Source organism: Streptococcus parasanguinis (assembly GCF_015557775.1).
GTDB lineage: Bacteria > Bacillota > Bacilli > Lactobacillales > Streptococcaceae > Streptococcus > Streptococcus parasanguinis_AA.
The window spans coordinates 1-225477 of record NZ_JADNOY010000004.1; the positions used below are offsets into that span (position 1 = coordinate 1).

General features: G+C 43.2%; 197 protein-coding genes, 6 pseudogenes and 1 riboswitch. Of the genes and pseudogenes, 43 read left to right on the forward strand and 160 right to left on the reverse strand.

The window, feature by feature from the left end; translation table 11 throughout:
- Window positions 1–96 precede the first annotated feature (96 nt).
- Complete coding sequence (locus I2F76_RS06140) at window positions 97–1725, reverse strand: putative polysaccharide biosynthesis protein (protein WP_195487466.1); 1629 nt, start codon at window positions 1723–1725, stop codon at window positions 97–99.
- 87 nt (window positions 1726–1812) lie between these two features.
- Between I2F76_RS06140 and I2F76_RS06145 the strand changes: the two genes are divergently transcribed.
- Window positions 1813–3258: a UDP-N-acetylmuramoyl-L-alanyl-D-glutamate--L-lysine ligase gene (locus I2F76_RS06145; RefSeq protein WP_195487467.1), complete on the forward strand. Its 1446-nt coding sequence runs from the start codon at window positions 1813–1815 to the stop codon at window positions 3256–3258.
- A gap of 35 nt (window positions 3259–3293) precedes the next feature.
- On the opposite strand, the gene I2F76_RS06150 is transcribed toward I2F76_RS06145, so the two are convergent.
- The 8 genes and pseudogenes from I2F76_RS06150 to I2F76_RS06185 all read right to left on the reverse strand — a co-directional run.
- Complete coding sequence (locus tag I2F76_RS06150; RefSeq protein ID WP_129824009.1) at window positions 3294–3944, reverse strand: DUF1803 domain-containing protein; 651 nt, start codon at window positions 3942–3944, stop codon at window positions 3294–3296.
- Window positions 3945–4134: 190 nt separating this feature from the next.
- Window positions 4135–4713 carry a TetR/AcrR family transcriptional regulator gene (locus I2F76_RS06155; protein ID WP_195487468.1) on the reverse strand — a complete coding sequence of 193 codons (579 nt, stop codon included), beginning with the start codon at window positions 4711–4713 and terminating at the stop codon, window positions 4135–4137.
- Window positions 4713–5414, reverse strand: a complete 702-nt coding sequence (locus tag I2F76_RS06160) for an MBL fold metallo-hydrolase (RefSeq protein WP_195487469.1) — start codon at window positions 5412–5414, stop codon at window positions 4713–4715. Before I2F76_RS06160 ends, I2F76_RS06155 begins: the two co-directional genes overlap by 1 nt.
- 382 nt (window positions 5415–5796) lie before the next feature.
- Entirely contained in the window at window positions 5797–6309 is a 513-nt protein-coding gene (locus I2F76_RS06165; protein WP_195487470.1) for a YiiX/YebB-like N1pC/P60 family cysteine hydrolase, read from the reverse strand.
- A 63-nt stretch (window positions 6310–6372) separates the two neighbouring features.
- Window positions 6373–7308 (reverse strand): manganese-dependent inorganic pyrophosphatase, encoded by a 936-nt coding sequence (locus I2F76_RS06170; RefSeq protein WP_003005572.1) that lies wholly within the window; start codon window positions 7306–7308, stop codon window positions 6373–6375.
- A gap of 124 nt (window positions 7309–7432) precedes the next feature.
- Window positions 7433–8227 (reverse strand): pyruvate formate-lyase-activating protein, encoded by a 795-nt coding sequence (pflA, locus tag I2F76_RS06175; RefSeq protein WP_003005017.1) that lies wholly within the window; start codon window positions 8225–8227, stop codon window positions 7433–7435.
- A 213-nt stretch (window positions 8228–8440) separates the two neighbouring features.
- Window positions 8441–10753, reverse strand: coding sequence for an endonuclease/exonuclease/phosphatase family protein (locus I2F76_RS06180; protein ID WP_195487471.1), 2313 nt, complete (start codon window positions 10751–10753; stop codon window positions 8441–8443).
- Window positions 10754–10882: 129 nt separating this feature from the next.
- Window positions 10883–11647: pseudogene (locus tag I2F76_RS06185) on the reverse strand (alpha-amylase family glycosyl hydrolase); the annotation flags it as partial.
- Here I2F76_RS06185 and treR point away from each other — a divergent pair.
- Window positions 11621–12199 (forward strand): annotated as a pseudogene (treR, locus tag I2F76_RS06190) (trehalose operon repressor); the annotation flags it as partial. The pseudogenes I2F76_RS06185 and treR sit on opposite strands and share 27 nt — an antisense overlap.
- Before the next feature lie 179 nt (window positions 12200–12378).
- Here the strand turns inward: treR and I2F76_RS06195 are convergent.
- From I2F76_RS06195 to I2F76_RS06220, 6 genes are all read right to left on the reverse strand, one after another.
- A complete protein-coding gene (locus tag I2F76_RS06195; protein ID WP_014713718.1) occupies window positions 12379–13182 on the reverse strand; it encodes an ABC transporter ATP-binding protein in 804 nt (267 codons plus the stop codon).
- A gap of 9 nt (window positions 13183–13191) precedes the next feature.
- The gene (locus I2F76_RS06200; RefSeq protein ID WP_013903975.1) at window positions 13192–14085 is read right to left on the reverse strand and encodes an ABC transporter permease; all 894 of its coding nucleotides are present in this window, start codon (window positions 14083–14085) and stop codon (window positions 13192–13194) included.
- 10 nt (window positions 14086–14095) lie between these two features.
- Window positions 14096–15073, reverse strand: a complete 978-nt coding sequence (locus tag I2F76_RS06205) for an ABC transporter substrate-binding protein (protein WP_195487472.1) — start codon at window positions 15071–15073, stop codon at window positions 14096–14098.
- A gap of 407 nt (window positions 15074–15480) precedes the next feature.
- Entirely contained in the window at window positions 15481–16830 is a 1350-nt protein-coding gene (locus tag I2F76_RS06210; RefSeq protein WP_195487473.1) for a hemolysin family protein, read from the reverse strand.
- Between the two features lie 365 nt (window positions 16831–17195).
- The gene (locus tag I2F76_RS06215; protein ID WP_155170060.1) at window positions 17196–18677 is read right to left on the reverse strand and encodes a M protein trans-acting positive regulator PRD domain-containing protein; all 1482 of its coding nucleotides are present in this window, start codon (window positions 18675–18677) and stop codon (window positions 17196–17198) included.
- 136 nt (window positions 18678–18813) lie between these two features.
- A complete protein-coding gene (locus tag I2F76_RS06220; RefSeq protein WP_031574341.1) occupies window positions 18814–19941 on the reverse strand; it encodes an AI-2E family transporter in 1128 nt (375 codons plus the stop codon).
- A 74-nt stretch (window positions 19942–20015) separates the two neighbouring features.
- Between I2F76_RS06220 and I2F76_RS06225 the strand changes: the two genes are divergently transcribed.
- Entirely contained in the window at window positions 20016–20807 is a 792-nt protein-coding gene (locus tag I2F76_RS06225) for an ABC transporter ATP-binding protein (RefSeq protein WP_024054785.1), read from the forward strand.
- A 211-nt stretch (window positions 20808–21018) separates the two neighbouring features.
- On the opposite strand, the pseudogene I2F76_RS06230 reads toward I2F76_RS06225, so the two are convergent.
- The 7 genes and pseudogenes from I2F76_RS06230 to trmL form a co-directional block, all read right to left on the reverse strand.
- Window positions 21019–23073, reverse strand: a pseudogene (locus I2F76_RS06230) (cation:proton antiporter).
- 12 nt (window positions 23074–23085) lie between these two features.
- Entirely contained in the window at window positions 23086–23340 is a 255-nt protein-coding gene (locus I2F76_RS06235; protein WP_003005673.1) for a hypothetical protein, read from the reverse strand.
- Window positions 23333–23890, reverse strand: a complete 558-nt coding sequence (locus I2F76_RS06240; protein ID WP_195487474.1) for a tRNA (mnm(5)s(2)U34)-methyltransferase — start codon at window positions 23888–23890, stop codon at window positions 23333–23335. Before I2F76_RS06240 ends, I2F76_RS06235 begins: the two co-directional genes overlap by 8 nt.
- Window positions 23874–24833, reverse strand: a complete 960-nt coding sequence (locus I2F76_RS06245; RefSeq protein WP_195487475.1) for a TIGR01212 family radical SAM protein — start codon at window positions 24831–24833, stop codon at window positions 23874–23876. Before I2F76_RS06245 ends, I2F76_RS06240 begins: the two co-directional genes overlap by 17 nt.
- Before the next feature lie 53 nt (window positions 24834–24886).
- Window positions 24887–25537 (reverse strand): phosphatase PAP2 family protein, encoded by a 651-nt coding sequence (locus I2F76_RS06250; protein ID WP_195487476.1) that lies wholly within the window; start codon window positions 25535–25537, stop codon window positions 24887–24889.
- A complete protein-coding gene (locus tag I2F76_RS06255; RefSeq protein ID WP_195487477.1) occupies window positions 25527–26084 on the reverse strand; it encodes an ECF transporter S component in 558 nt (185 codons plus the stop codon). Before I2F76_RS06255 ends, I2F76_RS06250 begins: the two co-directional genes overlap by 11 nt.
- Before the next feature lie 216 nt (window positions 26085–26300).
- A riboswitch (FMN riboswitch) is annotated at window positions 26301–26535 on the reverse strand.
- A gap of 80 nt (window positions 26536–26615) precedes the next feature.
- Window positions 26616–27158 (reverse strand): tRNA (uridine(34)/cytosine(34)/5-carboxymethylaminomethyluridine(34)-2'-O)-methyltransferase TrmL, encoded by a 543-nt coding sequence (gene trmL / locus I2F76_RS06260; RefSeq protein WP_155198804.1) that lies wholly within the window; start codon window positions 27156–27158, stop codon window positions 26616–26618.
- Window positions 27159–27491: 333 nt separating this feature from the next.
- Here trmL and trkA point away from each other — a divergent pair, with 333 nt between their 5' ends.
- Window positions 27492–28847, forward strand: a complete 1356-nt coding sequence (gene trkA, locus I2F76_RS06265; RefSeq protein ID WP_013904011.1) for a Trk system potassium transporter TrkA — start codon at window positions 27492–27494, stop codon at window positions 28845–28847.
- Between the two features lie 5 nt (window positions 28848–28852).
- Complete coding sequence (locus I2F76_RS06270; protein ID WP_195424086.1) at window positions 28853–30292, forward strand: TrkH family potassium uptake protein; 1440 nt, start codon at window positions 28853–28855, stop codon at window positions 30290–30292.
- 223 nt (window positions 30293–30515) lie between these two features.
- On the opposite strand, the gene yidD is transcribed toward I2F76_RS06270, so the two are convergent.
- The 14 genes and pseudogenes from yidD to I2F76_RS06340 form a co-directional block, all read right to left on the reverse strand.
- Window positions 30516–30758: a membrane protein insertion efficiency factor YidD gene (yidD, locus tag I2F76_RS06275; protein ID WP_195487478.1), complete on the reverse strand. Its 243-nt coding sequence runs from the start codon at window positions 30756–30758 to the stop codon at window positions 30516–30518.
- Entirely contained in the window at window positions 30755–31486 is a 732-nt protein-coding gene (locus I2F76_RS06280) for a pseudouridine synthase (protein ID WP_013904014.1), read from the reverse strand. Before I2F76_RS06280 ends, yidD begins: the two co-directional genes overlap by 4 nt.
- The gene (scpB, locus tag I2F76_RS06285) at window positions 31476–32045 is read right to left on the reverse strand and encodes an SMC-Scp complex subunit ScpB (protein ID WP_009731504.1); all 570 of its coding nucleotides are present in this window, start codon (window positions 32043–32045) and stop codon (window positions 31476–31478) included. Before scpB ends, I2F76_RS06280 begins: the two co-directional genes overlap by 11 nt.
- Window positions 32029–32748 (reverse strand): segregation/condensation protein A, encoded by a 720-nt coding sequence (locus I2F76_RS06290; RefSeq protein ID WP_049514899.1) that lies wholly within the window; start codon window positions 32746–32748, stop codon window positions 32029–32031. The genes scpB and I2F76_RS06290 overlap by 17 nt, the downstream gene beginning before the upstream one ends.
- A complete protein-coding gene (gene xerD / locus I2F76_RS06295) occupies window positions 32748–33479 on the reverse strand; it encodes a site-specific tyrosine recombinase XerD (protein ID WP_195487479.1) in 732 nt (243 codons plus the stop codon). The genes I2F76_RS06290 and xerD overlap by 1 nt, the downstream gene beginning before the upstream one ends.
- Window positions 33476–33937: a cyclic-di-AMP-binding protein CbpB gene (cbpB, locus tag I2F76_RS06300; RefSeq protein WP_045759761.1), complete on the reverse strand. Its 462-nt coding sequence runs from the start codon at window positions 33935–33937 to the stop codon at window positions 33476–33478. The genes xerD and cbpB overlap by 4 nt, the downstream gene beginning before the upstream one ends.
- Entirely contained in the window at window positions 33934–34455 is a 522-nt protein-coding gene (locus I2F76_RS06305; RefSeq protein WP_195487480.1) for a metallophosphoesterase, read from the reverse strand. Before I2F76_RS06305 ends, cbpB begins: the two co-directional genes overlap by 4 nt.
- Complete coding sequence (locus I2F76_RS06310; RefSeq protein WP_045759763.1) at window positions 34431–35408, reverse strand: nucleoside-triphosphate diphosphatase; 978 nt, start codon at window positions 35406–35408, stop codon at window positions 34431–34433. Before I2F76_RS06310 ends, I2F76_RS06305 begins: the two co-directional genes overlap by 25 nt.
- On the reverse strand, window positions 35405–36199 hold the full coding sequence (gene racE, locus I2F76_RS06315) for a glutamate racemase (RefSeq protein ID WP_045759764.1): 795 nt from the start codon (window positions 36197–36199) through the stop codon (window positions 35405–35407). Before racE ends, I2F76_RS06310 begins: the two co-directional genes overlap by 4 nt.
- Window positions 36200–36276: 77 nt before the next feature.
- Window positions 36277–36522 carry a YneF family protein gene (locus tag I2F76_RS06320; protein WP_195487481.1) on the reverse strand — a complete coding sequence of 82 codons (246 nt, stop codon included), beginning with the start codon at window positions 36520–36522 and terminating at the stop codon, window positions 36277–36279.
- Window positions 36523–36577: 55 nt separating this feature from the next.
- Window positions 36578–37828, reverse strand: a complete 1251-nt coding sequence (locus I2F76_RS06325) for a diaminopimelate decarboxylase (protein WP_195487482.1) — start codon at window positions 37826–37828, stop codon at window positions 36578–36580.
- Between the two features lie 95 nt (window positions 37829–37923).
- Window positions 37924–38610: a Bax inhibitor-1/YccA family protein gene (locus I2F76_RS06330; RefSeq protein WP_195487483.1), complete on the reverse strand. Its 687-nt coding sequence runs from the start codon at window positions 38608–38610 to the stop codon at window positions 37924–37926.
- Between the two features lie 28 nt (window positions 38611–38638).
- Window positions 38639–39129 (reverse strand): annotated as a pseudogene (locus tag I2F76_RS06335) (HDIG domain-containing metalloprotein).
- 79 nt (window positions 39130–39208) lie between these two features.
- Complete coding sequence (locus tag I2F76_RS06340) at window positions 39209–39955, reverse strand: TrmH family RNA methyltransferase (protein WP_049523730.1); 747 nt, start codon at window positions 39953–39955, stop codon at window positions 39209–39211.
- Window positions 39956–40028: 73 nt separating this feature from the next.
- Here I2F76_RS06340 and I2F76_RS06345 point away from each other — a divergent pair, with 73 nt between their 5' ends.
- Window positions 40029–40307: an acylphosphatase gene (locus I2F76_RS06345; RefSeq protein WP_023918900.1), complete on the forward strand. Its 279-nt coding sequence runs from the start codon at window positions 40029–40031 to the stop codon at window positions 40305–40307.
- Between the two features lie 77 nt (window positions 40308–40384).
- Entirely contained in the window at window positions 40385–41302 is a 918-nt protein-coding gene (gene yidC, locus I2F76_RS06350) for a membrane protein insertase YidC (RefSeq protein ID WP_003008377.1), read from the forward strand.
- Window positions 41303–41462: 160 nt separating this feature from the next.
- On the opposite strand, the gene greA is transcribed toward yidC, so the two are convergent.
- The 20 genes from greA to I2F76_RS06450 all read right to left on the reverse strand — a co-directional run bounded on the left by greA (window position 41463) and on the right by I2F76_RS06450 (window position 63589).
- Window positions 41463–41945, reverse strand: coding sequence for a transcription elongation factor GreA (greA, locus tag I2F76_RS06355; RefSeq protein ID WP_003005389.1), 483 nt, complete (start codon window positions 41943–41945; stop codon window positions 41463–41465).
- 57 nt (window positions 41946–42002) lie between these two features.
- A complete protein-coding gene (mltG, locus tag I2F76_RS06360) occupies window positions 42003–43520 on the reverse strand; it encodes an endolytic transglycosylase MltG (RefSeq protein WP_407700475.1) in 1518 nt (505 codons plus the stop codon).
- Window positions 43521–43591: 71 nt separating this feature from the next.
- Window positions 43592–44101: a GNAT family N-acetyltransferase gene (locus tag I2F76_RS06365; protein WP_195487484.1), complete on the reverse strand. Its 510-nt coding sequence runs from the start codon at window positions 44099–44101 to the stop codon at window positions 43592–43594.
- A gap of 12 nt (window positions 44102–44113) precedes the next feature.
- On the reverse strand, window positions 44114–44530 hold the full coding sequence (locus tag I2F76_RS06370; protein ID WP_024054776.1) for a GNAT family N-acetyltransferase: 417 nt from the start codon (window positions 44528–44530) through the stop codon (window positions 44114–44116).
- An 81-nt stretch (window positions 44531–44611) separates the two neighbouring features.
- Entirely contained in the window at window positions 44612–45946 is a 1335-nt protein-coding gene (gene murC, locus I2F76_RS06375) for a UDP-N-acetylmuramate--L-alanine ligase (RefSeq protein WP_195487485.1), read from the reverse strand.
- 9 nt (window positions 45947–45955) lie between these two features.
- The gene (locus I2F76_RS06380) at window positions 45956–46606 is read right to left on the reverse strand and encodes a cystathionine gamma-synthase (protein ID WP_155170094.1); all 651 of its coding nucleotides are present in this window, start codon (window positions 46604–46606) and stop codon (window positions 45956–45958) included.
- 55 nt (window positions 46607–46661) lie between these two features.
- Window positions 46662–49760 carry a DEAD/DEAH box helicase gene (locus tag I2F76_RS06385; protein ID WP_195487486.1) on the reverse strand — a complete coding sequence of 1033 codons (3099 nt, stop codon included), beginning with the start codon at window positions 49758–49760 and terminating at the stop codon, window positions 46662–46664.
- 334 nt (window positions 49761–50094) lie between these two features.
- Window positions 50095–50280: a hypothetical protein gene (locus I2F76_RS10565; protein ID WP_229289714.1), complete on the reverse strand. Its 186-nt coding sequence runs from the start codon at window positions 50278–50280 to the stop codon at window positions 50095–50097.
- 306 nt (window positions 50281–50586) lie between these two features.
- Window positions 50587–51033 (reverse strand): DUF1307 domain-containing protein, encoded by a 447-nt coding sequence (locus I2F76_RS06395; RefSeq protein ID WP_195487487.1) that lies wholly within the window; start codon window positions 51031–51033, stop codon window positions 50587–50589.
- Window positions 51034–51038: 5 nt separating this feature from the next.
- Window positions 51039–52349, reverse strand: a complete 1311-nt coding sequence (gene der, locus I2F76_RS06400; RefSeq protein ID WP_031575509.1) for a ribosome biogenesis GTPase Der — start codon at window positions 52347–52349, stop codon at window positions 51039–51041.
- 57 nt (window positions 52350–52406) lie between these two features.
- Window positions 52407–53120: a nitroreductase family protein gene (locus I2F76_RS06405; RefSeq protein ID WP_195487488.1), complete on the reverse strand. Its 714-nt coding sequence runs from the start codon at window positions 53118–53120 to the stop codon at window positions 52407–52409.
- Window positions 53117–54016, reverse strand: a complete 900-nt coding sequence (dnaI, locus tag I2F76_RS06410; protein ID WP_003008404.1) for a primosomal protein DnaI — start codon at window positions 54014–54016, stop codon at window positions 53117–53119. The genes I2F76_RS06405 and dnaI overlap by 4 nt, the downstream gene beginning before the upstream one ends.
- The gene (locus tag I2F76_RS06415) at window positions 54017–55195 is read right to left on the reverse strand and encodes a DNA helicase (RefSeq protein WP_195487489.1); all 1179 of its coding nucleotides are present in this window, start codon (window positions 55193–55195) and stop codon (window positions 54017–54019) included.
- On the reverse strand, window positions 55196–55669 hold the full coding sequence (gene nrdR, locus I2F76_RS06420) for a transcriptional regulator NrdR (protein WP_003005476.1): 474 nt from the start codon (window positions 55667–55669) through the stop codon (window positions 55196–55198).
- Between the two features lie 164 nt (window positions 55670–55833).
- Window positions 55834–56646, reverse strand: coding sequence for an endonuclease/exonuclease/phosphatase family protein (locus I2F76_RS06425; protein WP_155170104.1), 813 nt, complete (start codon window positions 56644–56646; stop codon window positions 55834–55836).
- Between the two features lie 85 nt (window positions 56647–56731).
- Window positions 56732–58924 carry a PTS transporter subunit IIBC gene (locus tag I2F76_RS06430; RefSeq protein ID WP_155170322.1) on the reverse strand — a complete coding sequence of 731 codons (2193 nt, stop codon included), beginning with the start codon at window positions 58922–58924 and terminating at the stop codon, window positions 56732–56734.
- 224 nt (window positions 58925–59148) lie between these two features.
- Window positions 59149–59847, reverse strand: coding sequence for a response regulator transcription factor (locus I2F76_RS06435; RefSeq protein WP_070845689.1), 699 nt, complete (start codon window positions 59845–59847; stop codon window positions 59149–59151).
- Between the two features lie 9 nt (window positions 59848–59856).
- Window positions 59857–61281, reverse strand: coding sequence for an NADP-dependent phosphogluconate dehydrogenase (gndA, locus tag I2F76_RS06440; RefSeq protein WP_195487490.1), 1425 nt, complete (start codon window positions 61279–61281; stop codon window positions 59857–59859).
- Window positions 61282–61450: 169 nt separating this feature from the next.
- Window positions 61451–62902 carry a flotillin family protein gene (locus I2F76_RS06445; protein WP_229289717.1) on the reverse strand — a complete coding sequence of 484 codons (1452 nt, stop codon included), beginning with the start codon at window positions 62900–62902 and terminating at the stop codon, window positions 61451–61453.
- 147 nt (window positions 62903–63049) lie between these two features.
- Window positions 63050–63589: a YceD family protein gene (locus I2F76_RS06450; RefSeq protein WP_070665481.1), complete on the reverse strand. Its 540-nt coding sequence runs from the start codon at window positions 63587–63589 to the stop codon at window positions 63050–63052.
- 197 nt (window positions 63590–63786) lie between these two features.
- On the opposite strand from I2F76_RS06450, the gene I2F76_RS06455 reads away from it, so the two are divergent.
- The 3 genes from I2F76_RS06455 to I2F76_RS06465 all read left to right on the forward strand — a co-directional run bounded on the left by I2F76_RS06455 (window position 63787) and on the right by I2F76_RS06465 (window position 66148).
- Window positions 63787–64647 (forward strand): helix-turn-helix domain-containing protein, encoded by an 861-nt coding sequence (locus I2F76_RS06455; RefSeq protein WP_195487491.1) that lies wholly within the window; start codon window positions 63787–63789, stop codon window positions 64645–64647.
- A gap of 110 nt (window positions 64648–64757) precedes the next feature.
- On the forward strand, window positions 64758–64934 hold the full coding sequence (locus tag I2F76_RS06460; protein ID WP_162837396.1) for a hypothetical protein: 177 nt from the start codon (window positions 64758–64760) through the stop codon (window positions 64932–64934).
- Entirely contained in the window at window positions 64931–66148 is a 1218-nt protein-coding gene (locus I2F76_RS06465) for an MFS transporter (protein WP_154857513.1), read from the forward strand. Before I2F76_RS06460 ends, I2F76_RS06465 begins: the two co-directional genes overlap by 4 nt.
- 298 nt (window positions 66149–66446) lie before the next feature.
- Here I2F76_RS06465 and htpX read toward each other — a convergent pair whose 3' ends face one another.
- Window positions 66447–67343, reverse strand: coding sequence for a zinc metalloprotease HtpX (gene htpX, locus I2F76_RS06470; protein ID WP_195487492.1), 897 nt, complete (start codon window positions 67341–67343; stop codon window positions 66447–66449).
- A 1-nt stretch (window position 67344) separates the two neighbouring features.
- Window positions 67345–67905, reverse strand: a complete 561-nt coding sequence (locus I2F76_RS06475; protein WP_023918932.1) for a LemA family protein — start codon at window positions 67903–67905, stop codon at window positions 67345–67347.
- A gap of 70 nt (window positions 67906–67975) precedes the next feature.
- On the opposite strand from I2F76_RS06475, the gene rsmG reads away from it, so the two are divergent.
- Window positions 67976–68689 (forward strand): 16S rRNA (guanine(527)-N(7))-methyltransferase RsmG, encoded by a 714-nt coding sequence (gene rsmG, locus I2F76_RS06480; RefSeq protein ID WP_195487493.1) that lies wholly within the window; start codon window positions 67976–67978, stop codon window positions 68687–68689.
- Window positions 68690–69018: 329 nt separating this feature from the next.
- Here the strand turns inward: rsmG and I2F76_RS06485 are convergent, their stop codons facing one another.
- The 33 genes from I2F76_RS06485 to I2F76_RS06645 all read right to left on the reverse strand — a co-directional run bounded on the left by I2F76_RS06485 (window position 69019) and on the right by I2F76_RS06645 (window position 101042).
- Window positions 69019–69921: a carbohydrate kinase family protein gene (locus tag I2F76_RS06485; protein ID WP_195487494.1), complete on the reverse strand. Its 903-nt coding sequence runs from the start codon at window positions 69919–69921 to the stop codon at window positions 69019–69021.
- Between the two features lie 83 nt (window positions 69922–70004).
- Window positions 70005–70757, reverse strand: a complete 753-nt coding sequence (locus tag I2F76_RS06490; protein WP_155126566.1) for an SDR family oxidoreductase — start codon at window positions 70755–70757, stop codon at window positions 70005–70007.
- Window positions 70758–70761: 4 nt separating this feature from the next.
- Window positions 70762–71592, reverse strand: coding sequence for an energy-coupling factor transporter transmembrane component T family protein (locus I2F76_RS06495; RefSeq protein WP_031572996.1), 831 nt, complete (start codon window positions 71590–71592; stop codon window positions 70762–70764).
- Complete coding sequence (locus I2F76_RS06500; protein ID WP_195487495.1) at window positions 71564–73267, reverse strand: ABC transporter ATP-binding protein; 1704 nt, start codon at window positions 73265–73267, stop codon at window positions 71564–71566. The genes I2F76_RS06495 and I2F76_RS06500 overlap by 29 nt, the downstream gene beginning before the upstream one ends.
- On the reverse strand, window positions 73268–74041 hold the full coding sequence (locus I2F76_RS06505) for a nucleoside phosphorylase (RefSeq protein ID WP_195487496.1): 774 nt from the start codon (window positions 74039–74041) through the stop codon (window positions 73268–73270).
- A gap of 156 nt (window positions 74042–74197) precedes the next feature.
- Window positions 74198–75103 (reverse strand): DUF4299 family protein, encoded by a 906-nt coding sequence (locus tag I2F76_RS06510; RefSeq protein WP_031572988.1) that lies wholly within the window; start codon window positions 75101–75103, stop codon window positions 74198–74200.
- A gap of 99 nt (window positions 75104–75202) precedes the next feature.
- On the reverse strand, window positions 75203–76186 hold the full coding sequence (locus I2F76_RS06515) for a rhodanese-related sulfurtransferase (protein WP_045759784.1): 984 nt from the start codon (window positions 76184–76186) through the stop codon (window positions 75203–75205).
- A 150-nt stretch (window positions 76187–76336) separates the two neighbouring features.
- Entirely contained in the window at window positions 76337–76828 is a 492-nt protein-coding gene (locus I2F76_RS06520; RefSeq protein WP_031572982.1) for a DUF6773 family protein, read from the reverse strand.
- A gap of 10 nt (window positions 76829–76838) precedes the next feature.
- A complete protein-coding gene (locus I2F76_RS06525) occupies window positions 76839–77321 on the reverse strand; it encodes a DUF6773 family protein (protein ID WP_031572979.1) in 483 nt (160 codons plus the stop codon).
- A gap of 27 nt (window positions 77322–77348) precedes the next feature.
- Window positions 77349–77543: a helix-turn-helix transcriptional regulator gene (locus I2F76_RS06530; RefSeq protein ID WP_003005328.1), complete on the reverse strand. Its 195-nt coding sequence runs from the start codon at window positions 77541–77543 to the stop codon at window positions 77349–77351.
- Between the two features lie 136 nt (window positions 77544–77679).
- Entirely contained in the window at window positions 77680–78231 is a 552-nt protein-coding gene (locus tag I2F76_RS06535; RefSeq protein ID WP_003008479.1) for an ECF-type riboflavin transporter substrate-binding protein, read from the reverse strand.
- Between the two features lie 14 nt (window positions 78232–78245).
- Complete coding sequence (locus I2F76_RS06540) at window positions 78246–79094, reverse strand: SAM hydrolase/SAM-dependent halogenase family protein (protein ID WP_031572973.1); 849 nt, start codon at window positions 79092–79094, stop codon at window positions 78246–78248.
- A 17-nt stretch (window positions 79095–79111) separates the two neighbouring features.
- Window positions 79112–79684, reverse strand: a complete 573-nt coding sequence (locus I2F76_RS06545) for an MptD family putative ECF transporter S component (RefSeq protein ID WP_195487497.1) — start codon at window positions 79682–79684, stop codon at window positions 79112–79114.
- Between the two features lie 14 nt (window positions 79685–79698).
- A complete protein-coding gene (locus I2F76_RS06550) occupies window positions 79699–80391 on the reverse strand; it encodes a methionine ABC transporter permease (protein WP_009731552.1) in 693 nt (230 codons plus the stop codon).
- Window positions 80388–81455 carry a methionine ABC transporter ATP-binding protein gene (locus tag I2F76_RS06555; protein ID WP_195326720.1) on the reverse strand — a complete coding sequence of 356 codons (1068 nt, stop codon included), beginning with the start codon at window positions 81453–81455 and terminating at the stop codon, window positions 80388–80390. Before I2F76_RS06555 ends, I2F76_RS06550 begins: the two co-directional genes overlap by 4 nt.
- The gene (locus I2F76_RS06560) at window positions 81448–82821 is read right to left on the reverse strand and encodes a M20/M25/M40 family metallo-hydrolase (RefSeq protein ID WP_155170131.1); all 1374 of its coding nucleotides are present in this window, start codon (window positions 82819–82821) and stop codon (window positions 81448–81450) included. Before I2F76_RS06560 ends, I2F76_RS06555 begins: the two co-directional genes overlap by 8 nt.
- A gap of 72 nt (window positions 82822–82893) precedes the next feature.
- Entirely contained in the window at window positions 82894–83757 is an 864-nt protein-coding gene (locus tag I2F76_RS06565; RefSeq protein ID WP_031572961.1) for a MetQ/NlpA family ABC transporter substrate-binding protein, read from the reverse strand.
- A 24-nt stretch (window positions 83758–83781) separates the two neighbouring features.
- The gene (locus I2F76_RS06570) at window positions 83782–84609 is read right to left on the reverse strand and encodes an amino acid ABC transporter substrate-binding protein (RefSeq protein WP_031572958.1); all 828 of its coding nucleotides are present in this window, start codon (window positions 84607–84609) and stop codon (window positions 83782–83784) included.
- A 120-nt stretch (window positions 84610–84729) separates the two neighbouring features.
- Complete coding sequence (locus I2F76_RS06575) at window positions 84730–85875, reverse strand: amidohydrolase (RefSeq protein WP_195487498.1); 1146 nt, start codon at window positions 85873–85875, stop codon at window positions 84730–84732.
- 145 nt (window positions 85876–86020) lie between these two features.
- Window positions 86021–87109, reverse strand: a complete 1089-nt coding sequence (locus tag I2F76_RS06580; protein ID WP_229289719.1) for a DUF4352 domain-containing protein — start codon at window positions 87107–87109, stop codon at window positions 86021–86023.
- A gap of 155 nt (window positions 87110–87264) precedes the next feature.
- Window positions 87265–88176, reverse strand: a complete 912-nt coding sequence (locus I2F76_RS06585; protein ID WP_031572948.1) for a DMT family transporter — start codon at window positions 88174–88176, stop codon at window positions 87265–87267.
- A 94-nt stretch (window positions 88177–88270) separates the two neighbouring features.
- The gene (locus I2F76_RS06590; protein ID WP_070449886.1) at window positions 88271–89314 is read right to left on the reverse strand and encodes a 2,3-butanediol dehydrogenase; all 1044 of its coding nucleotides are present in this window, start codon (window positions 89312–89314) and stop codon (window positions 88271–88273) included.
- 137 nt (window positions 89315–89451) lie between these two features.
- On the reverse strand, window positions 89452–89835 hold the full coding sequence (locus I2F76_RS06595; protein ID WP_003013311.1) for a hypothetical protein: 384 nt from the start codon (window positions 89833–89835) through the stop codon (window positions 89452–89454).
- A gap of 99 nt (window positions 89836–89934) precedes the next feature.
- Window positions 89935–91377, reverse strand: a complete 1443-nt coding sequence (gene gatB, locus I2F76_RS06600) for an Asp-tRNA(Asn)/Glu-tRNA(Gln) amidotransferase subunit GatB (protein WP_195487500.1) — start codon at window positions 91375–91377, stop codon at window positions 89935–89937.
- Window positions 91377–92843 carry an Asp-tRNA(Asn)/Glu-tRNA(Gln) amidotransferase subunit GatA gene (gatA, locus tag I2F76_RS06605; protein WP_195487501.1) on the reverse strand — a complete coding sequence of 489 codons (1467 nt, stop codon included), beginning with the start codon at window positions 92841–92843 and terminating at the stop codon, window positions 91377–91379. Before gatA ends, gatB begins: the two co-directional genes overlap by 1 nt.
- A complete protein-coding gene (gene gatC / locus I2F76_RS06610) occupies window positions 92843–93145 on the reverse strand; it encodes an Asp-tRNA(Asn)/Glu-tRNA(Gln) amidotransferase subunit GatC (protein WP_002884769.1) in 303 nt (100 codons plus the stop codon). Before gatC ends, gatA begins: the two co-directional genes overlap by 1 nt.
- Before the next feature lie 119 nt (window positions 93146–93264).
- Window positions 93265–94758 carry a glycosyltransferase gene (locus I2F76_RS06615; protein WP_125826552.1) on the reverse strand — a complete coding sequence of 498 codons (1494 nt, stop codon included), beginning with the start codon at window positions 94756–94758 and terminating at the stop codon, window positions 93265–93267.
- Window positions 94755–96038, reverse strand: coding sequence for an accessory Sec system glycosyltransferase GtfB (locus I2F76_RS06620; protein ID WP_195487502.1), 1284 nt, complete (start codon window positions 96036–96038; stop codon window positions 94755–94757). The genes I2F76_RS06615 and I2F76_RS06620 overlap by 4 nt, the downstream gene beginning before the upstream one ends.
- 26 nt (window positions 96039–96064) lie before the next feature.
- The gene (locus I2F76_RS06625) at window positions 96065–96952 is read right to left on the reverse strand and encodes a glycosyltransferase family 2 protein (protein WP_125826554.1); all 888 of its coding nucleotides are present in this window, start codon (window positions 96950–96952) and stop codon (window positions 96065–96067) included.
- On the reverse strand, window positions 96939–98162 hold the full coding sequence (locus tag I2F76_RS06630; RefSeq protein WP_195487503.1) for a glycosyltransferase: 1224 nt from the start codon (window positions 98160–98162) through the stop codon (window positions 96939–96941). The genes I2F76_RS06625 and I2F76_RS06630 overlap by 14 nt, the downstream gene beginning before the upstream one ends.
- 111 nt (window positions 98163–98273) lie before the next feature.
- Entirely contained in the window at window positions 98274–98852 is a 579-nt protein-coding gene (locus I2F76_RS06635; RefSeq protein ID WP_031572912.1) for a cysteine hydrolase family protein, read from the reverse strand.
- On the reverse strand, window positions 98852–99640 hold the full coding sequence (gene codY, locus I2F76_RS06640) for a GTP-sensing pleiotropic transcriptional regulator CodY (protein ID WP_045759799.1): 789 nt from the start codon (window positions 99638–99640) through the stop codon (window positions 98852–98854). The genes I2F76_RS06635 and codY overlap by 1 nt, the downstream gene beginning before the upstream one ends.
- Before the next feature lie 187 nt (window positions 99641–99827).
- Window positions 99828–101042, reverse strand: a complete 1215-nt coding sequence (locus I2F76_RS06645; protein ID WP_049473129.1) for a pyridoxal phosphate-dependent aminotransferase — start codon at window positions 101040–101042, stop codon at window positions 99828–99830.
- A gap of 208 nt (window positions 101043–101250) precedes the next feature.
- Between I2F76_RS06645 and I2F76_RS06650 the strand changes: the two genes are divergently transcribed.
- Complete coding sequence (locus I2F76_RS06650) at window positions 101251–101703, forward strand: universal stress protein (RefSeq protein WP_003008541.1); 453 nt, start codon at window positions 101251–101253, stop codon at window positions 101701–101703.
- 36 nt (window positions 101704–101739) lie between these two features.
- Here I2F76_RS06650 and I2F76_RS06655 read toward each other — a convergent pair whose 3' ends face one another.
- Window positions 101740–103140 carry a Cof-type HAD-IIB family hydrolase gene (locus tag I2F76_RS06655; protein WP_049522857.1) on the reverse strand — a complete coding sequence of 467 codons (1401 nt, stop codon included), beginning with the start codon at window positions 103138–103140 and terminating at the stop codon, window positions 101740–101742.
- A 62-nt stretch (window positions 103141–103202) separates the two neighbouring features.
- Here I2F76_RS06655 and I2F76_RS06660 point away from each other — a divergent pair, with 62 nt between their 5' ends.
- Window positions 103203–104165: an asparaginase gene (locus I2F76_RS06660; RefSeq protein ID WP_003008546.1), complete on the forward strand. Its 963-nt coding sequence runs from the start codon at window positions 103203–103205 to the stop codon at window positions 104163–104165.
- 391 nt (window positions 104166–104556) lie between these two features.
- Here I2F76_RS06660 and recG read toward each other — a convergent pair whose 3' ends face one another.
- From recG to manA, 8 genes are all read right to left on the reverse strand, one after another.
- On the reverse strand, window positions 104557–106572 hold the full coding sequence (gene recG / locus I2F76_RS06665; RefSeq protein ID WP_195487504.1) for an ATP-dependent DNA helicase RecG: 2016 nt from the start codon (window positions 106570–106572) through the stop codon (window positions 104557–104559).
- A gap of 60 nt (window positions 106573–106632) precedes the next feature.
- Complete coding sequence (alr, locus tag I2F76_RS06670; protein WP_021153771.1) at window positions 106633–107745, reverse strand: alanine racemase; 1113 nt, start codon at window positions 107743–107745, stop codon at window positions 106633–106635.
- Window positions 107732–108097 carry a holo-ACP synthase gene (acpS, locus tag I2F76_RS06675; protein ID WP_003005615.1) on the reverse strand — a complete coding sequence of 122 codons (366 nt, stop codon included), beginning with the start codon at window positions 108095–108097 and terminating at the stop codon, window positions 107732–107734. The genes alr and acpS overlap by 14 nt, the downstream gene beginning before the upstream one ends.
- Before the next feature lie 86 nt (window positions 108098–108183).
- Window positions 108184–109212: a 3-deoxy-7-phosphoheptulonate synthase gene (locus I2F76_RS06680; RefSeq protein WP_021153772.1), complete on the reverse strand. Its 1029-nt coding sequence runs from the start codon at window positions 109210–109212 to the stop codon at window positions 108184–108186.
- A gap of 52 nt (window positions 109213–109264) precedes the next feature.
- Window positions 109265–111784 carry a preprotein translocase subunit SecA gene (secA, locus tag I2F76_RS06685; protein WP_021153773.1) on the reverse strand — a complete coding sequence of 840 codons (2520 nt, stop codon included), beginning with the start codon at window positions 111782–111784 and terminating at the stop codon, window positions 109265–109267.
- Window positions 111785–111958: 174 nt separating this feature from the next.
- A complete protein-coding gene (locus I2F76_RS06690) occupies window positions 111959–113803 on the reverse strand; it encodes an APC family permease (protein ID WP_195487505.1) in 1845 nt (614 codons plus the stop codon).
- Between the two features lie 373 nt (window positions 113804–114176).
- Window positions 114177–114917 carry a MerR family transcriptional regulator gene (locus I2F76_RS06695; RefSeq protein WP_195487506.1) on the reverse strand — a complete coding sequence of 247 codons (741 nt, stop codon included), beginning with the start codon at window positions 114915–114917 and terminating at the stop codon, window positions 114177–114179.
- A gap of 278 nt (window positions 114918–115195) precedes the next feature.
- Window positions 115196–116140, reverse strand: coding sequence for a mannose-6-phosphate isomerase, class I (gene manA / locus I2F76_RS06700; protein WP_003005297.1), 945 nt, complete (start codon window positions 116138–116140; stop codon window positions 115196–115198).
- A 115-nt stretch (window positions 116141–116255) separates the two neighbouring features.
- Between manA and queG the strand changes: the two genes are divergently transcribed.
- The gene (queG, locus tag I2F76_RS06705) at window positions 116256–117395 is read left to right on the forward strand and encodes a tRNA epoxyqueuosine(34) reductase QueG (RefSeq protein ID WP_195487507.1); all 1140 of its coding nucleotides are present in this window, start codon (window positions 116256–116258) and stop codon (window positions 117393–117395) included.
- Window positions 117396–117416: 21 nt separating this feature from the next.
- Here queG and I2F76_RS06710 read toward each other — a convergent pair whose 3' ends face one another.
- The 8 genes from I2F76_RS06710 to I2F76_RS06745 form a co-directional block, all read right to left on the reverse strand.
- Window positions 117417–118043 carry a GNAT family N-acetyltransferase gene (locus I2F76_RS06710; protein WP_195487508.1) on the reverse strand — a complete coding sequence of 209 codons (627 nt, stop codon included), beginning with the start codon at window positions 118041–118043 and terminating at the stop codon, window positions 117417–117419.
- Between the two features lie 83 nt (window positions 118044–118126).
- Window positions 118127–118642 carry a phosphatase PAP2 family protein gene (locus tag I2F76_RS06715; protein WP_195487509.1) on the reverse strand — a complete coding sequence of 172 codons (516 nt, stop codon included), beginning with the start codon at window positions 118640–118642 and terminating at the stop codon, window positions 118127–118129.
- Between the two features lie 251 nt (window positions 118643–118893).
- Window positions 118894–120654 (reverse strand): ABC transporter ATP-binding protein, encoded by a 1761-nt coding sequence (locus tag I2F76_RS06720; RefSeq protein ID WP_195487510.1) that lies wholly within the window; start codon window positions 120652–120654, stop codon window positions 118894–118896.
- A complete protein-coding gene (locus I2F76_RS06725; RefSeq protein WP_195487511.1) occupies window positions 120647–122449 on the reverse strand; it encodes an ABC transporter ATP-binding protein in 1803 nt (600 codons plus the stop codon). The genes I2F76_RS06720 and I2F76_RS06725 overlap by 8 nt, the downstream gene beginning before the upstream one ends.
- Window positions 122446–122892 carry a MarR family winged helix-turn-helix transcriptional regulator gene (locus I2F76_RS06730; protein ID WP_070505237.1) on the reverse strand — a complete coding sequence of 149 codons (447 nt, stop codon included), beginning with the start codon at window positions 122890–122892 and terminating at the stop codon, window positions 122446–122448. Before I2F76_RS06730 ends, I2F76_RS06725 begins: the two co-directional genes overlap by 4 nt.
- Window positions 122893–123027: 135 nt before the next feature.
- Window positions 123028–123438 carry a peptide deformylase gene (locus I2F76_RS06735; protein ID WP_070505238.1) on the reverse strand — a complete coding sequence of 137 codons (411 nt, stop codon included), beginning with the start codon at window positions 123436–123438 and terminating at the stop codon, window positions 123028–123030.
- A 247-nt stretch (window positions 123439–123685) separates the two neighbouring features.
- Complete coding sequence (gene scrK / locus I2F76_RS06740; protein ID WP_118396571.1) at window positions 123686–124585, reverse strand: fructokinase ScrK; 900 nt, start codon at window positions 124583–124585, stop codon at window positions 123686–123688.
- 160 nt (window positions 124586–124745) lie between these two features.
- Entirely contained in the window at window positions 124746–126665 is a 1920-nt protein-coding gene (locus I2F76_RS06745; RefSeq protein ID WP_118396569.1) for a sucrose-specific PTS transporter subunit IIBC, read from the reverse strand.
- A gap of 379 nt (window positions 126666–127044) precedes the next feature.
- On the opposite strand from I2F76_RS06745, the gene I2F76_RS06750 reads away from it, so the two are divergent.
- Together I2F76_RS06750 and I2F76_RS06755 are read left to right on the forward strand one after the other, a co-directional pair.
- Window positions 127045–128499: a sucrose-6-phosphate hydrolase gene (locus I2F76_RS06750; RefSeq protein ID WP_118396567.1), complete on the forward strand. Its 1455-nt coding sequence runs from the start codon at window positions 127045–127047 to the stop codon at window positions 128497–128499.
- Complete coding sequence (locus tag I2F76_RS06755) at window positions 128480–129445, forward strand: LacI family DNA-binding transcriptional regulator (RefSeq protein ID WP_049471835.1); 966 nt, start codon at window positions 128480–128482, stop codon at window positions 129443–129445. Before I2F76_RS06750 ends, I2F76_RS06755 begins: the two co-directional genes overlap by 20 nt.
- Window positions 129446–129519: 74 nt before the next feature.
- Here the strand turns inward: I2F76_RS06755 and nusB are convergent, their stop codons facing one another.
- The 7 genes from nusB to uvrA all read right to left on the reverse strand — a co-directional run bounded on the left by nusB (window position 129520) and on the right by uvrA (window position 137140).
- Window positions 129520–129951, reverse strand: a complete 432-nt coding sequence (nusB, locus tag I2F76_RS06760; protein ID WP_003008602.1) for a transcription antitermination factor NusB — start codon at window positions 129949–129951, stop codon at window positions 129520–129522.
- Window positions 129944–130333, reverse strand: a complete 390-nt coding sequence (locus I2F76_RS06765) for an Asp23/Gls24 family envelope stress response protein (protein ID WP_070675236.1) — start codon at window positions 130331–130333, stop codon at window positions 129944–129946. Before I2F76_RS06765 ends, nusB begins: the two co-directional genes overlap by 8 nt.
- A gap of 36 nt (window positions 130334–130369) precedes the next feature.
- Window positions 130370–130930, reverse strand: a complete 561-nt coding sequence (gene efp, locus I2F76_RS06770) for an elongation factor P (protein WP_003005479.1) — start codon at window positions 130928–130930, stop codon at window positions 130370–130372.
- Window positions 130931–131095: 165 nt separating this feature from the next.
- A complete protein-coding gene (locus I2F76_RS06775) occupies window positions 131096–132202 on the reverse strand; it encodes an SPFH domain-containing protein (RefSeq protein ID WP_070675238.1) in 1107 nt (368 codons plus the stop codon).
- A gap of 8 nt (window positions 132203–132210) precedes the next feature.
- On the reverse strand, window positions 132211–133194 hold the full coding sequence (locus tag I2F76_RS06780; RefSeq protein WP_195487512.1) for a TIM44-like domain-containing protein: 984 nt from the start codon (window positions 133192–133194) through the stop codon (window positions 132211–132213).
- A gap of 56 nt (window positions 133195–133250) precedes the next feature.
- Window positions 133251–134318 carry a M24 family metallopeptidase gene (locus tag I2F76_RS06785; RefSeq protein WP_049471837.1) on the reverse strand — a complete coding sequence of 356 codons (1068 nt, stop codon included), beginning with the start codon at window positions 134316–134318 and terminating at the stop codon, window positions 133251–133253.
- Entirely contained in the window at window positions 134315–137140 is a 2826-nt protein-coding gene (gene uvrA / locus I2F76_RS06790) for an excinuclease ABC subunit UvrA (protein ID WP_155170160.1), read from the reverse strand. Before uvrA ends, I2F76_RS06785 begins: the two co-directional genes overlap by 4 nt.
- A 121-nt stretch (window positions 137141–137261) precedes the next feature.
- Here uvrA and I2F76_RS06795 point away from each other — a divergent pair, with 121 nt between their 5' ends.
- Window positions 137262–138206: a magnesium transporter CorA family protein gene (locus I2F76_RS06795; protein ID WP_031576884.1), complete on the forward strand. Its 945-nt coding sequence runs from the start codon at window positions 137262–137264 to the stop codon at window positions 138204–138206.
- 28 nt (window positions 138207–138234) lie between these two features.
- Window positions 138235–138912, forward strand: a complete 678-nt coding sequence (locus I2F76_RS06800) for a DUF1129 domain-containing protein (protein WP_031576885.1) — start codon at window positions 138235–138237, stop codon at window positions 138910–138912.
- Window positions 138913–139403: 491 nt separating this feature from the next.
- Here the strand turns inward: I2F76_RS06800 and I2F76_RS06805 are convergent, their stop codons facing one another.
- The 5 genes from I2F76_RS06805 to rpsF form a co-directional block, all read right to left on the reverse strand.
- The gene (locus I2F76_RS06805; RefSeq protein ID WP_031576886.1) at window positions 139404–141479 is read right to left on the reverse strand and encodes an ATP-binding cassette domain-containing protein; all 2076 of its coding nucleotides are present in this window, start codon (window positions 141477–141479) and stop codon (window positions 139404–139406) included.
- Window positions 141480–141743: 264 nt separating this feature from the next.
- A complete protein-coding gene (locus I2F76_RS06810) occupies window positions 141744–142265 on the reverse strand; it encodes a GNAT family N-acetyltransferase (RefSeq protein ID WP_031576887.1) in 522 nt (173 codons plus the stop codon).
- A gap of 108 nt (window positions 142266–142373) precedes the next feature.
- Window positions 142374–142613 carry a 30S ribosomal protein S18 gene (rpsR, locus tag I2F76_RS06815; protein WP_000068664.1) on the reverse strand — a complete coding sequence of 80 codons (240 nt, stop codon included), beginning with the start codon at window positions 142611–142613 and terminating at the stop codon, window positions 142374–142376.
- A gap of 41 nt (window positions 142614–142654) precedes the next feature.
- Complete coding sequence (locus tag I2F76_RS06820) at window positions 142655–143152, reverse strand: single-stranded DNA-binding protein (RefSeq protein ID WP_003008622.1); 498 nt, start codon at window positions 143150–143152, stop codon at window positions 142655–142657.
- Window positions 143153–143172: 20 nt separating this feature from the next.
- Complete coding sequence (gene rpsF / locus I2F76_RS06825; protein WP_003005040.1) at window positions 143173–143463, reverse strand: 30S ribosomal protein S6; 291 nt, start codon at window positions 143461–143463, stop codon at window positions 143173–143175.
- Window positions 143464–143767: 304 nt separating this feature from the next.
- Between rpsF and I2F76_RS06830 the strand changes: the two genes are divergently transcribed.
- Genes I2F76_RS06830 through I2F76_RS06840 form a run of 3 tightly spaced genes read left to right on the forward strand, consistent with a single transcriptional unit; the run spans window position 143768 to window position 146097 of the window.
- Window positions 143768–144820, forward strand: a complete 1053-nt coding sequence (locus I2F76_RS06830; RefSeq protein WP_031576918.1) for a bifunctional glycosyltransferase family 2/GtrA family protein — start codon at window positions 143768–143770, stop codon at window positions 144818–144820.
- Window positions 144807–145709, forward strand: coding sequence for a phosphodiester glycosidase family protein (locus I2F76_RS06835; RefSeq protein WP_155170162.1), 903 nt, complete (start codon window positions 144807–144809; stop codon window positions 145707–145709). Before I2F76_RS06830 ends, I2F76_RS06835 begins: the two co-directional genes overlap by 14 nt.
- Window positions 145690–146097, forward strand: a complete 408-nt coding sequence (locus I2F76_RS06840; protein WP_155170326.1) for a hypothetical protein — start codon at window positions 145690–145692, stop codon at window positions 146095–146097. Before I2F76_RS06835 ends, I2F76_RS06840 begins: the two co-directional genes overlap by 20 nt.
- Window positions 146098–146376: 279 nt before the next feature.
- Here the strand turns inward: I2F76_RS06840 and I2F76_RS06845 are convergent, their stop codons facing one another.
- The 3 genes from I2F76_RS06845 to hutI all read right to left on the reverse strand — a co-directional run bounded on the left by I2F76_RS06845 (window position 146377) and on the right by hutI (window position 152792).
- Window positions 146377–148479 carry a surface-anchored 5'-nucleotidase gene (locus tag I2F76_RS06845; protein ID WP_195487513.1) on the reverse strand — a complete coding sequence of 701 codons (2103 nt, stop codon included), beginning with the start codon at window positions 148477–148479 and terminating at the stop codon, window positions 146377–146379.
- A 389-nt stretch (window positions 148480–148868) separates the two neighbouring features.
- Complete coding sequence (locus I2F76_RS06850; protein WP_049497966.1) at window positions 148869–151253, reverse strand: phosphoketolase; 2385 nt, start codon at window positions 151251–151253, stop codon at window positions 148869–148871.
- A gap of 291 nt (window positions 151254–151544) precedes the next feature.
- Window positions 151545–152792, reverse strand: a complete 1248-nt coding sequence (gene hutI, locus I2F76_RS06855; protein WP_049486240.1) for an imidazolonepropionase — start codon at window positions 152790–152792, stop codon at window positions 151545–151547.
- Window positions 152793–152991: 199 nt separating this feature from the next.
- Between hutI and I2F76_RS06860 the strand changes: the two genes are divergently transcribed.
- The 8 genes from I2F76_RS06860 (at window position 152992) to hutG (ending at window position 163148) form a co-directional block, all read left to right on the forward strand.
- On the forward strand, window positions 152992–155022 hold the full coding sequence (locus I2F76_RS06860) for a urocanate hydratase (protein ID WP_049486239.1): 2031 nt from the start codon (window positions 152992–152994) through the stop codon (window positions 155020–155022).
- An 83-nt stretch (window positions 155023–155105) separates the two neighbouring features.
- The gene (gene ftcD / locus I2F76_RS06865) at window positions 155106–156005 is read left to right on the forward strand and encodes a glutamate formimidoyltransferase (RefSeq protein WP_003008641.1); all 900 of its coding nucleotides are present in this window, start codon (window positions 155106–155108) and stop codon (window positions 156003–156005) included.
- Between the two features lie 12 nt (window positions 156006–156017).
- Window positions 156018–156647 (forward strand): cyclodeaminase/cyclohydrolase family protein, encoded by a 630-nt coding sequence (locus tag I2F76_RS06870; RefSeq protein WP_023919035.1) that lies wholly within the window; start codon window positions 156018–156020, stop codon window positions 156645–156647.
- Between the two features lie 35 nt (window positions 156648–156682).
- Window positions 156683–158356, forward strand: a complete 1674-nt coding sequence (locus I2F76_RS06875) for a formate--tetrahydrofolate ligase (RefSeq protein ID WP_003008645.1) — start codon at window positions 156683–156685, stop codon at window positions 158354–158356.
- A 15-nt stretch (window positions 158357–158371) separates the two neighbouring features.
- Complete coding sequence (locus I2F76_RS06880) at window positions 158372–158950, forward strand: HutD family protein (RefSeq protein ID WP_049474091.1); 579 nt, start codon at window positions 158372–158374, stop codon at window positions 158948–158950.
- A 21-nt stretch (window positions 158951–158971) separates the two neighbouring features.
- Entirely contained in the window at window positions 158972–160315 is a 1344-nt protein-coding gene (locus tag I2F76_RS06885; RefSeq protein WP_031576513.1) for an APC family permease, read from the forward strand.
- A 216-nt stretch (window positions 160316–160531) separates the two neighbouring features.
- Window positions 160532–162073: a histidine ammonia-lyase gene (hutH, locus tag I2F76_RS06890; protein ID WP_031576511.1), complete on the forward strand. Its 1542-nt coding sequence runs from the start codon at window positions 160532–160534 to the stop codon at window positions 162071–162073.
- 82 nt (window positions 162074–162155) lie between these two features.
- A complete protein-coding gene (gene hutG / locus I2F76_RS06895) occupies window positions 162156–163148 on the forward strand; it encodes a formimidoylglutamase (RefSeq protein ID WP_024054987.1) in 993 nt (330 codons plus the stop codon).
- 143 nt (window positions 163149–163291) lie between these two features.
- Here the strand turns inward: hutG and I2F76_RS06900 are convergent, their stop codons facing one another.
- The 10 genes and pseudogenes from I2F76_RS06900 to I2F76_RS06940 all read right to left on the reverse strand — a co-directional run bounded on the left by I2F76_RS06900 (window position 163292) and on the right by I2F76_RS06940 (window position 177831).
- Entirely contained in the window at window positions 163292–166228 is a 2937-nt protein-coding gene (locus tag I2F76_RS06900; RefSeq protein WP_195487514.1) for an AAA family ATPase, read from the reverse strand.
- Window positions 166229–166360: 132 nt separating this feature from the next.
- The gene (metF, locus tag I2F76_RS06905; RefSeq protein WP_195487515.1) at window positions 166361–167236 is read right to left on the reverse strand and encodes a methylenetetrahydrofolate reductase [NAD(P)H]; all 876 of its coding nucleotides are present in this window, start codon (window positions 167234–167236) and stop codon (window positions 166361–166363) included.
- Window positions 167237–167349: 113 nt separating this feature from the next.
- On the reverse strand, window positions 167350–169599 hold the full coding sequence (metE, locus tag I2F76_RS06910) for a 5-methyltetrahydropteroyltriglutamate--homocysteine S-methyltransferase (protein WP_049515978.1): 2250 nt from the start codon (window positions 169597–169599) through the stop codon (window positions 167350–167352).
- Between the two features lie 307 nt (window positions 169600–169906).
- Window positions 169907–171514, reverse strand: a complete 1608-nt coding sequence (locus tag I2F76_RS06915; RefSeq protein ID WP_195487516.1) for an alpha-glucosidase — start codon at window positions 171512–171514, stop codon at window positions 169907–169909.
- A gap of 69 nt (window positions 171515–171583) precedes the next feature.
- Window positions 171584–173815, reverse strand: coding sequence for a glycoside hydrolase family 31 protein (locus I2F76_RS06920; protein WP_195326704.1), 2232 nt, complete (start codon window positions 173813–173815; stop codon window positions 171584–171586).
- Between the two features lie 146 nt (window positions 173816–173961).
- Window positions 173962–174057, reverse strand: a pseudogene (locus I2F76_RS10570) (CPBP family intramembrane glutamate endopeptidase); the annotation flags it as partial.
- A 345-nt stretch (window positions 174058–174402) separates the two neighbouring features.
- A complete protein-coding gene (locus I2F76_RS06925; protein WP_009731618.1) occupies window positions 174403–175077 on the reverse strand; it encodes a potassium channel family protein in 675 nt (224 codons plus the stop codon).
- 9 nt (window positions 175078–175086) lie between these two features.
- The gene (locus I2F76_RS06930; protein ID WP_195487517.1) at window positions 175087–176469 is read right to left on the reverse strand and encodes a TrkH family potassium uptake protein; all 1383 of its coding nucleotides are present in this window, start codon (window positions 176467–176469) and stop codon (window positions 175087–175089) included.
- A 31-nt stretch (window positions 176470–176500) separates the two neighbouring features.
- Window positions 176501–177265: a nucleoside phosphorylase gene (locus tag I2F76_RS06935; protein WP_195487518.1), complete on the reverse strand. Its 765-nt coding sequence runs from the start codon at window positions 177263–177265 to the stop codon at window positions 176501–176503.
- The gene (locus tag I2F76_RS06940) at window positions 177262–177831 is read right to left on the reverse strand and encodes a sugar O-acetyltransferase (RefSeq protein ID WP_195487519.1); all 570 of its coding nucleotides are present in this window, start codon (window positions 177829–177831) and stop codon (window positions 177262–177264) included. The genes I2F76_RS06935 and I2F76_RS06940 overlap by 4 nt, the downstream gene beginning before the upstream one ends.
- Before the next feature lie 177 nt (window positions 177832–178008).
- On the opposite strand from I2F76_RS06940, the gene I2F76_RS06945 reads away from it, so the two are divergent.
- The 4 genes from I2F76_RS06945 (at window position 178009) to I2F76_RS06960 (ending at window position 184130) form a co-directional block, all read left to right on the forward strand.
- Window positions 178009–178752: a DeoR/GlpR family DNA-binding transcription regulator gene (locus I2F76_RS06945; RefSeq protein ID WP_070505261.1), complete on the forward strand. Its 744-nt coding sequence runs from the start codon at window positions 178009–178011 to the stop codon at window positions 178750–178752.
- Between the two features lie 12 nt (window positions 178753–178764).
- Window positions 178765–179574, forward strand: coding sequence for a Cof-type HAD-IIB family hydrolase (locus I2F76_RS06950; protein ID WP_195487520.1), 810 nt, complete (start codon window positions 178765–178767; stop codon window positions 179572–179574).
- Window positions 179575–179845: 271 nt separating this feature from the next.
- A complete protein-coding gene (locus tag I2F76_RS06955; protein WP_229289721.1) occupies window positions 179846–181264 on the forward strand; it encodes a VWA domain-containing protein in 1419 nt (472 codons plus the stop codon).
- Window positions 181265–181415: 151 nt separating this feature from the next.
- The gene (locus I2F76_RS06960; RefSeq protein WP_195487522.1) at window positions 181416–184130 is read left to right on the forward strand and encodes a DEAD/DEAH box helicase family protein; all 2715 of its coding nucleotides are present in this window, start codon (window positions 181416–181418) and stop codon (window positions 184128–184130) included.
- A gap of 58 nt (window positions 184131–184188) precedes the next feature.
- Here I2F76_RS06960 and I2F76_RS06965 read toward each other — a convergent pair whose 3' ends face one another.
- Entirely contained in the window at window positions 184189–185226 is a 1038-nt protein-coding gene (locus tag I2F76_RS06965) for a zinc-binding dehydrogenase (RefSeq protein WP_195487523.1), read from the reverse strand.
- 78 nt (window positions 185227–185304) lie between these two features.
- Entirely contained in the window at window positions 185305–186210 is a 906-nt protein-coding gene (locus I2F76_RS06970; RefSeq protein WP_195487524.1) for a cation diffusion facilitator family transporter, read from the reverse strand.
- A gap of 132 nt (window positions 186211–186342) precedes the next feature.
- On the opposite strand from I2F76_RS06970, the gene I2F76_RS06975 reads away from it, so the two are divergent.
- The 3 genes from I2F76_RS06975 to I2F76_RS06985 all read left to right on the forward strand — a co-directional run bounded on the left by I2F76_RS06975 (window position 186343) and on the right by I2F76_RS06985 (window position 187772).
- Window positions 186343–186882, forward strand: coding sequence for a TetR/AcrR family transcriptional regulator (locus I2F76_RS06975; RefSeq protein WP_229042334.1), 540 nt, complete (start codon window positions 186343–186345; stop codon window positions 186880–186882).
- A gap of 15 nt (window positions 186883–186897) precedes the next feature.
- Window positions 186898–187371: an HXXEE domain-containing protein gene (locus tag I2F76_RS06980; protein WP_195326694.1), complete on the forward strand. Its 474-nt coding sequence runs from the start codon at window positions 186898–186900 to the stop codon at window positions 187369–187371.
- Between the two features lie 68 nt (window positions 187372–187439).
- On the forward strand, window positions 187440–187772 hold the full coding sequence (locus tag I2F76_RS06985) for a glucuronide permease (RefSeq protein ID WP_195326693.1): 333 nt from the start codon (window positions 187440–187442) through the stop codon (window positions 187770–187772).
- A 52-nt stretch (window positions 187773–187824) separates the two neighbouring features.
- Here the strand turns inward: I2F76_RS06985 and I2F76_RS06990 are convergent, their stop codons facing one another.
- The 9 genes and pseudogenes from I2F76_RS06990 to I2F76_RS10575 all read right to left on the reverse strand — a co-directional run bounded on the left by I2F76_RS06990 (window position 187825) and on the right by I2F76_RS10575 (window position 199781).
- Entirely contained in the window at window positions 187825–188763 is a 939-nt protein-coding gene (locus I2F76_RS06990) for an AEC family transporter (protein WP_195326692.1), read from the reverse strand.
- Between the two features lie 129 nt (window positions 188764–188892).
- A pseudogene (gene pnuC / locus I2F76_RS06995) lies at window positions 188893–189258 on the reverse strand (nicotinamide riboside transporter PnuC); the annotation flags it as partial.
- A 167-nt stretch (window positions 189259–189425) separates the two neighbouring features.
- Window positions 189426–190226, reverse strand: coding sequence for an energy-coupling factor ABC transporter ATP-binding protein (locus I2F76_RS07000; RefSeq protein ID WP_195326691.1), 801 nt, complete (start codon window positions 190224–190226; stop codon window positions 189426–189428).
- Entirely contained in the window at window positions 190213–191049 is an 837-nt protein-coding gene (locus I2F76_RS07005; RefSeq protein WP_195487525.1) for an ABC transporter ATP-binding protein, read from the reverse strand. The genes I2F76_RS07000 and I2F76_RS07005 overlap by 14 nt, the downstream gene beginning before the upstream one ends.
- Window positions 191025–191816, reverse strand: a complete 792-nt coding sequence (locus I2F76_RS07010; RefSeq protein ID WP_171963570.1) for an energy-coupling factor transporter transmembrane component T — start codon at window positions 191814–191816, stop codon at window positions 191025–191027. Before I2F76_RS07010 ends, I2F76_RS07005 begins: the two co-directional genes overlap by 25 nt.
- Complete coding sequence (locus I2F76_RS07015) at window positions 191816–192418, reverse strand: ECF transporter S component (protein ID WP_195487526.1); 603 nt, start codon at window positions 192416–192418, stop codon at window positions 191816–191818. Before I2F76_RS07015 ends, I2F76_RS07010 begins: the two co-directional genes overlap by 1 nt.
- Before the next feature lie 605 nt (window positions 192419–193023).
- A complete protein-coding gene (locus I2F76_RS07020; RefSeq protein ID WP_195487527.1) occupies window positions 193024–198423 on the reverse strand; it encodes a Cna B-type domain-containing protein in 5400 nt (1799 codons plus the stop codon).
- 302 nt (window positions 198424–198725) lie between these two features.
- On the reverse strand, window positions 198726–199535 hold the full coding sequence (locus tag I2F76_RS07025) for an acyltransferase (RefSeq protein WP_229289723.1): 810 nt from the start codon (window positions 199533–199535) through the stop codon (window positions 198726–198728).
- A gap of 24 nt (window positions 199536–199559) precedes the next feature.
- Entirely contained in the window at window positions 199560–199781 is a 222-nt protein-coding gene (locus tag I2F76_RS10575; RefSeq protein ID WP_229289725.1) for a hypothetical protein, read from the reverse strand.
- 118 nt (window positions 199782–199899) lie between these two features.
- Here I2F76_RS10575 and pabB point away from each other — a divergent pair, with 118 nt between their 5' ends.
- From pabB to I2F76_RS07045, 4 genes are all read left to right on the forward strand, one after another.
- Window positions 199900–201627 carry an aminodeoxychorismate synthase component I gene (pabB, locus tag I2F76_RS07030; RefSeq protein ID WP_195487528.1) on the forward strand — a complete coding sequence of 576 codons (1728 nt, stop codon included), beginning with the start codon at window positions 199900–199902 and terminating at the stop codon, window positions 201625–201627.
- Complete coding sequence (locus I2F76_RS07035; RefSeq protein ID WP_195487529.1) at window positions 201627–202259, forward strand: alpha/beta fold hydrolase; 633 nt, start codon at window positions 201627–201629, stop codon at window positions 202257–202259. The genes pabB and I2F76_RS07035 overlap by 1 nt, the downstream gene beginning before the upstream one ends.
- A 400-nt stretch (window positions 202260–202659) precedes the next feature.
- A complete protein-coding gene (locus I2F76_RS07040; protein ID WP_023919084.1) occupies window positions 202660–203568 on the forward strand; it encodes an ABC transporter ATP-binding protein in 909 nt (302 codons plus the stop codon).
- A 54-nt stretch (window positions 203569–203622) separates the two neighbouring features.
- Window positions 203623–204375: an ABC transporter permease gene (locus I2F76_RS07045; RefSeq protein WP_021153840.1), complete on the forward strand. Its 753-nt coding sequence runs from the start codon at window positions 203623–203625 to the stop codon at window positions 204373–204375.
- Window positions 204376–204395: 20 nt separating this feature from the next.
- Here the strand turns inward: I2F76_RS07045 and I2F76_RS07050 are convergent, their stop codons facing one another.
- Both I2F76_RS07050 and I2F76_RS07055 read right to left on the reverse strand, forming a co-directional pair.
- Window positions 204396–205283 carry a sensor histidine kinase gene (locus I2F76_RS07050; protein WP_195487530.1) on the reverse strand — a complete coding sequence of 296 codons (888 nt, stop codon included), beginning with the start codon at window positions 205281–205283 and terminating at the stop codon, window positions 204396–204398.
- Complete coding sequence (locus tag I2F76_RS07055; RefSeq protein WP_195487531.1) at window positions 205283–205972, reverse strand: response regulator transcription factor; 690 nt, start codon at window positions 205970–205972, stop codon at window positions 205283–205285. Before I2F76_RS07055 ends, I2F76_RS07050 begins: the two co-directional genes overlap by 1 nt.
- 204 nt (window positions 205973–206176) lie before the next feature.
- Here I2F76_RS07055 and I2F76_RS07060 point away from each other — a divergent pair, with 204 nt between their 5' ends.
- On the forward strand, window positions 206177–206710 hold the full coding sequence (locus I2F76_RS07060) for a hypothetical protein (protein ID WP_195487532.1): 534 nt from the start codon (window positions 206177–206179) through the stop codon (window positions 206708–206710).
- A 114-nt stretch (window positions 206711–206824) separates the two neighbouring features.
- On the opposite strand, the gene I2F76_RS07065 is transcribed toward I2F76_RS07060, so the two are convergent.
- The 14 genes from I2F76_RS07065 to I2F76_RS07130 all read right to left on the reverse strand — a co-directional run bounded on the left by I2F76_RS07065 (window position 206825) and on the right by I2F76_RS07130 (window position 223152).
- On the reverse strand, window positions 206825–208264 hold the full coding sequence (locus tag I2F76_RS07065; protein ID WP_195487533.1) for a 6-phospho-beta-glucosidase: 1440 nt from the start codon (window positions 208262–208264) through the stop codon (window positions 206825–206827).
- 201 nt (window positions 208265–208465) lie between these two features.
- The gene (locus I2F76_RS07070; protein WP_070505278.1) at window positions 208466–208813 is read right to left on the reverse strand and encodes a VOC family protein; all 348 of its coding nucleotides are present in this window, start codon (window positions 208811–208813) and stop codon (window positions 208466–208468) included.
- 58 nt (window positions 208814–208871) lie between these two features.
- Window positions 208872–210647, reverse strand: a complete 1776-nt coding sequence (gene spxB, locus I2F76_RS07075) for a pyruvate oxidase (protein ID WP_070588654.1) — start codon at window positions 210645–210647, stop codon at window positions 208872–208874.
- A 633-nt stretch (window positions 210648–211280) separates the two neighbouring features.
- Window positions 211281–213503: a heavy metal translocating P-type ATPase gene (locus I2F76_RS07080; RefSeq protein WP_070588651.1), complete on the reverse strand. Its 2223-nt coding sequence runs from the start codon at window positions 213501–213503 to the stop codon at window positions 211281–211283.
- 11 nt (window positions 213504–213514) lie between these two features.
- Window positions 213515–213886, reverse strand: coding sequence for a cupredoxin domain-containing protein (locus I2F76_RS07085; RefSeq protein ID WP_003013285.1), 372 nt, complete (start codon window positions 213884–213886; stop codon window positions 213515–213517).
- Window positions 213887–213904: 18 nt separating this feature from the next.
- Window positions 213905–214300: a CopY/TcrY family copper transport repressor gene (locus tag I2F76_RS07090; RefSeq protein WP_070588650.1), complete on the reverse strand. Its 396-nt coding sequence runs from the start codon at window positions 214298–214300 to the stop codon at window positions 213905–213907.
- 149 nt (window positions 214301–214449) lie between these two features.
- Entirely contained in the window at window positions 214450–215082 is a 633-nt protein-coding gene (locus I2F76_RS07095; protein WP_070588648.1) for an SGNH/GDSL hydrolase family protein, read from the reverse strand.
- Window positions 215083–215931: an HAD family hydrolase gene (locus I2F76_RS07100; RefSeq protein ID WP_070588647.1), complete on the reverse strand. Its 849-nt coding sequence runs from the start codon at window positions 215929–215931 to the stop codon at window positions 215083–215085.
- Window positions 215932–216097: 166 nt separating this feature from the next.
- A complete protein-coding gene (locus tag I2F76_RS07105) occupies window positions 216098–216814 on the reverse strand; it encodes a DUF554 domain-containing protein (protein WP_070588645.1) in 717 nt (238 codons plus the stop codon).
- 22 nt (window positions 216815–216836) lie between these two features.
- Window positions 216837–218501: a MutS-related protein gene (locus tag I2F76_RS07110; protein ID WP_195487534.1), complete on the reverse strand. Its 1665-nt coding sequence runs from the start codon at window positions 218499–218501 to the stop codon at window positions 216837–216839.
- 3 nt (window positions 218502–218504) lie between these two features.
- Complete coding sequence (locus tag I2F76_RS07115) at window positions 218505–219848, reverse strand: CapA family protein (RefSeq protein WP_070588642.1); 1344 nt, start codon at window positions 219846–219848, stop codon at window positions 218505–218507.
- 525 nt (window positions 219849–220373) lie between these two features.
- Window positions 220374–221309, reverse strand: coding sequence for a peptide-methionine (R)-S-oxide reductase MsrB (gene msrB, locus I2F76_RS07120; protein WP_070590023.1), 936 nt, complete (start codon window positions 221307–221309; stop codon window positions 220374–220376).
- Between the two features lie 272 nt (window positions 221310–221581).
- Window positions 221582–221938 (reverse strand): helicase BlpT, encoded by a 357-nt coding sequence (locus tag I2F76_RS07125; protein WP_070590026.1) that lies wholly within the window; start codon window positions 221936–221938, stop codon window positions 221582–221584.
- Window positions 221939–222216: 278 nt separating this feature from the next.
- Entirely contained in the window at window positions 222217–223152 is a 936-nt protein-coding gene (locus I2F76_RS07130; RefSeq protein WP_003016837.1) for a dihydroorotate oxidase, read from the reverse strand.
- A gap of 299 nt (window positions 223153–223451) precedes the next feature.
- Here I2F76_RS07130 and gdhA point away from each other — a divergent pair, with 299 nt between their 5' ends.
- Complete coding sequence (gene gdhA, locus I2F76_RS07135) at window positions 223452–224798, forward strand: NADP-specific glutamate dehydrogenase (RefSeq protein ID WP_049488980.1); 1347 nt, start codon at window positions 223452–223454, stop codon at window positions 224796–224798.
- 278 nt (window positions 224799–225076) lie between these two features.
- The gene (locus tag I2F76_RS07140) at window positions 225077–225394 is read left to right on the forward strand and encodes a hypothetical protein (RefSeq protein ID WP_049499760.1); all 318 of its coding nucleotides are present in this window, start codon (window positions 225077–225079) and stop codon (window positions 225392–225394) included.
- Window positions 225395–225477: the final 83 nt, after the last annotated feature.

The window sequence follows — 225477 nt, forward strand, 5'->3', positions numbered from 1 at the left end:
TGAAATCAGCGTAGTAGAGCCCACTCAACCACTGCGTCTTGCTCGACAATCCAAAAATAATTGAGAGGCTAGGACTTCTATCCCAGCCTCTCAGGTTTATTTAATCCGGAATTTTTGTCTGAGACGTGCTGCTTGCCCTCCGATAAAGCGGTCAAAATACCGTAGCCATAATCCTAAGGCTCCATATATAGCAACTCCTAATCCGCCAATGACGATGATATAAATCATGCTCGATACACGACCATTTGGTGGGAAAATCCAGCCCAAAATCAAGCCAGCGATCAAGACTCCAAGTAGCATCACCATAGTCAGGATAGAACCAAGCAAGGTCCGCTTGAAGACGATGGTGCGATTAAACTGAGTGATGGTTTGGATCTCTCGATACATGAGAACGATTGGCACCATTAAGGCAATGGTCGTTGACAAAAGTGGTCCATAAGAACGAAAGACCAAAATAAATGGAATTTGTAGGACCAATTTCACCACTACACCATAAAGGAAGTAGCGAATGGCCTTGCGATTTTGAAAGAGAGCTTGAATCATTGGCGATAAGACCGTGTAAAGACCGAGAATTACGGTCTGCAACATCGCTACGATGAAGAGTCCTAAGGCCAAGCCATCTGGTTGCCCATAGAAAACCGTATAAAGTGGTTTTGCGACTGCTACTGCACCAAAGGTGGCTGGAAGCAAGAAAGCTAGCAACATGGTCAAGTTATCCTGTACGAGCTTGCCTGCAGCTTTTAAGTCGCCCTTGACATAATTCTCAGTCAACAGAGGAATCCCAACTCCCCCAATCGAAGTCGCTACTGCGATCAAGATCATGGTGATTTTGTTTGGATTAGCAGAGAAATAACTAAACATGACCAAGAGCTGCTTTTGACTATAATCTGTGAACCAAGACATGACATTGATAAAGGTCATCTGGTCAACAATTTGGAAGAGCTGAATGGCGGAACCAGTGATAATAAAAGGAATGGCCTCACGAATCGTATCAATCAAGAGAGCCCGAGTGTCAATCCCTTCACTTCCCTCTTGCTTTCTAAAAATAGAAGAGAGCAAGCCTGTCTTTGCAAGGTAATAAAAGAGCACCAGAAGGCTCGCTCCCATACCAATAAAAGCCGCAAAGGTCGACTGCGTCACAGCCTGCACGTAATCACCTGAGCCAATCTTCATAATGAAGAAGGTCGTGAGCAGCATCCAGATGACCCGGATCACTTGTTCTGCAATCTGGCTTATAGCGTAAGGCTTCATGTTGTTAAAACCTTGGAAAAATCCCCGAATGACACTCATCGAAGGAAAGATCAAGACAGCCCAAGAAAGACTCTGCATGATCGGAATCAACTCTTTTCCCCCACCTGAAAGACTCGCAAAGACAGGAGACAAAAGATACATGAGAATGGCAAATCCAAGGCCTAGAATTCCCATAAATTTCAAGAAGCCCCGAATCAAAGCAAAGCTATGATCCGCTTGGTCCCGGGTATTGTACTTGGCTACTTGCTTAGCAACAGCTACGGGTACTCCGGCTGTCGAAATCAAGAGAAACCAAGCATAGATATTGTAGCCCATTGTAAAAAGACCATTGGCTTGTGGCCCATATTTTCCCATCCAAATATACCAAGGAATAATATAAGCGGCTCCTAGCAAACGGCTGATAAAGTTGCTGGCTGTCATCCAGGCAGTCCCGCGTAGCATCTGGGCTTGCTGGTCATTTTGTTCGTGACTCATTGGTGTCCTCTTTCGTTTCTTCTTCTCTTCATTATAAACTTTTCCATGACACTTGTAAAATAGGGACTTTAGGTTTACAATAGTTTTATGATTACAATTGAACAAACCCTCAACATTTTAAAACAAGACCAAAATTTCCGAGAAGTTCTAGTAAATGGTGAATACTACTACCATCTAGAAGGAACAAGTTTTGATGCTATTAGCTATGATAGCCGTAAGGTTTCTGCTAGCACCCTCTTTTTTGTCAAAGGGGCTAACTTCAAAAAAGAATACCTGGAACAGGCTATTTCTAATGGACTCGGCTTTTATGTCTCTGAAAAAGATTATGAAGTTGGTATTCCTGCCATTCTCGTCAATGATATCAAGCAGGCCATGAGCTTAATTGCTATGGAGTTTTATGGACACCCTGAGAAACAATTAAAACTATTGGCCTTCACAGGGACTAAGGGAAAGACAACCGCGGCCTATTTTGCTTACCATATTTTGGAACAAAGTCACCGACCAGCTATGCTGTCGACCATGAATACAACACTGGATGGTAAAAACTTCTTTAAATCGACCCTGACAACTCCAGAGAGCTTGGATCTTTTTGCCATGATGGCTGAGGCAGTAGCCAATGATCGGACCCACCTCATTATGGAAGTTTCCAGTCAAGCTTATCTAGTGAAACGAGTTTACGGTCTGACCTTTGACGTTGGTGTTTTTCTCAACATCAGTCCTGACCATATTGGACCGATTGAACACCCAACTTTTGAGGATTATTTCTACCACAAACGTCTCCTCATGAAGAACAGCCAAGCCGTTGTCATCAATAGTGATATGGATCATTTCCAAGTTTTAGCGGACCAAGTCGCGAACCAAGACCACGATTTTTATGGAAGCCAGTCTGAGAATCAAATTGAAAACTCCAAAGCTTTCAGCTTCTCAGCAACTAGTAAGCTAGCAGGCGACTACGATATCCAACTGATTGGACATTTCAACCAAGAAAATGCTGTGGCTGCAGGTCTTGCCTGCCTTCGCCTAGGTGCGAGCCTCGAGGATATCCAAAAAGGGATTGCTAAGACGCGCGTTCCAGGCCGAATGGAAGTCTTGACTCAGAAAAATGGCGCTAAGGTTTTCATCGACTATGCCCATAATGGAGATAGCTTGAAAAAACTGCTCTCAGTTGTCGAAACCCATCAAACAGGGACCATTTCACTAGTTCTCGGATCAACTGGGAATAAAGGAGAGAGCCGCCGCAAGGACTTTGGCTTACTCTTAGAAGAGCATCCTGAGATCCAAGTCTTCCTCACAGCGGATGACCCCAACTATGAAGATCCTTTGGCTATCGCTGAAGAGATTAGTAGTTTCATCACGCGCCCTATCGAGAAAATCGCAGATCGCGAACAAGCCATTCAAGTGGCTATGGCGACAACCAGCAAGCCTGAAGATGCCGTCATTATCGCCGGAAAAGGAGCTGACTGCTACCAAATCGTCAATGGCGTAAAAGAAGAATATCCAGGCGATGCCGCCATCGCTGAACGTTATTTATAATCAAACGAAACAAGGCTAGGAAATTTTCCTAGCCTTTATTTTTTTATAAAAATGAATCGTTCTTTATCAAATTCGACAGCTAACTCATACTTTCCATCTTCATTTTGAATGATGTAGCCCAATAAAACTAAACTGTCGACAAAGATGTCCTTGCGCTTTTGCTGGACTACTTCTTTTTTGAGAAATTTGAGCAAAAAGCTAGTCATATACTTGAGAGCATACTCAGGATTGACATCGCCCAAAATAGCATAGAGCTTTTCTTGCTCCTCTGTCAATGGATATTGGTGGACAACCTTGTAGAAGTAATTGGAAAGGGTCTGTGCATTTCGTGCAAAGTCCGTCTCCTCTATGAGAATCGCTTCATTGGTCGTGTTGCGGAGTTCCGTTTGGAAGACCTTGGCATTTAATTCTTGATAAACTGCACTGTCCTCTCGAACAAAGACCTCCTGATCCAGGTCCACTCGATCAGCTGACTCCAAGAAGGGCAGGTTGAGGGTGTAGCGTTTATTTTCTCGAAGGATGAAGCCCGCTTTGATATATTCCTCCATGAGCTTGTCCACTGGTTGATCCGGAAATTGGGCCTTAATTTGCCGCAGGATCACATCGTCGTGCTGATCCAAATAGTTGATCAAGTCCTTGAAAAATGGCTGACGTGTCAAACGTGTGGGATTAATGATTGTAATCATGAATAGGTCTCGTTTACTGTTTTATCGGTTCGTTCTTATTGTAACATAAAAATTAGTTTAAGCGAAATCAATACCAAAGGACAAAATCTTCAATTTATAGATAGGCAGGCAATAGGGGAAAATAAGGCAATAAAAGAACTTAGTCTTTTCAATCCAAGTTTACTGTAGAAGCCCCATAAGTTATTCCAACTCATTTCATTTCTATTATTTTAAAAGAAATAAAATCAGTCAGTAGTTGCTTAATGCGTTCTGGACATTCTTCATTGTCCCTACTGTAGATACTCACTAGGCCATGTAAAAAAATAAAGATTCCACTACGAATATTTAGCGCTTCTGCATCAGATAAGTCTCTCGGTAAAAAGACATCAATAGCTTCTTCCAATAAACGATAACTTTTCATTCTCAATTGCATCAACGATTGCGAACAATCGCCTGAATCTTCATGCTCTCCACGGTAAAAAATCAATAATTCATAAAAATTACGTTCTCTAAACCCAAAATCCACGTATACTTGACAGATTTGAAGCAGACGTTCCTTATCATTCTGCTTAGAATGGCTGATTTCTAAGCAAGTATGATAGAGGTGAGTTAACGGTTTTTCCGCTACTGCATATAATATATCCTCTTTCTTTTTAAAATACTGATATATAGCTGTATGTGAACATCCTGCAGCTTGAGCAATCTGCCTAATTCCCACCTTCTGGTAAGGTTCTTTTCGGAAAATTTCCTCGGCTGCCCTGATAATTCTAGATCTTGTATCCTTTGCCATTACAAACTCCCTTTAAACCCATCCGATGCCTCAAAATCTCGTACAGCATCTTTTACCTCACTACCATGACAAACACTAACAAGTGCCTGTGAATAATCCTTGAGAATTCTTTCACCACTAGCTAAAGCCTGTCTCATATCTGCTGTATATCCTTTCATTGGTGGACGCAACTTTCCATTTCTCGTAGCTGTAAAAAGATCTCCAGCAATTAAAACTTGATCCTCTTCATGGTAATAAACAACATGACCAGGGGAATGACCAGGAGAAAATAGTGGTTTTAGTCCTGCACTACTTATCAAGTCTTGACCTTCTTGACTTTCAACAGTTATAAAAGTAGCCGGATCAAAAATCACTTTTTCCGTCTCTTTTCTATTAGGAAAAGGTTCTTTGCCTGAAATATAGGGGAATTCCTTCTCACTGATTAAAGTCGGGATGTTCCCAAAGTGCTGTCTAAGATAGGGCAAACCTTTGATATGATCTGGATGTCCATGGGTCAGAAAAATTGCTTCAATTTTTTGTGGAAGTAAAAACTGGGCAGCGTACTTCTCCATTCCTCGCATTCCCGTATCAATCACATAAAAGCGACCAGATGATTCAACTAGCCATATGCTGACAACAAAAATGCCCAATTCGAACTCAAACTTTTTTATATGTGAACTGATTTGTTTTGTACGTGTTAATAAACGATACAAGAAAGACATATTTACTTCCTCCTTTGAATTCCAGCAAAAACTAACCAGTGGTTAGTTTTTTTTGTGAAGTATATCATATTTTATCTGTCTAAACAAGAAACATCCAGAGGATAGTAGAAAAAAATACAACTTTTTCAAGTTGTATTCGAAGGTAGAACATATTTTTAAAAGCGGAAAATAATATATCGAGACTTTCCGCTGTGAGAAAAGTCCTTGAAACAATTAGGTTTCAAGGACTCGGTAGTTTTGAGACCTTAGGCTCAAAACTAAGTCATGGAACTTCCAAGAAGTTCGCTGACGTCCGCACTCATCAAAGGAAAGGATTGAAAAATTATTTTTCTTTAGTTTGATGTAACTCTTATAAACTGTATCAAAGATTCAGATTGTTGTTTCATGAATCCAAATCATCCAAATACCTTTCTTTAAACTGTAGCTGTGGTGACTGGGCTAACTGACTCGGGTTGGTTCCAGGTTGATCCAAAGGAACCGCTAGACCGAGCCCTCTGTAGTAATCTTCCCAAAACGGACTAATCTCCTCTTCCTCTTCTCCAAACTTCATGGGAATGGTCTCAAAAATAGGAAGTAGTTCTGAGATGAACTGGGAACAGTAATAACCATCTCCATCCGGATAAAAGGAAGCATTGTAGGGAGCCCCTAAAAGGTTTTTTGCCCGCTTCTTGACTTCTTTGAGATCGATTTTCGGGTAGCGATAAAGGTCATATGCTTTCCCGTCTTCAAAGAAGTCCTCAGGGGCTTGGGAAAGAACGCCACCTTCTATCGTGGCATGATAAATGAAACCGTCCAAAAAGATAGCCACATGGCTATAGTTGCCAGTAGATGCCTGGATGGCCTGCCCCATTTCCGTATCTTCTCTCACAAAAATCAAATCGCCATTTTCTAACATGATCTTCTCCTAGCAAAAAAGGAGCCGAAACTCCTTTTTAATAATGGGTTTTCCCACCTATCATTAAGCATTAAAGCTTTCAGTCAATTGAGGAACCACTTGTTTCTTACGTGAAACGGCACCTGGAAGGAAAGCGTGGTTGTTTTCAAGTTTGAAGTTGAAAGCTGCTTCTACCTTGTCCATGTTGGCACCAAGAGCCAAAATTTCTGAGTTTGAGTTGACGATGTCTGTAATCATCAAGACAAAGTCAGAGTAGCCGTTAGCTGCATTTGCTGCTTGGATAGCTGCTTCGATTTCAGCTTGGCGTTCCAAAACTTCCGCAATATCAACTGTGTTCACTTGAGCCACACGAACGTTGTTTCCGTTCAATTCAAAAGTCTTAGCATCGATATCGATCAATTCTTCTGCTGATTTGCTTGCCAAGTTAGTACCAGCCTTGAGCATGGCAAGACCGTATTCTTCCAAGTTGACACCAGCCAATTCAGCCAATTCAGGCGCAATGACTTTATCAGATGGGTGGGTAGTTGGAGATTTCAAAAGAAGGGTATCTGAAATCAAACCTGAAAGCATCAAACCTGCCAATTCTTTTGGCACTGCTACACCGTGTTCTTTGAACATGCGGTAAACGATAGAAGATGCTGATCCAACTGGTTCCAAACGCATGTAAAGTGGGCTGGCAGTTTCGAAGTTAGCCACACGGTGGTGATCCACTACACCATATACTTCTACTTCAGCGATATCTGAAACAGATTGTTGGAATTCATTGTGGTCCGTCAAGATGACTTGTTCTGCACCTTCTGCTTTAGCTGATGTGATGACGCGTGGTGCTTCCACACCAAAATAATCCAATACGAAAGCAGTTTCTTCATTAGGAGTTCCAAGAGCCACTGCTTCTGTATCCAAACCGTAAGCTTCTTTTGCAAGATAAGCAAAGGCTACAGATGAACCGATAGCATCTGAGTCAGGATTTTGGTGACCAAAAACGAGAATTTTTGACATGTTTCTACCTCTTTATTTCATTTATAGATTCACTCTATTTTAGCACGTTTTGCCATTTAAAGAAAGGGAATAGTTGTGCATTTCAATAGAAAAGACAGCTGGAAGGCCCATCTGTCTATACTTTTTATCCTTTGACCCGTTTCAGGTAATCTTGGTAACTTTCTGTTTCCATCAAATCTTTTGCATTTTGGACCCGTTCTTTTGTCGGTGGTTTCACACCCTCCAATTTGTACGGAATTCCCAATTCACGCCATTTGAATTCCCCCATAGTATGGTATGGCAGGATTTCAAATTTATCGACATTTTTTAGGGTTTTAACAAATTTTCCAAGCTCGATCAAATCATCATCCCGGTCCGTTAAACCTGGAACCAAAACGTGACGAATCCAGACTGGTTTTCCAATATCAGATAGATACTTGGCACAAGCTAGAATCGTTTTATTGGTATGGCTGGTCACAATTTTATGCCGTTCATCATTGATCTCCTTGATATCCAGAAGCACCAAGTCTGTCACTGCCATCAAGCGGTCAAATTTTTCCAGGTAGCGAGGGGTATTTCGGAAAGGTAGAGCACAAGTATCCAAGGTACAATGAATGCCCAACTCTTGAGCCTTAGTAAAAAGTGCAATCAAAAAGTCAATCTGCAAGAGGGCTTCTCCACCACTGACAGTGATTCCCCCTTTTTCGCCCCAAAATCCACGATAACGGAGGGCTTCTTCTAAGACATCATCCACCGTCCGCTCACGGGACTTGTTGGTTTCCATTGCCCAAGTATCTGGATTGTGGCAGTATTGACACCGCATTTGACAGCCTTGAAGGAAGACAATAAAGCGGATCCCAGGCCCGTCTACTGCCCCAAAACTTTCTGTTGAGTGTACCATTCCTGTTACTTTTCCATAGTCAACTGTTTCATTTTCCATTGAGGAACCTCTTCTCTTGAAAACGTTTTATGGTTTTATTATAACACGATTCCATCTATTTTAAAGAGTTTAAGCCTCTTTTTGAAAAGAAACTGTTCTTTTCAGTATGTTTCATTGTCCTAGTACAGTTTCCAATATGGAACCATCTGTCCTGTATTTTAGGAGAAAAAAAGGAGCCAGCGACTCCTTTTTTTAATCTTTTTTTAGAAAACGTTAGTGAGTCGTCCTTTTCTTCTTATACCAGACAAGACTCATCGTAGCTACTGCCACTCCAAAAAGAGCTAGATAGCTTGTTTCTTGTCCAGTAGATGGAAGGATTTTCCGTTTGCCTGGTGTCTTAGTTTCTGTTGTTGCCTCTTCCTTGTCTTCTTGCTTCTCATCTTCGTTCTTGCCCTTCTCTTTGCTTTCAGCTGTTGAACTCTTTTGTTCATTAGCTTGGTCCTGATGAGGGGCTAGTTGAGTTCCTGTATTCGATGAAGAAGGGCTAGTTTGTCCCGTTGGTTGTCCTATATTTCCTTGTTGATCATCCGTCGGCGTTCCTGAAGTTTGTGCTCCACTAAAGTCGATTTGGACCAAGACAGGATCATGGTCTGATGCACGGCCGTGTTCCTTCATAAAGGAAGCATTGATATGGACTGGTTCAAACGTTGCTTTAGCTGCCATGTTGTTTGAGATAAAAATGTTATCCAAAACTTGATTGCTACCACGGTAGAAATAAGAATAGCGATCGCCTGCATCATGTTGGGCCATTAAGTTTGTTAGTTCGTTGCCAGCAAGGATCTGCGCCGTGGTTGAGAAATCGTAGTCATTAAAATCACCCGTCAAAACAAAGGTGGTCTTCGGATTTTGCTTCAAGCCTTCTTGAACGAATTGATGGATGACACTAGCTTGTGCTTCACGAGTTGGCAAGGTATGTTCCACTGCTGGTTGGCTTGCCCCATAAATAGCATCATCTCCGATTTTTGATTTCAAGTGATTGGCAATCACCACAACTGGTTGACCTTTGAATTCAAATTCAACAGCTAAGGACTTGCGAGTATGATCAAACGATGGGTCATTAGGGGCAATCCGAGCTGGATTTTTAACCAGGTGTCCCTTGTCAAATTGCGCTGCCTCGTTGCTAGTTGCTGCCTCTTTTTTGGCTAAGGTTACGCGTTCTGGATTGTAGAGGATTCCCAAACGAATATTGGAACCAGGCTTTCCTCCGTCAGCGCCATCTACTGGAGCAACCTCCGTATACTCATAGCTCTTGCCACCCAATTCCTTGATCCGATTGGCTAGTTTGCGTCCACTTTCAACACCACTGGTCGTTCCGTCATCCACACTACCATTATTGTCCTGCACTTCGATCAAAGTAATGATGTCTGGATTGTGAATTTCATGGATAAAGGAATTGGCAATCAGCGTCACCTTATCCTCTGGGGTTTCATTTTTGGCATTGTTGGCCGAGAAATTTTCAATATTGTAGGAAGCGATGGTCAGCTTGTCCTCACTTGGTTGGGTTTGAGCTGCTTGACGCTGCAAGCCACCGTCTTGGACCATCAACTGTTGAGTGGGCTCTAATTTATAGAAGCTATTTCGATACGTTACCACTCCTGTCACATCTTCTGTAAAGTAATCCTTGGCTTTTGCGACAAACTGATTCCCAACATAAATCGGGATTGCCGCTGTATTTTGCGCATGTGGCCGTAGATTCAGACCCCCAATATTGTTAAAAGGAAGGCCTGTAAAATCTTCTCCCAATACATAGATATCTCCTTTGTACTGGGGACCAAGGACATGCGGTTTCTTCACCACCGTGAGCATTCCTTCCAGGCTTTCCCAATAATCGAGGGCATCGGTTTCTGGAGCATAAGCAGTCGGATTAGGCTTCACATCTGCTGGCATGCCCGCAGTGATATTCACAGCTTCTGGAAGAGGGGCTGTCCCGTCTTTGGTGATCCAAGCATCGACCAGCATGGTCACCGTTAAACTATTCGTTGGTTCCTTAAAGGTCTTCCCAGCTCCCAAGGTGACTTCTTCCATATAGCCTTCCTTGACAGTACCTGTTATTTTAACCTTGTCGCCGACCTTGACCTTGTATTTGGAAACTACATAAATCCCATCTGAAGTCCGACTATTCCCATCCGATTCAATATCTTGGGCATAAAAACCATAGCGGTCTGTCTTGGTCACCACTACATTTTTGATGGCTACCTTTTGGCCTTCCAGTGGAGAGCGTTGCGATTCCCCTTGAATGTCCCCGATCTTAACCGTTTTCTCCTCAGTAGCGTCTGAGGAACTGCTAGATGTCTCTTCTTTATCACTCGAAGCTCTCGTCGTAGCGTCTGTAGTTGTTGTTGTAGCGAAAGTCGAATGATTTGTCGAGCTTTCCTCGCTGCTAGTATTCGTCACAAGCGCTGGCTCTGAAGTCGAAGCTGTGGTCTCGTCTGCAACTACCGTGAGGGCACTGCTAAAGCCCCCCAACTGACTAGCCAATAAGGTGGCTACTCCCAGTAGGCGAATCTTTTTACCGTTTTTTCTCATGCGTTTCTCCATCCCTAAAAAGTTTTCCTCTTTTATTATAAGGGAATGACTTTGCATTTTCAAGCGCTTTCAAAAATATTTTTCAAAAAGAAAAACACTTCGACCCAAAAAGATCGAAGTGTCAAGAACTTAAGCTAAAATTGCCAGTGTCTGATACGGTTTCAGAATTACTTTTTCAGAAAGCTTTACATTCTCATAGTTGGACAAGAGCACGCGCCATGCTTGGTAGTCTTCTGGAATCGCTACTTCAACTTCACTTCCATAGAAATGATTGAGTACCAAGAGTTTTTGACCGTCTAAGTGGCGTTCAAAAGCATAGACTTCTTGACTATCTTCCAGTGCTGGCTGGTAGCTTCCTTCTGAAATGATCCGCATTTCTTTGCGCAAGCGAATCAATTCTTTATAGAAGGTAAAGATTGGTCCATCCATCTCCTTTTCAACGTTGAAGTCTTTATAGGACTTCCCAACTTTCAACCATGGCGTGCCTGTTGAAAAACCGGCATTTAGAGAAGCATCCCATTGCATGGGCGTACGTGAATTATCACGTGACTTAGCTTGGATAATCTTGAAGGCTTGCTCAGGTGACTTGCCTTGGTCCAAGAGCATTTGGTAAGCATTGATGGACTCCACATCCACGTAATCTGCCATCGAATCATAGTCTGGATCAATCATGCCGATTTCTTCCCCCATATAGATATAAGGGGTCCCACGTGACAAGTGAATGCTAGCTGCGAGCATGGTCGCTCCTTCATTGCGGAAGTTCTTGATATCTACAAAGCGATTCAAAGCACGAGGTTGGTCATGGTTATTCCAGAAAAGGGCACTCCAACCACCACGTTCACTCATTTCCTTGCCCCAAGTATGATAGAGACGTTTGAGCTCTTGCAGGAAGAAGGCTTTATCGAGACTGTTCAAGGGATGGGGTCGCAAATTTGTAGGCAAGCACACTTTGACTTCCCCGTTTCCCAATTAACCAGCTATCAAGAAATCGTCAAAGCTTCTGGTCTTCGCTCAGAAACCAATGTCATTCGTTTGGAACAAATCAGTATCGATGAAAAAGGAGCTAAAAAGACAGGTTTCCCTCTTCACCGTTTGGTTTGGAAAGTAACCCGGCAACGGGTGGTGGATGGTGTCGCTTCTGTCTTAGATATTGATTACCTAGACAGAGAGCTGATCCCTGGCCTGACCAAGGAAATTGCCCAGCACTCTATCTACCAATATATAGAAGAAGACTTGAAATTGCAGATTGGCTATGCCAAAAAAGAAATCTTGATTTCACCAATCGATAATCGTGACAAAATCTTACTGGATCTTGGAAAAGACAAACACGTGGTAACTGTCCGTTCCCAAGTTCACCTAGCAGACGGACGCCAATTCCAATTCACCGAAAGCCGACACAAATTAGACAAGTTTCATTTTGTCGACTATGCAGAACGGAGGAAATAAAGGAGGCTGGGACAAAAGTCCTAGCCTCTCAATTATTTTTGGATTGTCGAGCAAGACGCAGTGGTTGAGTGGGCTCTCTACGCTGATTTCATCAGCTTTTACAGCCCTACTCAACTGTGCGAAGGTGGGACGACGAAATCGAATTCTAACGAATAACCGATTTCTGTCCCACTCTCATTTTATCCTAATACCAATTCATCACTTACCAGGGTTTCACCACTGTTTTGTTGGAAGAGGCGCATCAAATCTTCAACCGTTAGGTTTTTCTTTTCTTCTCCTTTGACGTCGACCACGACCTTGCCTTGGTAGAGCATGATCAAGCGGTTGCCGTATTCAATCGCATGGTTCATATCATGCGTAATCATCAAGGTTGTCAAATCATGGCTTTCCACGATCTTTTGGGTCAATTCCATGACCATTTCACTGGTCTTGGGATCGAGCGCTGCGGTATGTTCATCCAGAAGCAAGAGTTTTGGTCTAACCAAAGCTGCCATGACCAAGGTCAAAGCTTGACGTTGCCCACCAGACAAATATTGGGTATCTACCTTGAGACGATTCTCTAAACCGATATTCAGTTCCTTCAAGGCTTCACGGAACAATTCGCGATCTTTCTCCCGAACTCCCCAGCTCAAACCACGAGATTTCCCCCGACGTTGGGCAATCGCCATATTTTCTTCAATGGTCAAACGAGAAGCCGTCCCCATCTTAGGATCTTGGAAGACACGCGCAATATCTTTCGCACGCTTCCGAACACTCGTATTTTTAATGGAGTTACCTTCTAGCAAGATATCCCCTTCATCCACGACTAGATTTCCTGCCAAGATGTTCATCAAGGTTGATTTCCCAGCTCCATTTCCACCGATAACCGAAATGAAATCTCCTTCTTCCACTTGGAGATCCAAGCCTTTTAAGACATGGTTTTCATTAACCGTTCCTGCTTCAAATGTCTTATGAATGCCTTCAATTGATAATAATGTTGCCATACTTTTCTCCTACTTATTTCCTAACTTCAATCCACGAACACGAAGACGTTTTTGCGCCTCAGGAGCGAACAAGACAATCGCAAGCAAGATCGCATTGAAGAGACGGACCATATTTTGATCGAGATTTGGGATCTCGTAAATATTTAAGATAATCAAACGGTAAACAATGGCTCCAACCCCGATTGAAAGCAAGCGCCAACCAATGGTCAATTCGTGGATCAAAACTTCAGCGATAATCACAGCACTCAAGCCGACTACGATCGTCCCTGTACCAGAAGTCACATCTGAGAAACCATCATTTTGTGCAAACATGGCTCCACAAAGGGCAATCAAACCATTCGAAATCATGTAGCCCAACATCTTCATGTTATCTACATTGACCCCATTGGCCTCACTCATTGGAATGTTATCACCAGTCGAGCGCAAAACCAAGCCAAGTTGCGTCTTCATTAAGAGAGTTAACAAGATACAGACGATGATCAAGCAAGAAATGCTAATCAAAAAGACAGCTTCTTCATTAGAAAGACCTAATTTCATCACACTCTTGAAAATGGTACTAGAATCTCCGATAGAAAGGTTAGGAACCCCTCCCATGATTTTGATATTGATAGAGTAGAGACCGGTCAAAGTGACAATCCCTGTCAAGAGGGCTGGAATTTTCATTTTTGTATGGAGAATTCCAGAGACCAATCCTGCGATCATTCCGGCTAGGAAGCCTAAAAAGGTTGCAAGCCAAGGATTTCTTCCGGCTTGAATTTGGGATGCTACAACTGCTGCCCCAAGTGGAAAGGCTCCTTCTGCCGTCATATCAGCAATATCTAAAATTCGAAATGTTAAGTAAACACCGATCGCCATGATCGACCACAATAAACCTTCTGATAAACTTGATAAAACAAAATTCATCTCAAACCTCCTATTTTTCTACCTTCAACGAGCTAATATCAATTCCAAGCTCTTTAGCCATCTCTTTATTGGTGTGCAATTCTAATTTTTCAGGTGTTTCAACTGCGACTTTGCCGGGTTTCTCACCCTTCATGATGCGAATGGCCATCCGAGCAGCTTGTCTTCCCAATTCCTCATAATCAGTACCAAAGTTGTACAAGCCACCAGTAGCCACCATTTCAGCAGAACCTCCAAAAACTGGCACCTTATGACTAATCGATACCTGTTTTACAGTTTCCATTGTAGAAGAGATAATATTGTCTGTCGGAACAAAGACGATATCTGCTTCTGACATGATACTGTCTGCTGCAGCTTTCACATTGTTACTATCGAGAATTGTTTTTTCAACCACTTGATAGCCTTTAGCTTCAAGGATCTTCTTCGCATTATCTTTTTGGACGACTGAGTTAGGCTCACTTTGCGTATAGAGGATCCCAACTGTTTTCGCCGTTGGAAGCACTTGCTTAATCATGTCTACCTGTGTAGAGATCGCATCTTCTGACTGGTCACTTGTCCCTGTGATATTGCCACCTGGTTCTTTCAAGTTTTTCACCAATTTCGCTGCCAATGGGTCGGTCACAGCTGAGAAAACAATAGGTGTTGATTTAGTGGTATTAGCCAAACTTTGTGCGGAAGGGGTTGCAATCGCAAAGACGAGATCACTTTCTTCTGCCAATTGTTTAGAAATATTTTTCAGATTTCGTTGCTCCCCTTGAGCATTTTGGAAATCGATCTGAATATTTTTCCCATCTACATAACCCTCTTTCTTCAACTCCTCGATAAAGCCTTTTCGTGTCGCATCGAGCGACTTATGGGTGATGTACTGGGAAATCCCAATCCGATACACATTCTCATTTTTAGCATCCTTTAGATGGTGCAAGGTCACCAATGATGTTAACAGAAGTCCTACAACCAGGACAGGTGCTAGCAATTTTTTCACTACTTTCATTTATTGACTCCTTTTCTTCAAAATAAACAAAAAATCCGCTTAGATGATACTCTAAACGGATGCTTGAAATTCTCCAACAAGTTACAAAACCTCGGTCCATTTAGATACTAGCTCTATGGACCATCATCAAAAATCTTAGCCACATAGATACAAACAAATTGCTTGGGTTGTTTGCATCCATGAGATCATGTCTACAAACACTATCTAAAGTAGCTAAAGTAAAATTTTTGAATGGAAATGGCTTGTTGCTTCATGTTTATTTTCTGCTTTCTTTATTTATGGGTATTATCTTACCGTAATTTTTTTTTGATGTCAAGACTATTTCAGAAATTTTTGAAATTTTTTGAAAATTCAACTGGTCCTGACAAGAAAAAACAGAGGCTGGAACACGTCCAGGCCTCTATATTCTAATCTTCTTTTGATTTTGTTTCTTCATCTTCCTCGACGATTTCAGAAATTTCAACTTTCACCTTGGTCACACGACCATTTTTTACTTTGTCATTTGTCAAAATGAGGTGTTTCTTTTGACTATCGACTTCACAGCTGAGTCGCTCTTTCAAGGTTGGAATTCGCCCAACCTCTGTCAGATAATACCCTGCAATGGTATCCACATCATCACTTTGCAACTCAACATCAAAATATTCGTTAAAGTCATTTAGTGACATGGCTCCTTGTACGACATAGGTATTGTCCGCAATTTCAAAGACATCAATTTCTGCTTTGTCAGTCTCATCGTCAATTTCACCGACGATTTCTTCCAAGAGGTCTTCAAGAGTAACCAAACCAGACATCCCACCATATTCATCAAGCAGAATGGCCATTTGATTTTGGGTATTGCGCAATTCCTTCAAAAGATCATCCACAAAAATGGTCTCTGGAACAAACAAAGGTTCTTGTAAAATCTTTCTTAAGACAATATTATCAAAGCCATTGATAAATCCTTCGTTCAAGAGACGTTTGGTATGGATGAGACCGATGACATTGTCCTTGTCATCATCATAGACAGGAATACGTGAAAAGTTTTGCTTAAGGATACTTTCAATGATTTCTTTGGTATCATCATTGATATCAACCATGAAGGCATCCGTCCGTGGCACCATGACTTCACGCGCTACCATTTCATCTAATGAAAAGATCCCTTGGAGCATCTCAATCTCGTCTGCATCTAGTGTTGCTTCACTATTGGTCAGCATATACTCGATTTCATCCCGCGTCATCTTTTCATCCGGATCATCGAATTCCATTGGCGTGATACGGCTCAAAAGGTTGGTCGACGCTGAAAGCAACCAAACAAAGGGGCTAACAATTTTTCCTAATAAAATGACAATCGGAGCTGTTCGAACAGCTAACTCATCTTTCAGGTTCATAGCGATTCGTTTCGGATAGAGTTCCCCAAACACGATCGAAATATAAGTCAAAAACGCTAGAGATAAAAAGCTTCCAGCTGTAAGTGCCGTTTTAGTATTGCCCATCCATCCAGCAATAACATGACCAAGGCTATCTGCAAGACTCGCCCCAGATAAGATGGTAATCAAGGTGATCCCCACCTGAATAGTGGATAAGAAATGGTTGGGCTGTTCCAAAACGCTAAGAAGACGAATGTATTTTTTATCTCCTTCTTCAGCCTTTTGCTCTACACGAGAGCGATTCAACGATACCATTGACATTTCAGTCGCCGAGAAAAAGGCGTTCAATAATGTCAAAACAATCAATAAAATAAATTCCAGTAAAATTTCCTGACTACCAGGGTCTTCCATGGATACAATCCTCCAGTATATAATATTGTATATTATACCACAAAATAGGAGAGCCTGCATTCTTCTATAAAATTTTCTTTTTTTACCATCAAAAAATCAGGAACAAGTCCTGATTTTAGAATGTGAACAAATTGTTTTTTCAAACGAAATAACCTAAGTGAAGCTGAAAACTTAAAACAATCTATATAATCAGTTTCATTCAAACCTACACTGAAACTTTTCGCCGTGAGAAAAGTGCTAGAAACACGATTGTTTCTACACTCGGGAGTTTTGGAACCCCAGTTCCAAAACTAAGTCATGGAACTTCTTCGAAGTTCGCTGACGTCCGTACTCACCTAAGGAAAGTTTCTAAGAAGACTTTGTCTTTAGTGTTCTGCACTGGTAAAATCATAAAAGAAAGCGTTGAGTTTTTCTACTAACTCAAGGGACGAGAGGCTACTTGTACAGATAAAAGGTTTTCTCTTTAGTTCTGGCATCATAAAGTTGGCGACCACAACATCAGCATCCGAAGCTTCGATATCGTCCACTGTTAGATTGTACTTGATCATCTGTGTGAATTCAAAATTATCCGTACAGTAGAAATCAAGGAAGTCGATCATGGATTTGGCATGGTGGTCATCAAAACGACTGATAATCAAGACCTTAATTGATTTCCGACGGCGCAATAATTGCGGTAAGAGACGCTCCCAGTGTGTGTAGACCGTGTAGATCATGTGTTTGATGATCTCATCATTCAGATCATGCTTCATGGTCTTCATATAAGTGATGATATGCTCCTTCAAATCATCATAGAAGGCTGGGAAGATGCTCATGAAATCTTCGTTGGTATTGGTCTTGGTATCAAATAAGAGAAACTCAGAGAATAATTCCTTCCGATCGAGATGAGACGTGTTATGGACATGCATCAACATCTCATCAAGATTTTCAATGTCTAAATCATAGGTATAGCATAGATCCTTGAACATATCTCTGATGAGCGTCGTTGATTCTTTGGCATAAGGATCTGTTTCTGCAGCTTCGATCAAGCTTTCTGGACTGAAATAGAAATTCTCTTGAATGAAGATGATGAAGAACTGCTCCAGCACTTTTTCATTCAATTCGACACCCAACTGCAAGCTAAAGTAGCGCAACATCTCCTCGACATTGGTCACCCCTTGATAATGGTCCTTATACACATCATAGTTCGTTGGCATGTCAATAAAATAGCCCTGCTTAATCCGTGACAAGTAGACTGTCAAGAGAACTTTATAAGACCTGAGTACTGAGAAGGTCAATGGATAGCCATAGAGCTTGAAGAAGAAGGTGATCAAATCGGTCACAGCCTCTTCCTTAAATTCTGGGAAAGGCCACTCCATATAGTAATAACGTTCCGCAAAATACTGGGCATAGAAGAAACGAACGTCAATCTCATCCCCGACAAGATTCAAGGGTTTCAAATCAATCTTTACATTGTATTTGGTTTGAAGCTTCTGATTAATCGTCCGAATCAAGCGGTAGAAAGATTGGTAACTCAGATCAAACTTTCTGCAAATATATTCATTGGAAACATCCTTGTTGAAGAAAAGATATTCAATCAAGGCGAAGGCTTGTGATTCTTTTAAAAAGTGATGATAGATCACTTCTAGCCCAACCGAATCCTCATAACTGATCTTGATCCCATTGGTAGAGGATTCAATTAAAAAGTCATCAAATGTACTACGAAGATTAGACAAATCTTCTTTTAACGAACGTTCTGTACAATCCAAACGCTTGGCCAACTCTTTTAAGTGGAACCATCTTTTTTCCTTAATCAAGATTTCCAATAATTGCAATTGGCGTCTCTGTTTTTTCGATAAGAGCAGTCTCATCTTTTCCTACCTTTTCATATTTTCTTTCAAAATCACTTATATTTTAACACATTTCATAGCACTTGTTGACTATTTTCCAGCATTTTTTCAAATAAATGTACAAAAAAGACTCCAAGGCCCATATAGGCGCTAGAGTCTATGATTTATTAATGATACCAAATTCTTCTTTTTTCTTCTGCTCCTTAGCAGCACGGTGGTTATCATAAAGATTCACCAAGAATTTTACAATTTCTTTTCCAATCGAATAGACTGGAATCGCAACGACCATCCCGATAATGCCGTAGATATTACTTGAGAGCAATAAGAGAACCATAATGGTAATCGGGTGAACCTTCATCACGCCTCCAACAATACGCGGATAAAGAATATTCCCATCGATCTGCTGGATGATCAACATGTAAATGACTGCTTTGATCATCATATCCATATCTGTGAAGGCATAGGTGATAATCATTGGAATCAAGCCGATGGTTGGTCCTACATAAGGAATCAAGTTGGCCAGCCCAGAAAAGATGGCAAAGACCAAAGCGTACTTCAATCCAATAAAACTATAGCCAATGTAGGCTAGTGTCCCAATGATCAAGGCATCGATCGAAATCCCACTAATATAGCGAGAGACCGTTTCATTCAAACTAATCAAGAGGCTTGAAATGTGGAGTTTGTCATTGCGTAAAATGGTCCGCTCCAACATCGGTAATAACTTCTTCCCATCGACCAAGAAATAAACCAAGAAGACAGGGGTCATGATCAAGATAAAGACCGTATTGACAATGGTGTTAACCACACTTCCTAAACTGTTGGTCACACTATTCAAGAGATTTTGTAGGATATCCATATAAGAGAGATTCAACTGCTGAATCGTCGACTGGATATTCACATTCTGGAACAAAGGATTGGTCGAGAGTTTTCGAACCAAACTTTGAACTTCCCAGTAAAGTCCTTGAGTTGAATTGATCAAGCTGGTTAACTGATTAATTAAGATAGGGAGCAGATAAAAGATCCCTAAGCCAATGATCCCAAACAAGAGTACTAAGGTGATCAAAATCCCAAACACACGCTTGATTTTTAAATGTTTTTCCAACAATTCAACAATCGGATTGGTAATGTAATATAAAAAACCTGCAATTAAAAATGGTAAGAGGATGGTATTCAGAACAGATACAAATGGAGAAATTAAAGTCCCCATTGATTTCCAAATATAGAAAATCACCGTCAATAATAAGATCTCACATGTCCAGAATAACAATTTACTATTTCGAAACATTCCTTACCTCCTGTTTTCTATTCTACCATATTTTATGATAGAATAAAGGAGATTTTAATCAAAAGGATGAAGTTATGAATAATTTGATTGAACTACAAGACGTCAATTTGATCCGCAATGGAAAAGCCCTTTTAAAAGAGATTAACTGGCAAGTAAAAGAAAATGAATGTTGGGCGATTTTAGGCCTCAATGGGGCAGGAAAATCGACCCTCCTCAAACTGCTCATGTCTGAATACTGGGCTAGTTCTGGCCAGGTAACGGTCCTTGGAACCCGCTTTGGAGAAGGGGGTATTCCTGAGTTACGTAAGCGTATTGGGATCGTTAGCTCCTTTATTTCAGAAAGACTGCCAGAGCATCTTTTGACAGAGCAAATTGTCCTAACCGGTCAATACAAGAGTAGTATCTTATATGCTGCATACGGGGAGGAAGAACTAAACTGGGCACGGGATATGCTGACTTCAATTGGAGCTAGCTCTTTGATCGGTCGCAAATACCGGGAGCTCTCCCAGGGAGAAAAGCAGACAGTCCTCATTGCACGAAGCCTCATGGACCAACCAGATCTGATCATTTTTGACGAAGCTTCTAGTGGATTGGATCTCTTTGCCAGAGAAAAACTCCTCCGTCAGATCCATCATATCAAACAACTGGATCACGCGCCTACCATGATCTACGTCACCCACCATGCCGAGGAAATTACAACAGACATGACCCATGTCCTCTTACTCAAACATGGCCAAGTGGTCGAGCAAGGACCAAAGGAAAAGATCCTAACTCCTCATGTCCTTAGCCAATTTTATGAAGCACCAGTATCCCTTATTGATCTTGGTGATGAGCGACTCTTTGTCAAACCAGAAATCGCACACTGAAAAGAAAATGAATAAAGCAAAAAGAGAGTGGGACAGAAATCGGTAATTCGTCAGAATTCGATTTCATCGTCCCACCTCCGCACAGTTGAGTAGGGCTGTAAAAGCTGATGAAATCAGCGTAGTAGAGTCCACTCAACCACTGCGTCTTGATCGACAATCCAAAAATAATTGAGAGGCTAGGACTTTTGTCCCAGCCTCTTTTACTCTTATCTCAACGATTCCGTGCATACTCGATCAAATCGTATGGAAGAGTATTGGCACTTTCTCTTAGGGAATAGCTTTCTAATTCATTGACATTTTGTCGCATACGGCGCGCTTGCTTGGCAGTAATCAGGTGTTGCGCTTCATATTCAAAAATAATCTTACGCTCCAAATAATAGCCTCTCAACATTTCATCGATATTATTTGGTTTCACGCGATTAATAACCCGCTCCACAAAGGCTCCACTGGTAATAATAGCTGTCTCTCTCAGACGAGATTCTTGCAGGTAAGAGATCAAACTGCTCCGATAAACCCCTTTGAGGTCTTCCAAACTTTCAATGATGATTTCCGTATTGGCCAAATAAAGGGCCGCAATCTGGTCATAATCAATGGCTTCTAACTTTCTATCTTCTCGGTTCCACCAAGTTCGAAAGCCAGAACCTAGTGTTAGGATTTCATGGACCAGCAAACGCAAGATGCGGAAAGAAACCAAGAGGTAGTATGTTAGACGAGACGAAAGGTTGCGATTGACCCGTTGCTCCATATTACGAAGATAGCGTTGGTAGACACGGTAGCCCCGCTCGCGCATCTTTCCTTCTTCGTAGGCTTGTTCCAAGCCGTCACTTTCAATACTCAAAATCAAGAGCTTCAGCTGTTCCCAGTCCTTTTGAATGAGCTTATTTTCTTGGCTTAGAATCAAATTTTCAATCCGACCATGATAGTTATCAATCGCCGCATACAAGGGCCCCTTGTGCTTACTATTCTTTAGGTCTGCTTCTAATTCCATGACGACATCATTTAAAATCGCGATCTGCATCAGGTAGTTATTGGTTTCTTCCTTATCTTCTGATAATTTTGGAAGCACCACTAAGCCAGCAATAAAGCTGACAAGGGTAACTCCTGCCACTAAAAAGAGTAGGACGGGGTATTCTTTTTCGATTTTGGTTGGAATCAAAAGGATCGTCGCAATCGAAACTGTTCCCTTCACACCCGAAAAGGTCAGCAATAAGGCATCTTTCAGATAATTTCTCAATGATTTTTTTAGTCGAACCGTTCGGAACCAATAAAAGAGGTAAACCATGACAAAACGAATTAAAAAGAGCAAGGTAGTCAAAAGAAAGACAGAAAGAACTAAAAGAAGATTGTTGTAAATGGGACTACTTAAGATGGGCTTGGCGATCATTTCTAGTTCCATTCCCAAAATCACAAAGACCGACCCATTTAAGATAAAGTTGACCGTATTCCAGACGGTATGGCTCACAGTATCCACCCGGGCTTCAAGAAGGGTAATGTGCTTAAAGCGACTAGCTTTTAGGATCCCTGACACGACCACAGCGATGATACCAGACACATGGAGTTCTTCTGCTAAGAAAAAAGTCAATAACGGGAGACTCAATTCTAATAACAATTCACTGGCAATATCACTAGCGCGAACACTCAAGAGTAATGTTTGCAACCAACGGTTCACAAAGGCCGTCAAGATCCCTACTGCAAATCATCCTATAATGGAGATTCCTAAGGAAATCCCTGCTTCTCCAAGGGAGAAACTTCCGGTCGCAAGGGCTGCCAAGGCTACTCGAAAGGCAACTAGACCTGAGGCATCATTTAGTAATCCTTCGCCTTTTAAGATATTCGAAACCCGCTTTGGAAAGCTAAAGCGCTCAGACAGGGAAGCAAAGGCTACTAAGTCTGTTGGACCTAGAGCTGCCCCTACAGCCATACAGGCTGCTAAAGGAAGGCTCAGCCACAAGGAGTGAGCTGCCCATCCCAAACTAATGGTTGAGATAAAAATCACTGGAAAAATCAAATAAAGAATAATGCGCCAGTGCTTTAAGACGGAAGTAATATCTGCCTCTTCTGCCTCTCGAAATAAGAGAGGGCCAATGACCAAGGCCAGAAAGAGCTCTGTATCTAGATGAAAATTTTCTTCTGGGACAAAGAGGGCCCAAACGATCCCTAGTAAGATTTGAATCAAGGGCAGAGGAAGGCTCGGCACAAGTTTATTGGTGACATTTGAGACGATCAAGATCATCGAGAAGATCACTGCATAAAGGAGTAATTCCATCTTCCTCCCTCCCTAGCGTTCTTGGCAGCAAGTCTCAAATTGCTGTTTTAACTCCGCAATTTTTTGGTCTGTCTTGGTTACATCCTTGTGCTCAATCTTCTTTTGGCACCGTTCCATCTCAAGCGCAACCAATTTCTTTTTTATTTTGAGCATCTTTTTGGTCATATGGGCTTCATCATAAAAACCGATTGCACGCTCGTGAATGGTTGATTCAACAAAATGGTGTCTCAATCCTTCAATTTTATTTTTTAAATATTCTTTATCCATGACGATAGCTTTCTAATTTTTCAATCATGACCAAAAAGGGTGGTTGGTTCACTTGATTCAGTGTCCGGTAGATGGTCGCGGTGTAATCTTTTTGAGGGAGCTGACTGACAAAATCTAGCACTGCATCACGCTCGATGTCTCCTCCCTCATGACCATAATAGATCATCAAAGCCATTCGACCACCTTTTTCTAGGCGAGCACAGATTTTTTCCATCGCTTCAATCGTAGTAGCCGGAAGAGTAATGACTGATTTATCCGCAGATGGCAGATAACCTAGATTAAAAATAGCTGCTTTGAGAGTCTCCACATATTGGTCCACATGCTGGTGGCCATCCAAAATCAACCGGACATGTTGAAGACCCAACTTTTCCAATCGTTCTCGGGTATTTACAAGGGCCTGCTCTTGGATATCAAAGGCATAGACCTGGCCTGCTAGTTTAGCTAAAAAAGCCGTATCATATCCATTTCCCATGGTGGCATCCACCACCACATCTTCTTTGGTGATGACTTCTGCTAAAAATTGATGGGCCATTTCAAGTGGTCGAAGCATTGGCACTCTCCTTTTCTGCTAGCTTACATCCTTGGGTACTTCCACGACGACGCATTTCAGTTTCAATAGCGTTTAGGACTTCCCATTTGTTGAGGCTCCACATAGGGCCAATCAACATATCTCGTGGTGCGTCTCCTGTAATCCGGTGGATGACGATATGTTTGGGGATAATCTCTAACTGGTCACAGATGACCTTGACATATTCTTCCTGGCTCATGAGTTGGAGGCGTCCTTCATGATAGTCTCGTTGCATGCGTGTATTGGTCATCAAATGCAAGAGATGCAACTTGATGCCATCAATTTCATTATCGGTCACACAACGGCGAACATTTTCCACCATCATCTCATGCGTTTCCCCCGGAAGACCATTGATCAAATGGGACACGATCTCAGCCTTCGGCACCTGTTGGCGAATCCGCTTGACTGCTTCAACGTAGAGGTCATAACTATGGGCCCGATTGATTAATTGAGACGTCGCTTCATAAGTCGTCTGAAGCCCCAACTCAATCGTCACATGCATGCGCTTGGTCAGCTCTGCTAGATAGGCCAAGGTATCATCTGGTAAACAATCCGGACGCGTACCGATGTTGATTCCTACTACTCCTGGTTCATTGATGGCCTGCTCATAACGCTCTCGAATGACCTCGACCTTATCGTGCGTATTGGTGAAATTTTGAAAATAAACTAAATATTTCTTTACATCTGGCCATTTCCGATGCATAAAATCAATCTCTTTGTAAAATTGTTCTCGAATCGGAGCTTCTGGAGCCACAATGGCATCTCCTGAACCTGAGACCGTGCAAAAAGTACAGCCACCATGGGCGACTGTTCCGTCACGATTAGGACAATCAAAGCCTGCATCAATAGGGACTTTAAAGGTCTTTTCTCCAAATAAGATTCGATAATAATCATTCAAGGTATTGTAGGATTTCATACCCTTCATTATAGCAAAAAAAGAGTCGAACTCAAAACACGAGTCCAACTCCTAGTTGTTAGTTATTTTTGCTTCCCTGTAAAGCGCCATTGAAACCGCAAGCGATCGTACAAGGGGTACTCAAATTGCAAGACAGCAAGACCCAAAATCATACTGCCAAGAACGTCTGATGGGTAGTGGACCCCGACATAAATACGGGAGATCACAATGGTCACAATTCCCAGAATCAGAAGCCCCTGAAGACAATAGCGGGCCGCTTTGTTTTTTATATGCTGGCCGATCATGAGGATCAAGCTTCCCAAAACAAGGGTAGACGCCAGTGAATGACCACTTGGAAAAGAAAAGCCTTTTTCCTCTACTAGATGAAGAATACTTGGTCTCGGTCTCTGGTAGATATTCTTTAGAAGAAGAACCAAAAGACCAGTCAATACCAGATTGCTCCCCAGAAAGAGGGCTTCGCTGTACCATTTCTTACAGGCAAAGACAGCTAGCAAAAGACCCACCCAGATGACAATGATCTTGGTATCCATGACATGGGTTACCTTGGTAAAGAAGGCTGTCAGTGGTGCAGGCAGATCGCCTCGAATAGTAGATTGAAGCGCGCTATCAAAACCAGTTAATTGTTGCGGGTAGAAACGAATCACATACCCGAGAATGACAAAAATGAGAAGGGCGAAGCTTGCCTTCGCCCAATGTTGTTGTTTATTTTTCATATTTTTTCAAAATCGGTTGCAAAAGAGTGTAGATCAATCCAAATGCGATGGCCCAAATCACCCCTTCGATCAGGTTAAACGGTGCAACCATTGCGGCTAAATAGTGGACAAGCCCTAGTGTTTTCGAAATATCATAGTTCATAAAGCGAGCATACAAAGGGATTGCATAGATATAGTTCACCAATACCATCGTGATACTCAAGCTGATCGTTCCAATAATCGTAGCTAGGACAAATCGGCCATGGGTCCGTTCCTTGTTCCAAATCCATGCAAAAGCAAGAACAAAAACAAGAACTCCAATGATATTGATTGGTAGTCCGATCAAGGTTTCAAGCCCCTTATTATTGAGGGCTAATTTAAGGACAGATCGGATCAAGGTCACCCAAACGGCACTTTTAAAATCCAACATGACCAAGGCCAACAAAATGGCGATGATACTCAAATCAATTTTGAAGAAATCTATTAAGAAAGAAAATTGATAGAACATCAAAATAAAAGATAAAGCGGATAAAACAGCCACTAGGGTCAGTTTACGTGTATTTGTCATAACAGGTTCCTCCAATTTTTTAAAAATTAGAGAAGCTGGAAAGACGTCTACCCCATCATTCTACTCTAAACTATTTAAACAAAGCTTAAACTAGAGAACATTCTAGTCACTTTAGCTGGTCCCCATTGAAAATACCGCTAGTCAATCATAGCACCTAACGTCTTATTCCTATGCATCAGCTCTAAACAGATCAGAATAGCTGTCAGTCTATTCGTCTCTCGTCTTCTCCCATCCAGACTATACTGTCGGTTGTGGAGTCACACCACATCAGCTTGCGCTCGCGGACTTCTTTTAGAGTATGGAAATGGAGATTTTTCTTTTAAACGATACGACAAGCTGTGGTCATAACTTCTCGTTAAGCAAAGCTTGGCAACAAAGTATAAAAGGAAAAGAACATTTCCTAGTAAAAGTCACCGCCGGTCGGGAATCTCACCCTGCCCTGAAGACTTCTTAATCATAACAAAAAAAACTTGCCAAGGCAAGTTTTTGTAACTTGATAGATTACACCGTTCGTCTTTTAATTTTTCGTTCTTATTTGAGCTTGTCATGCTCATAACGATGGCTCAACTCCAGCCCCTTAAAACCTTGCTGGCGGAGCGCCTCATAAACAATCATGCAGACGGTATTGGAGACATTTAAACTACGAACATGCTCGTCATTCATCGGAATGCGAATAGTCTTCTCCTCGTGCTGACGCATAAAATCTTCCGGCAATCCTTTGTCCTCGCGTCCAAACAAGAAATAATGGGATTTCCCATCCTGATAAGAAACGTCCGAATAAGTCTGATTTGCAAACTTAGACACCAAGTGCACCTGACCGTCACGCGCTGCTTCCATAAACTCTTCTAAGCTATCATAGAAACGGACATCCAGCTTGTCCCAGTAATCGAGTCCTGCTCGCTTCATCTTGCGATCATCGATCGGAAAAGCCATGGGACGAATAATATGTAAGGGAGAATTGGTTGCCGCACAGGTCCGTGCAATATTGCCCGTATTTTGTGGAATCTGAGGTTGGAACAAGACGATGTGGTTTTGAGCTGCTGACTCTTGGTAGTCCAGTTCTTCAATATTCATACTCGATCTCTTTCTGATAAAAAAATAGCCACACTGCCCGGAGTCAAGCTCAGCAAACAGCGTGGTTACAGCTTCATTAACTTAACTCACAACAGGTTTGAGGTAAATCAACGAAGGTACTTTTTAAGTATATCACTTTTGAAGCTCCTGTCAATAGTTTTTTTAGATTTTTTTAAGAAACTTTATCAAAGTTTTCGATCCCTCCTCATTCTTCTATATTGACAATTTTTCCCACTTGTTCTTAGCTTGGTAAGATTCCTCCAGAAAGTCCTTAAAATAGATGAATTTTTCTTGAAAATAGAGTATGATAGAAGCATACTCTGGAGGTAATCTATGAAAATTATTGTTGTTGGTGGAGGAAAGGTCGGAACGGCCCTTTGTCGTTCTCTCGTTGCTGAAAACCACGATGTTATTTTGATCGAAAAAGACGAATCCGTTCTCAACCATATTACCAAACGGTTTGATATCATTGGGATTTTAGGAAATGGCGCAAACTTCAAGGTCTTGGAGCAAGCAGATGTTGAAGACTGCGATATCTTCATTTCCATGACCGAGTACGACGAAGTGAATATGGTTTCTGCTGTTTTAGCTAAAAAAATGGGAGCCAAAGAAACCATCGTTCGGGTGCGGAATCCGGAATATTCCAATTCCTACTTCAAGGAAAAAAATATCTTGGGCTTCTCCCTGGTTGTCAATCCTGAATTGCTGACAGCTCGTTATATTGCTAATATCATTGACTTCCCAAATGCCCTTTCTGTGGAGCATTTTGCAAACGGCCGTGTTGCCTTGATGGAATTTAAGATCAAGCCAGATAGCAATCTCTGCGATATGAGCCTATCCCAATTCCGAAAGAAATACGGAAATGTCATTGTTTGTGCGATCGAGCGTGGCAATGAACTCACGATTCCAAATGGAGACTTTGTTTTGCAGCCCCAAGACAAGATTTTCGTGACAGGAAATAGGATCGAGATCGTTCTCTTCCACAACAATGTCCGACCTCAAGTCATTAAGAGCATGATGATGATTGGTGCCGGAAAAATTGCCTACTATCTGCTCAATATTCTCCAGGATGTGCGCCGCAAAATCGATCTCAAGGTCATCGAGGTCAATCGCGAACGAGCTGAATTCTTTAGCCAAGAATTCCCTGACCTCTATGTCGTCCATGGAGACGGAACCGCTAAAGACATTCTTTTAGAAGAGAGTGCCAATAATTTTGATGCTGTGGCTACTTTGACAGGGGTCGATGAAGAAAACATCATCACCTCCATGTTCTTGGATTCTGTCGGAGTCAAAAAGAACATTACCAAAGTCAACCGAACCAGTCTGTTGGAGATCATTGGCGATCAGGATATGACCAGTATTGTCACTCCAAAACGCATCGCTGTAGACACCATTATGCACTTTATTCGCGGGCGCTACAATGCACAGTTCTCAAACCTAGAAGCCTTGCACCATGTCGCAAACGGCCGGATTGAAACCTTGCAGTTCCAAATCAAGGAAGACAATAAACTAACCCAATATCCCCTCTCTGAATTGAAATTGAAGAAGGGCGTTTTGATCGCTGCCATTATTCGAAACGGCAAGGCTATTTTCCCGAATGGGGATGACCGTTTGATGGTAGGGGATCGGATTATCGTGACCACCTTGATTCAAAATGTCACTAAAATCTACGATCTACTTGAGAGGTAAGCCTGATGAATAGAAGCATGATTCGTTACCTCTTATCCAAACTCCTCTTAATCGAGGCAGGTCTCCTAATCGTTCCCCTAGTGGTCGCTGCAATCTATCGGGAACCTGCCAAGGTCTTTATCTCTATTGGGGCAACCATGGCCATCTTACTTGGACTTGGACTTCTTGGGAGTTTTCAAAAACCCAAAGACTTTCATATCTATGCCAAGGAAGGAGTCCTAATTGTGGCCCTCTGTTGGATCTTATGGTCCTTCTTTGGTGCCCTTCCCTTTGTTTTTTCCGGACAAATCCCAAACATCATCGATGCCTTCTTTGAAATTAGCTCGGGCTTTACAACAACAGGGGCAACGATTTTAGACGATGTCAGTGTCCTTAGTCACTCCCTTCTCTTTTGGCGCAGTTTTACCCACTTAATCGGAGGGATGGGAGTATTGGTTTTTGCTCTGGCTATTATGGACAACAACAAGAACAGCCACCTGGAAGTCATGAAGGCAGAGGTTCCTGGTCCAGTGTTTGGCAAGGTCGTTTCCAAATTAAAAAACACGGCTCAAATTCTCTACTTCTTGTACTTGGGTTTGTTCTTCCTCTTTGTGGTTCTTTATTTCCTTGCCGGCATGCCCCTTTATGATAGTTTTGTCATCGCCATGGGGACAGCTGGTACTGGGGGTTTTACCGTCTTTAATGATGGGATCGCTCACTACAATAGTAGTTTGATCACCTATTTGGTCAGTATCGGGGTCTTGGTCTTTGGGGTTAACTTTAACCTCTACTACTTCCTTATGATCCGAAAATTCAAGGCCTTCTTTAAAGATGAGGAATTGCGGACCTACATCACTATTGTAATCCTATCTAGCGTATTGATTGCCTACAATTGCCTTCATCTCTATGCTAATGTTGCGAAGAGCTTTGAGATTTCCTTCTTCCAAGTGTCCAATATCATCACCACCACCGGTTTTGGTTATGGAACGACGGAAAAATGGCCTCTCTTTTCTCAGTTCATCCTCTTGATGCTGATGGTCATCGGTGGGTCTGCTGGCTCGACCGCTGGGGGGTTAAAAGTCATTCGGTGCTTGACCTTGTGGCGAATCGCAAAAAATCAGGTTCTTTCGACCTTGTCTCCAAATCGCGTTTTGACCTTGCATGTCAACGATACGATACTCGATAAGGATACCCAACATCAGATCCTCAAGTACTTTACAATATACAGTTTTATTACGATCGGCTTACTCTTTGTAGTGAGTCTAGACAACAATAACTTCATGACGGTTGTCAGTGCTGTCTTTAGTTGTTTCAACAATATTGGACCTATGATTGGTACGGGTCAAACCTTCTCCATCTTTAGTCCGATTTCAAAACTGTTACTTTCCTTAGCCATGATTGCCGGACGGCTTGAAATCTATCCAATGATTCTGCTCTTCCTGCCTAAAACATGGTCTAAACGTTGATAAAACGAGAGTGTTATAAAAAAATGAGGCTGGGACAAAAGTCCTAGCCTCTTAATTGTTTTTGGATTGTCGAGCAAGACGCAGTGGTTGAGTGGGCTCTACAACGCTGATTTCATCAGCTTTTACAGCCCTACTCAACTGTGCGGAGGTGGGACAACGAAATCGAATTCTAACGAATTACCGATTTCTGTCCCACTCTCATTTCTGTTTATTTGTGATCGTCCTACTTTGATTCTTCATTTCGTCTCAGACTAAAGTGGTCTGGCAGAGGGTCTGGTCCCGCTTGGGTACCAGGATGGCATCGCAAGATTCTAGCAACCCCCATCAAGACACCTTTCACACCAAAGCGTTCAATCGCTTGGATCATATAATTGGAACAGGTCGGTTGAAAGCGACAAGAAGGCGGAAATAGGGGAGAGATCCATTTTTGATAGCCTCTGACCATAGCAATCAGGATTTTTTTCATGATTTTTTAGATTTAGTCACTGCTAGATTGTGCAACTGGCTAATTTCTTTTTTGTTCAAGCGACGGTATTCACCCGGACGAAGTCCTGAGACATCTAGGTTTCCAAACTGGGTTCGGGAGAGTTTGTCCACTAAAAGTCCTACAGCTTCAAACATCTTTTTGACCTGGTGGTTGCGCCCTTCATGAATGGTCAACTGAACCACTGAACGGTTCTTTTCAACATCCACTTTTAAGATCTCGTAAGTCGCTGGCTTGGTTTTCTTGCCATCAATGGTCACCCCTCGTGTCAAGGGACGCAAATTTTCCTTATTGGCAATCCCTTTGACACGAGCCACATAGACCTTATCAATCTCATTACGTGGGTGAATCATCTCATCTGTAAAATCACCATCATTGGTCAAAATCAAGACACCAGATGTATCCCAGTCCAAACGTCCTACAGGGTAGATACGCTCTGGCACTTGAGATAAAAGGTCAACGACTGTTGTCCGCCCTTTATCATCCGATACACTAGAGATGACGCCACGTGGCTTATTTAAAAGATAGTAGACCTTTTCTTCGTTGTAGATTGGAGTGCCTTCTACTTCAACCTGATCACCGGTCTTAATAATGGTCGCTAATTCACGCACAACTTGACCATTTACTGTAACCAAGCCTTGCTTGATCAGTTCTTCGGCCTTGCGACGACTAGCCACGCCTGCATGGGCAATATATTTGTTAATTCTCATCTAGTTCCTCTGTTCTCTCTGAAAATAATTGACCTTCTTCTGGATCAATGTCCACTTCCTCAACCTTTGGTAATTCCTCCAAATGATTGATTCCCATATAATCCAAAAAATACTCCGTCGTGACATACAAATTGGGGCGCCCGAGGACTTCTTTTTTCCCATCCTCTCGGATCAGATCAAATGATAGTAGTTTGGTAATGGCACCGCTGGAATTGACACCCCGAATATCATCGACCTCCACACGGGTGATCGGTTGCTTATAAGCAATGATTGATAAGGTTTCGAGGGCAGCCCGAGACAAACTTTGGTTCATGGGCGTTCTAGAATAGTCTCGTAAAACCGAAGCGTAGTCTGCCTTTGTCACCAATTTATAACGGGAAGCTGTCTCCATCAAACACAGACTGGTATCTGTGTCCTCCTGGTATTTTTGGCTTAATTTTTCTAAACTTTGCACCACACCTGTCGGAGGTAAAGAGAGAAGGTCTGCGATTTGTCTGGCAGTAATTCCTTCTTCACCCGCTACAAATAAGAGTGCTTCAATTTCAGCTAATTTGCTCATGTTCAATCCTATTTAAGTAAATTTCTCCAAAAGCCCTATCCTGGATCACCGTTACTTCTTGAATCTTGATCAATTCAAGGGTTGCAAGAAATAGAGTAATGACCTCTTGGAGATCCGTTGCTTCTAGAAACAAGTCCTGCAAGAGAACTTGTGAGCGATCGTGGAATCGGTGACGCAACTGGTCCATCAGATCCTCAATCTTGTATTCATCCTTTACAATGGTTGTATGGTTCTGGCGGAATTCTTCTTTTTTCTTGGTCAATAGTTTTGAGAAAGCCAAGAAGAGATCCACCGTGGTGCGATCATGAAGTAATTCGGTATCGTCATAAATCAATTCCATCTTTGGTTTTGAATAATAGAGGGCGCGCTCCTCGTGCTGTGAGGCCATCAACTCTCCTAATTGCTTGTAAGTACGGTACTCTTCCAATTGAGAAAGGAGGTCCTGCTCGAGATCCTCTGCTTCATCCATCTCCTCTGCAACCTTAGGAAGAAGTCTTCGACTCTTGATCAAGGTTAGTTGACTAGCCATCAGCATGTATTCTCCTGCTACCTCTAGTTTCATAGCCTGGAGGGTCGCCAGATAAGCCAGATACTGTTCGATCACCTCAATCAAGGGGACCTCATAAATATCCATCTGGTATTTAGAGACCAAGTGGAGCAAGAGGTCCAAAGGCCCTTCAAAATCTTTAATTTTAATATCCATTATTTATATTTTTCTAATGTCACCATGGTTTTTAGGCCCAATTCACGCGCAATACTAAAAAGATCCACACCGAGTTCTCGTTGTTTCAAAATATATTGCTCACGAATCGATTGTGCCGAAAGGTCTTGATTCCCTTTTTCGATCAAGAAGGCTTCTAATTGTCGGAATCCCCACTGACGGGAGTATGATTTTCCTTTATTATCAAAGAGATAAATACCATCTAGGAAGAGTTGCAATTCATCCAGTAACGGCTCTGGAACCTTTAAAACCCGTTTTTGGCCATCTTTGCCCACTCGAATGACATGAAAGTCCAGCTGAATATCTTCGACTTTGACTTGGAGGATCTCACTTGGCAACAAGCCCATCTCCAGAATCAACAAGGCCATCAAGCGTCCCTGAGGGTTGGTTGATTCTTCCCAAAAATGGGTCAGATCCAACAATTCCCGATCATGGGTCTTGGGCGGTTGAATTTTAGGCAAGACCAAACGATGGTATTCAGAAATAAAGCGTTCTTGATACAAATAATATAAAAATTGGTTGACGGCAGATAATTTTCGTTTTTGAACCGCCGGTTTAAAATCTTTAATCGAAGCTTGGTAAATTCTCAAATTTGTCGGTGTCACTTTTCCATGGATCGACTCAATAAATTGGTCCAAATCATAGAAATAGGCAGACTGAGAATTTTCACTTAATTCTTTTTGATCAATAAAACTTGCAATAAATTCTTTCATTTTGGAATCATCTCGTATTCATTTGAAAAATCATGCATGAGCGAATTGATGGCTTTAAGAATCGATTTCCGTGTAATAATCCCTTGGAAATAGCCTTCTTCATCCACCACCGAAAGGAAAGAGTCATCCACCAACTTGTGCAGGACTTCTGTCAAATTGAAGTCTAAGCCGATGACCCCGACCTCTTTTTTTGCAACGTCTACGATATCCATCGAGGCAAAAGTCTCCTCAGGAATCTCGTGTTTCAATTGATAAGATAGAATATCCGTTAGGGAGATCGTCCCCACAAACTTGCGTTCATCCGTCACTACCGGAATACGACTATAGCTAATCTGGCTCAACAACAAGACAGCATGGTCTACATTGTGGTTATCAATCAAGACCGCTAAATTTTTGGCTGGAGTTAAGAACGTCTCTTCCTGCGCCAGCAAGAAACGTTCAAATTCCTTTGCTATCATCTGCTAAACTCCTTTGTCAATTCAGGATACAATACATGGTCTCTCGTGTAGTACTCTACCTTGTAATGAGAATCATCTATCTCAATTTTAGCATAGAGACACTCTCGAATCAGACCGCGTGGCTGACTGATCGATCCAGGATTCACAAAGAGGGTTCTTCCTTCCTTCCAAGCATCTGGGATATGAAGGTGGCCGTAAAGACAGATATCTGCTTCTTCCTCTTGGGCCCACAGATCCAATTTTTGAAAACTAAAATTGATCTGGAAGAGATGCCCATGGGTCTGGATGATTCGTGTTGGCCCTAGTTGGGTCACCAAGCGTTCTGGATAGCCCTCATAAAAATCCATGTTCCCTTGAACAACGTGAATCCCTTCCCAGACAGGATCGTCACTTTTTAGCTCAGAATCCCCATTGTGAAAGATCCCATCGACCTGGCCTAGGTATTTTTCTTTAATAGCTTCAACAATGGAGCGGTCTCCATGCGAGTCACTCATCACGATGATTGTTTGCTTTGCCATGATGGAAATACCTCCAATAACTTTTTAACAGCTAAAGCACGATGCGATTGTGTATTTTTTTCTTCAAGTGTTAATTCAGCGGCAGCACGGCCCGTTTCCCCAACTAAGAAGAGTGGATCATAGCCAAACCCGTTTTCACCCTTAGGTTCAAAATTAATATAGCCTGGCCAATCAGCTTCCACCACCAAGCTTTCCTTGCCTGGCCTTGCGACCACCAAGGTCGAATGGAACTGGGCTGAACGGTCTTTCAAGTCAAAGACCATGGCCAATTCGTGCAACAATTTCGCATTATTTTCCGCATCTGTCGCACCAACTCCCGCAAAGCGAGCTGACCAAACTCCTGGTAAGCCTCCCAAGATATCTACCTTCAAACCTGAATCATCCGCTAAGACTGTTTTCCCAGTTAGCTCTGCGATGGTTTCAGCTTTTAGCCGAGCATTCTCTTCAAAGGTCATCCCTGTTTCTTCGACTTCTGGAAGCTCTGGGTATTGATTGAGATTTTCTACTTCAAAGCCCAGCTTTTCAAACATATTACGGAATTCTTTGGTTTTTCCCTCATTTCGAGTTGCAATAAGAATCGTATCTTTGACCTTGTCTTGACCCAAGAAGGCTTCCAAATCCAGCCCATCACTTGGCAAATGCAAATAGAGCAATTTCCCTTTTTCAACCAAGAGTAAGGCTCCTTGACGCTGGATAATTTCAAAAGATCTTCCCTTGACTTCATTCAAGATTTCAGTCAAAAAGGTTAGAAAACGAAAGGCTGATCCATAGCGCATCACCGATAGATTGAGAGGAAATCCTTCAGGATCCTTGGCAAAGAGAAGTTCCAGCTGGTCTAAAAGAGTGGAAGCTTCCGCAGGAACTTGACTAAATTGGTTGTAGTCTGCATCTTCTCCCCATTGGGCAATATACCAATCTTGGGAATCTTTGTATTCAAATAGTTTGTCACTCATAAATTTACGTGCTCCACATTCACTGAACGTTCTAGCCATTTTTCGGCAATCGCTGCAAAGCTATTAGCATTTGCAGTGGTATAAAAGCGGTAGGTCTGCTCTAAGAGTTCGCGGCTCTTATTGAGCTCAAAATAGTTTAATAAAACGGAGATATCCCGAACACACTCTGCCCCACTATCAATCAATTTGACATCCGGTCCCATCACATTTTGAATGATCGGTTTTAAAAGGGGATAATGGGTGCATCCCAAGACCAAGGTATCAACCTTTCCAACTAGTGGTTTTAGGGTTTCATAAACCACCTTTTTGGTCACACTGGATGCCAACTCGTTTGATTCCACTAAAGGAACAAACTTGGGACAAGCTAAACTGCTGACTTCCATGTCTGGTGCTAGACTTTGAATCTTCTCTTTATAAATTCCAGAAGAAACCGTCATCGGTGTCCCAATGACCCCAATTTTTTGATGGGTCGTCGATTTAATGGCTGCAGAAGCTCCGGGCAAAATCACTCCTAAAACAGGAATATCAAGTTTCTCCTTGACTTCTTCCCAAACCACTGCCGTCGCTGTATTACAGGCTAAGACAATCATCTTGACATTTTTGGTCAGAAGGAAGTTCACCATCTGCCAAGTATACTCGCGAATTTGGTCTGCTGGTCTAGGACCATAAGGTGCACGCGCTGAATCTCCAATATAGACGACATCTTCGTGAGGAAGCTGACGGAGCAATTCGCGGACAACAGTCAAGCCCCCTACTCCAGAATCTAAAAAACCAATCGGTCGGTTATCCATATCTCTTCCTTCCAAAAGGAGGGACTAAGAAATTCCTCCAAGCCCCTCTCATTTATTATCGTGAGATTGCCCCACTCTTATTTTTTCTTGTTTTTCGCCATTGCTGATTTTTGTTGGTTCATAATTTGGCGATAGACTTGTTGAACTTTTGCTTCGCTTGGACGTTGGCCGCTCGCACCTAAAAGCGTACGGACTGCTTCAACATTCAAACGTGGGTTTGATGCAAATTCTTTTTCAAATTGACGACGAAGCAAGAACATTCCTGCAACCATCCCACCAAAGAAAGCTAAAATAATCAACAAAATTCCTAAAAAGAGATTCATACAATTTTCTCCGATCCATTATTTTTACATAACTATCATTATATCAGACAATCGCTTATTTTTCAATGTCAAAGCCGTAGAGTGTTGCAAGATAATCTTCTGGTTTTTCTGCTCGACGAATCAAACGGGCCTGCCCATCTTCTTGAAGCAAAACTTCTGCAGAACGCAATTTGGCATTGTACTGATACCCCATTGAAAATCCATGGGCTCCGGTGTCATGGATCACGAGCAAATCTCCAATCTCCGTCACTGGTAGTTCTCGTTGTTTAGCAAATTTATCGTTATTTTCACAGAGACTTCCCACGACATCGACCACTTCAGTCGGTTCCTCTGGACGATCCATATTGGTAATATGGTGATAAGCACCGTACATAGCCGGTCTAAGAAGGTTCACAGCTGAAGCATCGACACCCACATAGGTCCGGTAGGTTTTCTTTTTATGCGTCACTCTGGTTACCAAAAGACCGTGTGAAGCTAGCATAAAGCGACCAAGTTCGGTATAGATTTTCACATGACCAAGTCCTGCCGGTTTGAGAATCTCATCAAAAACGCGGTGCACGCCTTCCCCAATAATGGCAATATCATTTGGTTCTTGTTCTGGCTTGTAATTGACCCCAACTCCACCAGAGAGGTTGATAAAGCCCAAATGGACACCTGTTTTCTCGACGACTTCCACTGCCAATTCAAAAAGTTGACGCGCTAGCTCTGGATAGTAATCGTTGGATACTGTATTAGAAGCTAACAAGGCGTGAAGGCCAAACTCTTCCACACCCAGTTCTTTCAACTCGGTAAAGGCTTGGATCAATTGCTCCTTGGTCATGCCAAACTTGGCTTCTTCCGGATTGTCCATAATATCAGTTCCCAGTTCAAAGACTCCACCAGGATTATAGCGACATGAAATGACCTTGGGAATGCTGGTCACAGACTTCAAGAAAGCAATGTCTTCATAAGCATCCAGATTGATGGTTGCCCCTAATTCACGAGCATAGATGAACTCTTCAGCTGGCGTGTTGTTAGAAGAAAACATGATCTCTTTTCCACTAAAGCCAAGTTTATCTGCCATTAACAATTCGACGTAGCTGGCAGTGTCAACTCCACAGCCCTCTTCTTGCAAAATTTTTAGGATCGATGGGTTCGGAGTCGCCTTGATGGCAAAGTATTCTTTAAATCCTTCATTCCAAGCAAAAGCTCGATGGAGGGCACGAGCCGTTTCACGAATTCCTGCTTCATCATAGAGATGAAAAGGGGTAGGAAATTCTTGGGTCAGGCTTTCTAATTGTTCACGGGTTACAAAAGGTGTTTTCATAAGTACTCATTTCTATTCTGTAGTCACTATAAGTATAGCACAAGTCGGAAGACAAAAAAAGCCGAGGCTATTGCCCCAGCTCAATCTCTCTTTGATTAGTCGTTTCTTCCGAAGTTACGAAGAAGGCTGATAAAGAGGTTGATAAAGTCAAGATACAGTTCCAAAGCCATGGCCACTGCCCAGCCTGTCGAAGGTTGACCATTGGTTTGATCATAGACATAGCGGATTTTTTGGTTATCCCAAGCTGTCAATCCTGCAAAGAGGAAGACAGAGATAATACTCAAGATGTAATCCATGCCAGAACTTCTCAAGAACATGTTCACAACAGAAGCGATGATCACACCGATCAAGACTCCCATCAAGGCACGTCCCATTCCAGACAGGTCTTTTTTCACGACGCGTCCGATAGCACCCATGACAATAAACATCAAGGCACTGACCAAGAAAGCCTTATAGACAGTTGCTTGCATGTAGCGAGCAATGATAAAGCTCAAGGTAAAGCCATTCAAAGCTGAGTAGATCAAGAAGATCGGAAGAGCAGACGGGCTATTTTTAACAGCCTTCCCACTTGCAACAAAGACCAAGATCAATTCTACAACAACTGCTGCGTAGTAAACCATTGGTGCGGTTGTCAAGATTTGTACGAAGAAGTCTTGAAAGACTGTCATCATCAGGCCAGACACAAGGGCTGAAATCCCCACACCGATCCCAACTAATGAGTAGATTTTGTTATAAAAAGCATTCAATCCACTTTGTTCTTGGATTACTGAATCATTATACATATTAACAAGTTCCTTTCAAATTTGTTTACTACGATTTTAACATTTTTCGATGAAAAAATCTCTTTTTAGCCATCTTTTTACGCCAAGGTTCTGAAGCTTCTTTAACAGCCCAGTATTTATCTACCATGGTCACTACGAAGGATTCTTTGTAGCGAGGCGGGGCAAGGGTAGCTCCCCACATGTGTTTAATGAGATGTCTTCTTCCTTGGCATTGAGATCTGTAATCTTTCGCGCATTTCTCACGGCAATGCGGGGATGGATCCAGGCGTGACTCTTGGTAAACTTGGTCTCGCGCCAATCATAGTAAAAGAGGTCATGCAAGAGGCCACCCCGAGCCGTACTTTTGGCATCCCAACCAAATTTTTTAGCCAGTTTATAACTGGTATAGCTCACATGAATGGAATGCTCCAAACGATTGGAATGAATATGGTGGGGAATGTCGGCTAATTTTTGAACCTTAGGATGCTGGATCAGATGGCCCACATAGGTCATGTATTCTTTGTCACGATGATATTGCATAAGATAACCACCTTTCGTTGATAAGCTCTCCCAATAAAACATCCATCAACTTCTTACAGTTTAAGTATACTTCTTTTTCTCAAAATTTCCTTAAAGAAAACATCAAAATTCCTGCTGCCACTGCAACATTCAAACTCTCGGCCCGACCTGGCATAGGAATATGAACCAGCTGGTCTGCTTGTGCCGCCATTTCCTGGCTGATGCCATTTCCTTCATTCCCCATAACCAGGATAAACTGATCGGTCTGAGAAAGCTGACGGTAGTCAATGGAAGCTTCTGAAAGCGTCGTTGCGAGAACTGCTAGATGAGAGTGCGCAGCTCGCTCCAATAGTTCTTCTCGATCCAGTTTCCAGATAGGAATATGGAAATGACTGCCCTGCATGGATCGAAGGGTCTTGAGACTGTATAGATCAGCGGAGGCTTTCGAAAGCATGACGCCATCAAAACCTGCTGCATCTGCTGTTCGAATCATCGTCCCTACATTGCCAGGATCCTGTACATCCTCCAAATAGAGGAATCGCCCTTGTAGCTGATCCGGAAGCTCTGGCTGCTCTAGAAGAATCTCTGCGACAATCCCTTGAGGAGTCTTCGAATCTGCCAAGAGGCTTAAGATCTCCGGAGTCACGATAGTGACTTTTTGGATGTCCTCTACCCGGTCTAAATAGGCTTCTAAAACAAAGACCTGCCGAATCTTCGCATGATTTTCTACTGCCTCTTCAAACAGATGCCAGCCTTCAATGAGATAAGAATCTGTCCGGTATTTTTTTTGATGTAATTTTTTTGCATTTTTGATTACATTATTGGATTTAGACGTTATAATATTCATAGAACTATTATAGCACAAAGAAAAAGAAGAAATCATACCTCAGATAGATTTCTTCGAGTCAAGGAGGTCGCACATGCAAAAGGTAAAAATGATTGCCCAAGGACGGGTTCAAGGGGTTGGCTTTCGCTGGGGAGTCTACAGTCTTGCTTTAGAGATCGGTGGGATCACTGGCCGTGTCTGGAATAATGACGACGGAACAGTTGGCATTCTGGCACAGGCAGAGTCTAGTAGCCAAATGGCCAAATTCATCCAAGAAATTCGCAAAGGTCCTACGCCTTTTGCGCATGTGACTTATTTAGATGTTACGCTCGCAAACTTTGAAAACTATACAGACTTCAAAATTGCAAATTAAGACTAGAGAACTATTGTGTATTTTCAAAAAAAACAGTAGAATAGAAAGGTAACATTAAAAAAAAGAAGGAACTATTTGTGAAAAAAAATAAACTTGCATTACTTGCATCGATGGGACTAGCTTCGCTTGTCTTCTTATCAGGATGCGTGAGTGTCGATCGGAAAACTGGAAATCCGACTGGATTGATCTGGAATCTTCTTGGCCGTCCAATGGGCGAAGCCATCAAATTCTTTGCCAACAACCTTGGCTTAGGCTTTGGGATCGGGATTATTATCGTCACCTTGATCGTACGGTTAATCATCTTGCCACTTGGTTTGTACCAATCATGGAAGGCAACCTACCAATCTGAAAAGATGAACTACTTAAAACCTATCCTTGGGCCAATCCAAGAGCGCATGAAGAACGCTAGCACACAAGAAGAAAAGCTATTGGCGCAACAGGAATTAATGGCTGCTCAACGTGAAAATGGAGTTAGCATGTTTGGTGGAGTTGGGTGTTTGCCACTCTTGATCCAAATGCCATTCTTCTCAGCTCTCTTCTTTGCAGCTCAACACACCAAAGGGGTAGCAGATAGTAGCTTCCTTGGCATTGCTCTCGGCAAACCAAGCTTGCTCTTGACAGCAATCGTAGCAGTTCTTTACTATATCCAAAGTATGCTCTCTCTTCATGGAATTGAAGATGAAACCCAAAAGGAAAGCATGCGCAAAGCATCACTGATGAGTCCGATTATGATTGGTGTCTTCTCATTGATCTCTTCAGCCGGAGTGACTCTTTACTGGGTAGTCGGTGGGGTCATCCAGATTATCCAACAATTTGTCATCAACTACTTGATTCGTCCAAATCTTCGCAAACGGGTCGCTGAGGAATACAAAAACAATCCTCCAAAAGCGACTAGTCACCGCGTGAAAAAAGACGTTACACCAACTGCAACGACACAAATTCAACACAAACCAAAAAACAACCGCAATGCAGGAAAACAACGCAATAGAAAGTAGTACAAACTTCTAAATTCTAGCGGAATTACTTAAGCACCTGAACCCTCTAGTTCAGGTGCTTTTTTAATCCCTTTCAATCAATCAACGAAAAATTTACACCCTCACAAGGGGATTAAGAGCACAAAAAAACAAGCCCTATAGGAGAGCCTGCTCTTTATATTTACGCTGTTTTTTCTACATTCAAAATTTTCACTTGGTAGCTTCCAGCTGGTGTTTCAACAGTGACCACGTCACCTGTTTTTTTACCAATCAAAGCGTGACCGATTGGGCTTTCGTTCGAGATCTTCCCTGCAAAGGCATCTGCCCCTGCTGAACCGACGATGCTGTATACTTCTTCATCTGTTTCGCCAACTTCTTGAACTGTAACGGTTTTTCCGATCGCAACTTCGTCTACTGCAACTGCATCGCTATCGACGATTTCTGCATAACGGATTTTTGTTTCCAAGCTAGAGATTTGACCTTCAACAAAAGCTTGTTCATCTTTTGCCGCTTCATACTCAGAGTTTTCTGAGAGGTCACCATATGAACGAGCGATCTTAATCCGTTCCACCACTTCAGGTCGACGGACCAATTTCAATTCTTCTAATTCTTGTTCCAATTTTTCTTTTTCTGCTAGGGTCATTGGGTATGTTTTTTCTGCCATTATTCTTCTCTTTCTATTATTTGAATGAAAAAGCTGTGGACGCGCCACATGCTTTTTCTAGTTTGAACTTGCTTGTGTCAATTTACTATTGACGTGTTCTTCAACATTTTTATTGTGTTCTTCGTATGTCTTAGCGAAGAAAACTTCACCATTTTCGACATTTGCGACAAAATACAAGTAATCGGTCTTACTTGGGTTCACCGCCGCTTCGATCGCTGATACTCCAGGGTTATCCACTGGGCCAGGCATCAAGCCGGTATTCTTATAAATATTATAAGGTGAATCCAGCTCTGTATTGATCGTTGCATCTTCTTTTAAGGTCGTCTTTTGACCAAGTTTCCCTTCTGCATAAAGAATTGCAATATTACTTTGCAAAGGCATGTCTTGGTTCAAGCGGTTATAGAAGACACTCGCGATATCTTTGCGGTCCTGATCCGTCGCCCCTTCTTTTTCAACCAAGGAAGCAAGAGTCAATACTTCGTTTACATTGATGTTCTTGCTCTCAAGTGTTTCATAGTATGGGCTTAAGTTTTGATCCATTGCCGCAAGCATCTGATCGATCATCTCTTTCACTGTGGTATCTTTCCCATAGTTATAAGTTGCTGGGAAGAGATAACCTTCTAAACGGTAGCGAACACCAGAATCCTTACTTGGCAGATTCGCCAAGAGCTTAGGATATTTGGCCACCATCTTCTCAATAAAGGCATCGTCTTGGACAGCCTTCAAGAAATCTTCTTTCTTAAATGGAGTCTTGCCTGCCTTCTTAGTGGAGACATTGGTGGTGATAGCCGTCGCAATCTGATCGATCGTATAACCTTCTGGAATCGTGACCTTTCCAAGAACTGGAGCCTGAGGAGTTTTGGTTCCCTCTTCTTGCAGTTTTTGGATGATGGTTTCTAGATCCATGCTCTTTTGCAAATTGAAATAACCAGATTTGAAATTGCTATAGTTCTTGAACTTGGTATAGTAGTTAAAGAACTGACCATTTTTCACGAGTCCTTTTTTCTCAAGGATCGCGCCAATCTCACGATTACTTGAACCTGCTGGAATCTCAACCGTTACGAATTCTGTTGCATTTTTATCCATCGGCTTGACAGCTGAATGGATATAGGTCACAGCAAAGATCCCTGTAGCCACGATCACAATCAGCAAAAGGCTGACCACTGTCCGCACAATTCGTTTAGCGATTTTATTTTGTTTCTTTTGTTTTTGTTGGCGCTGGTTACGAGAAGAGCGCGATAAGCTTTCCTCTACCGGTTCCTGACTTGGTTCTTTTTTAGCAGGCTTTGTAAGCTCACTCTTTTCTTCCACAGCAGGAGTCGCCTGTACCGGCTCCACTGGTTCTTCTTTGGGAGCCAACGCAGATTCTTCTACTTTTGGAGGTGGTGTTGCTTCTTCCTCCTCTTTCAGTGAAGAAGGGGTTTCAATGCTTCGATCAGGTAGATCATACTCTTTTTCGATCTTTAGAAGTTGCTCATTGGCCTCTTCTAAGTCTCTGAGGATCTGCTCTTTGAAGCTTAATAACTTCTCACTGTCTTGTGATTTATCAGTCAAATAATTGACCTCCCTCATCATAATCCTTAATATTATATCTTAAAAGATTTAGAAAAGCAATACAAATCGCCTTTCTTCTTTAAAATACCTATTTAATCAAGTTTTTCATTTTCCCAGACCAGATTGTACCAAACTTCACCCGCATATTGGGATTCTGACCGGCCTTCATTGGTAAATCCTTGCTTTTCATAATAAGGAATCAAATAATCATGACAGGTCAAATTGATCCCTTGGCGATTATCTTTCAACGCAATCTCTTTCATCGCTTCAAGCAAAAGGGTTCCCACTCCAAGTCCTTGAGCTTCTTTAGCAATGGATAGACTCGTAATGGAAATAAAGCCCTGTTCTAACTGACTTAGATCTTCAACCTCTGAAAAAGAGGAATCGATCAAATAGCGCTCCGGTCTAACAGGTCCTTCTAAATAGCCTATAATCTGACCCTGGCACTCTGCTACAAGAAATGTCGTTTGAATCTTTTCGATGTGATCTTTTAAAATCTCACGCGCAATCGCTTCTTCTTCTGAGAAATTCTCAAGCTCAATGCGCTCGATGGCATCCAAATCCTGCAGCTCTGCCTGTCTAATGTGAATCTTTTCTTTCATCATTTACTCCTTCTATCGTTCCCAAACCATATGGACACCTCGATCAGACTCAGCTTCATCTCGAAATCCTTGCTGGGAAAAATAAGATAGTAAGTCTTCTGGGCAATCGATCCAAATGGCTTCCTTTTCCTTTTGAACAGCTAGATCCTTTAAAGCAGCGATTAAAATAGAACCATAGCCTTGACCTTGAAAGGCTGGTCTCACTGCTAGTCGCAATACAATTAGGTCTCTTTTTAAAGGCTGGTCTTCTGTCGCCAACAAGTAAGCCACAGCATCCCCCGCCTGCTCTGCAAGCAAAGAAATGGCTTCCTTCGAACCTAGCGCTTCCTCAAGAGTGGCCCTGTGCTCCTTTCCTTCATTGCCATGAAGTTCTTCTTCTAGTAACAGCAGCTGTTCTTGATCAGCTGGGGTGATTGATCGAATCATCATCCTGCTTTCCTCATCTCATACTCCTTCAGTGGACAGATAAATTTGAGTCTGGAACCAAAAGATTCCAGACTCAATCATCTCTTATTGTACACTATGTGTCAAACTAGATAATAAACGCTCAAATGAGTATTCATAGGTTTGAATATCTCCTGCTCCCATAAAGACATAGACTGCATTATCATGGTCAAGAAGAGGAGAAACATTCTCAGCTGTAATAATCGCTGAGCGTTTGACAATTTTTGCTTCCAAATCTTCAACTTTCACATCGCCGTGATCGACTTCACGCGCAGAGCCATAGATCTGTGCCAAGTAAACAGCATCTGCTTGATTCAAGGCTTCTGCAAATTCATCTAACAAGGCAATGGTCCGTGTAAAGGTATGTGGTTGGAAAATGGCCACAATCTCTTTACTTGGGTATTTTTGACGGGCCGCATCCAAGGTTGCAATAATTTCCGTTGGATGGTGCGCAAAGTCATCGATGATCACTGTTCCATTGACTACTTTTTCAGTAAAGCGACGTTTCACTCCAGCAAAGGTCTTCAAATGCTCGCGGACTAAATCTAAATCAAATCCTGCAATGTAAAGCAAACCAATGACTGCTGTAGCATTCATGATGTTGTGACGACCAAATGTTGGGATATGGAATTGCCCCAAATCTTCTCCACGGAAATGAACGTTGAAGGTTGAACCTGTCGTTGAGCGAAGCAAGTTGCTTGCCACAAAATCGTTCGTCTCCTTATCAAAACCATAGTAGTAAATTGGTGCAGGTGAGCTAATCCGACGCAATTCTTTGTCTTCCCCGTAGATGAAGAGTCCTTTACTGATTTGTTTAGCATAATCGTTAAAGGCATTAAAGACATCTTCTAAACTTGTGAAATAGTCTGGATGGTCGAAGTCAATATTGGTGATGATACTGTATTCAGGATGGTAAGGCATAAAGTGGCGTTCATACTCATCTGATTCAAAAACAAAGTATTTAGCGGCAGCAGAGCCACGACCTGTTCCATCACCAATCAAATAACTGGTATCGGTGATATTTGATAAGACGTGAGAAAGCATCCCTGTTGTTGAGGTTTTTCCGTGTGCTCCGGCAACCCCCATGCTGACAAAGTCACGCATAAATTCACCAAGAAATTCATGGTAGCGTTTATAGGTTAGGCCATGCTCATCTGCATAAGCGATTTCCACATTGTTATCTGGACGGAAAGCATTCCCCGCAATGAGGATTTTGTCGCCTTCTAAATTTTTCACATCAAATGGATAAATTTTAATTCCTGCTTGTTCCAAGCCACGTTGCGTAAAGTAATACTTCTCAACATCTGACCCTTGAACTGTATGTCCCATTTGGTGAAGCATGAGAGCTAAAGCACTCATCCCTGCCCCTTTAATTCCAATAAAATGGTATGTGTTAGACATGTTTTCTCCTTAATCTTGATCTAGATGGGTTAAATCCAATTCTTGTTTGATCGGCTGTGGTTTCAACTTGTGCTGATCTTTATTGTATATTTGGCTGGTCTTTAAGAAATCATAATTGTTTTTCTTTTCAGTAGGTTCTGCCACTTCTGGTTCTTCTGCAGATTCGAACTCAGCAAGGATCAACTGATCTTGTCGCAACCGTTTGCTATATTTCAACAATTCGCCCGGGTTTTCCTTTTGGAAAGGTGCTGTTGGCTGACCAGATTTTCGTTCTGAAATAAACGGTTTTTTCCGCTTACTTGTGGTAGCCATTGGCTCTGTAGTCAGGTAGGGAGCTGTACGTTTCTTTTTCAAATCTTCACGCGCACGCTCTCTAGCTTCCTCTGCATAACGATTGGCAGGACTTTTTTTATCAATCGGTTCTTTAAAATCAGGTTTTCTTACTGGCCGTCTTTTTGGTAGGGGCTCTTCTAATGGTTGATGATAGGGATGCTTGGGTTTGGTATTTTCAGCAATTGGTTGCCATTCCAAATAATTTTTATCTACATAATCGCCTGTAATGTTACTAATCAAGTCTGTTTCATCATACAGGTTCATGTGGGGCATCTCTGTTAACATCAACTCATTATCCCCTACTTGAGGAAAATATTTTTCTGTCATGTTTTCTTCCTTTCGACACTCCTTTAATTATAAACTATTCACAGAATTTTTCAAGCTATTCTGATTGAATTCCAAGAATCTCACGAATTTCTTCAACAGATAAACTAGATCGTGTTTCCGTTCCATCTAAAATCGTTGAGACCAAGTGTCTTTTAGATGCTTGGAGTTCCTGGATTTTTTCTTCAATCGTTCCACGGGTGATCATGCGGTAAACTTCAACATTTTGTTCCTGACCCATTCGATGGGCACGGCCAATAGCCTGGTCTTCCACTGCAGGATTCCACCACAAATCGACTAAGATGACGGTATCGGCTCCAGTGAGGTTCAATCCGACTCCTCCGGCCTTCAAAGAAATGAGAAAAGCATGGCGCTCTCCAGCATTAAAGGCATTGGTCATTTCTTGACGATCTTTAGCCGGAGTGGAACCCGTGATTTTAAAGGAAGTCATGCCGAGCTGATCAATCTCTTGCTCTAGGATATCCAACATACCTCTGAATTGGGAGAAAATCAAAACTCGATGGTCACCATCCTTGATTTGACCCAAAAGATCTCGAAGACTCTCCAATTTTCCACTATCTCCTTGATAGTCTTCCATAAAGAGGGCTGGAGTATCACAAATTTGACGAAGGCGCATGAGACCTGAGAGAATTTCAACCTTACTCCGATTTAATTCTTCCTCACTAGAACTTCGAACCCGATCTTGAATTTGCTTTAATTGGGCTAAATAAATCGTTTTTTGGCTTTCGTCCAGCTCATTGTGATAGGTTGTTTCAATCAAGTCCGGTAATTCTTGGAGCACTTCATTTTTTTTCCGTCTCAGGACAAAAGGTTTGACAAATCGCGCAATAGTCTCAGGACTCAACTTTTGAAATTCTTTTTTAGCTGGAAACAGACCAGGAAGAACAATTTGGAAAATGGACCAAAGCTCTCCTACATGGTTCTCAATCGGTGTCCCAGATAGCGCAAATATATGCGGCACCTCAAATCCACGTAAGTGTTGAGCAATCTTGGTTTGGGCATTTTTCATGACCTGAGCTTCATCTAGAATTAGGTATTCATATTGATTTTTCTGGTATTCCTCCACATCCTGACGGAAAGAGGCGTAACTCGTAATGACTACCTGAGGATTGGTTGCAATGAGTTCATCGCGAGTTTGCTTAAGGCCGTAGACGACTGCCACTTCCATCTGAGGAGCAAATTTTGAAAATTCTTGTTTCCAGTTGTAGATGAGACTGGACGGAGCTAGAATTAAGATTTTAGTTTCTTTTTTTGCAACACTGGTCAAAAAGGAAATGGTCTGCAGGGTTTTCCCAAGCCCCATATCATCCGCTAAAACACCACCAAAACCATAATGATTCAGCATAGAGAACCATTTGACCCCGATCTCTTGATAATCCCTTAGGATTGCTTGGATTGTCATCTGAGGGAGTTGGTAATCTTCTGGATGAGTCAGATCATGAGCCAAATTTCGAAATTCTTCTGAAAAATGAACATTGTCTTGATCTGCCAACAAATCAGATAGCTGATAAGCAGCAATCCGGCGAGCTTGTAGTTTCCCACCCTTGCTCATCTTAGCGCGCAGATCTGCTAAAGCGCGACTGATCTTCTTAGTTTCTTCATCAAAGACAAGAACTTTTCCTGTATGGCTGACAAAATAATCTTCTTGCCCCACCAGTGCTTTGAGGACCTGGTCCACTTCAGCTGGATCTACACTCTCAAAGTCAAAGCCAATCTCCAGCAAACTGCCATTAGTTTTCACATCAATTTTTGGACGCTCCACTTGATAAAGATCTAAAAGGCTATCAGAGAGGACAACCTCTCCTAAGGCTTCAAAAGTCGGGATCTGTTTGTGAAAGAATGGATAGATTTGCTCACTTGATAACGGACTTCTTTGAGAAGAAAAATCATCCGTAAAACCTGCTGCTAGCATGGTTGCAAAGACTTCTTGCTCCTTATCAAAATCACTGGAATAAGGAAGATTGAGAAGTTCCTCACGCGTGGTCACCGCACGATCTTCGTATTGAAAGACCACATCTAGTAAAACAGTCTGGTCCTGTGCCAAATCAAAATGAAATTCTGGAGTGAAATCATGGATTAGAAAGCTCGTCGGAGCTGTTATTTGCCCCAGTTTTTTAAACTCTTTTAAACTATAGGAAAGTTTGGTCTGGTCCGTTGGATCAAAATGCAGGCGTTTTTTGCGATCCTGGTCCATTGGAAGATCCTGGATAGCCTTCCATAGAGTCCGCTGTTGGGGCGTCAGGTGATAGAAGACACCATTTCGAAACAGATAAACAGCAGACTCGACGACCTTCACCTGTGGCTCAGTAATGATCAATTCGTAAAAATCACCATGGTCTTCCACCTGAAAATGAAAGAGATCTTCCTCTCCATGGACATCCTGAAAATAGACCTCTGAAAAGTCATACAAGCTATATTGCAGGAGAAAAGAGTCCAAATTCATCAATAATTCCACAGCTTCTTCAAAAAGAGTCGGTGGAAAATAGAGATGGCGCCCAGCATTTGGAAAGAAATCTTGCTCTTTCGATCCACCATCTGTGACCAAGCCTTGTAGGAAATTGATCACATCCTGGCTAGCCCGATCAAATTCTAAGTAAGAAATGGGTTCATAATAACTTTTGCCAATGGCAAAGTGTCCTTCTTTCTGAAGGGTCTGCAAAAAAGCTAGCACATCTCTGATCACATAAGAGCGCTCATCTGGTAAGCGACGAATACGCAGTGTCCACAAGAATTGACCAGAGTATTCGTCCTCCTGCCCAACGGCTGATAAGGCATAGCGGGTCTCTTTCTTTTCGATTTTTGGAAGGACCTGGTCTAAAAACAAACTTCCAAAAGAGACCTTTTCCTGAGTTTCCTCTGTTGCAGTGGCATCTTCTTCAAGACTTGCAAGAGCTGCTTTACCACTGTCATCATTCTTCAGATAAGCTTCTACAGCTGCCAAATGTGTACAGAATTTTTTCTTTTGAAAGAAAGTACAGCTACAAAAAACGGCATCGTCATCCAAACTGTAACGCAAGCTTTCTTCTTCCACCCGAAAATACAGGTATTTTTCTTTTACTTCCTGAAGGGAAACTTTCCCAGCTTCATAGAGAAGGCTCCCTTGTGAACGAACCTTCCCAGGAATTAATTTTGCCATGTTTACCACCTTAGATTAATCCCTTTATTATACCATATTTCAAAGTATAGTTAAAATTTATTCGATCAAACTTATTAAAATAGACGTTTTCAGGCTATTTACTATTCCATATTCCCCACTTAAACAGTCCTTAAAGTTCACAAAAAAATACCCCTCAAGGGGGCAATCCATTCACGAGTTCAGCAGGCAAGATCTAGCAAGCCACACACGGTGCTTTTTGTACTTCAAAAGTGGTAGACCACCGCGCACCAATGGGTGCTCGACCGCCTACCACCTAATAAGATTATAACATAACTTAACTACTTTTTTATGCTCCACGTCTATAGATTTTCCATTAGTCATTTCCTTGATCTTGCGAATTCCCTTTTATTAAGGCGTTTCCAATCATCATGTACAATTTTCCCAAGCACAAAAATTTGATGAAGGACCAAAATATCCCAAAAACAGCTAAGCCTTTTACCAATAGAGAGTAATAACTTTCTTTGACAATCTCTCCATAAAATGTCATCGTTGATGTCATGATCACCCATTCCCAAATGATTAGAATGAGTGAGGCACCATAAAGGATAGCCATCCCCCAAAAGATCAACGAATTTTTTAAAAATTTTCTCACGACACGTACAAGTGCCCATAATCATAACAAAGAAACAAACAAAAGTAATTCTGTACTTGACATCATTTCACTCCTTTTTCAACCCATTTAAAGACATTAGACTTTTTCTTCTACTTAGTTAGTCTTTCAGATGTTCATATAAAAAAGGACCCTTCTTGTCTCTTGCAGTTGACAAAGAGTCCTTTTTACTGATTTTTCAATCATGCTCGAACTTTACCGAACCTTGACCATCCCATTTTCTTCTAACGTTTTTTTCGTTTTAATATAGTCAGTTAAGTCCTTCATTTTCTTATTGGACTTAAAAACTTTGTTCCAAGTTTTTAAGTCCAATTTTGAAAAATCTGTCACTATATGAATCTGCAAATGGCCTGATTTAGATTTTTCAACAGAATAGTCCATTCCCTTGATATGACCATAATTTTCAAGCAAACTATCCTTGGCTGAGTTAAATGCTAATGAATCAGAAACATCAATATCAGGTAGTTCTTTCCAGAGCTCCGTCTTAAGGATCTCATTGTTTTTTACAGTTAGAATAGTCGTTTCATCCCCATTTCCATATGATCCCTGATACTTTTCTTGACGCGTTGACTGACAAGCTGTTAAGAAAACAATGATGAAGCTAGTAACCAAAAATTTCATCAAAACAGTTATTTTTCGCATATTCCCTACTTCCGTTTTCGCGCAATCAAATGGATTGGAGTTCCTTCAAAAACAAAAGCCTTGCGAATTTGGTTCTCCAAGAAACGGAGGTATGAGAAGTGCATCAGTTCTTCTTCGTTAACAAAGACCACAAAAGTTGGCGGCTTGGTTGCCACTTGTGTCGCATAGAAGATCTTGAGGCGTTTTCCTTTGTCGGTCGGAGTTGGATTAATGGCAATGGCATCCATAATCACATCGTTCAAGACAGCTGAAGGAATCCGTGTATTTTGACTCTCACTGATCTGTTTGATCATTTCTGGCAACTTGTGCAAGCGTTGTTTGGTTAAGGCAGAGACAAAAACAATCGGCGCATAAGAAAGGTATTGGAATTGATCGCGAATATCATCTTCCCACTGCTTCATGGTATGGTTGTCTTTTTCAATAGTATCCCATTTGTTGACAACAATGATCATCCCTTTTCCAGCTTCATGAGCAAAGCCAGCGATCCGCTTGTCATACTCCCGAATCCCTTCTTCGGCATTAATGACCATCAAAACCACATCTGAACGGTCGATGGCACGCATGGCACGCATGACAGAATATTTCTCAGTGTTTTCATAGATTTTACCAGATTTGCGCATACCAGCTGTATCGATCATGGTAAATTCTTGGCCATCTGCATCGGTAAAATGGGTATCGATGGCATCCCGTGTAGTTCCAGCAACAGGGCTTGCGATGACCCGGTCTTCTCCAAGGATCGCATTGATCAAGCTTGATTTCCCAACATTTGGGCGACCAATCAAGCTAAATTTGATGATATCTGGATTTTCTTCTTCTGTGTCATTCGGAAGATTTTCGATGATGGCATCGAGCACATCCCCAGTTCCGATCCCGTGGACAGAGGAGACCGGTAGTGGCTCACCTAGTCCTAAGGCATAAAAGTCATAGATATCATTGCGCATCTCTGGGTTATCCACCTTGTTGACTGCAAGAATAACCGGTTTATGGGTCTTATACAAGATACGAGTGACATATTCATCCGCATCCGTGATCCCTTCTTTCCCAGAAACGACAAAGACGATCACATCTGCTTCGTCCATGGCAATTTCTGCCTGATGCTTGATTTGCTCCATAAATGGGGCATCTACGTCATCAATTCCCCCTGTATCAATGATACTAAATTTTCGATTCAACCACTCAGCTGTTGCATAAATGCGGTCACGAGTGACTCCTTCTACATCCTCAACGATGGAAATCCGCTCACCGGCAATCCGGTTAAAGAGTGTAGATTTTCCGACATTGGGACGGCCTACAATCGCAATAGTTGGTAGGGCCATGATTTCCTCTTTTCTAATGAAAGGCGAGATTTCGGTTCAAGAACGCCTCTCTTCGTTTCATAATAGTTTGTGTTTTTCTAGTAGTTTTTTGGTCTCTTCTTGTTCAGGTTGACCAAATTGAGCTGCAAGGCGCTCGCTCCAGCTATCTGTTGCACGCGCTCCAGCATAATCTGCCTGAACCTTGTCATAGGCAGTCACAACTGATAGGTCTTGTTCTTGGTATTCTTCTTCAAAAGCAACCTGCTCCAATGGCAAACGTGGTTTCACTGCATGCTGCTGATTAGGTACTCCGAGAGCAATCCCAAAAACAGGATAGGTATAGTCTGGCAGACGGAAGAGTTCTGCGACTTCTTCTGAACAGTAGCGCAACATGCCGATAATCACTCCACCATAGCCGAGACTTTCAGCTGCCAATAGCGTATTTTGAGCTGCTAGAGCCGCATCCACTGAGGTGATCAGTAAGTTGTCCACCCCTTCAGGATGGAAATCCTGCTCATGAAGTTTGACAGCTTTTTCAGCGCGGTTTAAATCCCCAACAAAGAGGAGAAAGACGGCTGATTGGCGAATTGCTTCTTGAGGAAGCAAGTCGTATAGAGCTTCTTTCTTTTCCTTGCTTTTGACCACAATCACAGAATAAGACTGAAAGTTTTTCCAACTTGATGCCATCTGCCCAACTGATAAAATTTCCTTGAGGTCAGCTTCTTTGATGGCTTCTTCCTTAAAACGGCGAACAGAAAAATGAGATTTCATTAAACGAATGGTTTCATTCATCGACGATTGACTCCTTCCAGATGGATTTCCTTGGCTAAAAATTTCACGCGCTCCATGACCCGTTTGGCCTGCCAGGTTTCATCTCCATTGCGCGAAGCCGCAAAATGACGTTCCAACTCTTCAAAATTAAAGTTAGAAGTAAAGAAGGTTGGGAGATTTTCCTGCATTCGGTGCTGCAAAATCACCTGTAAGATTTCATCTCGCACCCAGGCTGACATCTGTTCCGCACCGATATCATCGAGAATTAAAATTTCGGCTTTTTTCACCTGATCGACGGTTTCTTTGACCAAGCCTGAACTGATGGCATTTTTGACATCGATCGCAAAACTTGGGAAATGAAGTAGGGTAGTAGAGGCCTGACGTTTTTCGGATAAATCATGAGCCAAGGCTGCCATCATGTAGCTCTTTCCTACTCCAAAATCACCATAGAGGTAGATCCCCTTTTGATATTCCGGATAGTTGGCTACAAAATTGGCTAATTCTTCAAAGGCCTCAAATCGTCCCTTATCATCGAGCTCTACCTTGGCTAGACTCGCTTCTTTCAAGGTTGAAGGGAGATTGATCAAGTTGAGACGTTGGTTGATCGCAGCTCGTTTTTGGGCTTCGATTAACTCTGGCGTTTCCTCATAAGCGACATCCGCATAGCCTTCATTCATGGTGAGGATGGGCTTATAACCTTTGGCAATATAATCCGGATCTCCCAATAAGAAACGGTTGCGTTCACTAATGTATTGATTAAATTTTGAAATACTCCGTCGAATTTCTTGTTCAGACAAAGACTGGTCCTTGATAAAGGCAGCAACTTCTTGGTCTGCCAAGATCTGTGCGACCAAATCCTCATAGTTAAATTGACGCGCACGGTTCATGTGAGACATGGTTTGACCTACACTTTCCATCTACTCACCTCCTTGATTCAGTTTTTCTAACAGGCGTTGTTTCTCTTTAGCAAGATCCACCTTTTCTGCTTGACTGGTTTGATTTTGATAGTTTGGTTGGCTCCACTTGGGAACATTGCTGTTCTTGCCCTTGGCTGATGTAGGACTCGTCCCCTTGTTTCCTTGAGCCTTAGCTTGTTCCTGGCGTTCTCGAACTTTTAAAATCGCTAGTTCTGCACTGTTGACCCCTTGATAAGAAAAATCATTTCCTACCTTCACAGCATACTTTTCATTGAGATTAGCAGACTGGGTCTTGTTAAAGGTCAACAATAAGATAATATTGATCACCTCATCTAGTAAGCCTAGATCAGCTAACTTGGATAAAGTCTTGCGTTCGTTCTGCGTAATGGTCGCATTGCGCGCCTTCTTAATTTCCGCTAGAAATTGTAGGCTGGATTTTGCCTTAGCTTCTCTCAGAATGGTTTCTTCCTGACGGCTATAGGACATGCGGGGTTGCTCCTGGCTAGCCTGAGCCAATTTTTGTTTCATTCTCTTTGGAGAGACAATCCGGTCTACAGCTGTTTCTTTCGCTAAAAGATAAGTTTCATACCAGGTCCATTGTTGCTCTTCTGCGATGGCAAAGAGGGCTAGGGTTGCTTCTCCTTCATCCGCAAAACGAAGTCCATCACGCCCCATCATTCGCTTAAACATCTCCATATCAAACTGCTGTTTCTTACTTGGAACAACGGTCGCCTCCCCAGCATCTAGTCCAAAGACTTGCGAGAAGGAAACTTGCCGTCTAGTCCCTAAAGAGCGTGCTGGGAGCAGATCCTCCACGGCCTTTTCCCCAATTTTCTTTTCAAGCAAGCGTTTGAAAACAGCATTCGAAAAAAATTGTTCTGCCTCAAGAGGAGCATGTAACTGAATGGTGATCCCAACTTCTTCCTCATAGAGATCGAGCAAACCCATGGCAATTAAACGATCAAAGGCTAGTAGCAATTGTGGAAATCCTATATTCAAATGATTGAGGATTTGAGCCAGTAAATATTGTTTTTCACCCTGATCATAAGAGGCCAGCAGATAACGATAAACCGTTACCGTTTCCACCTCCAAAATAGGCAGGTAATACTGCTCCAATGCAGCCCCTGCCGGTGGAAGAAGATTATTTTTTAAAAATGCGAAAGGCGTATTGGGCTTCATCTATTTTTCCTTTTTCTTCTTGGTTCCCTTCGTAATTTGTTTCAAGAGGGTCTCTAACTCACCGACATCCTTGAAACTCCGGTAAACACTAGCAAAACGGACATAGGTGATCTCATCTAGATCTGCTAACTCATCCATGACCAACGAACCAATATACTCACTGTTGATTTCATTATCACTTTGGCTGCGAACCTTTTGTTCAATCCGGTTTACAATTTCTTCGATTTCGTCACTAGAAACAGGCCGTTTTTGAGCTGAGCGGATAATACCATTAAAGATTTTATCACGAGAAAATTGCTCGCGTGTCCCATCCTTTTTGACGACCACTAGAGTCCGCTCTTCCACTCGTTCGTAGGTAGTAAAGCGATAATGGCATTCTTCGCATTCCCTGCGACGACGGATAGTGTTCCCATCTTCAGCTTGTCGACTATCCACCACACTAGACTTACTTCCACCACATTTTGGACAACGCATTTGCTACCTCCTTAAACTGTTTTAACACTTCATTTTACCATAAATTGAATCGTAAAGAAAGCAGAAGAACAGGAGAATCCCCTATGCTTGCTCCTCATTGATCCATAAAAAAGAGTCGAAGGACGATTGAATAAAATCGTTTTCCTTTCGACTCTCCATTTATATTAAAGTGATAATTCAGCTTCTAAGCCATAGTGATCACTGACATGGGGTTTGTTTTGATCATCAAAAATGACATGTAGACGCTGGATGTCCCATTCTGGACTTGCAAAGACGTAATCGATTCGCAATGGAACTTGATTATCCGTCCAGCCATCGATTCCAGGACCTACAGTATAAGTCCCCTTTGTTTCTTTGGCTTCGATAAAACTATCTTGAAGTTTTAGCGAACTGGATAGAATCGTTTCATACCCTTCTTGACCAGCAGGATTATTGAAATCACCAGCTAGAATAAAAGGTTTGCCTACTTGGCTGAAGTAGTTCTCAATGCGTGGCCACTCAAATTGGAAACCTTTGTCCCACCAAGAAAGATGGACGCTGGCAACAGCAATCTCTTTGCCATCTACACTTGTATGGGCAACGGCTACTCGACGCGTATGGTAGTCCGTTGGATCATCCATATTGGAGACCAAAATCTCATCCGCCTTCAAAGGTTGACGCGAAAGAACGGCTACCCCCTCATTGAGGTGATCATAGCCAATATGGTTGTAAGCCCAAGTCCAGTAATAGTGAAGACCTTGAGCAGCCAACTCCTCAACCAATACGCGAACAAAGTGATCCTTGTGAATGGCTACAGCTGATGGCAAAGCTTGATAATACTCATCCGTTTTGACTACTTCTGAGGCCATTTCTTGATTGACCTCTTGGAAACAGATCACATCATATTGTGCTTCTAAAATTTGCTCCTTGAGGGTCTCAAATTTTTGCTGGGCATTCTCTTCCATCCAACTATGGGAATTTAATGTTAAAAATTTCATCCCCTGATTTCTCCTTCTTTTCAAATCAAGAAACGGCAAGAGGCCGGGTACACTGCCCCAACCTCGTTTTCTTTGCCGACATCTCTTATAATTCTACTGTTGCAACTGGTGCATTTGCTGCCAATTTACCAGTATGTTCGACCTTAACGGATTTAATCGCATCTGCATTTGTGAAGACAACAATTGTTGAAGTTTCACGACCAGCTGCACGGATTGCATCAAGGTCTGCTTCTACCAAGAGGTCTCCAGTAGCCACTGTTTGACCTTCAGTAACTTTAACCTCAAATGGTTTTCCTTCAAGACTAACTGTATCTAGACCGATGTGAACTAAGACTTCCAAACCATTATCTGTTACCAAACCAAGGGCATGTTTGGTTGGGAAGACGCTAGTAACTTTACCAGCAACTGGTGAAACGATATGGCCATTTTCAGGCTCAACTGCAAATCCGTCTCCCATCATTTTTTGTGAGAATACAGGATCTTTCACATCTTCAATATTGATAACTTCACCATCTGCAACGGAGTGAACTTCATCTGTTACCCCTTTAAAGGTTGCTTCAGCCTTTTGAACTGCTGTCATTTGGCTAGGAAGTGTTTCAGGAATAACTTCACCTGAATCAAGTACGTCTTGGATATCAGATTTCAATACGTCAGCTTTAGGTCCATAGATCGCTTGGACACCTTGTCCTTTCATGACAAGACCCATAGCGCCTTCAGCTTTCCATTGTTCTTCTGTTCCGACTTTTTCAGCGTCCTTAACAGTTACACGAAGACGAGTCATACATGCGTCAACGTCTACGATATTGGCACGTCCACCAAGAAGGTTGATAATGTTAATGACTTGTGAGCTTGCTGAGCTTGTAGCAGCACCTGCTGCTGCACCATCTCCTGCAGGGGCATCATCATTTTGTTCATAGTTACCGTTACGTCCTGGAGTTGCATAATTGAATTTCTTAATCATGAAGTTAGCAATGAAGTACATGATAAAGGCAAAGAGGACTGTTACCCATACAAAGTTAAAGATATCTAATGCCAAACCAGCGTTGATGGCCATTGGGGTACGTGTCAAGAACTCGATTGAACCGAATGAGTGGACACGAAGGTGAACCAAGTCAGCCATTGCAAAGGCAGCCCCTTGAACAAGAGCATAGATGATGTACAATGGTGTAGCAATAAACATGAACATGTATTCAATTGGTTCTGTTACACCTGTCAAGAATGTTGCAAGGGCAGTTGCAAAAAGCATCCCTTTGTATTTTTCTTTTTTATCTGGATCCACATTGCGGTAGATGGCAACCACAATCCCCATCAAGATACCAAATGATCCGATCATTTGACCAACTTTGAAACGAGCTGGTGTGTAAGCATGAAGCAAGTGTTGGTATTGGCTAGGATCAGCTTTCTTCAAGTTGACAAGGTCTGTTACCCAAGCCAACCAAAGTGGATCTTGTCCAAATACAGTTGTTCCTTTGGCAGCACCTGTAAGAACTTGGTAGCTACCACCCAATTGAGTATAGTTGATTGGAATGGTCAACATGTGGTGAAGACCAAATGGCAAGAGAAGACGTTCCAAGGTACCAAACAAGAATGGTGCCAATACTGGAGCTGTTGATTGTGAGTTGGCAATCCAAACACCAAATCCATTAATTCCTGATTGAACTACTGGCCACAAGGCTGCCAAAACCAAGGCTGTAGCAGCTGAACGGACGATAACAACGAATGGTACAAAGCGTTTCCCATTGAAGAAAGAAAGGGCTTCTGGGAGTTTACGGTAGTTGTAGTATTTATTGAAGGCAGTTGCTCCAACGAAACCTGAGATAATCCCTACAAATACCCCCATATTAAGGGCTGGTGCTTCAAGAACACTGATGAAATAATCCGCAACTTTAATCGATCCACCGAAGATTGTATGAACCGTTGCAGCTTTATCAGCTAACATTGCAGATGTCACTCCGAAAACTGCACCGGTAATACGGTTAATCAAGATGAAAGAGAGACCAGCTGCAAAGGCACCCCCTGCACGCTCTTTGGCCCAGCTACCACCGATAGCGAGTGCAAAGAGGATGTGAAGGTTACCGATAACCCCCCAACCGATTTGTTCGAGAATCCCACCTGTAATAACAAGTGGAGATAAATTCGGGTTGATCATAGGGATTGATTTCCCGATTGAAATCATCAACCCAGCCGCTGGCATGACAGCGATAACGACCATCAAGGCCTTACCGAACTTCTGCCAGAATTCAAAGCTAAATAAACTTTTGAATGATCCTTTGTTCATCATTCAACCTCCTTATATTGTTTAAGGCTTTGTTTTAAGAAAACGTTTGCGCTTAATTTGTTTCTAGTATACCATATTTTAAAAATTTGTAAAGCCTTACATCCATTTTTTTCTCCAAATTTTATCTTTTTTAAGCCAAATCCTTTTTAAAACCTATTCTTCCCGAACGCAAACGTTTCCCTTGAAGTATAAAAATATTCGAACCCTCTAAGGGTTCGAATATTTTATTCTAATGCGTCTTGCATGGCATAGCCAATCCCACGAACGGTCTTAATATAGCTTTTTTGACCGGGTAGATCAATTTTCCCACGGAGATAACGGATATAGACGTCCACAATATTAGTCTCACCTGTACTCTCGTACTTCCAGACACTTTCCAACAACTGATCTCGTGTCACCACCCCTTTGCTTCCCATCAGAGTCGCTAAGAGATCATACTCCCTGCGGGTCAAACTAATCATGTCTTTCCCACGATAGACGGTATGGTGTTCCACATCAATGCGCAAATTGCGGTATGATGTTGGGATTTTCATCTGGCTACAATGTTGGTCAATATAATCACGTCCTCTAAAAATGGCTGTGATCTTATCTACCAAATCGCTGATAATAAAGGGTTTGACCATATAGGAAACGGCAAAGCGCTGAATACTCTCTTTGTGCTCAGCAATTTTTTCGCGGCTATCCAAAACAATCAAAACAGAAGCTGGGCGAATCCGACTGATTTCCTCTGCGAATGTTTCACCAGACATATCTGACAAATCGTAATTAAACAAGATCAGATCATATTTGGTCGCAGCAATCAAGGACAGACCCGCTTTTCCATCTTCGACCACATCAACTTGATACCCCTCTTTTTGAAGTTCCAAATCAATGAAGCGAGCGATTTGCTTCTCATTTTCTACTAGTAGAACTCGTTTGACCATAGAGCAAGATTATTTTTCGTCGTACCAAGAATAGTGGAAGGTACCTTCTTTGTCTTTACGTTTATATGTGTGAGCACCAAAGTAGTCACGTTGTGCTTGGATCAAGTTTGCTGGAAGATCCGCTGAACGGTAGCTATCGAAGTAAGTGATGGCTGCTGAGAAAGTTGGTACGGGTACACCAGCTTGAACAGCAAGAGCTACGATATCACGAACTGATTGTTGGTACTTAGCAGTGACATCCAAGAAGTACTCATCCAAAAGAAGGTTTGCAAGATCTGCATCACGGTTGTAGGCATCTGTGATCTTTTGCAAGAAACGAGAACGGATGATACATCCATCGCGCCAGATAGATGCGATGTCCGCAAATGGCAAGTTCCAATTGTTTTCTTTAGAAGCCACACGCAATTGCGCAAAACCTTGTGCGTAAGAGATGATTTTTGAGAAGTAAAGGGCTTGACGAATCTTTTCGATCAACTCAGCCTTGTCTCCTTCAAATTTGAATGCAGCTGGTTTTGGAAGAACCTTGCTAGCATGTACACGTTCTCCTTTGTAGGCTGAGATGTAACGGGCAAATACTGACTCAGTGATCAGAGACAATGGCACACCAAGGTCAAGCGCTGATTGGCTCGTCCATTTACCAGTTCCTTTGTTGCCTGCAGCGTCCAAGATGTAGTCTACGATTGGTCCATCTTGACCTTCGTCGTCTTTGCGTTTCAAGATATCAGCAGTGATTTCGATCAAGTAGCTGTCCAATTCACCCTTGTTCCATTCAGTGAAGATTTCAGCCATGTCTTCTGCAGAAAGACCAAGCAAGTGTTGCATGAGGTCATAGCTTTCTGCGATCAATTGCATATCACCGTACTCAATCCCATTGTGGACCATTTTCACGTAGTGACCAGCTCCATCAGGACCGATGTAAGTCACACATGGTTTTCCATCTTCAGGCGCTTTTGCAGAGATTTCTTCAAGAACGTCAGCTACCAAGTCATATGCTTCTTTTTGTCCACCAGGCATGATAGAAGGACCTTCAAGGGCACCTTTTTCACCACCAGATACACCTGTACCGATAAAGTTGATCCCTGAGTTCGCCAACTCTTCATTACGACGGATGGTATCTTTATAGAAAGTGTTTCCTCCGTCGATCAAAATATCACCTTTATCCAAATGTGGAAGAAGTGCTTGGATAGTTGCGTCTGTACCAGGTCCTGCTTGAACCATGAGCATGATACGACGTGGTTTTTCGATTGAGTTTACGAAGCTTTCGATATCATAGCTTGGCACAAAGTTTTTATCAGGATGGCAAGCAATCACATCTTCTGTTTTTTCTTTACTACGGTTAAAAATGGCAACTGTGTAGCCACGAGATTCGATATTAAGGGCAAGGTTACGACCCATTACGGCCATACCAACAACACCAAAGTTTGCTTTAGTCATGTGACACTCCTCTTTATAGTTTGCATTTATTCTACCATTTTTCCTCCTCAAAAGAAAGCAGAAAATAGCTTCCCGCCTTCTCCAAGAAGGAGAAGATCATGCAAGTCATTTGATCTTCAAAACAAAAGTGCCCGAGAAACAGTTCTCAGACACTTCTTGATGAATAGCATTAATCTTCTTTAGAAGCTAACTCCTCTGCTTCAATGACCGGTTGTTCTCCTTCTTTGAGTTTATTGACCGTCATATTGACCCCAAGAGCTCCTGCTAGCAATTGACGAATATCAAATCCGGCTCCTTGAGAGACTTGGTCGATACTTTGCATAATATCGCCCACCATCTTAGAAGCATTGCCTTCCCCGTACATGGTGATCTTATCAACCTTGGTTAATGGTTCTGCGACAGCACGCGCAATTTCAGGCAACTTGTCAACGACCATTTCAGTAATGGCAGCTTCTTGCATTTTCTTCATGGCTTCGGCCTTTTGGTCCAAACCTTTGGCTTCAGCTTCTAGTTTCAAGCGAATGGCTTCAGCCTCGGCACGACCTTTAGCCTCAATAGCTTCGGCCTCTTGCAATTGGGCAAATTTCTCAGCTTCGGCTTGGGCTTTTCGAGCTTCGGCTTCTTTTTGTGTTTCGAAGAGTTCTGCTTCCGCCTTGCGTTGGCGTTCAATCAATTCTGCTTCTGCAGCTTGTTGACGCGCATATTTTTCAGCTTCAGCTTGTTTGCGGATGTTGGCATCCAATTCTTGCTCACGAACCTTAACTTCGCGCTCTTTGACTTCCGCTTCTTTTTCCTGTTTCATGATATTAGCTTCGGCTGCCACGCGCTCTTGTTCACGACGTTGCACCTCTGCCTCAATCCCTTTAGCGGCATCCGCTTTTGCTTGGGCAATATCTGCTTCTTGCTTGAGGGCTGCTTGTTTGAGTTTTAATTCGTTTTGTTTTTGCGCAATTTCAAGATCGGCTGCGACGCGTTTGTCGTTAGCCAATTTATCTTGTTCTGCTTCAACTTCCTTGCGTTCACGTTCTGCTTTGGCTTTGGCAATCAAGGCATCTTTCTTAATGGTTTCAACATTTTCAATCCCGAGGTTATCGATGACTCCCCCTTCATCAGAGAAGGATTGAACCGTAAAGGCGATGACTTCTAGACCCATTTTTGCCAAGTCTGGTGCTACGTTGTCCTGCACTTTTGAGGCAAACTCTTGACGGTCATTGACCATCTTACGGAGCTCCATCTGACCGATCACTTCCCGCAAGTTTCCTTCCAAGACATCTTGGACAGAATTGGAAATATCTGTCGTATTCCAGTTCAAGAAGTTTTCTGCAGCCCGGGCAATCATTTCATCGGTTGTACCGATTTTTAATTTAACAGCTGCATCGGCACGGACGTTAATGAAGTCCAGTGTTGGGACTGCTTCTGACGTCCGAACATCTGTCGAGAATTGCTCAATATCAAGATAAGAGCGTTGTTCGACAAAGGGAATCATAAAGCCTGCTTTCCCACGCAAGTGACGTTGCTTCCGAAGACCGGTAATGACCACGACTTCGTTGGGTTTAGCATTGACATACCCTTTGACCAACAAGATCAATACAAGAATGGCTACGATTACAACAGTAATCAACCAACCTGGAATAAAGTATCCATACTTTTTCTCCTTTTTTAGAGGTCTCCCCTCTGTTGTTTATTAATCCTAGTATATCAAAAGAAGGCCTTTCCTCAAAGAAAAGACCTGTATTTATGTCTAAATTTATCAAATGCAATCTCTAGCTTATTCTTCGTCAAACAAGCCATTTAGACCGGCGAAAGGACTGTTTTCTTCTTTCTTAATCGCTTGAGCGGCTTGGTATTCTTCTTCGGATAGGATTTTCCAATCATTGCCTTCAATAAAACCTTGTCCAGCCTCTTCTTCTGGAGTGAGAACCTTGAGAGGAATATTGAGCAGGATATTATCCGCTACGCTTTCACTCAGGTCAATCTTCCCACCTTCGATTGGAAGGATCAAGTCTTCCTCTAGGGCCTCGATATCTGCGTCAGACTGTACATCCTCCGCAAACACCTCTGTTACAGGATAGCTCTCTTGAAGCTCAACAGGCTCCATGCTTCGGCTAGATGCCAAAACGATGGTATAGGTCAACTGGTAATCCAAGACATAGAGGCCTGTATCATAGGCTACTCGTCCTGTCGCTGTCACATTCTTTAAATCAAGAATTTCTGGATTACGCTTTTGCAATTCTTTGAGCAAATCCAACTCTTGATCAAAGGCTAGTCCTTCAGGATTTTTACGGATTTCTTGTGTAAATAGGTTCATTCTTTTGTCCTCAAATCTTCTAGATACTACTAGTATATCATGAAGCTGCCCCTCAACCAAGAAGTCTCCTCAAAAATTTGTTATAATCATGAAAAAAGATACAGTAACTAGGCCAATTGGTGTTGTACACAGGGTCCCACCATCTTTTGGACAAAAGAGGGTCACTGGCTAGGGCATTGTTAGATAGAGGAGAATTCATGAAAGAAATCGGAGCTGTTTTTCGGCAAATACGTGAAAGTCGCCACATCTCTTTAGAGGAAGCTACGGGTGGCGAATTTTCGCGCTCCATGTTATCTCGATTTGAAAGAGGAGAAAATGACCTGACGACCCAACGGTTTTTTCAGGCTTTGCAACAGATCAAAACCAGCCTCAGTGAGTTTTCTCATCTAGCTGGAATCGATCAGCACTCCTTTATTCCCAAATTGTTGAAAGAGCACTATGAAAACATGAGCTTGGAACACGACCAAGACTTGTACCAAAGCTACCAGCAAGCCTACCAGAAAGATCACAAAAAAGAAGACTTCTTAGCCAGCATTATTCTCAAGGCCAAAATACTTGGCTTCTATCCTGAGGTAGAGTTGGCTGCTAGCCAAGAGGAACTAGATTTCCTCTATGACTACCTCTTCTCTGTCATGGTCTGGGGAAATTTTGAGTTAAGCCTATTTTCACTGACCTCTCCTCTTTTCTCTAGTCAGCTCTATCGACAATACACAGAGGAGTTGGTCCAACGGGAGGATTTCAAGCTTCTCCTAGATTCCTCTCGTCCTGCCATCAATTCTATTTTCCTTAATGGCTTTTTTCTCGCCATTAATTCAAATGAATTTGAAGATGCATCTTTTTTTGATCACCTAATTAACGACCACTTTTACTCTGAGAACGAAGCCTACCTTCGGACGGTTTATCTCTACGCCAAAGGAGAATTTCTCTATCGAAAGGGAGAAAAAGAAATCGGTCTTGAAAAGATGGAACAGGCCATCCAGGTTCTCTCTATTCTGGATTGTAAGGACAGTGCCAACTACTACAAACAGGGCCTGCAAGAACTGATCAATAAATCCTAAAAACTCACAGATCTACTCTGTGAGTTTTTGTTGAAAATATGCAACATTAATTTTTTCTTGCTTTTTAGGTTTACAATAGGACTATCAAGTAAAGAAAGAAGGTTCTTCCCATGATGACCAAACTAAAAAACCACTTCCTCCGCTTTCTTCTCTCACATACTAGCGTTTATCTGAAGGATCAGGAACTTCTTCTCTCTGATGATGAGAAACTAGACCTCTTCAAACAGATCGTTCGATCTATCAAACAAGTCCTAGCAACTGATCACGTGAAGGAGGAAGGCTTATGAAACTCTTAGCTCGTAATAAAATTTTTGCCTTACTCAGCCTTTCTCGCTTTTTGAATACCCTTGGTGCTGCCATCTACAATCTGGTCTTTGTGGTCTTTGCCGCCAGCATGCCTCAACCTAGTCTGGCGGTTGGCATTGCCAATCTCATTGTATTTATTCCCAGCCTCTTTACCATTTTTGTTGGCATGAAGGCTGACCACACTAAGAAAAAAGCTAACTGGTTGATCCGCATCGGCTATCTCCAAGCGATGCTCTTCATCCTTATTGCGCTCATGACCAAGATTCCGGGTTACCTAGCCTTTTCGATTGTTTGCTTTTTAAACATCGTTTCAGATTGTTTGAGCGATTATCGCGGAGGCTTGCAACTCCCCATCATGAAAAAGAACATCCCCGACGAGGATTTGATGGAAGCCTATTCCTTCAACCAACTACTTAGTATGGTCTGTTCGATTTCTGGACAAGCTCTAGGAGTTTGGCTGCTAGCTATCAGCCATCAAAATTTTGCTATGGTCGCTTCGATCAATGCTGTGACTTTTCTCCTGTCTTCTACTTGTCTTCTGATGAGAAAAAAGCAGCTGACACATGCTCCCGTCATTGAGCCCAAAAGTAAGAAATCTTTGGTACACGAATGCCAAGAGATGTATTCCAATGCCAAAAATATTTTTGCAGATGAGGAGGTTCACCACTTTGGCAAGTTGCTCTTCTCATTGGTTCTCATCAATGCCCTTGGGGGATCCATCTCAGGTATCTACAATTTGCAACTGCTTCACTCCCCCTTCTTTCAGTTGAGCTTTAGCCAATCCCTCTTGATCTTAGAGGCAGTGACTATTTTAAGCATGGTCTGGGCTAGTTTGACACCCCACGATTATTTTTCCAAGCAATCGCTCCACCATATCCTCCTGTGGATCGCAGGTGGGCTGACCATGCTTGGGCTCACAAATATCCTGGTACACTGGGATTTCCTTTCCCTTCTACTCATCACTTTCCTTGGTTATCTTGTTGCAAAAATCAACCCAAAAGTTTCCAGTCTCTTAATGAGTAAATTACCCGCTGAAAAATTAGCTTCTACTTCTAGCTTTTTGGGACTGATGGTCAGCTTTGCCATGCCACTTGGGACAGCTCTCTTTTCTAGTCTAGCTATCTGGAGCCTTCCCCTAGCTTGGGGGACCTTTGCCATCCTTGGTTTCACTACCCTCCTCTTAACAACTAAATAAAAAACCCACCATTGGGTGGATTGAGCTTAAAGACAAAGTTATCTTAAAAACTTTCCTTAGGTGAGAACGGACGTCAGCGAACTTCGAAGAAGTTCCATGACTTAGTTTTGGACCCAAGGTTCCAAAACTAACGAGTGCTAGAAACATAATTGTTTCTAGCACTTTTCTCACGGCGGAAAGTTTCAATAGATGAGTTAATAATTCTAAAGAATAAATTTCTTTTATTTGTATAGAATTTATTAGATTTATAAAGAAAAACAGTTTTCCCACACTCTCAATCCTGCTAATGATGGATTTTTTACATTTTTCTTAGGCGAGCCACCCGCTCAGCAATGGGTGGGTGGGTATAAAAGAGTTTTTGCAAACCGGATTCTTTTTTTGGATCGTTGATAAAAAGAGCACTGCTCGCATCATCGACATGTCGTTGCATTGGTTCGCTATTGTCTAGTTTTAACAAAGCATTGATCATCCCTTGAGGATTCCGTGTCAATTCAACACTTGAAGCGTCTGCTAGGAACTCCCGTTGACGAGAAATGGCTAATTGGACCAAGGTCGCTGCTAATGGCGCTAAAACGATGGCAAGCAAGGAAAGGATCAACATAATAATCTCCAAACCACTGCTACCTTCTCGATCATCGTTCCGGCTACGGCCGCCGCCCCACCACATCATCCGCCCACCAATGCTAGAAAGCATGGTGATGGCACTAGCAAGGGCAACTGCAATCGTAGAGATGCGAATATCGTAATTGCGAATATGGCTGACTTCGTGTCCGATGACTCCCTCCAATTCCTCACGGTTCATCACAGCTAGAAGACCTGTCGTTGCTGCAACAGCAGCATTTTGAGGATTAGACCCTGTCGCAAATGCATTCATAGAAGGATCATCTACAATATAGACCCTAGGCATGGGGATCTGGGCTACCATAGCCATATCTTGTACAATATGGTAGAGTTGAGGGGCTTGCTCTTCCGTTACCTCATGCGCCCCATTCATCCGCATGACAACTTCGGTGGATTGAAAAATCATGCTAAAGGCATAGATTCCACCAATAATCAAAGCTAGGATGACGCCACCAAGGGAGGAGCCTAACCAGAGGTAACCAACGGCTGCTCCGATAAGAGCTAAGAGTATGAAAAAAGCAATAAGGAGAATCCAAGTTCTCCTTTTATTGCTTGCAATTTGGTCAAAGAGCATATTAGTCTCCTAATCCGCTAAAGTCCACCTTTGGTACTGCTTTTTCTTCTTCAGGCACTTGAAGAAATTCAGCTTGTCTGAAGCCGAACATTCCAGCAATTACGTTTGTTGGGAAAGTTTCCAACTTGACATTGTAATTGCTTGTGACACTATTGTACAATTGACGAGCATAAGAAATTTTGTTTTCTGTGTTGGTCAATTCTTCTTGCAATTGCATGAAGTTGGTGTTGGCTTTCAAGTCTGGGTAGTTTTCAGCCACCGCAAAGATGCCTGCTACTTGACGGGAAAGAGCATCACTGGCTGCCATTGCTTCTGCAGGTGAAGAAGCTTGCGCTACTTGTTGGCGAAGTTGAGTGACCTTAGCAAGGGTATCCCCTTCGTACTTGGCATAGCCTTTAACGGTTTCGATCAAGTTTGGAATCAAGTCATTTCGACGTTTCAATTGTACATCAATTTGACTCCAAGCTTCGCGAGTTTGCATCCGGCTTTTCACCAAACCGTTGTAAACTCCTACTACAATCAACACAAGGACCACAATGATCCCAAGAATAATCCAAATCATTTTATTGAATTCCTTTCATTTCTTTCTACCAGTATATCAAATTTCCCTTATTTTGTGGTAAAATAATAGCATGAAACCAGAAGAATTTTATGCCCGTTTAGCCGAACTCGGCTTTCCATTAACTGATCGTCAAAAAGAGCAATACGAACGCTATTTTGAGCTCCTCGTGGAATGGAATGAAAAGATTAATCTCACTGCCATCACCGAAAAAGACGAAGTCTATCTCAAGCATTTTTATGATTCGATCGCACCCATTTTACAGGGCTTGATCGAAAACCAACCCATCCGTCTCTTGGATATCGGAGCTGGCGCCGGCTTTCCAAGCCTTCCTATGAAGATTCTTTTCTCTGAACTAGATGTGACCATCATTGATTCCCTTAATAAGCGGATCAATTTTCTCCACTTGCTGGCTGAAGAGTTAGGTTTGAGCGGAGTTCATTTCTACCATGGACGTGCGGAGGACTTTGCGCAAGACAAAAATTTTCGTGCCCAATTTGATATCGTAACTGCCCGCGCGGTTGCCCGCATGCAGGTTCTCTCTGAACTGACCATCCCTTACTTGAAAGTAGGAGGACGTCTTCTTGCTCTCAAGGCCAGCAATGCTCCAGAAGAGTTGGAAGAAGCCAAAAATGCCCTCAACCTGCTATTTAGTAAGGTTGAAGACAATCTACAGTATGAATTGCCAAATGGGGATCCACGCTATATCACTCTTGTCGAAAAGAAAAAAGAAACCCCCAATAAATATCCAAGAAAAGCGGGCATGCCTAATAAAAGGCCATTGTAGTAAGATACAAAGGGCTAAGCGGATAAAGTCAAAATAGGGAATTCGACGCAGAATCCAAAAGATTCTAGGAGGATTCATCTTTTTGACACAATCCGCAGCCCGTGTTCATTTCAGTAAGATACAAAGGGTCAAGCGGATAACGTCAAATAAGAGGCTGGGACAAAAGTCCTAGCCTCTCAATTATTTTTGGATTGTCAAGCAAGACGCAGTGGTTGAGTGGGCTCTACTACGCTGATTTCATCAGCTTTTACAGTCCTACTCAACTGTGCGGAGGTGGGACGACGAAATCGAATTCTAACGAATTACCGATTTCTGTCCCACTCTCTTTTTTATTTTTGTTTCAATTCTGTTCGCATGGCTTCTTGTTGCTCTTTTGTCAGATGAACGCCCTTACTTGCAACAATCTGGCTAGAGACTTTGTTGGCAAAACTTAAGGCTTGCGTCATATCTAAACCTTCTAAACGAGCGGATATAAAGGCTCCCACATGGCTATCTCCAGCACCTACTGTATCGACAACTTCTGTTGGAAAACCGTCTGCCTCATACCAGTTGCCATCATAGGCAACCGCTCCTTTTTTACCCAAGGTGACAATGACCAATTGCCCCGTTCTCTGATACAAGTGTTCGATGGCTGGCTGGATCTCTCTGCACCCTGAAAAAGCCAGTGCTTCAGCCTCATTAACATGGAGAATAGGATGCAGATCATAAATTGCTTCCAGTCGATCCTTTGGAATCAAGAGTCCGCGTGGCCCAGGTGCGAAAATCACCTGGCCTTCTAGTTGCGAAACAGACTGGACCAATGCAAGACCGGTTGGCTCCTCGACTTCAAGGCCACACAAGTAAATGTAATCAAACGGATCCGTCTCGATCTCTTTTAGCCACTCTGCTTGGAAGCTATACTCCACTCCGTGGTCCGATAAGAAGGTCCGCTCACCATCAGACTCTACAAAGCAATAACAGCAACCATTGGCCCCTTCTAATGAGATGCTAGAGGAAATCCCTAATTGGTTCAATTCTCTCCGAATAAAATCACCATATATCCCAGAACCGACTGGCGAGACAAACTGGTAGGGTTGCGACAAAAAATGAAGAATATTGACGACATTAAAGGCACAACCTCCCACAGACCATTGCTGGTGATCAATATGGGCATCTCCTTCACGACTTGGCAAACGATCCAAGTAAATCATCACATCACAAACTGTAGAACCAATAATTAAGGCAGCTGTCATCTTTTTCTCCTTACTTTGCCTTCTATTATACCAGAGGAAAGATAAAAAACAACCAACCCCTTGTGGAGTGGTTGCTTCTCTTCTTAATCACGATAAACGGGTTGAGGACCAAAGGTTTGGGAAACCGGCATGATTTCAATCCGATTGACATTGACATGCTTGGGCTGTTGGATCAACCAAGCTACAGTGTTGGCAATGTCTTCCGGCTGAATGGCATGGGCATCTCGATAGAGGGCTTCTACCCGTTTTTCGTCTCCTTTAAAGCGAACAGAAGAGAACTCTGTCCCTTCGCAAAGACCGGGTTCAATATTGCTGACACGAATCTTCTTGCCAGCTAGATCCGCCCGAAGATTGAGGGAGAATTGCTTGACAAAAGCCTTGGATGCCCCGTAAACGTTGGCCCCTGGATAAGGCACAGTTCCTGCTGTAGAGCCCAAATTGATAATATAGCCATCATTTCGTTCCACCATCTGGGGCAAGATTTTCCTTGTCAGATAGGTCAAGCCGACAATATTGGTCTGAATCATGGTCAGCCAGTCTGCGACCTCTGCTTCATAAGCTGGGGCGAGGCCTAGGGCCAAGCCAGCATTATTGACCAAAACATCCACTCTCTCCCAAGCTTTGGGCAAACTGGCAAGTTCACGATCTACCTGAGAAAGATCCGTCACATCCATTTGCAGGGGATAAAAGGCTTCTCCCAACTCTTCTTGAAGGGCCTGTAATTTATCGATGCGTCTAGCTGACCCGATCACACGGTATCCATCTGCTACTAAGCGACGGCAAATCGCTTGACCAAAGCCAGCTGAAGCTCCTGTTACTAAAATCGTTTCTGACATGTCATTACCTCCATGGATTGTAAAAACGTCCCTGATTGACAAAGATCAGGACAATACTCAAGACCAGAACAGCTATGGCTGATAGAATCATCCCATAATCTTTCATTTCCATGGCTTGATGAGAATACCAGGTCCGCTTTTTATTTTTACCAAAACGACGTAATTCCATAGCCGTAGAAATGCTGTCAATCCGCTCAAGTGAGCTAAAGATTAAGGGAGAGATGATTTGCAAATTGCCTTTGATCCGCTGGATCAGCTTGGCCTTTTTGGACAACTCCACCCCTCTGGCTTCCTGAGACAATTTAATCGTTTGATATTCTTCTTGTACGTCAGGAATGTAACGCAGAGTCAAGCTGACAGAATAGGCAATCTTGTAAGATACGCCAATTTGGTTTAGACTTGAAGCAAACTGACTAGGATGGGTCGTCATCAAAAAAATCAAGGCTAGAGGTATGGTACAGACATACTTAAGAGCGAGATTAAAAAGATAAAAGAGTTCCTGCGAGGTGATACTATAGGAACCCCAACCCTTCATCAGTACCGTCTTTGCCCCGTAGATCTCTACACCATACTGAGGGGCAAAGAGATAGACCATGACAACATTTAACAGTGCAAAAACTAAAGCAAATGCAAGTACAAATGAAATATCCCGAAATCGAATACGAGCTGTAGAGAATAAAAGCAAGGCGCCCACACCAATTCCTAGAAGGAGCCGGGTATCATAACTCAACATGGCCGCAAGAGATACAAAAAGAAGAAAGAGTAACTTACTCGCACCTGAAAGACGATGAAGAAAACTCGTCCCCTCATGGTAGCCGACTAATCGATGCTTCATGACCTGCTCCCTTCTGTTGCATATAAAACTGCGTTAGCGCCAAGGGATCCATTCCTAATCGATTGGCTAAGGCAAAAATCGAAGTCTCTTTGAGATTAGCCTCTTGTAAAATATCCGGATGAGTGAACAGCTCTGCAGGTGAGAGATCTGCTAGAATTTGTCCATCTGATACTACAAGGGCACGATCAGAATAATCCAACATCAGTTGCATATCATGGGTAATCATGACAATGGTATGGCCTTTTTCTTGCAAGCTATCTAGAAATTCCATGATGTCAGTGTAATTGCGCTGGTCCTGACCTGCTGTCGGCTCGTCCAAGACCAAAATTTCTGGTCCTAAAACTAGTATAGAGGCGATGGTCACCCGTTTCTTTTGCCCATACGAGAGGGCAGAAATCGGCCATTTACGAAACTCATAGAGACCACAAGTTTTCAGAGCTTGATAGACACGCTCTTTGATATCCTCTTCGGCGACACCCCGCAAGCGCAAACCTAGAGCGACTTCGTCAAAAATCATATTGGTCGAAATCATTTGATTGGGGTTTTGCAGGACATAGCCCACTCGCTCAGCCCGCTCCTTGACACTCTCCTGCTTGATATCTTCACCTCTAGAGGTGTATTGCCCTTCTGTAGTAATGAATCCACAGATGGCTTTCGCAAGAGTTGATTTTCCTGCCCCATTCTTCCCGACAATCGCTAAGCGCTGCCCCTTAGGTATACTGAGGGAAATATTTTTTAAGATAGGATGATTTTCTTGATAAGCAAAGCGAATCTGCTCCAACTTCAATAGTTCTTCTGCTTCACCAGTTTTAGTAAAGGTCGCTTCTGGAATCACACAATTTACATCATCCAGTTGGATATCGTCCAAACGATCCAGATGCTCCAATTGATTGATATCCTGACCAAGCTGGCGAAGAGTTGTTAAATAGAGGGGTTCTCGAATCCCATTTTCAGCCAGAAGTGTCGTTCTCAACAACTCATCTGGTCGACCATTAAAGAGAACTTGTCCTTGATTGATCAAGATAACCCGATCAACAGGACGGTAGAGTACATCCTCTAAACGGTGTTCGATAATAATGGTGGTCGTCCTCTGTTCTTCATGAATCTGATCGATCAGATCAATAATATCCTGACCCGACTTGGGATCTAGATTAGCCAGTGGCTCATCAAAGAGCAGGATCGGACTTTCGTCAATCAGAACACCTGCTAAGCTCACTCGCTGTTTTTGCCCACCGGACAAATCTTGTGGCCGATGATCCAAGAGCTTCATCAAATCCAAGCGTTCTGCCCAACTCCGCACACGCTCTTTCATCGTTCCCAGATCCACCATGTCATTTTCCAGAGCAAAAGCCAAGTCTTCTGCGACACTCAAACCGATAAACTGGCCATCTGTATCTTGCAAAACCGTACTGACCAAATGAGATTTCTCATAAATACTGAGATTAAAGGCTTCTTTCCCCTGAATGAGGAATTGTCCACTACTGGTTCCCTTATAGATATTAGGGATAATCCCATTTAAGCACTGGCCAATGGTTGACTTACCAGAACCAGACGGCCCAACAATCAGAACCTTTTCCCCCTTATAAATGGTTAAGTTGAGATTTTTCAAGGTTGGTTCAGACTGTGCCTTGTATTGGAAGGAAAAATCCTTCAGTTCAATCATTGCTTCTTTCATTTAGTTTGCCTTTTCCCAAAAGAGCGCAAATTGGATGGCTAACTCCGCGATGCGATCCTTGCTATCTAAATCTTCATGACTAGATAAGGTTCGGATATCCCATTTTTCTTCCGAGAGGTGGTCAGCTGCATAGAAGAAATGGCAGAGCTCAAAGCCTCTATAAACTGCTAGGGCTGCCACTGCCGAACATTCCATATCCACACAGATGGCTCCTGCTTCCTTTCGTCGCTTCATCTTGTCGATGGTTTCCCGGTAGGGTGCATCTGTCGTCCACACTTTTCCTGACTGATAAGAAACCTTGTGACTATCCAGAAAGGCTTGGAAGAGAGGGAGGGTTTTCTTGTTTACTTCCACTTCATCACTAGCCGGAAGATAGTGGTAACTGGTCCCCTCGTCGCGAAGAGCAGCCGTTGGAATGATGATGGAAGTCGCTTCGATATCACGGTCTAAAACCCCACAGGTCCCAAAGAGCACCAGTTTTTCCATCCCAAATTGAATCAAATCCTCTATAATCCCCACACAGGAAGCAGCCCCAACGGGTGCATTAAAGGCACCAATCTGTTGGTCTCCAATAGTGATCCCATAGACAACGACTTCAAAATTGGCCATGGAGGTTCTTGCAATGACCTCATGGTCATAATTTTCAAGGAGGCGAGCAAAAGTTACTCTTGAAAAGCAAGAGATGACTACTTTGGGAAATCCTTCAATTGGTTCGTGTAAGTCTTGTGGATTGATAATCGCCTGTCGATTGGCATCAAATTCTTCTAACAGCATTTCGTGCACCTCTTTCATTCTACTTCTAGGCCCCTATTATACCACAATTAGCCTAGTCATTGGTTTTTGATCAAAGGAAGGGCATAAAAAAGAACTGCTCCCAGACGTTAGATTTTTCGGATCAAACGTCGGAGGGACAGTTCACTATGATATTTTTTACTTGTTCTCCAATTGCGCTAATTCTAGCAAGCGTTCTTTGGATAATTTTTTAATTTCAATTTGACTAGCATCTAGCAGCTGATATTCATCTGGCTCTAGCGCTTCTATAAGTTTCTTCAGAGTAAGAGAACCAATTGGATGGTAGTTTTCTGGCTTATCCGGATCTCCATCGATCGCAACCAAAAGAACTTGCCAATCAATGATACCCGCTAAGCCCACAATTTCTACATATTCTGCAGGAACATGTGGCACGCTTGGCAAGACCGTATCCGTATCTTCTGTCAAGCTATAGCTAGCTAAAAATGCTCCTGTCTCCCCCTGTTGATAAAAACGGACTTGACTGAAATAAGCTGCACTATATTGAATCTTCTTGATAAAGGCAGAGTAGGCTTCTAGTGGATGGACATGGTTCAAGACTTCCTGCACTGTATCCCGATCCAAATAGACTGGATGAGCGAAGCCTTGTACTTCAAACTCTTTTAGATCTTTTTCTTTCGTCACATTACCCAGCGTTTCTAGGATGACGACTTCATAATCAAAATGGAAAACAGAATCTGGAGTATAGCTTACGCCGTCACTGGCCACAATCTCCGTTCCTAATACTTCTCCTAGGCGACTGATCCATCGAAGGGCCAACTGCCAATCTTCTTCTATCGCAAAAGAGGGCACCTGAATCTGATAAGACTCTTCCTCATCAAAATAGCGTAACTGCAGAGGAAGACCGCTCTTACCAAATACGATACAGTTCAAGCCTTCAAAATCATTTAAGGGACGATGAAGGGTGGCAGGATCATAGTTGTAGGTTGTTAACCCTTCTACTAATTTAAGAACTTCCTGTGCTGCGAGTACTTTCTGATAGCCAAATAAGCTCTTTTTATTTTTGATTGAAAACACGATACTCATTTGTTTTCTCCTTTGTGAAATCGCTTACCTAAAGTATAGCACAATTTTCAATCAATTTCCATATAAAAACAGCCTGAGCTTTCAGACTGTTTGTTTCCATTATGCAGGTGCTCCATCAAGCGTCTCACCGATAAGGGCTAAACGCTCACGAACTTCTGCTTGTGACAAGTTGTGTTCTTCTACATAGCGATTGCGAGGGTGAACTCGGCACTCATGTGAGCAGCCACGGAGGTACTTGTCTTCGTTTTCTTCTGAGGTCAAGATGCGACGGTTACAGAAAGGATTTCCACAGTTGACATAGCGTTCGCATGGTGTTCCATCAAACCAGTCTTTTCCGACAACGCTTGGATCGACATGGTTGACATCGACTGCAATCCGCTCGTCAAAGACGTACATTTTCCCATCCCACAGTTCGCCTTGAACTTCTGGGTCTTTCCCATAAGTGGCGATTCCACCATGCAATTGACCAACATCTTTGTAGCCTTCACGCACCATCCAACCCGAGAATTTCTCACAACGGACTCCACCAGTACAGTAGACGACAACACGCTTGTCCATGAATTTTTCCTTGTTATCACGGACCCATTGTGGCAATTCACGGAAATTGCGGATGTCAGGACGAATAGCGCCACGGAAGTGTCCAAGGTCGTACTCGTAGTCGTTTCGAGTATCAAGAACAACGGTATCCTCGTCGAGAAGAGCTTCTTTAAACTCTTTTGGAGACAAGTAAGCACCTGTCGTTTCAAGAGGATTGATGTCATTATCGAAATTATCATCCTCTAAACCAAGGTGGACAATCTCTTTCTTATAACGTACAAACATCTTCTTGAAAGCTTGCTCTTCTTCCTCGTCAATTTTGAACCAGAGGTCTTCCATACCTGGAAGGCTGTGAACGTAGTCCATGTATTTTTGTGTTGTTTCGTAGTCACCAGAAACAGTTCCATTGATTCCTTCGTCAGCGACTAGGATACGTCCTTTGAGGCCGATTGATTTACAGAAGGCCAAGTGGTCGGCTGCAAATTGTTCTGCATTTTCAATGGGGGTATAGAGGTAGTAGAGTAAAACACGAATAGGTTTTGCCATAAGATTCTCTTTTCTAAGATTAAATTATCAGAATTTTTCATTCAACTATACCAGTATACTCCCCCAAGAAAGCGAATGCAATTTATTTGACCGAAAAATAAAAGCCTGGGGTTCCAGACTTTTTTACGACAAAAATAAGGTTTCAACTAATTACTCTTCTTTTTCCAACTGATCCAGATAGGCTTCATAGCGTTTTTTCTCAACTTTTGCTAGGAGCATCACAAGGGTATTCACTCCCCATACAATTGGAAGATTCAGTAAAAAGGTAATAGGAAGTACTAGTAAGAATTTTGAATGAAAAGGATTTGACTGATAAACAGCTTGGTTTAATTGAAAATTTTGAGCCCAGATAAACAAGGAAAGAACAAGGGTTACTGCTACAATTCCCATCACATTTAGATAGCTATAATTGATAAATCTCACACCCAATCGTTGACAACGCACCGAATAATAAAATCCTGAGACGATGAGTAAGGCTACCACCATGATTGGACTCAGCCCCACCTTAGATGTAAAAATGGATCCCACACTAAAAACAGTTAAGGCAAGGAAAAGAAAACCAGCTGTCTCAGCCCCAGCCTTATTAGCTAGGCCTTCTTCTCGTTCATCTATGATTTGTTTGTTCAGCAATTGTAATCTCATCTCTTCCTCCTTATTCTTCATCCTCTAATTCTGCCTCGATCTTTGCTTGTTTTTTCCGATTGATAAGAGCAAGTGGTTTTTCAAGCAGATCTGTCAGGATGGCAAAGACGAGAATTTCTAATAGAATTTTGACCAGATACTTGGGACTCAAGATAAAGCTCATTGCTTCTCTCTTTCCAATCACATCCATAGCTGTCACAAGCACAGCAAAGAATAGACCTGATCCTAGGCGACTCAACCAGCTATCTTTTTCTAACATATCTCGAACATCAATCCCTGAACTGATCCTTCTCACAAAGGCAGAGGCTCCCATGGCAATCAGAAGGAACATCTCAGGGAGATAAGCGACTAGGTCTAAGTCCAGGATACTGGATTTCACAAAGGCGGATAGGGCAATAAAGCAGGTCATGCCAAGGACAAGTTCTCCTGCGATTTTTCCATCAAGTAGCATGGTCCGTTCATCTTTTACAATTGGTTCTTTCTTTTGTTTCATATGTTTCCTCTTTCTATGTTAAAACTGTTACTCCCAGAACAGTTGATCCAGCGTCTTATCCAAGGTCTTACAGATAGCAAGGCAGAGGCTGAGGGTTGGATTGTATTTCCCTGCCTCAATCAGGCCAATGGTCTGGCGTGTCACCCCGATGGCATCTGCAAGATCCCCCTGGGTCATATCATGTTCGACCCGGGCCATTTTTAATTTGAGATTTTTCGCCACATGATTTTCCTTTCTTGTTTTTATAGCTTTATTATACACTATATTTTCTATTTTGCAATATATATCTTACATTTTGTAAAAAATATTTTTTACAAAACAAAAAAGCCTGGTTCCCCAGACTTACTCTTCTGTACGTTTAATCTTTTGTCAAACTTCCATCTTTTGTTTGAGTCCGTGCATAAGCAATCAAGAGAAGAGAACCTGCAACAGCTACTGTTAAAGCATTAAACGAACCGGCAACAACACCTTGTAGGAAGACTTTATTGGCACTTTCCTTGTAGATCAAGACATCTCCAACCGGAGCAATCAAGCCCCAGATCACAAGGTTGGATACGATTTGAACAACGTTAAAGACAATTAATTCTTTCTTTGTCACTTCCCCTTTAAATTCACCGATTTGTTTGCGGAAGAAACCAACAAAGAGTCCAAACAAACCACTTGAAATGATCCAAGTCCACCAAAGACCACCTGACATAGCGTCCTTAATGGCATGACCAATCAAGCCGATTAAGAAGCCGACAATTGGGCCAAAGACTACACTAAAGAGAGCTTGAAGGGCATATTGCAACTGAATGCTCGTATTCGGTGCAGGTGCAGGGATTTGCAACATAGCAATCACGACAAAGAGGGCTGCTCCAACCCCAATAGCTACAACATCTTTAATTGAAAATAATGATTTCTGTTTCATTATGATATCTCCTATTAATTTTCCATTTTTCTAATCTCGATATGCCAAGAAGCCCCAACTCCTACATTATAGGCCTTGGCAAAGGATCCCTGGTTGATGGCAAGACCAACACGGTAAAGGGAATTGATATAAAGGATTGGCTGTCCAATCCGCACGTCGGCGAAAGACTTGCCGTAGGTTACTTGGTTTTGATAAACCAGCATGTCATTGTTATAGATGGTCACTTCAAAACGTTCCCCAAATTCAGGTGACAAATGATTGAACTCTTCCCGAGTAATGGAAGTCCAAAGAGAACCAAAGCGCACATCTAGGATGTCAACTGCACCTTTAACAAGATTATCCTCAAGAACCGTCTCAACCACTGGGATTTCCACAATATGTTCGACACTGAGTTCTGGTCCGACTTCTTCAAAACTAATATGGCCACTGGCCAACTTAGCTCCTGTATAGGCGTAGACATCACGCCCATGGAAGGTATAAGAAAACTCTGTATTGGCCCGGCGGTTCTTCACTTCTGAAATCTCACGGATAGCAACAATCCCTACATGTTTCTTGATAAAAGAGAGAGTTCCATTATCCGGAGTGACAATGTATTGATTTTTCGCCGTTTTAGCTACGACACTCTTTCGTTTGGAACCGACACCAGGATCGACCACCGAAACAAAGGTTGTCCCTTCTGGCCAGTAATCTACTGTCTGAAAGAGACGGTAACTCCCTTCAAAAATATTGTAGGGGGTAATATCATGAGTTAAGTGGTGAATTTTAAGGGTTGGTGATTCTTCTAAAGCAACCCCAATCATAGCAGAGACAGCCCCATCCACCAGACCAAAGTCTGACTGAAGGACTAGTAAATTATTGTGCATATTTCTTCTCCATCATATCATTTTCTATCTAGCTTTTGATAGACCAAAGATCCAAGAAGATAACCTAGTAGAGCTCCAAGAAGAAGGGTCAGTAAAAACCAGCTCACCGTTCCTATATTCGACGGTACCATAACGCGTTCAATATAATCCATCGACTTCCCACGTGCTAGTAAAGAAGCACGGTAACTAGACGGTTGGATCCACATCATAAGAATGGGCCCTGTCGTCGTAAAGGAAAAGAGGAGGAAAGACAGCGCATTGCCTAATTTCGACTGGTAGTGACCACGGCCTGCGACCAATTCTGCCAAAAGCCCTCCAACAAGAGCAGGCAGAAAAGCTCCAGCTCCATGACGAGTAAAAAGGAAAAAAGCACCAATCACAAGAGCGACTACTAGGATGGCCCCTGTTCGTTGAATTTTTTCAACATAAACTCGATAGATCCCTCCACCCACTAGGGCAGAGAAGGCTGGAGCATAAAACATGTTCCCTCGATGGTCAACCAGACTTCCAAGTAGGACACCTAATCCAATGGCAAGAAAATACAAGGCTGCAAAGGCTGCAACCTGCTTAAATTGATGTTTCTGTATCATGGCATTCTCAACCTTTATCGATGGCTAATTTTCTTGGATAGGAAATCCCCCATAAATTGGACCAACACAATGAGGATTAAAATCAATAAAGTCGCTACAAAGATGACATCATTGTTAAACATATTTTTACCATAGTTGATGGCTAAGGTTCCTAGTCCTCCTGCACCAACGGCACCCGCCATGGCGGTTTCCCCGATCAAGGAAATGATGGTCACGGTTGTCACACGGATCAAATCTGGAAGACCCTCACGAAGGTAAACTCCGACGATATCCCAGAAAGTGGCCCCACTGGCTTGAGCCGCTTCAATCACACCGCCATCCAATTCAGATAAGACCACTTGGACTTGGCGGGCAAAGAAAGGAAAGACTGCTAGGGACAATGGAACAAGAGCGGCTGTAGGTCCGATGGTATTTTTCAAAAGCAAGTAAGTCAATGGATTAATAAAGGCTAACAAGATAATGAAGGGAATGGCACGGAACAATGAAGTAATCTTATCCAAAATTTGGAAAACGATTCGATTTTCGATGACCCCACCCGGACGAGTCAAGACTAATAAAAGTCCTGTTACCAATCCTAAAAATCCTCCGATGAGAAAGGAAATAACGGTCATATAAAGAGTCAAGTAAATAGCGGTTCCCCATCCATATTGGCCAGACCACCCTAATTTATAAACATTTGGTAAATACGTTTGAATTAATTGGATCATGCTTTTCTCCCATCTTTCACAATAGTCACGGAAACACCTGCATTTTCTAACTCAGATTTAGCTGTTTCCAGATTTTGAGTCTCACCTGATAAGATAACCACCAATTCTCCGACAGGAGTGTGATCAAGGATTTCGATATTCCCAAATAAAATGTTGGCAGAAATTTGGTACTGTTTGTAGATATCATTCATGATGGCTGTATCTGTTACAGAGCCTGCATACTTGAGATGCGCTAAGATCGAATCATCTGGCAAGTTTTTAACAATGGCTTGTTGATTGATTTTCACCATGGCTTCATCGATTCCTGTTGCGACTGTGATGAAGTCTTGGGTCAAAGCATTTTTAGGATTTGAGAAGATATCTAAAACAGAACCTTCTTCGATCAGTTCACCATTTTGCATCACGGCTACGCGATTGGCAATGTCTTTGACAATTTGCATCTCATGGGTAATCAAAACTATCGTTAAGCCAAGCTTTTTGTTCAACTCTTGCAACAAAGCTAGAATTTGCTTGGTCGTCTTCGGATCCAAGGCTGAAGTTGATTCATCAGAGATCAAGATTTTTGGATCATTGGCAAGGGCACGTGCAATGGCCACCCGTTGCTTTTGTCCACCAGACAATTGGGCTGGGTAATTTTCTGCACGGTCTGCTAGACCTACTAGATCCAATAATTTCGCAACTTTTTCATCCTTTTGTTCTTTATTTAATTTAGAATGTTTGAGAGCGAAGGCTACATTTTCTGCGACGGTCATTTGAGCCATCAAGTTGAAGTGTTGAAAGATCATCCCGATATCCCGACGTTTCTCCCGAAGAGCAGCTGGTTTTAAGGTCACCTGATCTCGATAAATCACATCTCCATCAACAGTGATAGTCCCTGCGCTTGGTACTTGGAGGAGATTGATTACCCGAACCAAGGTTGATTTTCCAGCTCCTGAATACCCGACAATCCCATAGATATCCCCTTCATTGATGTGAATGGTCACATCTTTAACGGCTTGGATCTGACGTTTCTTTTGCTGGAAAGTCACATCAATGTGGTCCAGCTGAATCATTGCTTTACTCATAACTTGCTATTAACTCCTTTATCAATTCAATATGGGTGTAATAATCGGCGATTTTCACATTTTCGTCGCCCCCATGATCACGGCTATTGGCATTGCCAATTCCAAAGGCTGCCATCGGCACCTGCAAAGCCTCAAAGACCGTATGCATTGGCCCTGTCCCCGCTGTTGTTGGAAGAACAGAGACTCCTTCTCTATAGAAATCTTTGGCCAGCCGAATGACATTTAAAATCGATGGGGCACTCATATCACTTCGGTAACTCATTTCACCGAGAGTATAGACCAATTCGACCTGATCATAGCCATTTTTCTTCAATTGCTGCTTGATCTTTTCTAAGACTTCCTTGGGATCCAGTCCAGGAACCAAGCGCACCTCCATCTTGGCACGCGCCTCTGCCGGAAGAATCGTTTTAACACCTTGGCCTTGGTAACCAGAGCCAAAACCTTCAATATTCAGGGCTGGTTCAAAATAGAAACGGCGCAGGAATTCTTTTCGATCTTCCTTCAAGATTGGAAGGGTTAGACCATAGGTTTCCGCTACATCTTCTGGTCCTTTGTTGGCATATTGCTCAATCAAAGCTAGCTCGCGTTCATTGGGTTCTTGGATCTGATCATAAATCCCATCCACCAAGATTCGGCCTTCTTTGTCACGAAGACTGGCGATAGCATTTAACAAATACCAAGAAGCAGAGTCCACCACGCTACCATAGCTGGAATGGATATCCACTTCTGCACTCTTCACCACCATATCAAATGTGACGATCCCTTTGCTACCACCGGAAATTTCCAACTGACCCTGATTATTTCGGGTACCTTGTTCCCAAACTAAGAGGTCCGCCCCACGCAAGTGTTTCTTATGTTTGGCCAAGTATTTATCCAAGTCAGTCGATGCGGACTCCTCTGCCCCTTCGATGATAAAGGTGATATTGACTGGCAAATCGCCACTTTCACGAATGTATTTTCGAAGAGCTGTGAGACGAGCTGTGATATGCCCCTTGTCATCATCAACTCCTCGACCGTACATGGTTCCATAATGGACCGATAAGGTGAAGGGGTCTCCCGTCCAAGGTTGGTCTCCATCAGCTGGTACCGTATCATAGTGGTTATAAAAAATGATGGTTTTGGCTTCAGGATTTGGCGAGAAAAATTTTGCAATCACAAAAGGGGCTGTGTAGCTATCATCAACTTCGACTTTGGCTCCTGCAGCTGTAAAAATTTCCCCCAAATAGTTGGCCACTTCCTTGAGACCTACTTGTTGAGCAAAAATGGATTTTTTTGAAATCAAGGTTCGCAACACTTCAAAATAATGTTGTGCGACCTCATCATTTTCAAATTTACGAATTTGTTCCGCTTCTGTTGCAAAAGGCATGCATTCCTCCTAATACACGATAAGAGGTAGAGAATTGCTTCTCCACCTCCTTCATACACTTGAGATCGAATCTTAGAAGACTGGTTGGTCCATTCCTTCTGAAGATTCTTCGATCGCTTTTTTCACATTGTCTTTGTGATAGGCATCGATGATTTCTTTGATTGCTTTTGCTTTGTCAGATTTTTCCCAATCTTTCTTAGCAGCAATCAAATTGTACCATTGTTTTGAGTTGTTGTCTTTCTTTTCAACATAGATCGCTTTTTTGAAGTCAACCCCTGCTTCACGAACGAAGGTATTGTTGATGACAGCAGCATCTACTGATGGAAGAGCAGATGGTGTTTGTGAAGCATCCAATTCAGAAATCTTCAAATCTTTTGGATTTTCTTTGATGTTTGACACGTTAGCCAACTGTCCATCCTTAGTATCCAATTTAATCAAACCAGCTGATTGCAAGACATACAAGGCACGGCTTTCATTTGTTGGGTCATTTGGTACAGCGATTGTTCCACCTTTAGGAATTTCTTTAATTGAAGTGTATTTGTTTTTACCGTTTTCTGTACCAGAGTAAAGACGGATTGGAGCGATGTAGGTATCTGCTACTGCAACAAGGGCATTGTCGTTTTTAGAGTTCCAGTTATCAAGGAAGTTGTAGTGTTGGAAAGCATTGATGTCCACGCTACCATCTTTTACAGCCACGTTTGGTTGTGAGTAGTCTGTAAATTGAGTGAATTCCAATTTGATTCCTGTTTTAGCGTCATCCAAGTTCTTTTGAACTTGATCCCAACGAGCTTTTTCAGTGTCGCTCAAAGTCATAACACCCACTTTTACAGTTGTTTCACCATCTTTGCTAGATGATTTTGAAGAACCACATGCTGCAAGAGCAAATGTTGCAATAGCTGCAAGAGCTGTTAAACCAAGAATTTTTTTCAATTTCATTTTGAAGTCTCCTTTAATTAAATATTATTCTTTAATATCTTTTGCTTCTGGTAGATAAACTCCACCAAAGTATTTTTTAGACAGTTTTTCAAGGGTTCCATTGTCATAGAGTTCCTTGATACGTTTGTTGACAAATTTTTGAAGATCTTTATCTTCTTTTGCAATAATTGGATACACATAAGGTTGTTGGTCGCTTGGAAGTTCGATAACTTTCAAGTTGTCATAGCCTTGATCACGAATGATGGTATCTACTGAGATCCGTTCGAAGATCTTGTAATCTGTACGACCATCCGCTAGATTAGCCATGATGGTTTGAATGGTTCCATCTGTGTATTGCAAGTCAGTTGGATTATCTGAATGTTTTTTATTGTAATCTTCTAATTGTTTAGCAGTAGATGTTCCTTGAACAACTTCTGTTTTCTTGCCACCAATGTCATCCAAAGATTTAATAGAAGAATCTTTTGGTACGACCAATACTAATGGATTACGAGCATATGGATTTGGATAGAGGTATTTTTCTTCCCGCTCTTTTGAGTAGCTAATGTTGTTGGCACCGATTTGGAAACGGTCACTATCTAAGCCAGCGAAGACTGAAGACCACTCTGTTTTGTTAAAGTTTACTTCATATTTGTCTGAACCTTTGAAGATTTCACGCAAAACTTCGATTTCATAACCGGTTAGCTTGCCGTCTTTTTCTTCGTAAGAGAATGGTTTGGTTGTTCCAACAGTACCAACTTCAATGGTTTTCTTACCACTGGCTGATTTACCAGATGAACATGCTACTAAAGCACTGGTTGCAAGGACTGCAACTAATCCTAAAGCAGAATACTTAATCACTTTTTTTAGATTCATAGGATCTCCTTATTCGTTTCAGGCACATAAAAAGCCATTTTAAAAGTATTTTTTAATTTTATCAAAAAAGCATTTACTTGCCCAATATATATTTTTTATGGAGGTGATAGTTTTTCTTTATCACACTTCTTTGGCTTTAAAATACCGCAATAAAGCTTGCGCATTTTCAACATAATAGGGAACCGAAACCTCAAAGGCTGCATCATCGATGGTCATGTGATCATGATGGAGGTCTGGCGCATCCGGCTCTCCATTCGAACCAATAAAGGCAAAGACTCCAGGAATTCGCTCTTGGTAAAAGGCGAAGTCTTCTCCAGCTGTAGAAGGATTTGCTGGAATCACTTCAGCCAAGCCTTGTGAAGCTTCCCAAACCACTTTCGTCAATTCCTCATCATTAAAGGTAACGGGCGGTGTCACACCCCACTCAAAAGCCACATCTACTTCCAGACTTTCTGCAATGTGTCGAATGATGGAAATAAAATGTGCCTTCAAGTCTCTTTGCACACTTGGATTAAAAGAACGAATGGTTCCTTCAAAATAGCCTGATTTTGGGAGCACATTCCAGGTTGAGCCCACATCCAGGTGCGTAATGGACAAAACAGCTGTTTCAAAGGGAGAAACGGTCCGTGAAATTAATAATTGTACATTCTGAACCATGGTTGTGACGGCCGTTACAGTGTCAACTCCCAAATCTGGTCTTGCGGCATGACTACTAACCCCTGTCACGGTAACCTTGAATTTCTCAACCCCTGCCATCATAGCTCCAGCATTCAAAGCAAGTTGCCCTGCTTTTAGCTGAGGAATGTTGTGAAAACCAATAATTCCTTGAACATCCTCCAACAGTCCTGTTGCCAAAACATCAGAAGCACCTTCTGAGATTTCTTCTGCTGGCTGAAAGATCAAGCGTACAGTTCCTTCAAGCTGGTCTTCTTTTTCCTTGAGAAGAGCTGCTGCTCCCAGAAGACTGGTTTGATGAAAATCATGGCCACATGCATGCATGACTCCTGGATGTTGACTTTGGTAGGGCAGATTCGTTTGTTCCAAAATTGGAAGGGCATCGATATCTGCTCGAAGTGCCACCACCGGTTGGCCGGAACCAATTTCTGCAATCAGACCAGTTTTTAGTCCGCTCTCTAAAATACGGATCCCCAACTCTTCTAAACGCTCTTTTAGAAAGGCGGTTGTCTGGTATTCTTGACCAGACAATTCTGGGTGTTGGTGGATATAGTGGCGAATCTCTGCTAACTCTTCATAAGAAAAAGCCACAAGCCTTCATCTCCTTTCAAACTTAAAATTATTTTATCACTAATAGGTGTTTCCGTCTAATTCTTGTTTCTTGGGTTTTGATATAGTTTCAAACTATAGATAAAAACACTCCTAGATACATGTCCTTGGAGTGCCAACTTCCGCATTAAGAAAGATTTCCCTCGAATTTTTCCATTAAGCTATCACTATTATAGGCTTTTTCTACTTCCCATTTGCCATCTTTCTTAACAAAGGTCAACTGGTAGTCGTACCGATCCGGCGTCGTCAAGGGGCGATCTGCAAGAGAAGCCATCATTTCCTCTCTATAGGCTTTGTTTTGAGCCTGATTCGCCTCGATAATCCCTGGATAGTCTTTTCGATGTTCCTGATAGAAGGTCTGCATGTGGTTTAAGATCGTCTTTTCCATGCTGACCGTCTCAGGATTTAGACTAATGACCACCTTGTCCGGGAGATATTGTTTAACCTTATAGGTTAATTTCGCACGCTTAGCATTTTCTTTTTCGTAAGCATCGATAAACTGGTTCACTTCTTCTTCAGAGAATTGGTAATCATGTAGTTTACGAGTAAAGTCAGCGGCAAATTTCGCATGGAAATCACTGGCTTCCTTTTTCAAATCAGTTCCCAAAACAAAAGCATCGTCCTTTTTGACCTTTCGTTGGCCACTAAAGTAAACTTGATTGATGTATTCATCTGCTAGAATAGTGGAAGCTTCCACCTTATCCTCATACTGAGAAGAATCCACCGCAAATTTTAAAGGTTTGGATTTTTTATCAGAGCTATAGGTTTTTCGTTCATACTGCACTTCATATTTTTTACCTTTTTCGACTGGAAAAACGATATAGCCGGTTAATTTTTTATCCTTAGCCAACTGATCACTCTTGAGCAATTGGAAGGCTTCACTTTGGTCATAAATTCCTGACTGCAATTTGACCTTGTTATTATCCGCATCGTAAATGGTGATATCTGAATCTGACACGTTGATAGATTCTTTGGCAACATTTTTAAATTCTAATTGAAGGGCTAAATAGGTTCCGTCTTCTGAGTCATTGAGGACAGGTGGTTTGATGTATTGTCCTCCTTTTAAACTCACCTCGACTTGACCGTCAGATGCAGAGCTTTTCGCTGCTTTTTTAGTCTTTGCTTGCTGCGAATTGGTCTGTTGAGCACCAGTACCACAAGCCACTAAACTCAAGGTCGCCACAGCAAACAGGGTCCATTTAAAAATCTTTTTCATCCTCATCTCCTTAAAAAAGTTTTGTTCTATTTTAACATCTTTTTCTAACTATGTATACGCTATATAGTGATAACTCTTCCCTCAAAGGGCGAGGATTACAAAAAGGCCAAGACTTTCGTCTCAACCTTTTAACGGAAAAATAATTGATCTTGGTTTCACAAGATTCCTTTTTCTTTTTGAATCATGAGATCCTTAAGGGAAATCAAGAGGACCGCAAAGAGGATCATGGCCATTCCGATAAAATCAATGGCAAAGAAATGTTCATTCATAATGGCAAAGGCAAAAAATACAGCCGAAATAGGCTCAATAGCTGCAAGAAGGCTACCTTTGACCGGTCCAATCAGAGTTGTCCCTTTCAAAAAGACCGTATAGGCAAATATGGTCCCAATCACCACTAAGCCAACTAAGCCCATTAGATTATCCATGCTATATTGGCCATGAAAGAGTCTTCTTCCTGTGAAGGGAATCATCACAAGTCCTGGAATGAGCATACCGATACCAATCACCAACATACTTCCCCATTTTTGAATTAACTGAATAGGCAGAATGATGTAGAGGGCATAGGCAAAGGCAGAAACAAGTCCCCAAGCTAGCCCTTTAGGAGTGATTGCCAATTGATTGAGTTGACCATGGGTTGCAATGAGAAAGGTCCCTGCGATGGCTAAGATCATCGAAAAGATTTCAGATACTGTCGGAGCTACTCGGTCCTTAACACAAGAATAGGCCAAAACTCCAATAGGACAGAGATATTGCAAAACAGTTGCAGTACCTGCATTAGTCGCATCAATCGCTTCTAGATAAGTCAATTGGGTCATTAACAAACCTAAAAAAGCAAATAAGAACAAGGAAAGGTAGGACGAGCGGTCTGTTAGAAAGGCCTTTACTTTTTCCTGGTCCGCTAGATAGGCAAGAAGCAGTAGTACAGCTCCTGAAAACACTAAACGAATCGTTGTCAAACTGATTGCTGTAAATCCATGAGCCATCAGGTACTGGCCACAGGCTCCTGACAAGCCCCAAGCGATCCCAGCAATCAAGGTCATGAGCGTCCCCTTCATCGTCTTTGACATAGTCCCCTCCTAAATCTGTTCCTTACTTTTATTGTATCATAAAAGGCCGAAACGAAACGTTTCAGCCTCATATATTTCATATAAATTTATTCGCTTATTCAGGTTGAACCAAAATCTTGATTTGAGATTTATCTTGTGTTAATTCAATAAATCCTTCTTCAACGATATTTTCCAATTTAATTTTCTTGGTAACCAATTTTTCAGCAGAGAAGTAGCCTTGTTCCATCAATTCCAATACTTTAGGGAAAATATGACGGTAGGCAATAATTCCTTTGAGAGATTTTTCTTGGATAGCGAATTCATTTGGATTGATGCTAGCTTCACGTTCCCAGATAGATACGACCATACATTCCCCAGCTTTATGAACAGCTGCAAGGGCTTGACCTAAAACAACTGGAACTCCAGTCACTTCATAAGAAACATCTGCTCCACCACCTGTCAAGCGATGGATGGCTTCGACGATTGTTTCTCCTTCTTCTGGGCGAACAACGATTGCTCCCAATTCTTCCGCTTTCGCTTGGCGTTCAGGAGATAATTCAACCGCATAGATTTTTGATGCTCCTGCTGCACGAAGGGCTTCAACAATCAAAAGACCGATTGGACCCAAGCCAAAGATAACGGCTGTATCCCCAGTTTTCAATGCAGATTGACGAACGGCATAAACAGCCACAGCTGCAGGTTCTGTAAGCGCAGCTTGTTCATAGCTCAAGCCATCTGGAATCACATGGACAATGTCACCGTCAAGGACACAATATTTGGCAAAACCACCATCTGCAGCAAGGCCGACAAAGTTCAAGTTTGGATCAAGGTTATAGTCACCGATTAGGTTATGTTTTGCCAAAATTGGTTCAATCGTCACGCGATCCCCAACTTTGACACGAGTCACATCACTTCCGACTTCTACAATTTCACCAGAGAATTCATGTCCCAAAGTAACCGGTGCTTTTTGACCAGAATACACATGTTCTTCAGTTGGGATGAAGATCGGTCCATCCAAATATTCATGCAAGTCCGTCCCACAGATCCCTGTGAACTTAACTGCCACTTTTACTTGATGTGGTTGTACTTCAGGTACTTCCACTTCTTCGATACGAACGTCTTTTGCTGCATGCCAGCGAGCTGCTTTCATAGTAGCCATAGGATAATCTCCTTTATATTTCCATGATTTGCATTTTCCTTTTCAGGAAACTCAACAAATCCATTGTAAGCCTTTTCACAAACTTTGTCAAGAAAAAACTGAAGATGAAAAAAGAGCCGCCCTTCGACTGCTCCTTCTTACCTCTTCTTGATTCGTGAATTCTCTATTCTCCAGCCCACAATCCAACCAAGGACAAGGAGATAATTTTCAAGCGCACCAATCCCATTGACCGGCAGATGATAGTGAAAATAACTGAAAAGATGATTGGTCCCAATTCCAAACCCACCAATGATCAAGGCCACTAGTACCGTCCGAAGATAAAACCAATCGTATTTGAGATTGACGGCAATCAAGATCACAAGGACTGCCATATTCCAAATCCCAATCTCCCGTTGCCAACCGACAGAAATACCATATCCCGAATGACTTCCCATATAGGATGGAAAGAATAGTTGGAAGATAATCGCTCCAGACATAGCGATAATGACTAGGATAAATAAAACTCTTAAAAATTTGTTCATGTGACTCCTCCTAATGCTAGTTGATATGTAATGGTCTTTCCTATTCTAACACAATTTTATGGATAGTAAAAACCAACCTCTCGGCTGGTTCTTTTTCTATCAATCCTCTTTCAACTTCGCCAATTCTTGGGCAAGTAACTTGAGGGCTACTTGTGGGTTGGCTTGGCCTTTGGTTGCTTTCATTAGGAAACCTGTGAAGGCCTTGTCCGCATTCCGTTTACCTGACTTGAAGTCGGCTACGGCTGCTTCATTGTCTGCGAAGACTTGGTGGATGATTGGTATCAAGACTTCAGGATCTGAAATCTGTACCAAGCCAGCTTTTTCGACGTATTCACGCGCACCGCCACCGTTTTTCGCCAAGTGAACGAAGACTTTCTTGGCAATCTTAGATGAAATGGTTCCATCTTCGATAATGGCAATCATTTCAACCAAGTTTTCTGGTGTCAATTGGATTTCTTCCAGCGTTTTGCCTTGTGCGTTCAAGAATTGTGCGACTTCACCTTGGAGCCAATTAGACACTTGTTTAGCATCGCCACCAAGGGCTACAGCTGCTTCAAAGAAGTCAGAAGTAACTTTCGTCGCTGTCAATTGGTTGGCATCATAGTCAGACAAACCAAGCTCTGCCACGTAGCGAGCACGACGGTCTTTTGGAAACTCTGGCAACTCAGTACGCATTTCCTCGATCCACTCATCTGAGATTTCAAACAAGGGAAGGTCTGGCTCTGGGAAGTAACGGTAATCCGCAGCTCCTTCTTTGACACGCATAAGAATCGTGCTCTTATTGGCTTCATCATAACGGCGTGTTTCTTGACGAATGACACCACCTGAACGCAAGATTTTCGCTTGACGCTCAACTTCGTATTCAAGACCTTTACGGACGTTTGAGAAAGAGTTCAAGTTTTTCAACTCAGTCTTGGTACCAAATTCCTCTTGACCATATGGGCGAAGGGAAATGTTGGCATCCACCCGCATAGATCCTTCTTCCATCTTGACGTCTGAAATACCAGTGTATTGGATGACTTCTTTAAGAGCTGTCAAATAGGCGTAGGCTTCTTCAGGAGAACGCATATCTGCTTCAGATACGATTTCGATCAAGGGCACCCCTTGACGGTTAAGGTCTACATAAGAGAAACCGTCTGTTCCGTGGGTGTTCTTACCGGCATCTTCTTCCAAGTGGGCCCGTTCAATCCCGATTTTCTTAGTTGAGCCGTCTTCTAATTGTACTTCAATCCAACCGTTGTAACCAATTGGCTCGTCAAATTGCGAAATTTGGTAGGCCTTTGGATTATCAGGGTAGAAATAGTTCTTACGGTCAAAGTGCATGTGCTGATGAATATCCATATTCAGCGCCAAAGCAGCCTTGATACCAGCATCCACAACACCCTTGTTCAAGACAGGAAGCACCCCTGGGAAAGACCAGTCGATCACATTGGTATTGGCATTTTGCTCGTTTCCAAAGTGGGCAGAGGTTGGTGAGAAAATTTTTGAGTTTGTATTCAATTCAACGTGGACTTCAAGTCCGATGACTGTTTCAAAGTTCATTAATTGTCACCTCCGAAAATTAGGGGTTGTTGCTTATGGTAATCCGTCGTTGCTTCAAAGGCAGCTGCAGCTTGGTAGATGGTTTCTTCAGAATACTTGGGACCAATCAACTGCAACCCAACCGGAAGACCTTGCGCAAAACCTGCGGGAATCGAAATCCCTGGAAGACCTGCCAAGTTGACTGGAATGGTCAAGAGGTCAGCCAAGTACATGGCAACCGGATCATGGTTGAGCGAATCCAAATCAAAGGCCACGCTTGGAGCTGTTGGACCAAGGATAAGGTCGTAATCCGCAAAGACTTTTTCGAAGTCTTGGATAATGAGGGTACGAACTTGACCAGCTTTCTTGTAGTAAGCATCGTAGTAACCAGATGACAAACTAAAGGTACCTAGCATGATCCGACGTTTAACCTCATCACCAAAGCCTTGGCTACGAGTGTTCACATAGATGTCATCCAAGTTCTTGGCATCTTCCGCACGGAAACCATAGCGAATCCCATCGAAACGTTGCAAGTTTGAAGATGCTTCAGATGAAGCGATGATGTAGTAAACGGCAACCCCGTATTTAGAGTGTGGAAGGCTAACTTCTTCGACAGTTGCTCCCAATTTTTCAAAGTGTTTCGCCGCATTAAGAATCGTTTCTTTGACTTCTGGGTCAATTCCTTCACCGAGGTATTCCTTAGGCAAAGCAATTTTCATTCCCTTGATGTCTTGACCAATCTTAGAAGTAAAGTCGGCTACGCGTACTGGCGCTGAAGTTGAATCTTTAGCATCTTCACTGGCAATGACATTGAGCAATTGCGCATTTTCCTTAACGGTTGGAGCAAACGGTCCAATTTGGTCGAGTGAGCTACCAAAAGCAATGAGACCAAAACGGGAAACCGTTCCATAAGTAGGTTTGAGACCAACAATCCCATTAAAAGCAGCCGGTTGACGGATAGAACCACCGGTATCTGAACCAAGGGACAAACGGACTTGCCCTGAAGCGACAGAAGCTGCTGAACCACTAGAAGATCCACCAGGCACCTTGCTGTGGTCCCAAGCATTCTTGGTTGGTCCATAGTAAGAAGTCTCACCAGATCCACCCATGGCAAACTCGTCCATGTTGGTTTTTCCGACAACAATCATACCTTTAGCTTTGGCGTTAGCAACTGCTGTCGCATCAAAGATAGGCTCATAGTTATAGAGCATTTTTGATGCCGCAGTTGTCAAGATGCCGTCAGTAGAGATGTTATCTTTCACTGCCAATGGAATCCCTGATAGAAGATTATCTGCATCGATTCCTTTTTCATCAATGGCCTTGGCTTGTGCAAGGGCCGCTTCTTCAGCCACCGTCACAAAGGCATTGACTGCTTCTTCACGCGCCTTGATATCGTCAAGTGTCGCTTGAGTCAATTCGGTTGCTGAAATTTCCTTAGAGACAAGGAGGTCGTGCAACTCTTCAATGGTTTTATGGTTGAATGACATTAGGCATCTCCTCCATCTTCTAGGATAGCTGGCACCTTGATGTAGTAGTTATCTTTTTCAGGTACATTTTTAAACAAGCGGTCACGGTCTGTCCCTTTTTCAGCAACATCCGGACGCAATACGGTCTTACGATCAGCCATAGTCGTTGTTGGGGCTACACCGGTTGTGTCCACTTCTTCCAACAATTCCACCATGTCGACAATCTTCGACAAAGTTGTCGCAAACTCAGCTGTCTCTTCTGGAGAGAATTTCAATTTTGAAAGATTGGCAACGTGGGTTACCTCTTCTTGCGTAATTTTCATCTTGCTTCCTTTCGTGAATTGATGATTTTTCAATACCCTCTATTTTACCATAATTTAGCTCAATTTGCTTGCCTTAGAAAAAATCTGTAGGACTTTTTTGTCGCTACAGATTCTTCATTTTATATTGCTTTTTCGCTTAATTGTCCCATCTCTATTAGAGTTTCTTTCCAGAGTTCTTGGACATGAGATGCGAGGTAGGAAGAGGCCAAGTTATAAGAAGCCTGATGAAATGGTGCAAGGTCACTTTCAAAGAGCTGGACCAGCTTGTCTGCCATCTCTTTGACCAATTGTTCTTCTGGCACTGTCTCGCTATAAGGTACCAAAAAGCCATTTTCACCCTCTTTTATAAAAGTTGGATTGCCATAACGGGCATCAAAGCCGAGCAAGGCTAACCCTGCTCCAGTCGCCTCCATCAAAGTCAAACCAAAGGTCTCCCACTGAGAAGTGGTGAGGTAGGCTTGGTAGCAAGGATAGATCTGCTTCAGATCCGCATGCCCGCGTAGGTGAATATAATCTTGTGCTGCAAGCTCCTGAATCAGGTGGCGCAAGTTGTCCGCTTCTCCACCCTTTCCATAAATATCAAACTGAAGGGTTGGGAGTTGTTCATGAGCTTGGGCCACTACTCGAACAGCTAAATCGATGCGTTTTCTTGGATCCAAACGGGAAGCTGTGAGCACACTAAAGGGAGGTCTGTCTCCTTGTGATTCCGTCAATTCTTCTAGATGCCCTACTGGAATGCTATAGATTGGAATTCCTTGGCATCCTTGTTTAGCAAGTGTCTGCTCCAAGACTTCTTTTTGAAGATCCGTTGCCGTGATGAAATAATCGAAGCGTTTGGCATACTTGAACACATAATAATATTCATAATTGAGATGGCCATTTTCAAATTCATGCTCCGAATGAAACACCATGGCGAGCTTTGAAGGAGCCACTTTCTCCAACAAAGGACGGGCAAAATCCATGCGCGAAGCCCGGTCAAGCAGAATCAGATCTTCTTCTTTTAGCGACAGCTGCGACAAAAAACGTCTCATCACTTCTGTATGGTTGGTCAAAATCTCAGGCCCCAGTTTATAGAGCCAGCTTCCACCCAACCTCGATTCTTCAAAAGCGATAGTTCCATCTTGATTGTGATAGGTCCGTCTGACAACACTACCATACTGAAAATACTCTGTGACAAGTTTACAAGCTCCATAATACTCTCGCTTGATCATATTTCCAGCCAAAAGATAGTCTACATAGCGGACACAGTTTGGATGATAGGGATCCAGATGAAATATCAGTGCGTTTCCATCCATAAATTGGTAGCGAATCACACTTTCCGTTTTCTCAACAATATCCAGACGCGTCAGTTGAAACTCCATTTGCAAGGCCCCTACCGTCTTTTGAGGGACCGTAGTCTGTTGATCCGTAAAAGCTAAATGAGCAAAAAGCAGTTCCTCATCCCGGTGCCCCAATGAGAGGTAATAGGCCAATTTTTCTGGAGTGGGCCAAGTGGTAAAGATAAACTTCGCTGCTACTCCTAGGCCCCGGAGCATCTTTGCCCGAGAGGCTTGGGCAACATCGACCCCATTGGGTTCAAATCCCACTAATAGATTAAAGGTATAAATGGTCATGCGGTCCCTCCCTCTAATCGCTTAAACAGCTCTTCCAAAGCTTCTTTTTCAGGCAATTTCAAGATTCGTGCCTGCTCTCTTACCAATTCTTTATAGGTCTCTGGCTGCTGGAGCAAGGTATCTAGTTGCTGTTCCATTTCTTCGACTGTATCTGTGATCGTGCTCAAGTCTTTATAGGCTTCCTGATGCACCGTACTCTTCAAACCAAACAAAATTTGCCCATTTTCAAGAGCATGAAGAGTACTACTCCATACTTCTTCTCCCTGGTTGCAATCCAGATAAATAGAGCAGCTGGATAACAAGTCCTCATATTTGTCCAGCGAAATCCCTGGATAGAGGCGCACATTGGAGCGAGTCGCTAAGTCTGTTAATTTTGGCCCCATAGCCGTCAAGGCTGCAATGTGAAAGGTGACTTGTGGGAATTGATGGACTAGGCTAGATAGGCCTTCGACCTCTTGAGAAGCCGTCATAACCAGGGCTTCTGGTTGAAAACTTTCCTGCTCCACATCTACAAATCCTGACAAGGCTGTGATTCCGTCCGTTTTCTCCCTCAACAGACTATCTTCTACCAACAAAATCTGACTGACTTGTTCTTTGATCTCGTCTGGATCATGCGCGTCACTGGCACAGTAGGCGAGTCTTTCCTTTGGTTTCTCTTTCACAACATCTAGCAATGCCTTGTCCATCAAAAGAACGGCTTCATCTTCCGGCAAGACTTGTTCTAGGACAGCTCTTTGCAGCTCTTTCTTATTGGCATACAGGCGATCCCGTCCCTTAGGAGTTTGAAGCAAAAAGGTTCCTTGTGAGACAAAGTGAAGCAAGACTTCTTCTTGCTGACGGTTCAAATAGATGTCTAAATATGGTTGGCCAGCTTCCGTCAGGAGACTCTGTTTGCTTCTCCAGCCATAGCGGTTGTATACATCAATGGATACGATCTCTTCTCCCTGACCAAACCATTCCACTCTGTCAACCGTTCGGGACAAGATATCCTCTCGCAAAACTACGTTGGCACGACGTTCCTCCCCATCAAAAAGATAGGTCGTGATCCCTAGTGTCCAACATTCCCATAACTCTGAAACCGCTAGATCATTGAAAAATAAAGGTTTTCCAATTTTTGATGCTGGGTCTTTTTGGGTAAAAAAGGTCGCAAGACTCTCTGTCTGTTGGTCCAAATCTGTTTCCAGATTGGTCACAAATACTCGATAGGGCTGGCCAAGTTTGTTCAAGTATTTTTGCAAACGATCCAGCTCTCTGGTCTGCTCTGATGCAATAATGAACATGCTGATCCTTTCTCATCAATAAGTCCTTAGTCCATGGTTTCAACAAAACGGAGGTTGGTCACCACGCGCTCATAGGTTTCTGACCCTTGCAAGCCTGCTTCCTCTAATTTTTCAAGGGCCCGTTTCAAGCGCGTTTTGTAGATATAGCGATGCCAGGTCAAATCATAGCCCAACATCCCCAGCAGAGCCAATTTCTCCTGCTTAGCTTCCATCTCATCGACGACTCGCTTTTCTGTCCAAACCTGGGACAGAGTATCTGCACGGCCCACGCGATACCAATAAATACATTTCTCCGTATGAACTACCCGATGGGCCTTTAAGAAGAGCTTGTACATCAGGAAGTTGTCTTCGACATTTTTTCCGACTGGAAAACGAAGCCCTTCAAATAAGCTACGCTTATAGAGCTTCATCATGGCACAAGCCCAGGCCATATCTCTGGTCTCCTGGATGGCATCGTGGTCCATGATCTCGCGTCCCTCATAAAGAGTCTCTGAATAATCGTCGTCTGTTACCTTGATCAAGTATTTGCTACTACTGTCATCATAGAGGTTATAGTTGGCTACGGAAACATCCGCATCATACTTCTTCAGTTGACGATAGAGCACTTCTACATAATCCTCCGTCACCCAGTCATCTGGATCAATAAAGGTGAGGTAATCACCAGTCGCTAGCTCAATCCCTGTATTCCGAGCAGCAGATAAGCCCCCATTTTCTTGGCGAACGTAGCGAATGCGCGCATCCTTCCTAAAAAAATCTTTACAGATCTCTTCTGACTGGTCTGGCGAACCATCATTGACCAGGATAATTTCCAAATGAGGGTAGGTCTGATGGATAACCGTTTCCAAACATTGTCTCAAATAAGCTTCTACATTATAGATGGGAATGATGATACTCACTACTTCATTTGTTTCCATGCTTCTTCTCATTTCTCTTTAAATAATCGCGAATCGCTGCCACCATCTCCTGCACCTGATCATCCGCAAACACTTGGTTCACACCATTCTCTACATGATTGGTTCCTTCAAAAGAGAAAATCGGTAAGCCCAATTGCTGGATCCTTTGCGTCATCTGATCGACCTCATCATATGGATTGATATCCAGATAAAAATCCAATTTTTCTAGGACCTTTCGACTGGTCAAGGGATCAAAAGAGGGATAAAGAAAGAGGTTGAGGTAGCGTTCCAATTGCACCAAGTTAAAACCAAAATGGCTATGGGCAAGAACATGAATCGCGACGTCTGGCAACTCTTTTAGCAACATCTCCAACTCGTGGATATCTGCTGTATGGGTATAAACGGCAGCATGATAAGGGAATTCTCCCACTAGGTCTTGATAGGTTTGCTTCAAAATCGGTTTTCGAAGCAAAATTTCCTCCCAAGAGAGGGCATAGTAAAACCACCATTGTTCCCGAAAACGATTGAAGCGTTTGGAGGTCCATGGTTTATTATGAGAGGTGTAGTGAATGACCGCCGGAATCCCTTGAAAGGCATCATACCATTCTAGATCTCCATAGAGGTATTGATCCTTATCAGACCCTACTTGTAAATTATAGGTCCAAGGTAATGGAAACCACGCATCTTTGAAATACAGATTCAAAATTCCTTGATCTCCGTAGACCTGTTGATGATACTTGCGAGTAAGGTCAAAAAGTGCCTCTGTCACTTGGTGCTCTTGCCACCAAGTCTTATCAATCACCAAAAGTCCAGCATTAAATCCATCTATCGTCGTTGGCTTATCTACCACTGCCCCCAGTCCATAACCTTTTAGATCAACCTCAAATAAAGGCGATAAATCCTGTGTAAAGATCATGTCACAATCCAAATAGAGGATTCGCTCTTCCTCCACAATCTCTGGAATAGCGTAACGGAAATAGGTCGCATAGTGAATATGGTCACTTGGAAGCGAAAAGGACTGGAATTGCTCGGGAGACATCCGACAATTGATCACTTCTGAATCCAACTGGCGCAAGCGCTGATTCATGATAGTAAACCACTCAGTTGGTAGATCTTCATTTAAGACATAAATTTTCAACCGGTCCTGATGGGCACACAGTGACTTCATAGCGGTTTCCAACTTTTCCATATAAGACAGATTGGCTGAAAACACGACAGCTTTTTTACTCATAACTTCCCCTTTTTTCTTTCATTAGAATACCATTTTCAAGAGAGGAAAACAATTTCTAGGCCCGAAAAAGAGGCCTAGACAACCGTCTATGACCTCTTTTACAATGTTTTCTTATTTAGTATCTAATACAGCTAGTGCGCCGTCTACCAAGCTTGCCCCTAAGACATGCTTGAAATGATTCAAGGCAAACTGGTGATTTTCAGGAGTGAGCGACGCCACTGCAGGTTCTACGACTTCGATCTGGTAGCCGAGATTGTAGGCATCAACCGCTGTATGAAGGACACAGATATCAGTCAAGACACCTGTCAAAATAACGGTATCTACATGGCGTTCCCGCAGGCGGATATCTAGGTCCGTTCCTGAAAAAGCAGAATAATGACGTTTATCCATCCAAAAGACGCGTGGATCCGCTTTGTGCTCCTGATAAAAATCTGCCAAAGGGCCGTACAAATCACGTCCACTAGTCCCAATGATATTATGAGGTGGGAAGAGCTTGCTTTCAGGATGAAATGGATCCTCTACATCATGCGCATCAATGGCAAAAAAGACATAGGCTCCTTGGTCAAAGGCCAACTGAGTCACCTGAGCAATAGTCTCAGAAATAGCTTGTGCAGGAGCACCTGCTGTAAGCTTACCATCATCTGCTACGAAATCGACAGTGTAGTCAATTGAAATCAAAGCTTTAGTCATTAGTAATCTCTTTTCTTAATTTCCTCAAAGATATCTGGAATCAACACTTTGAGATAGGTTCCCTTCATTCCAAGAGAACGGCTTTCAATAATACCAGCTGACTCCAATTTCCGGAGTGCATTGACAATCACAGAGCGGGTGATACCAATCCGATCTGCAATGATAGAAGCAGTCAACTGTCCCTCATTTCCTTTCAATTCACTAAGGATGGCAGAAACAGCACGCAATTCAGAGTAAGACAAGGTATTGACAGCCATATTCACCGCTGTCCGACGACGAATATTCTTCTCGTCTTCCTCGCGTTGGTAGTTCAACATTTGAATCCCTACCACGGTACTCGCAATCTCAACCAAGATCAAATCATCATCCGCAAACTGTTTATCATTGCGCCAAATGATCAAGGAACCCAATCGAATCCCAGAAACATGAATAGGCGCAATGGTCGTCAAGCCATCAGGAAATTCAGACTTGGTTTCGACCGGAAAGATACTCAAATCATGGTCCACATCTAAATTAGCTTCTGTATCGTAGACCAAACTAGCTGCCTTGGCATAATCTTCTGGTAATTTTTTATTTTGAAAGAAAGCTTCTACCCGGTCATTGTTGGTCTTGTAACGCATGAAATAACCAAGAAGGGTTCCCTTGCTATTAATGATACAGGCATTACAGTGGATAATATCCGCTAATTGTTGGGCAATATCATTGTAAGGCATCTCGACCTGCAACTGTTCATCAGTCCGTTTCAAGATGGATGTAATTTTACGTGTCTTTTCTAATAAGTTTGCCATAATAAACCTCGCATATAGTCAGCTCAAGTATATCATATAAGTGTGGGAATTTCAATCAAATTATCTGAAAATTATTTATTTTTTCTACAATTATGCGCAATTCAGAAAAATGTCGTTTCGGTGACATGGATTTTATAGAATGAATCAAAAAAAGATTGAAGACTTTCCTCTTCAATCCTTTATCTAATTAACGTTTGTATTGTTTCAAGAAACGAGTCATTTTTTCTTGAATTTGAGCCAACTCATCGACACGTGGAAGGTAAACGATCCGGAAGTGATCTGGATCTTTCCAGTTAAAGCCACGGCCATGAACCAAGAGAATTTTTTCTTGCTTCAAGAACTCTAAAACAAATTGCTCGTCATCATCCACGCGGTACATGTCCCGATCAATCTTAGGGAAGATATAGAGACCAGCCTTTGGCTTAACAGCTGAGAGGCCTGGAATATCATTGATGGCTTTGTAGATGAAGTTCCGTTGTTCGTAGATGCGACCACCTGGAAGCAAGAGTTCATCCACAGATTGGTAGCCTCCAAGAGAGGTTTGTACAACTTGTTGAGCCAAGACATTTGAACAAAGACGCATATTGGACAACATGTTCAAGCCTTCGATATAGCCCTTCACGTGATGCTTGGGTCCGGACAGAACCATCCAACCAACACGGAAACCGGCAATCCGGTGAGATTTTGACAAGCCATTCATACTCACACAGAAGAGATCCGGCGCTAAACTTGCGATAGCTGTGTGTTTTTCCCCATCCATGACCAAGCGATCATAGATCTCGTCCGCAAATATGATCAAGTTATTTTGACGAGCAATCTCTACAATCTCAAGCAGGATCTCATCCGGATAGAGGGCACCTGTTGGGTTATTCGGGTTGATGACAACGATAGCCTTGGTGTTTGAGGTGATTTTCGACTTGATATCCTCAATATCTGGATACCAGTTTGCTTCTTCATCACAAAGATAGTGAACCGCATTCCCACCAGCTAGGCTGACGGCTGCTGTCCAAAGAGGATAGTCCGGCATGGGAACCAAGACTTCATCCCCATTGTCGAGCAGTCCTTGCATGGACATGACGATCAGCTCACTCACTCCATTCCCAAGGTAAATATCATCAATATCCACATTTGGAATTTTTTTCAACTGGCAGTACTGCATGATGGCCTTGCGAGCTGAAAAAATCCCTTTTGAGTCTGAATAACCTTCACTATCACGCGCATTCATGATCAAATCATGGATGACTTCATCTGGAGCTGTAAAGCCAAATTCAGCAGGATTCCCTGTATTCAAACGTAGAATTTTTTCTCCATTTGCTCGCATGCGCATGGCTTCTTCCAAGACTGGACCACGAATATCGTAAGCGACATGTTCGAGTTTGCTTGATTTATTATATTCCTTCATATTCTGCCTCGATTCACGAAATTATCTCTATTATACCACTAGTTCAAATAGAGTACAAACCGAGGACTTTAAAAATCCTGCAAAAATATAGAAGAAAAGCGAGACTTTACCTTTACATTCTAGCCTAAAAGGGATAAAATATAAGTGTATAAAGAATAGGATTCCCTTCTATTCTATCCATGTTTTCAAGCTATAAGGAGGTAGGATTATGTCTCAAAAATACGAAAACATTATGGTCGCTGTCGACGGTTCTCATGAAGCAGAATTAGCCTTTGAAAAAGGGGTTAACGTTTCTCTTCGCAACGGCTCTAAATTGACGATTGCCCACGTCATCGATACCCGTGCCCTTCAAAGCGTCTCAACTTTTGATGCTGAGGTCTACGAAGAATTGCAAGAAGAAGCCAATGAATTGCTCAAGGGCTACAAGGAACGTGCTGAAAAAGTCGGCGTTCAAAATGTTGTGACTGTTGTAGAAATGGGAAATCCAAAAGTCCTCTTAGCTAATGATATCCCAAGTAAAGAAGGGGTTGACCTTATTATGGTCGGAGCTACCGGACTTAATGCCTTCGAACGGTTAATGGTCGGATCCTCCTCAGAATATATCCTTCGCCACGCCAAAGTAGACTTACTAGTGGTGCGTGATAAGGATAAAACCATGTAAGAAAGAAAAAGTTTGGAACAAAGGTTCCAAACTTTTTTAGTTGTCTTTTTTTGCTTCTTTTTGTTTTGCATGTTTTTCGTAGGCCTTGAGCTGGCGATCGAGTTCTTTTTTGATGGCTGGTTCTGGGGCGTATTTTTCTTCCCAATCATCTGGCTTCAGAATTTTGTGGGTTACTGGATCAAAGTGCGCCTTTCCATCTGGGAAAATCTTGCCCATATTGGCCCGGTGAACAATCTCAAAGACCTCTTCAGGATCGACCCCCATTAGTACAAAGCTACCATAAGTCAGATAGAGGGTATCAATTAAGGCATCAACCTGCCCTACCATGGAGATCTCAGCTGGATGCTTGCTCCGAACCTTATCTGCAGCCTTATCCAAGGCTTCGTGAAGAGCTGCGACCGAGCGGTCAAATTCTTCCTCACTTGTGCTAGCTGCTCGGACAAATTCTACCAACTCCTCTTGCTTGAACATGGTTCGATAAAGGGCGTCTTGAGGCTGCCAAACAACTGGTTTCTCCTGGGTTTCCCCATCCATCACACCATGGAAGGTTTTGACCTTATTGAAGTGATCATCCTTAGAAAGAAAGAGCTCTTTCTCTGAAAGAATACCAAAGTGTTGCAGGGCCTTTTGAATGCCATCCTTGCCATTACTAGTCGTGGTATGCTTGGCAATTGCCTTGACACTGGTCGTCCCATTTCCCATCGCAATAGACAAGCCAACACCTGACAGCATCTCTAAGTCATTATCAGAATCTCCAAAAGCCATCACTTCATCGATGTCAAAGCCAAATTCCTGACCAACGATGCGGATCCCTTCTAGCTTGGAAATCCCTGGGTTTAGGACATCTGCTGCAAAAGGACTAGACCGTGTGAATTTCAGATCTGGAAACTCTTTTTCAATTTTTGCAGTCTCTTCTGGACTCGATAAGATCAACACTTGGTAGATCGGTTCTTGCGCTAGTGCATAGAGGGTGACCTGATCTTGTGGGACGACCTTGCTGACCACTTTGTTAAATCCTCGACTGACTGTACGGGCCATTTTACGGGGCACAAAGCGACTGGACCAGGTTGAAATAGGACTCATCCCAAAACTCATGATCCGAGAACCAAATACCCCATCCTTGGTACCGAGAGCAATTTCCTTACGGTGTTCTCGAGCATAGTCAATTAGTTGGTGCAGACTCTTTTTATCGATTGGGCTAGTAAACAGCACGCGGTCCTTGGTCAAAATATACTGACCATTATAGGTCACTGCAAAATCAAAACCATAGCGTTCCATAAACGGTTTGACAAAGGCCGGTCCCCGACCTGTCGCAAGACCTACATAGATCCCTTCTTCCTTTAAAGACTGAATGGCTTTTTCTGTTGATTTTAGGACCGCTCGACTATCATTGACCAAGGTTCCATCGATATCAAAAAAGACTGCTTTTATTTCCATGTCTACTGTTTCTTTCTTTTTATGATAAAATAAATTATATCACATATTCCAAGGAGCTTCACATGTTTAAGAAAATTTTAGCACTACATACCGGAGGGACCATTTCGATGGCGGCAGATGACTCTGGGGCAGTGATTACCAATGAAGTCAATCCCATGACCCAAGTTACTTCACCAATTGAAGGGATTGCAGTCACCTCAGAGGACTTCTTCAACCTTCCCAGCCCTCAAATGACACCCCGTCACATGTTAGCTCTATATCAAAAAATCAAAGAGGAAGCTCACAACTACGACGGCATCGTTATTACCCACGGGACAGATACGCTGGAAGAAACGGCTTATTTCTTGGATACCATGGAGTTACCAGAGATCGCTGTGGTCATTACAGGAGCTATGCGAAGCTCCAATGAGCTAGGAAGCGATGGCGTCTATAATTTTCTGACAGCCCTTCGAGTGGCTGCCGATCCAAAAGCACGTGATAAAGGGGTCTTAGTCGTCATGAACGATGAAATTCATGCGGCTAAGTACGTCACCAAAACCCATACCACCAATGTCAGCACCTTCCAGACACCAACCCACGGTCCTCTAGGTTTGGTCATGAAAAAGGAAATCCTCTTCTTTAAAACAGCCGAGCCAAGGGTGCGCTTTGATCTCAATACCATCGATGGGTTCGTTCCGATCATTGCTACCTATGCAGGGATGAAAACCGATCTGCTGGACATGCTGGATCTTTCAAAGCTCGATGGCCTCATTATCGAAGCCTTTGGAGCAGGAAACATCCCTAAAGAAACGGCACATAAACTCCAAGAATTCATGGATGCAGGTCTCCCAATCGCTTTAGTATCCCGTTGCTTCAATGGAATCGCTGAACCCGTCTACGCATATGAAGGAGGAGGCGTCCAACTCCATCAAGCAGGTGTCTTTTTCATCAAAGAATTAAACGCCCCCAAAGCGCGCATCAAACTCCTCATCGCCCTCAATGCCGGCCTAAAAGGCCAAGAACTCAAAGACTATATCGAAGGGTAAACTAAGATACAAAGCCCGTAAAATGCAAAGTGAAAATAGGGAGTAGGACAGAAGCGATACTTTGGCAGACGCTTCGTCGTCCTACCCCCACAAGGCTGATTAGGATTCTTCCGAGCTCATAAAGCGAGAGAAGAGTCCAATCAGCTACTGTGTCTTGAAGTTAGTACTCGTATAGTTGGCATTTTTTCACACAGCATATAGGGCGTGTTCAATTCGTGTAACGACAAGCACTATGGTGCCTTGCCGACACGACTCACTAACTCCTCAGGTGGATGGTATCGATCCACCTTCGTCCTGTCGCATTTCATCAAGATACAAAGGGCGTAAAATGCCATCTTAAAGGGAGTAGAGTGGAATCCAAAGAATTTCCACTCTACTCCCTTTTTATACTCTAGTCTAAATGTTCTTTCTTTTCTAAGTAAAGCGAGAGCAGATGCCAATCGGAGTGTTCGCGCCAATCTGGCGTGGCTACAATCTGGCTGGCAACTTTCCTTGCTTCTTCCAGAATGGGATAATCTTCTACCAAATCCGCCACTTGAAATTCTGGAATCCCAGATTGACGGGTTCCAAAGATTTCACCTGAACCCCGCATTTTCAAATCTTCTTCCGCCAGCACAAAGCCATTGGTCGTCTCTGTCATGATTTTCATGCGCTGCTTGCCACTATCTGTCTTAGGGTTGGCTACTAGAATAGCATAAGATTGCTTGTTTCCCCGCCCAACCCGGCCTCGAAGCTGGTGCAGTTGGCTAAGACCAAACCGATCTGCATCCATAATGACCATAACGGTTGCATTGGGTACGTTGACTCCGACTTCAATAACGGTCGTAGACACCAAAACATCGACTTGGTGCTCTTTAAAGGCCTGCATGATGGCATCTTTTTCTTCACTTTTCATCTTCCCGTGAAGAAGAGAAACGCGTGCTCGCTGCCCAAAGAAGGTCTCTAGCTCTTCTTGGAGGGCAAGGGCGTTTTTCAAATCTAGCGCCTCTGACTCCTCAATCAATGGAGAAATAAAGTAAGCTTGAGAACCTTTGCCAAGTTCTTTGACTAACCAGTCGAGGACCACTTCTAACTGCTCATGCTTGACCCAACGTGTGATGATTTCCTTACGTCCAGCTGGCATCTGATCAATGATGGACACATCCATATCTCCAAAGGCTGTAATAGCCAAGGTCCGGGGAATAGGGGTAGCCGTCATCATCAGGACGTCTGGATTTTGTCCTTTTTCTCGAAGGATACGGCGCTGGGAAACCCCAAAACGGTGCTGTTCATCAATAATGACCAAGCCTAGATCTTGGTAGTGAACTCCCTCTTGAATCAAGGCATGTGTCCCCACAATCAGTTGAGCAGTTCCTGAGGCGATCTCTTCTAAGACTTCTCGTTTCTCAGCCGCCTTTAATCCTCCTGTTAGAAGGGCAATTGGCAAATCTGGAAAAAGATTTTGCAAGCTTTCCTTGTGCTGCTCTGCCAAAATCTCCGTTGGAACCATCAAGGCTGCTTGCTTCCCAGCGCTTAAGGCTGCATACATGGCAAGACCGGCCACGACTGTCTTCCCGCTTCCCACATCCCCTTGTAAGAGGCGGTTCATATGATAAGGAGAGGCCATATCTGTCAAGATTTCATTCAAGCTGTTTTCTTGAGCTTGCGTTAGCTCAAAAGGAAGCTGTTTTTTTCGTTCTGCTAATTTTTCTGGATCCCAGGCCAAGGAAATCCCTTGGCTGGCATCGTGGTTTTCTTCCTTTAACACTTGGAGTTGCAGCTGGAAAAAGAGGAGCTCTTCAAATTTTACCCGGCGAAGAGCTTGCTTGTACTCTGCCAGATCCTTAGGAAAATGCATAGCTTGCACTGCTTGGGAACGAGACATGAGTTGATAACGCTCTCGTAAGATGTGGGGTACATTCTCTTCTAAAAGCTGGTCCAAGCCCTGATCGAATGCTATTTTGATCAATTTCACCAGGCTGTTTTGGCTCACTCCTTGTGTCACTCGATAGACTGGCTGCAAATCATCTTCCACTTGAGCTAGGAGCTTCATCCCTGTCAAACTCCCCTTGGCCTTGTCCCATTTTCCAAAAATCGCCACTGTCTGCTGAACCTCGATTTTGTCTGCTAAATAGGGTTGATTGAAAAAATTAACCGCAATGACCTGGTCTCCCTGTTTGATCGAAAAACGCAAGCGATTTCGTTTGTAGCCATAATATTGGACATTGGCTGGTGTTGCTACCACTCCAGAGATGACGGCTTTTTCCCCATCTTCCAACTCTAAAACATTGCGCGTTTTGAAGTCTTCATAACGAAAGGGGAAATACAAGAGTAAATCTTCTAAGGTTTCAATCCCTAACTTTTTAAATTTTTCCGCCGATTTTGGACCGACTCCAGGCAGTACAGATAAGGGTTGGTGTAGATTCATTTCTCCTCCTTTCTTTTATAAAAAAGCAGGTCCATCCGGGAAAATCCCACCTGCTTCTTCTTATTCTTCACCTGTATAGTCACGAGGAATCCGATCACTCAAGAGACAGACCACTTCATAATTAATGGTACCACGGTAATCCGCAACCTCTGTTGCCGTGATTTCTTTCTCGCCCTCTCGTCCAATCAGGGTAACCTTGGTCCCCAGAGGCAATTCTTCAGGAAGGCGAACCGTTATCTGGTCCATCGAAACGCGACCAACAATGGGACAAAACTCACCCTTGATCAGCACATGGAAATTTTGCATCTCTCGGATCCAACCATCCGCATAGCCGATAGGAATCGTCCCAATCCATTGGGATTCTTCTGTCGTATAAGTTGCTCCGTAGCCAATATCTTGACCAGCTTCTAACTGTTTCACATGAACTAACTCACTCACCAAACTCAAGGCTGGCTTGATTTCATAAGGCAAGGCTAACACAGAACCACTGGGATTCAAGCCATACATGACATCTCCCAAGCGCACAGCCGTGAAAATCGTATCCGCATGCCACAAAGAGGTGGCAGAATTACTAGCATGGACAATGGGAGGAAGGGTTTCAAGAGCAGCCAATACTTCTTTGAAAAACTGGTATTGCGCTTGGAATTTTCGATCATCTGCTTCATCTGCTGTCGCAAAATGAGTAAAGATTCCTTCAATTTCAGCTCCAGCTGCTAAGAGAAGTCGTTCAGCCACTTTGATGTCTTCGATCCTTCGGAATCCGATCCGCCCCATTCCTGAATCCACCTTGATATGGACCTTCAATCCTGAAAGATCTGCTTCTTGTCCAAGCAATTGGTCCAACCAAGCAAGACTAGCCACCGTTAAACGGATGCCATGCTCTTTGGCCAGATTCACTGTTTCACTTGGCACAACTCCCAAAATCAAAATAGGGTGTTGCAAGCCTTCTTCACGGATTTCGAGGGCTTCATCCATATTGGATACACAAAAGCCATCAACCTGAGGTGCCAATTTTTTGGTTACTGCAGCGACCCCATGACCATAGGCGTTGGCCTTGACGACTGCATATTTCAAGGCTTGACTCGGAATATGCTCACTGACTTGTTGCACATTAAAGGCAATGGCATCCAAATCGACTCTTGCAACAGTTGGTCTATGTTTACTTGCTTTCATTTTCTTCCTCCAAAATGACACTGGTCGACACTAGGTCTCCCTTATGACTGATCGAAATCCATACCTTCCCAGAAAAAGGAGACTTGGAAAAATAGGGTGCTCCGTGGGCATCATTTAAAATTTCTAAATCTTGAAAACCAACCGGTCCAATCCCTGTTCCCATTGCCTTTGAAAAGGCTTCTTTGGCGGACCATCGGCCCGTTAAATATTCCATTTTCCGTTTTCCAGACAATTCCTCAAAGCGCTCTCGCTCAGCCTCGGTTAAGACTTTTTCAGCGAATCGAGTATTCTTCTGATAGGCTTTTTCAATCGCAGCGATCGATTCGATATCGATGCCATGTCCTTTGATCATCTTGTTTTATCCTTATTTATCGTTTCAGTATCGTTTTACTGACAAAAGAGAAGAGGCTAAAGAATCACTCCTTCCGCCCCTGCCTTTTACTTATTCATCGTTGCAATTTCTTTGACCAAGGCCTGTGTTTTTTCCCAACCCAGGCAAGGGTCTGTGATGGATTGACCATAAACCACTGGTTCATTTTGACGGCCATCTTCTAGATAGGATTCAATCATGAAACCACGAACTAAAGTTGCCAAATCCTTGTTCCAAGCACGGTTCATCATGGTTTCTCTCACGATGCGTACTTGCTCTTCGAATTGTTTGCCAGAATTGTCATGGTTGGTATCCACCAGGATGAAGGGATGTTGCAAGCCCATTTCGCTATAGCGTTTTGCTGCCGCTAGCAAATCTTCATAATGGTAGTTTGGAATATTCTTACCACTTGCATCCAAGCCCCCACGAAGGATCGCATGGGCTAAAGGATTTCCTGATGTTTCCACTGCTTGGGCATTGAACAAAAAGTTTTGGGGATGTTGGGCTGCATAAATCGCATTGAACATGACAGAAAGATTTCCAGAGGTTGGATTCTTCATGCCTGTCGGAGCAGAGATCCCACTAGATACAAAGCGGTGCTCCTGGTCTTCAACTGAACGAGCTCCAATGGCATGATAAGAAATTAAATCCTCAACATAAGGAAGACTTGCTGGATAAAGCAACTCATCCGCAGTTGTCAAACCAGTCTCGGTAATCACACGGTAGTGGAGATGTCGGACTGCTTTCAAACCGTCCACAAAGCTTGGTGCTGCATGTGTATCTGGTTGGTGCATCAAGCCTTTATAGCCATCCCCATTGGTCCGAGGTTTAGCCGTATAGACCCGCATCACAATGAAAATCTGATCTTTGACTTGCTCTTGTAAGTCTGCCAAGCGACGGGCATAGTCCATCACAGCTTCTTCATTATCAGAAGAGCAAGGTCCGATCACAAGAAGGATCCGTTGGTCTTCTCCTTTGATAATAGCTTCCAATTCTCGATCACGCGCTTCTTTGCGCTCCAAGGCTGGACCTTCCAAGCGGTAAAGCGAAGTGATCTCTTGCTCATCAATCTTTTTGCTCTTCGTAATGAATACCATACGGCCTCCTTATGCTACCTAGACCCATCCTCTTTCTATTTCAGAGGAGCTCTTAAAATTTACGTCCGTGACAGTTTTTAAATTTCTTACCTGAACCACAAGGACACAAATCGTTGCGTTTCACTTGTGACAAGTCAATATCTGCTGGAATATCTTGTTGTTGCGCTGCAATGTTGCGAGTCGCAGTTGTTGAAATACTGTGTTCCGTACGTGGACGTTCTTGTTCGTGAATTTGGGCTTTCATCATGAGACGAGTCACATCAAATTCAATCGATCCGATCATATCGTTAAACATACGGAAACTTTCTGATTGGTATTCTACCACTGGGTTATTTTGCGCATACCCACGGAGTCCAACCGCATTTCGCAATTGATCCAAAGCATCGATATGGTCTGTCCACTTGCTGTCCACCACACGAAGGATCAAGACCTTTTGGAATTCTTGCACAGACTCTTCGTCACGCAATTTCGCTACTTGGCTAGCATAGATTTCTTCTGCACGTGCATACAAGTAATCGATAACTTCCTTGTCAGATTTTCCTTCAATATCGCTTGCAGAAATCGTATCTTCCGGAACCAAATTGTATTTGGCAAAGTTCAGAATCGCTTCAACGCGTTCTTCCTTGCTTGAGTGGCTGGCCCCTTCAACAATCCGTTTGATGGTCCGTTTGATCATGGCCTTGATTTCAGGTGCCAAGTCACGGTTAGCTGTGATAACATCATAGCGTTCAGCGTAGATAATTTCCCGTTGTTCCCGCATCACGTCATCGTATTGAAGGACTTGTTTACGGGTATCGTAGTTGTTTCCTTCAACCCGTTTTTGTGCACCCTCTACTTGACGTGTGAACATATTTGAACGGATCACCGATTCTTCTTCGCTCAACTTGAAGCGATCAAGCACTGCTTTGATCCGTTCAGAACCGAAACGGCGCATCAATTCATCTTCAAGAGACAAGTAGAATTGAGATTCACCTGGATCCCCTTGACGTCCTGAACGTCCACGAAGCTGGTTATCAATCCGACGGCTTTCGTGACGTTCTGTCCCGATGACACACAGTCCACCGAGTTCGCGAACACCTTCACCAAGCTTGATATCGGTACCACGCCCGGCCATGTTGGTCGCGATGGTAACAGCACCACGTTGACCAGCGTTCATGATGATTTGCGCTTCTTTGTAGTGGTTTTTCGCATTCAAAACTTCGTGAGGGACACCTGCTTGAACCAACAATTGAGAAAGGTAATCACTGGTTTCAACGGCAACGGTACCTACAAGGACTGGTTGCCCTTTTTCATGACGAGACTTGACATCTTCTACAACAGCCTTAAATTTTGATTTCAAGCTTGGGTAGAGAAGGTCTGGATGGTCAATACGGGCAATCGGACGGTTGGTTGGAATTGGAATCACGCGAATGTTATAAATTTCACGGAATTCTTCTTCTTCGGTTTTCCCTGTCCCTGTCATCCCTGACAACTTCTTGTACATACGGAAGAGGTTTTGGTAAGTAATCGATGCAGATGTTTTGGTTTCTTCTTGAACTGGAACACCTTCTTTGGCTTCAATCGCTTGGTGAAGTCCATCAGAATAGCGACGTCCTTCCATGGTCCGACCAGTAAATTGGTCGACGATCAAGATTTCTTGATCTTCGCTGACCACATAGTCGATATCCAAAATCATGATGTAGTTGGCACGAAGGGCGTTGTCGATAAAGTGAGTCAAAGCTACATTTTCAATATCGTACAAGTTTTCAAGATTAAAGTAGCTTTCTGCTTTATCGATTCCTGAATCAGACAAACCGATGGTTTTAGATGGGACATCGATAATGTAATCGTCCTCTGTCAAGGTCTTCACATAAGCATCCGCCATGTGATAGAGCTGGCTCGTATCAGAAGCTGTCTGACCAGAAACGATCAACGGAGTACGCGCTTCGTCAATCAAGATGGAGTCTACCTCATCGACCAAGGCATAGTTCAATGGACGTTGAACCATGTTTTCTGCACGCACAACCATGTTGTCACGCAAGTAGTCAAAACCAATCTCTGAGTTGGTTGAGTAAGTGATATCACAGAGGTAAGCTTCTTTTTTCTCAGCTGGAGATTTTGCTGCAAGGTTGATCCCTACTGAAAGGCCAAGCCATGAGTAAAGTTCTCCCATCTCTGTTGCATCCCGCTCTGTCAAGTATTCATTGACGGTAACAACGTGCACCCCTTTACCAGACAAGGCATTCAAGTACACCGGCATGGTTGCTGTTAGGGTTTTTCCTTCCCCTGTACGCATCTCTGGAACGTCACCATGGTGAAGGACGATTCCCCCCATGACCTGAACCTTGTATGGGAACAAACCAAGAACCCGTTTTGCAGCTTCACGAACAACTGCAAAAGCCTCGTACAAGAGATCATCCAAAGACTCACCATCTTGGTAACGTTGCTTAAACTCAACTGTTTTCGCTTTTAATTCGTCATCCGTCAAAGCTGCCATTTGGTCTTCATAAGAAAAGACCTTATCAGCCATTTTTTCAAGGCGTTTGATTTCGCCTCGATCATTTTCAATAATTGTTTTTAATAAATTTGCCATTTTTTTCCTTACTTTGAATTTTTCAAAATCTAAAATGTTCTTTTTATTCTAGCATTTTTTTAACATTTTTTCAAGATCAAGGCTGTATCTTACAAGACTTTCGAGTGGTTTTTTTCATGTGAGAAAATCCAAAAAGATGCCTGCTCAAGCAGACATCTTTTCTTTAGGCGATCGTTATTCAGACAAATGGTAAGAATAGCTTGCCACAACCACTTCTTCATGCCAACGAAGTGCATACTTCAATTTCAAACTCATTTGGTTGTGGAGAACATTTTGCCAATGTTTTTTAGGAATAAATTGAGGGACTAAGACTGTAACAGTGTTCCCTTTTTCCTTGGCCTCCTCAGCAACTTTTGAGACAAATTCAACCGTTGGTTGGATAATATCTCGGTAACTCGTCATGACATTTTCAAAGCGAATATGAGGGAAATAACGCTTAAATTCTTCTGCTACCTCAGCGTCTTTAACCTTGGTTTCTTCCGTTGAGACGTGCATAGCTATAACATCGTTTCCTAGGCTATTTGCATAACTCATAGCTCCCACACTTACCTGAGTGACATTCCCAACAAGGACAATCACGGTATTGCCCGCATAACTTGTCTTTTCGATCTGACCTCCCAAGCGCAATTGGGCCGCAACTTTATCATAGTGATTACGGATACTCAAGAACATCCAAAGCAAGAGACCAATAATAGGGAAGAAGGGCCAGATATCACGCAAACGGAATAATAAGAGGATCAAGACAATCCCATAACAAATGGCTGCCCCCAGGATATTGGCAAGCGAATACTTAAGAAATCCTTTTTGATATTGGCGTTTCCAGTGGATCACCATCCCTGTTTGAGAAAGGGCAAAAGGAATGAAGACCCCAATGGTATAAAGCGGAATCAAGCTTTCTGTTTGCCCATCAAAGATCAAGAGCAAGACGATGGCACCAATCGCCAAGGTCAAAATCCCATTAGAATAGCCCAGACGATCCCCTTTTTCCATATACATGTGCGGCATGTATTTATTTTTAGCCATGTTAAAGGCCAACATTGGAAAGGCGGAGAAGCCTGTATTAGCCGCAACTGCCAAGATCAAGGCTGTTGATAATTGAAAGACGTAAAAGAAGGCTTGTCCGACTGGGGAATTTCCTAAGATAGCTTGGGCCATTTGGGCTAGAGTTGTTATCCCTTTAGCTGGAACGACACCCACCCAGTAATTGAGGGAGGTAATCCCTGCAAACATGATCCCCAAAATTAAAGCCATAATGGTCAAGGTAGAAGCTGCATTCTTTGCTTTTGGTTTCTTGAAGAAAGGAACCGAATTGGAGATGGCTTCAACCCCTGTTAGGGAAGCGGATCCACTCGTAAAGGCCCGCAATAAGAGAATGATACTAACCCCTGAAATGGTTTGACCCACATGAGCAGTTGCGTTATAGGCCAAGTGACCCGTCAAGATTTGGATCACACCATAGCCGATCAAGGAAATGGTACTGACAATGAAAAGATAGACCGGAATCATCAACGATGTCGCCGATTCGCGCAATCCCCTCAGGTTCATCAGCATCAAGATCAAGACCAATAAAATGGAAATGTGAAGATTATAAGGATGAAGAGATGGAATTGCTGACGTGATAGCATCTGCACCGGAAGACACAGATACTGCTACTGTCAGCATGTAGTCGACCAAGAGACTACCACCAGCGATCAAACCCGCTTTGGGAGACAAGTTCTCCGTAGTCACCATGTAGGCCCCTCCCCCTTGAGGGTAGGCATGAATGACCTGACGATAAGAAATCGTTAAACTGGCTAGGAGAACCAGGACCACAATCCCAATCGGAATGGACCACCAAATGGCTCCTGCTGATACGGTCATCAAGACCAGAATAACTTGCTCTGGACCGTAGGCGATAGAAGAAAGCGCGTCACTAGAGAGCATGGCCAAGGCCTGCATTTTTCCAAGCAACCCTCCTTCACCTTCTGCACCAGATTTCAACGGACGGCCAATAAACCATTTTTTCAATGTTGAAAACATACAAAACTCCTTGAAAAAAGATCATGAGGCCGGGGATTCCCTGCCTCTTTTCATAAAACAGGGGTTATTCTACTCCTTTTTTTCAAGACTGTCAACCGAAATAGTGAAATTTCATAAAGTTTTCATTGTGTTCATCCATTCAAGCTCTCTTAGATCGGTCAGCTTCTTTTCAAATTGATCCAAGCAAAAAACGAGGCTAGGACAAAAATCCTAGCCTCTCAATTATTTTTGGATTGTCGAGCAAGACGCAGTGGTTGAGTGGGCTCTACTGCGCTGATTTCATCAGCTTTTACAGCCCTACTCAACTGTGCGGAGGTGGGACGACGAAATCGAATTCTAACGAATTACCGATTTCTGTCCCACTCTCTCTTTTTTATTTGGGTTGATGTGCCACATAGTGGGCAATGACATCCGAAGTGTACTGGGCTGTGCCAGCTCCAAACTTGTCGATGTTTTCCTTGAATTCTGGATTATAGACATAGCCTTTGCCGATATGGCCAAAAACCTCTATAGAGCAGTCAAATCCATACGTTCGAATCGCGTCTAAAAGTTTGGCGGCTTCTTCTTGGTTTTCCGATGCTGTTACTGGCAAACCAGCTTGGAGGTTTTTCGCTAAGACTTGGAAGACTTGATTAAAGGCTCTTGTCGCCTCCTCTTCTCGACCTTTTTGGCGTTCAAGCGCTTGATCCATGACTTCTTGACCGTACTTATCTACCGCCTCTTGCTGGTATTTTTGAGTATCTTGGTAGCTAAATCCAGTAAATTTTTCCTCAATGGTCATTTTTCTTTCTCCTTTTTGTTCTTGAATGGTTTTTTGCAAGGTAGAAATCAAGGTATCCAGACGTTGTCTTTCTTGAGTCAAATAGTCCAACTGTTTGGTCAAATGGGGCAATAAGTTAGATTTTTCTTCGGCTAAGAGTTCTGCTATTTGGTCTAAGGAAAATCCTAGATACTTGTAGTAGAGAATCACCTGTAATCGTTCTAAATCTTCTTGACTGTATGTCCGATAGCCATTTTCAGATTTCACAGGGACGAGAAGTCCTATCTTGTCATAGTGGTGCAAGGTCTTGACAGAGACACCCGACAGCTCTGCAGCTTCTTTGATATGGTACATGATTTCCTCCTTATACTCAATGAAGATCAAAGAGCAAACTAGGAAGCTAGCCGCAGGTTGCTCAAAGCACTGCTTTGAGGTTGTAGATAGAACTGACGAAGTCAGTAACATATGTACGGCAAGGCGACGCTGACGTGGTTTGAATTTGATTTTCGAAGAGTATTACAAGGATAGTATAACCCCTACCCTTAGGTCAGAGTCAAGGCTTAACATAAAAAAGTTTTCAGATAAAAAAGGCTTGAGTTGTTTCACAACTTTTAACTCAAACCCTTTCTTTTTTATGGATGACTTACGATTAATTCTAAACCTTGTCCTTCCAAAGTCCAAGATTCAACATCGCTCGGTAAGATAAAGTGGCTTCCTTTTTGAATAGGATAATCCTTTCCATCTACCGTCAATTTCCCTTCTCCGGCTAAGACGCTCAACAAGCTGTAATCAGCGGTCTTTTCAAAATCAGCTTTTCCAGTCAGTTCCCACTTATAAACGGTGAAGAAATCACTGGCAACCAAGGTGGTCATTCGAAGATCATCGATTACAACTGTATCTGGATGGCTATTGGCAGGCTCACCGATGTTTAACACATCAATTGATTTTTCCAAGTGAAGTTCACGCAAGTTTCCTTGAGCATCCTTGCGGTCAAAATCATAAACACGGTAGGTAGTGTCACTCGACTGTTGGGTTTCAAGAATCAAGATTCCAGAACCAATAGCGTGCATGGTCCCACTTGGCACATAGAAGAAATCTCCAGCCTTGACAGGAACTTTTGTCAGCAAGGCATCCCAGTTCTTGTCCTCAATTTGCTGACGGAGCTCTTCTTTTGACTTGGCATTGTGTCCATAGATAATCTCGGACCCTTCATCGGCCGCAATCACGTACCAACACTCAGTTTTTCCAAGTTCTCCTTCATGCTCCATTGCATAGGTATCATCTGGGTGCACCTGTACACTGAGCCAATCGTTGGCATCTAAAATCTTTGTTAATAAAGGAAAGACAGGCTCTTTACGATTACCGAATAATTCCCGGTGTTCTTGATAAAGCTGATCCAATCCCATTCCTTCGTATGGACCATTGGCTACTTTAGAAACTCCATGTGGATGGGCTGAAATCGCCCAAAATTCACCGACATGGTCGCTCGGAATTTCGTAACCAAATTCTTCTTTCAGACGAGTTCCTCCCCAAATTTTTTCCTGCATGACTGAATGTAAAAATAATGGTTGTCCCATAATATCCTCCTCGCATTTCATGTTTCTATTATACAAAAAAAAGAAAGTTTTTGAAAGCCCTTTCCATCTTTTTCCTCTCTCGCCAGAAACTTTATTTTTGTGTATAATGAAAGGGATGACACTAAAAGAAAACATTATTCAACTGGCGCATTCTATTGGGATTTCAAAAATTGGATTTACAACTGCTGATGACTTCGCTTATTTGGAAAAATCGCTCCGCTTGGCCGTTGAGGAAGGACGGAATTCTGGATTCGAGCATAAAAATATTGAAGAGCGCATCCAACCCAAATTAAGTCTCTCCTCCGCCAAGACCATCATCTCAATCGCTGTCGCCTACCCCCACAAACTCAAGCAAAAACCTCAAAAAACGGCTTATAAAAGAGGAAAATTCACGCCCAACAGCTGGGGATTAGACTACCATTATGTCCTTCAAGACAAGCTCAACCGCTTAGCTGCTGGGATTGAAGAAATGACGCAAGATTTTGAATACAAGGGCATGGTCGATACTGGAGCACTGGTTGATACGGCCGTCGCCCAACGAGCAGGGATTGGCTTTATCGGAAAAAATGGCTTGGTCATTTCAAAAGAATACGGTTCTTACATGTTTCTGGGGGAATTGATTACCAACCTCGAAATCGAACCAGATCAACCAGTCGACTATGGTTGTGGAGACTGTCGACGTTGTTTAGATGCTTGCCCAACCTCCTGTTTAATCGGAGATGGCTCTATGAATGCCAAACGCTGTTTGTCCTTCCAAACTCAGGACAAGGGCATGATGGACCTAGAATTTCGCAAGAAAATTAAAACGGTCATCTATGGATGTGACATCTGTCAGATTAGCTGCCCTTATAACAAAGGGCTAGATAATCCCCTGGCAACAGAGATCGATCCTGATCTGGCTCATCCAGAGTTGATCCCCTTTATTGAACTGTCTAACGGACAATTTAAGGAAAAATTCGGGCATGTTGCTGGAAGCTGGCGAGGCAAGAATATCCTCCAACGCAATGCCATTATCGCATTAGCCAATGCCAATGACCGCTCAGCCATTCCTAAGCTCCTGAACATCATCGAAACTTCACAAAATCAGATCCATATTGCAACGGCTATCTGGTCTTTAGGGCAACTGCTCCGTGAAGTCACACCGGACCTTGTTGAGCTCTTACGGAATATCAAACATCCGACCGATGCCATCATAGAAGAACGAACTGCTTTCTTTGAAAAATTCGGCATTCAAGCAGATTCACAGCTACAATAAAAAAACACTAAGGTTGTAACCTTAGTGTTTTTTTAGTTCCTTCAAGAAATACCAACTCCCCATCTCTACTTGGTTAAAGCTAATCTCACTTGAATAGACTTCCTTGTAGCCATTTTTTGTATAAAAATAGACATTTCCTTTGGTATTGGTATAAAAGGCTAGTTTTTTTCCTTGGATCTCTTCCAAGAAAGGCTCAATTCCTTCTGTCATAAAGCGACTGCCATAGCCCTGCCGTTGGTGTTTAGGGGCGACTGCGAGAAGCATCAAATACCAATCAAAGTCTACATTTTGCTCCAATTCCTTATCCGTGTCCTCCATAAATTTAAAGTAGGCCAACATATTTTTCAAGGAAATAAACTTGAGCAAACCGAATCCCCCATTTAAGAGATAGGCCCGAAAAGGAATCGGTCCCTTTTGCAACAAGGCAACTGCATAAATTTCATCATTTCGTTCTGCCACAAGGCACATATGGTGCTTAAGAAAAACCTTTACCAGGATGCGCATCATCGCCTCAACAAAGGCAGGATATTGCTTGGGATCCCGAACCAAATCCTTGATGACTTTTAAAAATAGATAGTCCTCAAAGGCTGTACTGGCTACTCGAACCACCTGATCTAGATCTGCTTTTTCTGCTTTTCTGTACTTCATCGCCTCTCCTCTTCTATGTTATCTTACTAGTATACAATACCAGTCGCCATTATACAAAGGTCATTTTTTAGCAATTTGTTCATTTAAACCAGCCAAAAAAGTCCTCCCCAGGCGAGTCCCAGTCCCCAAGCGACGAGGACATCCTTGGGATAATGAACCCCTCCAAGAACTCGGACAAGGGCTAATAGAAGAGATAGAAGCATGGAGCACATTCCTAGCGGAAGAGACAACTGACAGACACACATGGAGATAATGGTCGCCGAAAAAACATGTCGGCTAGGAAAGGAATGACCGGATGAATTTTTTTCTAATAAGGGTTGAATCTCCCATTTCTCATAAGGTCTCGGAACATTGACCCAATGACGAAAGAGGCTAAATAAGACAAAACCCGACGCAGGAATCCAGATGAAAGACCAGATTCCTCCCATTGAAGTTTTCTTTAAAAACAGCCAACAAAAGACCAGGACGTAGATGCCTGGCATGGCAAACGTCAAAATTCGATTCATCCTTTGAAGGACCTGTACAAGATATGGTTCTCTCGAAAAGGGCAGGGTTAGCCAACGATAAAATTTCGGATAATCTCGAAAGTTCGTTTTCATATTGGTCCCCCTGTCTTTTATCATTTTTTCGTACTACTAGTATACGCGATCCTTAGAAAACCTGTCAAGCAAGGCTTCTTTTTTCTTATTTCTAGCTTTTTTCTCACTATCAGGCATCTGAAGTCAATCTTATTCTCAACAAGATTCGTCTTTTCCATTCCTTCTTCCAGCATAAAAATAGGATAGAAGCACTCAGAATTGCCTTCTATCCTATTTTTCACTTTACATTTCACGCCCTTTGTATCTTGTTGTTACGCCACTTCTTCTGTGAATTGGCTATTATAGAGATCAGCATAGAAACCATTTTGGCTCATGAGTTCTTGGTGGTTACCCTGCTCGATAATATTTCCATCTTTCATCACAAGAATCAGATCCGCATTGCGGATAGTGGACAAGCGATGGGCAATAACAAAGGAGGTTCGGCCTTCCATGAGTTTGTCCATGGCTTTTTGAATCAACTCTTCTGTACGGGTATCGACAGATGAGGTTGCTTCATCCAAGATAAGAAGCGGGGCGTCCTTCAAGAGGGCACGCGCAATGGTCAAGAGTTGCTTTTGACCAACGGACAAGGTCACTGAATCATCTAATACAGTATCATAGCCATTCGGCAAGGTCCGAATAAAGTGATGGACCCCAACCGCTCGGGTTGCCGCTTCGACTGCTTCATCTGAAATATCGGTTTGATTGAAGACAAGATTTTCCCGAATGGTCCCTTCAAAGAGCCAGGTATCTTGTAAGACCATCGAAAAGGCATCATGAACTTCTTCGCGGCTTATGGACTTAGTATCCACACCATCGATGGCAATTTTACCAGCTTGAATGTCATAAAAGCGCATCAAGAGATTGACCATAGTGGTCTTACCAGCACCTGTCGGACCAACAATAGCCACTTTTTGCCCCGGTTTGGCTTCAGCAGTAAAGTCATGGATAATAGTCTTATCTGGTGAATAACCAAAGCGCACATGCTCAAAGGTGACATGACCTTTTGGCGCTTCCAATTGGCGTGTTTTTTGGGATTCATCTTCCATTTCTTCTTCGTCTAAGAATTCAAAGACACGCCCCATAGCAGCACTGGCTGATTGCAATTGGGTAATTCCTTGCGCCATTTGACCAATTGGTTGGGTAAAGATGCGGACATAGGTCATAAAGGCCACAATGGTCCCGATGGTAATATCCCCATTAATGGTGAGGACAGCCCCAACGATACAGACCATGACATATCCGAAATTCCCTACAAACTGCATCAAGGGCATCATGATACCAGAGAAGAATTGGGATTTCCACATGCTATGGTACAAATCTTGGTTGATAGCATCAAAATGATCTTTGGCCTGATGACGGCCATTGTAGGAAATGACCACATTGTGGCCACTATAGATTTCTTCAACATAGCCTGAAACTTTGGCAAGATTATCTTGCTGCTGTTTAAACAAAGGCTGACTCTTGACCATAATGATGCTAGAAAGAGCAAAGCCTGCAAAGACGGAAAGGATAGCAGTCAAAGCTAGATGCCAGTCCGTCTTAAACATCATAAAGATCGAGCCAATCAATAAGACAATAGAAGAGACCATTTGAACCAAACTTTGGTTAAAGGATTGGGTCATGAGATCCACGTCATTGGTCACACGAGACAAGGTATCTCCTTGTTCATGGCTATCAAAATATTGGAGGGGTACACGATTGATCTTTTCAGCGATAGCATTGCGCAAGCGTTCCGCGAAGCGCTGAATCATTGTTGAGATAATGAAACTACTGCTGTAGGACACCAGTGCTCCAACTCCATAAAGGATGGCTAAGGTCAGGGCAATCGAAGTGATTTTGTCAATATCAATGGCGCCTCCCATCCCTTTTGTGATGGTATCCGTGATTTCTTTTAACTTATCCGGTCCAATAACCGTGATAATACTCGATACGATTGAAAAGAGGATAGCAACTAGGAAAAATAGGTGGAAGCCCTTCAAATAGGGAGAAAGTTGTCTCCAAAGGGACGAATCTTGTTTTGTTTTATGCATGTTCCAACTCCTCCTTAGACAATTGTGAATAGGCAATTTCTTGATAGACTTCATTGGTCGCAAGCAATTCTTTGTGGGTGCCTTGACCGACGACCTTCCCTTGATCCAAAACCAAAATCAAATCTGCATCCATAATGGTCGAAATGCGTTGGGCAACGATCAATTTGGTCGTATCTGCCAGCTCTTCTTTCAGAGCTTGGCGCAAGATACGATCCGTTTTGTAATCTAGGGCTGAGAAGGAATCATCAAAGATGAGGATCTCGGGCTTGCGTGCCAGGGCACGCGCAATGGCCAAACGTTGATGTTGACCTCCAGAGAAGTTGCTTCCTCCTTGCGCTACTTCTGTATCCAAGCCCTTCTCTTTTGTGGCAACAAACTCTTTGGCTTGGGCCAATTCAAGAGCTTTCCAGATGGCTTCATCCTCTAATTTTCCTTGGCTACTTTCTCCAAATTCCATATTGGAGCGAATCGTGCCACTAAAGAGCACTGCTTTTTGGGGAATGTAGCCGACTTTATTGTTCAATTCTTGGTGGCTATAGTCCTTGACATTGACGCCATCCACTAAGATCTTTCCTTCTGTCGCATCGTAAAAACGTGGAATTAAATTGACCAGAGTGGATTTACCAGAACCAGTTGATCCAATGAAGGCAACAGTTTGTCCTTTCTGAGCTGAGAAGGTCACATGTTCAATCACCGCACGGGAAGTCCGTCCATAGCGGAAGGAAACATCTTGAAATTCTACTGTACCTGCTTGGCCTGTTGTTTCTTTTGACTCACTTGGGAAGGCTACAGACGGTTCAAGAGCCAAGACCTGATTAATCCGTTTTGCGGATACTAGTGCACGAGGAAGAATAATCAAGATGGCCACCATCATCATAAAGCCAACGACAATCTGCATAGCGTAAGAAGAAAAGGTGATCATATCTGAGAAGACCTTGGTCCGATCCGCTAATGCAGGACTGGTGAAGATCTTTGTAGGATCTTTTGGCATGGCGATATCATTGATCAAGTGCGCCCCAATCCAGTAGATAGCAAGGGTCAAGCCACTTGATACCACTGTCATGACAGGGTTCATCAGAGACATCAAACGATAAACAAAGAGATTTAGACGGGTTAAGCCCTTGTTTTCAGCCTGGAATTTCTCATTTTGATACGCTTCCGCATTGTAGGCGCGAACGACCCGCACCCCAGTCAAACTCTCCCGTGTCGTCGCATTCAAGGCATCGGTCAAACCTTGAACCTTTTGCTGGCGTGGAAAGGCAATCAGAACCAGAACAGAAAGCAGAATCAAGACCATCAAGACCGCAATCCCAACAGAAGTTGTCCAGGCACTGCTCTTGCCCCAAATCTTGGTCAAAGCCCAAATCGCCATAATGGGACCACGCGTCACAACTTGCATCCCCATCACAATCATGATTTGTAACTGGGTCAAATCGTTGGTCGTCCGAGTCAAGAGAGAGGGAACGGAGAATTTCTTGATCTCAGCATCAGAGTAATCCATCACTTGATGGAAAATCTCTCCTCGAAGTCGCATCGTAAAGCTGGCAGCGACTCGTGATGCTAGAAAGCCCACAAAAACTGCCATCAAAAAGCTTCCAAAAGAGAAGAGCAACATCTTACTCCCTGGCTCCATGATATCAGAAACCTTGGTCCCCTCCTTAGCTAAGAGGGTCGTAATATCGGATAAGTATTCCGGGGTCTTTAAATCCATCCAAACTGCCAGACAGATAAAGACCGTACTAAGGGCAATCATGCTCCATTCTTTGGCGGTTAAGCGCCGAAACATATTGATCATTCCTCGCTCCTTTTTTTCATATTCTCATAAAATTGATGCATGACCTTGAAAAAGGTGGACAATTCTTCTTCTGATACACCCGCTACTAGACTCTGCTCCACTTCCTCAAAGAATTGCTTCATGTCATTCAAATTGGCTTTCACACTGTCTGTTAGGTAGACATACTTGGCCCGTTTATCGGTCGGACTAGCCTCTAAATAAATAAACCCATTTTTCTCCATTCGCTTGATCAGGCTACTGGCCACGGATTTTGAGATATGAAGTTCCTGCTCAACATCCCGAATCAAGGTCACTTTTCCCTCTTTTTCACGATGAGATAAGAATCTCAATACCTGACCTTGTGGTCCTGCGCTAAATTCAAACCCACGCTTCTTAGCCTCTCTTTCCACCATGAGGTGAATGAGATGGCCAATTTTTTTTAATTCTTGTAATGGCTTTTCCATCATTCCTCCAAATAGTTCTCTTAAGAACCTTAAAGTTACTATGAGAACTATTTTAGCACAAAAAAGATCCCTGTCAAGAAAAAAGTTTCTATAAGAACTAAAAAAATGGAGCCCAATCGACTCCATTAATGACTTCTAGATAATAATGCCTTCTAGATGATCCATTTCGTGCTGACAGATCTGGGCTGGAAAACCTGACAACTGAATTGTTTTTGCTTTCCAATTCACATCTCGATAGGCCACTGAAATCTCCTCATAACGAGTGGTCGGCCGACTCCCCACCAAGGACAAGCATCCTTCTTCTGTTTGGTAAGGCTTTTTCTTTTCAAGGAGAACAGGATTAAACAGGACCAAATTTTCACTTCCCATTCGGATGATAATCGCCCGTTTTTTCACCCCGATCATATTAGCCGCTAAACCCACACACTCAAGGAGATGAGCATTTAAAGTGTCCTGCAAATCCAAAGCCAAGGTGCGATCCTCAGGTGTCGCTTCTTCTGACTTTTGACCCAAGAATAAGACATCTTTTACAATATTCTTTTTCATTCCTTCCTCACTTCTTGATAGGTAGACGAAAGAAGAGAGTGGGACAGAAATCGGTAATTCGTTAGAATTCGATTTCGTCGTCCCACCTCCGCACAGTTGAGTAGGGCTGTAAAAGCTGATGAAATCAGCGTAGTAGAGCCCACTCAACCACTGCGTCTTGCTCGACAATCCAAAAATAATTGAGAGGCTAGGACTTTTGTCCCAGCCTCCTCGCTCTTGTTTCTAACCTCTAAGAGACAATTGCTGCTTATTTTTTAAGTTTCTCGCTCACTTCTTTTGCAAGGACAAAGTTCCCCAAGGTCGCTGAACCATTGCCAGCAACTGCAGGTGTCACAATATAATCTCTCACATCAGGTACAGGGAGGTAACCGTTCAAGAGGGCAGTAAATTTCGTGCGAACACGATCTAACATATGTTGTTGAGCCATTACTCCTCCTCCAAAGACAATGACGTCTGGGCGGAAGGTAACTGTCGCATTCACTGCTGCTTGTGCGATGTAGTAGGCTTGAATATCCCATACATTGCTGTTGAGTTCAATGTTTTCCCCACGAATACCTGTACGAGCTTCCAGACTAGGACCAGCCGCAAGGCCTTCCAAACAGCCATTGTGGAAAGGACAAACACCCTTGAATTCTTTTTCCACATCCATTGGGTGTTGGGCCACATAGTAGTGCCCCATTTCTGGGTGCCCAGCTCCCCCGATAAACTCGCCACGTTGGATGACACCAGCTCCGATTCCTGTTCCGATTGTATAGTAAACCAAGTTTTCGATATGGCCACCCGCATTATTGCGTGCGACCACTTCGCCATAGGCAGAGCTATTCACATCTGTCGTGAAATAGATAGGTACATTCAAGGCACGACGGAAAGCCCCAACGATATCTACATTGGCCCAATTCGGTTTTGGAGTCGTTGTGATGAAACCATAAGTGTTTGAATTTGGATCGATATCAATTGGTCCAAATGAACCAATCGCAAGCCCAACTAAATCCTCAAATTTTGAGAAAAATTCAATACACTTATCAATCGTCTCAATTGGCTTGGTTGTTGGAAATTGTACTTTTTCCACAACATTATAGTTTTCATCACCAACCGCACAAACAAATTTTGTACCGCCAGCTTCCAAACTTCCATATAATTTTGTCATGTTGGCTCCTTTTTTATTATGAAAAATATCCTGTATTTATTATAGCATATTTTGTAGTCAATCTTTTTCTCTTCTCTAAAGAAAAAACACACCTTTTTTTGAGAAATAAAATTCAAGGACTGGAGATGATAGACCAGTCCTTGAGAACTTATTATTTCGATTAAGCTTTGACTTCGATGATCGCATCACCCTTCGCAACAGATCCAGTTGCAACAGGTGTGACAGAAGCAAAGTCAGCCGTGTTAGTGACGATCACCATAGTTGTGTCTTCAAGACCAGCTGCGGCAATTTTCGCTGCATCAAATGTACCAAGGACATCACCAGCTTTGACTTTATCGCCTTGAGCTACTTTTTGATCAAATCCTTCACCGTTCATTGATACTGTATCAATACCAACGTGGATCAAGATTTCAGCACCATTAGCTGTCTTCAAACCGTAAGCATGACCAGTTGCGAAAGCAATAGTTACTTCAGCATCTGCTGGTGCATAGACAACGCCTTCAGTTGGTTTGATGGCAATTCCTTGTCCCATCGCTCCACTTGAGAAGACAGGATCATTCACATCAGCAAGTGCTACAGCACTACCAACGATAGGAGAGATGATGGTTTCGTCTTGAAGAGATGCTGGAATAACTCCAGTTGTTTCTTCTTCAATAATTGCACCAGCTTCTTTGTCCTCTGCAGGAACTGATGAAGCTTCATCTTCATAACCAAACATATAAGTCAAACCGAAACTTAGTGCAGTTGTAAATACAACCATAAATACATATTTCAATAATTGACCATTTAGATAGAGAAGTGTACCTGGAATAATTGTAATACCAAATCCTGTACCAGCCAGATTTAACATAGATGCAATCCAACCACCTACAGCACCTGCTCCCAAAGCAATAACGAATGGTTTCACATAACGCAAGTTCACCCCGAAGATTGCAGGCTCAGTAATACCTAGCAAAGCAGAAATAGTTGCTGGGAATGCTAAAGCTTTCACTTTTTGAGATTTAGATTTTACTGCCACTGCTAAAGTAGCACCAGCTTGCGCAGTCATAGCTGCTGTAATGATTGCATTAAATGGATCTTTTTTATCTGCAGTAATTAATTGTGATTCAAGAAGATTAAAGATATGATGGACGCCAGTAACGACAATCAACTGATGAACCCCACCGATAAGAAGCCCTGCAAGTCCGAATGGTAAATTTAAAATAAACTTAGTTGCATTCAGTACATATTCTTCAATGCTGTGGAAGAATGGACCAATAATAAACAAAGCGAGGAATGACATGATTGTTAATGTGAATAATGGAACCAATAACAAATCTAAGACATCTGGAATTTTCTTATGGAGCCACTTTTCAAGTTTCGCACCAATTAGACCAACGAAGAAAGCGGGAAGAACTGAGTTCTGGAATCCAACCACATGATGGAAGATACCAAAGTATGTTGCTGCTTTAGAAGGATCTTCCGCTACAACCCACGCATTTGGAAGTGTCGGACTAACCATCATCAAACCAATTACAATCCCAAGAACAGGATTTCCTCCGAATACTCGGAACGCAGACCATGAAATCAAGGCTGGGAAGAAGGCAAACGCGGTATCAGTTAAAATTGTTGAATATGTATAAAAATCAGTAGATTTAAATGCGTCTGCTGTTGTACCAAACAAAGCCAAAACCTGGTCTTGAGCAATAGCACCGCGAATCCCCATAAACAATCCAGTTGCAACGATCGCTGGTAAAATTGGCACAAAAACGTCTCCAAAGGTACGGATCGCACGTTGGAACCAGTTTCCTTGTTTAGCAGCTTCAGCTTTCATTTCATCTTTTGATGATGTTGGTAAGCCAAGAGCTACTACTTCATCATAGATCTTGTTTACAGTACCAGTACCAAAGATGATTTGGTATTGACCTGAGTTAAAGAAAGCACCTTGTACTTTTTCAATGTTCTCAACAACATCTTTGTTGATTTTTGATTCATCTTTTACCATCACGCGAAGACGAGTCGCACAGTGAGCAACACTGCTAACGTTCTCAACCCCACCGATTGCATCTATGACTTTTTTTGCAATTTCTGTATTTGACATTTGCAAAAATCTCCTTATTTTTTATTGTTTTGAAAACGGTTCACCCGCCTCTACGTTTTTAATTGTACCACGTATTGAAAATATGTCAACCGTTTTGCAGGATTTTTTTGAAACTTTTTTGGACTTTTTGACACATTTTGATAGCATGAAACTATTTTCATTTTAAGACAGGCCTATACTACGCTTTTTAGCACTTTAAACCAGTCTTTTATTTTCATTTTCTTTCATTTTTTCATAGATTTCCAACTTCTCCTCTTTTCTTCAAGCTACAAAATAGATGTCAATCGTTTGACATTTTTTGCCGTTTTTTTCATTTATCGCTTGCATTTTTAATAGGAAATCGGTACTATGGAAGTAAGAAAAAATTCGGAGGAATAAAATGGAATGGACAACTGAACGTCGTTACAGACGTTACGAAGACTGGACAAAAGAAGAAAAGCAAGCCATCCAAGAAAACATGGCGAAATCTCCTTGGCATACACATTATCATGTAGAGCCAAAAGCTGGTCTCTTAAATGATCCTAACGGTTTTTCCTACTTTGATGGAAAATGGATCTTGTTTTACCAAAATTTCCCATTTGGTGCAGCCCATGGGTTAAAATCATGGGTACAAACAGAAAGTGAAGACTTGGTTCATTTCAAAGAAACTGGTGTAACGCTTCTTCCAGACACAGATCTGGATAGCCATGGAGCTTATTCCGGATCAGCCATGCAGTTTGGTGACAAACTATTCCTATTCTACACTGGAAATGTTCGTGATGCAGAATGGGTTCGTCATCCTTACCAAGTCGGTGCTTTGATGGACAAGGACGGAAAGATCGAAAAAATTGACAAAATCTTGATTGATCAACCGGCTGACTCTACGGATCACTTCCGTGACCCACAGATTTTTAATTTCAAGGGTCAATACTATGCTATCGTTGGTGGTCAAGACCTTGAGAAAAAAGGATTCATCCGTCTCTATAAGGCTGTAGATAACGACTATACCAACTGGGTTGCAGTCGGTGATTTGGATTTTGCAAACGATCGGACAGCTTATATGATGGAATGTCCCAACCTAGTCTTTGTTGGAGACCAACCCGTTCTCCTCTACTGTCCTCAAGGCTTAGATAAATCCGTTCTCGATTATGACAATATCTATCCAAATATGTACAAGATCGGGGCAAGCTTTGATCCAGAAAAGGCCAAAATGGTTGATGTATCTGAATTGCATAATCTCGACTATGGTTTTGAAGCCTATGCGACTCAAGGATTTAATGCTCCCGATGGACGTGCCTATGCTGTTAGCTGGCTAGGTCTTCCAGACGTTTCTTATCCAACGGATTCCTATGACTACCAAGGAGCTCTCTCACTGGTCAAAGAATTAACCATCAAAGACGGAAAACTCTACCAATACCCAGTCGAAGCCATCAAGGACTTGCGCGCTGAGAGTGAGGAATTTGCCAACAAGGCACAAACCAAGAACTGCTATGAATTGGAATTGCAGTTTGAAAAGGATAGCCAGAACGAAATCGTCCTCTTTGCCGATGCAGAAGGAAAGGGCTTAGATCTCACATTTGATCTAGCTAAAGGATTGGTCACAGTCGATCGTAGCCAGACTGGTGAGCAATATGCCCAAGACTTTGGTACGAGCCGTAGCTGCTCAATCGCTAACCAAGCGACAACTGCTAATATTTTCATTGACAATTCGATTTTTGAAATCTTTATCAATAAAGGAGAAAAAGTATTTTCTGGTCGGGTCTACCCACATGCAGATCAAAATGGAATCTTGATCAAGTCTGGAACCCCGACTGGAACTTACTACGAACTTGATTATGGTCGCAAAGCTAACTGATGTCGCCAAACTCGCCGGTGTCAGCCCTACTACTGTCTCACGGGTCATCAATAAAAAAGGATACCTGTCTGAAAAAACGATCCAAAAAGTCCAAGAAGCCATGCGAGAATTGGGCTATAAACCTAACAATGTTGCTCGTAGCCTCCAAGGAAAATCAGCCAAGTTAGTCGGCTTGATCTTTCCAAACATCAGCAATGTTTTCTATGCTGAATTAATCGATAAACTAGAGCACCAACTCTTCAAACACGGCTATAAAACCATCATCTGCAATAGTGAACACGACTCCGAAAAAGAGCGCGAATACATTGAAATGTTGGAGGCTAACCAGGTAGATGGTATCATTTCAGGAAGCCATAATTTGGGCATTGAAGATTACAACCGGGTAACTGCTCCTATCATTGCTTTTGACCGCAACCTCTCCCCAGAAATTCCGGTTGTCTCTTCAGACAACTACGCTGGTGGAGTGTTAGCAGCAGAAACTTTAGTAAAAACCGGAGCCCGAAATATTATCATGATCACAGGTAATGACAACTCCAACTCCCCAACAGGCTTGCGTCATGCGGGTTTTGCATCAGTCCTACCTGAGTCCATGATCATTAATGTTTCCAGTGATTTCTCCCCTATTCGCAAAGAAATGGAAATCAAACAGATTTTAACCCACCATAAACCAGATGCTATTTTTGCCTCCGATGATTTGACGGCGATCTTGATCATGAAAGTCGCTAGAGAATTAGATATTCAGATTCCTCAGGATTTGAAAGTGATTGGTTATGATGGAACCCAGTTCATCGAGACCTATACACCTGAACTGACAACCATCCAACAACCCCTCGAAGACATTGCTATCCTCATGGTGGATCTTTTACTCCAAAAGATCGAAGGAAAAAAAGTAGCGACTACCGGTTATTTCTTGCCCGTTAGTCTCCACTCTGGAAAAAGTGTCTAAAAGCAATATCCCCTCAGTAGAAACTGTGGGGATATTTTTTACCAAAAAAAAAAGAGCCAGTAGGCTCTTTTTACTTATTCTTCTGTCACAAATTGACTGAGGACACCGTTGACAAATCGTGAAGAGGTTTCATCTGAAAAGGCCTTGGCCAATTCCACCGCTTCATTGACTGCGACGATCTGTGGTGTATCAAACTCTGTCATTTCATAAATTCCCAGACGAAGGATATTTTTCTCTACCAAGGTCAAGCGCTCAACAGTCCAGCCGGTTTTCAAATGTTGACCGATTTGTTGGTCTAGTTGATCTTTTGACTGATAGACACCCGTCACGAGATTCATGAGAAAGGCAGGAAGATCGACTTCTTTGTCTTCTGCTAGGTCCTTGTCATGTAGATAAGCAAAGCGACAAGCTTCAACAATGTCTCCATCGTATTCCAAGGCCATCAAGGCTTGGAAGGCACGCTCGCGCAAATCTCGACGTGATTCTAATAAAATTTCATCAGTCATTGAGGAAGTCCTCATTAAACAAGTCTTTCAAGTCTGGTTTTGGAGATTTTTCCGTTGCGATACCGACAACGTGAATATTGACAGCATCCAAGGTTACATCTGCCATATCATAAACTGCAGACTTGATTGCTTTTTGAATGGCTACAGCGACAGATGGTACAGCCACTCCATATTCTAAATAGAGATAGATGTCTACTGAAACTTGACCATCTTCTTCTGTATGAAGGTAGACGCCACGTCCAAGTGAGCGTTTGGATAAGCTATCTGAAACACTCTTGTTTTCAAGCGAATAGACACCCTCTACTTTTGCTGTCGCAATCGCAATAATTTTTTCTAATACACGTGGTGCAATAACGATGTCACCAAATTGTTCAGTTGCCATAGAAGTTCCTTTCTATTTGACACCCTGAGATGTCTCTTATGCACGAGAAACGTAAGTTCCTTCAGTAGTGTTAATGACCAATTTTTGTCCAGCTTCGATGAAGTCAGGAACGTTTACGACCAAACCAGTTTCCATTGTAGCGGGTTTACCAGAACCAGTCACTGTAGCACCTTTGATAGATGGTTGAGTTTCTGCAACAGTCAATTCAACAGTTGTAGGAACTGTTACACCGATCACTTCGCTTCCGTAGAATTGAATTTTTACTTCTGAGTTTTCAAGGATGTAAAGCAATTCTTGTTCTACATTCACAACTGGAATTTCATATTGGTCATATGTTTCAGTGTTCATGAAGTAGGCTGTATCATCCATTTTGTACAAGTATTGAGCTGGAACAGTTTCGATAATCGCTTGTTCAAATTTTTCTTCTGGACGGTAGCTTGTATCAAATGTTGAACCAGTACGGACATCACGCAATTTCATACGCATGATAGTGTTTCCTTTACCTGGTTTGTGGTGGCTAGCTTCCAAAACGCGGATCAATTTTCCGTCAGCTGTTTCAAAAGTCATACCAGCTTTCAATTTACTTGCTTCGATCATGTTTTATTACCTCTTTTTTAAAAATAGATTACTCTTTATTGTAACACACTATTTGATTTTTCTCAAACAGCAATTTTCTCTTTTTAGGAAGGCTAGAAGGCGGAGAGAGATTGCAGGAACGAGTCCTTAGAATCTCTATATCTCCAACTCCATCTTCACTATTCCTTATTGGTCCACAGGCACAATATTACCATCCGCATCTTTGGTGACATGGACATATTTTCCATCTACTTCAATGTAGAAGGTATGAGGCTTGTCTTGCGCTGGAGAGGCTTGTTTTTGAAGGTCATTGCCAAGGGCTTGACCCAAGTTCATCCCCATGATCATGTTCATGCCATTGCCACCTTCATTTTTAGCAGCTGCCACCAAGGCCTCATTGCGAGCACGACGTTCTTCGATTTCAATGGTATTGTACTTCATCGCTGCCAATTCACTGTCCAGTTTATTGACCTTGGCCATACTGTCTGCATCGTAGCTCAAATCTTCGATGAGGACATTAGTTAATTCGATACCATATAATTCTGTCCACGTTTTATTGACTTCGCGTTTTGCAACTTCATTGAAGACATCTTGGTCCGCATTGATATTGTAGATGTCTGCCTTATTTTCAGCCGTATATTTTGAAATAGCCACTGCAATTTTTGGAGCCAGATTTTGGCGCAAGGTTCCCTGAGCCACATCTTCCAAGGTAAACGGCTTATCTGCAGTGATTTGACGACTGACTGTACTGATGTAAAAGAGTACAGGATCTGCTACTTTAACATCATAAAGACCATAAAAACGAATGCTAAGAAGTTGTTGGTAACGGTCGCTAAAGTACTCAACTGGATTTTGGGTGCCAAATTTATTTCCTGTAAAAGGTTGCATCCGCACAAAAATAATTTCTTGTTGGGTGACCACTTGGCCTCCAAATGAGAAACGATTCTTGAACTGATCCCACGTTCCTTTCACACCCCCCTTTTCAAACAACCAGGCATTTTCACCGGCTTGCCATTCGTGGCTCCCTGCTTCTAGAAGGTCTCCTAGAAAAGTTCCATTATTGACCAAGAGAGCAACATAGCCTTGAGGAACAATGACAACAGAGCCATCTGTCAATAGACCTGTATTTTGGTTGCTCTGACGAGAGCGCCCATCTGGATCTTTGGTCAAGAGCTGTCCCTTAATGGCCAAAGCTGTTGCTGGAACAGCTTCTGGCAAGGTAATGGCTTCCTTAAATTTACTATCTTGAAAACTTGAAATGCCCGCTGAAAGGGCTGCTTTAATAAATCCCATACATTCTCCTATCTGTAGAATTCAATTTCATCCACAACTTCGTAGACATCCAAGACCCAATCTTTTGGATTGTGCTTCAAGGATGCTTGGCAATATTCACACTTGTCGATTGAATCAATCGTCAATGGCGCACCACAGTTCGGACAATGATCACTAACGACTTCTGAATTCTTAATGATCTCTGTCTGAGCTCCATGTTCACGGAGGAAGACCATGCGGTAAACGGTAAAGAGATCTTTGGTTGGATCCCCTTCGATCACACGGCCCGTTTCATCATTTCGGATGTAATCTCTCAGCGTCGATGACAGAATGACTTCGATGCGGTCATTACCTTCTGGATTTTCGATAAAGTCTTTGATCTTTGAATCTTCCACACGCACGCGCTCTAGAACATTGGTTGTTTTGGCACGAATATGTTCTTGTAACTGCGTCAAGTGCTGCTCATAAAGACTCGTACTTTCTAAATTCCGTACGGAATTCCAATCTTTTTCTGTCCAAGCAGACTGCAATTGAAGATAAACCAGCTTGACTTGCGACAAGAAGCGGTCTTCATCAAACATTGGATCCAGTTTACGGATGCGGCGAATCGCTTCATAGTTATTTTCAATTGGTCGACCGGCCCGCTCTTCGGTTGTCCGTTTTGGACCACTATTTGAAGAGAATGATTCATCACTATCATTAGCCTCTTTTGCAATATTATAGATAAATCCAATCAATCCAACGATAGCAAAAACTGCCACTACACCACCAGAGTCTGTTCCAGAACTAGAACTGTAGCTACTGGATCCACCAGACCAGCTGCTGCCACCAGACCAACTACTTCCGCCATCGGACCAGCTACTGCCACTATCGGACCAACTGCTACCGCCACCTGAATCAATCAAGCTACTGCCACCACTATCTGTATTACCAACACCAGCATGGGCAGAAGGAGCAAATACAAATAGCAGGACTACTAGAAGAATTCCAACTATTACACTTCGTTTTTTCATAGGCCTCTTTTCTTATCTTTGTTTGTTACACAGGGGTTAAGAAAATACTGTCTATTTTATAGGACAATCAATTCTTTAGGAGCAAGAGTCAAGACTTCACAGCCTGTTTCTGTGATCAAGAGGTCATCTTCGATCCGCACACCAGAGAGGCCTTCGATATAAATCCCTGGCTCATCTGTCAAGACCATCCCTGCTTGAATCGCTTCTTTAGACGTTTGGCTGAAGTATGGTTCTTCGTGGATATCTAGCCCAATTCCATGACCGATTCCATGAGTAAAGTATTGACCATAGCCGGCTGCCTCGATCACATCACGTGGGATTTTATCAAAATCACGGAAGCCAAGTCCATCTTTAGCCGCAGCAATCAAGGCTTGATTGGCTTTCAAAACTGTTTCGTAAATTTCTCTTTCCTTGTCGCTGACATGTCCTGCATAGATAGTCCGTGTCATATCACTGACATAGTGATCATACAAGCAACCAAAATCAAGGGTCAAGGCATCTCCTGCTGAAATGACCCGATCACTTGGAGTCGCGTGAGGCATGGCAGAGCGTTCACCAGCTGCTGAAATAATATCGAAAGATACACCAGAAGCTCCCAACTCCCGCATTCTAAAATCGAGGAAAGTCGCTGCTTCCAACTCTGTCGTTTTCCCTACCTTAATATAGTCTAAAATATCATGGAAGGCTTGGTCAGAGATGCTACAAGCTTTTTTAATGGCCGCAATCTCCGTTTCATCTTTAATCAAGCGCAATTCCATTACAAAGTTCGCTAGAGATTGAAGGCTAATGCCACTGAAAACAGAAGCCATACGGGCATGGTAGGCTACCGTCACTTCGTCCTCAAAACCAAGTTCTTTGATGCCAAGGTCCTTAACGATCTCTGCAGCTGCAGTCAACTCATCGCGGGTTTCCACAATCTCTACAAAGGGGAAACAAGTCGCATGGGCATGGATGGTGTAGCGCGAATCTGTAAAGAGGACCACGCGTTCTTCTGTCACCAAAGCGGTCCCGTTTGAACCCCAGAAATTGGTCAAATAATAAACATTTTTCAAATTGTTAATCAATACCGCTTTGAGGTTTTGGGCTTTCATTTTGTTTCTTAAGTTGCTGATCCGTTGATTCATTGTAATTTTCCTTTCAAATATTGTCCTGTGTAGCTAGCAGGATTTGCTGCTACTTCTTCTGGTGTTCCGGTCGCAATAATGGTTCCACCACCGACACCACCTTCTGGTCCTAAATCGATGATATGGTCTGCTGTCTTAATGACATCCAAATTGTGCTCAATCACAAGGACCGTATTGCCATCATCCACAAATCGCTCTAAGACTTTGATCAAGCGAGAAATGTCTTCGGTATGGAGTCCGGTCGTTGGTTCATCCAAGATATAGAAGGATTTTCCTGTAGAGCGCTTGTGCAATTCAGAAGCCAACTTCATCCGTTGCGCTTCCCCACCTGAAAGGGTGGTCGCTGGTTGCCCCAGCGTTACATAGCCCAAGCCCACATCTTGGATGGTCTTGAGTTTGCGTTCAATTTTTGGAATGTGCTTGAAGAATTCAACTGCCTTATTGACCGTCATATCCAGCACTTCTGCAATATTTTTTTCCTTGTAGTGGACTTCGAGGGTCTCACTATTGTAACGACGTCCGTGGCAGACTTCACAAGGGACGAAGACATCCGGCAAGAAGTGCATTTCAATCTTGATGATCCCATCTCCTGAGCAGGCTTCACAACGCCCGCCCTTGACATTGAAACTAAAGCGGCCTTTTTTATAGCCCCGAATTTTGGCTTCATTGGTCTGAGCAAAGAGATCGCGAATATCATCAAAGACGCCTGTATAGGTCGCTGGATTGGAACGAGGAGTCCGGCCAATCGGGCTTTGGTCAATGTCGATCAAGCGATCGATATGCTCAATCCCCTGAATCGTCTTGTATTTCCCTGGTTTTTCCGAATTGCGGTTGAGCTTTTGAGCGATGGCTTTTTTCAAGATGCCATTGATCAATGTCGATTTTCCAGAACCGGAAACTCCAGTGACTGCGATAAATTTGCCCAGAGGAAAGCGCGCTGTGATGTCTTGTAAGTTATTCTCACTGGCTCCTGTTATTTCAATATAGTGGCCATTCCCTGAACGGCGTTCCGTTGGAACCGGAATCTTGCGCTTGCCGGACAAGTACTGACCTGTGATGGATTTGCTGTTGCGAGCCACCTGCTTTGGAGTTCCTGCTGCAACGATCTCTCCCCCAAAGACACCGGCACCTGGGCCGACGTCGATCAGGTAGTCTGCCTCTCTCATGGTATCTTCATCATGTTCGACGACGATCAAGGTGTTGCCTAAATCACGCATCTTCTTGAGACTGGCAATCAGGCGGTCATTGTCCCTTTGATGGAGGCCAATAGACGGCTCATCCAAGATATAAAGGACACCAGAGAGGTTGGAACCGATCTGGGTTGCCAAACGAATACGCTGGCTTTCTCCACCTGATAAGGTCCCAGCCGATCGTGACAGGGTCAAGTAATTGAGCCCCACATTGTTTAAGAAGGTCAAGCGATCCTTAATCTCTTTTAGGATCGGTCTTGCAATCGTAGCTTCATTGTCCGTTAAGACCAGTTGGTCCACGGCTTTTAAGTGGTCCGCAATCGATAGATCTGACACTTCCCCGATATGCATCCCCTTCTCCCCACCAACACGAACAGAAAGTGCTTGGTCATTGAGACGGTAGCCATGGCAGGTTGCACAGGTCAATTCGTTCATATAAGAGCGCATTTGGTTGCGGGTGAAATCACTATTGGTCTCACGAAAACGACGGTGAATGTTATTTACGACCCCTTCAAAAGGAATTTCGATATCCCGAACCCCACCAAACTCATTTTCATAGTGGAAGTGGAATTCCTTGCCATTTGACCCATAGAGGACCAAGTCCTTTTCTTCTTGAGAAAGATCGGAAAAAGGTCGGTCCATATCAATACCAAAATGGATCATGGCCTGCTCCAACATCTGAGGATAGTAGTTAGAAGAGATCGGATTCCAAGGAGCAAGTGCTCCTTCACGAAGGCTTAAGCGATCATCTGGCACCACCAAATCCAAGTCCACCTCTAGCTTAATACCCAGCCCATCACAGTCTGGACAAGATCCAAAAGGCGCATTGAAAGAAAAGAGACGGGGCTCTAATTCAGGAACGGTAAAGCCACAGACTGGACAAGCATAATGCTCCGAAAAGAGCAGTTCCTTTCCATCCATGGTATCAATCACCACATAACCGTCCGCTATCCGAAGGGCTGCCTCAATCGAATCAAAGAGACGCGAGCGGATGCCCTCTTTGATCACGATTCGGTCCACCACCACTTCAATCGTGTGCTGTTTGCTTTTAGACAGTTCTGGAACCTCTGTCACATCATAGATCTCACCGTCAACTCGAACCCGAACATAGCCGTCTTTTTGGACTTTTTCAATGATATTCTTGTGCTGGCCTTTTTTCTTGCGGATAATGGGAGCTAGAATTTGCAGGCGTTGGCGCTCTGGTAATTCCAAGACTTGATCGACAATTTGCTCAACCGAAGAAGCGGTAATAGCCCCATGTCCATTGATACAATAAGGCGTCCCTACACGCGCATAGAGCAGGCGCAGGTAGTCATTGATCTCTGTTGCCGTCCCCACTGTAGAACGTGGGTTTTTACTGGTCGTTTTTTGGTCGATGGAAATGGCTGGACTCAAGCCGTCAATAGAGTCGACATCTGGTTTTTCCATATTTCCCAAGAATTGCCGAGCATAGGCCGATAAGCTCTCCACATAGCGGCGCTGACCTTCTGCATAGAGAGTATCAAAGGCCAGACTGGACTTTCCAGAACCAGACAAACCCGTCACCACGACTAATTTGTCCCGTGGAATTTCCACGTCTATATTTTTTAAATTATGGGCGCGTGCCCCATGAATGACAATTTTATCTTGCATATTCTTACTCTAATCACCTTTTTGTTAACCTCCATTATAACAAATTTTTTAGTATTCTTTTATCCAAAACCGTCCTTTTTCTGATATAATGTTAAGGTGTAAAAAAACAAGGGGAGGCACCATGAAACAGGTCTTTTTATCGACAACGACTGAATTTAAAGAAATAGAGACGCTGGAACCCGGTAGCTGGATCAACCTTGTGAACCCTTCCCAAAGTGAATCGATGGAAATCGCCTCTGCTTTTAATATCGATATTGCAGACTTACGGGCACCACTCGATGCGGAAGAAATGTCCCGTATGACCATCGAAGATGAGTATACCTTGATCATCGTCGACGTTCCCATCAAGGAAGAGCGGAACAATCAGACCTACTACGTGACGATTCCTCTAGGGATTATCCTAACAGAAGAGGCTATTATCACGACTTGCTTGGAGAAATTGCCGCTTCTAGATATCTTTATCAACCGACGCTTGCGGAATTTCTATACCTTTATGCGGTCACGCTTTATCTTTCAGATCCTCTACCGTAACGCCGAACTCTACTTGTCAGCGCTTCGTACCTTGGATCGCAAAAGCGAGCAGATTGAAAGTCAATTGCACAAATCAACGCGTAATGAAGAGCTGATTGAGTTGATGGAGTTGGAAAAAACCATCGTCTACTTTAAGGCCTCTCTGAAAACCAATGAGCGCGTGATCAAGAAATTGACCAGTGCCACTAGCAACATCAAGAAATACCTAGAAGACGAGGATCTGTTGGAAGATACCTTGATCGAAACCCAGCAGGCCATCGAGATGGCAGATATTTATGGAAATATCCTGCACTCCATGACCGATACCTTCGCATCGATCATCTCCAACAACCAGAATAACATCATGAAGACCTTGGCCATGGTGACCATCGTCATGTCCATCCCAACCATGATTTTCTCTGCCTATGGGATGAACTTCAAAGACAATGAATTACCGCTCAATGGAGAACCAAACGCCTTCTGGCTCATCATTTTCATCGCTTTTGCCCTGACCGGGTCTCTCGTCGTCTACCTCATCCATAAAAAATGGTTCTAACACCTACTAATAACACTAAGGAGTATTTATGTCTCAATTTGATTTGAATCAACTCAGCAAGAAAAACCAAGAATTTATCCGCATCGCCAAACACCAATTGCTTGAAAACGGGAAATCAGAGGAAGAAGCAGAAAGCCTCATCCAAGAAATCCTTCCAGCTATCCATGAAAACCAAGGAAAAGGGATTCCGGCACGGACTCTTTTTGGAGCTCCAACTGTTTGGGCGAATTCTTTCAGCGAGAAAGAACGCTATGAAAAAGAGCATCCGAAATTAAACGATGCTCCCTCTCTTATGATTTTGGATTCCTTCCTCTTTATCTTTGGTGTCTTTGCTGCGATTAGCGCCTTTATGAACTTGGTCGCACCGCGTCGTACAGGCTATGGGTTGATAACCTTGATCCTTGGAAGTTTGACAGGGGCTCTGCTCTTGTATCTCATGTACTACTTCTTCTATCAGTATATGGATGGCACAAAAGATCGCAGTGAGCGTCCCTCTCTTTGGAAATCCATGCCGATTCTTGTCGGAGTCATGTTCCTTTGGGTCATCGTCTTGTCCTTTACATCATTACTTCCACAAGTCCTCAACCCAACTATTCCAGATGTTTTTGCCATCGTTTTAGGAGCTCTAGCGCTTGTCCTTCGCTTCTACCTCAAGAAACGCTTTAATATTAAAAGTTCGAGCACAGCACCCGCAACTCGACGTTAAAAAGAAACGGATGAAGTTAAACTGCACCCTAAAAGTTAGACAGAAAAAATCTAACTTTTGGGGGGTTTTTATTATTAAATTAACATATGAGGATAAGGTTCAGATCTATGAACCTATCAAACCAGAATATGTAAAATAACTCTCAAAAAAATTTTGAATAAACTTTCTACTCTGAACCACATGATTAAATGGATTGATCATTATGGAATAAAGATTTTCAAAAAAAGAAACATCACTATTCTCCTGATTATGGGGGATAAAAAAACTCACCACTGTTTATCCAGCAGTGAGCCATTCATCCTATCTAACCATAAGAAATTCTAAAAATCTAGAGAATAATAATGCTGACCTCCCCATAGGTTAACAGCTCCCCATGGAGAGTTTACTCCTACACCGATTAAGACAGATCCGTTGGCTCGTTGACCATAGGGAATATGTGACTTCCATGTTGAGCGATTGCTTATTGTATTTGACCACTATGACCAATCAATTTATCTATTCTTACGAATGGCATCAACAATAGGCTGCTTCCCTGTCAGATAGATAGGAATAAGCCCACTAGTCATTAATACAACAAACGTAAGGATAATTAATGACGCTATAGAAGCTAGATAGAAATGAATGATATCAACTACTTCTAATTGAAGCATTTGAATAGCTAATAGAGTTAGTATTAAAAGCAGAACACTTGATAAAGTAATTATTTTCTTTCCATAATTTAATAACTCGAGAATAAATAATCTAAAAACATGTTTTGTACTATATCCCATAGCCTTTAATACGCCAACTTCGTATTTTCTCGTTCGATTTATTAAAAAGAAGACAAAAGATAAGATTGCAACTACAAGCAAAAGCATGACAAACGAAATAATTAGCAAAAAGTTTTTTATGTATTTTAAACCTTTATTAAATTCTTTATAATTCTCGAAAGACGAAACAATCGAAAATTTATCCGAAATATTTTTAATACGGTTAATTTCCTGAGGGACATCTTTGCTATCCTTTACAGTAACATGTACTGCACTTGGTGCCCATTCTTTTACAGGGAGATCATCAATGGTTTCTCTCCGTTTGCTCTCCGCACCTATATATTTGCTCTGTATTTTCAGCATTTCATCACTCGCCATGAATAAGGTGTTATCATTTACAGAATAGTTAAACGGAAATTCTTCTTTTACGATCCCTAGTATTTTAAACGTTTGTTCCTCTTTCACATATAGGTCTCCGTCAGATTTAGAATAACTTCCTTCTTTATCTATATGAGATTCATAAATATTAATTGGGACATAATATGTAAGTGTCATCTCCGACCCAGCTACAATGTCTTCTAGTTTTTGTTCTTTGATAAATGATTCCGAAACAAATATCCCCCTATTTGTAGTCCTGTCAAAGTATTTTATCTGTCTCTGAGTCGTATTCGTATTGAAAAGCGGTTGCACACTGTAATTCTTGGATAAATGAATATTCTTTCCATTAATAGATAGATTCGGTGAAAAATCTCGACTAATTTTTAAATAGTTTTCAGCATTTTCAAAAGTCATTCCCATACTAGGAAATTCAATATATGGTTCTAATTTGTATACATTCCTACTATCAGAAATTTGATGTATTTCCTTATTCGATAGCGATTGGAAATCATCGATCACCTTGTTCGTCCCAAGTCCTATTGAATCATTAATAACCAAGAAACCATTTTCTAATGAATCACTGATTATTCTTTGATACTTAGAAGAAAATAATGATTGAATATTCATAGAACCAACTGCAAGCGAAACTGTGAAGGAAATTAGTATTAATAAAAGTACAGGTAAAGGAGGTACCTTCCTTTTCTTTTGGATCTTTAATCTAATATGTTTCTTTAATTTACTAGCATGCCACTCTTTTTGAAAATTACACTCTATGTCTTCTTTCATTCCAATTAATTTTTTGTCTTCGAAATGTAGCTTTATATCTCCTTTGTTAATGACATATTCATCGTGAGAAACTACAATAACGATTTTATTATATTTATTTGCTAGTTTTAACAGTAAAGATGAGACAAGCTCTCTATTTTCAGAATCCAAAGAATTTGTAGGTTCATCTGCTAAAATAATATTCTTATCTGTTACCATCCCTCTAGCAATAGCAACACGTTGTTCTTCTCCTCCTGATAAATCCTCTGGATATACATCCTTCAATTCTAGAATCTCTAATTCACTTAGAATATCATCTATTTTCTTTTCTACTTCTTTTGCTGATAAATTGAAAAAATCTAGCGAAATTTTCAAATTATCATACACAGTCAAATCATTTATTAGATTATGATTTTGAAATATAAAAGCTAGATTTTGCGCAATAAAGGATGAAACAATCTTCTTGTTACTCGTATCAATTTTGGAGCCATCATAAATATAAGTTACTTTAGGGTCATACTCTGAAATCAGACCAATTTTATTCAGTAACGAAGTTTTTCCAACTCCAGATTTTCCATAAATTGTATATAATTTTCCCTCTTTGAACTTTAGAGATGTTGGTAGCAACAGTGTTTTCTCGCCATACTTAATAGACAAGTTATGAATTTCAAACATTAACGGCCACCTCCTTATGAGAACGCTTACCTTCAAGGGTATTATAGCTCTTTTTTCAAACTATATCAATTTAAATGAGTAAAATACTTTTATAACAAATAAAATTTCACCTCCCGTTTATATCTGCAACTAGACAATTGACTTTCATATCAAATTTAATCTAAGTGCAAACAAAAAACTGCCCAGAGGCAGGTCTGACAAATTAATCTTGTTCTATAATTTCTGTGGTTGGTAAAAGCACTGCAATAATTATGGAGCATTATTTTACTGCATATCATTGTTCAATCTTTTTGAAAAATAGAGGACTAAGTCATCATTGTTTTCACAAGAACTGTAAGGGGCCAAGGGGCGATCCCTAAACCAAATTCCAGATCCATCTGGGATATAGCCTCGTTTAACATACAGTCTTTGAGCTGGGCCATAACCCGAGTGTAAACCAACCCCTAAAGTAACAATCTCTGATAGTAGCCGGACTCTTTTTTCCGCCTCTTCTAAGAGTTGATTCCCAATTCCTCGACTTCTAAATGGCTCAAAAACATTAAAATCAGTTAGTTCAGGATAGACTCCCACGAAAGGGCCGTGCTTGGCAGCAGGTAATATAGTGATATAGCCTGCCACAAATCCATCCGACTCAGCTACTAATACGTCCCTTTCCCCATTCTCCTGATCCTGAAAATAGCTGGTCAAGATATCCTTTCTACCCGGCCACCCTTGGTGGATAAAGGCTTGAGAGATGTGCTCAATATCTGTCTTTATCATCCTCCTGATGATTACACCTTCCTTCATAGTTCCCTCCTTGATACATTTCTTCCCACATTATAACATGATTAGAGCTAGGGAAAGGTCAAAGAGGCCCACCCGGACCTGAAAAAAAGACCCACCCGGGTCTTTTTTTTAATCTTCGTTTACGAAAGGCATCAAAGCCATTACGCGAGCGCGTTTGATAGCTGTTGTTACTTTACGTTGGTTCTTCGCTGAAGTTCCAGTTACACGACGAGGAAGGATTTTCCCACGTTCTGAAACGAAACGGCTAAGAAGCTCAGTATCTTTGTAATCGACATATTCGATTTTGTTTGCTGCGATGTAATCAACTTTTTTACGGCGTTTGAATCCGCCACGACGTTGTTGAGCCATGTTTAATTCTCCTTTATAGTTTTAATTCGTTAAACCCATTCTTAGAATGGAAGATCGTCGTCTGAGATATCCATTGGATTCGCTCCAAATGGATTTTCTTCACGACCAAAGTTTGGCGCTGCATTGCTTGGTTCAGATCCACCAAAGCTTGGGGTTGCATTTCCAGCAAAACCACCGTTGCCTGATGAATAGCCACCACCTGCATGCCCTTCGCGTGCTGCACGGCTTTCCAATAGTTGGAAGCTGTCTGCTACGACTTCAGTGACATAAACACGTTGACCTTGCTGGTTTTCGTAATTACGTGTTTGAATGCGACCGGTAATCCCAATCAAAGCACCTTTCTTAGCCCAGTTGGCTAAGTTTTCTGCTTGCTGACGCCAGATCACACAGTTGATGAAATCGGCTTCGCGCTCTCCATTTTGACTCTTGAAGTTGCGGTTGACAGCTAGGCTGAAAGTAGCAACTGCTTGATTGCTTGGAGTGTAGCGAAGTTCAGCATCACGGGTCATACGACCGACAAGTACAACATTGTTAATCATAAGTCACCTCTGATGATTTCTTACGCGTCAACTTTTACGATCATGTGACGAAGAATGTCACCGTTGATTTTTGAAAGACGGTCGAACTCGTTAAGAGCTACAGCGTCGTTCGCTTCAACGTTTACGATGTGGTAAAGTCCTTCACGGAAATCTTGGATTTCGTATGCAAGACGACGTTTTTCCCAATCTTTTGATTCAACAACAGTTGCACCGTTGTCAGTCAAGATAGAATCGAAACGTGCTACCAAAGCGTTTTTAGCTTCTTCTTCAATGTTTGGACGAATAATATAAAGAATTTCGTATTTAGCCATTGATAATGTTCCTCCTTTTGGACTAATGACCCCCTGTCTTTGCAAGGGGTAAGTGAGGTTTACTCACAAGAAACTATTATACCAGACTTTTCGAACAAAGGCAAGAATTATCTTTAGGATTTAAAAAATGATTTCTGGACGTCCCCTTCGAGAAAAAAGAAAGAAATGTCCTAAAAAATGATATTTTATAGAAGAAACTATTCCCACTCTTCCTCTCCTTTCCTTAAAGAAAACTGATATCAGTTAGCTTTAAGCTTGAGTCTTTATACTAGCTACAACAAATCTCAAGAAACGAGGAACGATTATGAATTATCTTATCATCCCCGCCTATCAACCGGATCTGAATCTTGTCAAACTGGTTCGCTTGGTCCACGCCAAGAGCGATCTCCACATCATCGTGGTCGACGATGGGAGTGATGCTGACAAAAAAGTGATTTTTGACAAATTAGAGGGTCTTGCGACAGTTCTGACCCATGAGCACAACCAAGGAAAAGGGCAAGCTCTCAAGACTGCTTATGCATACATCCTAGAAAGAGGCACCTATGGAAGCATTGTTACAGCTGATGCAGACGGTCAGCACAAAATTTGGGATATTTTCAGGGTTGTTAACCAATCTCAAGAGCATCCTGGAACACTTATTCTAGGAGCCCGCGCCTTCTCTGGAAAAGTTCCTTTGCGTTCCGCCTTCGGAAATAAATTGACCCGCTTCTTATTTAAGCAACAAACCGGAGTGGCGGTCAGCGATACCCAAACGGGCCTACGGGCTTTCACTACGAATCTCTTGCCTTTCATGCTTGAGGTTGACGGACAGCGCTATGAATATGAAATGAATGTACTCCTCGCAGCAAGCAAATCCTTCCCCATCGTGGAAGTTCCCATCGAGACGGCCTACATCAATGACAACGAAGGCTCCCATTTCCGACCTATTCGAGATGGCCTCATGATCTACAAGGACATGTTCAAATTTGCCCTCTCCTCTCTGAGTAGTTTTATCGTTGACTATCTGGTCTACGCCTTCTTCCTTTTCGTGATGATGGCCGTGCCCATTAGTCTACGTATTCTCCTAGCCAATGGGATCGCTCGTGTAACGAGTTCCATCTTTAACTACTCGACCAATAAGCACCTAGTCTTTAAGAACAAAGACAGCGTCGCTAAAACTGGAAGTGGCTACTTTGGCCTAGCCCTCGGCCTCTTTATTCTCGATACGCTCTTGATTCGACTCTTCTATACTGCTTTCGGGCTCAATCTCCTGATCAGTAAGATTGTCGTTGGCTTCCTCCTCTTTCTGGTCTCATGGGTGATCCAGAAAAAAGTGATCTTCAAAGAAAGGACTGCTCCCCACCATGAAATTCTTTAAAAAATCCTACACCTATGCTGCCTGCTTTGGCCTTCTTTTGACCAGCAGTTTTAGCTACTCGATGCTCAAGACCTTTGTCTTATCCGATGCCATCCAAACCGTAAAAGCTACGACTACGGATACTAAAGCAGCAAAAAAAGCAGCTGCATCGGCAACAACGACCGATACCAGCTATTCAGATGACAATATCCAGGTGACTTTAACAGAAAAAACGGTTGAAAATACCCAGGTTTACATTGCAGATATCACAGTCAGCTCATCTGACTACCTCAAAACAGCCTTTGCACAAAACACATACGGAACCAACGTGACAGCTAAGACCTCTGTCACAGCTGCCAACAACAGTGCCATTCTGGCAGTGAATGGTGACTATTACGGGGCTAACAGTACAGGATACGTCATCCGAAATGGAGTGGTCTACCGCGATACCGTTCGAGAAGACTCTAGCAATGGCGACTTAGCCATTTATAAGGATGGATCCTTCAAAATTATCTATGAAGATGAGATCTCTGCGGATCAATTGGTCAAAGACGGGGTCGTCAATCTCCTCGCTTTCGGTCCTTCCTTAGTTGAAAATGGTGAGATTACGGTAGACACCAACTCAGAAGTTGGACGATCCATGGCATCCAACCCACGTACAGCGATTGGGATCATCGATGAAAACCACTACATTATCGTCGTGTCAGATGGACGGACTTCAGAAAGTGAAGGACTATCTCTCTACCAATTAGCGGAAGTGATGAAGTCTTATGGCGTTAAAACAGCCTACAACTTGGATGGTGGTGGATCTTCTACCCTTTACTTCAATGGCCAAGTTATGAACAAACCAACAACAAATGGTACTATCTCAGAAAGGGCGGTGAGTGACATTGTCTACATCGGTTACTAACCCTATTAAACAACGGTTGAAAAAGACCATCCTCTGGTACACTCTAATCTCAGCATTTTTCTTTGTCGGAAGTCGCATCTACGAACACTTTAGTTTTGGCGAAACTTCTGCCTTCATGCACTACCTCTTCTTGATTCCTTTTATCGGTGGGGCACTGTTAGTGGCTCTACAGTTAATGGTGAAAGGCCTCTCTCGCCTGAGTCTCAATCTTTGGAATTCCGGAGTGGCTACGCTCACAGCAGGAGCCCTCTACCGAGGGATTGTCAATCTCTCCGGTCGCTCCACCACAATGGATCATCCCTATTATTACCTTGGAGTTGCCTTTCTAGCACTGGCTCTGATCAGTCTCTTCTTTGTTCGCAGCGTCTGGGTTGAGAAAACAGTCTAAGACATGAAAAACGTCCGTTTCTTTATAGAACGGACGTTTTAGTTTGAAGTCAAAGTATTCTGAGAAACTTTCCTTAGGTGAGAACGGACGTCAGCGAACTTCTTCAAAGTTCCATGACTTAGTTTTGAACCTAAGGTTTCAAAACTCCCGAGTGCTTGAAACAATATTGTTTCAAGCACTTTTCTCACGGCGGAAAGTCCCAGTAAGGAGTAAATGATATCTATTGCAGAATCATTTAATTTTTTATGCAAAAACAGTTTGTATACTTGCTATGCCCAGTTAACCTTCACGTTTTTTGCTGGCTACAAATCCCGCTAAAGCTAGTGAGGTCATACCAAAGAGGCTAAGGACTGTTGAAGCCAAATCTTCTTGACCTGTTTTTGGAAGACCGGTTGCTGGTGTAGCAGCTGCTTCTGCTTGGTCACCTGTATGATAAGTGACAGCGACTGGTTTGTTGGTTGCCACTTCTTTTGTTTCGCTTGCAGCTGGTTGAGCTGGGGTTACTGGGGTTTCTGATTGACGACTTGGAGTAACAGGAGACACTGGAGCCACAGGATGGACTGGATTTACAGGACTTACTGGATCAACTGGCGCTGGCTGTGGTTGTGGAGTTGGTTGAGGTTGTGGTTCTGGAGTTGGTGTTTCTTCTTCCACTTTTTCCACAAAGGTCTTATTGCCCAAGATTGAAGCAGACAACTTCTTCCCTGCCTTATTCACATCTTCGATGTATTGGATAAAGACTTCAGTATCTGGATTAATTGCACCGATCAATTTTGTATCACGGAAGACTGAGAATCCATCTCCGCCACCATACAAGAAGTCGTTGATAATCGCCTTGTAGGTCTTGTTACGATCAATTTCAGTTCCATCTGCCTTGTAAGCTTTCACGACCTTATAAGGATTTTCTTCCGTTGCATCGGCTGGTTTCGTATAGGTGTACTTGATCCCTGCCATTTGCAAGAAGTAAAGCTCTTTCTCATCATATTGTTGGTCCAAAGCTTTGTAGATTTGGTCCCCAGTGATTTCTACTACTTGGAGGATATTTCCAAATGGTTGCACTGCTTGAGCTGCACCCCAAGTGACTGTTCCGTCTGGTTTCACCACGAGGTCTGCACGGATTCCTCCATTATTGGTGAAGGCAAAGTCAACATCTGGATAACCTGATTTTTTGGCAATATCTAGTTGCGCTGCTGTGACCAAATCTCCAACAGCACTTTCTTTTTGCGCATTCAATTCACGGGTAATATTTTCAGCTTTTTCTGCTGTACCGATTTTTGCTTCTGTTACTTTTTTAACCGTCGCATTGGCATCATCGATGATCGCTTGAACCTTGGCATCTTTTGCTTTGCCTTTCGATGGATCTACCGCAATAATTTTAGCAGTTGGAGCTTTGACAAAGTCAGCTGTATCTGTATCTAGGACTCCACGGACATCCGAGTAGGCTTTCCCTTGAGAGGTACCTTGAACGATCAAGGTATTTCCAACCATCCCGTTTGTATATTGGTGGTTATGACCTGCAAAGACGATATCCACTGAGTTTTCTGGATAGATTTGGTTTAATTTTTTGATCATGTCTGCAGCAGGACCTTCTGCTACCCCATTTTTACTTGTTGCAGCAACGTGGGCCAAGACAGCGATAGCATGAACGCCTTGGTCATTCAGTTCACGCGCATATTTGGCAATCGATTCTGCTTCATCCAAAACCCGGTATTGTTCATGATTTTTACGCAAGACAAGATTTGGGAATTCTGTCGTAACAACCCCGATAAATCCGACCTTAACGGTCTTGTCGTTGACTGGGATTTCTTTGATGGTATAAGGTTTCCAGTCAAATGGGATTTTATTGGTATCTTTGTCAACCAAGTTGGCAATTACAACTTCTTGTTTTGAAGCTTCATGAGGATACTCATCGACGATCTTATTGAATTGACCAGGTGTTGGGGCTTCTCCCTTCATGATCCGGTTGAATTCACCAAGTCCTTCGTCAAACTCGTGATTACCAAGAGTTCCGTATTCAAAGTTCATTTCATTGAAGACTTTTACAGTTGGTTCATCTTGAAGGAGGGCAGAGTTGGCTGGACTAGCGCCAACCATATCTCCCGCTTGCACACGGATGCTGGCATTAGGCGTTCCTGCATTCTCTGTTTCAAAGTCTTTTTGCGAATCGTTCAAATAGGTTGCCAAAAGTGGGGCTGTTCCTGCGTTTTTCACAGTTTCACCTTCTAAACGAGCTGTCCCTGTTTGTTCCAAGGCACCGTGGAAGTCATTGACGCCCATGAACTGCACAGGCAATTCGTCTGCAAAAACGCTATTGATCGCAAAAACACTAAGACCTGCAGCGACCGCTAGGATACTGCTTTTCAAGATAATTTTTTTCTTCATAGAATACTCCATTTTCTAATGTAGAACACTTCTCCTAAAAGGAGAACGCAGAACAGTTGAATTGCTGCAATCAGCTCTTCCATTTTACTATTTTTTCGGTTTTACTTCAATATTTTCCTGGAAACTCTTGCAATTTTATTTGAAAACGCTTGATTTCCGAACATCTATTCTCATCCTCTTACTTTTGTTACTTGCTGTTCATCACAAAAGAGGCTGGGACAAAAGTCCTAGCCTCTCAATTATTTTTGGATTGTCGAGCAAGACGCAGTGGTTGAGTGGGCTCTACTACGCTGATTTCATCAGCTTTTACAGCCCTACTCAACTGTGCGGAGGTGGGACGACGAAATCGAATTCTAACGAATTACCGATTTCTGTCCCACTCTCTTTTCTTATTTATTCACGTTTTCCCATTTCCAGTTTTGAACTTCTGGAATGTCGTCTCCGTTTTCACGGATGTAGTCATGGTGGAAGGCGATTGTTTCATCCATCTTCGCTGCAAATGCGCTTGCTGCATCTCCAAGAGCTGCATTAGCTGCATCTTGTGCCAAGTGGAAGCGATCCAACTCAGACATCACACGCATATCAAATGGTGTGGTGATATCCCCGTTTTCACGGTAACCATGTACACGAAGGTTATGGTTGTGACGGTTGAAGAAGATATCACGGATCATGCCTTCGTAACCATGGAAAGCAAAGATGACTGGTTTATCCGTTGTGAAGACTTTGTTAAATTCTTCATCTGAAAGTCCACGCGCATCAACGGATGGGTGACGCAATTTCAAGATATCCACAACGTTGACAAAGCGGATCTTCAATTCTGGGAAGGCTTTGTGCAAGATTGTGATGGCTGCAAGAGCTTCTAAGTTTGGCTCTGTACCTGCAGCTGCAATAACAAGATCTGGCTCTTCATCTGCTGAAACAGTTGATGCCCAATCGATCACCTTGTATCCTTCACGAACCAATTCTTCTGCTTCAGCTGCTGAGTAGAATTGAGGACGTGGGTGTTTAGAAGAAACAATCAAGTTGATCACATCTTCTCCCTTGAAGGCTTCATCCATTACCGCAAGCAAGCTATTGGTATCTGCTGGCAAGTACTCACGGATATATTCAGGAGTTTTCTCAGCCAAGTGAGTCAAGATACCTGGATCTTGGTGAGTGTAACCATTGTGGTCTTGTTGGAAGACAGTTGAAGTTGCAATCAAGTTCAAGGCTGGGTAGTTTTTACGCCATGTTGTATGTGTCTTAGACTTACGCAACCATTTGAAGTGTTGAGTGATCATAGAATCCACAACACGAAGGAAGGATTCGTAAGAGGCGAAGAATCCATGACGACCTGTCAAGACATATCCTTCAAGCATACCTTCTGCTTGGTGCTCTGACAATTGAGAGTCAATGACACGACCAGCAGGGCTCAAGGCTTCATCGTAGTCTGGTTTCATACGTCCTAACCATTGACGGCTTGTACGAGTGAAGACTTCTTGAAGACGGTTTGATTTGGTTTCGTCTGGACCGAAGATACGGAAGTTATCTGGGTTCGCATCTACCAAGTCTGCCGCATACTTACCAAATTCGATCATGTCTTGAGCCATGATTTCACCTGGTGTGTTGAATTGAAGGGCATGTTTCTTCCAATCAGCTGTGTTCATTGGTTTGATCACACCAGCATTTGTGATTGGGTTCATCGCCATGCGACGGTCACCTTTTGGTGCAATTTCCGCAATTTCAGGAACTAGTTTACCAGTTTCGTCGAACAATTCAGCTGGGCGGTAAGATTCCAACCATGAAAGAAGAGCATCGACATGCTCCATGTGGTGAGCATCTACTGGGATTGGAACTTGGTGCGCACGGAATCCACCCTCGATAGGTGTTCCTTCCCATGCTTTTGGACCAGTCCAACCTTTAGGAATACGAGCAATCAAGACAGGGTAAACTGGTTGAGTTGCTTCTTCAGCAGAACCTTTACGAGCTTCTGCTTGGACTTTCTTGATTTCTTCAATTGCTTCGTCCAATTTTTCAGCGAACAAAGCGTGTGCAGCTTCATGGTCTTCTGAAATTGCAGTGACATTCGCAAAGATTGGTTTCCAACCAAGACCTTCAAAGAAGAGGGCCAATTCTTCGTCTGTTTTGCGTTCGAAGATCGTTGGGTTGTGGATCTTCCCACCATTGAGGTAGAAGATTGGAAGGATCGCCCCATCGTTGACTGGGTTCAAGAAGGTATTTGACAACCAACCAGCCATCAATGGACCTGTTTCACCTTCACCATCACCGATAACTGTGGCAGCAATCACATCCGGATTATCCAATACAGCACCTGCAGCGTGAGAAAGGGCATATCCAAGTTCTCCACCTTCGTGGATAGATCCTGGTGTTTCAGGCGCTGCGTGAGAAGCGATTCCTCCTGGGAATGAGAAGATCTTACACAAGTGTTTGAAACCTTCTTCATTTTGTGGGATGTTTGGATTCAATTCAGTATAAGAACCATCTAAGTAAGAGTTCGATACCATTACTTGTCCACCGTGACCTGGTCCTTCAATGTAGAACATATCCAAGTCGTATTTGTTGATGGCACGGTTCAAGTGAGCATAGATAAAGTTTTGCCCTGGTACAGTTCCCCAGTGTCCGATTGGGTGAGCCTTCAAGTCATTTTCAACGACTTCGCGCTTCAACAATGGGTTATCTTTCAAGTACATTTGAGCAGCTGAAATGTAGTTGGCTGCACGCCACCAAGCGTCTACTTTATCCAAGTAAGCTTTGCTGTTATAATCGACAGTCATCTTGTCTCCTCACAATTTCTAGACAGGTCTGTTGAACAACCTGTTCGTTTGATCAATAGTTTAAACAATCTGTTTTCACGACAAACAGATGATATTGAAGAAAATATTCAATATTACTTCTATTCTATCAAGAATTTCCCTTTTTGTACATCAGAAAGTAAGAAAAATATTCTTTGAACGTCAAATTTTAATTTCCCACTAAAGTGGTTCCATTCCCTACAGGGATAGGTTTTAAAAAAAGACTTTGCTGATTTTTGCAAACGAGCAAAGTCCCAAATGAAATGGAGGAGGTTAAATGACTTTTTGACCTTTCTTGTAGACATCTGTCACGAGATTTGTCGCAAAGAAATAGAAGAGATAATCTAGATTAGGTGCATCGTAAATCGTGATGTCGGCCTGTTTGCCAACATCGAAAGAGCCGATTGTTTTAGCACGATCAACTGAATAGGCTGCATTAATGGTCACTGCATTGAGAATTTCTACTGGAGTTAGGCGCATCATGAAGCAACCCAGATGCATGGCAAACTGGAGATTGGCTGTTGGACAAGACCCTGGGTTGCTATCTGTTGTCAGGGTGATGGCCATGCCAGCGTCCAACATCTTACGAGCCGGTGCATAGGTATCTTCCATGAGGCTGAAGGTTGTAGCTGGCAAAAGATTTCCAATCACTTTTGCTGCAGCTAATTTTTGAATGCCTTCATCGGTAATCACCATCAAGTGTTCTGCACTAGTAGATTCCAATTCCGCCGCCACATCCACGCCACCAATGGATTCGATTTCATCGGCATGGATCCGCAGCTTGAAGCCCATCTCCTTAGCTTTTGAAAGAAGATAGCGAGATTCATCTGCTGTAAAGACACCTTTTTCACAGAAGATATCACAGAACTCAGCTAGCTTTTCTTCCTTCACTTTGGGAAGCATTTGCTCCACAATGAGATCTAAATATTCTTGGGAACGGCCCTTGTATTCTATGGGAATCGCATGGGCTGCCATAAAGGTCGAAACCAGATCAATTTCATGGTCACGGTCCAAGGCAGCCACAACATCCAACTGGCGTTTTTCCGTTTCCCAATCCAAACCATAACCACTCTTGGCTTCAACAGTAGTCACCCCATGACGCAACATGTAATCCAACAGTCGTTTGGACTTGTCATAGAGATTTTCAAAAGAAGCTTCCCGTGTCGCCCGAACCGTGCTCAGAATTCCACCGCCTTGGGCGAGGATGTCTAAGTAAGAAACACCCGCTAATTTTTTCGCAAATTCATGTTCCCGACTACCTCCATAGACCAAGTGGGTGTGGCAGTCAATCAGGCCAGGAGTCGCAACTTTTCCTTCACAGGATTTCACTTCCGTATGGTCATCGATCAGTTCAGGGTCTGGTTGACCTGTCCCAACTGCAAGAATCTTTCCATCTTTAATGGCGATATAAGCATCGGAAAGAATTTTTGCCTCTGCCATCTCCTTGCCATAGAGAGGATGACCCAGATCATTCGGACAAAACAATTGGTTAAAGTGGGTTAATAGGATATCAGCAGACATATGAAACATTCCTTTCTATTTCCATTGTTATTCATTTTACAATTCTACAGGAAAAGCGTCAAAAAAAAGTCAAAAAGTTTTTCCCTCATTTTTTTTTGCTTTATTAAAAATTATATTTTTTTTTGACTCTTTATTGACGTTTCTTGGATACAATAAAGAAAATACAAATTCACAGTCCAACTATAAGGAGGGTTCTGCTATGTCATTTATAGACGAGAAAGAAATTGCAGCTGCTATGTCTGTCAAACTTGACTTTGATGTCCTACCCGAAAAGGCGACTTTTCAAGAAGGCATCCGTCGTGCACCTGATAGAGGCTTCCGCTTAACGCAAGCTCAGACTGAAATTGCCCTTAAAAACGCTTTGCGTTACATTCCTAAAAAATTCCACCAAGAGTTGATCCCAGAATTTCTGGAAGAACTGAGAACGCGCGGTCGGATCTATGGCTATCGCTTCCGTCCAAAAGATCGCATCTATGGAAAACCAATCGATGAGTACAAAGGAAAATGCACTGCTGCTAAGGCTATGCAGGTCATGATCGACAACAACTTGAGCTTTGAAATTGCTCTTTATCCATATGAATTGGTCACTTATGGGGAAACAGGATCTGTCTGTGCCAACTGGATGCAATACAACTTGATCAAGAAATACTTGGAAGTCATGACAGAAGACCAAACCTTGGTGGTTGAATCGGGTCACCCTCTTGGCCTCTTCAAATCAAAACCAGAAGCTCCTCGTGTCGTCATTACCAACGGTCTCTTGATCGGTGAGTATGATAACATGCGCGACTGGGAAATTGCTGAAGAAATGGGCGTTACCAACTACGGTCAGATGACAGCCGGTGGCTGGATGTACATCGGTCCACAAGGGATCGTTCACGGTACTTTCAACACCCTTCTCAATGCTGGTCGTCTCAAACTCGGTGTGCCTGATGATGGCGACTTGACCGGTAAACTCTTCATTTCATCTGGTCTCGGTGGAATGAGCGGAGCTCAAGGGAAAGCAGCTGAAATCGCAAAAGCGGTTGCCATCGTTGCAGAAGTGGACCGCTCTCGGATCGAAACTCGTCACTCTCAAGGCTGGATTAGCCAAGTGACCGACAGTGCGGAAGAAGCTGTGAAATTGGCTCAAGCAGCACTGGAAGCTGGTGAATCAACTTCGATTGCCTACCATGGTAATATCGTAGACTTGCTCGAATATGTCAACGAACACAATGTCCACGTTCATCTCTTGTCTGACCAAACCTCTTGCCACAACGTTTATGATGGTGGCTATTGCCCAGTTGGCATTAGCTTTGAAGAACGGACACGTTTGCTGGCAGAAGACAAAGAAACCTTCCGCCGTTTGGTTGATGAAACCTTGGCTCGTCACTTTGCAGTGATCAAAGCCTTGACAGCTAAAGGTACCTACTTCTTCGACTACGGTAATGCCTTCATGAAATCTGTTTACGACTCAGGTATCAAGGAAATTTCTAAGAATGGCTTGGATGACAAGGATGGCTTCATTTGGCCATCTTATGTAGAAGATATCATGGGACCTATGCTCTTTGACTATGGTTATGGTCCATTCCGTTGGGTCTGCCTCAGCGGTAAACATGAAGACTTGATTGCAACCGACCATGCAGCTATGGAAGCGATCGATCCAACTCGTCGCTACCAAGACCGCGACAATTACAACTGGATCCGCGATGCTGAAAAGAACCAATTGGTGGTTGGTACACAAGCACGTATCCTCTATCAAGATTGTATGGGCCGTGTCAACATTGCTTTGAAATTCAACGAACTCATTCGCCAAGGTAAGATTGGACCAGTCATGATCGGACGTGACCACCACGACGTATCTGGTACAGATGCTCCATTCCGTGAAACATCAAACATCAAAGATGGTTCGAACGTCACTTGTGACATGGCGGTTCAATGTTACGCTGGTAACGCTGCTCGCGGTATGAGTCTCGTCGCTCTCCACAACGGTGGTGGTACTGGTATCGGTAAAGCTATCAACGGTGGATTTGGTCTCGTCCTAGACGGTAGCCACCGGATCGATGAAATCATCAAGTCTGCCATTGCCTGGGACACTATGGGTGGGGTTGCTCGTCGGAACTGGGCACGGAATAACCATGCCATTGAAACAGCGATCGAGTACAACCGTCTCCATGCAGGAACAGACCACATCACCATTCCGTATCTGGCAGATGAAGATTTGGTCAAAGAAGCCGTTCAAAAATTGTTTTAACATCAAAAAATAAAAACTGAGAAAGGGGAGGAAAATGCAAAGACTCCTCCTCCCCAACTTCTCCTATAAAAAGAGGTAATCATATGGCAAAAATTGTTGAGTGTATTCCAAACTTCTCTGAAGGACGCAATCAAGCTGTGATCGACGGATTAGCAGCAACAGCAAAAAGTATTCCAGGTGTCACTTTACTAGACTACTCGTCTGACGCCAGTCACAACCGCAGCGTCTTTACACTCGTTGGGGATGAAGAAAGCATTCAAGAAGTGGCTTTCCAATTGGTGAAATACGCTTCTGAAAACATTGATATGACCAAGCACGAAGGCGAACACCCTCGTATGGGGGCAACAGACGTTTGTCCATTCGTTCCCGTTAAAGATATCACTACAGCTGAATGCGTTGAGATTGCTAACAAAGTAGCCGAACGCATCAATCGTGAATTAGGTATTCCAATCTTCCTTTATGAAGATGCTGCAACTCGCCCAGAACGGAAGAACTTGGCGAAAGTGCGTAAAGGACAATTTGAAGGAATGCCAGAAAAATTGTTGGAAGAAGACTGGAAGCCAGACTACGGTGAACGCAAGATTCACCCAACTGCAGGGGTTACAGCTGTCGGTGTCCGGATGCCACTCGTTGCTTTCAATATCAACCTTGATACAGACGATCTAGAGATTGCCAATAAGATTTCTAAAATCATTCGTGGATCAAGCGGTGGATACAAATACTGTAAAGCGATCGGTGTCATGCTAGAAGATCGCAACATCGCCCAAGTCTCCATCAATATGGTCAACTTGGAACAATTCCCATTGTATCGTGTTGTGGAAACCGTTCGTTTCGAAGCGCAACGCTATGGTGTTCGCATCATCGGAACAGAACTCATTGGACTGGCTCCTGCTAAGGCTTTGATCGACTCTGCTGAATACTACTTACAATTAGAAGACTTTGACTACAGCAAACAAGTCTTGGAAAATCACTTGTTGGGTTAGAAAGGGAGTTCTATGAAACTAGTTGACTTAAGTATTACGGAGTTTGCCAAAGTTCTTGGTTCAGATGCTCCAGCTCCAGGTGGTGGTTCTGCTGCTGCTCTATCTGCTGCGAATGGGATTTCCCTTACAAAAATGGTCTGTGAACTGACCATTGGAAAGAAAAAATACGCAGAATTTGAAGACCACATCAAAGGGGTTCATGAAAAAAGCGCTCAACTCCAAGACCAATTACTAGAAGCCATCGATAAAGATACAGAAGCTTTCAACGTCGTATCAGCTGTCTTTGATCTTCCAAAAGAAACGGAAGAAGAGAAAGCCGCTCGTCGTGAAGCCATGCAAAAAGCTTTGAAACACGCGACAGTATCTCCTTTCTCTATGATGGAGCTCATCGTTGAGGCTCTTGAAACCACCAAAGAAGCTGTTGGCAAGTCCAACACCAATGCGGCTAGTGACCTAGGGGTAGCTGCTCTGAATCTTAAAGCTGGCCTTCAAGGTGCTTGGCTCAATGTCTTGATCAACATTTCAGGAATCAAGGACCAAGACTTCGTCCAAGAATACCATAGCAAGGGACTCGAACTCCTCCAAACCGGTTCTGATCTTGCAGATAACATTTACCAAACCATTTTAGAAAGTCTATCTTAAACCTAGCAAATAAAAATAAAGAAAGAAGGGATTCTATGGTTTTATCGGATATTGAAATCGCCAATTCTGTCCAAATGAAGCCCATCACCGATATCGCTGCTGAACTTGGATTGACCGAAGACGATATTTCGCTCTACGGAAAATACAAGGCAAAAATTGATAGCAACCAACTGGAACAACTCAAGGATAAGGAAGATGGAAAGCTAATCCTCGTGACAGCCATCTCACCAACACCTGCTGGAGAAGGAAAGACAACCACCTCTGTTGGCTTGGTCGATGCTCTTTCAGCTATTGGTGAAAAAGCCGTCATTGCCCTGCGCGAACCTTCTCTTGGCCCTGTTTTTGGGATCAAGGGTGGAGCTGCCGGTGGCGGGTACGCCCAAGTGGTTCCAATGGAAGATATCAACCTTCACTTTACCGGAGACTTCCATGCCATTGGGATTGCCAACAACTTGCTTGCAGCCTTGATTGACAACCACATCCATCACGGCAATGAGTTGGGCATCGATTCTCGTCGCATCACCTGGAAACGGGTGGTCGATATGAACGACCGCCAACTCCGTCATATTGTCGATGGTCTTCAAGGAAAAACAAACGGAGTTCCTCGTGAAGATGGCTTTGACATCACCGTGGCTTCTGAAATCATGGCTATTCTCTGTCTCTCAGAAAATATCCTTGACCTCAAAGAACGCCTCGATCGCATCATTATCGGGTACAACTACCAAGGACAACCGGTCACAGCCAAAGACCTCAAGGCTGGAGGGGCCATGGCAGCTGTCCTCAAAGATGCCATCCATCCAAATTTGGTGCAAACCTTGGAGCATACTCCTGCCATCATCCACGGCGGACCATTTGCCAATATCGCCCACGGCTGTAACAGTGTGCTGGCTACTAAGCTAGCCCTCAAATATGCAGACTATGTTGTGACAGAAGCTGGTTTTGGAGCAGACCTCGGTGCTGAAAAATTCATCGATATCAAGTGCCGCATGGCCGGGCTCAAACCTGCTGCCGTTGTCCTCGTCGCAACCATCCGTGCTCTCAAGATGCATGGTGGAGTTGCCAAGGCAGACTTGGCAACTGAAAATGTCCAAGCCGTTATCGATGGTCTACCAAATCTAGACAAACACTTGGCCAACATCCAAGAAGTCTATGGTCTACCTGTGGTCGTTGCCATCAACAAATTCCCACTGGATACAGAGGCAGAGCTAGAAGCTGTCTATGAATCTTGTAAGAAACGCAATGTAGATGTGGTCATCTCAGATGTCTGGGCAAAAGGTGGAGCTGGTGGTCGTGACTTGGCTGAAAAAGTCATTCAACTGGCTCAAGAAGAAAACCACTTCTCTTATGTCTATGACGAAGAAGACAGCATTGAAACAAAATTGACCAAGATCGTCACAAAAGTCTATGGTGGTAAAGGCATCAGCTTAACACCAGCGGCCAAACGCGAACTCAAAGAATTGGAAGCTCTGGGCTTCTCGAACTACCCAATCTGTATGGCCAAAACCCAATACTCCTTCTCAGACGATGCGAAGAAGATGGGAGCACCAAAAGACTTCACTGTTAAAATCAGTAACCTTAAGGTGGCTGCCGGAGCTGGCTTCATTGTAGCTCTCACTGGTACCATTATGACCATGCCTGGCCTACCTAAAGTTCCTGCCAGTGAAAAGATTGATATCGATGCCCACGGCAATATCACTGGTCTCTTTTAAGAAAGAAGGCGTCCTATGGTGACTCTCCTTCATCTTACCCCCGCAGATTATCAAATTTCTACCTGGTCCGGTGGCCAAACCACCCAACTCTTTCTCTCCCCAGAGGGAGGAAGCTATCCAGATCGGACCTTTGACTTCCGCCTCTCTACTGCAACGGTAGAAGTTGAAAAAAGTAACTTTACCGATCTCACGGGCTACCACCGAATCTTGATGCCCTTGAATGCCTCCATTAGGCTCACCCATCACCATAAAGAAGTGGTTTTGAACCCCTTTCAAAGCTACTTCTTTGATGGGGGAGATCCTGTATCTAGCCAAGGGACTTGTCAAGACTTTAATTTGATTTACAACCCTTCTTATCAGGGGCATATGAGTGCTATATCCCCAAAAGAGAGTGTCAAAAGTCAGAGTCGCTATCAATTGATCTACGCTCTCTGTCCACTAACACTCGAATGGGGAACCAATCATTCTCAAACTCTCCAAACTCACGAGCTCCTGGTGATCGAACAAGCATCTCCTCTTCAAGAGATGACAATCACGTTTTTACCCCATCAGTCTGGGGAGCAACCGATTGCTATCTGGACTGGACTACAATAATGTTCACAAAGGAGAAACATTATGAACGGAGCACATAAACAGTCGATTGAGGAACAAGAAAAAGCGAAATTCAGCTTTAGCGGTGCCACTCTTTACGGTATCAATGCCGTGATCGGATCTGGTATCTTCCTCCTTCCTCAAAAAATTTATTCTGGCCTCGGACCAGCTTCTCTAGCTGTCATGTTCGGGGTTGCCATTCTCGTCATGCTACTATCAGCCTGTCTGGCTGAAACAGCTGGCTACTTCGACAAAAACGGTGGAGCCATGCAATACTCAAAAGCCGCTTTCGGAGACTTCGTTGGCTTTAACGTTGGGATTCTCGGTTGGGCCGTTACTGTTATCGCTTGGGCTGCCATGTTAGCCGGATTTGCTAAGATCTTCATCATCACCTTCCCAGCATTTGAAGGCTACAACCTTCCGATCAGTATCGGTATGCTGATTCTCTTGAGTCTGATGAACATTGCCGGTCTGAAAACCTCTAAGATGTTTACTCTGACAGCTACTGTTGCAAAATTAATTCCAATTGTCCTCTTCTCACTCTTTGCCATCTTCTTCATTCCCGGTGGCGTGAGCAAGGGCAACTTCACACCTTTCCTTCAATTGGAAAGTGGAACAAACCTCTTCAGTTCTATTTCTAGTACAGCCGTCTACATCTTCTACGGTTTCATCGGATTTGAAACCATGTCTATCGTTGCAGGGGAAATGCGCAACCCTGAAAAGAACGTTCCCCGCGCTATTCTAGGTTCTATCAGTATTGTATCTGTTCTCTACATGTTGATCATCGCAGGAACAATCGCCATGCTTGGTGGTCGCATTATGCAAACTGGTGCACCAGTACAAGACGCATTTGTCGAAATGATTGGCCCTATCGGAGCTCCACTCGTTTCTTACGGAGCCCTCATTTCAATCGCCGGTCTAAACATCGGTGAATCCATCATGGTCCCTCGTTTTGGTGCCGCATTAGCAACTGAAAAACTCTTGCCAGAAGGGCTTGGAAAAACAAACTCTAAGAATGCCCCTGTCATTGCCATTATCATTTCTGGTATCTTCGCCTTCTTACTCTTGTTATCTGGCTCTTTCGAAACATTAGCAACCTTCAGTGTTGTCTTCCGTTTCTTCCAATACATTCCAACTGCTTTGGCAGCCATCAAACTCAGAAAAATGTACCCAGACAAAAAGGTTACCTTCCGAGTACCATTTGGTCCTGTTATCCCAGTTCTAGCTGTTGTGATCAGTATCTTGATGATTGCAGGGGACAACATGATGAACTTTGTTTGGGGTGCCATCGGTCTCGTGATCGCAAGTGGACTCTACTTTGTTTTCCACGGCGATAAACTACATAAATCGAAAACCCTTCCTCACTAATTTTCTTTACACACTAGATGGGAACAGAGACGGGAGTGAAGCTCGGTTTTGCTCCCTAACCCATCTAGGACTCCACGAATGTCAAACCTGAGCCCTTTTCTCTATGACTCCTTTCAATTTTTTTAGATCAATAGACAATGGGCCCATGTTTGGTATTCAAACCGAAGTAAACAACACTACTTCCACAGAACAACTATTCATAATCGGAGGTTTTATATGACTCAATTGATTCATTTAGATGGTAATAGCTTAACACTCGAAGAAGTCATCGCTGTCGCTCGGCACGGTGCCCAATGTGAGCTTGATGAACAAGCCAAAGAAGCCGTTATCGCATCCCGTAAAATCGTTGATGACATTGTCCGGGAAAAACGAGTCGTCTATGGTGTAACCACTGGCTTTGGTTCCCTCTGTAATGTCAGCATCTCTCCAGAAGATACTGTTCAACTGCAAGAAAACCTGATCCGAACTCACTCATCTGGCTTCGGTGATCCACTTCCTGAAGATGCTGTTCGTGCCATCATGCTGATCCGTATCAACTCACTCTTGAAAGGTTATTCTGGCATTCGTCTGTCAACCGTTGAAAAACTGTTAGAATTGCTCAACAAAGGAGTCACTCCTTATATCCCTGAAAAAGGCTCTCTCGGAGCTTCTGGAGACCTTGCTCCTCTTTCTCATATGGTTTTACCAATGTTGGGCCTTGGACGTGCCTACTACAAAGGAGAACTTCTCAGTGGTCAAGAAGCCTTAGATCGTGCTGGAATTGAAAAGATCCAATTAGCTGCCAAAGAAGGGCTTGCCTTGATCAATGGTACGACTGTCCTAACCGGTATCGGTGCTCTTGCGACTTATGATGGTATCCAATTGCTCAAACTCTCTGATATCGCTGGTGCTCTCTCAATGGAAGTTCACAATGGAATTACCAGTCCATTCGAAGAAGACCTTCATTCCATCCGCCCACAAAGTGGACAATTGGCAACTGCTCGCAACATCCGTAACCTTCTTGAAGGAAGTAAGAATACCACTGTTGCGACTCAACAACGGGTACAAGATCCTTATACACTTCGCTGTATCCCTCAAATACATGGAGCCAGCAAGGATTCTATTGCTTACGTAAAAGAAAAAGTTGAAATCGAAATCAACTCTGTCACAGATAACCCAATCATTACCAAAGAAGGACACGTCATCTCAGGAGGTAACTTCCACGGTGAACCAATGGCGCAACCATTTGACTTCTTAGGCATTGCCCTTTCTGAAATTGGGAACGTATCTGAACGTCGGGTGGAACGCTTGGTCAACAGCCAACTCAGTAAATTACCATCCTTCTTAGTCAAACACCCTGGACTCAACTCAGGCTTCATGATTACCCAGTATGCTTGTGCATCCCTTGCATCGGAAAATAAAATCTTGGCTCACCCTGCTAGTGTCGATTCTATTCCATCTTGTGAAAACCAAGAAGATTTCGTCAGCATGGGAACGACTGCCGCTCGTAAAGCAGCAGAAATTCTTAAAAACTCACGTCGCATCGTTGCTACTGAAATCATGGCAGCTTGCCAAGCCTTGGATCTCAAGCCAGAAAATCATGAACTTGGTAAAGGGACAAAACCAGCTTATGAGCTGATTCGTCAAAAACTGAACTTCATTGAATTTGACAAAGATATCGAAATCTTTGAAGAACTTAATAAAGCATCTGCTGTTGTCGAAAGCGAAGAATTCTTAGCAACCATCGAAAAAGCAGTTGACTTAAGCATTCAATACTGATACAGTAAGAATAAAGCAAAACAGAGGCTGGCGATCTTCTCAGCCTCTGCCTGCTTTCAGAAAAATAAGGGAGGCGACAAGCTTGCTCACAAACTACTATCCAATGACCTACAGCTACTACCAAGGTAGCATCGAGGACAATCCCTACACGGCCAAATGGGGAATGGTCACCAAATTTTTAGACCTAAACGACGAGACCCTCACTCCATTTGAGGGGATGACCTTTGGGATCATCGGCTTTAAGAGCGACAAAGGAGTCTATATCAATAATGGGCGTGTAGGAGCAGTCGAGGGTCCTACAGCCATCCGTTCTCAAATCGCTAAACTTCCATGGCACTGGGGAACCAATGTGACAGTGTATGATGTGGGAAATATTGACGGGCCTAACCATTCACTAGAAGAACTCCAAGAAAGTCTCTCACAAGCGATCCAGCGCATGTACCAACTAGGGATCCAACCCATTGTCCTAGGAGGCGGTCACGGAACTGCTTACGGCCACTATCTAGGGATTCAATCCAGTTTAGAAAAAGATGAACAACTGGCTGTGATCAATCTGGATGCCCACTTTGATTTGCGACCTTACGACCAAACCGGTCCCAACTCTGGAACAGGTTTTCGTCAAATGGCTGATCATGCGAAAGAAAAAGGTCAGGACTTCCCTTACCTCATCCTGGGGATCCAAGAGCACAATAATAACCTCTTCCTCTTTAATTACGTTGCTAAAACACCAAGCATTGATTTTTTAACTGGCCAAGATCTCTTCCAGATGAGCCACCAAGCCATTCTGGATCGAATCGATCAATTTTTAGAAAACCAAACCGCGATCTATCTGTCTATTGATATGGATTGCTTTGCGGTCGGCTCTGCTCCTGGTGTTAGCGCCATCCAATCGCTTGGTGTCGATCCTAAACTAGCCCTCCTGCTTCTCCAACACATTGCTGCTAGTGGTAAGCTAATCGGATTTGATGTCGTGGAAGTTTCTCCTCCTCATGATATTGACAACCATACTTCAAACCTTGCTGCGACCTTTATCTTTTACTTGACCCAAATATTGGCGCAACAAAAACTGAACTAAGAAGATTTCTACACACATAAAAAGCATAGAAACACCCATTGCTAGGGTATTTCTATGCTTTTTCTTCGTTTTCAGGCACAATGATCTTTGCCTGAAAGGAGAACAGGCCACTTAGCCCTCTCTTATGATTTAGGCAAGAGCCACTACAGGTCTTTTAATTTTTTAAGAAAATGACGATCTCTGTAGGGATTCAAGTGTTGCTCTGCCACCTTCTTGTAGTAATTCTTATCTTCTTTCAAGAAGGTGCTCAGGGCAGGAGCGAGCTCTTCTCCTTTCTCCTTTTGATCAGATAAGAAAGCTAATAGATAATGAACCATCCCCTTATCCCGTGAATTAGCAGATGGTTTCATCGTCCTTTCTTTTCGAGCCAGATAAGCCGCAACCTTTTCTTGATCTCCTTGCTGACAAGCAATTAAGGATTGGTAAAATTCGAGCAATTCTTCCTTCCAAGGGAAGCGAACACTGGACAAAATCTTCTGAGCTCTGTCAAAACAGCGGCGAGCTTGGATCAAATCTCCCTTCCAATAATAGGCGATCCCAAGATCAATATCAAAGACGACACGGACGGAATCAACAGCTTGATCTCCCACCAAACGCAGAACCTCTTCTAAGTGGGTGACAGCTACTTGGAAATGGCCCCTAATTTGCTCGATTTCAGCGAGATAGGCCAAAGAAGCCGCAATTTGAATGGCATACTTGGCCTGCATGCTATTGGTCAAACTAAAGCAATCAATGGAGCGATACAGATGCCGGGTTGCCTGCTCCTCATCCCCAACCATCAGGTGATACAAGCCCTTCAAACGCAACTGGATCGCGATGACCTCATGATTATTAGCTTGGATGGCATCTTCTAAAGCTAAATCTGTATAATAGGCCATCTCAGAGATATTTTCCGTTTGAATGCAATAATAAATGATTTGCCGATAACCCTCTAAGAGGAAGTCGGATTGCTTGAGTTCCCGCGCATAGGAGATGACTTTTTGGATATCATGAATCCCCTTTTGATACTCCCCACTTCGAATAAAATAGCGACCTTCTAGGTACAAGTAACGCAGTTGTAAATGCTTGTATTCTCTATCTCTTTGGTGCCTTGAAAAGAGGTTATCTAATTCTTGGCGAATGCGGGATAGCTCTCCAAAAATGTCCAAATGGCTATTTGTACCATCTGATAGGAACCCCTCATCTACCTTGGAATATATCGGAAACAGTTCATGCTCCAGCTGAAGAATTTCTTCTAAGTAGGTCAACTCAAACGATAAGGAACGCAAGAGATTTTGCGATTGCTTGTATTGGTAGGCAATTTCCTTATAAAGAAGAAGGTCCGTCGAATCTTCTAAAGTTTCTTCCAATTTTTGCGCAATTTGTTGGTGGAAGAGCCGCCGTCTAGCTGGCGAAAGAAGATGGTAAAAGTACATAGCTACCAATTGCTTGCAGAATTGAACCATGAGAGCCTCTCCTTCTTCTACGATTGAGACGATCGCTCTTTCAGATAAAGGCTCGATTAATTCTGTCAAAACAGGAAGCTCTGTAGCCGTCAATTCCGCCAAGATAGACAGAGAAATTGGCTTATGAAAACACGATAGGTAGTGTAGAAGAGCCTCTTCCTCGCTGCTCATATCCCCAAGCTCCTGAGAAAGATAAGCTTGAATGATATCAGGCAAGGGTTCTAAATTTTCATTTTCTTTCCACTCTTCGATATAGCTGGATAGTAAGAACGGACTGCCTTCACTCCATTCGACCATCTGCTCCATCACTGCCGGCTCTATTGCTCCCAGTTCCCCTTTCAAGAGAGCACGACTTTCACTAGGATCAAAATTGGTCAACTCTAGTTGAGACAGCCTTTTCTCTACCTTTAAGTTCCCCAAGAAGTTGACGAAGAAAGCTGGCAGAGGCTCTTCAGCTGTAAAAATTAGTTGCCATTTCTCCTGGTTTCTTCGCTCCTCTAGTTGTTTCACTTTTTCTAGAGACACTGCATCGATCCACTGGGCATTTTCAAGAAGAATCAGGAGCGGTTTTTCTTTGCTAAGGCTCTGAAGCTGATTCCATACCGAAATGAGATCATCCTCCTCTTCCAGAAGGGAAATTCCCATCTCATCCCCCATTTTCTCTAGCGCTTGTCTGAGATCATTCCAGGCGCTTCCTTCATAGCGCTGACTGGTAGCTTTTCCTTCCACCTTGATAAAGTTAAAACTGCGATTGGACATCAAGACCAACTGCCGCAACAGACGTTTTTTACCTGTTCCAGATTGCCCCATCACGAGAAAAGGACCTACCGCCTCACCCGTCTCGACTAAGGAAAGGTATTCCTCGAGTTGCGAGAGTTCTTGTTTCCGACCAAAAAAGGAAAGTTCACGGATATTCAAGCGATTGGTCAGTTTATGAGTTCGTTTGGCTTCCAAAACGGAGTGATAAAGTTCCTCAATCGCTCGACTGGGACGCACACTGAGCTCGCGATCCAATAAATCGACTAGCTTATAATAGGTCTCAAAAAATTTTCCTAGCTGATGATGAAAGCTATAATATTCCATCAAGAGCTGGTAGTTTTTCTCTTCAAATTCATCCAGCTCTACCAAATGATGGAGCAAGAGTTCTATACTAGGATCTCCGAAACCAACCTTTTTAATTTTTTGATAGCAGCTTTCGATGTAGAGCTTCCTAAAAGCATCCCGTTTGCGAGAAGCCCACTGATCAAAGTCTTCATCATCCTTGACATAGAAGCCCTCTAAAAAGTCTCCCCGATAAAGATCCAAGGCACTTAGTGGATCTCTTTCAAAGAGCTGGACATCCAAAGAAAAACTCAAATGAGGATTAAGAGCCAAACTGCTCCGGCTTGGAGAGACAATGATATCTCCTTCAAAGATTTTATTGGCTTGGTAAACCGTATTCCGTAAGTTTTTGCGAGCTACTTGGTTTTCCTTATCTCCCCAAAGGATACCGGCTATTTCATCGCGGTTGACCTGGCCCATGACCGCTAAATAATAAAGCAAGGCCTCCATCTTCGAAAAAGAAAACCGAATAGTTTTCTGATTGAAAACAACCTTAGGGGGTCCAAATAACTTTAACGTGAGATCTTTCTTCATTGCAAGCGCCTCCAAAAACTTCATATTAATACTATAAAAAAAAAGTTGGCTTTTAGCAAGTGATTTATCCAAATAAAAAGAGATTGAGAACGATTCTTTCTCAATCTCTACACTTCCTACTAAAAGTGTTGATTAATTCACTTCAAAATTCGGTTGATGATCAAATAACGCCTTTGTTGCTTGGTAGACGTGGTAAGCGACATCTTCATTGTTCATGGTGTAAAGATGGACACCTGCCACATCTTGAGTAACCAAATCAACGATTTGATCGACTGCATAAGCAAGTCCTGCTGCTCTGAGTGACTCAGGATCATGCTCATACTTGTCTAAAATCGCTTTAAACTTCCGTGGAATATGAACATTTTCACAAGTCTTAAGGAGACGAAGGGCCTGATTACGATTGAGAATCGGCATCACTCCTGCATGAATGGGAACATCGATCCCAGCCAAGGTACACTTATCTTGAAAATCATAGAAACGCTCATTGTCAAAGAAAAGTTGAGTGACCAAACTAGAGCATCCTGCATCTACCTTCTTTTTAAGATTTTGAATATCTGAAATTTGGTTGGGCGAATCCGGATGTCCCTCAGGATAGCAGGCACCAATTACCTCAAAATGGGGCGCTTCTGTTTTGATAAATTCAATCAGATCCGTTGCATAACGAAAGTCTTTTAGAGGTTCCACACCAGGGATAATATCCCCACGCAGAGCCAAGATCCGATGAACCCCGACTTCATCTAACTCATTAAGAGTATCCGCCACTTTTTCCTTGCTCAAATAGACTGCTGGCAAGTGAGCAATTGTCGGAATAGACAATTCATTTTGAATGTAATTGGCTAAAGCAACCGTCGTCTCTTTGATATTGTATTTATTATTGCTAGCGGTCACACTGATAAAGTGAGGGGCTAGCTCCTGCATATTTGCCAAAGCACGTAAGAGTTTGGCATTGCCTACTTCAGGATTTGGAGGAAAAACTTCAAATGACAGAGACGGTGTGTGTTGTGACATATTCTATCCTTTTCTTTTGTTTCGTTGATCAAGAACTCTGAGCCACTGTTTCTAGGATAAGGGATGATTCGAAAACCCTCTACACGATGATAGAAGGTCCTCGAAACATTTTCTTACAAGTGTTCACGCGCTTCTTTAGCAGCATTAACTAGTTTGATCAAGCTTTCTTTTGTTTCTTTAATTCCGCGAGTCTTCAAACCACAGTCAGGGTTGATCCAAACTTTGCCACTTGGTACTTTCGCCAAGATCGCTTCGATAGTGTGATCAATTTCACCGTCTTGTGGGACACGTGGTGAGTGAATATCGTATACCCCAGGTCCAACTTCTGTTTGGAAGTTTTTGGCTTTCAACTCATCCAAGATTTCAAGGTTTGAACGGCTAGCTTCAAATGAGATAACGTCCGCATCCAAGTTGTCGATAGCTGGGATGATATCTGTAAATTCTGAGTAACACATGTGCGTGTGGATTTGTGTATCTGGCGCTACAGTTGAGTGTACCAAGCGGAAGGCTGGAATCGCCCAATCAAGATAGTCTTCATACCAGTCGCTGCGACGGAGTGGCAATTTTTCACGAAGAGCAGCCTCGTCGATTTGGATGATTTTCACGCCTGCAGCTTCAAGGTCAAGAACTTCATCCTTAATGGCAAGAGCGATTTGAAGAGTAGAATCCTTGATAGAGATATCTTCACGTGGGAATGACCAGTTAAGGATGGTAACAGGTCCAGTCAACATCCCTTTAACAGGTTTATCCGTACGACTTTGTGCGTAGCTAGACCATTTCACAGTGATTGGGTTGAGACGAGTGACATCACCCCAGATGATTGGTGGTTTCACCCCACGCATACCGTATGATTGTACCCAACCGTTTTTAGAGAAGAGGTAACCTGACAAGTTTTGACCGAAGTACTCAACCATGTCGTTCCGTTCAAATTCACCGTGTACCAGCACATCAAATCCAACTTCTTCTTGCCATTTGATCCATTCATCAATTGTTTCAGCAAGGAAGGCATCGTATTCTTCTTGAGTCAATTCACCCTTACGGAAGGCCAAACGTTTAGCACGAACTTCTTTCGTTTGAGGGAATGAACCAATGGTAGTTGTTGGAAGAGCTGGAAGTTTGAAGGATTCTTTTTGGATTTCTTCGCGTTCTGCGAAAGCTGGCAAACGAGTGTAGTCTGCTTCTGTCAACGCTGCGATACGAGCATGAAGTTCAGCATTTGCTCCGACACGTTCGGTTGCGAAGAGTTCTTTGTTGGCAGCAAGAGCTTCTGCACCTTGACCATTGCGGATGGCATCCAAGTCACGCAATTCACCCAATTTTTCAACCGCAAAGGCGAAGTGGTCCAAAATAGCTGGTTCAAATTCTTCATTAGCAGTTGTAAATGGCACATGAAGAAGGGAGCAAGAAGTAGTCAAGACAACCTTTTCAGCTGGAACTTGATCCAAGATTTCTAAGCTCTTTTCATAGTTGTTGCGCCAGATGTTTTTCCCATTCACAATACCAGCATAAAGGGTCTTATCAGCTGGGAAGCCACCTTTCACCAATTCAAGTGTTTTCTTTCCTTCAACAAAGTCAAGACCAATACCATCTACTGGCAAGTTTACAAGGTCATTGTAGACATCACGAACATCACCAAAGTAGGTTTGAATCAAGACCTCAAGGCCTTTCTTGTCCGCCAAGAGTTTGTTGTAGAGGTTCAAGAAGAGGGCTTTTTCTTCAGCTGACAAATCTTTGACAAGAGCTGGCTCATCGAGTTGGATACGAGTCGCACCAAGCTCTGCCAATTTTGCAAAGACTTCTTGGTAAGCAGCAGCCAGGCTGTCGACGAAGTCTTCTGCTTTCACTCCATCTTCAAAGTCAGATAATTGAAGGAATGTGAAGGGTCCAACGACTACTGGACGAGTGTTAAGGCCCAAGTCTTTAGCTTCTTGGTACTCATCAAAAATCTTGTGACCAGCCAATTTCACTTCTGTTGTTTTTTCAAATTTAGGAACAATGTAATGGTAGTTCGTATTGAACCATTTTTTCATCGGAAGGGCACGCACATCCCCTTTTTCACCTTGGTAACCACGCGCCAAAGCAAAGTATTGTTCAAGGTCTGTCAAATCCAAGTTTTGAACAGATGCAGGCACGACGTTGAAAAGAAAGGCTGCATCAAGGAAATTGTCGTAATGTGAGAAGTCATTTGAAGGAATCTCTGAGATGCCTTGCTCTTTGACAATGTTCCAGTGTTTAGCACGCAAGTCTTTGGCAGCTGCCAAGAGCTCGTCTGCTGAGATTTCTTTTCTAAAGTATTTTTCAGTTGTAAATTTTAATTCACGGAATTCACCCAAACGTGGGAAACCGATAATTGTAGTTGACATGTTGTGTCCTCCAAAAATTCTAATTGACACTATCATATCAGAAGATAGCCGTCTTGTATAATTGCTTTTACACGAATTTTGATATAGGCAAAAACTATAACACAGATTTAATAGGCCTTGGGACCAGAGATCAAAAGCAAAAACTAGGACTACTTATAAATATTTCCTATAGCCCCTGCATCACCGAACCATTTTTGAGCGGATTCTGCTAGAAGAACAACCCCTAAAAAGCAAAACAGGCCTTCTCTATTGAGAAAGACCTGCTTTTATAAGGAAGTTCGTTCCTTAATTTTTTTCATTTGCTTCATTAGGCTAATTTGACACAGAAGGCATCCCAAGGGGCTAACTTGCCCGATTCGAGGACCTGCTCCACCTTGGTATTGGCAATGAGAACCTCTTCAACTCCATTGACAAGTGGTAAGTCTTGCTCTTGACTTGAGAGATTGACAACGACGAGGTAGGCTTGCACTCCTTCTACCCGCTTGTAAGCAAAAACCTTGTCTACTGCGTCCACCAATTCATAATCAGCCGTCACAAGCCAAGGATGCTCTTTTCTCAAGGCCACCAGAGTTTGATAGGTATAGAAAATGGAGTCTGGATCTGCTAGAGCAGCCTCCACATTGATCTCTTTGTGGTTTGGGTTGACCGCAAGCCATGGTTGACCTGTCGTAAAGCCAGCTTCTGCCTCATCATTCCACTGCATCGGTGTCCGTGCATTGTCCCGACCAATATGGCGGATCTGATCCATGATCACTTCGAGTGGCACTCCTTTTTCTAAGGCTTCATGGGCATAGTTGATTGACTCGATATCTTCTACATCCTCGAGGGTCTGAAATGGATAATTGGTCATCCCGATTTCTTCTCCTTGATAGATATACGGAGTCCCCTTCATCAAGTGAAGCAGAATTGCTAAAGCCTTGGCAGATTTGACACGGTAGTCGCCATCATCCCCCCAAGTTGACACAATCCGTGGGAGATCGTGGTTGTTCCAAAAGAGGGAATTCCAGCCTTCGTCTTTTCCTAATTCCGTCTGCCACTTGGTGAAAATTTCTTTCAATTTTGGCACATCCAATTCCTTAGCGTAGTGCCATTTTGGTTGACCCGGTTGGTATTGAAGACCAATGTGTTCAAATTGGAAGACCATGGACAATTCTTGATTTTTTGGATTGGAATATTGCTTAGCAATCTCTGGAGTCGCTCCCCAAGTTTCTCCCACGGTGAGCAGATCCTTATCGCCAAAGGTAGCTTGATTCATTTCCTTCAAATAAGGATGGAGCATGGGACCATTGCTGATGATTTCCTGATCTGGGATCTTACCGATCATATCGATGACATCCATACGGAAGCCACCAATCCCCTTGTCAATCCAGAAATTCATCATGTCATAGATCTGATGACGAAGCTCCTCGTTTTCCCAGTTGAGGTCTGGTTGCTTCTTACTGAAGTTATGCAGGTAGTATTGGCCTGATGCTTCATCCAATTCCCAAGCAGAGCCACTAAAAGCAGAAATAATACCATTGGGCTCATCGCGCCAAATATAGAAATCCCGCTTTGGACTATCTGGATTTTCACGTGCTTCGATAAACCAAGCATGCTCATCAGAGGTATGGTTGACCACCAAGTCCATGATGATTTTGATCTTGCGTTTATGGCCTTCTGCGATCAATTCTTCCATATCTTCCATAGTCCCAAAGATGGAGGCAATATCCTCGTAATCCGAGATGTCATAGCCGTTATCATCCATGGGACTCTTGTAGACTGGTGAGAGCCAGATCGCTGTAATCCCTAATTTTTCCAAGTAGTCTAGCTTGCTCGTGATCCCCTTGAGATCCCCGATGCCATCGCCATTACTATCCTTGAAACTCTTTGGATAAACTTGGTAAATTACGGCATTATGCCACCATTTTTGTTCCATTTTTTTCTTCTCCTTTATGATTGTGAAATCACTTTCATCATACAAAAATAGGGATGAAATTGCAAGAATTTACAAGTCTTCATTCTCTTCACTGGAATAAATCACTTCAAAGAGACGTTGACGCAAACCTTCCTCTAAAGGCGTAATGACCTTCATCAACTGTTTCCAATTCTTGGCTGTTGAACAAGCCGCAAATAATTCATTCTTTCTATCGTAGGCCAGGTTGGCAGATTTCAAGAGCTCAAACATCCGATCTTCTTTTGCAGTAGGACGCGATTGCAGCTCACCCATCGCAATCTCCTGACTGTGATTGTCCACTAAGATAGGGGCTGTCTCAAAGGTATGGAGGAAGAACCGGTGCTGTCTCTTTTCAGGAAGCAGCGTTCGATCACCTGTTAAATCCAACCTAATCTTTCTTTCATCCCAATTGACAGTTAGGCGGGTTTCAACCCTGTTATCTCCTTCTCCTTCAAGGAGCACGAAGGAACGATTGTCACCTGGGAAAAGATGCCAGTCCAGCATTTCTGGGAGCTCTACCCCTGTCTGCGGGTGTGCATCCATAGGGATGACGGCTCCTGCACGCGCAAAGACCGGAATATCCTGGCTAGCTCTAAAGACTGTAAGCTTGCCTTTTCCTTCGTACTTCCAATCATGGAAGAAATCATACCAAACTCCGTCTGGGAACCAAACACTCACAGAAGCACTATGATAGACAGGATCCAGAGCCTCTGAAATTGGGGCCACCATGAGTTCACTACCAAAGAAATATTGATTTTTACCCTCATAAGCATCTTCTTCGTTTGGATAGTGGTAATAGAGGGGCTGAACCAAAGGCAGTCCTTGTTCATGCGTCGCCACATTCATGGTGTAAAGATAAGGTAGTAAGCTGTGACGCAGGCGTAAATATCGCTTCATCCAGCGACAGGTCTCAGACGAGTAAAACCACGGTTCCTTGCTGTTAAAAGCATTACAAGAACTATGGAGACGATTGATCGGGCTAAAGACCCCAAATTGCAACCAGCGAAGAGCCAAGTCTTCATCATAGTAACCCCGCATATGGCCACCAATATCGTGACTCCACCACGTATAACCGATATTTGAAGCTGTGCTGGTAAAATAGGGTTGAAAGGCTAGGGATTCCCAAGTCACAATGGTATCCCCTGAAAAACCGATCGGATACCGGTGGCTGCCAGGACCTCCATAACGCGATAAAATAAGACCAGCTTGACCTGTACGACAATTGTCTAGATAATGATAATGATTTAACAACCAAAGGGGATCCATCTTGCCATGACTTCCCTGTTGCCAATCAATCCACCAAAAGTCGACTCCTTGATCTTCCAAGGGATGATGGACATCTTCGAAATAAGCTTCGCGAAAGGCTGGACTGTAAAAGTCAAAGCTAGCCGCTTCTTCTTTTTCCGCATCTAATCCCAAGCGTTTTGCGACCATGGGGTAAGCATCCTCGAAGGCACGAATGCCATCTGCTGGATGGACATTTAAGGTCACCTTTAAACCACGCTCATGAAGACCATGTAAGAAGGCAGCTGGATCAGGAATCAAGTCCCGGTTCCAACTATAGCCCGTCCAACCACTTCCAAAGCGAGCAGGAATCGCTGTCTTGTGCCAGTCCATATCGATCACACTGACAGCCAAAGGCACCCCTTCAGCCTTGAAACGATCCATTAAATCTGTGTACTCCTGACTGGTATAAGGCCAATACCGACTCCACCAGTTTCCCAGAGCATAACGTGGCAAGAGAGGGGGTTGTCCCGTCAGATGGTAAAAATCTTTCAAGGCCCCTAGATAATCGCGCCCATAACCGAAGAAATACAGATCCACTTCTGGACATGGCCGTGCTCTAAATCCGCTTTCGACATCATACAAGTAGGAGCTGGAATCGTCTAAAAGAGCATAACCGGCCTTGCTCAAGATCCCATCTTCCAACTCCATAGCTCCATCGACCTCGTCAAGCGTCCGACTGGTCCCTTTCAAGGTCTCAGGCTGATCACCATAGTGCCACCGGCTACCATAGACTGCATACTGACCCTTGAGCTCGATAAAAAGCCGATCCGGTGTAAAAGGTCCCTTTTCAAAATGAAGGTGGAGATGCTCCGTATGCAGATCGAGGACCTCTTCTGTCTCTACGACCTCACAGGCAACAGGTCCAAAATCACGATTTTGCACAACTTGCGTCTGACCATCTTCAAAAACACCACCCTCTGAATATTCCAAGCGCACCAAAGATTCCGTTAATACGGAGATTCGGTAGTTCTCTCCCTGTATCACTGATCCTGCCATTTGTCTTTCCTCCTCTTTTTATGGAGCATCTGACTGCCCGCTTTTTATCTGCTTCACCTCACCGTGTAAGCGTTTACGATTTTACTATAGCACTCAAAAAAAGGCCTGTCAACACCTGACAGAACCTTTCCTAAAATATTATAAGATCAACTTCCCCAATGGATCAAGAGATACATGAGACTCGATCCAAACATATCTGCCAAGACATGCACGAGGAAAAATGGCAAGAGATTCTTGACGACCTTGAGGACGGACGTTAGGTGAAATTATCCAGTGGATGATTTCAGCAATTCAGGAAGTTCCATGACTAAATTAAGATACAGAGGGCATCTGCGGAGTAAAAATTAAAAATCATATTTCTGCAGAATCATTTCACCTATTTTAGTTAAAAAATAGGTTATCAACATTCTGAGGCTGGGACAAAAGTCCTAGCCTCTTAATTGTTTTTGTACTGTTGAGCAAGACGCAGTGGTTGAGTGGGCTCTACTACGCTGATTTCATCAGCTTTTACAGCCCTACTCAACTATGCGGAGGTGGGACGACGAAATCGAATTCTAACGAATTCCCGATTTCTGTCCCACTCTCTCTCAGTTTGTTTCCTCTAAGAGGTCTTGGATTCTATCCAGATACTGGTTGTCTGTCACCGCCATCACGCGCACCCCTTCTGGCCAGATAAAGTCGGGACCAATCTGACTTCGCAAAGGCTGGTCTTCCGCATCTCGATAGCCAATAATATTGAGTTGAAATTGGTCTCTGATTTCCAAGTCTCGGATGCTTTTTCCTACCCAGCTAGCTGGAACCGTAAACTCGACCACCACCACTGCTTCATCCAACTGGAAAACTTCAATCCCATGTTGGAAGAGGATCATCTTAGCTAGAGACATGCCCGCTTCTACCTCTGGTAGGATGACCAAATCAGCCCCAATCCTCTCAAGGACTTCCTTGGTCACTTCATTTTTAACCTTGGCAATGACGTGCTCGACTCCAAGGGCCTTACAGTGCATGACCGCCAGCACACTGGACTCCAGGTTTTCACCCGTCGCGATCACGACTGTGTCACAGGTACCGATATCAGCCGCATCCAAGAGGTCCATTTCTGTAATGTCTCCAACAATTCCAGTCGTAATCATGGATTCATATTGGTTGATCACATCTGCGTGATCGTCAATTGCAATAATATCCACATCCTGATCCTGTAAGGTTTTCAGGACACTCTGTCCAAAAATTCCCAATCCTAAAATTCCAATGGTTCGATTCGCCATGAGTTTCTCCTATCCGATAATGATGTCTGCCTTGGCATACTGCAAGGTATCTGCTTTCTTAGCTTGGTAATTGTTCAAACTGACCATAAGGGTCAAAGGACCAATCCGTCCGATAAACATGAGGACCATAATAATGGCTAGTCCCGCCCCATTTAAGGTCGAGGTCACATTGGCTGTCACGCCTACTGTCGCTAGAGCGGATACCACCTCAAAGACCAAATAAATAAAGCGTTGGCCATCCGGCGTCACCAAACAGATTCCTAATAGACCCACTAAGAAGGTCAACTGGAAAATCACCGCCGTCCCAAAGGAACGTTGAACAATGTCTGGTGAAATGGTACGTTTTCCTAAATTGGTATGTGGCAAGCCGAGCAACTCTTTGCGCGCTAAGAGAATCAGCACCAAGAAGGTGGTGATCTTCATCCCTCCTGCTGTCCCGCCTGGTGCTCCTCCTAGGAACATCTGTAAGAGATAGATAAAGAGCGTCACTGGCCGGACTGCTGTATAATCTAGGGAAGCAAAACCAGCCGTCCGCATACTGACAGTTTGGAAGAAGCTGACCAAGATCTTCTCTCCTAATGGAAGGGACCCAATCGTTGCTGGATTATTAAACTCGGTCAAAAGACTAGTCACTGTCCCCAAGAGAAGGATCGCCGCTGTTAACCAGAGAACCACCTTGGTATGGAAGCGAAGAGTTCGCCGTCCCGATTGATTACGGGCCTTGGTGGCTAGGTCAAACCAAACCATGAAGCCCAAGCCCCCAGTAATAATAAGGGCAGACAAGGTCAGATTGACCAACCAATCGGTCTGGAAGCTCATCATGCTATCGCCTCCAAAATTATCAAAGCCCGCATTACAAAAGGCCGAGACCGCAACAAAGATGGAGTTAAAGATCCCATGGCCCCAGCCAAAGCGAGGGATAAAGCGGGTCATGAGGAGCAAGGCCCCAACCCCTTCGATGGTAAAGGTCGTAATAAAGATGGAGCGGACAAAACGGGCTAAGCTCTGGTTATTGCTAAAACTAAAACTGTCCCGAATGGTCTGCCGGTCCTTGTAACTAAGTTTTTGGCGACCTTCCATAAAGAAGAGACCGATAAAGGTCAAGATCCCTAGGCCTCCGATCTGGATCAAGAGCATACAGATCAATTGTCCCAAACCATTATAGGTCGAAGCCACCGACTGGGTAAAGAGCCCCGTCACACAGACCATGGAGACCGCTGTAAAGAGGTGGTCGATATAGCCTGCTTTTGAGCTCGCTTGCTGGACAAAAGGCAGACTCAGTAAGAGCGAGCCCATCAAGATAACTAAGGCAAAACTAAGAAAGATCCGCCTTGCTGGAGACAGGCCTTTAATTTTGGCCTGCCATTGTTTAAAAAATAATTTGACTAACATAGCTTCATTGTATCATAAAAAGTGAAAAGACCTACAAGTGATGAACCATCTCTAGGCACAATTCTAGGGCCTTCTCAAAAGCTTCAGCCCCCCAGTCACGCTGGTCATAATTTTCCAGGTCTGCAAGAGAATCTGCGGTAAATAGGAGCAAGCCCCAAACTGCATCACGAAGCTGAGCGACTGCTGCAAGTGAGGCACACTCCATCTCCACAACACGACACCCTTCTTCAATGCGATAGGCCACCTTGTCAGGTGTTTCTCTATAAAAGCCATCCGTCGACCAGGTCATGACCTCTTGATAAGGAATGGCCTGCTGTTTTAGAACTGTTTCAATGGCGGTCAGTGCACGACTGTCCACTTCGATATAACGAGAAGGCGCTACATAATGGTAACTAGCTCCCTCATCTCGCAAGGCCTTGGTCGGGATCAAAAAGGCATTTTCTTCTATATCTACCAAGACGCCACAGCTACCCGAGGAAATGATCTTCTTCACCCCATAGCCAATCAACCAATCCATGAATTGGGCAGCAGCTGCAGATCCAACTGGCGCTTGTGCCAAGCAGACTTCCTCCCCTTGGTGCTTCAGAACATAGACTGGATAAGCCTTGGTAGCTGAGACAAAGGTAGCCACTTGCTCAGCTCCAACAGTTTTGGCAAAGCGGTCAATCTCATCCTCTAAGAAAGCATAAACGCATTTTTCAGGCAGGTGCAGGTCTAACCCCTCATGGGTCGGCATAATGACTGCCTGCGGGTTGTCATCAAACTCTAAAATAGGAATTTCATGTTTTTGGATCATCCCTTCTCCTTTTTAATGGGTATTTCTTTGATGACACGGGCTGGGTTTCCTGCAAGAACTACATTATCTCCAAAGGATTTGGTCACGACTGCCCCAGCGCCAGCGACCACATTATCACCCAGCGTGACACCAGGAAGGATGGTGACCCCTCCTCCTGCCCAGAAATTGTCCCCTATCGTAATCGGAGCTCCGTACTCAAGACCCGAGTTGCGCTCATCTGGATCCAGCGGGTGTAAGGGGGTCAAAAATTGGCAATTGGGACCAATCATGGCATTCTTTCCAATCGTAATGGGACAAATATCCAACATGGTCAAATTGTAATTGGCATAGAAATGCTCTCCCAAATGGATGTTGACGCCGTAATCCACAAGAACCTGACGATTGAGATAGAGGTTGTCACCAGTAGAGCCAAACCACTCTTTGATGATGGTGGCCCCTTTTTTAGGGCCTACTTCTTGGTTAAAGGCTTCTTGTTTCTCCCGAGAAGCTTTGGCCAAAGCCCGTAATTCAGGGTCCGCAGGTCTATAATAGTCACCTGCAATCATTTTTTCATATTCACTGGCCATAAGGAAACCTCCACGTTATTTTGACATATTATAGCAGAATTCCCCCCTTAAAACAAACATCAGGAATAAGATTTTCTAAGAAAGAGATCACAAACACTTAAATACACTTAAGAAAACTTGCATCTGCTTGCAAAATGATGTACAATAAAGGCAAGAACAGCAATAAGGAGCGAATTCATGTACCAGGAACAACGGCTTGAAAAAATCCTAGAACTTTTAGAAGAGCGAAAACAGCTATCCGCTAAAGAAATGGTCGATTATTTCAAGGTCTCAAAAGATACTATCCGCAGAGACTTTGCCCTTCTGAGCCAACGCCAGCTAGTCCGTAGGACCCATGGTGGGCTTCTCCCCTTAAACAAAGAACCCGGCCCTTCTTACCTAGACCGCAGTCAGAAAGCCAACAAGGAAAAGACTACCATGGCTCAAAAGGCCCTGCAATTGATCCAAGATGGACAAGTGATCTTTCTCGACGTTTCCACCTCGATGACCCTGCTTGCTGGCATGCTGAATAAGGAAGTCACGGTCTATTCGCATTCCCTTGACAATGCCATCCAGCTCAGTAGCCATTCCCAGGTTGACGTTCATCTCTTAGGCGGGAAATTCTACCCTAAAAACCGCTTCTACTATGATGCGAATCAAGCACACATACTGGACAATCTTCGCTTTGATCTTGCTTTTTTTGGAGCGAGTAGCTTAGCCAATGGCGAAGTCACCTTTGAGGATGCTGAAGACGTTGCAGTCAAGTCTCTCGTTTTTGAACGGACTCGTACCAAGGTGCTGGTGGCAGAAAGTGCCAAGTTCCACCAACATGCTAACTACTATCTCGCTCGTCTCCAGCAATTTGACTATTGGATTACTGATCAAAAACCAAGCCCTGACATCCTTAAACAAATCGGCAGTGAAACCACTATTCTCTATTAGGAGGTCCTCATTATGTCTCACATTCGTCTCATCATCAGCGACATCGATGGTACCATCTTAAATGATCACCATCAGATCGATCCACAGTTGGCAGCATTGATCCCGGATTTAAAACGCGAAACCATTCCTTTCGTACTGGCCTCTGCTCGCTCTCCAAAAGGGATGGCTCCCATTGCCAGAGAACTCGGTATAGAAGAGTGCCCCATGGCTTGCTACAATGGTGCCTTGATCCAAAAGGGAGAGCAGGTGCTTTTCGAGCATCCTTTGGACAAGACGGAAGCCCGGAACTTTATCGACTGGGCCAACCAACACTTTCCTCAGGTTTCGATCAACCTCTATAGTGGAAAAGACTGGATGACCGACCGCCTTGACCAATGGAGTCAAGAGGAGGCCCGGATTACAGGAGAAAAACCTCTCATTCTTCCCCTATTGGATCCTTTGCTGGATGCGACAAAGCCCCTCCACAAATTGCTCTTAATTGGAGAGCCAGAAGAGATCCAAGCTCTCTATCGCACTATTTCTGCCGACGACTTCCCTTCTACCGCCTTTTATCTCTCCAAAGCCAACTACCTAGAAGTCACAGCTAAGAACGTTTCCAAAGAAGATGCTCTGGTTGAGCTCGCCAAGCACTACCACTTGAGCTTAGAAGAAGTCCTCACCATGGGAGACAACTTCAACGACCTCCCTATGCTCAAAAAAGCAGGCATCGGGGTCGCTATGGGCAACGCTCCACAAGAAGTGAAAGAGGAAGCGACTGTCGTGACAAAGACCAACAATGAAAACGGGGCTGGGCAAGCGGTTGAAACCTATGTGTTGATTTAGAAACATAAATAAAGTGACTAGCTAGTATTTTTTACGGATAAAAAATATAGTAGAAATAGCGATAAAGTAAGGATTCCTGCGAATTAGTAGGAATCCTTTTTTCTATTACAGCATTTGTATATTTAAATTATTTTATGAATATTTTCCTCAATCGGTTCTTTATCAATAACTAGGGATAAAAGAAAACCAAAAACCCTTGATTATTATACCGTTGACAAGTTTTTCAAAAACCTGTATGATAGAAAAAAGTTTATTAAAAAGGGGACGTATTTTGAAAAAATATACTATTTCACGTAAACAAACTTTAACTTTAGCTTCCGTTGTTTTAGGAACTGTCTTCACAGGAACGACTATTGCTTCTGCTGATGACGTTGCACCTAGCACAACCCAAGCTGCTCCTGCAGCCACTACAGCAGCAAAATCACCTATCACGGCTGCAACAGAAGAAATCAACGCCAAAGCCAATACACCAGTTGTTCCTGCTGATAAAGCAAAAACTGGGGATATCATCGCTGTGGACGTCAAAAAAACTGGCCCATCTGCTAAAACAGACGGCGCAGACACAATCACTACTTCAACAGCAACTATCAAAACCACTAGCTTAGCAGATCAAGACACACCTGTTGGCACTTCAAAACCAGTGTCATCTACCAAGACAGCTACATCAACTAAGGAAACAGCTGACTACACTGAGACAACTACAGAAACAGTTAATAAAACAACTCTAGTCGAAGTGACAAAAGAAGCAGATGTCGTCAACAAAAAAGAAGTCCAAGGAACATCAGATATCGTCTTTGTCATTGATAAATCAAGTTCGATGGATTCTCACATCAAGGATACGATGAAGAATATCGAGACCTTTGTTCGTAATCTTTCTGCTAAAAATATTCAAGCTCGTTTAGGGTTGGTTGAATATGAAGACTCAAAACAACAAAAATACCACGATTTTAATGGATCAAAATTCACAAGTGATCCAGAAAGCTTCATTTCTGCTCTGAAAACTATCAAAATCTGGGGTGGTTTTGAAGATGCAACTGTTCCATTGCACCACATCGCTACTTCAAAAGACTACGACTGGGGATCTGGTGCAAACAACCATCGCTTTGCTTTCCTCATCACAGACGAAGACATTGATCTTACACCATATACACCAACCAAAGAAGCGACACTGAAGGCTCTTCAAGATGCTGGTATCTCTTTGACAGTGGTTGGTGAAACACGTGATAAAAAAGACTTTGATCCATTGGTCAATGGAACAAATGGTCTTTACCTAGATATCCGCAAAAATTTTGGTGACTTGTTGAACGTTCAATTTGCCAATAAAGTGGTTGAAACTGTCCAAAAAGGTCGTGTCTTCAAAGTCCAAACAGACAAGTATGAGTTGATTTCAAAAACCCACCGTGTGGCGAAAGCAAAACCACAAACGCCTAGCATCCAAACACCTGCGAAACCGACTCCGACTCCTCAAAAACCAGCTGTTGTCACTCCTGCAAAACCAACTGTCTTCACACCAGCTAAAAACGAGCCTGTGAAAACCGCAGTCTATATTGCTCCAGCAGCTCTTCCTCAGAAAGAAGCAAGTCTTCCAAATACAGGAAGCAAAAACTCAATTGCTTTGACGACTCTTGGTCTTGGTCTTTTTAGCATGAGTGCTGCCTTTGGACTCTCTCGTAAAACAAAGAAAGACTAACATGAAAAGCCTAATCAGTTGATTGGGCTTTTTAGCTCACTCAAAATTTCCCCTTCGCTATTTTCATTAGAAAGCGGAAATCTTCAACTTCAACCAAGGGATTCTTGTCCTCCGCTATGATATAATGGGGACAGTACAAGGGAGGAAACCTATGTTACAAGAACTAGCCTTTACAGGCCAATGGAGACACTATCAAAAACGCGTCCTCGATAAGAGTGAGGCTTTTATGGTGGATGGCCACCTGCATTTGGTGGCGGCTCCTGGCTCTGGAAAAACAACCCTGGGAATCGAATGTATCCGACGCTTTGGGCAACCAACCCTGATCTTGGCACCTACGGTCACCATTCGTCAACAATGGGTCGACCGGATTATCCAAGCATTCTTAAAAGATGAAAGCCAAGCGGAGCAACTGATCTCTCAGGACCTCAAACATCCTAAGCTGATTACTGTGGCTACCTATCAGGCCCTCCACAGTGCCATGAATCAAGTCGTCGGCCAATCACAAATCGAGGATAGCGATGACCAGGTAGAGATTGAAACTTTTGATTTCAAAGGCTTTGATATCTTTTCTACTTTCAAAGACATCTCACTTGGAACCCTCTGTTTAGATGAGTGTCACCACCTGCGCAATGAATGGTGGAAGAGTTTGGAAGCCTTTCGTCAAGCCTTCCCTGACTTAAAAATGATCTCCCTCACCGCTACCCCGCCTTATGAAGGGGATCCTGCCCTTTGGGATCGCTATATCCGCATGTGTGGGGAGATTGATGAGGAAATTACAGTTCCCGAATTGGTCAAGGAAGAGACCCTTTGTCCCCACCAAGACTATGTCTACTTTGCCTTTCCAACCAAAGAAGAGCAAGAGCAATTAGATGCTTTTAGCCAACAAAAGAATGCTCTTTTGCAGCAATTGACTTCCGATCCCCTCTTTTGCCAATACCTCCAAAACTGCCAAGCCTTATCGGGTCAGATCAGCGATGATGAATTGCTCAATGAGCCCAAGTATCTCTCTGCTACCCTGATCTTTCTTCGAAGCAAGGGAATCGCCTTTCCCAAACGTTTCCAGGATCTTTTAGGAGCTAAAAAACTACCTTCTTTCACTCTGGACTGGCTTGAAATTCTCCTGCAAGGACTGCTCTTTCAGGTTCCCCACTGGTACAATCTACCAGAAGAATACGAAAAGCAACTCCTCCATGAATTAAAAGCAGCTAGCTTAATCGATCGAAAACAAGTCAAACTGGTCCGCAACAAAAAACAAGATCTCCTGCTGAACCAATCCCTCGGAAAACTCAATGCGGTTCGAGAGATTTTCAAGGCGGAATACCAGGCTCTTGGAAGCCAACTGCGCCAACTGGTTTTAACAGACTATATTCGCCAAGACTTTGAAGTTCATCTAGGTGACAAGGACGCCCAATTCACTCAGTTGGGAGTTCTCTCTTATTTTGAATCCATTCGCAGGGAAAGCATAGAGCTAACGACTCCTCCTGCCATCGCTGTCTTAACAGGTAGTATCGTCATCATCCCAACAGTTGCTAAGCCAAGATTAGAAGAGCTTCTAGGAGCGGATCGACTGACTTACCAAAATGTCGGCCAATTATCTCCTGATGATTTTCTCAAGGTTCGCTTGGTAGGTTCGCAACATGACTTGGTGACAACTGTGACCCAGCTCTTTCAAGAGGGACTCATCCAAGTCGTGATTGGAACCAAGTCTCTTCTAGGAGAAGGCTGGGATGCTCCTTGTGTCAACTCCTTGATATTAGCGAGCTTTGTCGGCAGTTTTATGCTCAGCAACCAAATGCGAGGCCGTGCCATTCGAGTGTGGCCCCAAGATCCAGACAAGACCAGTAACATCTGGCATCTGGTCTCCATCAATCTTTCCCTGAAGAAATGGTATGAAAAGTCCGATCTTGAAAAAGAAGAGATTGAAGCCATCACTGATCAGCTGAAACAATATAGTCCTGATCTGGAGCTCTTAGAAAGACGGATGAAACAATTTTTAGGCCTCCACTACAAGGAACCCTTTATCGAATCCGGTATCGAGCGTCTGGCCTTTGACAATATCCGCTATACTAAAAAACAGTTACAGAAACTCAATGAAGAGACCTTAGAGCGCTCTACCCATCGTCAAGAACTACGGGATGGCTGGCAAAAAGCTCTTCCGATTCTGGAGAATATGGAGATAGCAAACGAGGTACAAGTGGATAAACACTTCCTGCCTCTGGCCCTATTTTTTGATGCCAGAAAGCTAGCTCGCTGGCTGACGGCTGCTACTTTGACCGATTCTTTCGCCAACCTTTTTTACTATTCACATAGAGGAGGAGGGAATAAAGCGTCTCTAATTCTTCTATTCGTCCTAGCTGTTCTCGCTCTCCTTGCTTGGCTCCGCTACTATCTCTATAAGAGTCCTTATAAACGGTTAGAAGTCTTCGGCCAGGCTATTCACCAAGCCCTGCTCCTTTCTGGGCAGATTCAGACCCAGGAGACCCGCATCCAAGTGGTCCGAGATAGGAAGGATGCCATCAACACGCTGGTCTATATGAAGGGCGGAACCATGCGAGAGAAAGAACTCTTCTCGCAAACCATGATCGAATTTTTCGCACCGATTGAAAATCAGCGCTATATCTTGAAAACACAAGAAAAAGTATCCGATCAGACAGAATACTTTGCCGTGCCAAGCCTCTTTGACAAACGTAAAGAAGAGGCCCAAGCCTTTGTCGAGCAAATCCGAAAGAGTATAGGTAAGTATGACCTCGTCTATACTCGAAGTACGGAAGGTCGTGCCATTCTCCTAGATGCTCGCATCAAGGCCTTGGCCAACAAACAAGAGCGCACCTTCACCAAGAAACAAGTGATGTCAGATTTGAAATAAGAATTTATTTCACAATAAAAGAAAAGTCTAGTAGATTCATTTCTACTAGACTTTTTCGTTACTCTATCACAATCATGGCCTTAATGGTCTTGCGTTCGTCCATGTCTTTATAGGCTTGATCAATCTCATCCAAGCTGTAGCTATGGGTGAAGACGCGACCTGGATTGATATCGCCATCAAGGACGGCCTTGAGCAAGAACTGCTTGTCATAGGTGGTAACAGAGGCTGCTCCACCTGCCACGGAAATATTTTGGGCAAAGGTCGATCCAAGCGCACGATTATTGTAGTGAGGGACACCGACGAAGCCTAAGCGACCACCATTATGAAGAACCCCAAGGGCTTGGTCGACGGCTGCCGCTGTACCGACACATTCAAGAGCGGCATCCGCTCCTCCACCAAGGATTTCACGAACCTTGTCAATCCCTTCTTCCCCACGATCCGCTACGACGGCTGTAGCACCAAATTCCAGAGCCAATTGTTGACGGTCCTCATGCCGGCTCATGAGGACAATTTGCGATGCTCCCCGCATCTTAGCTGCAATCACAGCACATTGCCCCACGGCTCCGTCCCCAATGACAACCACTTTGTCACCCCGTTTTACATGAGCCACACGCGCTGCATGGTAGCCTGTCGGCATGACATCTGCTAGCGTCAAGAAGGACTTGAGCATGGCTTCTGTATAATCTGATGGTTGCCCAGGAATCTTGACAAGAGCCCAGTTAGCATACTCGAAGCGCATGTACTCTGCTTGAACCCCATCAGACCAGTTGCTGCCGATATGGCGGTCACAGGTCCCATCATAGCCAGCGCGGCAGGCATCACACTCCCCACAGCCATGAGTGAAAGGGGCGATGACAAAGTCTCCCGGTTTCACCGTTGTAATAGCTTCTCCAATTTCTTCAACGATCCCAATAGCTTCGTGCCCACTATTTTGGTGCCCCTCTTCAATATCTGGATTGCGGTAGCTCCATAGATCAGAGCCACAGACACAGGTGCGAACGATGCGGAGAATGACATCATCTGGTGCTTCGATGTGTGGACGCTCCACTTCTACTAGACCCACTTGCCCAGCTTTTGTATAGACTGTTTTTTTCATAGGGACGACCTACTTTCTATTGCTTACTTGACTATAGTATACACTTTTTCATGGGCTTCTGCTCGTACCAACTCTTCATTAATGGTGGTGGTGATCATGTCCATGACTTTGACTGGCTTCCAGCTCTTCGATATTTCGCTTGTGAGCTCGGTGGGTTGCCAAGTCTTCATCCACTTCGATGGTGACATTTTGGAAGCCCCTCTCTTTGAGCAAGTCTCGGATAGACTCTTTACAGACCTCCATATGTTTGACATGCTCCAGACAAACATGAACAATAGCATTTTTCTCTAGTCCATCCATGGTCCAAAGATTAAGCTGATTGATACTAGCGACATTGTCCAACTGCTCTAAATCATTCTTAACTTGCTTGATATCTACCCCTTCTGGCACAGCATCCAGGAAAATCTTGAGCGTGCTCCAAAAACGTGGAATGGCTTTGGACAGAATAAAGAAGGAAATAGCAAGAGACAAGAGGGGATCTAGGATATACCAGTCAGTAAATCGGAGGACAATGGCCATCAGGATGACAGCCAACCAACCTAAGGTATCTTCCAAAAAATGCAGGCTGAGAATGGATTCATTCTTGGTTTGCCCCTTGCGAATGACCAGACTCGCCAGCACATTGACACTGATAGCAATCATTCCCAACCAAAGAAGCCCTTCGTCATTGACGGGCTGAGGGTGGAAAAGCTTGCTTACATTTTCTAAAATCACCATACCAGACCCGGTCATCAGAATGACTGCCGTTACTAAAGCCCCTAATAAGCTAAAACGCTTGTAGCCTAGGGTATAGCGACTATCCTCTTGACGATTGGAGATCGTTTCTAGAAAGGCCGAGAGGCCAATGGCTAGAGCATCCCCCAAGTCATGGACAGAATCAGCGAGAACAGCACTGGAACCAAAGATTCCCCCTGCAATAAACTCAACAATGGCAAAACTCAGATTCAAGAAAAAAGCCAGCCAAACAGCACGTTTTGAACTCATTTTTTTACCTTCCTTTGGTATAATAGTAATAGTATTATCTTCTCACTAGTATTATCTCTAACTCTAAAAAGAAAGGATAGGGGCAAACTGTTTAGGATGTACGTTACTGAACAATTTGTTCAAAGTGTCCATATGACAACACAGGATCGTCGTATTACCAAAACTAGAAAAGCTATCTATCATGCTTTTTTACACTTACTTAACCAAAAAGATTATGAGACCATCACCGTTCAGGAGATTATTGACTTGGCTGATGTGGGACGTTCGACCTTTTACAGTCATTATGAGAGCAAAGAGTTACTACTGGATGAGCTCTGCCAAAAGCTCTTTCACCATTTGTTTGAACGTGCTCAACACCTCTCTCCACAAGACTACCTAGCCCATATCTTTCAGCATTTCAAGAAAAATCAAGACCATGTGACCAGTCTCTTGCTTTCAAAAAACGATTATTTTATCCGGCAGCTACGAAAAGAACTGGAACATGACGTCTATCCAATGGTAGCCGACGAACTGATTCAAGCACACCCCAACATTCCTCACTCCTATCTCAAGCACCTAGTTGTCAGCCACTTTATCGAAACCCTCAGCTGGTGGTTGAAAAAAGGCAAGACTTACACCGAACAAGAAGTGATTCAGTTTTATTTGGAGACACTGAAAGTTGGTTCAAACTAGAAAGAAGTTTTTTTAATGACCCTCACTCAATTTTATTTTCTCTTTCCAGCCTTATTCATGCTTCACGAACTTGAGGAAATCATATGGATGCCCTCCTTTGTCAAAAAACTATCAGCACAGTTTCCAGATATTCGATTCCTTTCTTATTACACTCCTTTTACTTTCAATGCCATTGTCTTGGAGCAGTTTCTGATCCTGCTTCTATCACTTTTTCTTAGCTATCAGTTTAGCAACTATACTATTTACGCAACCATTGTAATTGCTTATATCTACCATATTTTCGGACATCTGATTCAGACAATTGTCCTTCTAAAATATGTTCCTGGCTTGTTAACGGGCATTTTTACGAGTTTATTTTCTCTATTCTGTCTCAAAAATAACGTACCCATCAATCTTTATTGGTACTCTTTTATCACTTTAATCCTTATCATTGTTAATCTTGTGCTTTCATTCATGTTTCTTCATAAGAAGACTCTCAAACTAAGGTAAGTTAAAGTCTTAAGTTCTTAACACTATCACATTACATTTACTTTAATTATCCTAGAAAGAAAACAAATATGCCACTTTATTACATTTTTAACATTATTACAGCCTTCTTAGCCCTTGCTTTTGCTCTTCTTCATTTATTAGTCAGCCTTTCCGAATTAAAAAAGAGCAAGAAGACCCTTGGAATTTACCTACTTTTTCTAGGAAGTAGCCTTGCGACCTTCTCTCTCATCCTCTACTTCCTTTTGCCGATTGTTGCTTTATTCATTTGGCTGATCGGAGTTAGCTTGATTTGCTACGGAGCCTATTGGAATGGCAAGCACAAAGAAAACTTCCATCTAGCCCACCACGTCATTCGATTGGGAATCGCTCTGATTCTTACCATTTTGTTAGCCCTCATCTAAGAAAAACTCAAGTTTTATCAATGAAAACTTGAGTTTTTGTATTTTCTATTTATCAAGCCATCAACACCATGAGTATCGGAATGACCACCATGGTAGCAAGGGTCGTCTCTGTCACCATGACCGCTGCGTAATCACTATCAGCTCCGTAGAGTCTGGCAACGACTGGGGCATTGGTCATCACTGGCATAGCGGACTGGATGATAAAGACTTGCTTCATCAAGCTTGGAAGAGGCGCCCAGTAAACAATGGTCGCCATTAGGAGTGGAGCAACCACGAAGCGTCCTAGTAGAATGAGGAGCTGATCTTTTCCAAGCACCAACTGCTTCACGCCTACATGAGATACCGACAAACCGATGAAAATCATGGATAAGGGGGTTGTTAAATTGCCCAGATACTGCAAATCACTGGCTAGAAATGCAGGGAGCTTTATCTGCAGCATCACCATGACTAGTCCCAAGATGAAGCCCATCAGAGGAGGTGAAAAGACTTTTTTCACACTCGTTTTGAGATCAAACTGAGCTTCTCCCTCACCGTCTCGCTGGATCAAGTAGGTCCCCAAAGTCCAGAAAAAGGTCGTATTACACATGTAATAGATCAAAACATAAGGAATACTATCATCCCCGAAGAGAGCTTGGTTAATGGGGAGTCCCACGAAAATCGTATTGGAGTTAAAGAACATAGAAATAAAGAGGCCACGGCGGTCCTGTCTCACTGCAAAGATCCTGGCTACTGCTGTCGCTATTCCAAGCAAAACAACCATAGACAGGGCAGGAAAACGCAATGCTGGCAACATTTTTAGGAGGTCAGCCGCTGTAAAACGCTGTGTGATGGTGTAGAGCATATAGCAGGGAAGAGCAATTTGAGTGACTAGCTTTGCGATCAAGCCACGTGACTTGTCATCAAACCAGCCTTTCTCACCTATGACAAAGCCCACTAATATCATCCCCAGAATGACCAGGATCCCCGATATGCTCTTAAGAAAGATATCCATGTTCTCTCCTTTTCTTTTTATAAATTTGAACTAGAAAACCCATTATTTTCAAGTCCCAAAAACTACTCTAGTATATCACAAAAAGAGGTGGCGCAAAATGCCCAACCTCTTGTATTTTATTGATTGTTACTAGTAGCCTTTCTTGGCCGCCTTCGTCCATTGGTACCAACCAACCAGACTATTGATCAAGTAAATAAAGTATTTCCCTTGAATTTGAAGGCTTTTTCCCCACCAAAGATAGATGGAGAATACATTAGTAGCCGCCCAGAAAATCCACTGTTCGCGGTAGACAGCCGTCATCAAGAGTTGGCCGACACCATTGGTCGCATCTGTAACGGAATCCCGGAAAGGCCGATTGGCTCCAACTGATTGGTAAATATAGCCAAATACCAGCCACCAAATGGCACTGATCGACAAGTACTTGGTCCAGCCTACCGCATCCAGCTTACGAGTAACAAACTCTTGCTCTTCCTTTTTGAACTGGGCTTGGTAGATCAAAAAGTGTTAAAAATAAGACAGTAACCTCAGAATAGATACTGTCTTATCTCTTTTTTTTACTTAAAGCCTTGATAGACTTGACAAATGGTAGAAAAGAACCGTGAGTTCTTGCCAGAAGCTGAAGTTAATCCTTCAACCTGGAAAACCCGCAGAGGTGACTTTTTCTATACATCTCGATTTTTCTGGCAATAATCATCAACCGATAAATATGTCTGTGAATCACCCAGCGACTCCGCTATGTCCATAATCCGCGGTGGTAGTAATCCCACTCGCTGGACAAGTTCGTGATCGCTGAACAATTCCCGTGGACTGCCGGCGAAGCCAAACTTCCCGTGTTCCATAACATACACCGACTCAAACTCGGCGGCGACCCAATCCATGTCATGGGTGATGGTCACAACTTGGTGGCCCGAATCAGCCAACTGATGGAAAATTGCGGTCAACTTGCGCCGGCTTTCCCAATCAAGCGACATCATCGGCTCATCAAATAAATAAATCGCCGGATCCACTGCCAAAACTGTGGCAACGCTCAACAGCTTGCGTTCCGACAATGACAGGTCATATGGACTTTCAGCTGTTTTATCATCCAAGCCAACTCTTTTTAGAGCCTCTAAAGCCCGCCTCGTAATCGTGTCGTGGTCATCCATGACCTGCGCAACACTCCACTCCACCTCTCGTTGAACGGTCGGGTTGAAAAGCTGATCGTCAGGATTCTGAAAAGTAATCCCAACCTTCAGTAACTTTTCGACTGGTTTAAGATCATTAAAATTTTCTCCATCGATCTTAATCACACCGGTTTGTGGTGTCAGCAAGCCCGTCAACAATTTGAAGAGCGTTGATTTGCCGGCACCATTTTGGCCGACAATCGCCACCATCGGATCGGCGAAGTGTTTGTCTTCAACATCCAAGCTAAAGGACCGTTCCGGATAAGTGAACGTCAGGTGGTTCAGTTCAATTGTGGGCATAACGAACCTCCTTCAGATCAGCGTCATTCACCGGATACCGGCCATCAGCCAAGTGCCAATCCATTTTTTGAGCAAGTTGCTGGATTGTCGGGGCTGGAATCTGCCAGTCAGCTGCCAAATGATTAAACACCTCACCCGGCCTGCCCTGGGCTACCATTTGACCCTCGTGCAGCACCCACACAACGTCGGCGACTTCGCACAAATCGTCAATTTCACTGGTGACAATGAAGACAGTCGTCTCTTTGACTTGGGCCAGCCATTGGAAAAATTGTCGGCGGCCAAGGGGATCCATCTGACTGGTCGGATCATCCATAATCAAAACAGCCGGGTTAGCCGCAATCGCCGTGGCAATTGCCAACCGCTGGATCTGACCACCGGAAAGGCTCTCGGGACGCGAATTCAGCTGTTCAATCAGCCCCATTTGCATGGCAACTTCTTCAACCCGTTTTTGAATCAGTCCTTCAGCCATTCCCTGATTAATCAAGTCAAAGGCGATTTCATCGGCAACCGTTTCTGCCAACCCGCTTAGTTGGCCAGCTGGATTTTGCAGTACAACTCCATTCATGGCATTATAAACGGGCCAATTGTCGGACACTCGCTGGCCAAACATGTGCCAGTCGCCCTCAATCTCAGCAGACACAATTTTGGGAATGACCCCTGCCAGCACACGGCACAAAGTCGATTTGCCGGAGTGGCTATTCCCGATAATCCCAACCACCTGGCCGGTATGAACCTCCGCGTTAATCTGACGCAGTTGCGGTTGCTCAGTACCCGGATAACGGGTGGTCAAATTTTCAATTACAATCCGTTTATTTTCGTCCATATCTTCCACCCAATCAATAAAATTGCCAATCCAGTCAGACCAATGTGCAGCGTCCGCGACAGGCGATACACGCGCTGGGAGGTTCTGACAGTCCGGTTGGGATTATCAAAACCTCTCAGTTGGAGAGAAATCGACCGCGCCATCGATTGATCCAAGGTCTTAATCACCAATGGAATTAGAACCGGCAGGACTGACTTTAATTTCTGAATCAACGTTTTTTGCGGATTGGTTCCGCGAACTTTTTGTGCCTGCTGGATTTTCCGCATATTGCGCATCATTTCCGGCAAAATATAACACACCGACATCAGAACGTAGACGGTTTTATAAGACAATCCGGACAGTTCCAAATAGGCCGCGTTTTCTGAAATACTCGTGGTCACCATAAAAAAGCCACTGGTCAAAATAATCACCAATACTCGACAACCCAGAGTGGTGGCGTAAATCAGGCCTTCTTTGTAGAACGACACCCCAAGCACAGAAAACAGCACAGTTTGATTCCGACTGTAAAATAACCCTTGGATGATCAGCATGGTGCAAATCAGAAACAGACTGAATCCCAGCGCCTTAAAGATGGTAGAACTCAATTTGGAAAATAACAATAGCAGTGTCGCGACAAGAATTAATCCGGCCTGAAGCAATAAATTCATACTGGCAAAGCTCAACAACGTCATGTCCAAGATGAACAAGAGCTTAGTAATCGGATCGATCACCTGGTACCACTTGAGCTTGACCCGTGGCGCTCCAGAAATCAATGTTTGATCAGTCATCATTTATCACCGCTAAAGAAGTGCACCATCCGCTTCGGCAGCTGACGATAGATGAAGAATGCCAGGTAGGCCACGCAGACTTTATCCAAAATATCCAAGACAAACTCATCGGTAAATGAGGCCAGCCACACTGGTGCATGATTGGCGACCATTACCGCAAACAATGAGTCACCCCAAGCGATACCGGTCTGACCACCCCAAAAGATGACGTTGAGTGGCGTTGAAATGACAGCTGAAACGATGGCAATAATAATAGCAGAAACAAATACTCGTCGCGCTGACGAGAACCACCCATTGGCGTGCAAAACTCCGACAGCAATCCCAATTCCGATGCTGGTAATCGCATACACGGTTGAAATTGGCGATAAGGTCAGCCCATAGATCACGTTGTTGATGAAACCACTGATGGCACCGGCAACCGGCCCAGCCAACATGCTGGCAAGAAAGGTTCCCAAAGACCCCAGCCAAACGGGCAACTTTAACCCCTCTGCCAAGGCTTTAGCAACATAGTTAATCCCCACGGCAGCGGGAATCAAAGTCATGGTGGCAGCACTTAACTTAAATTTCCAAATACTGGTACGATGAATCGGTTCTGTTTTCATAATCTTCTCCTTTTGTTTTTAAAGAGCCGTGTCTGTTTAGACTTTCGGACGCAACGCTCTATAGATTTTTATGCTTGAACTGCCATCATTTTAGCAGAATCACCTTAGTCGACATCAGGGATTTTCTTGAAAATGATTGTTCAACAGTTCACAACTAATCATACGCCTATTTCATCAGAAGTCAAGAATTTTCTGAAGTTTTCTTGAAAACGTTCGGGAATTGAAAAATAGAGCGAGCGCCCATGAGAACGATCGCTAAACAATTATAAGAGGCCACTATAAAAAACAAACACCATTTCTGGTGTTTGTTGTGAACAGAGAAAAACTGTTCTTTTATATAAATCTAATAACTTCTTTAAAGTTTTATTTATTAGTGTTATTCGACCATCTTCTGAAACTTTCCTCTGTGAGAAAAGTGCTAGAAACAATAATGTTTCTAGCACTCGGAATTATTGAGACCTTAGGCTCAATAATTAGTCATGGAACTTCTTCGAAGTTCGCTGACGTCCGCACTCACCTATGGAAAGTTTCTAAGATGACTTTGTCTTTAATATGAACAAACACCATTTCTGGTGTTTGTTTCATTTTATAAAGGAAGCACTAACTTATTTTTTCTTTTTCTTCAAAATATAAGCTGCAATGCTTGCCAAGACAAAGGCTAAAACTAGGCTAATAATAGAGATGGTCGTACCCGTATTTGGTAAGAATCCTAAGATCTTGCCTGGTTTCTTCGGCTCTGGTTGGCTTGGTTTTTTAGGTTCAGGTTGACCCGGTTTCTTTGGTTCAGATGAACTTTGAGGAGTTGGTTGTTTTGGAGTTTCTTTTGGAACATGCTTGTTAGTAATCACAACATTTCCTTTACCATCCTCGTCATTACGAGCTTCATAGCCCTTTGGAACACTGACTTCTCTCACTGTATAAGTGATTGTGTTTCCATTTGTTTTTTCATCCAAATCTGCAAAGGTATGGGTCCACTTGTTTTCAGCTGATAATTCTATTTCTTGGCCAACTCTTTGATCATTAGCATAGAGCTGAACGTGAATGTTCTTCGGACGAAGACCATCCTTGTCATTCTCATCATCCCACTTCTTGGTAACAGTGATGCTTGTCTTACCAGGTGCATGGGTGTTGGTAATGGTATAAGCAGCTTGATCGATCGCAGTTGTATATTCAGCTACTTTCTCTTCTTGAATTGTATAGACGATTTCTTTACCATCCTTGAATTTTGGAAGACCTGTAAAGTTCTCTTTCCAATCTGTCGCATTCGTGAGTTCTTTTTGAGCAACTTTTTCACCATTGGCAAGAAGATTCACAACGATACTTGCTGGACGAAGACCATCTTGATTGTCTTGGTCATTCCAAATCTTGGTCACTGGAATATCGATCACCGCTGGCGTATGCGTATTGGTCAAGATCGTATGAGCAGCGTCAGAGGTATCGGCAGTGACTTGGTAGCCTTCAGGAACAGAGACTTCTTCCACACGGTAGCTGATAGCTTGACCAGCTTTCTTTTCAGCTAATTTGCTAAAGGTATGAGTCCATTGATTGTCCGCTGACAATTGAACCGGATCTCCTACTTTTTCATCATTTGCATACAATTGAACCTTGATGGATTTTGGACGGAGGCCATCTTGGTCATTGGCATCTTCCCACTTCTTAGTGACTTTCATCTCTGTGAGAGCTGGTTCATGCGTGTTGGTCAAGACAACATTAGCCTTGTCCTTATCATTTACCGTCACCTTGTAACCATCTGGGACAGCTACTTCTTTAACCGTATAAGTAACGGCTTTTCCAGTTGCCTTGGCATCAAGGTTTTCAAATGCACCTTTCCAATCATTCGCTGCAGATAGTTCTAATACTTGGTCAGTAGGAACGCCATCTTTGTACAACTGAACTTGAATGCTGGCTGGGCGTAGACCATCTTGGTTATCAGCATCTTCCCACTTCTTGTTCACTTCTACTTTGGTCTTTTCTGGAGCGTGCGTATTGGTCACGACTACTTGGCCTGGATTCGTTGCTTCGACGGCTTGGGTGTAGCCTTCTGGGACATCGATTTCTTTGACGGTATAGTTGATAACTTGGCCAGCTTTCTTCTCGTCTAGGTTTGAGAAAGTATAGGTCCATTTGTTATCTGCTGATAATTCAACAGCTTGACCAACTTTTTCATCCCCAGCATACAATTGAACCTTAATCGTTTTTGGACGGAGGCCATCTTGGTTATTGGCATCTTCCCAGTTTTTGGTAACGGTGAGGCTTGTCTTACCAGGTTTGTAGCTATTGGTGATCGTTGTTCCATCAATCTTAGTGGTGTAATTGTCCACTTTATCCTCAGTCACTGTGTAGACAACTTTTTGACCATCTTTATAGACGGGGAGGTCTGTGAAGGTATAGTTCCATTCATTTCCTTGACCAGCAAGATCGATTGATTGCACTTCTTTTCCATTGGCCAAGAGGTGAACTTTGATGGTAGATGGGCGAAGACCATCTTGGTTTTGAGCATCATCCCAGACTTTCTTGACTGTTACCGTCGTGGTCTCAGGAGTGCGCTTGTTGGTGATGGTGGCTTTTCCATCTGTGAAGCTGGCTTCTTCTGTATCGACCGTATAATGAGTCGGAACTTTCACTTCTTTAACAGTGTAGGTATTGAGCTTGCCGTCACTGTCTTTATCTGGAAGATTCGTAAAGTGAGCTTTCCAGTCTGTTGCGGCTGAAACCGTGACTGGTTTTCCTTGAGCTTTGCCATTCTTATAGAGTTGGAATTCCACACTTGCTGGGCGAAGCCCTTCTTGGTTGTCTTGGTCATCCCAAACTTTTGAAGCTTCAAGATCGAGATACTTGATATCTGCTTCATTAGCGATCTCAACTGGGACTGCTTTTGATCCGACTGATTTTCCATCCACCGTGACGTGGTAGATTTGTTTGTCCGCATCATAGGTAACAACCACGGCATGTTCTGTTTCATCCAACTTGTAGTTTTCAGGTGCTTTGGTTTCTTTGAGCGTATAGGTTCCTTCTGTTAAGGTGTTAAAGGAAAGTTCCCCTTTTTTATCAGAAATTTCCGTCGCAACAACCGCGCCATTTGCATCAGTTAAGGTAAATTCAGCACCTTCAAGAACTTTCTTAGGATCATCCTTGTCCACCTTCTTGACGTGGAAAGCAGCCGAGAAGATTTGTGCAGTTACGGTATTAGACTCACGATTTCCTTCGTGACCTTTCGCCTTGTAACCAAACTGGTTATGAGCTTGAACAAGACCGGAACGACCGCCGTTGTCTTCATTATCTTTGGTGCGTTTTTGCATCAAGGCCTTGACTTCATCGGTCAATTCACTTGGATTCACGACTGGGACACCAAAGCTGGCTTCTCCACGCGCAGGAATCGTAGTACCAGCATTTGCAACTAACTTGATTCCTGTTACTTGACTGTAATCAGTCACAGCTGTCGTCCAGATATCCTTGTCAGCAGCTTGCGCCATGGTATCTGTCGTAACGCCTGTATCAGTTGTATAATAGACCGTCCATCCTTCTGGAGCTGTCACTGGTCCACGAAGGCTGACCGTGTATTCTGTCATCCGACCAGATCCGTCTAGTGTGTTAACGTCTTTTACTTTTGGTAGGACATCATAGACGACTCCGTCTTCTACTGCCTTATCCGTATTATTTTTAATAGTGAGTTTGTAGTTAAAGGTCTCACCTGGTTTGAAGGTACGTGTCACAATCGAAGCGTCTGACAGGTCATCATTTTTAGCGATATATTTGCGTGCATAGATTCCTTCAGCCGCAACAATCGTATAGTTTGATTGAGCATATGGAATTTTATCCGTTGTTGAACCATTTCCGTTCAGATCATACACATCTTCCGTGACCCGATCAGGGTTGGCATTTTCAAGATCGTGGATGCCGTTTCCAGCTACATAAACTTTATTGGTGAAAGTCCCACCATCGTCTTTCCCTTTCAGATCGGCCACGATAAATGGTAGACGCACGCGATTAAGATCTTGAAGAGAAGCCTTAATAAACTCTTTTTGATCCAAATGCATGATGAGAGCTGTCCGTCCAGAATTGTGGTAGTTTTCAATGACATCGTAGCTCTTTAAGAATTTCATACCTTTTTCATTAGAGGCAAGGTTTCTTTCAAAATCTTTATAGTCGACTTTAAGGGTATTTGGATCATACAGATCAATGATTCGCAGGTCTCCATAATCCTTATCAGGATCTAAAACTACTTTGGTTGCCATCAAACCAAAACGAATATTTTCTCCATCAGTATAACGAACATCATTGTAATCCGTCGTTTTTGAAATCTCAAAGCTTTCCTTCAAAGGAATCAGCTTAAAGGTCCAATCTGATGTTTGGTCTTTAGCAATATTTGATTGTGTTTGATAAGTGACACGACCTGTATTCTTGAATTCATTCTTGGTCGCATCATTTTCATCGTAACGAGTCTTTTCTGGATCTTTGAAGCTTGTATAGGTATTGAGGCGAATTCCTTGACCAGATTTTAGGACAAAATCATCCTTCATTTCCATCCGCCAACCGACAACGGTTCCATACTTGGTTAAGTCGATAAAACCATTGCCGTCTTTATCGGTTTCTGGCTGAACTTCTTTTTGACTACCATCTTCTAAAGTAAGGATGATGCGTTTCACATATTTGCTAATATACTCACCAATACCGTAATTTCCTTGCATAAGACGAGCGTAATCAATCTTGGTGAATTTTAACCGAGAGTCCACTGTCTCATCATAGAAAACAAAATTCTTTTGTGTCGAAGGAGTTTTATTATCAAAAGCGATGATCCATTTATAGTTTGCTGCCTTGTATTCAGTTGAATCATAGACATCACCATCTGCTTTTTTGGCAAAACTTCCAGCCCCTTCCAGGTCACGAGAGGTCAAGCGGAAAATAAGAGAATCTTCAGCTGTAATATCCGGTTCTCCCTCTCCACGATTGGCAGGAATTCCCACAATACTTCCTGAGTTTGTCAAATCCTTACTAAGGACGTCTTTGAGAGTCTGGTCCTTTTCCAAAACTAAATCAGGAAACTTCAAGTAAAGGTAACTTGTATTCTTGATTTTTGCCATGAATTCTTGGTGATAAGCTGCTGGATTACCGTTTGCATCTGCTGTAAACGTCTTAGAAACGGTGCCATCTCCATTATCTACCCAGCCTTCAGACTTAGCTGTATCTAAAACTGCTGTCCGGGTATTGCCATTTTTATCTGTATAGGTTGGCAACTTATCGGTAAGCGTTACTGATTCTAATTGACGATATTGTCCCCCATACTGTCCTTGCATTCCCTCCAATTGAAATGCAAATGGAACAGATGATGGGGTTTCAATATAATTTTTTCCGTCAGCCCCTTTGACAACACCAGGCATGGCTTCCGCATAGTCCTTGGACATGGCTTCGTTCAAGTTTTGGTTGATATACTTGGTTAAGCGATAGTCATTGTACTTGGGTTTCCAAATGATATCATTGAGTTTTGCTTCTTGACCATTGATATTCAAGGTACCCGTAATATCCAATGAATAATTGGTCGGTGCATAACCGACTTTAAATTTTCCAATAAATGGGAGAGTCAGGACCTCTGACTTTTGGTAATTGTTAAAGTGAAGTGTGACTTGATAATCATCCCCAACTTTTGTAACCGTTGGCTTGTCATGCTCTGAAGCACTATTGAAGTCAGGGAAACTAACTTCTCGTAAGTACTTTCCAGGAACCTTCAAGGTCACCGTTACTTCATTAATATCCGTTGTCAAATTCTTAGGGGTGATCTGGATATAACCAGACATGGTATCCCCTGTGTAATAGGACATCCCATCTGGATGGTTCTGTTTATCTCCATACATAAGGGTAACATCCAAGGCCCCATTATCCCCGACTGCTAGCTCATTGGCAAAGGCTGTGATCGCCCCTTGACCAAGCTGGCCTAGCATCATGAAAATTGTTAAAAAGGCAAAACCTTTTTTCAAAAAGTCTTTCCATAATGAACGAAGCTTTTTCATGTCTTATCTCCTTTACTTTTGTTAGCCTTCCAAAAGGCCCTCCCTTTAATTTTATCACTTATTTTTTAAAATATCCTTTGCTTTTCAAATTAAATCATCACTATTCAATAATATAGACATTATTTGCAATGATGTCTATATTATAAATCACTATCTGGTACTGATTTCCCCTTTCTTCTATCCAAGGGCAAGAAAATAAAACATTTATAAAAAAGGAGGAGCAGTCTGCCAATTCTTATTCTTCCTTGATTTTCTTCATACAAAAAAACTCAAACACATCTGCTTGAGTTTTGTACACCCTACTATTGGTTGGTTATTTTATCTAACTCTTCACCATTTGAAGGAATCTTTTGTTTTTCCCTTCTCTCTCGTACCCACAGCATAGCTAGTCCAAAAAGGTGACTACCAAACAAGGCAGTCACAAAAATCAGCTTGCCCCTGTCTGGATAAGAGAGAGGGAGGCTGCTAAAGCCATAGCGAGCCCACTCGATAAAGATCGGATGCGAAAAGTAAAGGGCTATACTCATTTGCTTTAAATACTGTAAATCATAGCTTTTCAAAAAGGACGATCGCAGGCAGGCATTGACCAAATAAACGGTCACAAAGGGAAGAAGAAAGAAAAAGTTCTTATCAATTCCTTGGTGTTGAAAAATAATGATCCCTTCTAGACAGAGCAATCCAAAGGCAAGAGCTAGCTTTTGCCAACGGTGAATTCTAAAAGTTTGTGCATGAAAATGGTCATACAGATAATAACCCATATAAATAAAAATGGGCGTGTAAAAGAGACCATTTCGCGCTGTAAAAAATAGGTTGCTGTAGAGCTGGTAACCCTTGAGAAGACTTGTGGTATCCAGATAAGCCGAATAGGTCTCGATCAAGCCCCAGCAGTAAAGAAGAAAGGTGATCAACCCCGTCCAAACCATACCTAGGCGTTTGACCAATTGATTGAGCAAAAACAAGCCCAGCAAAAAAGCAGGAATATACCAGAGTTGGTAGCACATTCCCAAGTAGACCAGAGCAATCAAGATTCCTGCTGGAAAGAGATAAACAGGAAGATGGAGACTAGAGAAAAAGAGCCAGGCATAAGGGAGGTAAACGAAACTCCAAAACAAATAGTTTTTTACGATTTTGACCAGTTAGGCCTTCATTTTCTTAGAATTCCCTAGGGAGTGTTTGAGGAAAAAGCTGGCACAGACGATAAAAAATGGCACCGCTAGCCGGCCGAGCATACTCTTGAGACCAAAATGCAGTGGCTCATAAGAGGTCAAGCGACCACTATGCACCAAAATCACTGCAATCGCAAAGAGGTATTGAAAAAAGCTGATACTAGAGGTGTTATAGAGGGGATTCTTTTGCATAGTCCTACTCCTTGCCCAAAGCAGTTTCTATGGTTATTTTAGCATGAAAGGGAAGGCCAAGCAAGGAATCTTACATCCTTATCTACCTTTTTTCCTCTATTTTTGATATACTCAAAGCATGCATAAACAAACCATTATTGATTTTAAAGAGCTTGGATTGCGATACCTTTTCACCAAGCCCATAAAGGAATTAAAAACTAGAAACCTCGACCAGGTAGAGGATCTTCTTAGAGAAGTCGAAGCCTACCAGGAGCAAGGCTTTTATGCTGTTGGCTATGTCAGCTATGAGGCTGCTCCTGCTTTTGAGAAGAAGTTTGCTGTCCATCCAGCACCTCTTATGGGAGAGTATCTCCTCTATTTTACTATCCACGAGAAGGTCGAAACCCTTCCTTTTCCAGAGGACTATGAAGCTGTGGATCTTCCAGCCAATTGGAAGGAAGAGGTAGAGGCGCCTGCTTATCAAGAAGCCATCAAGACGATCCATCACCATATTCGCCAGGGAGATACCTACCAGGTCAACTACACTGTCCAGCTTTCTCAAGAGCTAAAAGCAGATCCTTTGGCCATCTACAATCGCTTAGTGGTAGAGCAAAAGGCCCATTACAATGCCTTCATCCAGCACGATGATGTCTCTATCCTCTCCATCAGTCCTGAGCTCTTTTTTGAGCAAGACGACCGGCTACTGACCACGCGCCCCATGAAAGGAACGACGCACCGTGGTCTCACCAACCAAGAGGATCTTCAAGAGGCTGCTTGGCTAGAAGCCGACCCGAAAAATCGAGCAGAAAACATGATGATCGTCGACCTCCTCCGCAATGACATGAACCGGATTTCGGAGATTGGAAGTGAGCATGTGACCCATCTCTGCCAAGTCGAGCAATACTCCACTGTTTGGCAGATGACCTCGACCATTGAAAGTCGCTTACGAGCTGAAATCGACCTGATCCAAACCTTCCGAGCTCTCTTTCCTTGTGGCTCGATTACAGGAGCACCGAAGATCTCCACTATGGAAATCATCCAAAAGACGGAGAAGTCTCCTCGAGGTGTCTACTGTGGAACGATCGGCATCCTTCTTCCAAAAGGGAAACGGATTTTTAATGTAGCCATCCGGACCCTTCAAATGCAGGGGAATCAAGCCATCTATGGCGTGGGAGGAGGCATCACTTGGGACAGCAAATGGGAAGGTGAATACCAGGAAACCAAGCAAAAATCGGCTGTCCTCTACCGGCAAGAACCTCGCTTTGAGCTCCTGACGACTGGCTGCATCCACCAAGGAGAGTTGACTTTCTTAGACAAACATGTAACACGCTTGAGAGAAGCTAGTCGCTACTTTGCCTATCCTTATGATGAACCCAAACTCCTGAAAGAACTTCAAGAAGAGCTTGCTCATTTGGAATCCAACCTTGACTATCGTTGTCGGATCGCCTTGCAAAAAAACGGGACCTTTCACCTAGAGATCACGGAGCTGACCGACTTGCCAGCTAGCTATCTACAGGCCCAACTGACCGAGCAGAAGCTTGATTTAGCGACGCCATTTACTTATTTCAAAACGAGTCAGAGAGACCATCTAGGCCAGTCAGATCACGAGCAAATTTTTCATCTGCCAGACGGAAGCTTGCTAGAGACGACGATTGGCAATCTGGTGCTGGAGATAGAGGGACAACTCTATACCCCACCAGCTCACCTCCCCTTACTCGATGGCATTTATCGGCGCCATCTTCTTGAGACCCAGCAGGTTGAAGAAAAACTCTTAACTCTGAACGATTTAATAGACGCCGATCGTATTTATGCCTGCAATGCTCTTCGTGGTCTCTACGAACTCGATTTTCAAAGAAAGGATTCCTGATGAAACTGATTTTTTTACATGGACTAGGGCAAGATGTCCTCTCTTGGCAAGGAGTCCAATTTGCACTTTCACCCTTGCACTCCAAAACTTTTGATATTTTCTCCCATCCAAAAGAAAGCTATCAGGAAGTCAAAGAAAGGTTGATGGAGCGCCTCCAGCAAGAGAGCGAACCCTTTATTCTGGTAGGACTTTCACTAGGTGGTGTGCTTGCTCTTGATCTCTCCAGACAAGACTTCCCGCAACTCAAGGGCTTGGTCCTTGCGGGAACTCAATACAAACTCAACACCAATCCCCTCTATCGGCTCCAGATTCTCCTTTTTCGTCTGCTTCCCAAGCATGTCTTTGAAAAGCAAGATGCCAATAAACAACAGATGCTTCAAATCTTGACCGAATTAAAAGGACTCAATCTAACCGATACTGCTAAAGCTTGCTCTCTCCCTAGCTTGGTGATTTGTGGCAGCAAAGATTGGGCCAATCAGTCTTCTTCTAAGAAGTTGGCAAAACTCCTGCCCAAAGGTCGCTATCAAGAAATCGCAGACGGAGGCCATCTACTCAATACAGAGAAACCCTATGAACTCGCGCAAGCCATCAAGGAGTTTGTTGGTGAATTTAAAAATGAAGAGACTAACTAAAAAAACAGTTGCTCTTAATGTAGATAAAGTATTATTTCATGTTACATAACTTAAAAAATCAAGAAGTTTAAAGAAATGTTTATTTTTTAAAGTTACTCATGAATACCTTGAGGCTTCCCGCCGTGAGAAAAGTGCCTGAAACACAATTGTTTCAGGCACTCGGGAGTTTTGGAACCTTAGGTCCAAAACTAAGTCATGGAACTTCTTCGAAGTTCGCTGACGTCCGTACTCACCTAAGGAAAGCCTCTAAGAAAACTTATTCTTAAAGTCACGGCTAACTTTTAAAAGGTTAGTCGTTTTTTTAGAAATATTTGAGAATTGCTTGATAGTTATTTGAAAAGCAAGCTGTATACTAAGAGTGTAAAGAAAATAACTAGTCATTTGGACGAAGGAGAAAACCATGGAAAAAGTATTAGAAATTTCCCATTTGAGTAAAAAATTCGGTCATCAATACGCCTTAAATGATGTGAATCTCACCATTCGCAAAGGCGACGTCTACGGACTGATCGGTAAGAACGGAGCTGGGAAAACCACCCTCATCAAGGTCATCACCCAACTAATTCAGGAAACAGACGGAAGCGTCTCTCTCTTTGCTTCTACAAGTCGCTCCCAGTGGACGCAAGCCCTAAAACGGGTTGGTTCCGTCATTGAGAGTCCCGTGGCCCATAAGCATATGACCGCTTATCAAAATCTGGTCTACTATTGCAAGGCTCGCCATATCCCCAATCCCGACCAGGTCATCAAAGAAACCCTGAACTATGTTGGCCTGAATAATACGGGTAAGAAGAAATTCCGCGATTTTTCACTCGGGATGAAACAACGGTTGGGAATTGCGATTGCGCTGATTGCCAAGCCCGACTTCCTCATTCTAGACGAACCCATCAATGGTCTCGATCCTGTCGGAATCAAGGAATTCCGTCAAATGATCAAACGCCTCAACGATGAACTCGGTATGACCATCCTCATTTCCAGCCACATCCTCTCTGAACTCTATCTGGTTGCCAATCGTTTTGGTATTGTCGACCAAGGACGCCTGATCAAAGAAATTAGCAAGGCTGAATTCGAAGAACAAGGAGAAGATTACATCATCCTCAAGACTAGCCAGCTAGCCCTTGCGAGTCAACTGATTCAGGATCAGCTCCATCACCGCATCAAGGTCATCGATAAGGACGGCGAAATCCATATCTTCGGACAGACTCATGATATTAAAGTCATTGTCAAAGCCCTCGTTCAAGCGGATATTGATGTGGACGAAATCTACTATGCCCGCCAAGATCTGGAAAAATTCTTTACGGACTTGGTAGACTAGTCAAACCACCGTCTTGTATTACTTATCCCACATATTTCATTTAGGAGATTTATCATGTTGCATACCATTCAAGCAGATTTTTACAGACTTTTTCGCTCCAAAGGTTTTTGGATCACAGAAGCCATTCTCGTACTCAACATCCTGTCTGGAGTCATCTTTGGAGCTACCGGCCACGTCGGCGTCAATACGGAATCCAAATTACCCCAAGCAACCGAAGTTTGGACAGGCTTTAAAGCCTTGACCAACTACTCTTCCAGCATCAGTGTGACTATCCTCTTTACCATTATTGTCATCACCTTGGTTCTGGGAACAGACTTAACACAAAACTTATACAAGAATAGTCTGGCCTATGGCGTTTCGCGCACTAGCTACTACTTTGCCAAAAGCGCTGTTGTCCTGACCATTGCCCTCTTCCAATTTCTTGTTTCTTATGGTCTCGTCTTCTTGATCGCGACCCTCTACAATGGACTTGGAACCATGCCAGAGCACTTCCTTGCTCATTTTGGACTGACCGTGCTGATTCAGTTCCTTTCCACCTTGGCTTGGGTCAGTATCATTTCCTTCCTCCTCTACGCTAGCCAATCCATCACCTTGGCCTTCGTCGGCTACTTCATTGGAAATATCCTCTTAAGCCTTCCTGCGCTTTTCTTTAAAGATATTGACATTCTCCACTATCTAAACTTGGAATTCCAATATTCCATGGTCCAAAGTACGACAGCAACGAACAACACTCTCTCGATTGCCCTTGGATTCATCCTTGTTTTCGGCTTCCTAGGACTGGCTACTTTTAAACACAAAGATTTATAACAAAAAGGCTTGAGCAGTGCTCAAGCCTTTTTTCTTAGTGTAATGGTCAAAACAAACCAATCTGCCTCTGTTGCCAGTTGCAAGTCGCCTCCTAAGATCTCTACAAAATTTTGAATAATGTAGAGACCCAAGCCAGAAGACTCTTCTGTATCCGACAGATTTTCTGAGTAGAAGCGACTAGCCAACTGGTCTAAGTGCTGGATCGGTTGTTGCACAATATTGCGCAGCTCGACCCGAATCGTGTCCTCATCCGACATCAAGGTCAAGCGGGCCTGATCCTTCCCATGCTTGAGGACATTGCTGAGCATATTTTGCAAGAGGCGCTCCCAGAGCTCTGGATCCGTAGCATAATGAAGATGCTCTTCTAGCTCTACCTCTAAGGCAATCCCCGCCTCAGACAGGCTGTCATAATACTGGAACAACTGCTGGGTCAGGACTTGGCTGAGATCGACGTCTGAAATCCGAGGCTGAATAGCTCCCTCCATCAAGCGTCTGTATTCCAAGAGAGATTCCAAACGTTTTGAGACGACTTGAAGATTGGAAGCAATTTTCTTCAGCTTTTCTTCTTCCTGCGTCCCTCCTTTGATGATTTGTTGGGTATAGCCCGATGCAATGGTCAAAGGTGTCCGAATATCGTGAGCAATATTACTGATGGCCATATCCAAGGTCTTTTTCTCTTGAAAGGCAATCCGATTGGTCCGCTCGATCTGATCAAAGAGATCACTGACCTGCTTGGTCAAGGCGACCAATTCTTTTTTTGAGAGCTGAGAGGTCAGCCGTACCCCACTTCCGCTTTGAAATTTCTTTTGAATCTGCTCCTGCAAATCCTTTAAGGCAGAAAGCAAGCGAGCATAGCCCAAACCCAAGAAAAGGACAAGGACGACAAGAATTAGAACTAAAACCCACATTACTTGTCTCCTTTCAAGCGAACACCCAAGCCCCAGACCGTTTCAATATAGTCCTCATCTGGATCAAGCTGGGCAATTTTCTTTCGGAGATTGCTCAGTTGGGCATTGAGGGTATTGTCACCAGGCAGATAGACTTCTTCCCAGACCGCCTCATACAATTCTTCCTTGGTAAAAATCTTCTTTGGATGCGCCAGCAAGGTCTCAAAAATTTGAAATTCTTTTTTGCCCAAGCGAAGCGTCTGTTCGCCGGACTCCAGTTCAAAGGTTTCTGGATTTAAGACCAAATTCTTAAAGGATAGCTTTTGCGACGCTTGAGCTTCCTTTGCTACCGTCGGTTGATTTCTCAACTGCACCGTCACCCGAGCTGACACCTCATCCAGATTAAAGGGCTTGACGATATAATCATTGGCTCCTGCAAGGAGGTACTGACTAATGAGGTGTTTGTCACCAAGAGCGGTCATCATGATAACTGGTACCTGACTCTGCAAACGGATTTCTTCAAGGACCTGATCCCCATTTTTTCCAGGAAGCATGATATCGAGAAGGACCAAATCAATGCTTTCTTGCTGGAAGAGTCGCAGCCCTTCTGTACCTGAGAAAGCCTGAAGCACCTCATGGTCTTCACTTAAGAGACTATACAAAATTTCTTGGATATCATTATTATCCTCAATTAATAAAATGCGTGCCACTTCTCCAAGCTCCTTTATTCTTTGCTTACAAAATCATTTCTATTCCCCTAGCCTATCAAATAAAGGGAGCTTCGTCAATGAAAACCTGATAAAATCCTATAGTCCCCAGGTAAATCTGCATGGTAGGTCATCTCAAGATGAACTTGACGATCCTTTCTTTCAAAGGGTATAATAGGACCAATGACACAATAAGGAGACTCATCTATGAAAAATCATGCTAAAACTAAAATCAGTCTTGTATCCATCCTTGTCATTCTGGGTGTTGCTGCAAGAATGATGCGAGTCATCCACCGCCAGCAAATCAGGGAGCAAAACAGACAAACCATTCAAACGACTAAAAAGGTTGCAGAGTTTCAGAAAACACTAGACGAGGAAGAAACGAAGAAACGCAACGAAACCTTCAACAAGATTTATAATGAATCCCTTGTTCGGAATAAGTTTGAGAACTGGCAAAAAGTCGATGAACTTCATGGTTTGGGGCAAAGAGCTGGGCAATTTTATATCTATAACTTTGAAAAAAAGGAAGAAATCCTTTTAGAGAATACAGATCAAGCATTTGTTCTACCCATTCGAGACAAGAGCAATAACGTCACATTTGAGGCTATCTTTGCCCACAAGGACGGTCAGTGGCACATCATGAAGCCAGACGGAAGTTCGCAGTTGCAACTAGGAGCAGCCAACGTTTCCGCTGAATCTAAGTTTGTCATCGAAAACAATGTCTTAGATTACGACCAGTAAATTCGTAAGGACTTGGCTAAACAACATACAAAAAGCTTAGGACCCCATCTTGAAATTGGGATTCTAAGCTTTTTCGTTTATAGGAGAGAGTCGGCCAGCAAGTACCGAAAACTTTTATTCTACAGAAGCCCCATTGGTCGCAATGACTTCTTTGTACCAATAGAAGGATTTCTTACGGGAGCGATCCAAGCTTCCCTTACCTTCGTTGTCCCGATCGACATAGATAAAGCCGTAGCGCTTCTTCATTTCTCCTGTCCCGGCAGAAACCAGGTCAATACAGCCCCAAGTCGTATAGCCCCAGAGGACAACGCCATCTTCATGAATAGCATCCCTCATGGCCTTGATATGGGCTGCGAGGTAGTCAATCCGGTAATCATCCTCAATCTCCCCGGCTTCATTTGGGGTATCAACAGCGCCTAATCCATTTTCCACGATAAACATAGGTTTTTGATAACGATCCCAGATGGTGTTCAGCGTAATGCGGAGACCAAGAGGGTCAATCTGCCAACCCCATTCGGAGCTTTCGAGGTAGGGATTTTTCAGAGATGCAAAGATATTTCCCGCTGTTTTCTCCCTTTCAGCTGGATTCCCTGAAGCGATCCGACTGGCATAGTAGGAGAAGGAAATAAAGTCCACCGTATGCTCTTTTAATAATTGAAGGTCCTGCTCGGTCATCTCAACCGTGATTCCCTGACGTTCCCACTCTTTTTTAGCATAGTTTGGGTATTCCCCACGCGCCTGCACATCAATGAAGAAATAGTTCTTGCGGTCTTCTTCTAGACCCGCCCAGACATCTCGCGGAGCACAGGTATGCGGGTAATTTTGCCCTGCTGCCAGCATACAGCCGACCTTGTTGTTCGGATCAATCTCATGGGCTAGCTTGGTGGCAATGGCGGAAGCGACCAACTCATGGTGAGCTGCTTGGTATTTGACTTGCTCTTCATTCTCCCCTTCTTCAAAGCAAAGGCCCGCTCCCATAAAAGGCGCATGAAGGATCATATTGATCTCATTAAAGGTCAGCCAGTAGTTGACCAAGCCCTTATAGCGAGTGAAGAGGGTTCGGCAGAGACGTTCATAACATTTCAACATCTTGCGACTACGCCAGCCACCATACTCAGTAATCAAATGCATGGGGCAGTCAAAGTGGGTAATGGTCACCAAGGGTTCAATGTCATACTTGTGGCACTCCTTAAAGAGATCTTCATAGAACTGTAAACCCGCTTCGTTTGGCTCCAATTCATCCCCTTTTGGGAAGATCCGAGACCAGGCAATGGACAAGCGATAAGTTTTAAAGCCCATTTCCCCAAAGAGGGCAATGTCTTCCTTGTAGCGATGGTACATATCAATGCCATCTTTAGCCGGGTAAAAATAGCCCTCTTCAAAGTCGAACATCTTTTTCTGACCCGTAATAATCGCATGACGATCAGGCCCAATCGGTACCACATCCACATTGGCCAAGCCACGGCCATCTTCATTATAAGCTCCCTCACACTGGTTTGCAGCCGTCGCTCCACCCCAAAGGAAACCATCTGGAAATTGAAGTTTGTCGGTCATCTCTCTACCTCACTTGATTTGATAGTTCTATTATACCCTTCTCTAACCCAAAAGTCTTACAAGATCCTAGGAAAAACCGAACCTATTCTAAGGTAACGATCGCTTTCATGCAACACAAAAAGACCGGATGACTCCGATCTTTTAATAGTTCATATTCTGTTTTAAGAATAATTATGGTTAACTTCAAATGACTAAGCGCCCTTATTTCATTCTATAAAAATCAATGACTAGACCAGCAGGGCCTTTAACTAATAAGGACTCTGTTCCCCAATCCGTTTCACAAGGACCGTGTAAAATCTCAATCCCTAATTCTTTCAAACGCTTTTGATTCTGTTCCAAATCTTCAACTTCAATGTGTAGGATGATTCCTGACTGAAAATTTTCCAAAGGTATCAAATGATTCTCTGACAACATAAGACAGTGACTGCCAATCGTGAACTGAGCAAAACTATCATCAGCATAATCTGCCTTTTTATCCAAGATATGCTCCAAGTCAGCACAGACTTGGGGAACATTTGAAACGATGATATCTATTTGATTTAAATTCATTTACTATCTCCATAAAAAGACCGGATTACTCCGATCTTTTTAATTTCCGTGAGAGGAATTATTTAATTGCGCGTGATTGCAACCCTTCTTCTTCCAAGAAGAGGCGGAATGGTACAAGCTCTTCAGCTTCGTATTTTTCCTTGAAGGCTTTGATTGCTTCTTCTGAGTGTTGTTTTGGATCCAACTCAAGTACTTCTACTGGAAGTGGACGGTGTGGAGTGATGTGAGCATCGATGACAACTGTTTTACCTTCTTTGTTCAATTTAACAGCTTCTGCAACAACTGCATCGATGTCTTCGATACGGTCAACTGTAAATCCTACAGCACCTTGCGCTTCAGCGATTTTCGCATAGTCAGCATTAGGGAAGTCACAACCAAACAAGTGTTTATTTGTGTCTTCGTATTTGTCCTTGATGAAGGCATATTTACCATTTGAGAAGACAACGTTGATAACTGGAAGGTCATATTGAACGTTTGTGATAACGTCTGGGTAGCACATGTTGAATGCACCGTCACCCATGATGTTCCATACTTGGCGATCTGGATTGTCTTTCTTAGCAGCGATACCACCAGGAAGGGCGATCCCCATTGTCGCAAAGAGTGGAGATGTACGCCACATGTTCTTAGGTGTCATGTGAAGGTGACGAGTAGATGTTTGAGTAGTGTCACCTACGTCGATTGAATAGATAGCGTCTTGATCAGCATATTTGTTGATTGCATTGTAAACTTGATACAATTGCAATTCACCCTCAGTTTTACCTTCGAGTTTGTTCATGTAATCACGCCAGTTTTGGTTGTTCTTCACGTTTGCACGCCACCATGGAGTAGATTCAACTGGATTCACTTTGTCAAGGATTGCTTTCGCTGCTTGACCTGCATCCCCAAGGATTGAAGCGTCTAGGGCATGACGTTTACCAAGTTTGTAAGGGTCGATATCGACTTGGATGAATTTTTCAGTATTCTTGAAGGCTTCGTAAACTTCAGCAAATGGGAAGTTTGAACCAAGGAAAAGAACAGTATCTGCTTCGAAAACCACTTCGTTGGCTGGTTTCCAACCAACACGGTAAGCAGAACCTGTCAACCCTTCGTAGTCCCATTCGAAAGCTTCAAAGTTTTTACCAGTCGTAATGATTGGTGCTTTAATTTTACGAGACAATTCAGTGATCACATCACCCGCACCAACTCCACCGAAACCAGCGTAGATCACTGGGCGTTCAGCATTGTTCAAGATTTCAACAGCTTTATCGATTTCCACTTCGTTCAAGGCAGGAGCGATAAAGTGACGTTCATAAGAACCTGATCCGTAGTAAGAGTTTTCGTCGATTTCTTGGAAACCAAAGTTTACTGGAATTTCAACAACGGCTGGACCTTTTTTAGAAACGGCAGCACGGCAAGCTTCATCGATTACTTTTGGTAATTGTTCTGCGTAAGCTACACGTTTGTTGTAAACAGCGATACCGTTGTACATTGGGTTTTGGTTCAATTCTTGGAAGGCATCCAAGTTCAATTCGTTAACTGGACGTGATCCAAGGATAGCAAGGAATGGAGTGTTATCCATAGCTGCATCGTAAACACCATTGATCAAGTGAGTCGCACCAGGTCCACCTGAACCAACTGCAACCCCGATAGAGCCACCAAATTTAGCTTGCATAACCGCTGCAAGAGCACCAGTTTCTTCGTGACGAACTTGCAAGAAACGGATATCTTTGTCTTCAGCCAAAGCGTCCATCAATGAGCTAAGTGTTCCAGATGGGATACCGTAGATCGTATCTACGCCCCATGTTTTCAATACATTAAGCATTGCTGCAGATGCAGTAATTTTCCCTTGAGTCATTCTAACTCTCCTTTATTTCTAATTTGATCTTGAAAAATGAAGCACAGCGCTTCTACTTCATCTTTACGATCAAAGCTCGTCTTGAAAATGAATTTATTCTGACTATTCTCATGAAAACGATTTACAAAACGATTACAGTATTAATTTATCACAAAGAGATTCACATGTATAAGGATCTGCTCAGAGATGCTCAATCCCTATTCCATAACAGATGCTCTTTTTGAGAAATTTTCACAAACTATCCTACAATAGGGTATTATACTATAATTTAATACCTAGCTACTTCCCTTGGAGCTGTAAGGAAAGAACAAAAAATGCTACAGCATGCTGTAGCACTTAAATTGAAGGCAAAGTATTTTTTAAAAAAACTTTCCTTAGGTGAGTACGGACGTCAGCGAACTTCTTCGAAGTTCCATGACTTAGTTTTGAGCCTAAGGTCTCAAAACTACCGAGTGCTTGAAATGATAATGTTTCAAGCACTTTTCTCACGGCGGAAAGTTTTTGGTATTTCTTGATTCAATCTAAAAATTGGAACTCATTTTTCTTTCTTCGTTGAATCACTTAACTTATATTACTTAAAAAGTTTTTCTACATTTTAAGCGATACTGCATGCTATACCACTTTTTATTTTCTTTAATCAATTTTCGCAACATTGAGAAGCAGAGAGCTAATCAAAACAGACACAGAACTAAGGGCCATAGCAAGACCTGCTAGTTCTGGATTGAGGGTCAATCCCAGTCCTACAAAGACTCCAGCAGCAATTGGAATCCCAAGGATATTGTAGATAGAGGCCCAGAAGAGATTGAGTAAGATCCGACGGAAGGTCTTTTGACTCATGTCAAAGGCGCGCACAACGCCAAGCAAATCATTTTGCGTGAGCACGATGCCACCGGACTCGATCGCAATATCCGTTCCAGATCCCATAGCAATTCCGACATCGGCGATCGAAAGAGCTGGAGCATCATTGATCCCATCTCCAACAAAGGCTACCTTACTACTTTCTTGCAGTTTTTGGATGGCGCTAGCTTTTTCTTGAGGAAGGACATCAGCAATGACGGTGTCAATTCCCACTTGCTTAGCAATAGCTTGGGCCACCCGTTCATTATCCCCTGTTAACATGACCGTTTTCAAGCCCCGTTCTTTGAGCTTTTTGATCGCTTCTTTTGAGCTGGCCTTCGGAGCATCTTGAATGGCAATCAAGCCAATCACTTGCCCATCCACAGACAAACTGATCACTGTTTTGGCCTGCTCTTGCAACTCTACCATTCGTTTTTCAAGCTCCGGATCCATCGCTGTCCCGTCATGAAGTTTGCCATTTCCCAAGGTCACCAACTGCTGGTCGATCTGACCTTGGACCCCTTTTCCTTCAATCGCTTGGAAGTTTTCCACAGGGGATAACACCAAACCTTTTTCTTCTGCTTGGGATAACACCGCTTGGGCTAGTGGATGTTCTGAAAAAGTTTCAAGACTAGCAGCCAGTGTCAAGACACGCGCTTCATCTCCTACAACATCGGTTACAAGTGGTTGGCCAATGGTAATAGTCCCTGTCTTATCAAATACAACGGTTTGAATCTTTTGCACTTCTTGAAGAACTGTTCCATTTTTAATCAGAACCCCCATCTTGGCACTACGGCCGGTTCCGACCATCAGGGCTGTTGGGGTTGCTAAACCAAGGGCACAAGGACAGGCAATAATGAGGACAGAGACTGCATAGAGCATGGCCTCTTGAAGCGACGCGCCCAGAAGCACGGACCAAACCCAGAAAGTCGCAATGGCCAAAATCGTCACCACTGGAACAAAGATACCTGAAATCTTATCCGTCAGATCTTGAATAGGAGCACGACTGGATTGGGCCATTTTGACAAAGTCCACAATTTGAGATAAGAGGGTCTCACTACCGACTTTTTCAGCCTTAAAGAGAATGGTCCCATTGCTGTTGATAGTGGAGCCAATCACTGCATCACCAACCGACTTTTCCACAGGAAGGCTTTCACCTGTCACCATCGACTCATCAATGGTCGTACTTCCTTCTACAATCGTCCCATCAACTGCGATCTTTTCCCCAGGACGGACCCGAATCAAGTCACCAATTTGGATATCTTCTGCCGCCACCTCGACATAGTTCCCATCACGGAGAACTTGAGCCGTTTTTGCCTGCAAATCCAACAATTTTTCCACAGCCTCGGAGGCATTGTTACGCATCCGTTCTTCAAAGATTTGCCCTAAGAGGATAAAGAAGATGATAAAACCCGCAGCCTCAAAGTATACTGGCTGACCAGTAAAAAGGGCAAATACACTATAGACATAGGCTACCAGGGTTCCAAGAGCTACCAAGGTATCCATATTGGAATGGTGCTTCTTAAATGAGGCCCAGGCACTCTTGATAAAAGGAACTCCTGCTACCAACATGATCGGCGTTGTCGCTAGAAAGTTTCCCCAGCGATTGACTGGATGGGAGACAAATCCTGCCCACATCCCGATCATCAAGATTAATAAAGGAAGGGTAAAGATACTAGTAATCCAAAAGCGATCCCGTAAACTTAAGACACGACGGCGTTTTTCCACAACCGTGTAGGAACCCTTTTGCATCTTCATTCCACATGAAAACTCAAAGTCCCCTGTTTCTGTCGGGGTAAAGGATATCACTTTATCCACACCGACTTCCAAAGGCTCTAAAATCCCCTGATCTTCAAACAAAATTTCCTTGTAACAGCCGGAAGGATTGACCCGATGGAAGGTGATTTCAGCAGGGATCCCTTTTTGAAGTTGAAATTCTTTGGGACTATAGCCCTTTTCTGCTGTAATACGGATCTTTTGCACTCCGTTTTCCACAACTGCTTTTTGTTTTTCTACCATACCTAACTCCTTTATTCCACAATCATTTGACCATGCATCATGTTCATTCCACATGAAAACCCATATTCGCCCGCTTTTTCTGGCGTAATTTCAATGACATGTTTTTCACCTAAAGGCAAATCTTCATGAACGCCAAAGTCTGGAAAGATCACTTGAGCCAGACATGAAGATGGATCCTTGCGATTAAAGATGATCCGGGCTGGAACATTCTTTTTCAGGACAATGGTTTCAGGCGAATAGCCCCCCATGACTTCGACTTCAATTTCTTGATAACCTGATTTCTGACGAGCGTGGCCGCTTACCTTTTCATGCTCTGCAAAGAACCACCAAGCAATAAAAGCAACCCCAAGTAAACAAACAATACTAATTAACAATCCAAACATTAAAATTCCTTCTTTCTATTACATACAATTGCAAGGGACTGTTTCGACAGCATCTGCTTTCTTTTCTTCCAGGACCTGCTGCAGCTGATTAAGATCTGCAAGCGTAAAGTCACTCTCCTGAATCAAGTTTTCAAGCACCTGGACAATCCTTTTTGAACAAACCTTGTCCTTCACATCCTCAACGACCAAGTCTAAACTCTGGTCCTGCGTCAACAGAGCCGAGTAGACAAAGGCTTTACCAGATTTTTCTCTGGTCAGACAGCCTTTCTCCACCAAGCGCGTCAAGAGGGTCTTGATGGTCGACTTCGACCAGTCAAAGCGCTCGGACAAGACGGCGATCAAATCCCTGCTGGTCTGCTTGCCTTCCATCCAGATAATCTTCATGATGCGCCATTCCGCATTGGAAATTTGCATAGCCTCTCCTTTCTAAATCTACATTTGTAAATCTTATGATGCTATTTTACACCTAAGATTTACATTTGTCAACCAAAAGTTTTAAAAAAAAAACAAATCTTCCTTTGAAGATTTGTCTGGTTGGGCTTTTTTCGCTCCTATTTTTGTCTCTATAATGTCTCCTGCAGAGCTTGGGCTAGGATGCGGTAACCTGCTACACTTAAATGGAGGCCATCAGTCGTATAGGCTTCTGCCAACTGCCCCTTTTCATCCAATAAAGACGAATACACATCGACATAGCTGACCTGGTGGTAGGCCTGGGCCAATTCTTGATAGGCTTGATTGAGGGCTTGAATTTTTTCATTGGTCCGCACATAGACCTTTTGCTTGTAGCGCTCTTCTTGACTCACCGGTAGAACCGAGATCAGGTTGATGTGGGTCAGCGGAAAGTCCCGCATGATCGCTTGTAAGACCGCTTCTACATTGTCCAAGGTTTCCTTTTGAGGAATTTCTTTTCCGATATCATTGGTCCCGATCAAGAGAAAGATCTGATCCACCGCCGTTCCAAAGACATGGGCGTCTAGATGCTCACGAAGGAGATCCGTCTTATAGCCTCGCACTCCTCGATTGACCATGTGCTTGGGACTTTGTAATAGTTCATGAATGGGAAAATACTCCACGATGGAGTCTCCGATAAAGATCAAACCAGGCTCCTTCAGAGGGGCTTGATTGAGTTCCCGATAGGTTGTTACGATCTTCTCCTGCTCCTTTAAAAGCCAGTCTTCTAACAGTTGTACCGCCATCTAATTCTTTCCTTTCACTTGTTCCCAGGGGGTCAATCCTAGATACTCTTCGATCACCTGGTAGACACCACCTTCCTGATGGCTCGGTGCTAGGTGTTTGGCAACCGCCTTGACTCCTGCTTCTGCATTGGCCACAGCATAGGAGTGAGCAGCCATTTCAAGCATTTCGATGTCGTTTCCGCTATCCCCAAAGGCCATGACCTGGCTGGCATGAAGCTGCCACTTCTCCATTAATTGAGCCAGTCCCCAAGCCTTGTGAATGCCTGCTTGTAAGAGATCCATGCTGCCAAAACCGCTCGAAACCGCCATCAGTTGATCTCCAAAAGCCTGCTGGACTTCTTGGCGCACTTGATCAAGACGATCCAAGCCAACCACCAAGCTCATTTTAAGCACCTGGTCAAACAAATCGGCTGTCAATTCCGGAACAAACTTCATTCGCTTGTACAAGGCTTCAATCACTTCCGGCTGCATGAATTTTTCAACTTCTGTAAAGACCGTGCCTTCCTTGACAAAGCCACCATTGACAGCTGATACAACCAACTGATCTGAAATTTCCCGGCCCTTAAAATAATCAAGGACCGCCTCCACCAATTCCCGATCCCAGAATTTTCCTAGAACCATCTGGTCATTCTCAAAAATCCGAGCTCCGTTGGCGACGACCAGGGTCACCCGCTTGACCAAGGGACCCAAGAGCTGGCGCATGCGATGGATTTCATTTCCCGTCGCAATGACAAAGCGAATCCCTTTTTGATCCAAGTGGTCCAACAGCCTTTCCAGACGAGGAAGGTCCACCTCTCCTCGTTCATCTAATAAGGTCCCATCCATATCTGTTGCAATTAGTTTGATCATAACTCACTCACCCTTCACCTTCGAAATGAATCCAATCTTCACTCCTGTTTCTTATTTTATCACATTTAAAAGAATTCCTTTCTTTTCGGAGCACCTTCATTTTTCTAACAAGACTACAAGGGCAAGCAAAAAAACTAACCAGTCTTTACCGGTTAGCTTCTATTTTTCACCCAACAAAGGCCCAAATAATGGCAATCAGCACTGCTGGAAGGAGATTGGCGACCTTGATTCGTTTGCCCCAGATGAGATTGATTCCTACACAGAGAATGAGGCTGGACCCGACTAGGGACAGATTCGAAAGGGCTTGTGGAGTCATGATCGGTGCGATCAAATGGGCCAACAGCGTGATCAAGCCCTGAAGGATCACGAGTGGAACCACCGCAAAGATCGCGCCCTTTCCTTTTGAAACGGTCAAGACCAAAACGATAACCATATCGAGAATAGCCTTGGCCAACAAGGTCGAGGTGTCGCCTGTCAAGCCATCCTGGACAGCTCCGACCACCGCCATAGCCCCGATACAAATGGTCAAGGCCGTGGTCATAAAGGCATCGACAAAGCTAGTATCGCCTTGGTTGCCCGTCTTTTTCTTCAGCCAGTTTCCCAGGCGCTCAAAGCCCTCCTCAATCTTCAAGAGTTCCCCGATAACGGTCCCGATCACTAGACTCAGAATCAACATCATACTGCCGTGACTTTCCACATGACTTCCATGCACCACCAGCATCTTTTCCAAGGTCCCTGCGATGCCCAAGACAAAAACAGCAACTCCTGTCACTTTCAGAAGGGTCTCATGAAAATCTTCTGATAAACGTTGACCGATGAGCAATCCTAAAAGCCCACCAAATACGACCCCTAAGGCATTATAGAAGGTCCCTAAACCGATCATTTACAAACTCCTTCGTTCATTTTCATTCTTTTTCAATTTCTTTCAAAGACCAGTGTCCCGTCTCTTCATACTGGTCAATCAAGTCCTTGGCTGTTTGCGTAATCTCCTCTGGATAATGCAGGCTTTCTAGGGTATTGACCGCATTCTTGGTCACGGCTGACCCTGGCTTGATCTGGTAGTCAAAGACGATCTTGCCATCCACATAGCGACTGTCAAAATGGTAATTATCATTGACCTCACCAGAGGCTGCGACCAGCTCAATATCATGACTGGAGATCATGTAGAGGCAGTTTTGGGCAGCCAACCAGCGGACAATCCCAAGACCTGATCCGATCCGCTCGATGGTATTGGTCCCCTTAAAGAGCTCGTCAATAAAGAAGTAGTGAAAACCAGGATTTTTCAGATGCTGAATCATACGCAAAATAGCTTTACTTTCGGTGATGAAGTAGCTATCTCCAACTTCAATATCATCGCTCACATCCATAGCCGTTAGGACATGTCCGTAAGGAAGGGCCAATCTTTCTCCATAGGCAAAGCCTAATCCTTGAGCCAGAATGGCATTGATAGCAACAGTTTTCAAATAGGTCGATTTCCCGGACGCATTGTCCCCACTGATGACCATATTTTTTTGAAAATGCACATCATTCGCAATCGGATTGGACAGCAAGGGATGGTAGAGCGTCTCTCCCTCAATGCCACCCGTTTCCGTAAAGACTGGCTGGCAGACCACTTCTAGGTCCCGCTTGTGGCGCAAGAGACTAATGGCTACTTCCATCTCCCCTAGCAGATCCAGAAGCTTCTGGGCCTCTTTTTGATAAGCCTTCACCTGATTGTAAATATAAACCTGAGCGATCTGCGGGAGTAAAAAGAGGACGTTGAGGTAGAGGAGAATAATTTCCATCTCAGATGTCCCCGTTGGACTCTGTAAGACACTGGCAAGGATCCGCGTTTTCTTAAAGGGTTTGACTGCTTGCTTTAGTTCTTCTTGTTGTGGCAAGGCTAGATGGCTCAAGCGTTCTGCCGAAGCAAAGATGCGAACCAGATAGCTAACATTGTCCAGACGGATTTTATTGGACCAATTGCGCAAACTTGAAAAGACGATATTAAAGACCACACTGATCACCAAGAGGGTAATGGCCCCAACTGGCTCAAAGGGGATGGCAAAAAGACAGACAATAGGAAGGCAGGCCAAGGCTAGATAGAGGGGCAAACCTGCATAATGCTTGCCGGGATTTGCGACAATACTTCGTGCCATGTTGTGGTTTTTCTTGCCCAGTTGGTTGAAAATAACCTGAACCTTGAGGCGCAAATCAGGATGCTCTTCAAAGAAGGCTTCTAAGTCATGAAGCTGATCCTGAGGCTGGAATTCCAGCAGGCGCATTTTTTGATAGAGAGCCTCTGCTCCAAGGCTCGATTGGGTATAGTTGAGCTGATCAAAGACCGCATCCAAAGCCAAATCATGCCAGGTCTGATCATCCACTTGGCTGTCGATCGTCTTTCCCTTAGCCGGATAAGCCAGACTGTCTATCAAACTTTCTTCTGTATCTTTCTTGCGAAAGAAAGGCGCTCCATCCCAAGCCTTCTTCAGCTTTTGCTTGAGGCGGATGGCCGTAAGAAATTTGGTTGCCCAAATCACCACGATCAATCCTAGGATCCCAAGCGGGATCCAGTTCACATTTCCTTCCATGCTCTATTCCTTTCCACTCTGAGGCCAGTCCAAGTGAACATGTTCCTTCATTTCTCGGTAGGCCGTGTCCACTCTCTCCTTGGTCTCCTCATCCAGCTTGTCGCGGTATTTGCCACCCTGGATAAAATCTTCCAAAATATAGGTCTGGTACTTGTACAAGTCATAGCCTTCAGGAGAATAAGTTCCTTTCGGAGTCCGACTGACCCAGGTTGGATGAGCAGTAGCTGTCTTGATCTTTGTCTTGCGGCCGACCTTTTCGATGGTCACATCCATCAAGACGCCTCGCTCTGTCCATTGAGCAGTCTCCACATCCCCCATGGTTTCCAGACGCTGATTGGACAGGAAATTCCCCATCGAGTAGATGATGAGCTTGTTTTGACCATCTTTATTGACCACTTCAGCAGGCTCTACAACATGGGGATGCCCGCCAAAGACAATATCAGCTCCCCAAGAAACCATCTTATGGTAGAGCTCTTTTTGCTCTTCTGTCGGCTCCAATTGGTACTCAATTCCCATTTGGGGCATGACAATGGTGATATCGGCCTCTTGCTCCGCCTTTTGGATCTCCGCCTTCATCCGCTCTTCATCCAGATCAGACAAGACATCTGCTTGCTCCTCTGGAGTAAGGGTCGTTTCCATTCCATTAAACCCATAAGCGTAGGCTAGAATAGCAATCTTGATGCCATTCACTTCCTTGATCACCAAGGGAGCCTGGCCTCTCTTTTCATGCGTGTAGACACCGACAGGGGTGATGCCAGCATCTTCAAAGGCCTTGGCTGTCGAATAGACCCCTTCTAGACCTGAATCCAAGATATGGTTGTGTCCCAAATCCATGACATCATAACCAGCATCCTTGATGGCTGGTACGACTTCGCTCGGTGCATTAAAGAGAGGATAACCTGACAAATAGTAATTCGGGTTAATGGTTCCCTCAAAATCACCCAAGGCTAGATCCGCTTTTTGTAGCCAGGGTTTGACATACTCATAATTTTCATGAAAATCATAGCTTCCATCTTCTTTTTGTGCACTCATATAGACCAGATCATGATAGAGCTGATCTCCATTGGCCATGATCCGAGCTGTATGAGGAATCTGATCAGCCGGTGTCTTAGCCTTGTACACAACCTCTGGCCGTTCGGTTGCGGTGATCGGAAAGCCTTGGAACTTTTGCACCCACAAGATAGCATTGGCCACGATAAAAACGACTGACAAGAGCACATAGACAAACTGTTCATTGGTCAGCTGAATCCTTGAAAAGAGACGATCAAAAGCCCAGTCAAAGGCCGCCGATAGCTCTTTTACCATCGTTTTGATGGTTCCTTTCACACTCTCCCACTTCTCTAACATTCCTACCTCTTCTTCGTACCTAGTTTCTCCAATGATCCGCCAACAAATTGAGCTGTCATTGAAATACTTTCTCTTCATTGTATCACAAATTTCCAGAGGAGAAAAAAAGTTCTGCAAAACAGAACTTCTAAATGATTTGATATTAAAAGAATGGTTTCTTCAAAGCAGAAAACATCATCACGATTTTCAACTGATGCAAGAATCTACTGAAACTTTCCGCTGTGAGAAAAGTGCCTGAAACAATACAGTTTCAGGCACTCGGGAGTTTTGAGAGTAAAACAGTTCGGGGAACTGTTTTAGCCTGAGCCTAAAAATTAAAAAGCGAAGGGGTTCAAAACGAATTGAACACGGGCTGCGGATTGTGTCAAAAAGATAAGTCCTCCTAGAATCGAAAGATTCTGCGTCAAACTTCCTATTTTGACTTTATCCGCAGACGCCCTTTGTATCTTGATTTAGTCATGGAACTTCTTCGAAGTTCGCTGACGTCCGTATTCACCTAAGGAAAGTTTCTAAGATGCTTTTCTATTATCTCAATGCTTTTACCAAATAACCATATCCTTCTTGCTCCATCTCTTCTTTTGGAATAAAGCGCAGAGAGGCCGAATTGATACAATAGCGAAGGCCACCTTGGTCTTTTGGTCCATCGGTGAAGACATGGCCGAGGTGGGCATTGCCTGAGCGGGAACGAACTTCGATCCGCTCCATCCCGTGGCTATGGTCCTGGTAATAGTGGACGACATCTTTGGCAATGGGACGGGAGAAACTTGGCCATCCACAGCCAGACGCAAACTTATCCTTGGCAAAGAAGAGTGGCTCCCCCGTCGTAATATCCACATAGATGCCCTCTTCGAAGGTCTGATCATAGGCATTGTGGAAAGGACGTTCCGTCGCACTTTCTTGGGTGACTTGGTACTGTTCTGCTGTCAGTTTCGCCTTTAGGATTTCTTGATCTGGCTTCTGATAGGCTGCTGGATCAATCAAGGGTTGGGCTGCATCTGTCACATCGATATGGCAATAGCCTCCAGGATTCTTCTTAAGGTAGTCTTGGTGGTAGTCCTCAGCCAAGATATAGTGGCGCAAGGGTTCCAACTCAACCGCGATTTTGTGGCCCAGTTGCTTCTCTTCTTCCGCAAACAGGTGGGCAATCACCTCACGATCTGCCTCGTCTGTATAATAGACACCGGTTCGATATTGTCGGCCTCGATCATTTCCCTGCTTGTTAATGGACAAGGGATCGATCACCCGGAAATAGTAGAGCAGAATCGCTCGTAGTGTGATTTTATTTGGATCGTAGATGACCTGAACGGTCTCTGCATGATCCGTTCCCTTGATCAGTTGGTAATTGGTCGTTTCTACCTGGCCATTGGCATAGCCCACCGTCGTCTGTTCTACACCGGGGATCCGTGAAAAATATTCCTCTAAGCCCCAAAAACAGCCACCTGCTAGATAAATCTCTGCCATCTTTTTTCCTCGCTTCCTGCATTCCCCACAAGGAACGCTTCTTACTATTAGCTCCATCATAATCCAAGAGCCTCAGATTTTCAAGGATTCTGCATCAAAAATCCCTTCTACTATATGTAAAAGGGATTCAATCCTTCTTATTTTTCAAATAAGAAAAAGAGCGAGTAATAGAAATTCCAAAACGATAGGGTTAACTGATGTAGAAAATCATGAAGGACTACCATGACCAACACCTCCTCTGAATATCTGTGGACAAACTCAAGGCACGTCAACTACAAAAGCACCGTCGGTCCGTAGACCTGTAAGTGAGGCTTCACAACCTCGTAATGCCAGTGATCATAAGTTCGCCAAGCTTGAAAGGCCTCTTCGTTCAAAGCTAACCCACCCAGACCAATCAATAGACTGGCGGTCTGATAAAACTTTTCTAACTCAATCAACAGACGATTGTCTACCCGCCTAGCCTTTCGTAAACCTTTCAACATCTGATCTAGATTTTCTTGAAATTGAAGGGTATCTGGACTAGGGGTGAATCCCTTAGAAAAGGCTGTTTGAAGAAGGGTGATCGTCGTTCTTGCCTCTTGAATCACATCCCTTTCTCCCATAGAAATCACCTTCCTTTTCACCTCCATTGTACACCTTTTTCTTTCTATAAAAATGGAAAATTCCTAAAACTAGGAACAGAATGAGGTTGGGACAAAAGTCCTAGCCTCTCAATTATTTTTGGATTGTCGAGCAAGACGCAGTGGTTGAGTGGGCTCTACTACGCTGATTTCATCAGCTTTTACAGCCCTACTCAACTGTGCGGAGGTGGGACGACGAAATTGAATTCTAACGAATGACCGATTTCTGTCCCACTCTCATAAAAAACTTCCCCAAGTTTCCACTTGAGGAAGTTCTTTTCGAAAGATTAGTCAATGTAGTGCAATTTCCCACGGAAGTCTTCTAGGCTTTGGTAGCCTTTTTCTTCCATGATAGCTTTGAGCTCCGCAGTGATGCGGTCAAAAGCTCCTACTCCTTCTTTATGCAGCGTCGTTCCGATTTGCACCATACTAGCCCCACAAAGGATATGCTCAAAAGCATCGCGACCAGTCAAGACACCACCTGTCCCCACAATCTGAATTTCTGGGTTCAGACGTTGGTAAAAGGCATGGACATTGGCGAGAGCCGTTGGCTTGATGTATTCTCCACCAATCCCACCAAATCCGTTCTTCGGACGGATCACCACGGATTCATCCTCAATGTAGAGGCCATTTCCGATCGAATTGACGCAGTTGACAAACTTGAGCGGGTATTTGTTAAAGATCGCTGCTGCTTGATCAAAATGAACGATATCAAAATAAGGTGGCAACTTGATGCCTAGAGGTTTGGTGAAATAGGCAAAGACCTCAGACAAGATCCGATCTGTCGTATCAAAATCATAGGCGATCTGAGGTTTCCCAGGGACATTGGGACAAGATAGGTTCAACTCTGTCAAGCCTTTAAAGTCACTATCTTGCACCTTTTTCAAGATGGTATGAGTTTCTTCAGGAGACATGCCGACGAGAGATAAGAAGAAGGTCCGGTCTGGATCCGTTTCTTGCAACTCCAATAAGTAATTCAAATAATAGTCCAACCCTTGGTTAGGTAGCCCCATTGAATTGATCGAACCAAGCGGCACATCTTGGTAGCGTGGCTCTGGATTACCAGCACGGAATTCTAAGGTCGCTGTCTTGGTCACAAAGGTCCCCGCAGCTGAGTTCTTCACTTCTTCTAATTCCTCAGTGGTCATACAGGCTACACCTGCCGCATTCATCAGGCAGTTGTCAAATTCAAAACCAGCAATTTGCGTTTTTGTCGATACCATCTTGTACTCCTTTTTTGAAACACCACCAACAGAATTGTTCGGGATGCTCTCTATTTTCTTCTTTCATTATACCATCACTTGGAAGCTTCCGGACTATCAAAGCTAAAAATTCTTCCAAACATTCGGACTTTCCTAGTCGCGATAAAATTTTCAGAAAATTCAACTTTTTTCTTTACAAGCCAAAAAAAGTCTGCTATAATGATCCATGTAATAAAACATGACATTGTTTGTCAACTGTCTCAAAACCACTCCCCTAGCGGGTTTGCTGGTTTTCGTTTCATTCACAAAGGAGAATTAACATGACAACTGCTAAAGAATATATCCAAAGCACTTTCGAAACTGTAAAAGCTCGTAACGGCCACGAAGCTGAATTCCTTCAAGCTGTTGAAGAGTTCCTCAGCACTTTGGAACCTGTTTTCGAAAAACATCCTGAATACATCGAAGAAAACATTTTGGCTCGTATTACAGAACCTGAACGCGTGATTTCTTTCCGTGTTCCTTGGGTTGACCGTGAAGGAAACATCCAAGTAAACCGTGGTTACCGTGTTCAATTCAACTCTGCTGTAGGTCCTTACAAAGGTGGTCTTCGTTTCCACCCAACTGTTAACCAAGGGATCTTGAAATTCCTCGGTTTCGAACAAATCTTCAAAAACGTCTTGACTGGTCTTCCTATCGGTGGTGGTAAAGGTGGATCTGACTTCGATCCTAAAGGAAAAACAGACGCTGAAGTGATGCGTTTCTGCCAAAGCTTCATGACGGAATTGCAAAAACACATCGGTCCTTCTCTTGATGTCCCAGCTGGTGATATCGGGGTTGGTGGACGTGAAATCGGATACCTTTACGGTCAATACAAACGCCTTCGCCAATTTGATGCTGGTGTCTTGACTGGTAAACCTCTTGGTTTCGGTGGTAGCTTGATTCGTCCAGAAGCAACTGGTTATGGTTTGGTTTACTACACTGAAGAAATGCTCAAAGCAAACGGCGACAGCTTTGCTGGTAAGAAAGTCGTGATCTCAGGTTCTGGTAACGTTGCTCAATACGCTCTTCAAAAAGCAACTGAACTTGGTGCAACTGTTATCTCTGTATCTGATTCAAACGGTTACGTGATCGACGAAAACGGTATTGACTTCGACCTTCTTACAGATGTTAAAGAAAAACGTCGTGCTCGTTTGACTGAATACGCTGCAGAAAAACCAACTGCTACTTACTACGAAGGTTCTGTATGGACTTATGCTGGTAACTATGACATTGCTCTTCCATGTGCAACTCAAAATGAAATCGATGGCGATGCTGCAAAACGTTTGGTCGCTCAAGGTGTAAAAGTTGTCTCTGAAGGAGCAAACATGCCAAGTAACATCGATGCCATCAACGTATACAAAGAAAATGGTATCCTTTACGGACCTGCTAAAGCAGCCAATGCTGGTGGAGTTGCTGTATCTGCTCTTGAAATGAGCCAAAACAGCCAACGTCTTTCATGGACACGCGAAGAAGTGGACGGACGTTTGAAAGACATCATGACCAACATCTTCAATACTGCTAAAACAACTGCAGAAACTTACGGACTTGGTAAAGATTACCTTGCAGGTGCCAACATCGCTGCCTTTGAAAATGTTGCAAACGCGATGATTTCACAAGGTCTTGTATAATCAATCGATATTTTTCTTTGAGACCTTCGGGTCAAAGCCTCTCAACTCCTGAAACCAGTATGTTTCAGGAGTTTTTTTGTAGCTACCGACCTCTATCAAGTCAACCCGACCAAGGGAGAAAAGCCATTTTTAAGACAAGGGGTTCGACCTTCTGTAGTGGGGAGATGTAAGCCCTCTCTTTTTCTGTATCTTTTTCTAAAAAAATTTTATTTTTTTTACTTTACCCCCTTGCATTTTTAATGAATTAGTATTAAACTATAGCAAAAGGAGGTGTGCTTATGTTTCTTTTAGCTCAAGAAAAATCAGATACGATCGAATTCCTTAAGTCTGAATTGATGCAACTGCTTTCTGATATGCGTCAGGAGGTTTCAGCTAGCCGTCAATCACAGACCGGTGCAGTTTGCCATCATATTGAATATTGCATGGACAAGATCCAAAGGGCAAAAAGTTCCGTAACCATTGCCCTCCCCATCGAATCCTTAAATCTCGAAATCACGACTATGTTGCGCCAGCAACTCATCGTCTTGCCACCAGAGGCTCGAAAAAATTGGGACCAAATTAAAAAGCTGGATTTCAAATACTGCCACTTAAAATAGACCAAAAAAGAGAGTGGGACAGAAATCGGTAATTCGTTAGAATTCGATTTCGTCGTCCCACCTCCGCACAGTTGAGTAGGGCT

Coding starts and splice junctions, on each gene's coding strand:
- I2F76_RS06140 (WP_195487466.1), bottom strand. CDS start 1,725: ATGAGTCACGAACAAAATGACCAGCAAGCCCAGATGCTACGCGGGACT.
- I2F76_RS06145 (WP_195487467.1), top strand. CDS start 1,813: ATGATTACAATTGAACAAACCCTCAACATTTTAAAACAAGACCAAAAT.
- I2F76_RS06150 (WP_129824009.1), bottom strand. CDS start 3,944: ATGATTACAATCATTAATCCCACACGTTTGACACGTCAGCCATTTTTC.
- I2F76_RS06155 (WP_195487468.1), bottom strand. CDS start 4,713: ATGGCAAAGGATACAAGATCTAGAATTATCAGGGCAGCCGAGGAAATT.
- I2F76_RS06160 (WP_195487469.1), bottom strand. CDS start 5,414: ATGTCTTTCTTGTATCGTTTATTAACACGTACAAAACAAATCAGTTCA.
- I2F76_RS06165 (WP_195487470.1), bottom strand. CDS start 6,309: ATGTTAGAAAATGGCGATTTGATTTTTGTGAGAGAAGATACGGAAATG.
- I2F76_RS06170 (WP_003005572.1), bottom strand. CDS start 7,308: ATGTCAAAAATTCTCGTTTTTGGTCACCAAAATCCTGACTCAGATGCT.
- pflA (WP_003005017.1), bottom strand. CDS start 8,227: ATGGAAAATGAAACAGTTGACTATGGAAAAGTAACAGGAATGGTACAC.
- I2F76_RS06180 (WP_195487471.1), bottom strand. CDS start 10,753: ATGAGAAAAAACGGTAAAAAGATTCGCCTACTGGGAGTAGCCACCTTA.
- I2F76_RS06195 (WP_014713718.1), bottom strand. CDS start 13,182: ATGGCAACATTATTATCAATTGAAGGCATTCATAAGACATTTGAAGCA.
- I2F76_RS06200 (WP_013903975.1), bottom strand. CDS start 14,085: ATGAATTTTGTTTTATCAAGTTTATCAGAAGGTTTATTGTGGTCGATC.
- I2F76_RS06205 (WP_195487472.1), bottom strand. CDS start 15,073: ATGAAAGTAGTGAAAAAATTGCTAGCACCTGTCCTGGTTGTAGGACTT.
- I2F76_RS06210 (WP_195487473.1), bottom strand. CDS start 16,830: ATGGAAGACCCTGGTAGTCAGGAAATTTTACTGGAATTTATTTTATTG.
- I2F76_RS06215 (WP_155170060.1), bottom strand. CDS start 18,677: ATGAGACTGCTCTTATCGAAAAAACAGAGACGCCAATTGCAATTATTG.
- I2F76_RS06220 (WP_031574341.1), bottom strand. CDS start 19,941: ATGTTTCGAAATAGTAAATTGTTATTCTGGACATGTGAGATCTTATTA.
- I2F76_RS06225 (WP_024054785.1), top strand. CDS start 20,016: ATGAATAATTTGATTGAACTACAAGACGTCAATTTGATCCGCAATGGA.
- I2F76_RS06235 (WP_003005673.1), bottom strand. CDS start 23,340: ATGGATAAAGAATATTTAAAAAATAAAATTGAAGGATTGAGACACCAT.
- I2F76_RS06240 (WP_195487474.1), bottom strand. CDS start 23,890: ATGCTTCGACCACTTGAAATGGCCCATCAATTTTTAGCAGAAGTCATC.
- I2F76_RS06245 (WP_195487475.1), bottom strand. CDS start 24,833: ATGAAGGGTATGAAATCCTACAATACCTTGAATGATTATTATCGAATC.
- I2F76_RS06250 (WP_195487476.1), bottom strand. CDS start 25,537: ATGAAAAATAAACAACAACATTGGGCGAAGGCAAGCTTCGCCCTTCTC.
- I2F76_RS06255 (WP_195487477.1), bottom strand. CDS start 26,084: ATGACAAATACACGTAAACTGACCCTAGTGGCTGTTTTATCCGCTTTA.
- trmL (WP_155198804.1), bottom strand. CDS start 27,158: ATGAATATTGAAGAACTGGACTACCAAGAGTCAGCAGCTCAAAACCAC.
- trkA (WP_013904011.1), top strand. CDS start 27,492: ATGAAAATTATTGTTGTTGGTGGAGGAAAGGTCGGAACGGCCCTTTGT.
- I2F76_RS06270 (WP_195424086.1), top strand. CDS start 28,853: ATGAATAGAAGCATGATTCGTTACCTCTTATCCAAACTCCTCTTAATC.
- yidD (WP_195487478.1), bottom strand. CDS start 30,758: ATGAAAAAAATCCTGATTGCTATGGTCAGAGGCTATCAAAAATGGATC.
- I2F76_RS06280 (WP_013904014.1), bottom strand. CDS start 31,486: ATGAGAATTAACAAATATATTGCCCATGCAGGCGTGGCTAGTCGTCGC.
- scpB (WP_009731504.1), bottom strand. CDS start 32,045: ATGAGCAAATTAGCTGAAATTGAAGCACTCTTATTTGTAGCGGGTGAA.
- I2F76_RS06290 (WP_049514899.1), bottom strand. CDS start 32,748: ATGGATATTAAAATTAAAGATTTTGAAGGGCCTTTGGACCTCTTGCTC.
- xerD (WP_195487479.1), bottom strand. CDS start 33,479: ATGAAAGAATTTATTGCAAGTTTTATTGATCAAAAAGAATTAAGTGAA.
- cbpB (WP_045759761.1), bottom strand. CDS start 33,937: ATGATAGCAAAGGAATTTGAACGTTTCTTGCTGGCGCAGGAAGAGACG.
- I2F76_RS06305 (WP_195487480.1), bottom strand. CDS start 34,455: ATGGCAAAGCAAACAATCATCGTGATGAGTGACTCGCATGGAGACCGC.
- I2F76_RS06310 (WP_045759763.1), bottom strand. CDS start 35,408: ATGAGTGACAAACTATTTGAATACAAAGATTCCCAAGATTGGTATATT.
- racE (WP_045759764.1), bottom strand. CDS start 36,199: ATGGATAACCGACCGATTGGTTTTTTAGATTCTGGAGTAGGGGGCTTG.
- I2F76_RS06320 (WP_195487481.1), bottom strand. CDS start 36,522: ATGAATCTCTTTTTAGGAATTTTGTTGATTATTTTAGCTTTCTTTGGT.
- I2F76_RS06325 (WP_195487482.1), bottom strand. CDS start 37,828: ATGAAAACACCTTTTGTAACCCGTGAACAATTAGAAAGCCTGACCCAA.
- I2F76_RS06330 (WP_195487483.1), bottom strand. CDS start 38,610: ATGTATAATGATTCAGTAATCCAAGAACAAAGTGGATTGAATGCTTTT.
- I2F76_RS06340 (WP_049523730.1), bottom strand. CDS start 39,955: ATGAATATTATAACGTCTAAATCCAATAATGTAATCAAAAATGCAAAA.
- I2F76_RS06345 (WP_023918900.1), top strand. CDS start 40,029: ATGCAAAAGGTAAAAATGATTGCCCAAGGACGGGTTCAAGGGGTTGGC.
- greA (WP_003005389.1), bottom strand. CDS start 41,945: ATGGCAGAAAAAACATACCCAATGACCCTAGCAGAAAAAGAAAAATTG.
- mltG (WP_407700475.1), bottom strand. CDS start 43,520: ATGATGAGGGAGGTCAATTATTTGACTGATAAATCACAAGACAGTGAG.
- I2F76_RS06365 (WP_195487484.1), bottom strand. CDS start 44,101: ATGAAAGAAAAGATTCACATTAGACAGGCAGAGCTGCAGGATTTGGAT.
- I2F76_RS06370 (WP_024054776.1), bottom strand. CDS start 44,530: ATGATGATTCGATCAATCACCCCAGCTGATCAAGAACAGCTGCTGTTA.
- murC (WP_195487485.1), bottom strand. CDS start 45,946: ATGTCTAACACATACCATTTTATTGGAATTAAAGGGGCAGGGATGAGT.
- I2F76_RS06380 (WP_155170094.1), bottom strand. CDS start 46,606: ATGACAGAAAAATATTTTCCTCAAGTAGGGGATAATGAGTTGATGTTA.
- I2F76_RS06385 (WP_195487486.1), bottom strand. CDS start 49,760: ATGGCAAAATTAATTCCTGGGAAGGTTCGTTCACAAGGGAGCCTTCTC.
- I2F76_RS10565 (WP_229289714.1), bottom strand. CDS start 50,280: ATGACATCAACGATGACATTTTATGGAGAGATTGTCAAAGAAAGTTAT.
- I2F76_RS06395 (WP_195487487.1), bottom strand. CDS start 51,033: ATGCGAAAAATAACTGTTTTGATGAAATTTTTGGTTACTAGCTTCATC.
- der (WP_031575509.1), bottom strand. CDS start 52,349: ATGGCCCTACCAACTATTGCGATTGTAGGCCGTCCCAATGTCGGAAAA.
- I2F76_RS06405 (WP_195487488.1), bottom strand. CDS start 53,120: ATGAATGAAACCATTCGTTTAATGAAATCTCATTTTTCTGTTCGCCGT.
- dnaI (WP_003008404.1), bottom strand. CDS start 54,016: ATGGAAAGTGTAGGTCAAACCATGTCTCACATGAACCGTGCGCGTCAA.
- I2F76_RS06415 (WP_195487489.1), bottom strand. CDS start 55,195: ATGAAGCCCAATACGCCTTTCGCATTTTTAAAAAATAATCTTCTTCCA.
- nrdR (WP_003005476.1), bottom strand. CDS start 55,669: ATGCGTTGTCCAAAATGTGGTGGAAGTAAGTCTAGTGTGGTGGATAGT.
- I2F76_RS06425 (WP_155170104.1), bottom strand. CDS start 56,646: ATGAAATTTTTAACATTAAATTCCCATAGTTGGATGGAAGAGAATGCC.
- I2F76_RS06430 (WP_155170322.1), bottom strand. CDS start 58,924: ATGAACAAAGGATCATTCAAAAGTTTATTTAGCTTTGAATTCTGGCAG.
- I2F76_RS06435 (WP_070845689.1), bottom strand. CDS start 59,847: ATGGTCAAACGAGTTCTACTAGTAGAAAATGAGAAGCAAATCGCTCGC.
- gndA (WP_195487490.1), bottom strand. CDS start 61,281: ATGACTAAAGCAAACTTTGGTGTTGTTGGTATGGCCGTAATGGGTCGT.
- I2F76_RS06450 (WP_070665481.1), bottom strand. CDS start 63,589: ATGAACCTATTTACACAAGAAATCCGTAAAAATCCTGAAGGACTAGCC.
- I2F76_RS06455 (WP_195487491.1), top strand. CDS start 63,787: ATGAAAGAAATCGGAGCTGTTTTTCGGCAAATACGTGAAAGTCGCCAC.
- I2F76_RS06460 (WP_162837396.1), top strand. CDS start 64,758: ATGATGACCAAACTAAAAAACCACTTCCTCCGCTTTCTTCTCTCACAT.
- I2F76_RS06465 (WP_154857513.1), top strand. CDS start 64,931: ATGAAACTCTTAGCTCGTAATAAAATTTTTGCCTTACTCAGCCTTTCT.
- htpX (WP_195487492.1), bottom strand. CDS start 67,343: ATGCTCTTTGACCAAATTGCAAGCAATAAAAGGAGAACTTGGATTCTC.
- I2F76_RS06475 (WP_023918932.1), bottom strand. CDS start 67,905: ATGATTTGGATTATTCTTGGGATCATTGTGGTCCTTGTGTTGATTGTA.
- rsmG (WP_195487493.1), top strand. CDS start 67,976: ATGAAACCAGAAGAATTTTATGCCCGTTTAGCCGAACTCGGCTTTCCA.
- I2F76_RS06485 (WP_195487494.1), bottom strand. CDS start 69,921: ATGACAGCTGCCTTAATTATTGGTTCTACAGTTTGTGATGTGATGATT.
- I2F76_RS06490 (WP_155126566.1), bottom strand. CDS start 70,757: ATGTCAGAAACGATTTTAGTAACAGGAGCTTCAGCTGGCTTTGGTCAA.
- I2F76_RS06495 (WP_031572996.1), bottom strand. CDS start 71,592: ATGAAGCATCGATTAGTCGGCTACCATGAGGGGACGAGTTTTCTTCAT.
- I2F76_RS06500 (WP_195487495.1), bottom strand. CDS start 73,267: ATGAAAGAAGCAATGATTGAACTGAAGGATTTTTCCTTCCAATACAAG.
- I2F76_RS06505 (WP_195487496.1), bottom strand. CDS start 74,041: ATGCTGTTAGAAGAATTTGATGCCAATCGACAGGCGATTATCAATCCA.
- I2F76_RS06510 (WP_031572988.1), bottom strand. CDS start 75,103: ATGAGTATCGTGTTTTCAATCAAAAATAAAAAGAGCTTATTTGGCTAT.
- I2F76_RS06515 (WP_045759784.1), bottom strand. CDS start 76,186: ATGGCAAAACCTATTCGTGTTTTACTCTACTACCTCTATACCCCCATT.
- I2F76_RS06520 (WP_031572982.1), bottom strand. CDS start 76,828: ATGAGATTACAATTGCTGAACAAACAAATCATAGATGAACGAGAAGAA.
- I2F76_RS06525 (WP_031572979.1), bottom strand. CDS start 77,321: ATGAAACAAAAGAAAGAACCAATTGTAAAAGATGAACGGACCATGCTA.
- I2F76_RS06535 (WP_003008479.1), bottom strand. CDS start 78,231: ATGAAACAGAAATCATTATTTTCAATTAAAGATGTTGTAGCTATTGGG.
- I2F76_RS06540 (WP_031572973.1), bottom strand. CDS start 79,094: ATGCACAATAATTTACTAGTCCTTCAGTCAGACTTTGGTCTGGTGGAT.
- I2F76_RS06545 (WP_195487497.1), bottom strand. CDS start 79,684: ATGATACAGAAACATCAATTTAAGCAGGTTGCAGCCTTTGCAGCCTTG.
- I2F76_RS06550 (WP_009731552.1), bottom strand. CDS start 80,391: ATGATCCAATTAATTCAAACGTATTTACCAAATGTTTATAAATTAGGG.
- I2F76_RS06555 (WP_195326720.1), bottom strand. CDS start 81,455: ATGAGTAAAGCAATGATTCAGCTGGACCACATTGATGTGACTTTCCAG.
- I2F76_RS06560 (WP_155170131.1), bottom strand. CDS start 82,821: ATGCCTTTTGCAACAGAAGCGGAACAAATTCGTAAATTTGAAAATGAT.
- I2F76_RS06565 (WP_031572961.1), bottom strand. CDS start 83,757: ATGAAATTGAAAAAAATTCTTGGTTTAACAGCTCTTGCAGCTATTGCA.
- I2F76_RS06570 (WP_031572958.1), bottom strand. CDS start 84,609: ATGAATCTAAAAAAAGTGATTAAGTATTCTGCTTTAGGATTAGTTGCA.
- I2F76_RS06580 (WP_229289719.1), bottom strand. CDS start 87,109: ATGAAAAAGATTTTTAAATGGACCCTGTTTGCTGTGGCGACCTTGAGT.
- I2F76_RS06585 (WP_031572948.1), bottom strand. CDS start 88,176: ATGTCAAAGACGATGAAGGGGACGCTCATGACCTTGATTGCTGGGATC.
- I2F76_RS06590 (WP_070449886.1), bottom strand. CDS start 89,314: ATGGCTACTATGAAAGCAGCTCGCTGGCATGCAGCAAAAGACGTTCGT.
- I2F76_RS06595 (WP_003013311.1), bottom strand. CDS start 89,835: ATGAACAAATTTTTAAGAGTTTTATTTATCCTAGTCATTATCGCTATG.
- gatB (WP_195487500.1), bottom strand. CDS start 91,377: ATGAACTTTGAAACAGTCATCGGACTTGAAGTCCACGTTGAATTGAAT.
- gatA (WP_195487501.1), bottom strand. CDS start 92,843: ATGTCATTCAACCATAAAACCATTGAAGAGTTGCACGACCTCCTTGTC.
- gatC (WP_002884769.1), bottom strand. CDS start 93,145: ATGAAAATTACGCAAGAAGAGGTAACCCACGTTGCCAATCTTTCAAAA.
- I2F76_RS06615 (WP_125826552.1), bottom strand. CDS start 94,758: ATGACCATTTATACCTTTAATCTATTAGTGGGATTTGAACCCAATGGG.
- I2F76_RS06620 (WP_195487502.1), bottom strand. CDS start 96,038: ATGTTCATTATTGCATCAGAGCAGACCAGAGAGCTGGATCGTTTGCAA.
- I2F76_RS06625 (WP_125826554.1), bottom strand. CDS start 96,952: ATGGAAACAAATGAAGTAGTGAGTATCATCATTCCCATCTATAATGTA.
- I2F76_RS06630 (WP_195487503.1), bottom strand. CDS start 98,162: ATGAGTAAAAAAGCTGTCGTGTTTTCAGCCAATCTGTCTTATATGGAA.
- I2F76_RS06635 (WP_031572912.1), bottom strand. CDS start 98,852: ATGACTAAAGCTTTGATTTCAATTGACTACACTGTCGATTTCGTAGCA.
- codY (WP_045759799.1), bottom strand. CDS start 99,640: ATGGCAAACTTATTAGAAAAGACACGTAAAATTACATCCATCTTGAAA.
- I2F76_RS06645 (WP_049473129.1), bottom strand. CDS start 101,042: ATGAAGGAATATAATAAATCAAGCAAACTCGAACATGTCGCTTACGAT.
- I2F76_RS06650 (WP_003008541.1), top strand. CDS start 101,251: ATGTCTCAAAAATACGAAAACATTATGGTCGCTGTCGACGGTTCTCAT.
- I2F76_RS06655 (WP_049522857.1), bottom strand. CDS start 103,140: ATGGAAATAAAAGCAGTCTTTTTTGATATCGATGGAACCTTGGTCAAT.
- I2F76_RS06660 (WP_003008546.1), top strand. CDS start 103,203: ATGTTTAAGAAAATTTTAGCACTACATACCGGAGGGACCATTTCGATG.
- recG (WP_195487504.1), bottom strand. CDS start 106,572: ATGAATCTACACCAACCCTTATCTGTACTGCCTGGAGTCGGTCCAAAA.
- alr (WP_021153771.1), bottom strand. CDS start 107,745: ATGAAAGCAAGTAAACATAGACCAACTGTTGCAAGAGTCGATTTGGAT.
- acpS (WP_003005615.1), bottom strand. CDS start 108,097: ATGATCAAAGGACATGGCATCGATATCGAATCGATCGCTGCGATTGAA.
- I2F76_RS06680 (WP_021153772.1), bottom strand. CDS start 109,212: ATGGTATTCATTACGAAGAGCAAAAAGATTGATGAGCAAGAGATCACT.
- secA (WP_021153773.1), bottom strand. CDS start 111,784: ATGGCAAATTTATTAAAAACAATTATTGAAAATGATCGAGGCGAAATC.
- I2F76_RS06690 (WP_195487505.1), bottom strand. CDS start 113,803: ATGTTTTCAACATTGAAAAAATGGTTTATTGGCCGTCCGTTGAAATCT.
- I2F76_RS06695 (WP_195487506.1), bottom strand. CDS start 114,917: ATGTACCATATCAAAGAAGCTGCAGAGCTGTCGGGTGTCTCTGTCAAG.
- manA (WP_003005297.1), bottom strand. CDS start 116,140: ATGGGACAACCATTATTTTTACATTCAGTCATGCAGGAAAAAATTTGG.
- queG (WP_195487507.1), top strand. CDS start 116,256: ATGACACTAAAAGAAAACATTATTCAACTGGCGCATTCTATTGGGATT.
- I2F76_RS06710 (WP_195487508.1), bottom strand. CDS start 118,043: ATGAAGTACAGAAAAGCAGAAAAAGCAGATCTAGATCAGGTGGTTCGA.
- I2F76_RS06715 (WP_195487509.1), bottom strand. CDS start 118,642: ATGAAAACGAACTTTCGAGATTATCCGAAATTTTATCGTTGGCTAACC.
- I2F76_RS06720 (WP_195487510.1), bottom strand. CDS start 120,654: ATGCATAAAACAAAACAAGATTCGTCCCTTTGGAGACAACTTTCTCCC.
- I2F76_RS06725 (WP_195487511.1), bottom strand. CDS start 122,449: ATGATCAATATGTTTCGGCGCTTAACCGCCAAAGAATGGAGCATGATT.
- I2F76_RS06730 (WP_070505237.1), bottom strand. CDS start 122,892: ATGGAAAAGCCATTACAAGAATTAAAAAAAATTGGCCATCTCATTCAC.
- I2F76_RS06735 (WP_070505238.1), bottom strand. CDS start 123,438: ATGAAAAAGAATATTGTAAAAGATGTCTTATTCTTGGGTCAAAAGTCA.
- scrK (WP_118396571.1), bottom strand. CDS start 124,585: ATGACAAAATTATATGGAAGTTTGGAAGCTGGCGGTACAAAATTTGTT.
- I2F76_RS06745 (WP_118396569.1), bottom strand. CDS start 126,665: ATGTCAAATACAGAAATTGCAAAAAAAGTCATAGATGCAATCGGTGGG.
- I2F76_RS06750 (WP_118396567.1), top strand. CDS start 127,045: ATGGAATGGACAACTGAACGTCGTTACAGACGTTACGAAGACTGGACA.
- I2F76_RS06755 (WP_049471835.1), top strand. CDS start 128,480: ATGGTCGCAAAGCTAACTGATGTCGCCAAACTCGCCGGTGTCAGCCCT.
- nusB (WP_003008602.1), bottom strand. CDS start 129,951: ATGACTGATGAAATTTTATTAGAATCACGTCGAGATTTGCGCGAGCGT.
- I2F76_RS06765 (WP_070675236.1), bottom strand. CDS start 130,333: ATGGCAACTGAACAATTTGGTGACATCGTTATTGCACCACGTGTATTA.
- efp (WP_003005479.1), bottom strand. CDS start 130,930: ATGATCGAAGCAAGTAAATTGAAAGCTGGTATGACTTTTGAAACAGCT.
- I2F76_RS06775 (WP_070675238.1), bottom strand. CDS start 132,202: ATGGGATTTATTAAAGCAGCCCTTTCAGCGGGCATTTCAAGTTTTCAA.
- I2F76_RS06780 (WP_195487512.1), bottom strand. CDS start 133,194: ATGAAAAAACGAAGTGTAATAGTTGGAATTCTTCTAGTAGTCCTGCTA.
- I2F76_RS06785 (WP_049471837.1), bottom strand. CDS start 134,318: ATGAATCAACGGATCAGCAACTTAAGAAACAAAATGAAAGCCCAAAAC.
- uvrA (WP_155170160.1), bottom strand. CDS start 137,140: ATGCAAGATAAAATTGTCATTCATGGGGCACGCGCCCATAATTTAAAA.
- I2F76_RS06795 (WP_031576884.1), top strand. CDS start 137,262: ATGAAACAGGTCTTTTTATCGACAACGACTGAATTTAAAGAAATAGAG.
- I2F76_RS06800 (WP_031576885.1), top strand. CDS start 138,235: ATGTCTCAATTTGATTTGAATCAACTCAGCAAGAAAAACCAAGAATTT.
- I2F76_RS06805 (WP_031576886.1), bottom strand. CDS start 141,479: ATGTTTGAAATTCATAACTTGTCTATTAAGTATGGCGAGAAAACACTG.
- I2F76_RS06810 (WP_031576887.1), bottom strand. CDS start 142,265: ATGAAGGAAGGTGTAATCATCAGGAGGATGATAAAGACAGATATTGAG.
- rpsR (WP_000068664.1), bottom strand. CDS start 142,613: ATGGCTCAACAACGTCGTGGCGGATTCAAACGCCGTAAAAAAGTTGAT.
- I2F76_RS06820 (WP_003008622.1), bottom strand. CDS start 143,152: ATGATTAACAATGTTGTACTTGTCGGTCGTATGACCCGTGATGCTGAA.
- rpsF (WP_003005040.1), bottom strand. CDS start 143,463: ATGGCTAAATACGAAATTCTTTATATTATTCGTCCAAACATTGAAGAA.
- I2F76_RS06830 (WP_031576918.1), top strand. CDS start 143,768: ATGAATTATCTTATCATCCCCGCCTATCAACCGGATCTGAATCTTGTC.
- I2F76_RS06835 (WP_155170162.1), top strand. CDS start 144,807: ATGAAATTCTTTAAAAAATCCTACACCTATGCTGCCTGCTTTGGCCTT.
- I2F76_RS06845 (WP_195487513.1), bottom strand. CDS start 148,479: ATGAAGAAAAAAATTATCTTGAAAAGCAGTATCCTAGCGGTCGCTGCA.
- I2F76_RS06850 (WP_049497966.1), bottom strand. CDS start 151,253: ATGACTGTCGATTATAACAGCAAAGCTTACTTGGATAAAGTAGACGCT.
- hutI (WP_049486240.1), bottom strand. CDS start 152,792: ATGTCTGCTGATATCCTATTAACCCACTTTAACCAATTGTTTTGTCCG.
- I2F76_RS06860 (WP_049486239.1), top strand. CDS start 152,992: ATGTCATTTATAGACGAGAAAGAAATTGCAGCTGCTATGTCTGTCAAA.
- ftcD (WP_003008641.1), top strand. CDS start 155,106: ATGGCAAAAATTGTTGAGTGTATTCCAAACTTCTCTGAAGGACGCAAT.
- I2F76_RS06870 (WP_023919035.1), top strand. CDS start 156,018: ATGAAACTAGTTGACTTAAGTATTACGGAGTTTGCCAAAGTTCTTGGT.
- I2F76_RS06875 (WP_003008645.1), top strand. CDS start 156,683: ATGGTTTTATCGGATATTGAAATCGCCAATTCTGTCCAAATGAAGCCC.
- I2F76_RS06880 (WP_049474091.1), top strand. CDS start 158,372: ATGGTGACTCTCCTTCATCTTACCCCCGCAGATTATCAAATTTCTACC.
- I2F76_RS06885 (WP_031576513.1), top strand. CDS start 158,972: ATGAACGGAGCACATAAACAGTCGATTGAGGAACAAGAAAAAGCGAAA.
- hutH (WP_031576511.1), top strand. CDS start 160,532: ATGACTCAATTGATTCATTTAGATGGTAATAGCTTAACACTCGAAGAA.
- I2F76_RS06900 (WP_195487514.1), bottom strand. CDS start 166,228: ATGAAGAAAGATCTCACGTTAAAGTTATTTGGACCCCCTAAGGTTGTT.
- metF (WP_195487515.1), bottom strand. CDS start 167,236: ATGTCACAACACACACCGTCTCTGTCATTTGAAGTTTTTCCTCCAAAT.
- metE (WP_049515978.1), bottom strand. CDS start 169,599: ATGTCAACTACAATTATCGGTTTCCCACGTTTGGGTGAATTCCGTGAA.
- I2F76_RS06915 (WP_195487516.1), bottom strand. CDS start 171,514: ATGGAACAAAAATGGTGGCATAATGCCGTAATTTACCAAGTTTATCCA.
- I2F76_RS06920 (WP_195326704.1), bottom strand. CDS start 173,815: ATGGCAGGATCAGTGATACAGGGAGAGAACTACCGAATCTCCGTATTA.
- I2F76_RS06925 (WP_009731618.1), bottom strand. CDS start 175,077: ATGGCGAATCGAACCATTGGAATTTTAGGATTGGGAATTTTTGGACAG.
- I2F76_RS06930 (WP_195487517.1), bottom strand. CDS start 176,469: ATGTTAGTCAAATTATTTTTTAAACAATGGCAGGCCAAAATTAAAGGC.
- I2F76_RS06935 (WP_195487518.1), bottom strand. CDS start 177,265: ATGATCCAAAAACATGAAATTCCTATTTTAGAGTTTGATGACAACCCG.
- I2F76_RS06940 (WP_195487519.1), bottom strand. CDS start 177,831: ATGGCCAGTGAATATGAAAAAATGATTGCAGGTGACTATTATAGACCT.
- I2F76_RS06945 (WP_070505261.1), top strand. CDS start 178,009: ATGTACCAGGAACAACGGCTTGAAAAAATCCTAGAACTTTTAGAAGAG.
- I2F76_RS06950 (WP_195487520.1), top strand. CDS start 178,765: ATGTCTCACATTCGTCTCATCATCAGCGACATCGATGGTACCATCTTA.
- I2F76_RS06960 (WP_195487522.1), top strand. CDS start 181,416: ATGTTACAAGAACTAGCCTTTACAGGCCAATGGAGACACTATCAAAAA.
- I2F76_RS06965 (WP_195487523.1), bottom strand. CDS start 185,226: ATGAAAAAAACAGTCTATACAAAAGCTGGGCAAGTGGGTCTAGTAGAA.
- I2F76_RS06970 (WP_195487524.1), bottom strand. CDS start 186,210: ATGAGTTCAAAACGTGCTGTTTGGCTGGCTTTTTTCTTGAATCTGAGT.
- I2F76_RS06975 (WP_229042334.1), top strand. CDS start 186,343: ATGACAACACAGGATCGTCGTATTACCAAAACTAGAAAAGCTATCTAT.
- I2F76_RS06980 (WP_195326694.1), top strand. CDS start 186,898: ATGACCCTCACTCAATTTTATTTTCTCTTTCCAGCCTTATTCATGCTT.
- I2F76_RS06985 (WP_195326693.1), top strand. CDS start 187,440: ATGCCACTTTATTACATTTTTAACATTATTACAGCCTTCTTAGCCCTT.
- I2F76_RS06990 (WP_195326692.1), bottom strand. CDS start 188,763: ATGGATATCTTTCTTAAGAGCATATCGGGGATCCTGGTCATTCTGGGG.
- I2F76_RS07000 (WP_195326691.1), bottom strand. CDS start 190,226: ATGCCCACAATTGAACTGAACCACCTGACGTTCACTTATCCGGAACGG.
- I2F76_RS07005 (WP_195487525.1), bottom strand. CDS start 191,049: ATGGACGAAAATAAACGGATTGTAATTGAAAATTTGACCACCCGTTAT.
- I2F76_RS07010 (WP_171963570.1), bottom strand. CDS start 191,816: ATGACTGATCAAACATTGATTTCTGGAGCGCCACGGGTCAAGCTCAAG.
- I2F76_RS07015 (WP_195487526.1), bottom strand. CDS start 192,418: ATGAAAACAGAACCGATTCATCGTACCAGTATTTGGAAATTTAAGTTA.
- I2F76_RS07020 (WP_195487527.1), bottom strand. CDS start 198,423: ATGAAAAAGCTTCGTTCATTATGGAAAGACTTTTTGAAAAAAGGTTTT.
- I2F76_RS10575 (WP_229289725.1), bottom strand. CDS start 199,781: ATGCAAAAGAATCCCCTCTATAACACCTCTAGTATCAGCTTTTTTCAA.
- pabB (WP_195487528.1), top strand. CDS start 199,900: ATGCATAAACAAACCATTATTGATTTTAAAGAGCTTGGATTGCGATAC.
- I2F76_RS07035 (WP_195487529.1), top strand. CDS start 201,627: ATGAAACTGATTTTTTTACATGGACTAGGGCAAGATGTCCTCTCTTGG.
- I2F76_RS07040 (WP_023919084.1), top strand. CDS start 202,660: ATGGAAAAAGTATTAGAAATTTCCCATTTGAGTAAAAAATTCGGTCAT.
- I2F76_RS07045 (WP_021153840.1), top strand. CDS start 203,623: ATGTTGCATACCATTCAAGCAGATTTTTACAGACTTTTTCGCTCCAAA.
- I2F76_RS07050 (WP_195487530.1), bottom strand. CDS start 205,283: ATGTGGGTTTTAGTTCTAATTCTTGTCGTCCTTGTCCTTTTCTTGGGT.
- I2F76_RS07060 (WP_195487532.1), top strand. CDS start 206,177: ATGAAAAATCATGCTAAAACTAAAATCAGTCTTGTATCCATCCTTGTC.
- I2F76_RS07065 (WP_195487533.1), bottom strand. CDS start 208,264: ATGACCGACAAACTTCAATTTCCAGATGGTTTCCTTTGGGGTGGAGCG.
- I2F76_RS07070 (WP_070505278.1), bottom strand. CDS start 208,813: ATGAATTTAAATCAAATAGATATCATCGTTTCAAATGTTCCCCAAGTC.
- spxB (WP_070588654.1), bottom strand. CDS start 210,647: ATGACTCAAGGGAAAATTACTGCATCTGCAGCAATGCTTAATGTATTG.
- I2F76_RS07080 (WP_070588651.1), bottom strand. CDS start 213,503: ATGGTAGAAAAACAAAAAGCAGTTGTGGAAAACGGAGTGCAAAAGATC.
- I2F76_RS07085 (WP_003013285.1), bottom strand. CDS start 213,886: ATGTTTGGATTGTTAATTAGTATTGTTTGTTTACTTGGGGTTGCTTTT.
- I2F76_RS07090 (WP_070588650.1), bottom strand. CDS start 214,300: ATGCAAATTTCCAATGCGGAATGGCGCATCATGAAGATTATCTGGATG.
- I2F76_RS07095 (WP_070588648.1), bottom strand. CDS start 215,082: ATGGCGGTACAACTGTTAGAAGACTGGCTTTTAAAGGAGCAGGAGAAG.
- I2F76_RS07100 (WP_070588647.1), bottom strand. CDS start 215,931: ATGATCAAACTAATTGCAACAGATATGGATGGGACCTTATTAGATGAA.
- I2F76_RS07105 (WP_070588645.1), bottom strand. CDS start 216,814: ATGATCGGTTTAGGGACCTTCTATAATGCCTTAGGGGTCGTATTTGGT.
- I2F76_RS07110 (WP_195487534.1), bottom strand. CDS start 218,501: ATGGAAGGAAATGTGAACTGGATCCCGCTTGGGATCCTAGGATTGATC.
- I2F76_RS07115 (WP_070588642.1), bottom strand. CDS start 219,848: ATGTTAGAGAAGTGGGAGAGTGTGAAAGGAACCATCAAAACGATGGTA.
- msrB (WP_070590023.1), bottom strand. CDS start 221,309: ATGGCAGAGATTTATCTAGCAGGTGGCTGTTTTTGGGGCTTAGAGGAA.
- I2F76_RS07125 (WP_070590026.1), bottom strand. CDS start 221,938: ATGGAGGTGAAAAGGAAGGTGATTTCTATGGGAGAAAGGGATGTGATT.
- I2F76_RS07130 (WP_003016837.1), bottom strand. CDS start 223,152: ATGGTATCGACAAAAACGCAAATTGCTGGTTTTGAATTTGACAACTGC.
- gdhA (WP_049488980.1), top strand. CDS start 223,452: ATGACAACTGCTAAAGAATATATCCAAAGCACTTTCGAAACTGTAAAA.
- I2F76_RS07140 (WP_049499760.1), top strand. CDS start 225,077: ATGTTTCTTTTAGCTCAAGAAAAATCAGATACGATCGAATTCCTTAAG.